This window comes from Janibacter sp. Y6, from assembly GCF_040900765.1.
Lineage (GTDB): Bacteria > Actinomycetota > Actinomycetes > Actinomycetales > Dermatophilaceae > Marihabitans > Marihabitans melonis.
Window position 1 is genome coordinate 167646 of the sequence record NZ_JAKLYZ010000004.1, and the last position, 208113, is coordinate 375758.

The following is a 208113-nucleotide window of genomic DNA, read 5'->3' on the forward strand; positions in this document are numbered from 1 at the left end:
GGCCTTCCAGTCCGGGCTGTCGTGGGCGACGATCCTGCGCAAGCGGCCCGCCTTCCGGGCGGCCTTCGACGACTTCGACCCCGAGCGCGTCGCCCGCTACGGCGACGCCGACGTCGCCCGCCTCATGGCCGACGCCGGCATCGTGCGCAACGCGCGCAAGGTCGCCGCGACGATCACCAACGCCCGCGCGACCCTCGAGCTGCGCGCCGACGGCGGGCTCCCCGGGCTCGTGTGGTCGCACCAGCCGCAGACCACCCCCGTGCCGACGACCCAGGCCGAGGTGCCGACGACCTCGCCGCAGTCGGTCGCCCTCGCCCGAGAGCTCAAGGCACGCGGCTTCGCCTTCGTCGGCCCGACGACGATGCACGCGCTCATGGAGGCGGTCGGCGTCGTCGACACCCACCTCGTCGGCAGCCACCGGCGCGGGACGTCCGGGCTGTGGCGAGAGGATGGCACCCGTGCCTGACCACCCCTTCGTCACCGAGGTCCCGACCCGCTGGCTCGACAACGACCAGTTCGGCCACGTCAACAACGCCGTGCACTACCAGGTGATGGACACGGTCATCAACGACTGGCTCCAGGCCCAGGGCTTCGACCCCGCCGGCGACGTCGTCGACCTCGTGCCCGAGAGCGGCTGCCGCTACCACGCGGAGATCTCCTACCCCGACCGCTTCGTGGTCGCGCTGTCCGTCGCCCGTCTCGGGCGCACCTCGGTGACGTGGTCGCTCGAGCTCTCCCGGGCTAGTGACGGCGTCGCCGTCGCGACCGGCCACGTCGTCCACGTCTTCGTCGACCGGGCGACCCGCACCCCCGTGCCGATCGAGGGCTCCCTGCGCGCCGCGATGACCTCGATCGCGCGGTCCGAGCAGGCCTAGGAGGGGGGCGATGGGGGAACCCGCGGGCCCCGATTTCCGCCCCGACCGCCTCGCCGTGTAATCTCTGCGAGGCGCCGCGCACACGTGTGCGGCACGCCCCCTTAGCTCAGTCGGCAGAGCGTTTCCATGGTAAGGAAAAGGTCGTCGGTTCGATTCCGACAGGGGGCTCGGTATGGCATCACCGGCTCGTCCGGTCGGTGCCGCACCGCACGGCGGGGTAGCTCAGCTGGTTAGAGCGCACGACTCATAATCGTGAGGTCGCGGGATCGAGTCCCGCTCCCGCTACGAGCACCGGTGCCGGTGGCATCCGCAGCGCGGATTTCGCCGTCCTCGGTGCGTGCCCTATCCTGGTATGTCGATGGCCGCCGCCCAGGGCGCGTGTGCCCGACCAGATCGTCTCCACCCCCGTTCCGAGAGCAGGTTGTCCCGTGGCTAGCAAGAGCGCCGACGTCCGTCCCAAGATCACGCTGGCGTGCACGGAGTGCAAGGAGCGCAACTACATCACCAAGAAGAACCGTCGCAACAACCCCGACCGCATGGAGCTGTCGAAGTACTGCCGTCGCGACGGGCGCCACACGCTGCACCGCGAGACCCGCTGAGCGTCCCGCACCGCGCACCTCGACGCCGCCCCGGCCACCGGCCTGGGGCGGCGTCGCGCTGTCCCGGCGCGGCACTAGGGTGAGGCCCATGGCTGTCAACGAGTCCTTCGTCGGGCGCACGTACCCCCCGACCGAGCCCTACCAGGTCGGCCGCGAGGCGATCCGCGACTTCGCCGACGCCGTCGGCGCGAGCTCGCCCCTGCACCGCGACCTCGAGGCCGCCCGGGCGGCCGGCTACCGCGACCTCGTCGCGCCGCCGACCTTCGCGGTCATCGCCGGTCAGCGCACCGACCGCCAGTTCGTCACCGACCCCGAGGCGGGGGTCGACTACTCCCGCGTCGTCCACGGCGAGCAGCGCTTCGTCCACCACCGCCCGATCGTCGCCGGCGACGAGCTGCGCGGGGTGCTGACGATCGACTCCGTGCGCGCCGCCGGCGGCCACACGATGGTCGTCATGCGCAGCGACCTGCTGGACCCCGAGGACCAGCCGGTCGCGACGTCGCTGTCCACGATCGTCATCCGCGGGGAGGAGTCGGCATGAGCGTGCGCACCCACGACCAGGTGAGCGTCGGCGAGGAGCTGCCGGGTCTGACCCTCCACGTCGACCGGGCCACCCTCGTCGGCTACGCCGGTGCCTCCGGCGACCGCAACGTCATCCACTGGGACGAGCGCTTCGCGCGCTCCGTCGGCCTGCCCGACGTCATCGCCCACGGCATGTGGACCATGGGCGCGGCCGTCGAGGTCGTCACCTCGTGGGTCGGCGACCCCGGCCGGGTCGTCGACTACGGCACCCGCTTCACCCGTCCGGTCGTCGTCCCCTACGAGGAGGGCGCCGACGTCGAGGTGAGCGCGAAGGTCACGAGCCTGGACGAGCAGACCCGCCGGGCCGTCGTCGACGTCACCGCGACGTGCGCCGGCGAGAAGGTGCTCGGCCGCTGCCGTGTCACCGTCCAGCTCGACTGATGCGCACCGACCACGACGCCCCGATCGCCCCGCTGACGACGATGCGGGTCGGCGGCCCCGCCGCCACCCTCGTCACCGTCGAGTCGGCGGACGAGGCCGTGGCCGTCGTGCGCGAGGTCGACGCCGCCGGGCGTGAGCTGCTCGTCGTCTCCGGGGGCTCCAACCTCGTCGTCGCCGACGAGGGCTTCGACGGCGTCGTCCTGCGCATGGCCAGCCGCGGCATCACCGTCGAGTCCCAGGACCTGTGCTCGGGGGCCTTCGTCACCGTCGCCGCCGGCGAGCCGTGGGACGACCTCGTCGCCCACGCGGTCGCCTCCGGCTGGTCGGGCATCGAGGCGCTCAGCGGGATCCCCGGGCTCACCGGTGCGACGCCGGTGCAGAACGTCGGCGCCTACGGCCAGGAGGTCGCCCAGACCATCGCCCGGGTCCGGGTGCTCGACCGCACGACCGGTCAGGTGCGCACGATGGCGGCGGCCGACTGCCGCTTCACCTACCGGCACTCGGTCTTCAAGGGCACCGACCGCTTCGTCGTCCTCGACGTGAGCTTCCAGCTCGCCCTCGCCGACCTCTCCGCACCGGTCGCCTACGCGGACCTCGCCCAGCAGCTCGGCGTCGAGCTGGGGGAGCGGGTCCCGCTCGCCGACGCCCGCGAGGCCGTCCTCGCCCAGCGCCGCCGTCGCGGCATGGTGCTCGACGAGGCCGACCACGACACGTGGAGCTGCGGGTCCTTCTTCACCAACCCCGTCCTGCCCGCCGCCGACCACGACGTCCTCGTCGCCCGGGCCGCGGAGCGGCTCGGGCCCGACGCACCGCCGCCGCCCCGCTTCGACGCCCCCGGCGGCCAGGCGAAGACGAGCGCTGCGTGGCTCATCGAGCGGGCCGGCTTCGGCAAGGGCTACGGCATGCCGGGCCCGGCCGCGCTGTCGACGAAGCACACGCTCGCGGTGACCAACCGCGGGTCCGCGAGCGCGGCGGACGTCGCCGCGCTGGCCCGCGAGGTGCGCGACGGCGTCCGCGAGGCCTTCGGCGTGACCCTCGTCAACGAGCCGGTCTTCGTCGGGCACGCGCTCTAGCCGCTCCCCCCGCAGGCAGCAGGGCCCGGCACCCCTTCGGGTGCCGGGCCCTGCCGCCGCTGCTGCGGTGGGTCAGCGCACGGCCGCGGCCGCGTCGACCACACCCTGCCCGTAGTAGCTGTTCTCCGAGGCGTCACCGACGCACGGCGCACCGGCCGCGGTCGTCGAGCACGGGGTGTCGGTCGCCTGGGCGCGGATGCGCTCGACGACCTGCGAGGCGCTCAGCTCGGGGTGAGCGGAGCGCATGAGGGCCACGACACCGGCGACGTGCGGGGACGCCATCGAGGTGCCGCTCTTGTAGCCCCAGCCGTTGTTCGACACGATCGTCGACAGGATCCGGCTGCCCGGCGCCGCGACGTCGATCGAGCCGAGGCCACGGTTGCTGAACGACGACAGCTTGCCGGCCTGGTCGATCGAGGAGACGGTGAGCACGTCGTCGAGCTCGGTCGGGATGTCCTTGCACGAGGAGTTGATCGTGCGGTTGACCGCCGTGCCGTCGTTCGGGCTCGAGGCGTTCGTCGTCTTGTTCGACAGGTCGTAGGAGCTGTTGCCCGCCGCGGCGACGTGCACGGTGCCCTCGTCCTGCGACCACTTCACCGCGCGGCGCACGGCCTCGAGGGCCGGGGCCTGCTCGGGCTGGTCACCGCACCAGAACTCGAAGGGGTCGACGTAGTAGCTGTTGTTCGTGACCTCCATGCCCTTCTCGCCGGCCCACATGAAGCCGCAGATCGCGTACTCGGGGTAGATGTACCCCTCGTCGCTGACGACCTTGACGGAGGCCATCTTCACGCCCGGGGCGACGCCGACGATGCCGACGCCGTTGCGGGCGGCACCGATGGTGCCGGCCACGTGGGTGCCGTGGTCGCTCGTCGTCGGGGCCCAGCCGGTGGCCGAGGTGTCGGGACGACCGCCGGCCGTGCAGTTGACGGACTGCGCGACGTCGATCTGGCTGGCGAGGTCCGGGTGGTCGGGGTCGATGCCGCTGTCGAGGACGCCGACGGTGACCTTCGAGGAGCCGGTCGTCGTCTTGTGGGCCTCGGGGACGCCGATGTTCTTCATGTCCCACTGGAGCGACTCGTACTGCTCCGGGACTCCGGTCGCCGGGGTGGTCGGGCCCTCGACGGGGTCCTCGGCGCGGGGGATCGCCTTGATCTGGCCCTTGCCCGGGCCCCAGGGGGCCTGGACGCCCTCGGGGGTGCCCTCGAGGACGGTGGCGGTGCGGGTCGGGCCGGCCGACGCGACGGCGCCCTTGGCCTTGGTGACGACCTCGGTGCGGAAGTCGCCGTTCTTCGAGTGGGCGACGACGACGCCGATCTGGGGCCAGGACTGCACGACGACGCCGCCGGCGGCCTCCACGGCCTTCTCGACCTTGCGGACCTGGCCGGGGTTGACGATCTTGGCGTTGACGACGTAGCTCGCGAGCTGACCGTCCGGCGTGCTCACGGGGACCGGGGTCGACGGCGGCTCGGCCGCGCTGCTCGAGCCGGCCGCGGACTGCGAGCCGACGAGGGTGAGACCGATCGCGGCGGTCGCCACGATCCAGGGGGTGGTGCGCTTCCTCGTTGAAGCCATGGGGGAGTTTCTCCTTCGGGCTGCCCCGCCGACAGGGTGCGCGGCGGGCTCCGGCGATCCTGGCAGGCGGGGCTCGCCCGCGCCAGACCCCTGCGGGTCACGCCTTCGTGACGGACCGCGTCACAAGAAGGCCCGGCCCTCCCCGCGGTAGGTCGGCACGCTCTGCACGACCTCGTCGCCCTCGACGAGGTGCAGGACGTCGACGTGCTCGCTCAGCTCGCCGGCCTTCGTGTGGCGGAACCACACGCGGTCGCCGATGCGCAGGTCGTCGACGCGAGGACCGGTGAGCGGCGTCTGCACCTCGCCCGCTCCCTCGGCCCCGAGCAGACGCAGGCCGGGCGGGTGCACCGGGAGCGGGAGGCGGTCGCGCCCGGCCGCGCCCGAGGCGACCCAGCCGCCGCCGAGCACCGTCGCGTGCCGGGGGGAGGGGCGCCGCACGACGGGCAGGACGAAGTGGGCGGCCGGGCGGGGCCGGAATCGGGTGTAGTGGTCGAAGAGGTGCGGGCCGAGCAGCCCGGACCCCGCCGCGACCTCGGTGACGGCGGCCTCGGCGGAGGTCGTCTCGAGGCTGCCGGTGCCGCCGCCGTTGACGAAGTCGAGCGGCGCCACCTCGCGCACCGCGGCGACGGCCTCGGCCCGACGCTGCGCGAGCTCGGCCACCGAGCGTCGCTGCACCGCGCGGACGGCGAGACGACGCAGCCCGGGCTGGTCGTCGCCGACACCGGCGACCTGACCCTCGTAGGCCATGAGCCCGACGAGGTGGAGCCGTGGGTGGTCGTGGACCGCCCGGGCCAGGGCGGCGACCTCCTGCGGGGTGTGCGCGGGCGAGCGGCGCGCCCCGAGGTGCACCCGGCCGCCGGCCAGCCGCAGCGACGCGTCGAGCTCGACGCACACCCGCACCGGTGGGCCGTCGGCCCCGACGTGGGCGGCGGTGAGGTCGAGGTGCTCCCGGCTGTCGACCATGAGGGTCACCCGGGCGGCCAGGCGCTCGTCGGCCCCGAGCCGGGCGAGCGCCGCGCGGTTGACGCTGGGGTACCCGACGACGACGTCCTCGACCTCCTCGGCGAGCCACAGCGCCTCGGGCAGGGTGTAGGCGAGGACCCCGGCGTACCCGGGGGTCGCCAGGGTGCGCCGGACGATCTCGCGGCACCGCACCGACTTGCTCGCGACCCGGATCGGGGTGCCGCCGGCCCGCCGGACGAGGTCGGCGGTGTTCGCGCGCAGCGCGGCGAGGTCGACGACGGCGAAGGGGGGCTCGAGGTGCGCGGTGGCACGGGCGAGAGCGTCGTGGTCGACGGGGCGGGCGCGGGGGTCCCCGCTCATGGTCCGAGCACCCGCTCGAGGTAGGGGTTGGCGAAGACCCGTCCGGGGTCGACCTCGTCGCGCACCGCGAGGACGTCGTCGAAGCGGGGGTAGAGCGGGCGCAGGGCGCTCGCGTCGAGCCGGTGCATCTTGCCCCAGTGCGGCCGCCCGCCGGCCGCGCCGAGCACGTCCTCGCACACCGAGAACCACCGCTCGTGCGGCATGCGGTGGTATTGGTGGAAGGCGACGACCGCGCTCTCGCGCTCGTACGCCGGCGAGAGCCAGATGTCGTCGCTGCGCACGAAGCGGATCTCGAAGGGGAAGGACACCGGCTCGTCGTGCTCCTCGACCCACCGCCACAGCTCGCGCAGGGCCGGCACGAGGGCATCGCGGGGCACGAAGTACTCGCCCTCGCGGAAGCGCACGTCCCGCCGGGACGCGAAGACCCGCGGCGCGAGGTCGGTGAAGTCGCGGGCCGAGATCGCCCGGGTGACGAGCGAGGTGATGCCCGGCACGAGGCGTGGCACCCGGGTGCCGACCCGCAGCAGCGCCTCGAGCCCGACGTTCGTCGCGATCTCGTCGTCGAGCAGCCGGGCGAGGGTGCTCATCGGCCGCAGCGGCGCGTCCTCGGGCAGCCGCTCGAAGCGCCGGGTGAGCGCGGTCGAGGTGTGCGGGAACCAGAAGAGCTCGAAGTGGTCGTTCGTCGCGGCGAGCTCGTCGATCTCCTCGAGCAGCTGCTCCATCGGCATCTTCGCGTCGACGGCGTGCAGCGCGTAGAGCGGCACGCACTGGAGCGTCACGCTCGTCATGACGCCGAGGGCGCCGATGCCGACCCGGGCCGCCGCGAAGAGCTCGGGGCTCTGCGTCGGCGAGCAGGTGACGACGCTCCCGTCGCCGAGGACGAGCTCGAGCGCGCGCACCTGCGTCGAGATGCTCCCGAACCTCTCGCCGCTGCCGTGGGTGCCCGTGCTCACCGCACCGCCGACGGTCTGCCGGTCGATGTCACCGAGGATCTCCAGGGCCAGCCCGTGCTCGGCGAGCAGGGGGGTGAGCCGGTACAACGGCATCCCCGCCCCGACACGCACCAGGCCCGAGGCGCGGTCGACCTCGTGCACCGCGTCCAGCCGGTCGGGCAGCAGCTGCACGCCCGGGGCGACGGCCGCGCCGGAGAAGGAGTGACCGGCACCGACCGCCTTGACCCCGAGCCCGTCGCGCACGGCCGCACGGACGGCGTCGCAGACCTCCTGGGTCGACGACGGCGAGACGACCCGTGCCGGGTCGGCCCGCTCCGTGCCCGCCCAGTTCTGCCAGGTCACGATCCCGACCCGTCGCCGGGGTCCTGGGCGAGCCACGCGTCGACGTCGGCCTCGGCCTGGCGGCGCACCTCCTGCGGCGCGCGGCTCATGGCGAAGGAGGCGCGGGCGAGGTCGGCCAGGGCGGCGTCGTCGAGCCCGAGGTCGCGGGCGGTCTCGTACTGGTCGACGAGCCGGGAGCCGAAGAGGAGGGGGTCGTCGGCGCCGAGGGCTACCTGGGCGCCAGCGTCGACGAGCCGGCGAAGGGGGACCGCCCCCGCCTCGGGGTAGACCCCCAGCGAGACGTTGCTCCCCGGGCAGACCTCGAGGCCGATGCCGCGCTCGACGACGAGGTCGAGGACGCGGGGGTCCTCGACGGAGCGCACGCCGTGGCCGAGGCGCTGCGGCCCGATGGCCTCGACGGTCGTCTCGACGGCGGTCGGCCCGAGCAGCTCACCGGCGTGGGGCGCGAGGAGCAGACCGGCCCGCTCGGCGATGCGGAAGGCGGGGGCGAAGTCGGCGGTGTCACCGCGCCGCTCGTCGTTGGACAGCCCGAAGCCGACGACCTCGCCGGGTCCGTCGCCGGCGTGGTGGGAGGCCAGGCGGGCTAGCGTGCGGGCCTCGAGCGGGTGGCGCACCCGGCTCGCCGCGACGACGATCGCGACCTGCGCCGAGCCTGTGCGCCGCGCGTCGCGCGAGACCGCCCGGGCCTCGTCGAGGACGATCTCGATGGCCGGGGTGATCCCGCCGACGAAGGGGGCGTAGGACGTCGGGTCGACCTGCAGCTCGAGCCAGCGCGAGCCCTCCGCGCCGTCGTCGGCCGCGGCCTCGCGCACGATCCGCCGCATCTCGGCCTCGCCGCGCACGCAGTGCCGCGCCGCGTCGTAGAGCCGCTGGAAGCGGAACCACCCGCGCTCGTCGGCGGCCGAGAGCTCGGGCGGGTAGGAGCCCGGGTCGAGCGCGCTCGGCAGTCGCAGCCGGTGCTCGGCGGCCATCTCGCGCACGGTCTCGACCCGCATCGAGCCGGTGAAGTGCAGGTGGAGGTGCGCTTTGGGCAGGACGGCGAGATCGCGCCGGGGCACCGCCCCTACCCCTGGTCGCCCTGGCCGGCGAGACCGTCGGGCCGGTCGCGACCCGCGCCGGTCGCGTGCTCGACGGCGGCGAGCAGGACGCACGTCGCGACGACCTCCATCGCCTCGCGCACCTCGTCCAGGGGCGGCATCGTCGGGGCGAGGCGGATGTTCTCGTCCTGCGGGTCCCGGCCGTAGGGGAAGGACGCCCCGGCCGGGGTGAGGGCGACGCCGACCCCCTTCGCCAGCTCTACGACCCGGCTCGCGGTGCCCGGCACGACGTCGAGGCTGACGAAGTAGCCGCCGGTGGGGGAGTTCCACCGGGCGATCCCGAGCCCCCCGAGGCGCTCGCCGAGGACCCGGTCGACCTCGGCGAACTTCGGCGCGATGATCGCGGCGTGCTCGCGCATGTGCGCCCGCACGCCCTCGGCGTCGCCGAAGAGCTCGGCGTGGCGCAGGTGGTTGACCTTGTCCGGGCCGATCGAGCCCTTGCCGAGGTGCTCGAGGTACCACGCCACCTGCTCGGTCGAGCTCGCCATGAAGGCGACGCCGGCCCCGGCGTAGGTGATCTTGCTCGTCGACGCGAACATGATCGGCCGGTGGGGGTGGCCCGAGGCCGCCGCGAGGCCGAGGACGTCGGCGCTCTTGGCCTCGTCCGGCCCGAGGTGGTGCACGGCGTAGGCGTTGTCCCAGAAGATCTTGAAGTCCGGCGCGGCCGTCGGCATCGCGGCGAGCTCGGCGGCCACCTCCTGGCTGCAGACCGCCCCGGTCGGGTTGGCGTAGGTGGGCACGAGCCACATGCCCTTGACGACCGGGTCGTCGGCGACGAGCGCGGCGACCGCGGCCGCGTCGGGCCCGTCCTCACGCATCGGCACCGTGACCATCGAGATGCCGAGCTCCTCGAGGAGGGCGAAGTGGCGGTCGTAGCCCGGCACGGGGCACACGAAGGTGACGGACTCCTCGTCCTTCCACGGCCGAGGGGAGTCCACGCCGCCGAAGAGCAGGAGGTCGACGAGGCACTCGCGCATGAGGGTGAGCGACGAGCTGCCCCCGGCGACGAGCTGGGGGACGTCGACGCCGAGCAGGTCGGCGAAGATCTCGCGGATCTCGACGAGACCGGCCAGGCCGCCGTAGTTGCGCACGTCCGTGCCGGAGCGGTCGGTCGTCGTCGACGGCAGGCGGAGCAGGGCGTCGGAGAGGTCGAGCTGGGCAGCGCTCGGCTTGCCGCGGGTGACGTCGAGGGCCAGGCCCTTCGTGCGCAGCGCCTCGTAGTCCTCCCGCGTGCTCGCCAGGAGATCGTCGAGCTCGTCGGGGGCGAGGTCGGACAGGGGCCGAGGGCTGCGCTGGGCGGTCACGAGCGCCAGTCTGGCACCGCCGTGGTCGGCGCGGGCGGGGGCGCCCCGCCCGCTGCGGGCCGGGCGGCTCGGCGCCGGTTCGCGCCCGGGCCACCGGCTCACGTATGGTGGTCCCTTGGTTGACCTCGACCAGAGTCTCCGCCATGCCCCCGGGCAGGCCTGACGAAGGGGGTCGACCGCGGGACCCGGACCCAGCCCGGGGCCCGTAGGGCAGTGGCTCAATTGGTAGAGCACCGGTCTCCAAAACCGGCGGTTGGGGGTTCGAGTCCCTCCTGCCCTGCGTTACGCGGTACCCACCGCGCAGCATGGTGTCCCCGACGACGAGAGAAGTGACGACGTGACCGAGCTCGGTGCGCAGCCGTCGAAGGCTCGACGTCAGGAGCCCAAGGGCGGCAACCCGGTGTCCCGGTTCTTCGGGTCGATCGGGCTCTTCATCACCCAGGTGCTCGACGAGCTCCGCAAGGTCGTCCGCCCGACGCGCTCGGAGCTGGTCAACTACACGCTCGTCGTCATCGTCTTCGTCACGGTGATGATGCTCTTCGTGTCGCTGGTCGACTTCGGCTTCACCAGGCTCGTGATGTGGGTCTTCGGCGGCTGACCCCGCCCCCGCACGACCCGTACGTCCTGCGGCGCCCCGCGCCGCCCGTCCACAACACGTGAGGTAGCACCAGGCCATGTCCGACCAGCCGACCAGCCCCTTCGCCGGCTCCGACGACGAGCTGACGCCTGCCCAGGCCGAGGCCGCCGCCAGCGGCCTCGCCACGCCCGACCTGCCCAGCGCCGACGAGGTCGAGGCCGAGCGCGCGCTCGACGCCGACGCCGACCTCGCCCTCGACGCCTCCTCCGACGAGGACGGCGCGAGCGAGGACGACGCCACCGAGGACGTCGACGTCGAGGTGAGCGACGAGAGCGCCCCCACGACGGACGAGGACGGCGACCTGCTCCCCGAGGACCAGGCCGACCCGGTCCAGGCCTTCAAGGACGACCTCGCGAGCAAGTTCGGCGACTGGTACGTCATCCACAGCTACGCGGGCTACGAGAACCGCGTCAAGCACAACCTCGAGACGCGCGTCGCGAACCTCAACATGGAGGACTGCATCTTCGAGGTGGCCGTCACGATCGACGAGGTCACCGAGATCAAGTCTGGCCAGAAGAAGACGCGCAAGCAGCCGCGCATGCCCGGCTACGTCCTCGTGCGCATGGACCTCACCGACGAGTCGTGGGGCGCCGTGCGGCACACCCCGGGCGTCACCGGCTTCGTCGGCAACGCCCACGACCCGGTCCCGCTGAGCCTCGACGAGGTCTACACGATGCTCAAGCCCGCCGACCTGGAGAAGTCCGCCGCCGGCGCGACCTCCGGCGGGGGAGCGAGCAAGGGCGCCGACGGCTCCGGCCAGGGCACGACCCTCGACTTCGAGGTCGGCGAGTCGGTCACCGTCACCGACGGCCCCTTCGAGACCATGCCGGCGAGCATCGCCGAGGTCCACCCGGACACCCAGAAGCTCAAGGTGTTCGTCTCCATCTTCGGCCGGGAGACCCCGGTCGAGCTGTCCTACAGCCAGGTCGCCAAGATCTGAGCGCAGGACGGCGGCCGGTCTGACACCTCGGACCGGCATGCAACCGGGTCATCGCCCATGGCGTCGGCCCACGATCATGTGAGGAGCTTGGGATGCCTCCCAAGAGCAAGAAGGTCTCCGGCCTCATCAAGCTGCAGATCCAGGCCGGTCAGGCCACCCCCGCGCCCCCCGTCGGCCCCGCGCTGGGTCAGCACGGCGTCAACATCATGGAGTTCGTCAAGGCGTACAACGACGCCACGGCGGACAAGCGCGGCAACGTCATCCCCGTCGAGATCACGGTCTACGAGGACCGCTCGTTCACCTTCATCACCAAGACCCCGCCGGCCTCCGAGCTCATCAAGAAGGCCGCCGGCGTCCAGAAGGGCTCGGGCGAGCCGCACAAGACGAAGGTCGCCACGCTCAGCGTCGACCAGCTGCGCGAGATCGCCGAGACGAAGATGCCCGACCTCAACGCCAACGACGTCGAGGCCGCGATGAAGATCATCGCCGGTACCGCGCGTCAGATGGGCATCGAGACCGAGCAGGTCTGAGACCGAGCAGGTCTGATGCTCCCGCGGGACCCGGGCCTGACGGCCCGGGTGCCGCACCCCCTCGTGGGAGGGCCGGCGCTGGCCCGCACCACACCTCCACCATCACCACCAAGGAGAGATCCATGAAGCGCAGCAAGAGCTACCGCGCAGCGGCCGAGGCCGTCGACCGCGACGCCATGTACGCCCCGCTCGAGGCCATCCGCCTGGCCAAGCAGGGCGCGAAGGGCACCTACGACGAGACCGTCGAGGTCGCCTTCCGTCTGGGCATCGACCCCCGCAAGGCCGATCAGATGGTCCGCGGCACGGTCAACCTGCCCCACGGCACCGGCAAGACCGCCCGTGTCCTCGTCATCGCCAACGGCGACAAGGCCGAGGCCGCCCGCGAGGCCGGCGCCGACCACGTCGGCTCCGACGACATGATCGAGAAGATCCAGGGCGGCTGGATGGACTTCGACGCCGTCGTCGCCACCCCGGACCTCATGGGCAAGGTCGGTCGTCTCGGCAAGGTGCTCGGCCCCCGCGGCCTCATGCCGAACCCGAAGACCGGCACCGTCACGATGGACACGGCCAAGGCCGTCACGGACATCAAGGGCGGCAAGATCGAGTTCCGCAACGACAAGCACGCGAACCTCCACTTCATCATCGGCAAGGTCTCCTTCGACGAGAAGAACCTCGTCGAGAACTACGCCGCCGCGCTCGAGGAGATCACCCGCCTCAAGCCGTCCGCGAGCAAGGGCCGCTACATCACCAAGGCCGTGCTCAGCACGACCATGGGCCCCGGCATCCCGCTCGACTTCACGCGCACGAAGGACCTCCTCGAGGAGTCCGCGCCGGCCAGCTCGGCCGACGTCGCCGCGCAGTGACCTCACGCGCCTCTCACGACTGAGGCGCACACGAAGGGGGACCGGGCCAGCCCGGTCCCCCTTCGTCGTCCTCCCGGGACGATTTGGTCGTGCGGGCGAGCGCCCGTAGGCTGGTCCCGACCGATGACCGCCGGTTTGCTGGTCGACCCACCCGGGTCGACCAGCCGAAGGTCCTGCCACGAGCAGGGCGACCAGCGCAGGACGAACCGATCGACCACTCGCCTCAGGGCGATGCTGTGCGAGCCCCGGTGCGCCCTGCGCCGGGGCTCTTCTCGTGACCGGGGCCGGACGCCGGGGGTGATCGCCCCACAGAAATCACGAGAAGGAGGCCCGCATGGCGAACGCTGAGAAGACTGCCGCCATCGCCGAGCTGACGGACAAGTTCCGCAGCTCCAGCGCGGCCGTTCTCACGGAGTACCGCGGTCTGACCGTGGCCCAGCTCGCCGAGCTGCGCACCAACCTCCGTGGCAACGCCACCTACTCCGTGGTGAAGAACACGCTGACCGAGCTCGCCGCGAAGGAGGCGGGCGTCGAGTCCGCCTTCGAGGGCCAGCTCGTCGGGCCGAACGCCATCGCCTTCGTCGAGGGCGACCCGGTCGAGGCCGCGAAGGCTCTGCGCAACTTCGCCAAGGACCACCCGCTCCTCGTCATCAAGGGTGGTGTGCTCGACGGCAACACCCTGAGCGCCGAGGACATCAACAAGCTCGCGCTGCTCGAGTCGCGCGAGGTGCTCCTGGCCAAGCTGGCTGGCGCCATGAAGGCCCAGCTGACCCAGGCCGCCTACCTCTTCAACGCGCCGCTGGCACAGACGGCTCGCGTCGTCGACGCCCTGCGCGCCAAGGTCGAGGAGCAGGGTCCGGCCGACACGGCCGCCCCCGCTGCCGAGGCCGAGGAGGCCCCGTCCGAGGCTGCTGCCGAGGACACCCAGACCGTCGCCGAGGGTGGCGACGAGAGCTGAGGCCCGCCCCCTCGGGGGAGAGCCCGGCTCGACGACACACACACGCCACTCACGGCTGAAACATCTGTAGAAAGGACGCCCATCATGGCGAAGCTCAGCACCGACGAGCTCCTTGAGGCCTTCAAGGAGATGACCCTCATCGAGCTCTCCGAGTTCGTGAAGCAGTTCGAGGAGACCTTCGAGGTCACCGCCGCGGCCCCCGTGGCCGTCGCGGGCGCCGCCCCGGCCGGTGGCGGCGACGCCCCCGCCGCGGAGGAGCAGGACGAGTTCGACGTCGTCCTCACCGCTGCTGGTGACAAGAAGATCCAGGTCATCAAGGAGGTCCGCGCGCTGACCTCCCTCGGCCTCAAGGAGGCCAAGGACCTCGTCGACGGCGCCCCCAAGCCCGTCCTCGAGAAGGTCGACAAGGCTGCCGCGGAGAAGGCCAAGGAGGCCCTCGAGGGCGCCGGCGCCACCGTCGAGCTCAAGTGATCTCGACCCCTTCGGGGGTCATCTGATCGACGGAAGGGCGGGTCGCACCTCACGGTGCGGCCCGCCCTTCGCGTGTCCGGAGGTGCGACGCAGGAGCCTCGGAGGGCGCTGCCCGGCCTCAGTGCTACAGGAGGGGGCGGTAGGGGGAGAGGAGGCCCTCGGCGAGGCGGGAGACGAAGGGGCGCTCGACCCACTGCGCGAGCGTGATCTCCGTGCTGTTGAGGGCGTCGGCGGCGAAGACCTCCTCCATCTGCGCGGCGACGTCGGCGTCGAGGATCTCGAGGTTGATCTCGTAGTTGCCGGCCAGGCTCAGCCGGTCGATGTTCGCCGTGCCGAGCGTCGTCCAGCGCCCGTCGATCGTCGCGGTCTTCGCGTGGACCATGGCGTTCTCGTAGCGCAGGATGCGCACGCCACCGCTCAGCAGCTCGGTGTAGCTGCGCCGGCTCAGCCAGTCGGCGACGACGTGGTTGCTGAAGTGCGGCACGAGGATGCGCACGTCGACCCCGCGGCGCGCGGCCTCGACGAGGGCGCGGGTGAGCACGTCGTCGGGGATGAAGTACGCCGCGGTGAGCAGGATCCGCTCGTCGGCCCGGTCGATCGCCTCGAGGTACATGTTGCGGATCGGGTAGACCATGTCGGTCGGGATGTTGCGGTGCACGCGCATCGTGCTCGACCAGGTGCGCGAGTCCGGGTGCTCGAGGTGCGGCGAGCAGCGCCCTGGTGCGACGTTCCAGTAGTCGACGAAGGCGTTCGCCAGCTCGACGACCATCTCGCCGCTCACCCGCGCGTGCGTGTCCCGCCAGCGGTCGGCGTAGAGGCTGCCGACGTTGTAGCCGCCGAGGTAGGCCGCGCGGGAGTCGACGACGAGGAGCTTGCGGTGGTTGCGCCCGCTCTGGCGCGGGGTGACGAAGGGGAATCGGCCGAGCAGGGGGTGGCGCTTGACGTGGATGCCGTCGGGCAGGCCGGCGAAGAAGGACCGGGGCACGACGAGGTTGGCGAACTCGTCGAAGGCGACGAAGACCTCGACACCGCGCTCGTGGGCGCGCACGAGGGCGTCGCGGAAGGCGTGCCCGATCTCGTCGCCCTTCCAGATGTAGGACTCGAAGAAGACGCGGTGCGTCGCGGCGTCGATGTCGGCGAGCATGTCGTCGAAGAGGGACTCGCCGGAGGTGTAGATCCGCAGGTCGCCCCCGGGCACCGGCACGTCGTGCGGCTCGACGCGGGGCAGACGGCGCGAGGGGCGGTCGCGCTTGCGCCGCGAGTCGACGAAGAGCAGGGCCGCGACGGTGGTCGCCTGGGCCGCGAGCGTCGCGGCCAGACCCTGGCGGATCGTGCGACGCGGCGAGAAGCGGGACATGGCCGTCACCCTAGGGGAGCCGAACCCCGGACATGCGGGGCTGCTGCCTTGACGTCGCCGTGGGCGATGGCGCACCATCATGGCGTCGCTTCGCCACGGCCTGGCTCACGTCAGGAGAGCGCGAGACCACCGTCAGGTCCCTGCACTTGACCGGGCTGGACAGTCATGCCCTTTATCGACTACCGTAGCCGTTTGCGCTGCCCTTTCTCCTCCGTCCCCAGCTCGCACGTCCTTCGCTCCCACCGCTGTGGGTGACGACGACGAGCCGAAGGACGGGTCGACGGGGACCCGCGCCGCCCGACCAACACGGCCCGTGGAAGGACCCATCCTTGGCTGCCTCGCGCACCGCTTCCCCGATGTCCACCGCTCGGACGGCTTCTGGCCGTCTGTCCTTCGCGAAGATTCGCGAGCCCCTGGAGGTCCCCGACCTCCTCGCCCTGCAGACCGAGAGCTTCGACTGGCTGCTGGGCAACCAGCGCTGGCAGGAGCGGGTCGCCGCATCTGAGGCGTCCGGGCGCGGTGAGCTGTCACGCAAGTCCGGCCTCGACGAGATCTTCGAGGAGATCTCCCCGATCGAGGACTTCTCCGGCTCGATGTCCCTCTCCTTCTCGGAGGGTCGCTTCGAGGACCCCAAGTACTCCATGGACGACTGCAAGGAGCGCGACCAGACCTACTCGGCGCCGCTCTTCGTCACCGCGGAGTTCATGAACGCCGAGACCGGCGAGATCAAGAGCCAGACCGTCTTCATGGGCGACTTCCCGCTCATGACCGACCGCGGCACCTTCATCATCAACGGCACCGAGCGTGTCGTCGTCTCCCAGCTCGTGCGCAGCCCCGGCGTGTACTTCGAGCGCAGCGCCGACAAGACCTCCGACAAGGACATCTACTCGGCGAAGGTCATCCCCAGCCGCGGTGCGTGGCTCGAGTTCGAGATCGACAAGCGCGACATGGTCGGCGTGCGCGTCGACCGCAAGCGCAAGCAGCCGGTGACCACCCTGCTCAAGGCGCTCGGCATGAGCGAGGCCGAGATCCGCGAGGAGTTCGGCCAGTACGAGTCGATGAACCTCACCCTCGAGAAGGACCACCTCGAGAGCCAGGACCAGGCGCTGCTCGACCTCTACCGCAAGCTGCGCCCGGGCGAGCCGCCGACCCGTGAGGCCGCCCAGAACCTCCTGGACAACCTCTACTTCAACGGCAAGCGCTACGACCTGGCCAAGGTCGGTCGCTACAAGATGAACCGCAAGCTGGGTGTCGAGGTCGGTCTGGACGCCTCGGTCCTCACGCTCGACGACATCGTCGCGACGCTCAAGTACCTCGTCGCCCTCCACGCCGGCTCCGCGACCCTGCCCGGGACGCGCAACGGCGAGGCCGTCGAGGTCCCCGTCGAGACCGACGACATCGACCACTTCGGCAACCGTCGCGTCCGCAGCGTCGGCGAGCTCATCCAGAACCAGGTCCGTACCGGCCTGTCGCGGATGGAGCGCGTCGTGCGCGAGCGCATGACGACCCAGGACGTCGAGGCGATCACCCCGCAGACCCTGATCAACATCCGCCCCGTCGTGGCGTCGATCAAGGAGTTCTTCGGGACCAGCCAGCTCTCGCAGTTCATGGACCAGAACAACCCGCTGTCGGGCCTGACGCACAAGCGTCGCCTCTCGGCGCTGGGCCCCGGCGGCATCTCGCGTGACCGCGCCCAGATGGAGGTCCGTGACGTCCACCCGTCGCACTACGGCCGCATGTGCCCGATCGAGACCCCTGAGGGCCCGAACATCGGCCTCATCGGCTCGCTCGCCAGCTACGGGCGGATCAACTCCTTCGGCTTCATCGAGACTCCGTACCGCAAGGTCGAGGACGGGGTCGTCTCCGACGACGTCGTCTACATCTCCGCGGACGAGGAGGACAAGTTCGTCGTCGCCCAGGCCAACGCCGAGCTCGACGACAAGGGCCGCTTCGTCGGTGACCGCGTCCTCGCCCGCACCAAGGGCGGCGAGGTCGACCAGATCCCGGCCGAGGACGTCGACTACATGGACGTCTCCCCGCGCCAGATGGTCTCCGCGGCCACCGCGATGATCCCCTTCCTCGAGCACGACGACGCGAACCGCGCGCTCATGGGCGCCAACATGCAGCGTCAGGCCGTCCCGCTCGTGCGGGCCGAGGCCCCCTTCGTCGGCACCGGCATGGAGTACCGGGCGGCGCTCGACTCCGGTGACGTCGTGCGCTCCGAGAAGGCCGGTGTCGTCACCGAGGTCTCCGCCGACCTCGTGACGGTCACCCACGACGAGGGCGGCAGCCGCTCGTACAAGATCATGAAGTTCTCCCGCTCCAACCAGGGCAACAGCTACAACCAGCGCGTCATGGTCGCCGAGGGCGACCGCGTCGAGGCCGGCCAGCTCATCGCCGACGGTCCTGCGACCGACGGCGGCGAGATGGCGCTGGGTCGCAACCTGCTCGTGGCCTTCATGCCCTGGGAGGGCTACAACTACGAGGACGCGATCATCCTCAGCCAGCGTCTCGTGCAGGACGACGTCCTGTCCTCGATCCACATCGAGGAGCACGAGGTCGACGCGCGCGACACCAAGCTCGGCCCCGAGGAGATCACCCGGGACATCCCGAACGTCTCCGAGGAGGTCCTCGCCGACCTCGACGAGCGCGGCATCATCCGCATCGGCGCCGAGGTCCGCGACGGCGACCTGCTCGTCGGCAAGGTCACGCCGAAGGGCGAGACCGAGCTCACCCCGGAGGAGCGCCTGCTCCGCGCGATCTTCGGCGAGAAGGCGCGCGAGGTCCGCGACACCTCGATGAAGGTCCCCCACGGCGAGACCGGCACGGTCATCGGCGTCAAGGTCTTCGACAAGGACGAGGGCGACGAGCTCCCCCCGGGCGTCAACCAGCTCGTGCGGGTCTACGTGGCGAACAAGCGCAAGATCACCGACGGCGACAAGCTCGCCGGTCGCCACGGCAACAAGGGCGTCATCTCCAAGATCCTCCCGGTCGAGGACATGCCCTTCCTCGAGGACGGCACCCCCGTGGACGTCGTGCTCAACCCGCTCGGCGTGCCCGGTCGTATGAACATCGGCCAGATCCTCGAGCTGCACCTCGGCTGGGCGGCCAGCCGCGGCTGGGAGATCGAGGGCAACCCCGACTGGGCCCGGATGATCCCGCAGGACGCGCGTGCGGCCGAGCCGAACACCCGTGTCGCCAGCCCTGTCTTCGACGGTGCGGGCGAGGACGAGATCCGCGGTCTGCTCGACTCGACGCGGCCCACCCGTGACGGCGTGCGCCTCATCGACTCCAGCGGCAAGGCGAGCCTGTTCGACGGCCGCTCCGGCGAGCCTTACCCGGACCCCGTGTCCGTGGGCTACATGTACATCCTCAAGCTGCACCACCTCGTGGACGACAAGATCCACGCGCGCAGCACGGGTCCGTACTCGATGATCACCCAGCAGCCGCTCGGTGGTAAGGCCCAGTTCGGTGGCCAGCGCTTCGGCGAGATGGAGGTGTGGGCCCTCGAGGCCTACGGCGCCTCCTACGCGCTGCAGGAGCTGCTCACCATCAAGTCCGACGACGTCAACGGCCGCGTGAAGGTCTACGAGGCCATCGTCAAGGGGGACAACATCCCCGAGCCGGGCATCCCCGAGTCCTTCAAGGTGCTCATCAAGGAGATGCAGTCCCTCTGCCTCAACGTCGAGGTGCTCAACTCCGAGGGCGGCACCATCGAGATGCGCGACTCCGAGGACGACGTCTTCCGCGCTGCCGAGGAGCTCGGGATCGACCTGTCCCGCCGCGAGCCCGCCTCGGTCGAAGAGGTCTGAGCCGATCGGCCGAAGGGGTGAGATCTCACCCCTTCGGCCGGCCGGACGGCCCCACCACCCCCACAGACCTCTACGACCCACACGACTTCTCGACACCACCATCGAGAGAGACGAGAGAAGGACACACGTGCTCGACGTCAACTTCTTCGACGAGCTGCGCATCGGCCTCGCCAGCGCCAACGACATCCGTACCTGGAGCCACGGCGAGGTCAAGAAGCCGGAGACCATCAACTACCGCACCCTCAAGCCCGAGAAGGAGGGTCTGTTCTGCGAGCGCATCTTCGGACCCACCCGGGACTGGGAGTGCTCCTGCGGCAAGTACAAGCGCGTCCGCTTCAAGGGCATCATCTGCGAGCGCTGCGGCGTCGAGGTGACCCGCGCCGGTGTGCGCCGTGAGCGGATGGGCCACATCGAGCTCGCCGCCCCCGTCACCCACATCTGGTACTTCAAGGGCGTCCCGAGCCGTCTCGGGTACCTCCTCGACCTCGCCCCGAAGGACCTCGAGAAGGTCATCTACTTCGCGGCCTACATGATCACCAGCGTCGACGAGGACGCCCGCCACGAGCAGCTGCCCTCGCTCGAGGCCGGCATCGAGACCGAGCGCAAGGCGATGGAGAACCGTCGCGACGCCGACGTCGACGCCCGGGCCAAGAAGCTCGAGCAGGACATCGCGGCCCTCGAGGCCGAGGGTGCCAAGTCCGACGCGAAGCGCAAGGTCCGCGACTCGGCCGAGCGCGAGATGAACCAGATCCGCAAGCGCGCCGACCAGCAGATCGAGCGTCTCAACCAGGTCTGGGACCGCTTCAAGAACCTCAAGGTCCAAGACCTCGAGGGCGACGAGGTCCTCTACCGCGAGATGCGTGACCGCTTCGGCATGTTCTTCGAGGGCGGGATGGGCGCCGCGGCGATCCAGAAGCGTCTCGAGACCTTCGACCTGCAGGCCGAGCAGCTCGCGCTGCGCGAGATCATCGCGACCGGCAAGGGCCAGAAGAAGACCCGCGCCCTCAAGCGCCTCAAGGTCGTCACGGCCTTCCTCACCACCGACAACGAGCCGGCCGGCATGGTCCTCGACGTGGTCCCGGTCATCCCCCCGGACCTGCGCCCGATGGTCCAGCTCGACGGCGGTCGTTTCGCGACCTCGGACCTCAACGACCTGTACCGCCGGGTCATCAACCGCAACAACCGCCTCAAGCGACTGCTCGACCTCGGCGCGCCCGAGATCATCGTCAACAACGAGAAGCGGATGCTGCAGGAGGCCGTCGACAACCTCTTCGACAACGGCCGTCGCGGTCGCGCCGTCACCGGCCCGGGCAACCGGCCGCTGAAGTCGCTGTCCGACATGCTCAAGGGCAAGCAGGGGCGCTTCCGTCAGAACCTGCTCGGCAAGCGCGTCGACTACTCGGCCCGTTCGGTCATCGTCGTCGGACCGCAGCTCAAGCTCCACCAGTGCGGTCTGCCGAAGGTCATGGCGCTCGAGCTCTTCAAGCCCTTCGTCATGAAGCGGCTCGTCGACCTCGACCACGCGCAGAACATCAAGTCCGCCAAGCGGATGGTCGAGCGTCAGCGCTCGGTCGTGTGGGACGTCCTTGAAGAGGTCATCACCGAGCACCCCGTGCTGCTCAACCGCGCGCCCACGCTGCACCGTCTGGGCATCCAGGCCTTCGAGCCCCAGCTCGTCGAGGGCAAGGCCATCCAGATCCACCCGCTCGTCTGCACCGCCTTCAACGCGGACTTCGACGGTGACCAGATGGCGGTGCACCTCCCGCTCTCCGCGGAGGCCCAGGCCGAGGCCCGCATCCTCATGCTGTCCTCGAACAACATCCTCAAGCCGGCGGACGGCCGCCCCGTGACCATGCCCACCCAGGACATGATCATCGGCCTCTTCCACCTCACCTCCGCCCTCGCGGTGGAGGACGAGGAGGCGCCGCTGCGCTCCTTCGCCACGGTCGCCGAGGCGCGGATGGCCTACGACGCCGGGCAGATCCAGGTCGGCACGCCGATCCGGGTCCGTCTCGGTGACGTCGTCCCGCCGCTCGCCGCGGAGCTGCCCGAGGGCGTCGAGCGCGACGAGGACGGCGCGGTCGCCGTCTGGACCGCCCCGACGACCCTGGGTCGCGCCCTCTTCAACGAGGCGCTGCCGGTGCACTACCCCTTCGTCGACGAGCCCGTCGACAAGAAGCGCCTGTCGACGATCGTCAACGACCTCGCCGAGCGCTACTCCAAGGTGCAGGTCGCGGCGTCCCTCGACGCGCTCAAGGAGGCCGGCTACTACTGGGCCTCCCGCTCCGGCACGACGGTCGCGCTGAGCGACGTCGTCACCCCGTCGCGCAAGCCCGAGATCCTCGAGGGCTACGAGACGAAGGCGACGAAGGTCCAGACCCAGTACGAGCGCGGTCTCATCACCGACGACGAGCGTCGTCAGGAGCTCATCGAGATCTGGACGCAGGCGACCAACGAGGTCGCGGCGGAGATGCAGCAGAACTTCCCCAAGGACAACCCGATCTTCCGCATGGTGAGCTCGGGTGCCCGTGGTAACTGGTTCCAGCTGCGCCAGATCGCCGGCATGCGTGGCCTCATGGCCAACCCGAAGGGCGAGATCATCCCCCGCCCGATCCGCACGAACTTCCGTGAGGGTCTGTCGGTCGTCGAGTTCTTCATCTCCACGCACGGCGCCCGCAAGGGTCTGGCCGACACCGCGCTGCGGACGGCCGACTCGGGCTACCTCACCCGTCGTCTCGTCGACGTCTCCCAGGACGTCATCATCCGCGAGGACGACTGCGGTACCGAGCGCGGCCTGCCGATGCTCATCGCCCAGCACGACGAGACGACCGGCACCCGCCGGCTGCACGACGACGTCGAGTTCACCGCGTACGCCCGCTGCCTGGCCAGCGAGGTCACCGGCGAGGACGGCTCCGTCCTGGCCGCCGCGGGCTCCGACCTCGGCGACGTCGTCATCGGTCAGCTCTACGAGGCCGGCGTCGACGAGGTGAAGGTCCGCTCGGTCCTCACCTGCGAGTCGCGGGTCGGCACGTGCGCGAAGTGCTACGGCCGCTCGCTGGCCACCGGTCAGCTCGTCGACATCGGCGAGGCCGTCGGCATCATCGCGGCGCAGTCGATCGGCGAGCCCGGCACCCAGCTGACGATGCGCACCTTCCACACCGGTGGTGTGGCCGGTGACGACATCACGCAGGGTCTGCCGCGCGTCGTCGAGCTCTTCGAGGCGCGCACGCCCAAGGGTGTCGCCCCGATCGCGGAGGCCAACGGCCGGATCACGATCGAGGACACCGACAAGGCGCGCCGTCTGCTGCTGACGACGGACGCCGACGGCGAGGAGCACGCCTACCCGGTGAGCAAGCGCGCGCGCCTGCTCGTCGAGGACGGCCAGCACGTCGAGGTGGGCACCCAGCTCGTCGTCGGTGCGATCGACCCGAAGCAGGTCCTGCGCATCCTCGGCCCGCGGGCGACGCAGAAGCACCTCGTCGACGAGGTGCAGCACGTCTACCGCCAGCAGGGCGTGTCGATCCACGACAAGCACATCGAGGTCATCGTGCGCCAGATGCTGCGTCGGATCACCGTCCTCGAGTCGGGCGAGACGGGTCTGCTCCCGGGCATGCTCGCCGAGCGCGCCCGCTTCGAGGAGGCCAACCGCCGCACCGTCGCCGAGGGCGGTCGTCCCGCCGCGGGTCGTCCCGAGCTCATGGGCATCACCAAGGCCTCGCTCGCGACCGACTCCTGGCTCTCCGCCGCCTCCTTCCAGGAGACGACCCGCGTCCTCACGGAGGCCGCGATGGAGGGCAAGAGCGACCCGCTGCTCGGCCTCAAGGAGAACGTCATCCTCGGCAAGCTCATCCCCGCCGGTACGGGCCTGGCCCGCTACAACAACACGACGGTGGAGCCGACCGAGGAGGCCCGTGCGGCGATGTACACGCTGCCGAGCTACGACGAGTACGCCTACCCGGTCTTCGGCCCGGGCAGCGGCGAGGCCGTCCGCCTCGACGACGCAGAGCTCGGTCTCGACCGCCTCTGAGTCGCCGCGTCGCCTCGAAGGGGGGACCTCCCGCGCACGTCGCGGGGGGTCCCCCTTCGTCGTCCGCAGACCCTCCGGGGGAGCAGAAGCCCGAGAAATGGGGGGACACGCCCTGCGTGCTGGTTCGCCAAACCCGCACCGACGTGGTGGAGTAAGAGGGTTCGCGACGCACCACCGCACAGATTGGGAGATCCCACATGAACAAGTCCGAGCTCGCCAGCGCCGTCGCCGAGAAGGCCGGCGTCTCCGCCTCCTCGGCGGCCGAGGTCATCACCGCCCTGCAGGAGGTCCTCTCCACGCAGGTCGCCAAGGGCGAGAAGGTCACGGTCCCCGGCTTCTTCAGCCTCGAGCGTGTCGAGCGCGCCGAGCGCAAGGGCCGCAACCCGCAGACCGGCGCCGAGATGACCATCCCCGGTGGCTACGCCGCCAAGCTCTCGGCCGGCTCCGCCCTCAAGGCTGCTGCCAAGGGCTGATCGCCACCGCGACCGCGCAGGGCGCGTGCCCGGGCTCGCCGCCCGGCACGCGCCCTGCGGCGTCCCCGGGTGGCACGCGGGGGAGCCGGGTGGCGCCGGGGGAGCACCGCGGGCGAGGATGAGGGCGTGGTCGACGAGCGCAGGCGCGAGGACGTGGCCATGAGCGTGCGCGCCAGCGCCGCCCGATGGGCCCTCGGTGCCGTCCTCGCGGTGGGGGCGCTCGTCCTGCTCCTCAAGCCCGGTGGTGTCTCCAAGCTGCTCGGGCTGGCCCTCGGCGTGGCGGCCGTGAGCGTGCTCGTGCGACGCGACCGCAGCAGCGCGACGATCCTCGCCGTCGCCCTCGGCCTCATCGCCGCCTTCTTCGTCCTCGCCTTCCTCACCGGCAACTCCGCATGGATCACAGACAGGTACACCCGATGACCCTCGACCAGCGCGCCCTGCGCGACCGGCTCGTGCTGCGCCAGGCGGCGCCCGGCGACGACCGCGCGATCGCCGCGCTCACCGACGCCGCCTTCGTCGCGGTGGGGGAGGAGAGCGTCGAGCGCCGGCTGCTGCGCGAGCTCGCCGCCGACGGGGACCTCGTGCCCGAGCTGACCCTCGTCGCCGAGGTCGACGCCGAGCTCGTCGGGCACGTCGCCTGCTCGTGGGGCACGATCGGCGAGCAGCCCGCGATCGGTCTCGGCCCGATCAGCGTGCGCCCCGACCTCCAGCGCCGCGGCATCGGCGGCACGCTCATGAGCGCGGTCGTCGCCACGGCCGACCAGCGCGGCGACGCCGTCGTCGTCCTGCTCGGCGACCCGGCCTACTACGGCTTCTTCGGCTTCGTGCCGGCGAGCACGCTGGGCATCACCTCGCCCGGGCCCTGGCGCGACGCATACTTCCAGGCCAAGCCGCTGCGGGCCTGGCGACCGGAGATGGCCGGCGCCTTCCGGTACGCCCCGGCCTTCGAGCGCATCGAGGGCTAGCACGAGCAGGCGCGTCCGCGGGGGACCTCGACGGGGCGATTTGTGACGGTGTGCACCCCGCCGGTATCGTGGGTCTTCGTGTGCATGCGCCGCCGTGAGGTGGCAGGTGCCACCGCCGGTGCGGCGAAGGTCCTCGGACCCGGACCGCACCACCCCTCTCGCCGGGCGCCTCGCACGGCCTCCTGCTCGCAGGTGAGCCGCCGGGGAGTGCAGGGGAGAGCACCGCTCGACACTCCTGACCTCGGGGGCTGGGCGGTAGTCCAAGGAGCGTGACGTGGCCCCGGCCGCCCACGCAAGAACATCAACCCGTACGGAGACATCAGGTTGCCTACCATCAACCAGCTGGTGCGCAAGGGCCGGCAGGACAAGGTCACGAAGACGACCACGCCTGCCCTCAAGGGCTCGCCGCAGCGCCGCGGTGTGTGCACGCGCGTGTACACCACCACCCCCAAGAAGCCGAACTCCGCCCTTCGTAAGGTCGCCCGCGTGCGCCTCACGTCCGGCATCGAGGTCACCGCCTACATCCCGGGCGTCGGTCACAACCTCCAGGAGCACTCGATCGTGCTCGTGCGTGGCGGCCGTGTGAAGGACCTCCCCGGTGTCCGCTACAAGATCGTCCGCGGCTCCCTCGACACCCAGGGTGTCAAGGGTCGCCAGCAGGCTCGTAGCCGCTACGGCGCCAAGAAGGAGAAGAAGTAATGCCTCGCAAGGGTCCCGCCCCGAAGCGCCCCCTGGTCATCGACCCGGTCTACAGCAGCCCGCTCGTCACCCAGCTCGTCAACAAGATCCTCCTCGACGGCAAGAAGTCCATCGCCGAGTCGATCGTGTACGACGCGCTCGAGGGCGTGCGTGAGAAGACCGGCACCGACCCCGTCCAGACGCTCAAGCGCGCTCTCGACAACGTCAAGCCGAGCCTCGAGGTCAAGTCCCGCCGCGTCGGCGGTGCGACCTACCAGGTCCCGATCGAGGTCAAGCCGAACCGCGCGACGACCCTGTCGCTGCGCTGGCTCGTCGGCTACGCCCGTCAGCGTCGCGAGAAGACGATGACCGACCGCCTCATGAACGAGATCCTCGACGCGAGCAACGGTCTCGGCGCCGCGGTGAAGCGTCGCGAGGACACCCACAAGATGGCCGAGTCGAACAAGGCCTTCGCGCACTACCGCTGGTAGTCAGCGCCCCCGCGAAGGGGGACCGGACCGGTCCCCCTTCGCCTCCGGGCCGACCGGCCCACCCCAGAGCTTGACCACCCGCACGAGCGAGAGAGACATACGTGGCACAGGACGTCCTGACGGATCTCAACAAGGTCCGCAACATCGGCATCATGGCGCACATCGACGCCGGCAAGACGACGACGACTGAGCGCATCCTCTTCTACACCGGTGTCAACCACAAGATCGGTGAGACCCACGACGGTGCGAGCACCACCGACTGGATGGAGCAGGAGAAGGAGCGCGGCATCACGATCACGTCCGCCGCGGTCACCTCGTTCTGGGAGGGCACCCAGATCAACATCATCGACACCCCCGGGCACGTCGACTTCACCGTCGAGGTCGAGCGCTCGCTGCGCGTCCTCGACGGCGCCGTCGCCGTCTTCGACGGCAAGGAGGGTGTCGAGCCCCAGTCCGAGACGGTCTGGCGCCAGGCGGACAAGTACGACGTCCCCCGCATCGCCTTCGTCAACAAGATGGACAAGCTGGGCGCCGACTTCTACTTCACCGTCGACACCATCAAGGACCGCCTCGGCGCGGAGCCGCTCGTCATGCAGCTCCCCATCGGTGCCGAGAACGACTTCGTCGGTGTCGTCGACCTCATCTACATGCGCGCTCTCGTGTGGCCCGGCGACGCCAAGGGCGACGTGACCATGGGTGCGGCCTACGAGGTCCAGGAGATCCCCGCGGACCTGCTCGAGAAGGCCGAGGAGTACCGCAACCACCTCGTCGAGCGCGTCGCCGAGTCCGACGACGCCCTCATGGAGAAGTACCTCGGCGGCGAGGAGCTCACCGTCGACGAGCTCAAGGCCGGCATCCGCCAGCTGACGATCACCTCGCAGCTCTACCCGATCTTCTGCGGCTCCGCCTTCAAGAACCGCGGCGTGCAGCCGGTCCTCGACGCCGTCAAGGACTACCTCCCCAGCCCGCTGGACGTGCCCCCCATGCACGGTCATGCCATGGGCAAGGAGGACGTCGAGGTCGTGCGCAAGCCGAGCAAGGACGAGCCCTTCTCGGCGCTCGCCTTCAAGGTCGCGTCGCACCCCTTCTTCGGCACGCTCACCTTCATCCGGGTCTACTCCGGGCACATCTCCTCCGGCACCGGGGTCATCAACTCGACCAAGGGCAAGAAGGAGCGCATCGGCAAGCTCTTCCAGATGCACGCCAACAAGGAGAACCCGGTCGACGAGGCGATGGCCGGCCACATCTACGCCGCCATCGGTCTCAAGAGCACGACGACCGGTGACACGCTGAGCGACGTCGACAACCCCGTCGTCCTCGAGTCGATGACCTTCCCCGAGCCGGTCATCCAGGTCGCCATCGAGCCCAAGACCAAGAGCGACCAGGAGAAGCTGGGCACCGCGATCCAGAAGCTCGCCGAGGAGGACCCGACCTTCCAGGTCTCGCTCGACGAGGAGACCGGTCAGACGATCATCGCCGGCATGGGCGAGCTCCACCTCGACATCCTCGTCGACCGCATGAAGCGCGAGTTCAAGGTCGAGGCGAACGTCGGCAAGCCGCAGGTCGCCTACCGCGAGACCATCCGTCGCGCGGTCGAGAAGTACGACTACACGCACAAGAAGCAGACCGGTGGCTCGGGCCAGTTCGCGAAGGTCCAGGTGACCATCGAGCCGCTCGACACGACCGAGGGCGAGCTCTACGAGTTCAAGAACGCCGTCACCGGTGGTCGCGTGCCCAAGGAGTACATCCCCAGCGTCGACAACGGCATCCAGGACGCCATGCAGTACGGCGTGCTCGCGGGCTACCCGCTCGTCGGCATCAAGGCCACGCTGGTCGACGGCGCCTACCACGACGTCGACTCCTCGGAGATGGCGTTCAAGATCGCCGGCTCGATGGTCCTCAAGGAGGCCGTCCGCAAGGCCGACCCGGTCCTGCTCGAGCCGATGATGGCCGTCGAGGTGCGCACGCCCGAGGACTACATGGGCGACGTCATCGGCGACATCAACTCCCGCCGTGGCCAGATCCAGGGCATGGAGGACATCTCGGGCGCGAAGATCGTCCGCGGTCTCGTCCCGCTGTCGGAGATGTTCGGCTACGTCGGCGACCTGCGCTCCAAGACGCAGGGCCGGGCGAACTTCTCCATGGAGTTCGACTCCTACGCGGAGGTCCCCAAGGCCGTCGCCGAGGAGATCATCAAGAAGACCCGCGGCGAGTGACGGGTAGCATTACCCGAAACCCGGCGCTCACCAGCACCACCACGTACGACGCCATGTCCTGCCGGACCAAGGCGTAACCCGAAGAAGAAAGTCCTGAGGAGGACAAGCAAGTGGCGAAGGCAAAGTTCGAGCGGTCCAAGCCGCACGTCAACATCGGCACCATCGGTCACATCGACCACGGCAAGACGACGCTGACGGCCGCGATCTCCAAGGTCCTGCACGACAAGTACCCGGACCTGAACGAGGCGTCCCCGTTCGACTCGATCGACAAGGCGCCCGAGGAGAAGCAGCGCGGCATCACGATCTCCATCGCGCACATCGAGTACCAGACGGAGAAGCGTCACTACGCGCACGTCGACTGCCCCGGGCACGCCGACTACGTGAAGAACATGATCACCGGTGCCGCTCAGATGGACGGCGCGATCCTCGTGGTCGCCGCCACTGACGGCCCGATGCCGCAGACGAAGGAGCACGTCCTCCTGGCCCGCCAGGTCGGCGTCCCCTACATCGTCGTGGCCCTCAACAAGGCCGACATGGTCGACGACGAGGAGATCATGGAGCTCGTCGAGATGGAGGTCCGCGAGCTGCTGTCCTCCTACGAGTTCCCCGGCGACGACGTCCCGGTGGTCAAGGTCTCCGCTCTCAAGGCCCTCGAGGGTGACGAGAAGTGGGGCAACTCGGTCGCCGAGCTCATGGACGCGGTGGACGAGTACATCCCCGAGCCCGAGCGCGACATCGACAAGCCGTTCCTCATGCCCGTCGAGGACGTCTTCACGATCACCGGTCGTGGCACCGTCGTCACCGGTCGTATCGAGCGCGGCATCCTCAACGTCAACGAGGAGATCGAGATCGTCGGCATCAAGGACGAGAAGACCACCACCACGGTCACCGGCATCGAGATGTTCCGCAAGCTCCTCGACGAGGGTCGTGCGGGCGAGAACGTCGGCCTCCTGCTGCGCGGCACCAAGCGCGAGGACGTCGAGCGCGGCCAGGTCATCTGCAAGCCGGGCTCGATCACCCCGCACACGCAGTTCGAGGGCCAGGTCTACATCCTCGGCAAGGAGGAGGGCGGCCGTCACACGCCGTTCTACGACAACTACCGTCCGCAGTTCTACTTCCGCACCACGGACGTCACCGGTGTCGTGGACCTGCCCGAGGGCACCGAGATGGTCATGCCCGGCGACAACACCGACATGAAGGTCGAGCTCATCCAGCCGATCGCCATGGAGGAGGGCCTGAAGTTCGCCATCCGCGAGGGTGGTCGTACGGTCGGCGCCGGTCGCGTCACCAAGATCATCAAGTGATCTCCCGCTGACCTCGGTCAGCACCGAAGGGGCCCTGCCGCACGGCAGGGCCCCTTCGTCGTCCTCCGGCAGCGCCCTAAGACGTAGGCTGGCCGAGCCCGAACGAGAGGAAGGCGGAGCATGGCGAGCACAGGCGAGGCGGCGGCGAAGGGGTCGACCGCACCCGACCCGGAGGACCCCCGCAAGCCCGACAACCCCCCCGAGCTGAAGGGGAGGACGTGGGGCTACTCGCTCAAGAGCGCGCTCGGCGAGTTCACCCGTGACCAGTGCACCGACCTGGCGGCGGCGCTGACCTACTACTCGGTGCTCTCCCTCTTCCCGGCGCTGCTCGCACTCGTCTCGCTGCTCGGCGTCTTCGGGCAGGGGGAGACGACCGTCCAGGCCCTGCTCGACATCGTCGACGACATCGGACCGTCGACGGCGGCCGAGCAGCTGAGGGGTCCGGTCACGAGCATGGTCGGTGCCAGCGGCGCCGGCCTCACCCTCGTCGTCGGTCTCGCCGGCGCCCTGTGGTCGGCGTCGGGGTACGTGGGGGCCTTCGGGCGCGCGATGAACCGGATCTATGACATCGACGAGGGTCGGCCGGTGTGGAAGCTGCGCCCCCAGATGCTGCTGCTCACCGCCGGCCTCGTCGTCATGGCGGCCCTCATCCTCCTCGGGCTGACGGTGTCGGGCCCGGTCGCAGAGAGCATCGGCTCGGTCATCGGTCTGGGTGACACCGCGGTCACCGTGTGGAACATCGCCAAATGGCCGGTGATCCTGCTGCTCGTCGTCGTGATGATCGCCTCGCTGTACTACTTCACCCCGAACGTGCGGCAGCCGAAGTTCACCTGGGTCAGCCCGGGGGCGGGCCTGGCGATCGTCGTCGCGATCCTCGCCTCCGTCGGCTTCGGCTTCTACGTGGCGAACTTCGGCAAGTACAACGAGACCTACGGCTCGCTCGCGGGCGTCATCGTCTTCCTGCTGTGGCTGTGGATCATCAACAACGTGCTCCTGCTCGGCGCCGAGCTCGACTCCGAGCTCGAGCGCGGGCGCCAGCTCCAGGCGGGGATCAAGGCCGAGGAGACCCTCCAGCTGCCGCCCCGAGACACCCGCCAGTCCGACAAGGCGGCCGAGAAGCTCGACGAGCACATCGAGCAGGGTCGCGCTCTGCGCTACGAGAGCGTCCGCGAGCAGGGCGGCTCGCTCGCCGACGAGGCGCCCCAGGGCGGCTCGAGCAAGGACTGAGGGATCCCCCTTCGCCCCCGGCGCGACGCGCCACGCACGACGTGGTGCGGGCGCCGGCGAAGGGGGAGTGCTAGGTCGATTTGGCCGCCTCGCCCCGCCTCTGGCACACTGGGTGGGTTGCTTGATGCACGCCGGGTACTCACGTGCCCGTCGTGGACCCTGGTGAAACGCATCGAACCGCTGCACGACGGCGGGGCGACACACCGGATGGATCAAGTTCCGGCTCGACCGGACTGCCGACTCGGACGTCATATCTATGGGATGACGTGCGCCGCGGAACGGGTGCGACACACCCGACCGCGTGGGTCGGACGCCCGGGCGAGACGAACCACAGACCACTGCACGACGGCGAGAAAGAGACAAGGCTCAGATGGCCGGACAGAAGATCCGCATCCGACTGAAGTCGTATGACCACGAGGTCATCGACAGCTCGGCGCGCAAGATCGTCGACACGGTGACCCGTGCCGGCGCCACCGTTGTTGGCCCTGTGCCGCTGCCCACGGAGAAGAACGTCTTCTGCGTGATCCGGTCGCCGCACAAGTACAAGGACAGCCGCGAGCACTTCGAGATGCGTACCCACAAGCGCCTCATCGACATCATCGACCCGACGCCGAAGGCCGTCGACTCGCTCATGCGACTCGACCTGCCGGCGGACGTCAACATCGAGATCAAGCTCTGATCGCAGGGACGACGTTATGACTACTGTTATCGACAAGACCGTCAAGGGTGTCCTCGGCGAGAAGCTCGGTATGACCCAGGTCTGGGACGACGAGAACCGCCTCGTCCCGGTGACCGTCATCCAGGCTGGCCCGTGTGTCGTCACCCAGGTCCGCACCACCGGCACCGACGGCTACGACGCCGTCCAGATCGCCTACGGGTCCATCGACCCGCGCAAGGTGAACAAGCCGGAGGCCGGGCACTTCGCCAAGGCCGGGGTCACCCCGCGCCGCTACAGCATCGAGATGCGCACGGCTGACGCCTCGCAGTACTCGCTCGGCCAGGAGCTGACCGCCGAGACCTTCGCCGGTGGCGAGAAGATCGACGTCACCGCGACGACCAAGGGCAAGGGCTTCGCCGGCGTCATGAAGCGTCACGGCTTCCACGGCGTGAGCTCCTCGCACGGTGCGCACAAGAACCACCGCAAGCCGGGCTCCATCGGTGGCTGCGCCACCCCGGGCCGTGTCTTCAAGGGCATGCGCATGGCCGGCCGCATGGGTGGCGTGCGCCAGACCACCCAGAACCTGACGATCCACGCCGTCGACGCCGAGAAGGGTCTGCTGCTCGTCAAGGGCGCCGTCCCCGGCCCCCGCGGCAGCGTCGTCCTCGTCCGCAACGCGGTGAAGGGAGCCTGACGTGCCGACCATCGACATCCTCAGCCCGGCCGGCCAGAAGTCCGGCACGGTGGACCTGCCCGCCGAGATCTTTGACGTGCAGACCAACGTCCCCCTGATCCACCAGGTGGTCGTCGCCCAGCTCGCCGCGGCGCGCCAGGGCACGCACTCGACGAAGACCCGCGGCGAGGTCCGCGGCGGTGGGCGCAAGCCGTACCGCCAGAAGGGCACCGGCCGCGCCCGTCAGGGCTCGACCCGCGCGCCGCAGTTCGCCGGCGGTGGCGTCGTCCACGGCCCGCAGCCGCGTGACTACAGCCAGCGCACGCCCAAGAAGATGAAGGCCGCCGCCCTGCGCGGGGCCCTCTCGGACCGGGCTCGCCACGGCCGCATCCACGTGATGTCCGCCCTCGTCGAGGGCGACGCCCCGTCGACGAAGTCGGTCGCCGGCGTCCTCGGCTCGCTCTCGGAGCGCAAGAACCTCCTCGTGGTCCTCGACCGCTCGGACGTCCTGTCGACCAAGAGCGTGCGCAACCTCGCCGACGTCCACGTCCTGTGGGCCGACCAGCTCAACACCTACGACGTGCTCTGCGCGGACGACGTGGTCTTCACCCAGGCCGCGCTCGACGCCTTCGTCGCCGGTCCCGCCACGAAGACCGAGGAGGTCGCCAAGTGAGCACCACCGTCAAGGACCCCCGCGACATCCTCATCCGTCCGGTCGTCTCGGAGAAGTCGTACGCGCTGCTCGATGAGGGCAAGTACACCTTCCTCGTCGACCCGCGGGCCAACAAGACCGAGATCAAGATCGCCGTCGAGCAGATCTTCGAGGTCAAGGTCGACTCGGTCCACACCATGAACCGCCCGGGCAAGACGCGCCGTACCCGCTTCGGGATCGGCAAGCGCAAGGACACCAAGCGTGCGATCGTCACCCTCCGCGAGGGCTCGATCGACATCTTCGGTGGCCAGGGCTGAAGGTAGAGGAACGTAACCATGGGTATCCGTAAGTACAAGCCGACCACGCCCGGTCGCCGCGGCAGCTCCGTCGCCGACTTCGTCGAGGTGACCCGGTCCACGCCGGAGAAGTCCCTCGTCCGTCCGCTGAGCAAGTCCGGTGGCCGCAACGCCAGCGGTCGTATCACGACCCGTCACATCGGTGGTGGCCACAAGCGCGCCTACCGTGTCATCGACTTCCGTCGTCACGACAAGGACGGGGTGCCGGCCAAGGTCGCGCACATCGAGTACGACCCCAACCGCACCGCGCGCATCGCGCTGCTGCACTACGCCGACGGCGAGAAGCGCTACATCCTCGCGCCGAACAAGCTCAAGCAGCACGACCCGATCGAGGCCGGCCCTGGTGCCGACATCAAGCCGGGCAACAACCTGCCGCTGCGCAACATCCCGACCGGTACGACGATCCACGCGGTCGAGCTGCGTCCGGGCGGCGGCGCCAAGCTGGCCCGCTCGGCCGGCACGAGCATCCAGCTCCTCGGCAAGGAGGGCCCCTACGCCACGCTGCGCATGCCCTCCGGTGAGATCCGTCGCGTCGACGTGCGCTGCCGCGCCACCGTCGGCGAGGTCGGCAACGCCGAGCAGAGCAACATCAACTGGGGCAAGGCAGGCCGCATGCGCTGGAAGGGCAAGCGCCCGACCGTCCGTGGTGTCGTCATGAACCCCGTGGACCACCCGCACGGCGGTGGCGAGGGACGCACCTCTGGTGGCCGTCACCCCGTCTCCCCGTGGGGCCAGCCGGAGGGCCGGACCCGACGTCCGGGCAAGGCGAGCGACAAGCTCATCGTCCGCCGCCGTCGTACTGGCAAGAAGCGCTGAGTAGGAGCCTGAGACATGCCTCGTAGTTTGAAGAAGGGCCCCTTCATCGACGACCACCTTCAGAAGAAGGTGGACGCTCAGAACGAAGCGGGCAGCAAGAACGTCATCAAGACCTGGTCTCGCCGATCGGTCATCAGCCCCGACATGCTCGGGCACACCTTCGCCGTGCACGACGGCCGCAAGCACGTCCCGGTGTTCGTCACCGAGGCGATGGTCGGTCACAAGCTCGGCGAGTTCGCACCGACCCGCACCTTCCGCGGTCACGTGAAGGACGACAAGAAGGGACGGCGTCGCTGATGGCTACCGACACCACCCAGACCCCCGCCCTTGAGGCCCGGGCTGTCGCGCGTCACACGCGCATCACCCCGATGAAGGCCCGACGGGTCGTCGACCTCATCCGTGGCAAGGACACCCAGACCGCCATCGCGACGCTCATGTACGCGCCGCAGGCTGCCTCGGAGCAGACCCTCAAGGTCCTGCAGTCCGCCATCGCGAATCTGCGCGTCCGCTCGGACGAGCTCGGTGAGCCCTTCGACGAGCGCAACCTCGTCGTCTCGGCCGCCTTCGTGGACGAGGGCCCGACGATGAAGCGGTTCCGTCCGCGTGCGCAGGGTCGCGCCGGCCGGATCAACAAGCGCACGAGCCACATCACCGTGGTCGTCACCGCGAAGCCTGAGAAGGCCGCGAAGGGAGGGACCCGCTGATGGGTCAGAAGATCAACCCGCACGGCTTCCGCCTGGGTATCACCACCGACCACAAGAGCCGCTGGTTCGCCGACTCCAACAAGGAGGGGCAGCGCTACCGCGACTACGTCAAGGAAGACGTCGCGATCCGCAAGCTGCTCTCGACGGGCATGGAGCGCGCCGGCATCGCCCGCGTGGAGATCGAGCGCACGCGTGACCGCGTCCGCGTCGACATCCACACCGCGCGTCCGGGCATCGTCATCGGTCGCCGCGGCGCCGAGGCCGACCGCATCCGCGGCGAGCTCGAGAAGCTCACCGGCAAGCAGGTCCAGCTGAACATCCTCGAGGTCAAGAACCCCGAGATCGAGGCTCAGCTCGTCGCCCAGGGCATCGCCGAGCAGCTCGCTGCTCGTGTGACCTTCCGTCGCGCCATGCGCAAGGGCATCCAGTCCTCGCAGCGCGCCGGTGCCAAGGGCATCCGGATCCAGTGCTCCGGTCGTCTCGGCGGCGCCGAGATGTCCCGCAGCGAGTTCTACCGCGAGGGTCGCGTGCCGCTGCACACCCTCCGCGCGAACATCGACTACGGCTTCTACGAGGCCCGCACGACCTTCGGCCGTATCGGCGTCAAGGTCTGGATCTACAAGGGCGACATGACGGAGAAGGAGTTCGCCGCGCAGCAGGCGTCCGCCGCCCCGCGTGGCCGCGGCCCCCGCCGCGACCGCGACGACCGTCCCGCCCGTGCCCGTCGCAACGACCAGGGCTCCGCCCCGCAGGCCACCGAGGCTCCCGCCGAGGCCCCGGCCGCGTCCGCCCCGAGCACCGAGGGAGAGAACCGCTGATGCTCATTCCTCGTCGAGTGAAGCACCGCAAGCAGCACCACCCGAAGCGTTCGGGGATGGCCAAGGGCGGCACGACGATCGCCTTCGGTGACTACGGCCTCCAGGCTCTCGAGCCGGCCTACGTCACCAACCGCCAGATCGAGTCTGCTCGTATCGCCATGACCCGCTACATGAAGCGTGGCGGCAAGGTGTGGATCAACATCTACCCCGACCGTCCGCTCACGAAGAAGCCTGCTGAGACCCGCATGGGTTCCGGCAAGGGTTCGCCCGAGTGGTGGGTCGCCAACGTCAAGCCCGGCCGCGTCATGTTCGAGCTCTCCGGCGTCTCGGAAGAGGTCGCCCGCGAGGCCATGCGTCTGGCCATGCACAAGCTGCCGATGAAGTGCCGCTTCATCGCGCGTGAAGGTGGTGACATCTGATGGCAGTCGGATCCAAGGACCTGACTCCCTCGGACCTGCGTGAGCTGGCCGACGACCGTCTGGTCGACGAGCTGCGCAAGGCCAAGGAGGAGCTCTTCAACCTCCGTTTCCAGTCGGCCACCGGCCAGCTGGAGTCCCACGGCCGGCTGCGCGCCGTCCGCAAGGACATCGCCCGGATCTACACCGAGATGCGTGAGCGCGAGCTGCGCATCGGTCAGGGCCCCAGCACGACGGACGGGACCGGTGAGAGCAAGTGAGCGAGAACGTGAAGGATGAGACCGTGACCGAGGCGCGCAACTACCGCAAGGCCCGCCGTGGCTACGTCGTCAGCGACAAGATGGACAAGACCGTCGTCGTCGAGGTCGAGGACCGCGTCAAGCACGCGCTCTACGGCAAGGTCATGCGCAAGAGCCACAAGGTGAAGGCGCACGACGAGGCGAACTCCGCCGGTATCGGCGACCACGTCCTCATCATGGAGACCCGCCCGCTGTCGGCGACGAAGCGCTGGCGCCTCGTCGAGATTCTGGAGAAGGCCAAGTGATCCAGCAAGAGTCCCGTCTCCGGGTGGCCGACAACACCGGCGCCAAGGAGATCCTGTGCATCCGCGTGCTCGGCGGCTCCGGCCGTCGCTACGCCGGCATCGGCGACACCATCGTGGCGACCGTCAAGGACGCGATCCCTGGCGGCAACGTCAAGAAGGGTGACGTCGTCAAGGCCGTCATCGTGCGCACGACCAAGGAGCGTCGCCGCGTCGATGGCTCCTACATCAAGTTCGACGAGAACGCCGCCGTGATCCTCAAGAACGACGGTGACCCCCGTGGCACCCGCATCTTCGGCCCTGTCGGCCGCGAGCTGCGCGACAAGAAGTTCATGAAGATCGTGTCGCTGGCGCCGGAGGTGCTCTGAGCCATGGCGAAGATGAAGATCAAGAAGGGTGACCTCGTGCAGGTCCTGTCCGGCAAGGACAAGACCAAGCAGGGCAAGGTCATCGCCGTCCACACCGAGACGCAGCGCGTCGTCGTCGAGGGCGTCAACCGCGTCACCCGCCACACCAAGGCGGGCGTGGGTGGCCAGGCCGGCGGCCTCGTCGTCCAGGAGGCGCCGATCCACGTGAGCAACGTGGCGGTCGTCGACCCGGAGGACAACAAGCCGACCCGGATCAAGACCCGCGTCGAGAGCGTCGAGCGTGACGGCAAGACGAAGACGAGCCGGACCCGCGTCGCGGGCCGCTCGGGCAAGGACCTCTGAGATGACTGAGACCATCGAGACCCCCGCGACCTCGGTCGCCCCGCGCCTCAAGACGCGCTACCAGGACGAGATCAAGGGCGCCCTGCAGGAGCAGTTCGGCTACCCGAACGTCATGCAGATCCCCGGTCTGGTCAAGGTCGTCGTCAACATGGGTGTCGGCGACGCGGCCAAGGACAGCAAGCTCATCGAGGGCGCGATCCGCGACCTCACCGCCATCACCGGCCAGAAGCCGCAGGTGACCAAGGCCCGCAAGTCCATCGCGCAGTTCAAGCTGCGCGAGGGCATGCCGATCGGTGCGCACACGACGCTGCGCAACGACCGGATGTGGGAGTTCCTGGACCGCCTCGTCTCCGTCGCCCTGCCGCGCATCCGCGACTTCCGCGGTCTGTCGCCCAAGCAGTTCGACGGTCGTGGCAACTACACCTTCGGCCTCACCGAGCAGTCGATGTTCCACGAGATCGACCAGGACAAGATCGACCGGGTCCGCGGCATGGACATCACCGTGGTCACCACGGCGACCAACGATGACGAGGGCCGCGCCCTGCTCAAGCAGCTCGGCTTCCCCTTCAAGGAGAACTGACATGGCGAAGACTGCCCTGGTCAACCAGGCCAACAAGAAGCCGAAGTTCAAGGTGCGGGGCTACACCCGCTGCCAGCGCTGCGGCCGTCCCCACTCGGTCTACCGCAAGTTCGGCCTGTGCCGGATCTGCCTGCGCGAGATGGCGCACCGCGGCGAGCTGCCCGGTGTCACCAAGTCGAGCTGGTGACCACCCCGGCCGGAGGGCCGAGGTGAGACACCTCGGCCCGCCGGCCACCGCGGCACCCGCCGCAACCCCCGACGTTCTACATCGCAGGTCGCCCGGAGATCCCCTCCGACCGTGAAACCGCGATGAGGAAGGGCAAGAGAAGCCCATGACCATGACCGACCCGATTGCGGACATGCTGACCCGCGTGCGGAACGCCAACTCGGCGCACCACGACGACGTCTCCATGCCGTACTCCAAGCTCAAGTCGCACATCGCGGAGATCCTCCAGGCCGAGGGCTACATCGCGGGCTGGACCGTCGCCGACGCGACCGTCGGCAAGACGCTGACGATCAACCTCAAGTACGGCCCGAACCGAGAGCGCTCCATCGCCGGGGTGCGCCGGGTGTCCAAGCCCGGTCTGCGCGTGTACGCCAAGTCGACCAACCTGCCGAAGGTCCTCGGTGGCCTGGGCGTCGCGATCATCTCGACGTCCTCCGGTCTCCTCACGGACAAGCAGGCCGCTAGCAAGGGTGTGGGTGGGGAAGTCCTCGCCTACGTCTGGTAAGGGAGAGCAACATGTCGCGTATCGGACGACTCCCGGTCGCCATCCCCAGCGGTGTCGACGTGACCATCGACGGCCCGACGGTGACCGTCAAGGGCCCCAAGGGCGAGCTGAGCCACGTCGTGGCCCAGCCCATCTCCGTCGAGAAGGGTGAGGACGGCGTCGCCGTCACCCGCCCCGACGACGCTCGCGAGTCCCGCAGCCTGCACGGGCTGACCCGCTCGCTCATCAACAACATGGTGGTCGGCGTGACCGAGGGCTACACGAAGAAGCTCGAGATCCACGGCACCGGTTACCGCGTGCAGAACAAGGGCGGTTCGCTCGAGTTCGCGCTCGGCTACAGCCACTCGATCACGGTCGACGCGCCGGAGGGCATCACCTTCGCCGTCGAGAACCCCACCCGCTTCTCGGTGCAGGGCATCGACAAGCAGCTCGTCGGTGAGGTCGCCGCCAACATCCGCAAGCTCCGCAAGCCCGACCCGTACAAGGGCAAGGGTGTCCGCTACGAGGGCGAGCACATCCGCCGCAAGGTCGGAAAGGCTGGTAAGTAAGCCATGGCTATGACTGTCAAGCGCGCCAAGGGCAAGGTTGCCGCGCGAGGCCGCCGCCACCTGCGCGTGCGCAAGAAGATCACCGGTACCGCGGTCCGTCCGCGCCTGGTCGTCAGCCGCTCGAGCCGGCACGTCTTCGTCCAGGTCGTCGACGACACCGTGGGCAAGACCGTCGCCTCCGCGTCGACGATGGAGGCCGACGTCCGCACCGTCACCGGTGGCAAGACCGAGCAGGCCAAGAAGGTCGGTGAGCTCGTCGCCGAGCGCGCCAAGGCTGCCGGTGTCGAGGCCGTCGTCTTCGACCGTGGTGGCAACAAGTACCACGGCCGCGTCGCCGCGATCGCCGACGGTGCCCGCGAAGGTGGGCTGGCCCTGTGATGTCGCAGAAGCAGACTGTCGAGAAGAGGAACATCTGATGCCCGGACCCCAGCGTCGAGGCGCCGGTGCCGCAGGCACCAACGAGCGCTCCAACAACCGCGGTGACAACCGCGGGGGCCGCCGCGACGGCGGCCGCGACAACCGCGCCGCCGAGAGCCAGTACCTCGAGCGCGTCGTGACCATCAACCGCGTCTCCAAGGTCGTCAAGGGTGGTCGTCGCTTCAGCTTCACCGCTCTCGTCATCGTCGGTGACGGCGACGGCACGGTGGGCGTGGGCTACGGCAAGGCCAAGGAGGTGCCCGCGGCGATCGCCAAGGGTGTCGAGGAGGCCAAGAAGTCGTTCTTCAAGGTGCCCCGCATCCAGGGCACCATCCCTCACCCCATCCAGGGTGAGGCCGCCGCGGGTGTCGTCCTGCTCCGTCCCGCCTCGCCCGGTACCGGTGTCATCGCCGGTGGTCCGGTGCGTGCGGTGCTCGAGTGCGCCGGCATCCACGACGTCCTGAGCAAGTCGCTCGGGTCGGACAACGCGATCAACATCGTCCACGCGACGGTCGCGGCCCTCAAGGGTCTCGAGCGTCCGGAGGCCGTGGCCGCCCGCCGCGGTCTGCCGCTGGACGAGGTCGCCCCGGCCGCGATGCTGCGCGCCCAGGCCGCCGGTCGCCAGGAGGCCCGTGAGGCCGCCGACGCGAAGGCAGGTGCCTGATGCCGCGGCTGAAGGTCACCCAGACCCGTTCCGAGATCGGTGGCAAGAGCAACCAGCGTGACACGCTGCGCAGCCTCGGTCTGAAGCGCATCGGCGACGTCGTCGTCAAGGAGGACCGCCCGGAGATCCGTGGCATGGTCCGTACGGTCGCGCACCTCGTGGCCGTCGAGGAGGTTGACTGATCATGGCTGACGCCAAGAAGACCACCGAGAACGAGGCCTCGAGCCACGCTCTCAAGGTCCACCACCTGCGTCCCGCCCCGGGCGCCAAGACCGCGAAGACCCGTGTCGGTCGCGGTGAGGGCTCCAAGGGCAAGACGGCCGGTCGCGGTACGAAGGGCACGAAGGCCCGCTACCAGGTCCCGGCCGGCTTCGAGGGCGGGCAGACGCCGCTGCACATGCGTCTGCCGAAGCTCCGCGGCTTCAAGAACCCCTTCAAGACGGAGTACCAGGTCGTCAACCTCGACCGCGTCTCCGCTCTCTTCCCCGAGGGTGGTTCCGTGACGGTCGACGACCTCGTCGCCAAGGGCGCGGTCCGCAAGGGCCAGCTCGTCAAGGTCCTCGGCTCCGGCGAGATCACCGTCGCGGTCGACATGACCGTGGACGCGTTCTCCACGAGCGCCAAGGAGAAGATCGAGGCTGCCGGCGGTTCCATCACCGGCGCCTGATCCACCACGGCCACTGACGAAGGGGTCCGACGGGCACAGCCTGGCGGACCCCTTCGCCGTCGGTCACGACGTGTGACGCGTCACCCCTCACGCCCACCCCGTTCGCCCGCCCCGGGTGCGCCGGGTATCGTGCTTCAGTCTTCACCCCCCGCCACCGGAGCACCCGTCGATCACGGGTGGACCCGGTGAAATCTGGAGGATCAGGTGCTCTCCGCCTTCACCCGTGCGTTCCGTACGCCGGACCTGCGTCGCAAGCTGCTCTTCACGCTGGGCATCGTCGTGCTCTTCCGCCTCGGGTCGCACGTGCCGACCCCGAACGTCGACGCGGCCGCCGTGCGCGCCTGCGTCGCGGGTGCCCGTGACGACGCGAGCTCGACCTTCCTCGGGATGGCCAACCTCTTCAGCGGGGGAGCGCTGCTCCAGCTGTCGATCTTCGCGCTCGGGATCATGCCGTACATCACGGCGAGCATCATCGTGCAGCTGCTGACGGTCGTCATCCCGCGCTTCGAGGCGCTGAAGAAGGAGGGCCAGCAGGGTCAGGCGAAGATGACCCAGTACACGCGCTACCTGACGATCGCGCTGGCCGTGCTGCAGTCGGCGACCTTCATCACCTTCGCCCGCAACCCCAGCCAGCTCTTCGGCAACGCGAACTGCACGAACATCCTCTACCGCGAGTCGATGCCGAGCATCCTCATCATGGTGCTGACGATGACCGCCGGCACGGGCCTGATCATGTGGCTCGGCGAGCTCATCACGGACAAGGGCGTCGGCAACGGCATGTCCCTGCTGATCTTCACCTCGATCACCGCGACCTTCCCCGGCTCGCTGTGGGCGATCCAGCAGCGCGAGGGCCGCTGGGACATCTTCTTCCTCGTCATCGGCATCGGGCTGCTCATCATCGCGGCCGTCGTCTTCGTCGAGCAGAGCCAGCGCCGCATCCCGGTGCAGTACGCGAAGCGGATGGTCGGGCGCCAGATGTACGGCGGGACCTCGACGTACATCCCCATCAAGGTCAACATGGCCAACGTCATCCCGGTGATCTTCGCCAGCTCGATGCTCTCGCTGCCGCTGATGATCTCGCAGTTCCGTCAGGACCCCGGCGGCAACACCGCCGGCTGGGTGACCTGGCTGCAGACGCACTTCAACCCCTCGCAGCCGACGTGGGTCTACATCGCCGTCTTCACCGGGCTGATCTTCTTCTTCACCTTCTTCTACGTCTCGATCACGTTCAACCCCACCGAGGTCGCGGACAACATGAAGAAGTACGGTGGCTTCATCCCAGGGATCCGGGCCGGGCGACCCACGGCCGAGTACCTGAGCTACGTGCTGACCCGGATCACCGTGCCGGGCGCCATCTACCTGTCGTTGGTCTCGCTCATCCCGCTCATCGCCCTCGTCCTCGTCGGCGCCAACCAGAACTTCCCCTTCGGCGGCACCTCGATCCTCATCATGGTCGGTGTCGGTCTGGAGACGGTGAAGCAGATCGAGTCCCAGCTCCAGCAACGTGAATACGAAGGGTTCCTCCGCTGACATGCGACTGATCATCTTCGGCCCGCCCGGGGCCGGCAAGGGCACGCAGGCCACCCGGATCGCCGAGCGCTACGGCATCCCCGCCATCTCCACCGGTGACATCTTCCGCGCCAACATCAAGGCCGAGACCCCTCTCGGCCTGCAGGTCAAGGAGATCACCGCGGCGGGCGGCTACGTGCCCGACGACGTGACGAACGCGATCGTCGAGTCCCGTCTCGACGAGGCCGACTGCGAGCCGGGCTTCCTGCTCGACGGGTACCCCCGCACGACCGGTCAGGTGAGCGCGCTCGACGCGATGCTCGCCAAGCACGACCGGGCCGTCGACAAGGTGCTCATGCTCACCGTCGAGACCGACGAGGTCGTCGCCCGGCTGCTCAAGCGCGCGCAGACCGAGGGTCGTGCCGACGACACCGAGGAGGTCATCCGCGAGCGTCAGGCGATCTACACCCGCGAGACCGAGCCCCTCGCCGCGGTCTTCCGCGAGCGCGGCCTGCTCGTCGAGGTCGACGGCATGGGCGAGGTCGACGAGGTCAGCGAGCGCATCGCCGCGGCCCTGCAGGCCTGAGCGCAGGTCGTCAGATGGGCTGGATGGGTCGCGAGCGCGTCGTCGCGAAGACCCCGGAGCAGATCGCGCTCATGCGCGTCGCCGGGCTCCTCGTCGGCCGCACCCTGGAGATGCTGCGCGGCGAGGTGCGCGAGGGCGTGACGACTGCCCAGCTCGACGCCCTCGCCGAGCAGCACATCCGCGACCACGGCGGCATCCCGAACTTCCAGCTCGTGCCGGGCTACTCGCACACGCTGTGCACCTCGGTCAACGACGAAGTCGTCCACGGCATCCCCGGCGAGCGGGTCCTGGTCGCCGGAGACCTGCTGAGCATCGACTGCGGCGCCCAGGTGCAGGGGTGGAACGGCGACGCGGCGATGACCGTCGTCGTCGGCGGCGAGGAGGCCGCGCGACCGCGCGACCTGCGCCTGTCCGAGGCCACCCGCGCCTCGATGTGGGCGGGCATCGCCGCGCTGCGGGCTGGGGGACGGATCAGCGACGTCGGCGCGGCCGTCGAGGACTCGATCATCGCCTCCGGCCGGGAGCACGACCACGAGTACGGCATCGTCCTCGACTACGTCGGCCACGGCATCGGCGAGGACATGCACATGCCACCGCAGGTCCCGAACTACCGGCACACCGGGCGCAGCCCGGCGACCCCGGTCGGCACGACGATCTGCGTCGAGCCGATGGTGACCCTCGGCTCGCAGGACAACCACGTGCTGCCCGACGACTGGACGATCGTCACCGACGACGGCTCGAGGGCCGCGCACTGGGAGCACTCCGTCGCGATCACCGAGCGCGGCCTGTGGGTGCTCACCGCGATCGACGGCGGCGAGGCCGAGCTCACGGCGGCGGGCGCCCCCTTCGGCCCGCTCGACTGACCGCTACGCCGACCCGGGCCGCATGACACCCTGGTCGGTCGTCGGGTCCCACGGGACCGACTCGTGCTGGTGCACGACCAGCCAGCGCCCGGCACGCCGCTGCAGGACCGCCGTCGCCCGCACCCACATGTCGACCTCGTCGCCCGAGCGCAGCGTGCCGCTCACGGCGTAGACGAAGGTCGCGACCGCGAGATCGCCGTCCGCGCGCACCTCGAGCTCGTGCACCGCGTACCCGATGTCGGAGGCGTACCCGGCGAACCACGCCTGCAGGCCGGCCGCCATGGCGTCGCGACTCCTGACCCGGTGCGGCGGGGTGACGCCGAAGCTGTCGAGCTCGTCGGCCATGCGGGCGAGCAGGGGAGCGGGGTCCTTCGCGGTGACCGCGGCGACACGCTCGTCGAGCAGCGCCCGCACCTCCTGCTCGGCGCTCACCGCGTGCCCCCGCCGACGACGTCGTAGACGAGGGCGACGACGCCGCTCGCGAAGCGCTCGGTCTCGCGCAGGCGCAGCTCGAGCGGCAGGCCCTCGGGCACGAAGCGGCGCGACCCGGCGCCGGCCACGCGGGGCCCGACATACGCGCTCACCTCGTCGACGAGGCCGGCGCGCAGGGCGGCGCGCAGGGCGGCGCCCGCGAGGGTCGGCCCGCCGACGGAGACGTCGCCGTCGGCCTCGGCGACGAGGGCCCGCAGGCGGTCGACGTCGAGCTCGGGCCACAGGGTGGTCCGCGGCGCGTCGAGCGCGGTGAGGGTGCGCGAGACGACGACCCGGTCGGTGTCCTGCCAGGCCTGCGTGTACTCGCGCACGTAGGGGACCTCGAGGTCCTCGGCGGGCGGGTCCTGCCAGTAGCGCATCGTCTCCCACATCCGACGCCCGTAGACGTCGAGGACGAGCCGCTCCTGCATCCGGTTGAAGTGCTCGTGCAGCTCGCGGTCGGGCTCGGTGGCCTCGCCCGCGTCGTCGACGAACCCGTCGAGGGTGGTGGTCATCGCGTAGATCAGCCGTCCCATGCCGCTCTCCTGTCAGTGCTTCGTCACGAAGGTCAGATGGCTCACGCCCGAGGCGGGCGAGACCACGGTCTCGACGTCGTAGCGCTCCTCGAGACCCTCGAGCCCCTCCCAGAGGCAGACCCCGCGGCCGAGGAGGACGGGCACGACGACGACGTGCATCCGGTCGACGAGTCCGGCGGCGACGAAGTCGCGCACCGTGCTCGGGCCTCCGCCGACGCGCACGTCCCGCCCGTCGGCGAGCCCGCGGGCGACCTCGAGAGCCTCGGCGGGGGAGGCATCGACGAAGTGGAAGCTCGTGCCCCCTCGAGGTGCAGGGTCGGCCTCGGGTGGTGGGTGAGGACGACGACGGGGGTCTCGAAGGGAGGGCGCGGCCCCCACCACCCCTGCCACTCCACGTCGGTCCACGGCCCGGTCGGCGGCCCGAACGTGCGCCGCCCCATGATCTCGACACCGACCGAGCCGTCCCACCCGAGCGCGGCGAACGCCCCGTCGACGCCGTCGCGGGCGCGCCCGCCCCCGGGCTGGTCCGGCGGCATCATCCACTCGTGGAGACGACCGGTGGCATGGCCCATGGGCTGCTCGAGGGTCTGCGGCTCGCCCGTGGCGTAGCCGTCGAGCGAGACGCTCAGCTGGGTGACGACGACCTCGGACATGGCGCTCCTGCCGGTCAGGTGGTTGCGCTGCGCAACCGCTCCTCACCGTAGAGTAGGGTGATTGCGCAGCGCAACCACTTGCCGGACGAGCGGGACGAAGGGGGACGATGCGCACCGAGCCGAGATCGGGCTGCCCGATCAACCGGGGGGTCGAGGTGCTCGGCGACCCGTGGAGCGCCGTCGTCCTGCGCGACATGATCTTCGGCGACCGTCGGTACTTCCGCGAGCTGCTCTCCGGGTCGCTCGAGGGCATCGCGAGCAACGTCCTCGCCGCCCGGCTGCGCGACCTCGTCGCCGCGGGCCTGCTCGTGCGCGAGGACGCCGGGCGCGGTCACCGCGCCAGGTACTCCCTCACCGAGGCCGGCATCCAGACCCTGCCCGTGCTCGTCGCGCTCGGCACGTGGGGGCGGGCGCACCGCGAGACGGCGCCCGAGCTCACCGTGCGCCAGCGGCTGCTCGAGGAGGGCGGGCCCGGGCTCGTCGCCGAGCTCATGGACGAGCTGCGCGCCGCCCACCTCGGTGCCCCGCTGCCGCCCGCGACCGGGCCGCGAGCGAGGGAGCGGCTGCACGCCGCCGACGAGGCCGAGGTCGCCCGCCGGCTCGCCGACGGGTGAGCCGGACGGGTGCCGGAGGCGGGTGTCCCGCCGACCCGCCAGGGCCGTGCCGCTGTGCGGGATCTCTCAGTCTGAGCCGGCCTGCCCGCCGGTAGCCTGACGACGTCCCGCCGCTGCCCGGCATGCGTGCAGGAGCCGTCCGAGCCGCCCCCGAGGAGCGATGCGCACATGATGTCTGCCCGGCCGACCGAGGTCATGCCGCTGGCCGAGGGCTTCGCGCCCACCGACGAGGCACGCTGGCGCGAGCTGGCCGCGCAGGTCGTCGGCAAGAGCCGCGCCGAGGACGACGTGATCGGCCCCGACGAGGCGGTCGAGGCGCTGTCGACGACTCTGCCCGACGGCGTCGTCGTGCGCCCGCTCTATACCCGGCCCGCGCAGGAACGACCGCTCGGCGTGCCCGGGGCCATGCCCTTCACGCGCGGCACCGGCCCGCGCCGACCCGACCAGCCGTGGGACGTGCGCGCCCTGCACGAAGGGGGAGACGCGGCCGCGACGAGCCGCGCGGCCCTCGTCGACCTCGAGCGGGGCGTCACCTCGCTGTGGCTCGCGGTCGGGGACGGCCACCTCGAGCCCGCTGACCTCGCGGGGGCGCTCGACGGCGTCCACCTCGGCATGGCCCCGGTCGTCGTCTCCTCGACGACCGCCCAGCGGCCCGCGGCCGAGGCGCTGCTCGACCTCCTCGAGGCCGCGCCCGAGCTCGCCCCCGGCTCCGGTCTCGGGCTGGACCCGCTCGGCGCCGCCGCGGCGACCGGCGCAGCCGCCGACCTCGCCGGGCTCGCCCCCTTCGTCACCCGCGCGGCGGCGCTGACCGACGTGCGCGCCCTCACCGTCGACACCCGCGTCTACCACGACGCCGGGGCGCATGACGTCGAGGAGGTCGCGCTCGCCGTGGCCACCGCGGTCGCCTACGTCCGCGCGCTCGAGGAGCAGGGGGTCGACGCCGCCGAGGCCTTCGCGAGCATCGACGTGCGCGTCGCCGTGACCGCCGACCAGTTCACGACGATCGCCAAGCTGCGCGCCCTACGGCGGGTGTGGGCCCGCGTCGGCGAGCTCGCGGACGTGCCGGAGCGGGCCCGGGCGGCGCGCGTCCACGCCGTGACCTCCGGCCGGATGCTCACCGCGACCGACCCCTGGGTCAACGTCCTGCGCGGCACGATCGCCTGCCTCGGCGCGAGCGTCGGCGGCGCCGATGCCATCACCGTGCTGCCCTACGACACCCCGCTCGGGCTGCCGGAGGCCTTCTCCCGCCGTCTGGCCCGCAACACCCAGAGCCTGCTCGCGCTCGAGAGCCACGTCGCGGCCGTCGCCGACCCCGCCGGTGGCTCCTGGTACGTCGAGGCCCTCACCGACGAGATGGCCGAGCGCGCCTGGGCGCGGCTCGGCGAGCTCGACGCGTCCGGGGGAGTGGCGGCGGCGCTCGCCGACGGCTCGCTCGCCCGCGGGCTCGAGGCGATGTGGCAGGAGCGCCTGCGCGGCCTCACGACCCGGCAGGTCCCGCTCACCGGCACCTCGACCTTCCCGCTCGCCGGCGAGACGCCGCTGCAGCGCGCACCCCGCCCCCAGCCCCCGTCGGGGGGTCTGCCCCGCCACCGCGACGGCGAGGTCTTCGAGCGTCTGCGCGCCCGGGCCGCCCGGCTCGACGACCCGACGGTGCTCGTCGTCAGCCCCGGCAGCCGCCGGGACTTCGGGGCCCGTCAGACCTTCGCGACGAACCTGCTCGCCGTCGCCGGCATCGGCGCCCGTCTCGTCGACGGCGCCGACGCCGACGCGGCCGCTGCGGCGGCCCGCGACAGCGCCCTGCCGGTCGCCGTCCTCGCGACCTCGCCCCGGGTCAACGCCGAGCACGGGCCCGAGGTCGTCGCCGCGCTGCGCGGCGCGGGCGTCGAGCACGTCGTGCTCGCCGGACGGGCGGGCGAGCTCGGCGAGGGCGACCACGGCGTCGTCGAGGCCCGTGAGGGCGTCGACGTCGTCGCCCTCCTCTCCGACCTGCTCACCCGGCTCGGGGCCGGGGACGACGTGACCACGACGACGGATGGAGGCGCCCGATGAGCGCGATCCCCGACCTGTCCACCGCCTCGCTCGGCGAGGGCCTGCCCGGCGAGGACGCCGCCGCGCGCTGGGCCGAGATGCTCGAGCAGGTGCCCGGCGCGGCCGACGGGTGGCAGACCCCCGAGCACATCACCGTCGCGCCCGTCTACACCGAGGCCGACACCGCGGGCCTGGACTTCCTGCGCACCGTCCCCGGCGCCGCGCCCTACCTGCGCGGCCCCTACCCGACGATGTACGTCAACCAGCCGTGGACGATCCGGCAGTACGCGGGCTTCTCGACGGCCGAGCAGTCCAACGCCTTCTACCGGCGCAACCTCGCGGCCGGGCAGAAGGGGCTCTCCGTCGCCTTCGACCTCGCGACCCACCGCGGCTACGACTCCGACCACCCCCGGGTCGAGGGAGACGTCGGGATGGCCGGCGTGGCGATCGACTCGATCTACGACATGCGCACCCTCTTCGACGGGATCCCGCTCGACCAGATGTCGGTGTCGATGACGATGAACGGCGCGGTCCTGCCGGTCCTCGCGCTCTACGTCGTCGCGGCCGAGGAGCAAGGGGTGAGCCCGGAGCAGCTGAGCGGCACCATCCAGAACGACATCCTCAAGGAGTTCATGGTCCGCAACACCTACATCTACCCGCCCGAGCCGTCGATGCGGATCATCTCCGACATCTTCGCCTTCACCAGCCGGCGGATGCCGCGCTTCAACTCGATCTCCATCTCCGGCTACCACATGCAGGAGGCCGGGGCGACTCAGGACCTCGAGCTCGCCTACACCCTCGCCGACGGCGTCGAGTACATCCGCGCCGGGCGCGACGCGGGGCTCGACGTCGACCGCTTCGCCCCGCGGCTGTCCTTCTTCTGGGCCATCGGGATGAACTTCTTCATGGAGGTCGCCAAGCTGCGGGCCGCCCGGCTGCTGTGGGCACGGCTCGTGCAGGAGGGCTTCGAGCCGGGCAACCCCAAGTCGCTCTCGCTGCGCACCCACAGCCAGACCTCGGGGTGGAGCCTCACCGCGCAGGACGTCTTCAACAACGTCGTGCGCACCGGGGTCGAGGCGATGGCGAGCACCCAGGGCCACACGCAGAGCCTGCACACGAACGCGCTCGACGAGGCGATCGCGCTGCCGACCGACTTCTCCGCGCGGATCGCCCGCAACACCCAGATCGTCCTGCAGCAGGAGTCGGGCACCTGCCGCGTCATCGACCCCTGGGGCGGCAGCGCCTACGTCGAGCGGCTCACCCACGACCTCGCGCAGCGGGCGTGGGCGCACATCGAGGAGGTCGAGGCGGCCGGCGGCATGGCGAAGGCGATCGAGGCCGGGATCCCGAAGATGCGCATCGAGGAGGCGGCCGCCCGCACCCAGGCGCGCATCGACTCCGGGGCCCAGCCGGTCATCGGCGTCAACACCTACCCCGTCGACGAGGACGAGCCGATCGAGGTGCTCAAGGTCGACAACGCCGCGGTGCGCGCGAGCCAGGTCGCGAGCCTGGAGCGCCTGCGCGCCGAGCGCGACGAGGAGGAGACGCAGGCCGCGCTCGCGGCGCTCACGCAGGCCGCCCGTGCCGACGGCGGCGACATGGAGACCAACCTCCTCGCGCTCGCCATCGACGCGGCGCGCGCCAAGGCGACGGTCGGAGAGATGTCGGCCGCGCTCGAGGAGGTCTACGGCCGCTACACCGCCCAGATCCGTACGATCTCGGGTGTGTACCGGGACGAGGCGAAGGGGAGCGGCTCGGTGCGAGAGGCCCAGGCCGCCGTCGAGGACTTCGAGCAGCAGGAGGGGCGTCGTCCGCGCATCCTCGTCGCGAAGATGGGCCAGGACGGGCACGACCGCGGCCAGAAGGTCATCGCGACCGCCTTCGCCGACCTCGGCTTCGACGTCGACGTGGGCCCGCTCTTCCAAACCCCCGCAGAGGTCGCCCGCCAGGCGGTCGAGGCGGACGTGCACGTCGTCGGGGTGAGCTCGCTGGCCGCGGGGCACCTCACCCTCGTGCCGGCGCTGCGCCGCGAGCTCGACGCCCTGGGGCGCCAGGACCTCATGATCGTCGTCGGCGGGGTCATCCCCGACCAGGACTTCGAGGAGCTGCGCGCCGCGGGGGCCGACGACATCTACCCGCCCGGGACCGTCATCGCCGACGCGGCAGTGCGTCTCGTCGCCCGGCTGCAGGAGCGTGCGTCGGGCGATGCCTGACCCGGTCGCCGATCTCGTCGCCGGGGTGCGGGCACGCTCGCGCGCGCACGTCGCCCGGGCGATCACGCTCGTCGAGTCCTCGCGCCCCGACCACCGCGACCAGGCGCGAGCCCTGCTCGAGCAGATCGCGCCCGAGACCGGCGGGGGAGTGCGCGTCGGCATCTCCGGCATCCCGGGGGCCGGCAAGTCGACCTTCATCGATGCCCTCGGCACCCGGCTCGTCGAGCAGGGCCACCGGGTCGCGGTCGTCGCCGTCGACCCCTCGTCCTCGCGCACCGGCGGCTCTGTCCTCGGCGACCGCACCCGGATGGCGCGCCTGACGAGCACCGAGGACGCCTTCGTGCGGCCCTCGCCCTCGGGCCGCCACCTCGGCGGTGTCGCCCGGGCCACGCGCGAGTCGATGCTCGTGCTCGAGGCCGCGGGCTTCGACGTCGTGCTCGTCGAGACCGTCGGCGTCGGCCAGTCCGAGGTGGCCGTCGCCGAGATGGTCGACACCTTCCTCCTGCTCGCCCTCGCCCGCGGCGGCGACCAGCTCCAGGGCATCAAGCGCGGCATCCTCGAGATGGCCGACGTCATCGCCGTCAACAAGGCCGACGGGCCGCACGAGGGCGACGCCCGCGTCGCCGCCCGCGAGCTGAGCGGCGCGATGCGCCTCATGAACCCCGACCCCTCTGCCCGCCGACCCCCGGTCCTCACGTGCAGCGCCCAGACCGGCGCCGGTCTCGACGAGGTGTGGCAGGCGGTCCTCGACCACCGCGCCTACCTCACCGAGCACGGCTCGCTCGAGGCCCGGCGCCGCGAGCAGCAGACGAGCTGGATGTGGGCGATGGTCGACGCCGAGCTGCGCGACGGGGTCCGGCGCAGCCCCGCGGTCCGCGAGGTCGTCGCCGACGTCGGCGAGGACGTCGCCTCGGGTCGCGTGAGCGCCGTCGACGCCGCTCGCCGGGTGCTCGACGCCTACGCCCGCGACCTCGCGCCGGGCTGACCTGCGGGCTGACCCGCGGGCCGAGCGCCGAGCGCGCCGCCCCCCGGGCGACGGCCCACCGGTGCTGCTCACCCGATTTCGTGGGTCCTCACCCGGTCCCGTAGGATGGGGCGTCGCTCTCGTGTGCGTGCTGCGCGCGCGGGGCGTCCCCGGGCGTCCTCATCCAGAGGGCCCCAATCACACGGATTGAGAGGATATGGCCAAGAAGGACGGTGTCATCGAGGTCGAGGGCACGATCGTCGAAGCACTCCCGAACGCGATGTTCCGGGTCGAGCTGACGAACGGTCACAAGGTTCTCGCCCACATCTCGGGCAAGATGCGTCAGCACTACATCCGGATCCTCCCCGAGGACAAGGTTGTCGTCGAGCTCAGCCCGTACGACCTGACCCGCGGCCGCATCGTCTTCCGCTACCGCTGACGGTCGGGCCGCCCGACCAGACGCACGTACGACCCGGCACCCATCTGGGGCTCGGGACAGATCGACCAAGGACGAGTTGGCAGTGAAGGTTCAGCCGAGCGTCAAGAAGATCTGTGACAAGTGCAAGGTGATCCGCCGCAACGGTCGGGTCATGGTGATCTGCGAGAACCTGCGCCACAAGCAGCGCCAGGGCTGATCGCGACCCACCCGGGCCCTCACGGGCCCAGCACCACGTCATAGAGCTTCACGACACGTACACACCGCACGCAGCACCCGACCCCTGAAGAAGGCCGCCTCGCGGCCGGATCTGGCGGCGCAGTCGCGCCGCGCAGGACGTCACCCTCGGCCCGGAGGCCGAGGACCGCAGGACCCCGCCCAGGTGCGGGGAGAGCTCCTCGGACCGGTGCTGCACCACGACCTCCGGATGCACAGACAAGGAAACACCACAAGATGGCACGTCTTGTTGGAGTGGACCTCCCGCGCGAGAAGCGCGCCGAGGTCGCACTGACCTACATCTTCGGCGTCGGTCGCACGACCTCGCAGAAGGCCCTCGCCGCCACCGGCGTCGACCCGAGCACCCGCGTCAAGGACCTCGACGACACCCAGCTCGTCGCCCTGCGCGACTGGCTCGAGGCCAACTGCCAGCTCGAGGGTGACCTCCGCCGCGAGGTCGCCGCCGACATCCGCCGCAAGGTCGAGATCGGCACCTACGAGGGTCTGCGTCACCGTCGCGGTCTGCCCGTGCGCGGTCAGCGCACCAAGACCAACGCGCGCACCCGCAAGGGCCCGAAGCGCACCGTCGCCGGCAAGAAGAAGGTTGGTAAGTAATGCCCCCCAAGACCCGTTCCGGCGCCAAGGTGCGTCGCAAGGTCAAGAAGAACGTCGCCGTGGGCCAGGCCCACATCAAGAGCACGTTCAACAACACGATCATCTCCATCACCGACCCGACCGGTGCGGTGATCTCCTGGGCCTCCGCCGGCCAGGTGGGCTTCAAGGGCTCGCGCAAGTCGACCCCCTACGCCGCGCAGATGGCCGCCGAGGCCGCCGCGCGTCGCGCCATGGAGCACGGCATGCGCAAGGTCGACGTCTTCGTCAAGGGCCCGGGCTCCGGTCGTGAGACCGCGATCCGCTCCCTGACCGCTGCCGGCCTCGAGGTCGGCGCGATCAGCGACGTCACGCCCAGCCCGCACAACGGGGTCCGTCCGCCCAAGCGCCGTCGCGTCTGAGCACGGGAACCTAGGAGATATAGACCATGGCTCGTTACACCGGCCCCATCACCAAGAAGTCCCGTCGCCTCAAGCTCGACCTCGTCGGCGGCGACAAGAACTTCGAGCTCCGTCCCTTCCCGCCCGGCCAGCACGGCCGTCGTCGGATCCAGGAGAAGGAGTACCTCACCCAGCTCCAGGAGAAGCAGCGCGCCCGCTTCACCTACGGCGTCATGGAGAAGCAGTTCGTCCGGTACTACAAGGAGGCGGCCAACCGCCCCGGCAAGACCGGCTCGAACCTGCTCATCATCCTCGAGTCGCGTCTGGACAACGTCATCTACCGCACCGGTCTCGCCCGGACCCGTCGTCACGCGCGTCAGCTCGTGACCCACGGTCACTTCGAGATCAACGGCGTGCGGACCGACGTCCCCAGCCACCGCGTCGAGCAGTACGACATCATCACGGTGCGCAAGCAGTCCGTGGAGAGCTTCCCCTTCCAGCTCGCGCGTGAGACCTTCGGCGAGCGTCCCGTCCCGGCGTGGCTCCACGTCGTCCCGGGCAGCCTGAAGATCCTCGTGCACCAGCTGCCGACCCGTGAGCAGATCGACACCCCGCTCACCGAGCAGCTGATCGTCGAGCTCTACTCGAAGAACTGATCCTCGGATCTGCCCGGTGGCTCCCCCTTCGTCCCTGAGGCGAAGGGGGAGCCCCCGGTCCGAGGACCACCAGGGTCGTCGTCGCGGACCGATGCGCGACGACCAGCCGGGTCGCACCGGCAGCATCACGAGGCGTCATATAGCGGTCGCCCGTGGGAAGGAACAACCGTGCTCATCGCACAGCGCCCCACCCTCAGCGAGGACGTCGTCGCCGACAACCGCTCGCGGTTCGTCATCGAGCCCCTCGAGCCGGGCTTCGGCTACACGCTGGGCAACTCCCTGCGTCGCACCCTGCTGAGCAGCATCCCGGGTGCCTCCCTCACCTCCATCCGGATCGACGGCGTGCTCCACGAGTTCTCCACGATCCCGGGGGTCAAGGAGGACGTCACGGAGATCATCCTCAACCTCAAGAGCCTCGTCGTCTCCTCGGAGAACGACGAGCCGGTCGTCATGTACCTGCGCAAGACCGGCTCCGGCCCCGTCACCGCCGCGGACATCAACCCCCCGGCCGGGGTCGAGGTCCACAACCCGGACCTGCACATCGCGACGCTCAACGACAAGGGCTCCGTCGAGATGGAGCTCACCGTCGAGCGCGGCCGCGGCTACGTCTCGGCCCAGCAGAACAAGTCCGGCGAGCAGGAGATCGGCCGCATCCCGGTCGACTCCATCTACAGCCCGGTCCTCGCCGTGACCTACAAGGTCGAGGCGACCCGTGTCGAGCAGCGCACCGACTTCGACCGTCTCGTCGTCGACGTCGAGACGAAGAGCTCGATGACCCCGGCCGACGCCATGGCCTCCGCCGGCAAGACGCTCGTCGAGCTCTTCGGCCTGGCCCGTGAGCTCAACGTCGAGGCCGAGGGCATCGACATGGGCCCGTCGCCGACCGACGCCGCGCTCGCCGCGGACATGGCGCTGCCGATCGAGGACCTCGACCTCACCGTCCGGTCCTACAACTGCCTCAAGCCCGAGGGCATCCACACCGTCGGCGAGCTCGTCGGTCGCAGCGAGGCCGACCTGCTCGACATCCGCAACTTCGGCGCGAAGTCGATCGACGAGGTCAAGGCCAAGCTGCACGGCATGGGCATGGCCCTCAAGGACAGCCCTCCCGGCTTCGACCCGAGCCAGATCGTCGACAGCTACGGCGACGAGGACTACGAGGACGACCAGTCCTTCGTCGAGGACGAGCAGCTCTGACCCACCCGACGGCCTGACCCGTCCGGGTCGGCTTGCAACTCAAGGAGAATCACCATGCCCACCCCCACCAAGGGACGTCGTCTGGGTGGCGGCCCGGCGCACGAGCGCCTCATGCTCGGCAACCTGGCCCAGTCGCTCTTCGAGCACGACCAGATCACGACGACGCAGGCCAAGGCCAAGCGTCTGCGCCCGCTCGCCGAGCGTCTCGTCACCTTCGCCAAGCGCGGTGACCTGCACGCCCGTCGCAAGGTCATGACGGTCGTCAAGGACAAGGGTGTCGTGCACCGTCTCTTCACCGAGATCGCGCCCGACATGACCGACCGCGAGGGCGGCTACACCCGCATCACGAAGATCGCGCCGCGCAAGGGCGACAACGCCCCCATGTGCGTCATCGAGCTCGTGCGCGAGCCCGTCTCCGCCAAGCCCAAGCGCGCCGTCGTCGCCGAGGCCGAGGCCGCCACCGCGCGCTCGGCCAAGGACGAGGAGGCGCAGGACGCGCCGGAGACCACGGACGAGACGACCGAGACCGAGGCCCCCGCGGCCGAGGCCACGGACTCGATCGAGGCCACCGAGTCGACGGAGTCGACCGAGGGCGAGAAGGCCTGACCCAGGCCCTCACCTGACGAAGGGGTGAGCCTCCCGCAGCAGCGGGGGCTCACCCCTTCGTCGTGCCCGGGCGGGCCGCTCGGTAAAGGGTTGTCCAAGAAGTCCGCGATCACCTGTCGCCGCAGGTCACGGCGGGCCTATGCTCCGCCCGACTGCCCTCGACGGCGAGGGCGACCCGCAAGGAGCACCCCATGGTCCGACGCCCCCACGCCGCAGCCCTCGCGATCGCCCCCTTCGCCCTGTCCGCACCCGCCAGCGCCGCCGAGCCGAGCAGCGTCACCCTCGTCGGCTCGTTGCAGGACGAGCTCGGCTGCGCCGCCGACTGGGACCCCGCGTGCGCGAAGGCCCACCTCGTCCAGGATGCCTCCGGCAAGACGTGGTCGGCGACGATCTCGCTGCCCGCCGGCAGCTACGAGTACAAGGTCGCCATCGACGACGGGTGGGCCGAGAACTACGGCGCCGGGGGCGTCAAGGACGGCTCGAACGTGCCGCTCGTGCTCGAGGGCCCGGCCCGGCTGCGGGTGAGCTACGACGAGGCGAGCCACGTCACCACCATGACGCCGCTCGGTCTCGCCGGGGCGACGAGCAGCGCGGACAAGAAGGCGGCCGCCGACTCGCTGCGCGGGCCGCTCGGGCGTGAGCGCTTCTACTTCGTCATGGCCGACCGCTTCGCCAACGGCAGCACCGCCAACGACCGCGGCGGGCTCACCGGCGGGCGCCTCACCACCGGGTACGACCCGAGCGACAAGGCCTTCTACCACGGGGGCGACCTCAAGGGCCTCACCGGCAAGCTCGACTACATCAAGGGCATGGGGACGACGGCGATCTGGCTCACCCCGAGCTTCAAGAACAAGCCGGTGCAGGGCAAGGCCGGCGAGGAGAGCGCGGGCTACCACGGGTACTGGATCACCGACTTCACCCAGATCGACCCGCACCTGGGCACGAACGCCGAGATGAAGACCCTCATCGACGCCGCGCACAAGAAGGGGATGAAGGTCTTCTTCGACATCATCACCAACCACACCGCGGACGTCATCGACTACGAGGAGGGCGCGTACACGTACAAGAGCAAGAAGTCCTCGCCGTACACCGACACGAGCGGCACGGCCTTCGACGACCGCGACTTCGTCGGCAAGCCCGCCTCGCAGTGGCCGGCGATGGACCGCACGTCCTTCCCGTACACCCCCTTCGTGCGTCCCGCGGAGAAGGACGTCAAGGTCCCGGCGTGGCTCAACGACCCGCTGATGTACCACAACCGCGGTGACTCGACCTTCGCCGGCGAGAGCTCGACGTACGGCGACTTCATCGGTCTCGACGACCTCTTCACCGAGCGCCCCGAGGTCGTCGACGGCATGGGCGAGATCTACAAGCAGTGGGCCGACTTCGGCATCGACGGCTTCCGGATCGACACCGTCAAGCACGTCAACCTCGAGTTCTGGCAGCAGTTCATGCCCGACCTGCTCACCCACGCGCAGAAGAAGAACGACGACTTCTTCGCCTTCGGCGAGGTCTACGACGGCAACCCCGCGGTGATGTCGGAGTACACGACCCGCGGCAAGCTCCAGGCCACCCTCGACTTCGGCTTCCAGCAGCAGGGCGTCGACTTCGCGAAGGGGAAGTCGGCCGCGACGCTCGCCGACTTCTTCGCCAAGGACGACTGGTACACCGACGCGGACAGCAACGCCTACCAGCTGCCGACCTTCCTCGGGAACCACGACATGGGCCGCGCCTCGATGTTCTTGAAGGACTCGAGCACGGACGAGAAGCAGCACCTCGCCCGCGTGCGCCTCGCGCAGAGCCTGATGTTCACCACCCGCGGCAACCCGGTGACGTACTACGGCGACGAGCAGGGCTTCATCGGCACCGGCGGCGACCAGCTCGCGCGCCAGGACATGTTCGCCAGCAAGACCTCGATCTACAACGCCGAGGACGTCCTCGCCGGGCCGGAGGGATCGCGCGACCGCTACTCGCGCACCCACCCGCTCTACCGCCACGTCGCCGAGCTCTCCCGGATGCGCGCGAAGCACCCCGCGCTCGCCGACGGGGCGCAGGTCGCGCGGTACGCCTCCGACGACGCCGGCATCTTCGCCGTGTCCCGTCTCGACGCGTCGAAGAAGGTCGAGTACGTCGTCGCGGCGAACAACTCGACGACGACGCAGACCGCGAGCTTCGCGACGTGGACGAAGGGGTCGGCCCGCGCCGGCAAGGGTCGCTACGACGGCGCGCTCTTCACCCCGGTGACGCCGGGCGCCCCGTCGGTGCGCCCCGGCGCCGACGGCCGTGTGAGCGTCACCGTGCCGCCGCTGTCGGTGCGCGTGTGGAAGGCCAACCGGACGATCTCGACCGGCACGGCAGCGCCGACGGTCGAGCTGAGCGCTGGCACCGACCATGCCGTGGGCGGACGCGCGGAGATCTCCGCCGACGTTACCTCGGGGACCTTCGCCCAGGCGACCGTCCTCTACCGCCCGGTCGGCACGAAGACCTGGCGCACCGTGGGCACCGACGACAACGCGCCCTACCGCGTCTTCCACGACGTCGAGGGCATGGCGCTCGGGACGATGCTCGAGTACCGCGTCGTCGTCGAGGACGCCGCCGGCCGGGTCTCCGCCGACAGCGACTGGGCCAGCGTCGTCTCCGCCACCGGACCGGCGCCCGAGGCCGAGATCGGCGACCCGCCGGCCACCCAGCCCGGTGCCGTCGCCGTCGCGGGCACCCACAACTCCGAGATGGGCTGCGCCGCCGACTGGGAGCCGTGGTGCGACCAGGCGCAGCTGACCATGGACCCGCAGGACTCGATCTGGAAGGGCAGCTACACGCTGCCGGCCGGGCCCTATGCCTTCAAGGCCGCGCTCGACCGGACGTGGACCGAGAACTACGGCGAGAAGGGGGAGCGCGACGGCGCGAACATCTCCTACGAGACCGACGGCCCCGTGAGCTTCTACTACGACCCGACGACGCACTGGGCGACGACGTCCGAGGACGGCCCGGTCGTCACGGCGCCCGGTGACTACCAGTCCGAGCTCGGCTGCGCGGCCGACTGGTCGCCCGCGTGCATGCGCCCGTGGCTGCAGGACAAGGACGGCGACGGCACGTACACGTGGGCGACGACGAAGATCCCCGCGGGTACGTGGAGCTTCAAGATCGCCCACGACCTGTCGTGGACGACGAGCTACGGGGCCGGCGGGTCGCCGACGGGCGGCAACATCACCGTCACCGTGCCGGCCGACGGCGCGAAGACCGTCTTCTCCTACGACTCGGCCACGCACGTCGGCCAGGCGACGAGCAGCTAGGGGGCGCCCCCTTCGCATGGTTCGACGAAGGACCGTCACCTCGAGGTGACGGTCCTTCGTCGACCCGGCCGGATCAGTTGATGATCTCGGCCTGGCTGAGCGCCGCCAGGCGCTCGCGCCAGAGGTCAAGGGCCTTCGGCGTGAGCCGGGTCCACCCCGTGACCTCCTCGACGACGAGGACCGGGGCGCTCGTGCGGTAGGAGCGCGTGGGGTTGCCGGGGAACTTCTTGTCGGTGACGTTCGGGTCGTCGACGTAGGGGCCGGTGGGCTCGACGCGGTAGACGTGCGGCTCGCTGCCCTCCGGCCCGAGCAGCACGGCGAGCTCGGCGGCCAGAGCGGCCCCGTCGACGAGCGAGGTGATGTAGACGTGGCGCATCGTCAGGCCGGCGCGGTAGTTCGAGGGGCGTCCGGCGACGAGGTGGTCACCGGGGCGAAGGGGGGCCCGCGTGCCGTGGAAGAAGGGCCCCTCGTCGAGGGGGCGCTCGCCGGTCACGACCGCGGGGTCCGGTCGACGGGGTGCACCGCGAGGGTGACGGCGACGCGCTTCGCGCCCGGGGTGCCCGCGCCGATCCGGCGGTAGCGCTCGAGGGTGCGCATGACCTCGGTGCGCAGCGCGACGAGCTGCTCCTCGTCGACGAGCACGGCCCGGTCGTGCAGGCCGGCCTCCTCCTGCCACACGAGGGGCCACGTCGGCGCGGCGTCGACCCAGGCATGGGCGCGCGCTGCGAGGTGCTCGACGTGGTCGTGCGCCAGCCAGGCCTCGTCCTGCGCGCTCAGCGGGTCGTCGTCGTCCGCGCCGACACGGGTGACGACGACGTCGTCGTCGTCCTCGTCGGGCAGGGCCCAGACCCGGGTCTTGGCGTTGCCCAGACCCGTGTCCTCGACGAGCCCGCCCTCGGCGAGCGTGCGCAGGTGGTAGCTCGTGGCGCCCGAGTTCGTGCCGAGCGCCCGGGCCAGCTCCGCCGACGTCGAGCCGCCGTGCAGCCGCAGGTGCGCGAGGATGCGGGTGCGCAGCGGGTGGGCCAGCAGACGCCAGCCGTCGGGGGTGCCCGGGGTGCTCATGGATCGCACAATAAGTGTGCGATCTGGGACGGGGCAAGCGCGTCGCGCCGGGCGCAGTCAGTCGGATCCCGCTCGCCCGTAGGGCTCCAGGGGGTGCGCCCGCGATTTCGGGCGGTGTGCGGCCCGCCCGTAGAATTGTCGGGTACCCCGAACGACACGACACGAAGGCTGCACCTGTGCGTACCTACACCCCCAAGGCGGGCGACATCACCCGTCAGTGGCACGTCATCGACGCCACTGACGTCGTCCTCGGCCGTCTCGCGAGCCGGACCGCGATCCTCCTGCGCGGCAAGCACAAGACGACCTTCGCCCCGCACGTCGACACCGGCGACTTCGTCATCATCATCAACGCCGACAAGGTCGCGCTCACCGGCTCCAAGGCCGAGCAGAAGCGCGCCTACCGCCACTCGGGCTACCCGGGTGGTCTGAGCTCGACCTCCTACACCGAGCTGCTCGAGAAGAACCCGGAGCGCGCCGTCGAGAAGGCGATCCGCGGCATGCTGCCCCGCAACTCCCTCGGCCGCCAGCAGCTGAGCAAGCTCAAGGTCTACGCCGGTGCGGAGCACCCCCACGGCGCCCAGCAGCCGACCCCCTACACGATCTCCCAGGTCGCGCAGTAAGCCGCGCGCAGAATCACGACGAAGGACTGACACGTGGCTGACACCACCGACACCACCGAGCAGCTCGGCGACGACGTCGAGCTCACCTCCTACACCTCCGAGTCCGACGGCCCCGTCGGCGACGCCGAGCCGGCTCGTCGTCCCTCGGCCTCGGCCCCCGGCGCCGGCACCGGCCGCCGCAAGCAGGCCATCGCCCGCGTGCGGATCGTCCCCGGCACCGGCGAGTGGAAGATCAACGGGCGCACGCTCGAGGAGTACTTCCCGAACAAGGTCCACCAGCAGATCGTCGCCGAGCCCTTCACGGTGCTCGAGCTCGACGGCGCCTACGACGTGCTCGTCCGCGTGCACGGCGGTGGCCCCTCCGGCCAGGCCGGTGCGGTCCGCCTCGGCGTCGCCCGCAGCCTCAACGGCGTGGACCCCGAGCTCAACCGCGACACCCTGAAGAAGGCCGGCTTCCTCACCCGTGACGCCCGCGTCCCGGAGCGCAAGAAGGCTGGTCTGAAGAAGGCGCGCAAGGCGCCGCAGTACTCCAAGCGTTGATCGAGAGCGCTCCTGGCGAAGGGCCCCACCACGCGGTGGGGCCCTTCGTCGTGCGCCTGCGCCTCGACCTCGCCTACGACGGCGGGGGATTCGCGGGGTGGGCTGCTCAGCCGGGCCTGCGCACCGTCGAGGGCGAGCTGACGAGCGCGCTCGAGACGATCTGCCGCACCTCGGGGGTCCGCGTCGTCGTCGCGGGGCGCACCGACGCCGGGGTGCACGCCGCGGGGCAGGTCTGCCACGTCGACCTGCCGCAGGAGGCGCTCGAGGCCGCACGCGGCCGTCGCGAGCGCAGCCCGCAGGAGGCCCTGCTCGCCCGGCTGCGCGGGGTGCTGCCCCCGGACGTCGCGCTGCACGCCGTGACCCGGGCCCCCGAGGGCTTCGACGCGCGCTTCTCCGCCCTGCAGCGGCGCTACCGCTACCTCATCGGCGACGACCCGGGCCGGCGCGACCCGCTGCGGCGTCACGACGTCGTCGCCCTGCGCGAGCCGCTCGACGTCGCGGCGATGGACGAGGCGGCCACGGCGATGCTCGGGCTGCGCGACTTCGCCGCCTTCTGCAAGCGGCGCGAGGGCGCGACGACCACCCGCACACTCGTCGAGCACTCGTGGCGGCGCACCGAGGACGGGCTCGTCGAGGGCCGCGTCGTCGCCGACGCCTTCTGCCACTCGATGGTGCGTGCTCTCGTCGGTGCCGTCGTGCCCGTCGGGCAGGGCCGGCAGGGGACCGGATGGCCCCTCGAGGTGCTCACCGCCGGGGTGCGGGACCCCCGCGTCAAGGTCATGCCCGCGCACGGGCTGAGCCTGGTCGAGGTCAGCTACCCCGACGACGACCGGCTGGCCGCGCGCGCCCGTGAGGCCCGCGCCCGCCGGGACTGACAGGTCCCCCGTCGCCCTGGGTCCCCCTTCGCCCTCGGTCAGACGGGGCCGGGTCGACCCGGCTGCCCGGCGCGCAGCTCGTCGACGAGGGAGCGGGCGACCCCGACGAGGGTGCCCTCCTCCTGCGCGACGCGCAGCTGGCGCTGGTAGCTCGCGCCGGTGCGGGTGATCTGCTCGACGTCGGCGAGCTCGGTCTCGCAGCCGAGGCGGCGGGCGACCGGGGCGAGGCGCTCGAGCAGGTCGGCGAGGTCCTCGGTGACGAGCCGCTCGCGGTTGCGGTCGTCGCAGATGATGATCGAGTCCATGCCGTAGCGCGCGGTGCGCCACTTGTTCTCCTGGACGTGCCACGGCGGCAGCGTGCGCAGGGTGCCGCCGTCGGTGAGCCGGTCGTCGAGCCACACCACGAGGCACTGGACGAGCGCGGTGATCGCGGCGAGCTCGCGCAGCGTCGGGATGCCGTCGCAGACGCGGATCTCGAGCGTGCCGAGGTGGGGCGCCGGGCGGATGTCCCAGCGGATCTCCTTGAGCTCGTCGATGACCCCGGTGACCATGAGGTCGTCGACGTAGCGCTCGTACTGCGGCCACGTGTCGAACTGGAAGGGCAGCCCGGCGGTCGGCAGCTGCTGGAACATCTGGGCGCGGTTGCTCGCGTACCCGGTCTCCTCGCCGGCCCAGAAGGGCGAGGACGCCGAGAGCGCCTGGAGGTGCGGGGCGTAGGTGAGCATGCCGTTGAGGATGGGCAGCACCTTCGCGGCGTCGGTGATGCCGACGTGGACGTGGACGCCGTAGATGACCATCTGGCGGCCCCACCACCGCGTGCGGTCGATGAGGGTGGCGTAGCGCTCGCCCTCGCTCACCTGCTGGCTCTGCCACTGGGCGAAGGGGTGGGTGCCGGCGCACATGAGCTCGAGACCGAGCGGGTCGGTGACCTGGCGCAGCGCGCGCAGCGAGGAGTCGAGGTCGGCGCTCACCTGCGGCACGTCGTCGCAGATGCCGGTGACGATCTCGACGGTGTTGCTCAGCAGCTCGCGGTGGACGCGGGCGGAGACGTGCTCGTCGTCGAGGGCCTCGGCCACGCCGGCGACGACGTCGTCGGCGCGCGGCACGAGGTCGAGGGTGTCGCCGTCGACGAGGGCCAGCTCCCACTCGACGCCGAGCGTCGGGCCCGCGGAGGGGCGGAAGTCGATCACGGGCGGAGCCCTTCCTGCTCGTCGGCCCACCTGCCGTGGGTCGCGGAGGACTCCAGCCTAGGTCGCGGGTATCGTGCTGCGAGCCGCAAGGTCCTCATGCCGGTTGCCTGCCGGGGGGCCGATCCCCAACTGGAAGGCACCGAGAGCGACATGGCACGAATCTTCGGCACCGACGGCGTGCGTGGGCTCGCCAACGGCGACGTCATCACCGCGGACTTCGCCCTCTCCCTCGCACAGGCCGCGGCCGTCGTCCTGCGACGACGCGACCACGAGCACGGGCACCGCCCCCGCGCGGTCGTCGGCCGCGACCCGCGGGCCTCCGGTGAGTTCCTCTCCGCCGCCGTCGTCGCCGGGCTCGCCTCGGCCGGCGTCGACGTCTACGACGCGGGCGTCCTGCCGACCCCGGCGATCGCCTACCTCACCGCCGACACCGACGCCGACTTCGGGGTCATGCTCTCGGCGTCGCACAACGCGATGCCCGACAACGGCATCAAGTTCTTCGCCCGGGGCGGGCACAAGCTGCCCGACGCCGTCGAGGACGAGATCGAGGCCCGCATGGGCCAGGAGCCGCTGCGCCCGACCGGCGCCGAGGTCGGCCGCGTCCAGGTCATGGCCGACGGCGGGGCGCGCTACATCCGCCACCTCCTCCTCGCGGTCCCCGGCTCGCTCGAGGGCCTCACGGTCGTCCTCGACGCGGCGCACGGGGCGGCGAGCGAGGTCTCGCCCGAGGTCTTCCGCCTCGCCGGCGCGACGGTGCACGTCATCGGCGCCAGCCCGGACGGGCTCAACATCAACGACGGCTACGGCTCGACCCACCTCGAGCAGCTGCAGGAGGCCGTCGTCACCCACGGCGCCGATCTCGGCATCGCCCACGACGGCGACGCCGACCGCTGCCTCGCGGTCGACGCGACGGGTCAGGTCGTCGACGGCGACCAGATCATGGCGGTGCTCGCGATCGCGCTCAAGGAGCGCGGCCGGCTCGCCGACGACACGCTCGTCGCGACCGTCATGAGCAACCTCGGTCTGCTCAACGCCATGCGCGAGGCCGGCATCGCCGTGAAGCAGACCGGCGTCGGCGACCGCTACGTCCTCGAGGAGATGCGCCGCGGCAGCTACTCGCTCGGCGGCGAGCAGTCCGGGCACGTCATCATGCTCGACCACGGCACGACCGGCGACGGCGTGCTCACCGGTCTGATGATCGCCGCGCAGGTGGCCGCGACCGGGCGCCCGCTCGCCGAGCTGGCCTCCGTCATGACCCGGCTGCCCCAGGTGCTCATCAACGTCGGGGGCGTCGACAAGTCCCGCGTCGACACCGACGAGGGCGTGCGCAGCGCGGTGCAGGAGCACGAGGCGGGCCTCGCCGGCTCGGGTCGTGTCCTCATGCGCAAGTCCGGCACCGAGCCGCTCGTGCGCGTCATGGTCGAGGCCCCGACGCAGGAGCACGCGCAGCAGGTCGGCGAGGCGCTCGCCGGGGTCGTCCGGGAGCGCCTCGCGCTCTGACCCTGGGGGTCAGCCCCCGATGCTGCCGACGACCTCGACGAGCCGGGCCTCGCCCTCCGCGAGGTCGTACTCGGCGCCGACGACGGCCAGCCGGCCCTCTCGCACCGCCGCGGCGATGCTCGCCGAGCGCTCCGTCATGAGGTGGCACGTCGCCCGCACGTGCTGACGCTCGATCTCCTTGACCGACTCCAGACCCGCACGGCGGGCGGCGATGACGCTCGGCGTGACCCGCTCGACGATGTCGCGCAGGAAGCCGGGGGGCATCTCGCCGGTGTCGCTCGCCTCGATGGCGGCACGCACCGCGCCGCACGAGTCGTGCCCGAGGACGACGACGAGAGGGGCGCCGAGGACGTCGACGCCGAACTCGAGCGAGCCCAGGACGCTGGGATCCATGACGTGACCGGCGGTGCGCACGACGAAGAGGTCGCCCAGCCCCTGGTCGAAGATGATCTCCGCCGCGACGCGTGAGTCGGCGCAGCCGAAGAATATGGCGAAGGGGGTCTGACCCGCAGCCAGCGCCGCCCGGTCGTGGACGCCCTGGTGCGGGTGCTCGTGGTCGCCGGCCATGAACCGGGCGTTGCCCGCGGCCAGCTCGCGCCACGCCTGGCCCGGGGTGACCGGGCGGGCGCCGGGGTCGCGGCTGCCGTCCGGCGCGTCGACGTGGTCGGTCTCTGGCACGACATCTCCTCGCGGTCAGCTCAGCACTGCTGGGCCGCCCGAGGCGGCTCGTCGTCACCCTACCGGTGGCGGACGGTGCGGGATTCAGGGTGCAGCCCCGGGGCCCTCAGCCCCCCTGCGCGTGTCAGCATGGTGCCCAACGACACCGCTGTCGCTCGCGAGTGCGGGGCCATCGGCGGTGCATGTCATCGACGGAGGGACCGACAGTGCGCGGACGCAGACGAGGCCGCACCGTCGCGGCGGCGGGCGCCGTCGTCGCCGCCGTCGTCACGACGACGGCGTGCGGGCAGGACGACACGAGCGACAGCACGAACAGGCTCACCTGGTACATCAACCCCGACGGCGGGGGCACCAACCCGCAGGGCGGTGGGCAGGCGCAGCTGGCCAAGGAGTGCACGGACGCCTCCGGCGGGCAGTACCAGATCTCGGTGCAGGTGCTCCCGAACAGCGCGAGCGACCAGCGCCAGCAGCTCCTGCGCCGGCTCGCCGCGGGCGACAAGGGCGTCGACATCATGTCGGTCGACCCCGTCTTCGTCGCCGAGTTCGCCGAGGCCGGCTTCCTCGAGAAGGTCCCCTCGGACAAGGTCGACACCTTCACCGACGACGTCGTCGACCCGGTCATCACCTCGGCCCAGTGGAAGGACGAGATGTACGCGTCCCCCTTCTGGGCCAACACCCAGCTGCTCTGGTACCGCAAGTCCGCCGCCAAGGAGGCGGGCCTGGACATGAGCAAGCCGGTGACGTGGGAGCAGCTCGTCGAGGTCGCGGAGAAGGACGACACGAACATCGGGGTGCAGGCCTCGCGCTACGAGGGCTACATGGTGTGGATCAACGCCCTCGTCGAGGGCGCCGGCGGCAAGGTCGTCGAGAACCCCGGCGCCGACGGGCAGGAGCTGACCTTCGGGCTCGACACCGACCAGGGTCGCGCCGCCGCCGAGGTCATCCGCTCGATCGCTCAGAAGGGCGTCGGCGGACCGGCGCTCGGCTCGACCGACGAGACCTCGACGCTCGACATGTTCCAGACCGAGGGAGCGGACTACATGGTCAACTGGCCCTACGTCTACGCGGCGCTGGAGCAGGCCGAGGTGGACTGGATCGACGACATCGGCTGGGCGAAGTACCCCGCGACCGTCGAGGGTGAGGACTCCCGGCCCCCGCTGGGCGGCATCCAGATGGGCGTCAACAGCGCCTCGACGAAGAAGGACAAGGCGTGGGCGGCCGTCGAGTGCCTCACCTCGGAGCGCAGCCAGCGTGAGTACATGATCGGCACCGGCAACCCCGCGGCCCGCAAGGCGGTCTACGACGACGCCGAGGTCAAGAAGATCTTCCCGATGGCGGGGCTCATCCGCTCCTCGCTCGACGACGGCGCGGCGCGGCCCTCCACGCAGTACTACGGGGACGTCTCCGGGGGCATCCAGCGCGAGTACTCGCCGCCCGGGGCCGTGGACCCCTCGACCACGCCGGCGCAGACCACCCAGCTGCTCACGGACGTCCTGTCCGGGGACGCGCTGCTATGAGCACCGAGGCGAGGGAGCGGTTGAGCACGAGCCCGGCCCCGCGGGGCCGTGACGCGCCCGCGGCGATGTCGCAGCGGGCGCGCGACGAGCAACGGCTGGGCTGGAAGCTGGCGATGCCGGCCTTCGTCATCATGCTGCTCGTCACCGCCTACCCGATCCTGCAGGCGGTGTGGAACAGCTTCTTCAGCTACCGCCTCACCGACCCGGACAACCGGGAGTTCGTCGGCCTGCAGAACTACGTCGTCTCGCTGAGCGACCCCGTCTTCTGGAGCGCGATGCGGATGACGGTGCTCGTCACCGTCTTCACCGTCGCCGTCGAGCTCGTCCTCGGCTTCGTCATCGCGCTCGTCATGCACCGCATCGTCATCCCGCGGCGGACCCTGCGCACGATCGTGCTCATCCCGTACTCGATCATCACGGTGGTCTCGGGCTTCACCTGGCTGTACTCCTTCCAGACCGACACCGGCTTCGTCAACCGATGGCTGCAGTGGCTGCCGGGCATCGACCCCTCCTACGACTGGTTCGGCAACTTCTGGGGGTCCTTCTTCGTCATCTCGCTGTCGGAGATCTGGAAGACGACGCCCTTCATCTCGCTGCTGCTCCTCGCCGGTCTGGCCCAGGTCGACACGTCGATGGAGGAGGCGGCCAAGGTCGACGGCGCGACCTGGTGGCAGGTCCTCACCCGGGTGATCCTGCCGAACATGAAGGCCGCCATCATGGTCGCGGTGCTCTTCCGCACCCTCGACGCCTTCCGCATCTTCGACAACATCTTCATCATGACCGGCGGTGCCAACGAGACGAACAGCCTCTCTGGGCTGATCTACCGCCAGACCATCGACCGCACCGAGATCGGGCTGGGGTCGGCGCTGTCGGTGATCCTCTTCCTGTGCGTGCTCGGGATCGCCGCGCTCTTCGTGCGGGGCTTCAAGGTCGACCTCGCCGCAGGGAGGAGCTGACATGGCCGACACCAGCAAGGGGACCGGCATCTGGACGGTGCTCGCCGTCCCGGTGATGGTCTGGACCGTCATCCCGCTGCTCTTCATGGTCTCGTTGTCGCTGAAGAGCGCGGAGACCCTGGCCGACCCGTCGCAGAGCGTGCTCGGCAACTTCTGGCCCAAGGACCCGACGCTGGAGAACTACGAGCTGATCTTCACCGGCGGGGCGAGCGAGCTCTTCACCCCGGCCCTGCGCAACAGCCTCGTCGTCTGCCTGCTCGCCACCTTCATCTCCGTCGTGCTGGCGATGTTCTGCGCGTACGCCATCAGCCGGCTGGAGTTCAAGGGCAAGCGCCTCATCCTCACGACCGCGCTCGCGGTGAGCTTCTTCCCCGTCGTGGCGATGGTGACCCCGCTCTTCGACGTATGGCGCCAGATCGGTCTCTTCGACACCGTGCCGGGCCTGGTCATCCCCTACCTCGCGCTCACCCTGCCGCTGTCGATCTGGACGATGTCGGCCTTCTTCCAGCAGATCCCGTGGGAGATGGAGCAGGCCGCCCAGGTCGACGGGGCGACGAGCTGGCAGGCCTTCCGCAAGGTCATCATCCCGCTGGCGACCCCGGGGGTCTTCACGACCGCGATCATCACCTTCTTCGTCGCATGGAACGACTTCGTCTTCGCGATCTCGTTGACCTCCGACCGGGCTCGGACCGTGCCGGCGGCCCTGGCCTTCTTCACCGGCGCCTCGCAGTTCGAGCAGCCCACCGGCGCGATCATGGCGGCCGCGGTCGTCGTCACCATCCCCGTCGTCATCCTCGTCCTCCTCTTCCAGCGCCGCATCGTCGCCGGTCTGACCTCGGGTGCCGTCAAGGGCTGAGCCCTGGTACCAGGAAGTGAGCTGTCCCCATGGCTGAGATCACCCTCGCGAACATCGTCAAGAAGTACGGAGACGGGTTCCCTGCGGTCAACGACGTCTCGCTCGACATCAAGGACGGCGAGTTCATGATCTTCGTCGGCCCCTCGGGCTGCGGGAAGTCGACCCTGCTGCGCATGGTCGTCGGTCTGGAGGACATCACGAGCGGCGACCTGTCGATCGACGGCAAGCGCGTCAACGAGCTCTCTCCGCGCGACCGCAACCTGTCGATGGTCTTCCAGAACTACGCGCTCTACCCCCACCTGTCGGTCTTCGAGAACATCGCCTTCCCCCTTCGTCTGGCTCGTGGTCAGCACAGCGAGGAGGAGATCCGCGCGAAGGTCGAGAACGCCAGCCGGATGCTCGAGCTCGACGAGCACCTCGAGCGCAAGCCGGCCAACCTCTCCGGCGGTCAGCGCCAGCGGGTGGCGATGGGCCGGGCCATCGTGCGTGACGCCGACGCCTTCCTCTTCGACGAGCCGCTGTCGAACCTCGACGCCAAGCTGCGCGGTCAGATGCGCACCGAGATCGCCCGGATGCAGCGTCGCCTCGGCGTGACGACCATCTACGTCACGCACGACCAGACCGAGGCGCTCACCCTCGGCGACCGCGTGACGGTGCTCAAGAAGGGCGTCGTGCAGCAGGTCGCCAGCCCGCGCGAGCTCTACGAGCAGCCGGTCAACCTCTTCGTCGCCGGCTTCATCGGCACCCCGCCGATGAACTTCCTGCCCGCCCGCGTCGACGGCGACCGGCTCGAGCTGCCCTTCTGCTCCGCCCCGATGCCCCGTGGCCTGGCCGAGAAGGTCAGCGGCAAGGACCTCGTCATCGTCGGGCTGCGGCCCGAGCACATCAAGGACGCGACCCTGCGCGACGAGGTGCGAGACGGGGTGGGCTTCACGGCCCCCGTCGACGTCACCGAGTGGCTGGGCAACGAGCAGTACGCGTACATCCCCTTCGCCGCCGACGGTGCGGTCCAGGGCAAGCTCGACGAGCTCGACCGCGATCTCGACGGCGAGGGCATGCGCACCCAGATGGTGGTCAACCTCGACGCGCGCAGCAGGATCATCGAGGGCGAGGACGCCGACTTCGTCTTCGACCCCTCGCTCATGCACGTCTTCGACCCCGAGACCGGCGAGTGCCTCACCCGAGACGAGGAACGGGCCGCGGAGATCGACCGTCAGTCCGACGAGGACCGCACCCGGGCGCTCGAGCGGGCCCGGGCGCGCGAGGAGCGCGAGCGCGAGAGCCAGAGCGCCTGAGGGGCGACGCCGAGCAGGACGAGCACCGGGCCCCCGGCCACGGGCGTCGCTACGGTACGGGCATGGTCTACGACGTCACCGACGCCGCGACGCTCGCCGCGCGGCTGCCCGCCTCCTTCCGACTCGGCGCGGCCACCGCGTCGTACCAGATCGAAGGGGGAGTGGCCGAGGGCGGTCGCGGGCCCTCGATCTGGGACACCTTCAGCCACACCCCCGGGATGATCATGGGCGGCGACACCGGTGACGTCGCGTGCGACCACTACCACCGGTGGGAGGGCGACGTCGCGCTCGTCGCCGACCTCGGTCTCGACGCCTACCGCCTGTCCGTCGCCTGGCCGAGGATCGTGCCGACCGGCTCGGGAGCGGTCAACCAGGAGGGGCTCGACTTCTACCGGCGGGTGCTCACCGGGCTGCGCGAGCGCGACGTCGACACCGTCGTCACGCTCTACCACTGGGACCTGCCGCAGCCGCTGGAGGACGCGGGCGGCTGGCCGGTGCGCGAGACCGCCGAGCGCTTCGCCGAGTACGCCGGGGTGCTGGCCCGCGAGCTCGGCGACCTCGTCGGCACGTGGACGACCCTCAACGAGCCGTGGGTGTCGGCCTTCCTCGGCTACGCCTCCGGCGTGCACGCACCCGGTCGCACGGAGCCGGCAGCCGCGCTCGCGGCGGCGCACCACCTCAACCTCGGCCACGGCCTGGCCGCCCGGGCGATCCGCGCCGAGCTCGGCGACGACGCGTCGGTCATGGTCACCCTCAACCACCACGCGATCCGCCCGGCCGACCCGAGCAGCGCGGCCGACGTCGACGCCGCCCGCCGGCTCGACGCCGTCGGCAACCGGATCTTCACCGGGCCGATGCTGCGCGGCGCCTACCCGCAGGACCTCTTCGAGGACACCGCCCACGTCACCGACTGGTCCTTCGTGCGCGACGGAGACGAGGCGCTCGCGCACGTGCCGGTGAGCGCGCTCGGCATCAACTACTACACGCCGACGATCGTGCGCGCCCTCGCCGAGGGCGAGGAGCCGAGCAGCAGCGGCGGCCACGGCGAGGGCTCGGCGACCCCGTGGGTCGGGGCGACCGGCGTCGACTTCGTCGAGCCCGAGGGGGAGCGCACCCGGATGGGGTGGCTCGTCGAGCCGTCCGCGCTGTCGGGCATGCTGCGCCGCCTGCGCGACGACTTCCCCGGGCTGGCGCTGATCATCACGGAGAACGGCGCGGCCTACGAGGACGAGGTGAGCATCGACGAGGACGGCGGCCGGGCCGTCCACGACCTCGACCGGACGAGCTACTACTCAGGCCACATCAGCGCCGTTGCGGACGCGATCGACGACGGCGTCGACGTGCGGGCCTACTTCGCCTGGTCGCTGCTCGACAACTTCGAGTGGGCCTTCGGCTACGACCGCCGCTTCGGGGTCGTCCACGTCGACTTCGAGACCCAGGAGCGCACGCCGAAGGACTCGGCGCTGTGGCTGCGTGATCTCGCCCGGGCGCACCGAGAGCGGCGCTGAGGGGTGGGGCAAGCCCGGCGGCCACGGCCGCCGGGCTAGGCGCAGCGGGTTCGTCCCCCCTTCGTGCGTCGACCGGGTTACCGGATCGTTACGGCGAAGTTGAGGCGATTCTGTGGCGCACCTCGTGCGGTGAGCGGTTCACTGTCACCGCAGGTCTGCGGGGGAGTCGGCTCGCCGCGTGGACCGCTCGACCACCTGTGGTCGGTGGCGCCGTCGAGGTCCGTCGGTGCGACGAAGAGCAAAGGGATCCACATGTCCTTCAACACCTCGCGCCGGGCGCGCGCCTCGGTCGGCATCGCCGCGCTCGCGGTCGTCGGCCTCGCAGCCTGCGGCGGGTCGTCCTCCACGGAGGAGAGCGGCGCCGCCATGGACACCACGGACTACTCCAAGTGGTGCGACATGAAGTCCGAGCTCCAGGGCAAGACCGTCTCCATCTACACCTCGATCGTCACCCCCGAGGACGCCCCGCACAAGGAGTCCTACAAGGAGTTCGAGGAGTGCACCGGCATCACCATCAAGTACGAGGGTGACAAGGACTTCGAGAAGAACCTCCCGCAGCGCGCGCAGAGCGGCAACCTGCCCGACATCGCCTTCATCCCGCAGCCGGGCCTGCTCGCGACGATGGCCGACACCGGCAAGATGGTCCCCGCCCCCGAGTCGACCGCGAAGATGGTCGACGAGCACTTCGGCGAGGACTGGAAGAAGTACGGCACCGTCGGCGACACCTTCTTCGCCGCCCCGCTCGGCGCCAACGTCAAGAGCTACGTCTGGTACTCGCCGAAGACCTTCACCGACAAGGGCTACGAGGTCCCCGAGACCTGGGACGACCTCATGACCCTCACCGAGAAGATCGCGGCCGACGACTCCAGCGCCAAGCCCTGGTGCGCCGGCTTCGGCTCGGGCACCGCCACCGGCTGGCCGGGCACCGACTGGCTCGAGGACACCCTCCTGCGCACGGCGGACGCCGAGACCTACGACAAGTGGGTCGCGCACGAGATCCCCTTCAACGACCCGAAGGTCGCCGAGGCCCTCGGCGAGGACGCGAAGATCCTCAAGGAGAGCAAGTACGTCAACGGCGGGTTCGGCGACGTGAAGTCGATCGCCACGACGACCTTCCAGGACGGCGGCCAGCCGATCCTGAAGAACAAGTGCTACATGCACCGCCAGGCGTCCTTCTACGCCGCCAACTGGCCCAAGGGCACGAAGGTGGCCGAGGACGGCGACGTGTGGGCCTTCTACCTGCCGAGCAACGGCGAGGAGAAGCCGGTCCTCGGTGGTGGCGAGTTCGTCGCCGCCTTCCGTGACGCCCCCGAGGTCAAGGCCTTCCAGACCTTCCTCGCCTCGCCCGACTGGGCCAACGCCAAGGCCAAGGCCACGACGAGCGGCGGCTGGGTCAGCGCCAACAAGGGTCTCGACCCGAAGAACCTCGTCAGCCCCCTGGACCAGCAGTCCGCGGAGATCCTCCAGGACCCGAAGGCCGTCTTCCGCTTCGACGGCTCGGACATGATGCCCAGCGCCGTCGGTGCCGGCACCTTCTGGTCGGAGATGACCAACTGGATCAACGGTCAGGACGACAAGACCACCCTCGACAACATCGAGAAGTCCTGGCCCTCCAGCTGATCTGACGTCGCCATGATGCCTCGGCGGGCGGGTGCCCACCCGCCCGCCGGGCATCGTCATCCCCGCACCAAAGGAGGTGCCCGTGCTCCACGCCCTGATCCTGCCCGCGGCGACCGCCGGCGAGACGTCCGGCAAGTTCGTCACCATGCTCGTCGGCCTGGCGGTCTTCGGTGCCGTCTTCCTCGGCATCCTGCTGCTCGCATCGGTCTTCAAGGGACGGGTGGGCGAGCGCGTCCAGGCCGCCGCCTTCGTCGGGCCGACGCTCCTCTTCATCGCGATCGGCCTGATCTACCCGGCGATCCTCACGATCCGTCGGTCCTTCTACAACGGCAAGTTCTTCGACATCAACTTCGGCGGGTACACCTCGAGCAAGCCCGAGTTCGTCGGCTTCGAGAACTTCGCCAAGCTGTGGACGACGCCCGGTCTGCCCGAGGTCATCCGCAACACCTTCCTCTGGGTCATCCTCGTGCCGCTCGTCGCGACCGCCTTCGGCCTGCTCTACGCGGTGCTCGTCGACCGGGCGAAGGGCGAGGCCGTCGCCAAGGCGCTCATCTTCATGCCGATGGCGATCTCGATGGTCGGCGCGACCCTCATCTGGAAGTTCGTCTACAGCTACAACGGCGGCGGCGACACCCAGATCGGTCTCATCAACGCGATCCTCAACGCCGTCGGGCTGCCGATGGTCGACTTCCTGCGGGCACCCGACGGGGCGATCCCGACGAACACCCTGGCCCTCATCGTCATCATGATCTGGATCCAGGCCGGCTTCGCGATGACGATCCTGTCGGCCGCCATCAAGGGCATCCCCGACGACATCATCGAGGCCGCGAAGATGGACGGCGTCTCGGGCGTGAAGCTCTTCCGCTTCATCACCCTGCCGAGCATCCGCCCCTCGATCGTCGTCGTGCTCACGACGATCTCGATCGCGACCCTCAAGGCCTTCGACATCGTCCAGGCCACCGACGGCGGCACGCAGGGCAACTCGGTGCTCGCCAACGAGTTCTACCGGCGCTCCTTCGTCACCCAGGAGCCCGGTCTCGGCGCGGCCATCGCCCTCGTCATCTTCCTGCTCGTCATGCCGATCATCATCTTCAACGTCATCCAGATGAGGAAGGACGCCTGATGAGCACCCTCACCCCCGCCATCGACCCGGCGGACACACCGGACCCGAAGCAGGCCTCTCCCGAGGCGGCCGGCCCGCGTCGGCGCAAGCGCGGCGGTGCCGCGGGCAACGCCGCCCGCGCGGTCACCTCGCCGTGGGGCTCCTTCTTCGCCGTCGTCCTCGCCATCGCGTGGACGACCCCGACGGTGGGCCTGCTCGTCACCTCCTTCCGCAACCAGGAGGACATCCAGAGCACCGGCTGGTGGTCGGCCCTGTGGAACGGCGGCTTCACGCTGCAGAACTACAAGGACGTGCTCGGTGGTGGCGCGGAGATGCCGGTGTCGATGACGGACTTCGTCATCAACTCCATCGTCATCGCGATCCCGTCGGTCATGCTGCCGCTGCTGCTCGCCTCGCTCGCGGCGTACGCCTTCGCGTGGATGGACTTCCCCTTCAAGAACGCGCTCTTCGTCGCGGTCTTCGCGCTGCAGATCGTGCCGCTGCAGATCGCCCTGCTGCCGCTGGTGCAGATGTACCAGCAGATCAAGATCGGCAGCTGGACGATGGGCGGGTCCTTCTGGGCGCTGTGGATCTCGCACGCGATCTTCGCGCTGCCGCTGGCGGTCTACCTGCTGCACAACTTCATGAAGGACATCCCGGCCTCGCTCATCGAGGCAGCCCGCGTCGACGGCGCCGGGCACGTGCGGATCTTCTTCAAGATCATGCTGCCGCTCATGGCGCCGGCCCTCGCGTCCTTCGGCATCTTCCAGTTCCTGTGGGTCTGGAACGACCTGCTCGTCGCGATCACGATGCTCGGCGGCTCGCCAGACCGGGCACCGCTGACGATGGAGCTCAACCAGATCTCGGGCACCCTCGGTGGCCGCTGGTACCTCCTGTCGGCCGCCGCCTTCATCTCGATGGCGCTGCCGGTGATCGTCTTCCTCGCCCTCCAGCGCTACTTCGTCCGCGGCCTGCTGGCCGGTGGCACGAAGGGCTGACCCGGGCTCGACCGCAGACGGCCGGCACCCCCCTTCGGGTGCCGGCCGTCTCGCGTGCGGTGGGCGCCCGCGACCCGCTCAGCACGACTAACCCCGGCTCGGCACGAGTCTCAGACTCATGCCGAGCCGGGGTTTATCGGGTCACCCGAGAAACGTGGGGCGCGTGGGGTCGTGGGCGAAGGGGGGAGGGCGAAGGGGAGGGGGTCAGAGCTCGGAGCGGTCGGGGGCGTAGGCGCCGGGGCGGCCGACGGTGATCGCGCTCGTCGTCAGCGCCCGGTCCAGGGCCGGGGCGAGGGCGGCCTCGTCCGCGGCGTGCAGGGCCTCGCGGGTGGCGGGACCGAGCAGACCCGCGTCGAGCAGGCCCGAGAGCAGCCCGGCCATGAAGGAGTCGCCCGCGCCGACGGTGTCGGCCACCTCGGGCGCTCGGGTGGGGGCCGAGCCGGACGCCCCGGACGCCGCCCGCCAGACCACGCCGTCTGCCCCGCGGGTGATGACGACGAGACCGGCGCCGAGTCCGAGCCAGCGGGTCATGACGTCGTCGAGGTCGACGTCGCCGTAGAGCTCACGGACGTCCTCGTCGCTGCCCTTGACGACGTCGGAGAGGGCGATGACCTCCTCGACGCCGATGCGGTGGTCGCCCTCGCCGACGACGGCGGGGCGGATGTTCGGGTCGTAGGAGATGCTCGCGGCCTCGCGCCGCTCCCGCACGAGCGCGACGACGTCGACCGCACCGGGCACCAGGACGGTCGCCAGCGACCCCGTGTGCACGTGCCCGGCCTCGCCGAGGCCGTCGAGCGTCGGGTCCCACTCGATCTCGAAGGTGTACGTCGCCGAGCCGTCGGGCGCGAGCAGCGCCTGAGCGGTCGAGGTGCGCCCGGGCCGCACGGTGCCGTGGCTGAGCTCGACGCCGTGCCCGGTGACGTGCTCGACGACGACGTCGCCGCGCTCGTCGTCACCGACGCACGCGGCGAGGACCGTCGGGTGGCCCAGCCGGGCCAGGCCCATCGCGACGTTGGCCGGGCTGCCGCCGACGTGCTCGGAGCGAGCCCCGTCGCGGTCGACGACGTCGACGAGCGCCTCGCCGACCACGAGCACCCGGTGCACGGCGCTCAGCCCTGCGAGGACGGGCCGAGACCGGAGTACTGCTCGACCTTCGTCAGGCGGTGGTGGCCCTCGATAGTGCGGATCGTGCCCGAGCGGCTGCGCATGACGAGCGAGTGCGTCACCGCGCCACCGCCGCGGTAGCGCACCCCGCGCAGCAGCGAGCCGTCGGTGATGCCGGTCGCGACGAAGAAGCAGTTGTCGGTGCGCACGAGGTCATCGGTCGTGAGGACCGCGTCGAGGTCGTGCCCGGCGTCGATCGCGCGCTGGCGCTCGTCGTCGTCGACCGGCGCGAGACGGCCCTGGATGATGCCGCCGAGGCACTTGATGGCGCAGGCCGTGATGATGCCCTCGGGGGTGCCGCCGATGCCGAGGAGCAGGTCGACGCCGCTGTCGGAGCGGGCGGCGGTGATCGCCCCCGCGACGTCCCCGTCGGAGATGAACTGGATGCGGGCGCCCGCGTCGCGCACCTCGCGGGCGAGCGCCTCGTGGCGGGGGCGGTCGAGCATGACGACCGTGACGTCCTCGACGTCGGACCCCTTCGCCTTGGCCACGCGGCGCACGTTCTCCGCGACGGGCAGGCGGATGTCGACGACGTCGGCGGCCTCGGGGCCGGTGACGAGCTTGTCCATGTAGAAGACGGCGCTCGGGTCGTACATGCTGCCGCGGTCGGCGACGGCGAGCACGGAGACCGCGTTCGGCATCCCCTTCGCCGTGAGGGTCGTGCCGTCGATCGGGTCGACCGCGACGTCGCACTCGGGGCCGGCGCCGTCGCCGACCTCCTCGCCGTTGTAGAGCATCGGGGCGTCGTCCTTCTCGCCCTCGCCGATGACGACGGTGCCGCGCATCTGCACGGTCGAGATCATCGCGCGCATCGCCTCGACGGCGGCGCCGTCGGCGAGGTTCTTCTCGCCGAAGCCGACCCAGCGGCCTCCGGCCATCGCGGCGGCCTCGGTCACCCGCACGAGCTCGAGGGCCAGGTTGCGGTCGGGGGTCGTCGTCGGGCTCATCGGCCGGTCCTCACTGTCGTGGCGCGTCGTCGTGCGGGCGCGGGGCGCCTGCGCCGAGCCTATCGAGGGCGCGGGGGTGGGGGTGCACCCGACCACGGGTGGTCGGCGCGGTCAGGTCGGGATGCGACAATCTCGATCATGAGTCAGAGCTCGGTCAGCCACTACGCGAAGGGGTCGGTGGCCAACGTCATCCGCTCCCTGCTCGTCGTCGGCGGGCTCACCGCGGTGATCTTCTTCGCCGTCGCCCGCACGAGCTCGGTGACCGCCGAGCAGGTCGACGTCGTCGCCGCCGCCGAGCAGCGCGCCCAGCAGTCGGGGGTCCCGTACGAGTACGCGGAGGACCTGCCGGAGGGGTGGACGCCGGTCTCGCAGCGCTTCGTGCGCAGCAAGGACGACGTGCAGATGTGGAGCGCGACGTGGACGACGCCGGACGGCGCGTACGTCGCCGTGCAGCAGGCCGTCGACGCCACCGACTCGTGGGTCGACACCCAGACCAACAACGGCGCCCGGGTCGGCACGGTGACCACCGACGACGGCACCACCTGGGTCAAGCGCGACCGCGAGGGCAAGGTGCAGCGCAGCCTCGTCGACCGCCAGGAGGGCACGGGCGAGCTGACGACGCTCGTCACCGGTACGGGGACCTTCGAGCAGCTCGAGACCTTCGCCGACCACCTCGTCGCGGCGCCCGTCAACCGCTGACCCACCCGCGGGGCGCGAGCGCCCCGACGGCCGAGCGAGCCGCTCAGTCCTGCTCGGCGTCCTGCGCCGACCCGTCGTCGTCTGACCCGTCCTCGCCGAGGCTGCGCTCGGCGCGGTCGAGCCATGTCGTGCAGTGGGCGGCGAGCTCCTCGCCGCGCTGCCACAGCCGCATCGACTCCTCGAGCCCGCTGCGCCCCGACTCGAGCGTCGCGACGAGGGCGACGAGCTCGTCGCGGGCCTGCTCGTAGCTCAGCTCGGCCACCGGGCGGGGCTCGGTCTGCTCCTGGCTCATGGCGGCCACCCTACGACCCGCCACCGACGGCCTCGACGGCGAAGTCGCCGTCGCCGACGGTGACCCGCAGCAGCTCGCCGGCCTCGACGTCTCCGCGCGACTGGACGACAGCGCCGCCGCGGTGCTGGACGATCGCGTACCCCCGGTCGAGCGTCGACTGCGGGGACAGCACCCGGGCCTGGGCCCGCAGGTGGGCCACGTGGTCGCGCTCGCGGTGCAGCATCGACTCCGTCCGCGAGCGGGCGCGGTGCTGCAGCGTCGCGACGACCTCGCGCTGGGCCCGCACGAGCGCGGTCCGGTCGGCGAGCACCGGCCGCGACGTCAGCTGCACGAGCGCACGGCGCTCGCGGTCGAGGCTGCTGCGTGCCTGCCCGCGCATCCGGCTCAGGGCGGTCGCGACCGTGCGCAGCTCGGCGTCGTGGTCGGGGCAGACGAGCGAGGCGGCGTCGGTCGGGGTCGAGGCGCGCACGTCGGCGACGAGGTCGAGCAGGGGACGGTCGACGTCGTGGCCGATCGCGCTCACAACGGGGGTGCGGGCCGCGCTCACCGCGCGCAGCATCGACTCGTTGCTGAAGGGCAGGAGGTCCTCGACCGCCCCGCCGCCGCGGGCGATGACGACGACGTCGACCTCGGGCATCGCGTCGAGCGCCCGGAGCGCCTCGACGACGTCGGTCACGGCCTGCGCGCCCTGCACCGCCACCTGCCGGATCTCGAAGTCGAGCCCCGGCCACCGGCGGTGGGCGTTCTCGACGACGTCGCGCTCGGCCGCGCTGGCCCGCCCGCAGATGAGCCCCACGCGGCGGGGCAGGAAGGGCAACGGCTGCTTGCGGTCGGCGTCGAAGAGCCCCTCGGCGGCGAGGTGCTGACGCAGGTACTCGACGCGGGCGAGCAGCTCGCCGATGCCGACGGGACGGATCTGGCGCACGTCCATCGACAGCGACCCGCGCTGGCTCCAGTAGCTCGGCTTGGCCTGGACGACGACGCGCGCGCCCTGGCTCAGCGGGGTCGCCATCGCGTCCAGCGCGGTGACGCGCACGGAGCACGACAACGACATGTCGACGTCCGGGTCGCGCAGGGTGAGGTAGGCGGTCCGGGCGCCGGGCCGCCGGGTCAGCTGGACGACCTGGCCCTCCACCCAGGTGACCGACATCCGCTCGACGTAGTCCTGGATCTTCATCGACAGCACGCGCACCGGCCACGGCTGCTCGGCCGTCGTCTCGGCGGCCTTCTCCGGCAGGGCGCTCATGGGGGTCACTGTAGGTCGCACCGGTGACGACGCCCCGGCGGGCGGACGGCTGGGCCGGGGCTACGGGGGCGTGGCAGGTGGCCGCTCATGACCCCTTCGCCCGAGCAGACCGAGCCGCCCCGCGACCCCGCCGGCGGGGTCGTCGTCCGCGAGGCCGCCCTCGAGGACGTGCCGACGATCGTCGCGCTGCTCGTCGACGACCCGCTGGGGCAGTCCCGTGAGGACCCCGCAGACCTCGCGCCGTACGACGCCGCCTTCGTGCGGATCGCCGGCGACCCCGGTGAGGTCCTCGTCGTCGCCGAGCTCGACGGGCAGGTCGTCGGCACCCTCCAGCTCTCCGTCCTGCCGTCGCTGTCCCGGCGGGGTGCGCTGCGCGGTCAGCTCGAAGGGGTCCGCGTCGCCGCCGACATGCGCGGCGCCGGGGTGGGGGAGCAGCTCGTGCGGTGGGCCGTGGAGCGGGCCCGCGCCGAGGGGTGCGAGCTCGTCCAGCTGACCTCGGACAGCAGCCGGACCGGCGCGCACCGCTTCTACGAGCGACTCGGCTTCACCGCGAGCCACGTGGGGATGAAGCTGGCGCTGCGCTAGGGCGCCCTCGCCCGTCGCCGGGCACCGGTCTCGGCCCCCGCCGCACAGGGCGCGCCCAGGGCGCTCGCCTACGATGAGCACATGTCTGACAGCCCGCGCGTCCTGCTCGCCGCCCCCCGTGGCTACTGCGCCGGCGTCGACCGCGCCGTCGTCGCGGTGGAGAAGGCCCTCGAGCTCTACGGCCCGCCCGTGTACGTCCGCAAGGAGATCGTGCACAACAAGCACGTCGTGACGACGCTGGAGAAGCGCGGCGCGATCTTCGTCGACGAGACCGGCGAGGTGCCCGAGGGCGCGACGGTCGTCTTCTCGGCGCACGGCGTCGCCCCGGTCGTCCACGAGGAGGCCAAGGCCCTGTCGCTGAAGACGATCGACGCGACCTGCCCGCTCGTGACGAAGGTCCACCGCGAGGCCGTCCGCTTCGCCGCCGACGACTTCGACATCCTCCTCATCGGCCACGAGGGCCACGAGGAGGTCGTCGGCACCTCGGGCGAGGCGCCCGAGCACATCACCCTCGTCGACGGGCCCGACCACGTCGCCGAGATCGAGGTCCGCGACCCGGAGAAGGTCGTCTGGCTCTCGCAGACCACCCTCTCGGTCGACGAGACGATGGAGACGGTGCGCCGCCTGCGCGAGAAGTTCCCCGCGCTGCAGGACCCGCCGAGCGACGACATCTGCTACGCCACCCAGAACCGCCAGCTCGCCGTGAAGCAGATGGCCGCGCAGTGCGACCTCATGATCGTCGTCGGCTCGCGCAACTCGAGCAACTCCGTGCGTCTCGTCGAGGTCGCGCTCGAGCACGGCACCCGTGACGGGCACCTCGTCGACTACGCCGAGGAGATCGACCCGGCGTGGTTCGAGGGCGTGCGCACCGTCGGCGTCACATCCGGCGCCTCCGTGCCCGAGATCCTCGTGCGCGACGTCCTCGCCCTGCTCGCCGAGCACGGCTACGCCGACGTCGAGCCGGTCGTCGCCGCGGAGGAGAGCCTGCTCTTCGCCCTGCCGATGGAGCTGCGCCGCGACCTCAAGGCGGCCGGCATGGACGACAAGATGCGCCACGACGCCGGCTCCCTCGAGGACGCCGGTCAGCTGCGCTGACCTGCTCAGGCAGTGGTCTGACCTGCGCAGCCACCCCGGGCGAAGGGGGCGGATTCTGACCCCCCGTCGTCACCCCCTCTCAGCCGACTCCCAGGCGTAGCGACCCCCTCGGTGCTCGACGCGACGGCGCGACGAGCCGGTGGCCCTGGGAGGTATGGATGTCCACAGCTGAGGCGACGGAGCAGGACAAGCCGGTCCGCAGCCTGATCCCCGCGCGCATGCACGACATGCCGTGGTCGAAGTTCCACTGGATGGTGATTCGGTCTCGGCACGGCCTGGATCCTCGACGGGCTCGAGGTACAGATCGTCGCGTCCGGAGGCTTCGAGAAGACCCTCGGCATGGACGCGACCGACGTCGGGCTCGCCGGCACGGTCTACCTCATCGGTCAGGTGACCGGTGCGCTCCTCTTCGGCCGGCTCACCGACACCCTGGGCCGCAAGAAGCTCTTCGTCATGACGCTGGCGCTCTACCTGGTCGCGTCCGGCCTCGCGGCCTTCTCGCCGAACATGTGGGTCTTCTTCGCGCTGCGCTTCGTCGCCGGCATGGGCATCGGCGGCGAGTACTCCGCCGTGAACTCCGCGGTCGACGAGCTCATCCCGGGGCGCTTCCGCGGCCGGGTCGACCTCGCGATCAACGGCACGTACTGGTTCGGCGCCGGCATGGGCGCCTTCGCCTCCTACTGGCTGCTCAACCCCGACATCGTCGGCGAGAACATCGGCTGGCGGATCGCCTTCCTCATCGGCCCGGTGCTCGGCCTCGGGATCATCTACCTGCGTCGCCACATCCCCGAGAGCCCGCGCTGGATGGTCACCCACGGGCGCACCGAGGAGGCCGAGAAGGTCGTCTCCGCGATCGAGGAGCAGGTGCGGGCCGAGGGCAAGACCCTGCCCCACCTCGACGAGGAGAAGGACGGCATGTGGATCAAGGCCCGCGAGGGCCTGACCCCGAAGCAGCTGTCCTACGTCTTCTTCCAGATGTACCCGACGCGCACGGTGCTCGGCGCGACGCTGATGATCACGCAGAGCTTCCTCTACAACGCGATCTTCTTCACGTACTCGCTCGTGCTGCAGAACTTCTACGACCAGACGCCGTCGAGCGCGGCGCTGTACTTCTTCCCCTTCGCGCTGGGCAACCTGCTCGGCCCGCTGCTCCTCGGCCCCTTCTTCGACACCGTCGGCCGGCGCAAGATGATCGGCGGCTGCTACGCCTTCGCGGCGATCGTGCTGTCGATCTCGGCCTTCCTCTTCAACGCCGACGCGCTGAGCCCGGTGAACCACACGATCTTCTGGTGCGTGGCGTTCTTCTTCGCCTCCGCCGGGGCGTCGGCCGGGTACCTCACGGTCTCGGAGATCTTCCCGCTCGAGGTGCGCGGTCAGGCGATCTCGTACTTCTTCGCCATCGCGCAGGTCTTCGGCGCCATCGGTCCGGTCTTCTACGGCTGGCTCATCGGGGACGGGAGCGACCGCGGGCCGATGTTCGTCGGGTACCTCATCGCCTCCGGGATCATGCTCGTCGGCGCGCTCGTCGCGGCGGTCTGGGGTGTCGACGCCGAGGGCAAGTCCCTCGAGGAGATCGCCCCGCCGCTCACGAGCTACGACGAGCACGGCAACGAGACCGTCAACCTGCCGGTCTGAGGGAGGACGACATGAGCGAGATGCGTCCGGACGCGGGCGAGCGTCCGTACACCGTCGTCGTCGGCGTGAGCGCGACATCGAAGTCGCCGACCGCCCTGCGGTGGGCCGCCGGCCAGGTGGCCGCGAACGACGGCCACCTCGTCGCCGTGCGCGCCTGGCGGGTGGGCGCCCCCCAGGCCAGCACCGCGGGGGTCATGGCTGCGGCCGGACCGACCGAGGGCGAGCTGGAGGGTGCCGAGCGCACCGCCCTCGAGCGCGACGTCGAGGAGGTGCTCGGGCCCGACCACCACGCAGAGGTCCGGCTCGTCCGGGGCAGCGACCGTCAGGTCCTGCTCGACGCGGCCGTCGGGGCCGACCTCCTCGTCATCGACGCCCCTCGCGCGCTCACCGGGGCTCCGCTCTTCGCGCAGCGGCTCATCTACGACGCGAGCTGCCCGGTGGTCGTCATGCCGCCGCACATCTCGGGCCAGGAGCCGGGGCTCGTCGAGCGCGCCGGCCGCGCCGTCGGGCGGGCCGCGGTCCGCTCCGCCGGCACGGCCGGGCGGCCGGGCTACCGCCCGCCCGCCCGGCGCTAGGGGGTCAGGGGTGACCAGTGCCGCCGGTCAGAGCCGGCGGCACTGGTCCTCCTTGGTGCCGCGCACGGTGTTGTTCCACCCCTTCGGCGCCGGGGTGTTGCTCTTGCACTGGAGGTTGCCGTCGACGGAGTTGTCGTAGACGTACTTTGTGCCGGAGCGGTTCGAGAAGAGCTGGATGTCGCCCTTGACCCGGTTGCGGATGACGTTCTGCGTCGAGCGGTTGCCCTCGAGCTGGATGTTGCCGTCGACCGTGAGGCCGCGCAGGTGGTGCATGCTGCCGCCCTCGAGCTGGACGTCGCCGTCGACCCGGCCCCACGTGTTGCGCACGTAGCGGTGGCCCTCGGACTGGATGTTGCCGTCGATGCTGTTCTGCCAGCCCTGCAGGGTCGCGCCGCGGCGCACGACGACGTCGCCCTTGACGACCGATTTGGTGAGCTTGCACGTCGCGCCGGCCGGCACGACCACGTCGTCGTCGATGGTGCGGCCGGTGATCGTGCCGGAGCACGTCCGGTCGGCCTGGGCGGGCGCCGCGACGGCGACGAGGCCGGTCGTGGCGAGGGCGGCGGTGGCGAGGGTGCTGATGATCCGGGTGGTCGACATGCTGGTCTCCTCGGTGAGTGGCAGCGGCGCCGGTGCGCCGCGAGAGCAACGCTGCCGGGTCCGCGTGAGGCCACGGTGAGCCGTCGATGAGAGGGGGCTCATCAGCCGGCCACCTCCTCGTCAGGTGGCGGGCGTCCCGAGCCGGCGGTGGATCGTCGCGACCGAGCGGCGAAGGGGGACGAGCAGCTCCTCGGGCCCCGTCACCGTGCCCTCCGGGTAGGTGAGGGCGACCGCCGCGAGCGGCTGCCCGGTGCGGTCGAGGACCGCGAGCGCCACGGAGGCCAAGCCCTGGGTCACCGACCCGCTCTCGAGGGCGTGACCGCGGCGGCGCACGGCGACGAGCTCACGGCGCAGGGCGGACGGGGTGGCCGGTGACCCGGCGCTCGCGACGACCGAGGCGGCGTCGGGGTAGAGGGCCGTGACCTGGCGGGCGGGCAGGGCCGCGAGCATCGCCAGCCCGCTCGCGGTCGTCGTCGCCGGCAGCCGGACGCCGACGTCGGAGACGAGGAGGGGCCGCCCGGGCGCGCGCTCCTCGACGACGTAGAGGACGTCGCGGCCGTGCAGGACGGCGAGGTGACCGTTGTGCGTCGTCTCGTCGACGAGGCGCTGGAGGACCGGGCGGGCCAGGCGCTGCAGCGGGCTCTGCCGCTGGTAGCCGCTCGCGAGCTCGAAGGCGGCCACGCCCAGGCCCCACCGGCGCTCGTCGGGGTAGTGGGTGACGTACGAGTGCTCGGCCAGCTCGGCGAGCAGGTGGTAGGTCGTGCTGCGGGGCAGCTCGAGGTCACGCGCGAGCTGCGCGGCGGGCACCGGCTCGACGCGGCCGGCGAGGTAGGACAGCAGGCGCAGGGCGTGGCCGGCGGCGGGGACCTGGGGCACCGCCCGAGCCTACGTCCATGTCTCGGATCCGAGACAGTAGTGGCGCGTGCGCGGTGGTCGCGGGGGTGACCCGCGCGCTTCCATGGATGCATGCCGCACATCGTCGACGTCGAGACCCCCGAGACCACCATCCGCATCGGCGACCGCCCGCTGACCGTCGAGGAGGTCGTCGCCGTCGCCCGCTTCGAGGCGCAGGTCGAGATCTCCGACGCCGCGTGGGAGCGCGTGCGCGTCTCGCGCACCGTCGTCGAGGACCTCGCCGAGGACACCGTCGCCCACTACGGGGTGTCGACCGGCTTCGGCGCGCTCGCGACGACCCACATCCCGCACGAGAAGCGCACTCAGCTGCAGCGCTCGCTCGTGCGCAGCCACGCCGCGGGCATGGGCGACCCCGTCGAGGAGGAGGTCGTGCGCGCCCTCATGCTCCTGCGCGTGCAGACCCTCGCGACCGGGCGCACCGGGATCCGCGAGGAGACGCTGCGGCTCTACGTCGCGCTCCTCAACCAGCGGATCACCCCGGTCGTGCGCGAGTACGGCTCGCTCGGCTGCTCCGGCGACCTCGCCCCGCTCGCGCACTGTGCGATGGTCCTCATCGGCGAGGGGGAGGTCATGGCTGCCCACGACGTGTCGGTGCCGGGCGACGCGATGCCCGCGTCCGAGGCGCTGGCCCAGGCCGGCCTGACCCCCGTCGTCCTGCACGAGAAGGAGGGCCTGGCCCTCATCAACGGCACCGACGGCATGCTCGGCATGCTGTGCCTGGCGATCCACGACCTGCACGTGCAGCTGACGACCGCCGACATCGCGTGCGCGATGAGCGTCGAGGGTCTGCTCGGCACAGACGACGTCTTCGCCGCTGACCTGCAGGCCCTGCGCCCGCACCCGGGCCAGGCCCAGTCCGCGGAGAACCTCCGCGCTGTGCTCGCCGGCAGCCCGATCCGCGACAGCCACCGCGACCCCCACGCCTGCACCCGCGTCCAGGACGCCTACTCGCTGCGCTGCGCCCCCTCGGTGCACGGCGCCGCCCGCGACACCCTCGCCCACGCCCGCCGGGTCGCCGACGCCGAGCTCGCCTCCGCGGTGGACAACCCCGTCGTCACCCTCGACGGCCGGGTCGAGTCGAACGGCAACTTCCACGGCGCGCCCGTCGCCTACGTCCTGGACTTCCTCGCCATCGTCGCCGCCGACGTCGCGAGCATGAGCGAGCGCCGCACCGACCGCTTCCTCGACGTCTCGCGCTCGCACGGGCTGCCGCCCTTCCTCGCCGACGACCCGGGCACCGACTCGGGCCTGATGATCGCGCAGTACACCGCGGCCGGGATGGTCTCGGAGATGAAGCGGCTGGCCGCGCCCGCGAGCGTCGACTCCATCCCGAGCAGCGCGATGCAGGAGGACCACGTGTCGATGGGCTGGGCCGGCGGACGAAAGCTGCGCCGGTCGGTCGACGCACTCACCCGAGTGCTCACCGTCGAGCTCGTCACCGCCGCTCGTGGGATCGCGCTCCGCGCTCCGCTGGAGCCCGCCCCGGCCACCGCCGCCGTCATCGCCGAGCTCGACTCGCTCACCTCGACCGCCCCAGGTCCCGACCGCGACCTCGGCCGGGACCTCGAGATCTGCTACCTCACCGTGCACGACGGCGGCCCGGTCCTCGCGGCCGAGTCCGTCACCGGCCCCCTGCACTGATCTTCGGAGTGCGCTGATCACTCGCACTGACCCCCCTTCGCCCGACGACCACCGACCCGACCCACCCGAGGAGTACCCCATGGACGGCGCCCGTCCCGTCCGCGCACCGCGCGGCACCGAGATCACCGCCCGCAGCTGGCAGACCGAGGCCCCGCTGCGGATGCTCATGAACAACCTCGACCCCGAGGTGGCCGAGCGCCCCGACGACCTCGTCGTCTACGGCGGCACCGGTCGGGCGGCGCGCAGCTGGGAGGCCTTCGACGCGATCGTCGAGACGCTGCGCGACCTGCAGCCCGACGAGACCCTCCTCGTGCAGTCCGGCAAGCCGGTCGGGGTGCTGCGGACCAACGAGTGGGCGCCCCGCGTGCTCATCGCCAACTCCAACCTCGTCGGCGACTGGGCGACGTGGCCGGAGTTCCGCAAGCTCGAGGCCGAGGGCCTGATGATGTACGGCCAGATGACCGCCGGGTCGTGGATCTACATCGCGACGCAGGGGATCCTTCAGGGCACCTTCGAGACCTTCGCCGCGGTCGCCCGTGGCCGGTTCGACGGGACGCTCGCCGGGACGATCACCCTCACCGGCGGGTGCGGCGGCATGGGCGGCGCGCAGCCGCTCGCGGTCACCCTCAACGGCGGCGTCTGCCTCGTCGTCGACGTCGACCGCTCGCGTCTGGAGCGGCGCGTCGCCAAGCGCTACCTCGACGAGATCGCCGACGACCTCGACGACGCGGTCGCCCGTGCCGAGCGGGCGAAGGGGAAGCGCCGCGCACTGTCGATCGGCATCGTCGGCAACGCGGCGGAGGTCTTCCCGGAGATGCTGCGTCGGCACCGCGCCGGCGAGATCCGCGTCGACGTCGTCACCGACCAGACGAGCGCGCACGACCCGCTGAGCTACCTGCCTGCCGAGATCGCCGTCGACGAGTGGCAGCGCGAGGCCGAGGCCGATCCCGAGGGCTTCACGAAGAAGGCGCGCGAGTCGATGGCCGCCCAGGTGCAGGCGATGGTCGAGCTGCAGGACGAGGGCGCCGAGGTCTTCGACTACGGCAACAGCATCCGCGACGAGGCGCGCCAGGCGGGGTACGCCCGGGCCTTCGAGTTCCCCGGCTTCGTCCCGGCGTACGTGCGCCCGCTCTTCTGCGAGGGGCTCGGCCCCTTCCGCTGGGTCGCGCTCTCGGGCGACCCTGAAGACATCGCGGTCACCGACGCCGCGCTCAAGGAGCTCTTCCCCGACGACGAGCACCTGCACCGCTGGCTCGACGCGGCCGCCGAGCACGTCGAGTTCGAGGGGCTGCCGGCGCGGATCTGCTGGCTGGGCTACGGGCAGCGTCACCGGGCCGGGCTGCTCTTCAACGAGCTCGTGCGCGACGGCAAGGTCAAGGCGCCGATCGTCATCGGGCGCGACCACCTCGACTCCGGCTCGGTCGCCTCGCCGTATCGCGAGACCGAGTCGATGCTCGACGGCTCCGACGCGATCGCCGACTGGCCGCTGCTCAACGCGCTCACCGCGGCGAGCTCGGGCGCCACGTGGGTGTCGATCCACCACGGCGGGGGCGTCGGCATCGGCCGCTCCATCCACGCCGGTCAGGTGGGCGTCGCCGACGGCACCGACCTCGCCGCCGCGAAGCTCGAGCGCCTGCTCACCAACGACCCCGGCATGGGCGTCCTGCGCCACGCCGACGCCGGCTACTCGCGCGCCGTCGAGGTCGCGCAGGAGCGCGGCGTGCGGGTCCCGATGACCCCGGTGGTCCGCGACGGGGAGGGGGCGTGACCCCCTTCGTCTGGAAGGGTCGCCACGACGGGCCCGGTCCCGAGCACCGTCGGCTCTGGCACACGGTGAGCGAGCCCGGCGGGCCCGCGGACGCCGCAATCGTCGGCTTCGAGAGCGACGAAGGGGTGCGCCGCAACCGTGGTCGGGTCGGTGCGGTGGAGGGCCCGGCGGCGCTGCGCACGGCGCTGGCCTCGCTCGCCGTCCACGACGACCTCACCCTCGTCGACCACGGCGACGTCACGGTCGAGGACGACGACCTCGAGGGCGCCCAGCGCCGGCTGGGCGAGGCCGTGGCCCGGGCGCGACGTGACGCCCCGCTCACCGTCGTCCTCGGCGGCGGGCACGAGAGCGCGTACGGGAGCTATCTCGGGCTCGGGCACCCGCCGCGGCTCGGGGTGATCAACCTCGACGCCCACCTCGACCTGCGCGAGGCCGACCGGCCGACGTCGGGCACTCCCTTCCTGCAGATCGCCCGCGACCGACGTGAGCGCGGGCTCGACGTGCGCTACGCGGCGATCGGGGTGAGCACCGCGAGCAACACGACGGCCCTCTTCGACACCGCGCGCGAGATCGGGGCGCAGTGGGTGCTCGACGACGAGTGCCAGGACGCGGAGGCGCCGCTCGAGCTCGTCTCCCGCTTCGTCGCCGACGTCGACGAGGTCTACCTCTCCATCGACCTCGACGTGCTGCCGGGGTCCGCGGCCCCCGGGGTGAGCGCTCCGGCCGCCCTCGGGGTGCCCCCCGTCGTCATCCAGGCCATCTGCGACGCGGTCGTCGACAGCGGCCGCCTCGTCCACCTCGACGTCACCGAGCTGTGCCCGAGGCTCGACGCCGACGCCCGGACCGCCCGGGTCGCAGCCCGGCTCATCCACCGCGTCATCACCCGCGAGACCGCCCGGCGGCGGGGCGCATGAGCGCCGGCTCGACCCTCGTCACGGGCATCGGCGAGCTCGTCACGTGCGACGGCACGGGCGACGGGGGAGCCGGCGTGCGGCGCGACCATGCGCTCGTCGTCGAGGACGGACGGGTCGCGTGGGTCGGTCCGGCCGCGTCGGCACCCTCCGCGGACGCGGTGGTGGACGTCGAGGGCCGGTGCGTGCTGCCCGGCTTCGTCGACAGCCACGCGCACCTCGTCTTCGCGGGGGACCGCTCGGCGGAGTTCGCCGCCCGGATGGCCGGCGAGCGCTACGACGGGGGCGGCATCGGGGTCTCGGTCGGGGCGACCCGGGCAGCCGGCGACGACGAGCTGAGGGCGCTGCTCGCGGGCAGGGTCGCCGAGATGCGCTCCCAGGGCACGACGACCGTCGAGGTGAAGTCCGGCTACGGGCTCACCGTCGCCGACGAGGTCCGGGCGCTGCGGCTGGCGGGGGAGGTCACGCAGGAGACGACCTATCTCGGGGCGCACGTCGTGCCCGAGGAGATGCGGGCCGACCGGTCGGCCTACGTCGACCTCGTGACGGGCGAGATGCTCGCGGCCTGCGCGCCGCACGCCCGGTGGGTCGACGTCTTCTGCGAGCCCGCGTCGCCGCACGCCTTCACGGGGGAGGAGTCGCGCGCCGTGCTCGTCGCCGGTCGGGACGCCGGTCTCGGGCTGCGGGTGCACGGCAACCAGCTGGGCCACGGCCCCGGCGTGCAGCTGGCCTGCGAGCTCGGCGCGGCGAGCGTCGACCACTGCACCTACCTGTCGACCGCCGACGTCGACGCGCTCGTCGGCAGCGCGGGGACCACCACCGCGACGCTGCTCCCGGGCGTGGAGTTCTCCACCCGCTCGCCGTACCCGGACGCCCGGGCGCTCCTCGACGCCGGGGTGTCGGTCGCGCTCGCGAGCGACTGCAACCCGGGGACGTGCTTCTCGAGCTCGATGCCCTTCGTCGTCGCCCTCGCGGTGCGTGAGATGGGGATGACGCCGAGCGAGGCCGTCGTCGCGGCCACCCGGGGCGGGGCTCGCGCCCTGCGGCGTGACGACATCGGCCGGGTCGAGGTCGGGGCGCGGGCCGATCTCGCGGTCCTCGACGCGCCGAACCACCTGCACCTCAGCTATCGCGCGGGCGTGCCGCTCGCGCGGGTGCTCGAGGTCTGAGGGCGGTCGCGCCCCGGTCCTGCTCCGGGCCTGACGGGTGCCGCCGTCCTCCGCGCCGGCGGGCGGGGTCTGCCCCGCCTGGCTATGCTCGTCGCGCGCACCAGCCAGGGGGTGCCGCGCATCCGCAGGACCCCGACCCTGGCCCCGCACCAGGACCGAGGGACCCCATGCGCCACCCCCGCCGTACCGCCACCACGACCACCCTCCTCACGGCGGCGGGTCTCGTCGCCGCGCTGGGGCTGGCCGCTCCCGCGACCGCCGACCCCGCGCCGGCCCGCGTGCCGGCGCAGGCCACGACGCCGCCGGACCCCGGCGGCAGCGGCGAGCACAGCGAGACGACGGCGGGAGTGGTCCCTCCCTTCGTCGCCCCGTCGCACACGGGCCCGGCCCGCAGCGTCGACGGCACGGCGCGCTCCGCCGCGGGCCTGCCGGCGAGCGGCCTGCCGACACGGCTCAGCTCGCGCAGCACGAGCTTCGGGTCGAGCTTCAGCGGGTCGGTCTTCGACACGAGCACCGGGTCGCCCATCTGGAGCAAGCAGGCGACGAAGGCGCTGCGTCCCGGCTCGACGATGAAGCTGCTCACCGCGACGACCGCGCTGCGCACCTTCGGCACCCGGCACCGCTTCGTCACCCCGGTGCTGCGGGCCGGCAGCCGCGGGGACTACGTCTACCTCAAGGGCGTCGGCGACCCGACGGTGAGCAGCTACCGCCTCGACCAGATGGCGGCGTCGACCGCCTACCAGCTGAAGAAGCGGGGGATCCGCTCGATCTCGCTGCGGGTCGACGACACGCTCTTCCCCGCACCGCGCAACGCGACCGGGTGGGAGGCCTCGGACGTCGGGCAGTGGGTGACGCCCGTGCGCGCGCTCGTCTACGACGGCCGGATGGTCTCCGACACCTCGATGGACGCGGGCGACCGCTTCCGCTCCGAGCTGCGCTCGCGGGGGATCAGCGTGCGCGACCTGCGCCGCGGCGCGACCGCGTCGGGTGCTCAGCAGATCGCGTCCGGCCGCTCGCCCGAGCTGCGCACGATCGTCGGCGACATGCTGCGCGTCAGCCACAACGACTACGCCGAGAAGCTGCTCTGGGCCTCCGGCATGAAGGCCGGCACCTCGCGCACCTGGGCCGGTGTGACGTCCTACTCGCGCTCGCAGGTCGCCGGGTACGGCGTGTCGACCCACGGCTCCGTCATCGCCGACGGCTCCGGACTGTCGCGCTCGGACCGGCTGACGAGCCACACGCTCGCCCAGCTCGTCCTCGCGCTGCGCAAGCACCCCTCGCTCGGACCGGTGATCTTCGCCGATGCCTCCCTGCCGATCGCGGGCCGGACCGGCACGCTGCAGAACCGCTTCGAGACCGCGCCGGCGTCGTGCGCCGTCGGTCGGGTGCGAGCGAAGACCGGGTCGCTGCGCGACGCGGGCGCCATGGCCGGCATCGCGAAGGGCACCGACGGCAAGGAGCGCGTCTTCGCGGTCGTGAGCAACGGCCAGCCCTACGACGCCGACCTGCGCGGTCGCATCGACGCGCTCGTCGCAACGACGACCCTGTGCATGTGACCACCGTGCGCATGTGACGACCGCGCGCGTGCGACGACCGTGCGCTGAGACCGGCGTGCGGGCGGGCCGGGGACGGCCTGCGGCGTCGGGTCAGCCGGCATCGGCCACGTCCGGACGGCTGTCCCGTCGGGTCCGTGGGGCGAGGTCGAGGTCCAGCTCGGCGCGGCCGAGATCGCCGGCGGCGGAGTCGAGCTCCTCTCCCAGCGAGCGCGGTCGGGAGTCGTCGGTGCCCACGAGCTCGGGCGCGCTCAGCGGGCGGGGGGCCGCCGTCGAGGGCTCGAGCTCGTCGATCGCCTGGGTCGACAGGCCCATCTCGGCGATTCGCCGGGCGGAGACGAAGACCCTCGTCTCGAGGGCGCCCACCATCGCGTTGTAGCTCTCCACGCTCTTCGTCAGCTGGCGGCCGAGCGCGCTCGTGCGCTCGCCGAGGGTCGACAGGCGCTGGTAGAGCTCGCGACCGAGGGCGAGCAGGTCCTGCGCGCTGCGCGTCAGCGCGTCCTGCTGCCACCCGTAGGCCACGGTGCGCAGCAGGGCGAGGAGCGTGCCGGGGGAGGCGAGCACGACGTGCGCCCGCATCGCCTCCTCGTGCAGACCCGGGTCGCGGGCCAGGGCCGCCGACAAGGTCGCCTCCGACGGGACGAAGCACACGACCATCTCCGGCGAGGGCTCGAAGGCCGACCAGTACTGCTTGCCGGACAGGACGCGCACGTGTCCTCGCAGGGCGGCGACGTGCCGACGGAGGAGCCGCTCGTGCTCGGCCGGGTCGACACCCTCGCCCTGGGCCGCGAGCCAGTCGCTCATCGGGGCTTTCGCGTCGACGACGAGGTGCTTGCCCCCGGGCAGGCGCACGACGACGTCGGGGCGCACCGCGCTGCCGTCGGGGGTCGTGCCCCGGGCCTGCTCGTCGAAGTCGCAGCGAGCGAGCATGCCGGAGACCTCGAGGACCCGGCGCAGCTGGGTCTCGCCCCACGCGCCGCGCACCGACGAGACGCGCAGCGACGACGCGAGCGAGCTCGCCTCGTCGGAGACGCGCCGGGTGCTCGTCTCGACCCGGCCGAGGACCTCGCGCACCGTGGCGAACTGGTCGACCCGGTCGCGCTCGAGGGTCTCGACCTGGGTCGCCACGCGGCGCAGCGCGTCCTGCATCGGGCGCAGGGTCGCGGCAGTCTGGGCGTCCTCGGACAGGCTCGCCTCGAGGTCGACGACGCGGGCCCGCAGCACGTCGCGCTCGGCGCTGGCCGCGGCCAGGCCCTCGCGGGCAGCGGCGCCGTCCTCCACCGCCCGGGCGCGCACCCCGGCGACCTCGGAGCGGGTCATGCCCCACAGCGTCGCCGCACCGAGGAGTGCGCCGAGCACGGCGCCGAGGAGCAGGGCGGTGATGTCCATGGCGTCACCCAACCACCGCCCTCCGACAGCCGGGGTCCGCCCGGGGCGCGACGCGCCGGCGCGGGTAGCCTCGCAGCATGACTCGTGACGAGCCCCGCGAGGAGGAGGTGAAGGCCGCCGCTCCACGCCCCGACCTCAGCACGGAGTCCGGTCAGCTCGCCTTCATCCAGGTCCTCAACGACCGGCTGCCGACGAAGCGGCTCATCGCCCAGGGCCTGCTGCGCAACGAGCGCGGCGAGGTGCTCCTGTGCGAGCTCGTCTACAAGAGCGCGTGGGACCTGCCCGGCGGGGTCGTCGACCCGGGGGAGTCCCCTGCCACCAGCGTCCATCGCGAGGTCACCGAGGAGCTCGGTCTCGACCTGCCCGTCGGGTCCCTCGCCGCGGTCAACTGGCTGCCGCCCTACCGCGGGTGGGACGACGCCCTGCTCCTCCTCTTCGACCTCGGCACCGTCGACTCCGCGCTCATGGAGCGTGCGGTGCTCCAGCCCCGCGAGATCCGGGCGGTCCACTGGGTCGCACCGGACGACCTCGCGGACCACGTCGCGCCGTACACGGTCGAGATGATCCGGCAGGTCGCGACGCCCGGCCCGACCCGCTACCTGGAGAACTCGCAGGACCGCTGAGGACGCCCTCGGGCGACCCCGACCGAGGGCCGCACCGGCCCCGGCGCGAAGGGGTGGGCAGGACCTCCCTTCGCCCGCCGGTAGACTCCTGTCCCCGTGGCACTCACCATCGGAATCGTCGGTCTCCCCAACGTCGGCAAGTCGACGATGTTCAACGCTCTGACGAAGAACAACGTCCTCGCCGCGAACTACCCCTTCGCGACCATCGAGCCGAACGTCGGCGTCGTCCCGCTGCCGGACCCCCGGCTCGAGCGGCTCGCCGAGATCCACGGCTCCGAGAAGATCCTCCCCGCGACGGTCTCCTTCGTCGACATCGCCGGCATCGTGCGCGGCGCGTCCGAGGGCGAGGGGCTGGGCAACAAGTTCCTCGCGAACATCCGTGAGGCCGACGCGATCTGCCAGGTGGTGCGCGCCTTCGAGGACGGCGACGTCGTCCACGTCGACGGCAAGGTCTCGCCCGAGTCCGACATCGAGACGATCCACACCGAGCTCATCCTCGCCGACCTCCAGACCCTCGAGAAGGCCGTCGTGCGCCTCGAGAAGGAGGCCCGCATCAAGAAGGAGTCCAAGCCGCTCCACGAGAACGCGCTCGCCGCGCAGAAGGTCCTCGAGGAGGGCAAGACCCTCTACGCCGCGGGCGAGGCCGCCGGCGTGGACCTCGACGAGGCGCGCTTGCTCGGGCTGCTGACGACCAAGCCCTTCATCTACGTCTTCAACCTCGACGAGGACCAGCTGACCGACGACGCGCTGAAGACCTCGCTCGCCGAGCTCGTCCCGCCGGCGGACGCCGTCTTCCTCAACGCCAAGCTCGAGATGGACCTCATGGACATGTCCCCCGAGGACGCCCAGGAGATGCTCGAGGGCTTCGGCGCGACCGAGTCGGGTCTGGACCAGCTCGCGCGCACCGGCTTCCACACGCTGGGGCTGCAGACCTACCTCACGGCCGGCCCGAAGGAGTCACGCGCCTGGACGATCGGTCAGGGCTGGACCGCGCCGCAGGCGGCTGGGGTCATCCACACCGACTTCCAGCGCGGGTTCATCAAGGCCGAGATCGTCTCCTTCCAGGACCTCGACACCCTCGGCACGATGCAGAAGGCCAAGGAGGCCGGCAAGGTGCGCATGGAGGGCAAGGACTACGTCATGCAGGACGGCGACGTCGTGGAGTTCCGCTTCAACGTCTGATCCCGTCGATCGGGCGAAGGGGGGAGGATCGGCGCATGCCTGAGGTTCTCTTCTCCCGTGGGACCTGGATGCCGGCCGTCGTCGACGACGACGGCCGCCTGCTCCTCGACGTCGTCGGCGGGGCCGACGCGCTGCACGGCCCGCGGACCTTCACCGTCTCGGTGACGCACGAGCACGCCGAGGCCGTGCGCACGAGCGTGCGCCGTCACCTGCTGCTCTACGCCGCCCTGCTGCCGCTGTGCTACGACGCCGGCGTCGCCGGGCCGTGGGACGAGGAGGCAGCGGCAGCGCTGCTGGACCCCGTGCTGCTCGGCACCCCGCAGGAGGTCGACGAGACGCTGCGCCGGGCCCGGGTCGACCGGCGCGTCCTCGTCGCCCATCACGTGAGCCTACGGCTGCTCAAGTCCCGTCGCTACTACGAGGCGGCGCAGTCGGCGACGGCGGAGTCGGACTGGGCCAGGGTTCGCAAGCATCTCGGGGTCTGAGCCCAGCGGCGCTCGCGGACCAGCCGCCTCAGAAGGGTGGGTCCGCCCCCGGGACGGGGGGCGAGGCCACGGCGAGCTCGGCCTCATCCCGACCACCCGCAGGTGCACCGGGCGCTGAGGTCTGTGGTGCTGCGGTCGCGGGTGCTGCGGTCACTGACACCAGTGCCGTTGGCGCCGAGGCCTGCGACTCCGAGGCGAGCGGCGCCGGTCTCGCAGGCGCCGGTCTCTCGACCGCCCAGGTCCGGGGCCACGTCACGCGGCTCGTCCCACCCGGCGCCGTCCAGGTCGCTCGGCCCTCGGCATCGAGCTCGTAACCCCACCGCGGATGCTGCTTGAGCCGGTGGTGGCGCCGGCACAGGGAGCCGAGGTTGCGCGACGACGTCGGGCCGAGGGGCCAGGCCTGCGCATGGTCGAGGTCGCACTGCACCGCGGGGCGGGTGCACCCCCACATCCGGCAGGTCCCGTCGCGGGTCTGCACGAGCCGGCGCAGCCCCGGACGCGGGACGTACCCGGGCTGGGGCTGCCCGGAGGCGACGACATGACCCTCGTCCGCGTCGAGGAGCACCCGCCCCAGCTCGTGGTCCTCGCTCCGACGGATCCTGTCGACGACGTCGGCCGGGATCCAGCCCGCACCTGGCACCTCGACGCCGCCCAGTCGAAGGCCGCGGGCGCCCTCGCCGTCGAACCGCTGGCCGTCGAGCCGCCCGCCGCCGACCTCCGGATGGCCGGGCCGTCCGCCGGAGGTGGACCCTAGAGCGGACCCGGCGGGCATGCCCCCTCCGGCTTCCTCGCCCCCGCTGGCGGGGGTCGACGCCGTGAGGTCCGCCGCGCCCCACACGTCCGTGATCACCGGCACGGTGAGGTCGAGCCGCGTGCGCACCTCGACCCCTCGAAGTGCGAGGTCGACGAAGGCCTGAGCCCGCGCTGCGCCGAGGCGCAGTCCCGGCTCGTCGCGCACCGCCCGGGCGGCGAGGTCCTCGACCGCTGCATAGACGACGACGGCGAGCTCCGTCGGCAGGACCGCCGAGATGACGCTCGTCCCGAGTGGTCCGGGGTCGAGGTGCACGTCGGTGCGGTCGCGACGGTTCTGCGCCGCGCGCCGCTCGAGGATGCCCTCGTCGACGTTCATCAGCACCCGGCGACAGGCCCGCGCGAGCTCGCGGTGCTCGAGCGCGACGAGCCGCGAGTGCTCGCTGCCGCGCTTCTGGGCAAGGACGTGCGCGACGACGGCCGCGACGGCCTCGGGTGACGCGTCGCGCGTCTCCGTGGCGACGAGCTGCACCGTCCGCTCGGGCACCTCGCCCGCCACGAGAGGCGCGACGAGAGCAGCGAGGTCGCCCGACAGGCGCGCAGCCAGGCGGCACCTGCGGTCGGCGACGGCGATCGAGCAGTCGAGCGTCATCGCGGCCTCGTCGCCGCAGAAGTCGGCGGTCGCCCCGTCGGGCAGCCGGATCTCGCCCGCACCCGACGGGTCCCGCTCGCGCCGGGACAGCTCGGCGAGCAGCGCGAGCTCAGCCGCGTCGGCGGCCCGCCGGGCGCGCTCGACAGCGACGAGCATCTCGGCGAGATCGGGGGTCGCGATCGACCCGCCGACGACCTCCGCCGTCGCCGCGCACGCCCCGAACCCCAACCGGGCCTGCTCCGCGAATCTCATGGCGTCGTCGAACATGTGTACGAATATACGAGCCCCCACCGACAGCCCACGGCAGCCCAGGGCAGCCCACCGACAGCCCACCGACAGCCCACGACGCCGCCCGCCGCCGACCGTGGTCAGCCCTACCCCCTGTCCCCACCCGCCCCTACGCTGAGCCCATGACCGACCTCGTGCTCACCGTCACCGCCGACGACCGCGCCGGCCTGGTCTCGCGACTCGCCCAGGTCGTCGCCGACCGCGGCGGCAGCTGGACGACGAGCTCGATGGCCCATCTGGCCGGCACCTTCGCCGGGGTCGTCCTCGTCTCCGTGCCCGCTGAGGGCGTGGCCCCCCTTCGCTCCGCCCTCGAGGGTCTGGCCGCCGACGGCATCACGGTCGTCGTCCGCGAGACCCGGCCGCAGCCGGCCACGGCGGGGGAGCCGACCCTGCTCCACCTCGTCGGCCAGGACCGCCCGGGCATCGTCGCCCAGGTCTCCGCCGCGATCGCGTCCGCCGGCGTCGGCATCGAGGAGATGCAGACGGCGACGAGCGAGGCGCCGATGGCGGGCGGTCTGCTCTTCGAGGTCCGGGCGCGGCTCGTCGTCCCCGAGGGGGCCGGCGTCCCGCTGCGCGAGCGCCTCGAGGCCATCGCCGACGAGCTCATGGTCGACCTCGACCTCGCCGACCCCGTCACCACCTGACGCCGACCCCGTCACCACCCTCCGCCGAGACCCGACTGGCCTTCTGCGCCCCGGCCCGGCACAGTAGGAGGCGAGCCGCGCACCGCGGCGACCGGACGAGGTCACGTACCCGGATCGCGACAAGACGTGTCGTCGAAGGAGTCGTGCCATGCCCTGGGTCGTCCTCATCATCTCCGGTGTCCTCGAAGCCGTCTGGGCCACCGCCCTCGGCCGCTCGGAGGGCCTGAGCAAGCCCGTCCCGACGACGGTCTTCGCCGTCGCGCTCCTCGCGAGCATGGGCGGTCTCGCCTACGCCATGCGTGACCTGCCGACGGGCACCGCCTACGCGGTGTGGGTGGGCGTCGGCGCCTCCCTAACGGTGATCTACGGCATGGCGACCGGCGCGGAGACCGCCTCGGTCGCCAAGATGCTGCTCATCGCCGGCCTCGTCGGCTGCATCATCGGCCTCAAGCTCGTGAGCGACGGCGGCCACTGACCCGACCGGGGCGAAGGGGTGGCCCCCAGCCCCGCGGACGGGTTGACTGAGCCCATGAGCCAGCCCCAGGTGATCACCGCCAGCCGCGAGATCGACGCCCCCGCCGCCACCGTCTTCGAGCTGGTCGCCGACCCGGCGCAGCACGCGAGCTGGGACGGCAACGACAACGTCGTCGAGCTCGTGCGCGGCGGCCGGGTCCGGGCGACCGGTGAGATCTTCGCGATGCGCACGACGAAGGGCAACGTCCGGGACAACCGCGTCGTCGCCTTCGAGGAGGGTCGGCTCGTCGCGTGGCGCCCGGGTGACGACGGCGGCGAGCCCGCCGGTCACGAGTGGCGCTGGGAGGTCGAGCCGCTCGGCGAGGGTCGCTGCCGCGCGACCCACACCTACGACTGGCGCGAGCTCACCGACGAGCGCCGCCGCGCGCGAGCGGAGTCCACGACCGAGCGCAACCTCAGCGCCTCGCTCGACAACCTCGCGCAGCGCGCCGAGGCCGTCGGCGGCACGCCTCAGGCCTGACCGGACTCCACGAGCTCGGTCCACAGGTCCTGCCGGGCGGCGGGGTCGGTGAGCAGGTGCAGGTCGAGCTCGCGGCTCATCCGCTCGAAGACCGCGCGCCCCCGGGTGCTCGTGCCGTGCCGGTCCAGGCGCGGCGAGTACGTCGCGAGCCCGAAGCGGCCGGGGATGGCCCCGACGAGCACGCCGGAGACCCCGCTCTTGGCGGGGATGCCGATCTCCGACATCCAGTCGCCCGCGGAGTCGTACATGCCGCACGTCGTCATGACACTCAGCGCCTGGCGGCTCGAGGCGACCGAGAGCACGCGCTCGCCGGTGATCGGCTGGCGCCCGCCGGTGGCCAGCGTCGCCGCCATGACGGCGAGGTCGCGCGTGGTGACGAGCACCGAGCACTGCCGGATGTAGCCCTGCACGACGTCGCGCGGGTCGTCCTCCATCACCCCTTCGCCGCGGAGCATGTGCGCGATGGCGAGGTTGCGGTGGGCAGCGGCGAGCTCCTCCTCCGCGGCCTGCTCGTCGAGCGAGAGCTCGCGCCCGGCGAGCCGGGACAGGCCCTCGAGGACGAGCCGGTCGCGGTCCTCCCAGCTCGAGCTCGGGCCACCGACCATGCCGTGCACGACGAGTGCACCCGCGTTGATCATCGGGTTGCGCGGCCGCTTCGTCTCCGGCTCGACGGACAGCACGTCGAAGGCCTCGCCGGAGGGCTCGACGTCGACCCTCTCCATGACCCCCTCGACGCCGTACTCGTCGAGGACGAGCGCGTAGACGAAGGCCTTGGCGACGGACTGGATCGTCATCTCGTGCTCGGAGTCGCCGGAGTCGAAGATCTCGCCCTCGGTCGTGCACAGGGCGACGCCGAGACGGTCGGGGTCGGCCTCGGCGAGCGCCGACGGGACGCCGTGCACCTCGCCGCCGGAGTCCTCCCGCACCGCGTCGAGGGTGGAGGAGAGGTAGTCGGCGAAGGATCGGGTCACCGGCCCCACACTAGGCGCGGACCTGCCGGGTCCCCCCACCGCACTAGCCTGCCCGCCATGAGCGTGCAGCCTGACCCCGTCCCCGGGTGGGACGAGTACTTCCTCGGCATCGCGACCGCGGTCGCCGCCCGGGCGAAGTGCACCCGGCGCCGGGTGGGCGCCGTCCTCACCATCGAGCACCGGATCATCGCGACCGGCTACAACGGCGCCGCGCCGGGGGAGCCGGACTGCCTCCAGGGGGCCTGCCCGCGGGGCGCGCTCGACTACGAGACCGTGCCGGGCCTGGGCGACTACGACCGCCCCGGCACCCCCGGCTTCTGCATCGCGATCCACGCCGAGGTCAACGCGCTGCTCTTCGCCACCCGTGACACGAAGGGGGCGACGGCCTACATCACCGACCCGCCGTGCCCGGGCTGCCGCAAGGCGCTCGCGGCGGCCGGCATCGTGCGCGCGGTGTGGCCCGGAGGAGAGCACGACAGGAGCTCGCTCACCCGCTGGGCGTGAGACCGCTCGCGATGCCAAGATGGGGCATGGGTACCGCAGCCGAGCACCAGATCACTCCAGCAGGCGCCGTCGTCGTCGCGGTCGACGGCACGAGCAAGGACGAGGCGGTGCTCGCCTGGGCGGCCCGCTCCGCCCAGCGACGAGGCACGTCGTTGCACGTCGTGAGCGTCGCGGACATCGGGGTGTCCGCCTTCGGCGGACCTGAGTCGGCGGGGGCGGGGGCGGTCGTCGACCAGCTCCTCGCGGGTGCCGACGCGACCGTCACCGACGCCCTCGAGCGCATCGCCCAGATCGCCCCGGACGTGCCCGTCACCTCGCAGTCGCTCACCGGCAGCCCCTCGCGCGTCCTCGTCGACGCCGCCGAGCAGGCCGCCATCGTCGTCGTCGGGTCGAGCCGGGCGAGCCGCCTCGAGCGGGTCGTCCTCGGCAGCGTCTCGGCCGCCGTCATCCAGCACGCGAGCGCTCCCGTCGTCCTCGTCCCCGAGGGCTCGGGCGCGGGCCCGGCCCGCGTCGTCGTCGGCGTCGACGGCAGCTCGCACTCCCGGGCCGCGGCCCGCTCCGCGCTCGACGTCGCCCGGCACGCCGGCGCCCCGGTCCTCGTCCTCACCGCCTGGCGGGTCGAGGTCGTCGACGGAGTCGTCGTCACCGAGCCCGGCACGCCCGCGTGGGAGCAGGTGGAGACCCGGTACCGTAAGGTCGCCGAGGGCGTCCTCGCCGAGGCCCGCGCCGACGTCGAGCACGGCATGACGACGGCGCCGGGCATCGAGGCCAAGGCCCAGGGGATGCCCGAGGTGAGCGTCGAGGTGCGCCGCGGGCGCGCCGCCGACGTCCTGCTCGACGAGGTGTGCGACGAGGACCTCATCGTCGTCGGCACCCGCGGGCGCGGCGGCTTCCGGGGTCTGCTCCTCGGCTCGGTGAGCCAGCGGGTGCTCGAGGCCGCGCCCTGCCCGGTCCTCGTCACCCGCGGCTGAGCCGACGGCGAAGATCGTCGGTGTGTTTCGTCCTCGCGCGGCGTCCCATCGGACATCGTGGGCGTCGTGAGTGACACCCTGCCCTCGGACCTCGTCGACCTGGCCCACGCGAAGGGGGTCTCGACCGAGTACTGGGACTGGAAGGGCGTGCACACCCACATCCCGCAGGACGCCCTGCGGCAGGTGCTCACGGCGCTCGGCGAGGACGTCTCCGACGACGACGCGGTGCGCGGCTCCCTTCGCCGGACCCGGCAGGCGCCCTGGCGGCGCACGCTGCCCGCGACGGTCGTCGCCCGTACGTCGCACCCCTACCGACTGGCGGTCCACGTGCAGCACGGCCGCGCGGTGCGGGTGCACGTCGAGCTCGAAGGGGGAGGCCGTCTCGACCTCGACCAGGTGCCCCACGACGTGGCGCCGGTCGAGGTCGACGGGGTGCTCGTCGGCGAGGCCGCCTTCGAGATCCCCGCGGGCCTGCCCCTGGGCTACCACGAGCTCGTGGCCGAGGTGGAGGGCGAGGACGCCCTGCCGGACCCGACGACCCGACGGGCGACCTTCGTCGCCGTCCCCGACGCCCTCGAGCTGCCGGCGGGTCTCGACGAGCGGGCCGCGACCGGTCTGACCACCCAGCTCTACCAGGTGCGCTCCGAGACCTCCTGGGGCCTGGGCGACCTCGGGGTGCTGCGCGAGCTGTCGCGGTGGGCCGCCCGGGAGCACGGTCACGACTTCGTCCTCGTCAACCCGCTGCACGCGGCCGAGCCGGTCGCGCCGGTCGAGCCCTCGCCGTACCTGCCCACCTCGCGCCGTTTCGTCAGTCCCCTCTACGTCGACATCGCGACCCTGCCCGACCTCGACCGGCTCGAGCCCGGGACGCGGGCCAGGATCGACGAGCTCGCCGCCGAGGCGGCGCCGCTCAACCGCACCGACGTGCTCGATCGCGACGCGAGCTGGGCGCTGCGCCACCAGGCGCTGCGCATCGCCTACGCCGAGCTCGGCCCGCTGCACGCGCAGCGGATGCAGCCCTGGTACGAGGCCGAGGGCGAGGGGCTGCTCCTCTTCGCGACGTGGTGGGTCATCGCCCAGGTGCACGGGCCGCACTTCGCCACCGACTGGCCGGCCGAGCTGCGCGACCCGGCCTCGCCGGCGGTCGCGGACTTCCAGCGGGCGCACACGGGCGAGATCAGCTTCGCCTGCTGGGTCCAGTGGGTGCTCCAGGAGCAGCTCGCGGCGGCCCAGGAGGCCGCCGTGGGGGCGGGCATGCGGCTCGGGGTGGTCCACGACCTCGCCGTCGGCATCCACCCGAAGGGGGCCGACGCGTGGGCCCTCGGCGACGCGCTCGCCCGCGGGGTGACCGTCGGGGCGCCGCCGGACCAGTTCAACCAGCGTGGCCAGGACTGGTCGCAGCCGCCGTGGCGCCCCGACCGTCTCGCCGAGCTCGGGTACGCGCCCTACCGCGACATGATCCGCGCCGTGCTGCGCGACGCCGGGGGAGTGCGGGTCGACCACGTCATCGGTCTCTTCCGGCTGTGGTGGATCCCGGAGGGGCACGCACCGACCGACGGCGCCTACGTGCGCTACGACCACGAGGCGATGATCGGCATCCTCGCCCTCGAGGCGCACCGGGCCGGCGCGGTCGTCGTCGGCGAGGACCTCGGCGTCGTCGAGCCGTGGGTGCGCGAGCACCTCCTCGAGCGGGGGATCCTCGGCACGAGCATCGTGTGGTTCGAGCGGGCCGCCGACGGGCGGCCGCTGCCGCCCGCCGACTACCGCCGGCTGTGCCTGGCCTCGGTGACGACGCACGACCTGCCCCCGACCGCCGGCTACCTCGCGCTGCGGCACGTCGAGCTGCGCGAGCGGCTCGGGCTGCTCACCCGGCCGCTGGGCGAGGAGCTCGAGGCGGAGCGCGCCACGGTCGAGGAGATGAAGGACGCACTCGTCGCCGCCGGGCACCTCGACCCGGACGAGCGCGACCGACTACCACGGGTCGTCGATTCTCTCCACCGCTGGCTGGCCGCGACCCCTTCGGTCCTGCAGGGCGTGGCCCTCACCGACCTCGTCGGGGACGTCCGGGCGATCAACCAGCCGGGGACCGACGAGGAGTACCCGAACTGGCGCCTCCCGCTGGCCGACAGCGCCGGTATCCCGCTGGTCCTGGAGGACGTCGTGGGCCCGCGCGAGGAGCAGCGGCCGCCCCACCCGAAGGGGTGACGTGAGGGTCACAGTTGGGTCTCGACAGCGACCTGACCGTGGCGCAACCGACTTCTCATCAGTTGAGATGGCCCCTGCAGCGACGACCGTGGCTGCGACCAAGGCCGGACGGACGTCCGGGAAGCCGTCACCGTGGCGGCGTATTCGTAGGAGGACATCTATGCGAGTCAACTCTCGCGCGATGGCCATTGCTGGGATCTCCGCAGTCGCGCTCGTCGCGACCGCGTGTGGCGGTGGCGACAACAGCAGCGGCAGCGACGGCGGCGGCGACGGGGCCGCGGCGACTGGTGGCGAGATCATCGCCCGCGGTTGCGAGAACCAGAACCCGCTCATCCCCGGCGACACCGGCGAGTCCTGCGGTCACGACGTCGTCGAGCTCTTCACCTCGACGCTCTTCCGCTACAACCCGGAGACCTCGGAGCCCGAGAACGACCTCGCGGAGTCGGTCGAGACCGAGGACAACCAGAACTTCACCGTGAAGATCAAGCCGGACGTGAAGTTCCACGACGGCACCCCGGTCACGGCCGAGAGCTTCGTCAAGGCGTGGAACTACACCGCCAACGCGGCGAACGCCCAGTACCTCTCCTACTTCATGGAGCCCATCGAGGGCTTCGCGGACCTGCAGTCGGAGGACCCGGACGGCGACGGCCCGAAGGAGGCCCCGGAGCCCAAGGAGACCGAGATGTCGGGTCTGAAGGTCGTCGACGACACGACCTTCACCATCAAGACGACCGAGCCGGTCTCGAACCTCCCGGTCCGTCTCGGCTACACCGCCTTCGCCCCCCTCCCCGAGGTCTTCTTCGAGAAGGGTGCCGAGGAGTTCGCCAAGAAGCCGGTCGGTGCCGGCCCGTACATGGTCGAGAGCTTCTCCCAGGGTGACGAGACCGTCCTGACCAAGTTCGCCGACTACGGCGGCGGCACGGCCAAGGGCAACGCCGACAAGATCACCTTCCGCGTCTACGACGAGAGCGACGCGGCGTACAACGACCTGCTCGCCGGCAACATCGACACCATCGACGAGATCCCCTCGGGCCAGCTCGTCGACGACCAGTGGAAGAGCGACCTCGGCGACCGCGTCGCGGAGGAGGCCTACCCGGCCATCCAGACCGTCACCGTCGCCCCGGAGAAGACGTCCCCGGAGTACAAGGACCCGAAGCTGCGTCAGGCCATCTCGATGGCCATCGACCGGCAGAAGATCATCGACGACCAGTTCCAGGGCGCTCGTGAGCCCGCGACCGGCTGGGTCGCCCCGGGCGTCACCGGCTTCAAGGGTGGCGCGTGCGGCGAGTACTGCGAGTACGACGCCGAGAAGGCCAAGCAGCTCTTCGACGAGGCCGGCGGCTTCGACGGCAAGCTGACGATCAGCTACAACGCGGACGCCGACCACAAGGCATGGGTGGAGGCGACCTGCAACTCGATCAAGGGTGCGCTGGGCGTCGACTGCGTCGCCACGCCGGTGCCGGACTTCGCGACCTTCCGCGAGCAGATCGGTGAGGAGAAGATGAAGGGCATGTTCCGCTCCGGCTGGATCGCGGACTACCCCCACATCGAGAACTTCCTCACCCCGCTCTACGCGACCGGTGGCTCCTCGAACGACAGCAAGTACTCCGACGAGGACTTCGACGCCAAGCTCGTCGAGGCCGGCAAGCTCGAGGAGGACGAGTCCAACGCCGCCTACCAGGAGGCCGAGGCGATGCTCGCCGAGGACATGGGCTCGATCCCGATGTGGTACTACACCGCTCAGGTCGGCTGGAGCGACAAGCTCGACAACGTCAAGATCAGCAAGGCCAGCGGGCGTATCGACCTGCTGAACGCCTCTGTGAAGCAGTGACCCCGAGCGATGGTGCCGGCGCCCTTCCGTGGCGCCGGCACCATCGCCATGTCGCCCTCTGACGAGGGCGCACGCGGAGCCCGGGCGAGCCTCGGCCACCGTGCACCACATCCGCGTGAGACTCACGCCATGAACAGCTATCCGAAGGGGTGGTTATGGGCGCCTACGTCGTCCGACGCATCCTCCAGATGATCCCGGTGGTCATCGGTGCAACCTTCATCATCTACGCGATGGTGTTCTCGCTCCCCGGCGACCCCACGGCCGCGCTCTGCGGTGACCGTGGCTGCCCCCCGGCTCTCCAGCAGGAGATCGCCGAGAAGTACCACCTCGACGACAACGTCTTCGTCGCGTACGGCCAGTACGCCGTCGGCCTGCTCCAGGGCGACTTCGGCGACAACGTGCGGGGCAACCCGGTGACGGGGGACCTCGCCGACCGGTACCCGGTGACCGCGAAGCTGGCCATCATGGCGCTCGCCTTCGAGGCCCTCATCGGCGTCCTCGCCGGCGCGCTGGCGGCCCTGCGCAAGAACGGCTTCCTCGACAACGTGATCCTCGTGAGCACCCTGCTGCTCATCTCGACCCCGATCTTCGTCATCGGTGGTCTCTCTCAGTACTTCCTCGGCGTCCGGTTCGCGATCTTCCCCGTGACCGTCTCGCGAGAGGCCGGGTTCTACGACCTGCTGCTGCCGGCGCTCGTGCTCGGCTCGGTGTCCGTGGCCTACGTCGCTCGGCTCACCCGGACCAACCTCGCGGAGAACCTCCGCGCGGACTACGTCCGGACCGCGAAGGCGAAGGGCCTGACCCCCCGCCGGGCGATCGGCCTGCATGCGCTGCGCAACTCGCTGATCCCCGTCGTCACCTTCATCGGCTACGACTTCGGAGCCCTGCTGGGTGGTGCGATCATCACCGAGCGCATCTTCAACATCCGCGGCATCGGCGGCTACATCTTCCAGGGCATCAACCAGCGCGACGGCTTCGCGGTCGTCGGTGCGGTCACCGCCCTCGTCATCGTCTATCTCATCGTCAACCTCATCGTCGACCTTCTGTACGGCGTGCTCGACCCGAGGATCGCCCATGACTGAACAGACCTCCCACGCGGCCGGCCAGGCCACGGCGACGACCGAGAGCACCTCGCTCGTCTCCGGCGACCAGCCCGCCCCCGAGCGTCCGCGCTCCCTGGCCTCCGACGGCTGGGCCGAGCTGCGGCGCAAGCCGACCTTCTGGTTCGCGGTCGGGCTCATCGTGCTCTTCACCGTGATGGCGATCGTGCCCGGCCTCTTCACCAGGACCGGTCCGGGCGAGGTCTTCGACGTCCGGCGGACCCCGAGCGGCGAGCACTGGTTCGGCACCGACGGGCAGGGGTACGACATCTACGCCCGGACGATCTACGGCGCCCGGGCCTCGATGATCGTCGGTCTCGCGGCGACCATCATCACCGCGCTGGTCGGCTCCTTGGTCGGCATCGTGGCCGCGTACACCGGCGGCTGGTTGGACTCCCTCATCAGCCGGTTGACCGACGTCTTCTTCGCGATCCCGCTGCTCCTGGGCGGCATCCTCTTCCTCAGCGCCTTCCCGAACACCCAGAGCACCCCGTACCTCATGGTCGTCGGCAAGGTCGTCCTCGTCCTCGGCGTGCTCGGCTGGCCGAGCCTGGCGCGGCTCATGCGGGGCTCGGTGCTGCAGGTCAAGCCGCAGGAGTACGTCCAGGCGGCGCGCGCCCTCGGGGCGGGCCCGGTGCGGATCATCCGCAAGCACATCATCCCCAACGCGCTCGCGCCGGTGCTCGTCGTCTCGACGATCAACCTCGGCGTCTTCATCGTCGCCGAGGCGAGCATGTCCTTCCTCGGCATCGGTCTGGTCCCCCCGGCGGTCAGCTGGGGCGTGGCCATCGACGAGGCGGTCGACGTCGTCCGGGTGCGCCCGCACATGCTGTTCTTCCCGGCGGCCTTCCTCAGCCTGTGCGTCCTGTCCTTCATCATGCTCGGCGATGCCCTGCGTGACGCCTTCGACCCCAAGAGCCGCTGAGGTGGATCCCCGATGAGCACAGCAGCCACGAGCATGGCGAACCCCACCGACCGGTCCCCGGAGGACTCCCTCCTCGCGGTCCGAGACCTCGAGGTCGAGTTCCACACCCGGGAGGGCGTGGCCCGCGCGATCAACGGCGTGAACCTCACTCTCGACGCGGGCCAGACCCTGGCCGTCCTCGGCGAGTCCGGCTCGGGCAAGTCCGTCACGGCCCAGGCCATCATGGGCATCCTCGACATGCCTCCGGCCAAGATCCCCGCCGGCCAGATCCTCTACCAGGGTCGCGACCTGCTGACCATGCCGGCGGAGGAGCGACGCAAGATCCGCGGCGCGGAGATCTCGATGGTCTTCCAGGACGCGCTCAGCGCGCTCAACCCGGTCTTCCCCGTGGGCTGGCAGATCGGCGAGATGTTCCGCAAGCACCGCGGGATGAACAAGTCCGACGCGTACGACGAGGCCGTGCGGCTCATGGAGCGGGTCAACATCCCCGCGGCTCGCGAGCGTGTCAAGGCCTACCCGCACCAGTTCAGCGGCGGGATGCGCCAGCGCATCATGATCGCCATGGCGATCGCGCTGGACCCCAAGGTGCTCATCGCCGACGAGCCGACCACCGCCCTCGACGTCACGGTGCAGGCGCAGATCATGGAGCTGCTCCAGGAGCTGCAGGCCGAGTACCACATGGGCCTGATCCTCATCACCCACGACCTCGGCGTCGTCGCCGACGTCGCGGACCGGATCGCCGTCATGTACGCGGGCCGGATCGTCGAGGAGGCGGACGTCCACGACATCTACGCCAACCCGGCCCACCCGTACACCAAGGGTCTGCTCGAGTCGATCCCGCGCCTGGACCAGAAGGGTCAGGAGCTGGCGGCGATCGGCGGGCTGCCCCCGAACCTCATGCGCATCCCCAGCGGCTGCGCCTTCCACCCGCGGTGCGTCCTCGCGCGCGAGAGGTGCGTCGAGGAGCGTCCGCCGCTCGAGCCGGTCGGCATCAACCGGGCCGCGGCCTGCCACTACTCCGAGGAGGTCCTCAATGGCTGACGACGTCATCCTCAAGGCCCGGGGCCTGAAGAAGCACTACCCCATCAAGGGCGGCGTGCTGCGCCGCACCATCGGCTCGGTCAAGGCCGTCGACGGGGTCGACTTCGACCTCCGACGGGGCGAGACGCTCGGCATCGTCGGCGAGTCCGGCTGCGGCAAGTCCACGCTCGGTCGGCTGCTCATGCGGCTCGAGGAGCCGACCGAGGGCACCGTGGAGTTCGAGGGTGTGGAGATGCACTCCCTCAAGGGCGGCGACATGCGCGCCATGCGGCGCGACATCCAGATCGTCTTCCAGGACCCGTACACCTCGCTCAACCCGCGGCGCACGGTCGGCGACATCATCGGTGAGCCCTTCGACATCCACGCGGACGTCGTCCCGAAGGGGGGTCGTCGGGCGCGGGTGCAGGAGCTGCTGGAGCTCGTGGGGCTCAACCCGGAGCACATCAACCGCTACCCGCACCAGTTCTCCGGCGGCCAGCGTCAGCGCATCGGCATCGCCCGTGGCATCGCGCTCAACCCGAAGGTGCTCATCTGCGACGAGCCGGTCTCCGCGCTCGACGTCTCCGTGCAGGCGCAGGTCATCAACCTCATGGAGAAGCTCCAGGGCGAGCTCGGGCTGTCCTACGTCTTCATCGCCCACGACCTCTCCGTCGTCCGGCACATCTCCGACCGCGTCGGGGTCATGTACCTCGGCCGGATGGTCGAGATCGGCGGCGAGGACGAGGTCTACGGCCGGCCGACGCACCCCTACACCCAGGCACTGCTCTCCGCCGTGCCGGTGCCGGACCCGACCCTGCGGGGACGGCGCGACCAGATCACGCTGAGCGGCGACGTCCCCTCGCCGGCCAACCCGCCGAGCGGGTGCCACTTCCACACCCGCTGCTGGAAGGCGCAGGAGAAGTGCCGGACGGAGACGCCGCTGCTCGAGGTGCGTCCGGACGGCCTGTCCGGGCACATGTCCCGGTGCCACTTCGCCGAGGTGCGCGAGGTCATCGAGACCGAGGACGTCCGCGCCGCCGATCAGTCGACGCTCTTCGGCGCCGGTCCCGAGAGGTCGGAGGACGCGTACGCGGGCATCGTCAACGAGCAGGACCGGGCCGACAGCGACCCGCAGCAGCCGTAGCCCGTACGCCGACCACACGACCGAAGGGGGCCGCACACCACGAGGTGAGCGGCCCCCTTCGCTCGTGGGGGCGGTGGGCTACGAGAAGGGGATCTCGTCGGTGATCGCGGCCGCCTCCGCGTCGCGGAGGGCCTGCGGCTTGTCCTCGAGCACGGTCTCCACGGCGTGCCGCGTGATCTCGCCTCGCTCGATCTCCTCGGCCCAGTGGCAGGCCACCTTGTGGCCGGCGCCCACCCCGTCGACCTCGACGAGGCGCAGCTGCGGACGCTCGTCGTCGCAGCGGGTCTCCTGCCGCCAGGGGCAGCGGGTGTGGAAGCGGCACCCGCTCGGCGGGGCGGCGGGGGAGGGGAGGTCGCCGCTGAGGAGGATCTGCTCGCGCGAGTCCTCGAGCACCGGGTCGGGCACGGGGACCGCGGAGAGCAGCGCGCGCGTGTACGGGTGCAGCGGCCGGGCGTAGAGGTCGTCGGCGTCGGCCTCCTCGACGAGACCGCCGAGGTACATGACCCCGACCCGGTCGGAGATGTGCCGCACGACGGCGAGGTCGTGGGCGATGACGAGGTAGGTCAGGCCGTACTCCTCCTGCAGGTCGGCGAGGAGGTTGATCACCTGCGCCTGCACCGAGACGTCGAGGGCCGAGACCGGCTCGTCGGCGACGACGAGCTCGGGGTTGACCGACAGCGCCCGGGCGATGCCGATGCGCTGGCGCTGACCACCGGAGAACTCGTGCGGGTACTTCTTCAGCGCGGCGGCGGGCAGGCCGACGTCGGAGAGCAGCTGCTTCAGGCGCGGAGCCGCCTCCTTCGCGTCCTTGACGATCCCGTGCGCCTGCATGCCCTCGACGAGGAGCGACTCGACGCTCTGCCGCGGGTCCAGGCTGCCCATGGGGTCCTGGAAGACCATCTGCAGGTCCTGGCGGCGCCGGCGCAGCGCGTCGCCGCGCAGGTCGGTGAGCGCCTCGCCGTCGAAGGTGACGGTGCCCTCGGTGATCTCCTCGAGCGCGAGGATCGCGCGCCCCATCGTCGACTTGCCGCAGCCGGACTCGCCGACGAGCCCGTAGGTCTCGCCGCGCCGGATCTGCAGGTCGACACCGTCGACGGCGTAGACGTGCCCGACGGTCTTGTCGAAGATCACGCCCCGCTTGATGGGGAAGTGGACCTTCAGGCCCTGGACGTCGACGAGGACGTCGCCGTCCTCCCCCTTCGTCCGGGTGCCGTCCGTGCTCGTCGTGGACCGCGCGCTCATCGGGTCACCTCCGTCGTCTGCTCCGCCGGCGAGGGCTCGCCGTGGAGGGGGTTGAAGCAGCGCACGACGCGGGCGTCGCGCTCGGCGAGACCGGGGGTCTCCTCGCGGCACCGGTCCACGGCGTTGGAGCAGCGCGGTGCGAAGGCGCACGCACTCGTCCATGGCAGGTTGTCGGCGACCGAGCCGGGCACCGGGTTGAGCCGCTCGCCGCGGGCGCTCTCCAGACCGGGCACGGACGCGAGGAGGCCACCGGTGTAGGGGTGGCGGGGCTCGGCGAAGAGCGGGTGACGGTCACCGCGCTCGACGAGCCGGCCCCCGTAGAGGACGTTGACCTCGTCGCACAGGCCCGCGACGACGCCGAGGTCGTGGGTGATCATGATGAGCGCGGTGCCCATCTCCTGCACGAGGTCGCGCAGCAGGGTGAGGATCTGCGCCTGGATCGTCACGTCGAGGGCCGTCGTCGGCTCGTCGGCGATGAGCAGGCGCGGCTCGCAGGCCAGCGCCATGGCGATGAGCGCGCGCTGGCGCATGCCGCCCGAGAGCTGGTGCGGGTACTCCGAGAGGCGACGCTCGGGGTCGGGGATGCCGACCTTGTGGAGCATCTCCCTCGCGAGCGGGCGGGCGGCCTTCTTCGACAGGCCCTTGTGCCGCTCGAGGACCTCGGTGACCTGTCGCCCGATCGGCACGACGGGGTTGAGCGAGGACAGCGGGTCCTGGAAGATCATGCCGATCTCCTGGCCGCGCCGGTCGCGCATCTCCTTGTCCGAGAGCGTCAGCAGGTCGGTGCCCTCGAAGTCGACCGTGCCCGTCACGGTGTTGCCGCGAGCGGGCAGCAGGCCCATGATCGCCAGCGAGGTCACGGACTTGCCGCAGCCGGACTCGCCGACGAGGCCGACGGTCTGACCGGGGGAGACGTCGAAGCTCAGCCCGTCGACCGCGGTGAAGGGCTGCTCGCCGGAGCGGGTGAAGGTCACGGTGAGGTCCCGCACGGACAGCAGCGGGGTCGCGCCGCCACCGGTGGGGCGGGGGTGCTGGGTGCTCGTCGCCGTCATGGCGTCACCTCCGGGTCTTGGGGTCGAGGGCCTCGCGCAGCGACTCGCCCATGAGGGTGAAGCCGAGCGCGACGACGATGATGCAGATCGCCGGGTAGAAGGCGAGGTGCGGGTAGTCGTAGAAGTACTTCTGCGACGCACCGAGCATCTGGCCCCATTCCGGGGTCCGGTCGTCGGGGTTGCCGAGGCCGAGGAAGGACAGCGCGGCCGCGTCGATGATCGCCGTCGCGAGGACGAGCGTCGCCTGGACGATGACCGGGCCGAGCGAGTTCGGCAGCATGTGGCGCAGGACGATCGCCGAGCGCTTGACGCCGAGGGCCCGGGCCGCGAGGACGTGGTCCTTGCTGCGCTGGGCGAGCATCGCGCCCCGCAGGAGCCGGGCGAAGATCGGGATCTGCACGATGGCGATCGCGATGATGAGCGTCCACTGGCTGGGCCGGGCGGCGAGCGCCGAGATCGAGAAGGCGAGCAGCAGGCTGGGGATGGAGAGCATGACGTCGACCGCGCGCATGATGACGCTGTCGACCCAGCCGCTGAAGGCTCCCGCGAGGGTGCCCAGGACGACGCCGCCGGCGAGCCCGATGAGGGTGGCCATGACACCGACGACGAGGGTCTGCCGGCTGCCGACGATGAGGCGGGAGAGCAGGTCTCTGCCCTTGTCGTCACCGCCGAGGGGGAAGCCGTCCCGGGGAGCGGGGACCGGGTCCTTCTGGGCGCTCACCTTGAGCAGCCACTCGGTGGGGTCGTTCGGCGCCAGCAGCGGCGCGAGCAGCGCGATGAGGACGAAGACCGTCGTGATCGCCAGCCCGACGAGGAAGACGGGGTTGCGGCGCAGCCGCTTCCACGCCGAGGCGATGAGGCTCGTCCCGGGGGAGTCGGAGACCGCGCCGGCCTCGGCGAGGGCGTCGATGCGGGCCCGCTTGCGGTCGCCGGGACGCGGCATGGGACGCGGCGTGCCGGGCTCGGGGGTGCTGGGAGTCGTGCTCATCGGGTCCTCACTCGGGGGTCGATGACGGCGTAGAGGACGTCGACGACGAGGTTGACGAGGACGTAGACGATGGCCGCCGCGAGGATGATCACCTGCAGGACGGCGAAGTCGCGGCTGCTGAAGGACTGCGAGAGCGCCTGGCCGATGCCGGGGAAGTTGAAGACGGTCTCGGTGAGCACCGCACCGCCGAGCAGCGCGCCGGTCTGCAGGCCGACGGCGGTGACGATCGGCAGGAGCGCGTTGCGCATGACGTGCCGCCCGCGGATGACCCGCGAGCCCAGGCCCTTGGACTGGGCGGTGCGCACGTAGTCCTCGTCGAGGACGTCGAGGACGCTCGCCCGGGTGATCCGGAAGATCATCGCGAAGGGGATCGAGGCCAGGGCGATGCTCGGCAGGACGAGATGCTTGAGGGCGTCGAGAGAGGCGTCCCACTCGCGGGTGAGAATGCCGTCGAGGACGAAGAAGCCGGTGACCCGGGTCGCGTCGCCGACGTCCTGACGACCGGAGACCGGCAGCCAGCCGAGCTTGATCGAGAAGTAGTACTTCAGCAGGAAGGCGAGGAAGAAGACGGGGACGGCCACGCCGACGAGCGAGCCGACGACCGAGAGGTTGTCCAGCGCGCTGCCGCGCCGCCGGGCGGCGATGTAGCCGAGCGGGATCGCGAGGAGGAGCGCGATGAGCATCGCGCCCAGGGCGAGCTCGATCGTCGCGGGGAAGCGCTCGAGGAAGACCTCCATCGCGGGCCGGCCGACCTGCACGGAGGTCGAGGCGCCGAAGTCGCCCTGGAGGGCGCGCTGGAGGAAGCGCCAGTACTGCACGGGGAGGGGGTCGTTGAGCCCCAGCTCGGCGGTGAGAGCGGCGCGGCTCTCGGGGGTCGCGCGCTCGCCGAGCATCGCGGAGACGACGCCGCCGGGCAGCGCGCGCAGCCAGGCGAAGAGCAGGATCGACAGGACGAAGACGACGAGGACCAGCTGGAGCAGCCGGCGGACGATGAATCTCAGCACGGGTAGGTGCCTCCTAGCGCTCGACAGGCGGTGGGGCCGCCTGGTCCGGGGGTGACCCGGAGCAGACGGCCCCAGCCTGGGTGTCGGGACAGATCGGCCGACGTAGGGCTTACTTGCCGCCCTCGACGGTGACCGTGTCGAACTGCTCGGCCGTCAGCGGGCTCGCGGTGAGACCCTCGACGCCCTCGCCGACGACGAGCGCGGGCGGGCTGTGCGAGATCGGCAGCCCGGGGATGTACTCCTCGGCGATCTTCTTGTTCAGCTCCTCGTACATCGTCGTGCGCTCGGCCTCGTCGACCGTCTGGTCGGCCTCTTTGAGCTCCTTGCTCAGGTCGGAGCCGAAGTCGGTCGCCGAGGTGTGGAAGTCGTTGCTCTTGAGGTTGCCGAAGAAGGTGCCGATGAAGTTGTCGGCCGAGTCGTAGTCACCGGTCCAGCCGAGCAGCCACGCGTCGAACTGGCCGTTGTCGACGCCGTCGAGGTACCCGCCGTTCCACGGCTTGGTGACGACCTTGACCTTGATGCCGACCGCCTCGAAGTCGCGGCGGATGGCCTCGTGGATCTTCTGCGGGTTCGGCATGTACGGCCGGGTGACCTCGCTCGGGTAGGCGAAGGTCAGCTCCATGCCCTCGGCGCCGGCCTCCTTGAGCAGCTTCTTGGCGCCCTCGACGTCCTTCTTCATCGGCTGCAGCTCGGAGTTGTAGCCCTTGACGGTGTCGGGCATGAACTGCGACGCGGCGACAGCGCCCTCGGGCAGCTGGGAGGTCACGAGGTTCTCGCGGTCGACGGCCATGGACAGCGCCTGGCGGACCTTGAGGTCCTTGAGCTTGGTGTTCTTCTCGGGGTTGAGGCCGACGTAGAGGATGTTGAAGGCGGGGCGGACCTCGACGGTGTTGCCGGAGTCCTCCAGGCCCTTCCAGTCCACGGGGTTCGGCAGGTCGTAGCCGTTGATCGAGCCGGCCTCGAGCTCCTGACGACGGGTCGACTCGTCGGGGATGATCTTGAAGACGATCTCGGCGTTCTTGGCCTTCTCGCCCCAGTAGTCGTCGTTGCGCTTGAGCGTCACCGTGCTGTTCGCGGTGTCGTACTTCTCCAGCGTGTACGGGCCGGTGCCGACGGGCTCCTGCGCGTTCTTCGGGTAGGCGAAGCCCTCGCCCTGCTTCTTGACGTTGTTCGCGTCACCGGACTCGAGGGCCTTGGGCGACTGCATCGCGAAGGCCGACAGCGAAAGCATCGCCGGGAACTTCGAGGTGGCGCGAGAGATCTTCAGCTCGACGGTCTTGGCGTCGGTGGCCTTGCAGGAGCGGTAGAGCGAGTCCTCGCCGAAGCCCTCCATGGAGTAGGCCCAGTACTCGGCCGGACCGGCCTGCGCGGTCTCGTTCTGGTCGGCCATGCGCTCGAAGTTCGCGCAGACGGCCTCGGCGTCGAAGGTCTCGCCGTCGGTGAACTTCACGCCCTCGCGCAGGGTGAAGGTCCAGGTCTTGCCGTCCTCGCTGGGCTCCCACTTCTCCGCCAGGCCCGGGCCGATCTCGGCGCTGCCGGGCTTGACCTCGACGAGGCCCTCGAACATCTGGCGGGTGACGCGGAAGGTCTCGCCGTCGCTGGCGTAGAAGGGGTCGAAGACCTCCGGCGCGCCCGCGGCGCCGAAGGTGAAGGTGGCGTCGGTGGCGGCGGAGTCGCCGCCGCTGTCACCGCTGCCGCTGTCTTCGCGGTCGCTCTGGGCACAGGCGCTCATGGTCAGAGCGGCCGTGGCCAGGAGGACCACGGGAGTGGACTTCCGCATGGACATCGTCTACCTCGCTGGTGTGGCGTTCGGTCGACCGAGGAGTCGGTGACCCTCGGCAGCCACCCTGTGACGCGGTCACCCGGAGGGGGCCGAGGCGCCATGGACGCGGCTGGTTGGTGAACCTAATCGAGTGAGCACCCGCTGGGTAGGCCGTCGGCGACGCCTTTACCGGTCTGAGACCGAGCGGGCGAAGGGGGTCCCCCTTCGCCCGGAGGGTCGGGAGCGGGCCGCGGGCGCGACCGCGGATTTCCGGCATCGGCGCTCCTGCTGAGACAATCGCGCTCATGCCCATGAAGACCCGCTCAGACGTGCGCAACGTCGCCATCGTCGCCCACGTCGATCACGGCAAGACCACCCTCGTGGACAAGATGCTGTGGCAGGGCGGCACCTTCGGCGAGCACGACAAGAGCGGCTCCGTCGACCGCGTCATGGACTCCGGTGACCTCGAGCGCGAGAAGGGGATCACGATCCTCGCGAAGAACACCGCGATCCGCTACACCGGTCCGTCCGCCTCCGACTTCGACGCCCCCGAGGGCGTCACCATCAACATCATCGACACCCCCGGCCACGCCGACTTCGGCGGCGAGGTCGAGCGCGGCCTGTCGATGGTCGACGGCGTCGTCCTGCTCGTCGACGCGTCCGAGGGCCCGCTGCCCCAGACCCGCTTCGTCCTGCGCAAGGCGCTCGCCGCGAAGATGCCGGTCATCTTGTGCATCAACAAGGTCGACCGCCCCGACAGCCGCATCGCCGAGGTCGTCGACGAGGCCTACGAGCTCTTCATGGACCTCGACGCCGACGCGGACCAGATCGAGTTCCCCATCGTCTACGCCTCGGCGAAGGCGGGAGCGGCCAGCCTCAACCGTCCCGAGGACGGCGGGCTGCCCGACAACGGCGACCTCGAGCCGCTCTTCCGCACGATCATGGAGACGATCCCGGCGCCGGCCTACGACGACGAGACCCCGCTCCAGGCGCACGTCACCAACCTCGACTCGAGCAACTTCCTCGGTCGCCTGGCCCTGCTGCGCGTCTTCAACGGCGAGATCCGCAAGGGCCAGCAGGTCACGTGGTGCCGTCACGACGGCTCGCAGGAGCGCGTGAAGATCACCGAGCTGCTCATGACCGAGGGCCTGGAGCGCAAGCCGCTGGAGGACAAGCCCGCGCGCCCGGGCGACATCATCGCCATCGCCGGCATCCCCGAGATCATGATCGGCGACACCATCGCCGACGCCGAGAACCCCGTCGCGCTGCCCGTCATCACCGTCGACGAGCCGGCCATCTCGATGACCATCGGCACGAACACCTCGCCGCTCGTCGGCCGTGGCGCGACCCGCGGCACGAAGGTCACCGCCCGCCTCGTCAAGGACCGGCTCGACCGCGAGCTCGTCGGCAACGTCTCGCTGCGCATCCTGCCGACCGAGCGTCCCGACGCCTGGGAGGTCCAGGGCAGAGGTGAGCTCGCGCTCGCCATCCTCGTCGAGCAGATGCGCCGCGAGGGCTTCGAGCTCACCGTCGGCAAGCCGCAGGTCGTCACCCGCGAGGTCGACGGCAAGACCCACGAGCCGGTCGAGCGCCTGACGATCGACACCCCCGAGGAGCACCTCGGCGCGATCACCCAGATCCTCGCCTCCCGCAAGGGGCGCATGGAGCAGATGACCAACCACGGCACCGGCTGGATCCGCATGGAGTTCCTCGTGCCCAGCCGCGGGCTCATCGGCTTCCGCACGGAGTTCCTCACCGAGACGCGGGGCACCGGCATCGCCCACCACGTCTTCGAGGGCTACGAGCCGTGGTTCGGCACGATCACCACGCGCATCTCCGGCTCGCTCGTCGCCGACCGCAGCGGTCCCGTCACCGCCTACGCGATGGTCAACCTCCAGGAGCGCGGCACGCTCTTCGTCGAGCCGACGACCGAGGTCTACGAGGGCATGATCGTCGGCGAGAACTCCCGCGCCGACGACATGGACGTCAACATCACCAAGGAGAAGAAGCTCACCAACGTGCGCGCCAGCTCCGCGGACAACTTCGAGAAGGTCGTACCCCCGCGCAAGCTCTCGCTCGAGCAGTCGCTGGAGTTCTGCCGCGAGGACGAGTGCGTCGAGGTCACCCCCGACGCCGTGCGGATCCGCAAGGTCGAGCTCGACCAGGTGCTGCGCAACCGGCTGGCCCGCTCGCGCAGCTGAGCCCCAGGACGTCCCCAGGAGGACCTCACCGATGACCCCCGCCCCCCGCCGCGCCGCGGCGCTCGTCACGACGAGCGGCCTGCTGCTCTTCTCCGCGTGCACCTCGGCAGACGGCGGCGGGGGAGGGGGCGCGTCGGGCGCGAGCACGACGCCCCTCGCGGGCCCGGAGCAGCAGCTCACGGTGCTCTCCCAGGGCCCGGTCCTCTCCTGGGACCCCCAGCGGATCACCTCGCGCCAGCAGTCGGCCTTCGCCGGCCGCACCTACCTGCGCACGCTGACGACCTACGCGCCCGCGACCGACCTCGCCGGGCAGAAGGAGCTCGTCGGCGACCTCGCGACGAGCACCGGCCGGGCGAGCAAGGACCAGACGCGGTGGTCCTTCACCCTGCGCAAGGGCGTCAGCTGGCAGGACGGCTCGCGGATCACCTGCGGCGACCTGCGCTACGGGGTCTCCCGCTCCTTCAGCAAGGACACCGCCTCCGCCGGGTACGCGCTGACCTACCTCGACATCCCGAAGAAGCCGGACGGCAGCTCGCGCTACCCCGGCCCCTTCGGCAGCGCGGGTCGCAGCGCCGGGGCGACGAACCTCATCCAGGCCGCCGTCACGTGCTCCGGCGACACGATCACCTACCGGCTCAGCGAGCCCGTCGCCGACTTCGGCGAGGTCGTCTCCACCCCCGAGTTCGCACCCGTCAAGCGCAGCACCGACAAGGGCGACGACTCCGCCTACCTCGCCTACTCCAACGGCCCGTACAAGCTCGAGGACGCGTGGCAGCCCGGTGAGGGCGGCACGTGGGTGCGCAACGAGGAGTGGGACGAGCAGAGCGACCCGGTGCGCGAGCCCACCCTCGAGCGCATCGTCCACCGCGAGGGAGTCGAGCCGGTCGAGGCGGTCGAGACCATCACCGAGGGCGACGACGGCTCGCGCTCGGTGCTCCTCGACCCGCTGCCCGACGGGCTGCAGCAGCCCGTGGCCGACGCCGCCGACCAGGTGCAGAGCGTCACCAGCGACGGCCAGATCGTCGACTACCTCGCGCCGAACCACACGAGCGAGGTCATGCGCAGCGCCCGGGTGCGCACCGCCCTCGCTCTCGCGACCGACCGCGAGGGCTACGCACGGGCCCTCGGCGGCCAGGCGGTCGCCACCCCCGTGTGGTCGCTGCTCAGCACCGCCCTGCCCTCCGCCCACGAGCCGGTCCTCGACCGCGGCCCCACTGGCGACCCCGAGGCCGCCCGCGCCCTGCTCACCCGGGCGAAGCAGGAGAGCCCGCGCATCCGGGTCGCCTACCGCTCCGGCGAGCAGAGCGACGCGGCGATGGCCGCGCTGAAGTCCGGCTGGGAGAAGGCCGGCTTCGTCGTCGAGCTCGAGGGCCTCGGCGAGGACTACTACACGACGATCGCGCAGCCGGCCTCGGCGAAGAAGTACGACGTCTTCTGGTCGAGCTGGGGCGCGGACTACCCCTCGGCGGCGACGGTGCTCCCGCCGCTCTTCGACGACCGGATCAACATCACGAGCGCCTCCTCCGGGCGCGACTACGGCTACGTGCGCGACGACGCGGTCAACGCGGCGATGGACAAGGCGATGGCCGTCGCCGACGCCGACCGGCGAGCCGCGGCATGGACGAAGGTCGACACCACCCTGCTCGAGCAGGGCAGCTACGTCCCGCTCGTGCAGCACCGGTCGACCTTCGTGGCCGGCCAGGAGGTCACCGGGCTGAGCAGCAACGCCGTCTTCGGGGGCACCCCGGAGATGGGCACGATCGGCGTGGCTCGGTGAGCCTGCGCCTGCTCCTCGTCCACGCCCACCCCGACGACGAGAGCATCGCCACGGGGGTCTGCCTCGCTCACCACGTCGCCGCCGGTGACGAGGTGCACGTGCTCACGTGCACCCTCGGCGAGCAGGGCGAGGTCATCCCGCCCGATCTCGCCCACCTCGACGCCGATCACGACGACGCCCTCGGGCCCTACCGCCGTGAGGAGCTGCGCCGCGCGATGAGCGCGATCGGCACGCAGCACCGCGTCCTCGGCGAGGGAGCGGGCACGCTCTCGCGCTACCGGGACTCGGGCATGGTCGGCACCCCCTCGCAGGACGACCCCCGCGCCTTCGCCCGGGCCGACGTCGCCGAGGCGGCGGCCCTCGTGCGCGACGTCGTGGAGGAGGTCGACCCCGACCTCGTCATCACCTACGACCCGCAGGGTGGGTACCGCCACCCCGACCACGTCCAGACCCACCGTGTCGTCTGCGCCGCGGTCGCCGCCCTGCCCGCGGCCGCCCGCCCGGGCGTCCTCGCCGTGCTCACCCCGCGCAGCTGGGCCGACGAGGACCGGGCCCACCTCGCGCAGCACGGCCCGGCGCGCGCCTCGTGGACGCTGCCGACCGGCGAGCACCCGCCCCAGGTCGTGCCCGACGAGCTCGTCGCCTTCGAGGTCGTCGACCCGCAGGCCGTCGCCGGCCAGGTCGCCGCTCTGCGCGAGCACCGCACCCAGGTGAGCGTCGAAGGCGATCAGTACGCGCTGTCCAACGACATCGCGGCCCGGCTCTCCGGACGCGAGGGCTACGCCGAGCTCGACGTCGAGACCGGGGCGCTCGTCCCCCCTTCGTCCCCCGCTCGCCGACCCCTCGCCGAGGCGGTGCGCCGATGAGCCTCGAGCCCAGCGCCGCCCTGCGCCAGGCGATGAGCCGGCTCGCGACGGGTGTGTGCGTCGTGACGACGACCGTCGACGGCCACGACCACGCGATGACCGCCAACGCCTTCACGTCCGTCTCCCTCGAGCCGCCGCTCGTCCTGCTCTGCGTGCGTCTCGACAGCGGGTTCCAGGACGCCGTGAGCACGGCGCGCCGGTGGGGCGTGAGCGTCCTCGCCGAGGAGCACCGTCGCATCGCGAGCTGGCTGAGCACCCCGGGGCGCCCCCTGCAGGGCCAGCTCACCCGGGTCCCGCACCACCGCGGCGAGTCCGGGGTCGTCCTGCTCGACGGAGCCCTGGCCACCATGGAGTGCGAGACTGTCGAGGAGCACGTGGCGGGCGACCACGTCATCGTCGTCGCCGAGGTCATCAGGGCCGACCACGCCGACAGCGGCAGCCCGCTGGTCTACTACCGCAGCACGTACACGAGCACGAGGTGAACGCATGAGTGACCGCCGCGACGACGGCCGCCTGACGGACGAGGAGCTGGACGGCCAGGGGCCGCGCCGCCGCGGCCGTGGGGTCCTCGCCGGGCTCTTCGTGCTCCTCGTCCTCGGGGCGCTCTACGTCGGCACCGCGGTGTACTTCGGCGACCGGGTGCCCGCGAGCACGACCGTCGGCGGCGTGAGCATCGGCGGCATGGACGAGTCGGAGGCGCGTGCCGCCCTCGAGCGGGGCACGAAGGACGCCGTGACCCAGCCCCTGCAGGTCGAGGGCGCCGGCACGAAGACCCGCATCGACCCCGCGAAGGCCGGCCTGACCGTCGACTACGACGCGTCGCTGGCCGGGCTCACCGGCTTCAGCCTCAACCCCGCCGACGTCGTCGCCCACGTGCGCGGGGGTACCTCGCGCGACCTCGAGGCCGAGGTCGACGACGACGCGCTGACCAGGGCTGTCGCCACGGCCGCGAAGACCTTCGAGAAGAAGCCCGTCGAGGGGTCGGTCGCGGTGACCGACGGCGAGGTCGTGACGAAGAAGTCCGCCACCGGGCGCGCGGTCGACCGCGACGCGCTCGTCGAGCAGATCTCCTCCGGCTGGCCGCAGACCCGGACGTACTCCGCGAAGACCTCGACCCTCGAGCCGACGCTGGCCCAGGACGAGATCGAGCGCTTCACCACCGAAGAGCTCGACCCCCTCGCCGACGGCCCGGTGGAGATCACGACGACCGACCCGGCGGCGAAGGGGGCGGCGCGGAGCGTGAGCTTCAGCGTCCCCGCGAAGGAGCTCATGAAGGCGGTCACGGTGTCGGCCGACAAGGGCGAGCTGTCCTACGACGTCGACGAGGCCAAGGTCTCCGCGGCGGTCGTCGCCGCGGGCACGAGCTCGGGCACCCTTCGCCCGGCCAAGGACGCCGAGGTCGTCCTCAGCGGCTCCCAGGACTTCTCGGTCACGCCGAGCCAGTCCGGCCTGAGCCTGAAGAAGGACGGCGTGGCCGCGCCCGTCGTCGCCGCGATGGCGAAGTCGGGCGACCAGCGCACCGCCGCCGTGCCCTCCGAGGCGACGAAGCCCGAGGTGACGACCGCGATCGCGCGCAAGACCATCCCGAAGGAGGAGATCTCCACCTTCACGACGTACATGTCGACCTACGGGCCCCGCGTCGAGAACATCAAGCTCGCCGCGAGCCGGCTCAACGGCGCCTACGTCGGCCCGGGGCAGACCTTCAGCCTCAACGACCACCTCGGGCCGCGCACCGCGGCGAAGGGGTACAAGTCGGCGGGCGTCATCATGAACGGCCGCCTCGCCGAGGACTACGGCGGCGGCATCAGCCAGCTGTCGACGACGCTCTTCAACGCCGTCTTCTTCTCCGGGGCGCGGATCGAGGAGTTCCACCCCCACTCCTTCTACATCTCGCGCTACCCCGAGGGCCGCGAGGCGACGATCAGCTACCCGGACGTCGACAACCGCTTCACGAACAACACCAAGGGCGGCATCCTCATCCGCGCGAACGCCACGAACTCGCAGGTGACGGTGAGCTTCTACGGCGTCAAGACGTGGGACGTCGAGGCGAAGAAGGGCCCGCGGCGCAATGTCGTGCAGCCCAAGACGATCACCGACGACTCGAAGGGGTGCGTGCCCCAGGCGCCGACCCCGGGCTTCGACGTCACGGTGACGCGCGTGCTCAAGCCCGTCGCGGGCGGTGCCGCGACGACGAGCACCTTCGACACGCACTACATCCCCGAGGACGACGTCACCTGCACCAACCCGTGACGGGACGAAGGGGTCAGCCTCTCGGGTAGACGGGGACGTCGCCGGTGACGACGAGGCCGACCCGCTCGCCCTCCTGCGGGGTCCGCGTCCCGGGGACCCGGGAGAGCGCGGCCTCGCCGCCGTCGAGCCGGAGGTCGACGAGCGCGTCGTGCCCGAAGTAGCGCACCGAGACCACCTCGGCAGGGGCACCCTCCGGTGGGACCACGAGGAGGACCTGCTCGGGACGCACGACGACGTCGACGGCGGTCCCGGGCGGACCTCCTTCGCCCCGGACGCGGACGCGGCCGAAGGCGCAGGTGACGGTCCCGTCGGCCTCGAGGACCCCCTGGACGCCGATGGACTCGCCGAGGAAGGCAGCCTCCCTCGGGCCGGACGGGCGCTCGTAGACCTCACGCGGCGAGCCGACCCGGGAGAAGAGCCCGTCCCGCATGATGGCCACCTGGTCGGCGAAGGAGAGCGCCTCGCCCTGGTCGTGGGTGACGAGCACCGTCGTCGCGCCCCGCTCGGCGAGGGCCGCGGCGACGGCCTCGCGGGTCGAAGCCCGCAGCGCCGTGTCGAGAGCGGCGAAGGGCTCGTCGAGGAGGATGATCGCGGGGTCGAGCGCGAGCGCCCGGGCGAGGGCGACCCGCTGCTGCTGACCGCCGGAGAGCTCGTGCGGCCGGCGCCGGGCGAGAGAGGGGTCGAGCCCGACGAGCTCGAGCAGCTCCCCCACACCGTCGCGTCGACGCCGCCGCGAGCGGTCCCAGCCGAAGGCGACGTTGTGCCCCACGTCGAGGTGGGGGAAGAGCCCGCCGTCCTGGCGGACGTAGCCGATCCCGCGTCGCTCCGGGGGCAGGTGCACCCGGGGGGAGGCGATGACCTCGTCGTCGAGCCGCACCTCGCCGTCACCGAGGTGCATGAAGCCCGCAACCACGCGCAGCAGCGTCGTCTTGCCGCAGCCCGAGGCGCCGAGCACGGCTGTCGTCGACCCGGCCGGCACGTCGAGGTCGACGCCGCGCAGGACGGGGGTCTCGCCGTGGGCCGCGGTCACGCCGCGGACGTGCAGGCACCTCATCGGCGCGTGCCGCTCTGCCGCAGAAGCAGGATCGTCAGCGGCGCGGACAGGAGGATCATCATCGCCGCATATGGTGCCGCACCGACGTAGTCGAGCTCGTCGCTGGCCGCCCAGAAGGCGGTCGCGAGCGTCGAGGTCCCGGTGGGCGCGAGGAGCAGCGTCGCGGTGAGCTCGGTGGCCGACGCGATGAGGACGAGGGCGGCGCCGGTGAGCATCGACGGCGCGACGAGCGGCAGGAGCACGCGACGCAGGCGGTCCGGGCCGGAGGCACCGAGCGAGCGGGCGGCCTCGACGAGCTCGGGCGGGGCGGCGGCGAGCCCGGCGCGCAGGCTGACCATGGCGCGGGGCACGAAGAGGATCGCGTAGGCGATGACGAGCACCGACGCGCTCTGGTAGATCGCCGGCAGGTAGCGCACCGTGACCGTGACGAGCGCGAGGCCGACGACCACCCCGGGCAGGGCGCTCGCGAGATAGGTCGTGCGCTCCATGACGAGCGCGGCCCCGGTGCGTCGTCGGTCGAGCAGCCAGGCACCAGGGAGGGCGGCGATCGTCGCGACGATCGCCGCGGCGGCGGCGAGGCCGACCGTCGAGCCGGTGGTGAGGAGCAGTGAGGGTCCGTCGGGGGTGGTCGCGACCCAGCGCACCAGCCACCGTCCGACGAGGGTGAGGGGGAGGGCGAGCGAGAGGACGACGAGGGCGCCGAGCCCGAGCAGGGCGGGCAGGCGGAGCCGGCCGAGGGACAGCGGGGTGTGCGGCTGGTGGGTGCCGCTGCCGACCCGGCTGACCCGGGCGGTGCCACGGAGCAGCATCTCGAGGCCGAGCAGGGTGAGGCAGAGGCCGACGAGCGCGACGGCGAGCAGGCTGCCCTCGTCGTTGCTGAAGCCGACGGAGTACTGCGTGAGGATCGCTGTCGTCAGCGTCGGGAAGCGCATCATCTCGAGCACGCCGTACTCGGCGAGCAGGTGCAGCCCGACGAGCAGCGTGCCGCCGCTCATCGCGGGGCGCAGCCGCGGGATCACCGTGCGGTGCACCGCCATGAGCGGTCCGAGACCCTGCGAGCGGGCGAGCTCCTCGTCGGAGCCGTCGAGGTCGCGCAGGATCGCCGCCACCGGCAGGTAGACAAAGGGGAAGTACGCGAGGGTCGTCACGAGGGCGGCGCCGAGCAGGCCGTGCAGGCCGGGGGCGAAGGAGATCCACGCGTAGCTGGCGACGAAGGCGGGGATGGCCAGCGGCGCGGCGAGCAGGACTCGCCAGACGCCGGCGCCAGGCAGGTCGGTCCGCTCGACGAGCCAGGCCGCGGTGATCCCGATGAAGAGCGTCGCGGGGACCGTGAGCGCGACGAGCCCGAGGGTGTTGAACAGCAGCTCAGCGATCCGGGGCCGGACGAGGTAGTCGATCGCGTCGGCGGCCGGCATGCGCAGCGCGCGCGAGCCCACGACGAGCAGGGGCAGCACGGTCACCGCCGCCACGACGAGCGCGGCGGCGGTGACGAGGAGGCTCGAGGGGCTCGGGCGATGCGCTGCCAGGGACATGGGTTCCTAAAGGATCCCGGCGTCGGTCATGAGCTCGGTGACCTTCTCCGAGCTCAGGCCGAAGGGGTCGACGGGCGGGGCCTCGAGGGAGTCCAGCGGCGGGAGGGCCGGGTCAGAGTCGACGCCCTCGGCGACGGCGTACTCCATCGACCCGGAGTCGACGAGCACCTGCTGGCCCTCGGGGCTCGTGACGTAGGCGAGGAACTGCTGCGCCTGCTCGGCCTTGTCCGAGCTCTTGAGCACGCCGCCGCCGGAGAGGGAGACGAAGGCCCCCGGGTCCTCGTTCTTGAAGTAGTGGAGCTTCGTGCTGCCCGAGCCCTCCTTGGTCCCGGCCTGGTCGCGGTACCAGTAGTAGTGGTACATGACGCCGACGGGGACCTCACCGGCGTTGACGGCCTTCATCGTGGCGATGTTGTTCTGGTAGATCCGGGCTCCGTCCTTGAGGGCCTCGAGCCAGGCGGTCGTCTTCTCCTCGCCCTGGTCGGCGAGCATCCCCGCGACGATGGCCTGGAAGTCCGCGCCGGAGGCGCCGCAGCCCCAGCGGTCCTTCCACTCTGGCCGCTGGAGGTCCATGAGCGAGGTGGGGAGCTCGTCCTCGGAGATCTCGTCGGGGTTGTAGACGAGGACGGTGGACCGGGCCGCGATGGCGGTCCACGTCTGGGAGGAGGGGCGCCGGTCCTCGGGGATGGCCTGCAGGGTCGCCGCGTCGACGGGGGCGAGGAGCCCAGCGCTGTCGACGAGGGTCATCGCCGGGCTGTTCTCGGTGAGGAAGACGTCGGCGGGCGACCGGTCACCCTCCTCGACGATCTGGTGCCCCATCGAGGCGTCCTTGCCCTGCCGGACCTGGGTCTTGATGCCGGTCTTCTTCGTGAAGGCGTCGGCCCAGGCCTTGGTGACGTTGTCGTGCTGCGAGGAGTAGATCTGCAGCGCCTCGGGGTCGGGCGTGTAGGCCTCGCCGTCCTCGGAGCTGCCGCAGGCGGTCAGGGCGAGCGACCCGGTGAGGACGACGGCGGTGAGGAACGAGCGACGGTTCATGGGTGGGACCTCCGGGGTCGGACGGGCAGCGCCCGCATGATGCGGGGCGCGGGGGCGAAGGGGGTGGCCCGGGTCCCCGGACGGGCGTCGGTGACGCGCCGGGTGGCTCGGCGGACGACAGGCTCGCTCACGGCGGCGAGGACGAGGCCGGCGGCCACCGAGGCGAGCAGGCCGAGCCAGTCGGATTCGACCCGGGTGAAGACCTGGAACTGGACGAGGTAGATGTGCAGCGACGCTCCGGCGAGGGCGCCGAGCGCGGGGACGGCGGGGCGGGGGACCCGGACCCGGGGGACGAGGGCGACCAGGGCCACGAGGGCGAGGACGGTCAGTCCGCGGCTCGTCGTCTGGAAGAAGCCGGCCAGGCCGACGGCGAGCAGGGCCAGCGTGATCCAGGTGTGCAGCGGCCGTCGGGCGAGCGCGAGGGCCACCCCGGCCGCGACGAACCAGAAGACGGTGCCGGGCAGGCCACGCGTGGGTCCGGTGCCCTCGGGCACGAGGACGTAGCGCGGGACGAGGGCGAGGGCCGTGAGCGCCATCGCGCACTCCCACGGGCGGCGCGCGACGAGGCGTGCGAGCGGCGGGATGCTCAGCAGACCGGCGAGGACGACGATCGCCGCGAGCAGCGCCTCGACGAACCACAGCTCGATGCGCGGTCCCCACTCGACCCGCCCGAGCAGCCAGTTGAGGTGGACGACGTTGGCCCAGCCGTAGGCGCCGGTCGTGAGGTGCACGGCCAGCGCGACGGCGCTCGCCGGCAGGGCGATGCCGACGAGGAGCGCCCCGGTCCGCCGCCACCGCTGGGCGAGGGTCGGGGCGACGAGGGTGAAGGCGGCGAGGTGGTAGCCGGCGACGACGAGGAGGGTGTGCGCGCCGCCGGGGAGGTCGGTGAGGCCGACGTGCGTCGCGCAGATGGCGAGCACCGCGAGGGCCCGGACGAGGACGCTCGTCTCCACCGAGCGGGTCCAGCGGTCGAGCCACCGCCGACGCGGTCGCTGCGCCGCGGCCCGGACGAGATCGGTGAGCGGACGCTGGTGCCAGCCGCGTGGGAGCGGGCCGAGCACCGCCTCAAGCCCGAGCGTGGCGCGCACGAGGGAGAAGGAGTCGCCGCCCTGGTCGGCGAAGGAGCGCTCCAGCCGGACCGGACGTCCGAGGGCCGCGGCGAGGGCAGCCCTGGCTCGGGTCGCGAGGTCGCCGTCGGCCGCGCCGGAGCCGTCCTCGACCGCGGCGAGGGCGAGCGCGGCGCACCGGGCGCGGTCGGGCTTGCCGCTCGCGGTCCGGGGCAGCGTCGGGACGGTGGCGACGACGACCTGGGCCGTGGTCAGGCCCGAGCAGCGGGCCGCCTCCGTGGCGACAGCGTCGGCGTCGGTCGCGGTCGTCGTCACGAGGAGTCGTTGGTCGTCGGAGGTCACGCAGGCCTCGACCCCCGCCGTGTGCAGCCGGTCGGCGACGTGGTCGAGGTCGACGCGCAGCCCGAGGATCTTGGCGACGGCGGAGCGCCGCCCGACGACGTGCAGCAGGCCCTCGTCGTCGAGCCGGCCGAGGTCTCCGGTGCGCAGCTCGGGGGTCCAGCCCCCGAGTGCCAGGTCGGCCGGTTCGACGGCGTAGCCGAGCATGACGCCCGGGCCGCGGAAGACGATCTCGCCGACCTCCCCCTTCGCCTCCGGGACGGTGGTGTCTATGCGGACGGAGGAGCCGGCGACCGGACGGCCGACGACCCCGGCGGGGCGCGCACCCTCGGCGGGGTCGAGGACGGTCATCCGGGCGGTCGCCTCGGTCTGGCCGTACATCACGACGAGCTGCCAGGACGAGCGCGCCTCGACCGCGCGCACTCGGGCGAGGCGGGTCGCGCCGAGAGCGCCACCGGCCTGGGTGACGAGCCGGATCGAGGAGGGGAGCGTGTCGAGGTCACCGGCCGCGTCGAGCAGGTCGAGGGTGTGGGGGACGACCGGCAGGGTGGTCGAGCCCGCGACGTCGCGCCAGAAGCCGGGGTCGGTCACCGGCGCCTCGCTCAGCGCGACGCTGCCGCCGGAGACGAGGTGAGAGTGGAGCACCGAGAGCCCGAAGCAGTAGTGCAGCGGCAGGGCGAGGGCGGCCCGGTCGCTCGCGCGCAGGTGGAGCGCCTCGGCGATGCCGTGGGCGTTGGCCGACAGCGCCGACCGGGAGATCCGGACGAGCTTGGACGAGCCGGTGCTGCCGGAGGTGGGCAGGAGGACCGCGAGGTCGGGGTGCAGGACGTGCGCCGGGGTGCCGGTCAGCCGGGCGAAGGGGGAGCGCAGCTCGCCCGTCGCGGTGAGATCGGGTCTCCACGGGGCGGGGGTCTCGGCGCCGGGGCGCGTGAGCAGCCCGACGTGCCCGGCGCGCTGGACGGCGAGGTGCGCGACTATCCCGGGGAGGTCGCGGCCGAGCGGCACCCGGACGAGGAGGCGGCCCTCTGTGGCGGGCGGCAGCGTCGCGGCGGCGTGGGCCACGAGGCGGTCCAGCTCGCGGTGGCTGACGACCCGGCCGTCAGCGACGAGGGCCGCGGCGTCGACGTCGAGGGTGGGCTGATCGACCCACCGGTCGATGCTGCGCGTCGTGGTGGGCCGCGTGGGCGCGAGAGCAAGCGGCACAGTGAGCAAAGTTAGCCTATCCTTGCCTCCGTGCGAAGTCCGTCCGTCTCCACCTCCCCGGCGCTCGTCCGGTGGCTCTCCGTCGCGGACGTCGACCCGGCCTGGCACGGCCTCCTCGACGCGGGGGAGCGCGGCCGCTACGAGGTCAAGGGCAGCGACGCCGAGCGGGCTCGGTTCCTCGGTGCTGCCGCCCTCATGCGGGAGGTCGCGGCCGAGCTCGCGGGGTGCGACCGTGCCGATGTCGGCCTGCACCGCGCGTGCCCGGACTGCGCCGAGCCGCACGGCCGCCCCGTCCCGACCGGGGCCGCCGCTGGCTGGCACGTCAGCGCCTCGCACTCCGGCCTCCACGTCCTCGTCGGCGGGGCCGCTCGCCCTCTAGGCGTGGACGTCGAGGTGGTCCGGACGGCGCCTCCTTCGCCCCGGCTGCTCGAGCGGGTCCTGGCGCCGGGCGAGGCGGTGCCGGCAGACCCCGAGGCGTTCGCCCACCTGTGGGCGGCCAAGGAGGCCTACCTGAAGGCGATCGGGACCGGGCTGGCCCTGTCGATGTCGCGGGTCGTCGTCGATGCGGGCGAGGTCGGGCTGCGCGACGAGACTCACCCGGCCGGGCGGCTCACCCGGCTCGACGCCCCGGACGGGGTCGTCGGCTGGCTCTGCGTGCTCTAGCGGTCGTGCTCTAGCGGTCGAGCCGCAGGTAGGCGTAGCGGTGGTGCGTCGTCAGGCCGGCCCGCTCGTAGAGCGCGACCGCGCCGGTGTTGGGCTCCTCGACCTGGAGGTAGCTGAGCACGACCCCGCGCTCCAGCGCGATCCGCCCGGCGGCCGCGGTGAGGGCCGCGCCGATGCCGCGGCGTCGGTGCCCCGGCACGACGTGCACCCCGTAGAGCCCTGCCCAGCCGGCGTCGAGGGCCACCCGGGCAACGCCCAGAGCCTCACCCCCTTCGTCGCGGGCGAGGAGGAAGACCTGCTCCCGCGGTGCCGAGAGCACCGCGCGGGTCGCCTCGGGGCGGGCCAGGGCGCGCGGGTTGGCGACCTCGAGCCACTCGTCCGCGAGAGCGGGGCTCTCCTCGATCGTGACGTCCGCAGCGGCGCCGGTGGGGAGGGCGTCGCGCAGCCCTTCGCCGCGACCGGTCATGACGAGCGTCGGGGTGAGCAGGCGCCATCCCTGGCCCAGCAGCCCTGCGGCGAAGGGGTCGTCGGACCAGTCCGCGCGAGGCGGCAGCGGGACCTGCAGGAGCGGGGTCAGACCCCGGTCGCGGTACCAGCGGACGACCGTTGCGACGGCCGACTCGTCGGTCGTGCCGGGATCCCCCAGCGGGAGCGCGGAGTTGGCCCGACCTGTGTACCCGCCGCCGGCCCGCAGCAGCCAGCCTCGGCCCGGCTCGCCGAGCCACTCCGTCTCGAGGCCCGGGTTGCCCTTCGTCATGACGAGGTGCAGGTCCTCGATGGCGATCGCGCGGTGCGGAGCTCCTCGACGGCTGGGGCGGGGCGGGATGACCCGGGCGGCGACGACCAGCTCGCGGGGCAGGGTGGCCTCGCCCTGCCGGGTGCGGACGACGACCTCGTGGTCGTCGACCGAGACCACCTCGCCGACGGTGTCGGTGAGGGTCGGACCGCCGGGCGCGGCGTCGGGGAGCCTGGTGCGGATAGCCATGCGGACTCCTGAGGTGAGCCTGATGTCCGCGCCGTCCACAGGCGGCATAGTATGGCGCGCATGACGTACGTGATCGCTCAGCCGTGTGTGGACCTCAAGGACAAGGCCTGCATCGAGGAGTGCCCGGTCGACTGCATCTACGAGGGTGAGCGCAGTCTCTACATCCACCCCGACGAGTGCGTCGACTGCGGTGCGTGCGAGCCGGTGTGCCCGGTCGAGGCGATCTACTACGAGGACGACACCCCCGAGGAGTGGGCCGACTACTACAAGGCCAACGTCGAGTTCTTCGACGACCTCGGCAGCCCCGGCGGCGCCGCCAAGATGGGCATGATCAAGAAGGACCACCCCCTCATCGCCGCGCTGCCCCCGCAGGAGCACGACGAGTGACGACGGCGTCCGGGCTCTCCGGCCTGCCGGACTTCCCCTGGGACTCGCTCGCTCCGCTCAAGGAGCGGGCGAGAGCCTTTTCCGGCGCGGACCAGGCGCAGGGCGACGGGCTCGTCGACCTCTCGGTCGGCACCCCCGTCGACAGCACCCCGCCCGTCGTCCAGGACGCGCTGCGCGCGGCCGCCGACGCCCCGGGCTACCCCCAGACGTACGGCACCCCGCCGCTGCGCGAGGCCGTCTCCGCGTGGTTCGCCCGGCGTCGCGGTGCGCCCGACGTCGACCCCGACGGGGTCCTGCCGACGATCGGCAGCAAGGAGCTCGTCGCCTGGCTGCCGACGCTGCTCGGCATCGGTGCCGGTGAGTCCGTCGTCTTCCCGACCGTCGCGTACCCGACGTACGACGTCGGCGCCCGGATCGCCGGGGCGACCCCGGTGCCGGCCGACGCGACGACCGCGCTGGGGCCGGTGAGCGGCGCCTCCGCCCCGCGCCTCATGTGGCTCAACTCCCCGAGCAACCCGACCGGCCGCGTCCTCGGCGTCGAGCACCTGCGCAAGGTCGTGCGCTGGGCGCGCGAGCGCGGTGTCGTCGTCGCCTCCGACGAGTGCTACGCCGAGCTGGACTGGCGCTCCGAGGAGGAGCGCGGCCAGTCCTACGACGAGCTGCCCACCACGCCGAGCATCCTCGACCCACGCGTGTGCGAGGGCTCCCACGAGGGCCTGCTCGCCGTGTACTCGACGAGCAAGCAGTCCAACCTCGCCGGGTACCGCGCCGCCTTCGTCGCCGGCGACCCGACCCTCGTGCGCCGCGTCCTCGAGGTCCGCAAGCACGCCGGCATGATCGTGCCCGCGCCCGTCCAGTCCGCCCTCGCCGCGGCGGTGTCCGACGACGCCCACGTCGCCGAGCAGCGAGCCCGCTACGCCGCCCGGCGCGACGTGCTCCTGCCCGCCGTGCAGGCCTTCGGCCTGCGCGTCGAGGACTCCGCGGCCGGGCTGTACCTGTGGGCGACGGCCGACGAGCCGGCCGCGACCACCCTTCGCCGTCTGTCCGACCGGGGCGTGCTCGTGGCGCCGGGCACCTTCTACGGGGCGGCCGGCGCGCACCACGTGCGCATCGCCCTCACGGCCACCGACGCCCAGATCGCCGCTGCCGCAGCCCGGCTCACGGCCTGAGCGCCGGCGTTCCCCAGGGTGGGCCCGTGTGGATCGGGCCGCGACGGCTGGGGTAGTTTCGGACGAGACCACGCGGTGCGTCTGCCCTCACCCGGGCGTGACGGGCCAGGCGTCACGACTGCGAAAGGGCAGGAGTTCTTCTTATGACTGACAGCGCCACCTTCTCCGCCGGGGGCAAGGACCTGAGCTTCCCGCTGATCCCCGCCGCCGAGGGCAACAGCGGCTACGACATCTCGAGCCTGATGAAGGAGACCGGCAACACCACGCTCGACGTCGGCTTCGTCAACACCGCCTCGGCCGAGTCGAAGATCACCTACATCGACGGCGACCAGGGCATCCTGCGCTATCGCGGCTACCCGATCGACCAGCTGGCCTCGAAGTCCACCTTCACCGAGGTCGCCTACCTGCTCATCTACGGCGAGCTGCCGACGACCTCCGAGCTCGAGGACTTCGAGGAGCGGATCAGCCGCCACACGATGCTCCACGAGGACCTCAAGGCCTTCTTCAACGGCTTCCCGCGGGACGCGCACCCGATGCCGGTGCTGTCCTCGGCCGTCTCTGCGCTGGGCACCTTCTACCAGGACAGCCTCGACCCCTTCGACCACGAGCAGGTCGAGATCTCGACGATCCGCCTCCTCGCGAAGCTGCCGACCATCGCTGCCTACGCGCACAAGAAGAGCGTCGGCCAGCCCTTCCTGTACCCGGACAACTCGCTCTCGCTCACCGAGAACTTCCTGCGGATGACCTTCGGCTTCCCGGCCGAGCCCTACGACCTCGACCCCGAGATCGTCAAGGCGCTCGACCAGCTCTTCATCCTCCACGCCGACCACGAGCAGAACTGCTCGACGTCGACCGTCCGCCTCGTCGGCTCGGCCCACGCGAACCTCTTCAACTCGGTCTCCGCCGGCATCCACGCCCTGTCCGGCCCGCTCCACGGCGGCGCCAACCAGGCCGTGCTCGAGATGCTCGAGCAGATCCAGAAGTCCGACGACGGCGCCGAGACCTTCATGAAGAAGGTCAAGAACAAGGAGGACGGCGTCCGCCTCATGGGCTTCGGCCACCGCGTCTACAAGAGCTACGACCCGCGCGCGGCCATCGTCAAGGACGCGGCGCACACCGTGCTCGAGAAGATGGGCGGCGACGAGCAGCTCGAGATCGCGATGAAGCTCGAGGAGATCGCCCTCAAGGACGACTACTTCGTCGAGCGCAAGCTCTACCCGAACGTCGACTTCTACACCGGCCTCATCTACACGGCGATGGGCTTCCAGCCCAAGATGTTCACCGTGCTCTTCGCCATCGGCCGCCTCCCGGGCTGGATCGCCCAGTGGCGCGAGATGATCGAGGACCCGAAGACCAAGATCGGCCGTCCGCGCCAGATCTACATCGGCGAGACCGAGCGCGACTACGTCGGCATCGACGAGCGCTGACTCATCGATAGGCGCTGACTCATCGATAGGCGCTGACCTCGAGGTCGAGCGAAGGGGGCCACCCGGCCGGGTGGTCCCCCTTCGTCGTGCTCGGAGCGGGTTCGGCGTGGGGCGGGTCAGCCGTCGGCGAGGGTGATCCGGACGGTCGAGGCGTCGACCGGGTCCGGTGCGGCCGACCAGCTGGACCCGTCCTCGCGGGTCCACATGCGGTCGCCGACCTGCACGGAGGTGACGCCGTGCCCCTTCGCCGTCGCGACCGCCCACGCCCCGACACCCCACGCGCGACGCTCCTGCGAGGCCCGGACGACCACGACGCCGTCCCCGGTGTCGGCGCGGTACCCGGTCTCGGTCCGCAGGCTCTCGACGAGACGCTCGCGGTCGCCCGCGCCCGTCGGCGGGTCGAGGCGGCAGACCAGGCCTTCGGGGGAGTGGCCGGAGATCGCCGAGGCGATGGTGCGGCCCTCGTGCTCGTGGTCGGCGTAGGCCTCGGGGTAGGCGCTGCGCTGGACCTCCTGGGCGATCTCGGTGATCCGCATGTCCTGCCAGCCGTCGACCTTGACGAGCGCGTCGTAGAAGGCGTTCGTCGAGTAGCGGGGGTCGAGGATCTGCTCGACGGTGCCCCAGCCCTGGCTCGGGCGCTGCTGGAAGAGGCCGACGCTGTCGCGGTCGCCGTAGGTGATGTTGCGCAGCTTGCTCTCCTGGATCGCCGTGGCGACCCCGATCGAGCCGGCGCGGGCGGGCAGGCCACGGCGCTCGGCGACCTGGACGATCGTCGCCGCGTTGTGCATCTGCTCGGGGGTGAAGCTCACGTCCTGCTCGAGCGCGGTGGCCTCGCACGACTCGCTCCACGGGGTGATGACCTTGTCGCGCACCCACCACGCGGCGCCGCCGAGGAGCCCGAGCACGGCCACGCTCGCGACGAGCGCGCGGTTGCGGCGCACCCGGGCGCGCGAGACCGCCCGCTCCTCGGCGAGGGGCGGGCGGTCGGCGGCGGGACGGCGGGGCGGCATGGCTAGTTCGTGTGGAGGGCCTCGTTGAGGGCCACGCCGTCGCCCGTGCGGTCCTTGGCCTCGACGGCGCCGGTGACCGAGTTGCGCAGGTAGAGCAGGCCGCTGCGGCCGGAGAGGTCGCGCGCCTTGACGACGGTGCCGTCGGGGAGGGTGACCTTCGTGCCGGCGGTGAGGTAGAGCCCGGCCTCGACGACGCAGTCGTCCCCGAGGGCGATGCCGACGCCGGCCTCGGCGCCGACGAGGCAGCGCCGGCCGATGGCGACGCGCTGGGTGCCGCCGCCGGAGAGGGTGCCCATCGTCGAGGCGCCGCCGCCGATGTCGGAGCCGTCGCCGACGACGACGCCCTGGCTGATCCGGCCCTCGACCATCGAGGTGCCGAGGGTGCCGGCGTTGAAGTTGACGAAGCCCTCGTGCATGACGGTCGTGCCGCTCGCGAGGTGCGCGCCGAGACGGACGCGGTCGGCGTCGCCGATGCGCACGCCGGCCGGGATGACGTAGTCGACGAGGCGCGGGAACTTGTCGACCGAGTAGACGGTGACCTGGCCGCGGGTGCGCAGCCGGGCGCGGGTGGTCTCAAAGCCCTCGACCGCGCACGGGCCGTGGTTGGTCCACACGACGTTGGTGAGCACGCCGAAGAGCCCGTCGAGGTTGATCGAGTTGGGCTCGACGAGGCAGTGCGAGAGCAGGTGCAGGCGCAGGTAGGCGTCGCTCGCGTCCTGCGGGGCCGCGTCGAGGTCGATCGCGACGGTCACGACCTCGGTGCGCACGCCCCGGGCCTCGTCCTGCCCGGCGAGTGCGGTGAGCTCGGTGGGCACCTGGTCGGCCTCGGGGGCCTGCCCGAGCCGCGGCTGCGGGTACCACGTGTCGAGCACCGTGCCGTCCGTCGTCGTCGTGGCGATCCCATGGCCCCAGGCTGCGCGCGTCGTCATGCCCCGGAGTCTACGAACTGCTGCCCGTTGCCCCGAACTCGCTTGCCGTCTCCCCGTGGTCGCCTGGCCCGGGAGCGACAAAACCCTGCTGGCTGGGTCTTGATGAGTCAGCAGGGTCTCGACAGGGTCCTGGCACGTCAAGGGGCTGCTGGCAGGGTCTTGTAGGGCGGAGGGGGTGCCCGGAGGCGCCGATCGGAGGGGTTGGTGGCGAAGGGAGGTCAGGCGGCCAGGGCGAGGGCGCGACTGATCTTGGCCCGTGCGATCGTCGGCTGCCTCAGGTCTCGCCACATGAGCCGCACCACGACGTACCCCCGGGCACGCAGGTCGTCCTCGCGTGTCTTCTCGTCGACGAGGACCTGGCGGTCCGTGTACTTCAGCGCGCCGTCGAACTCGAGGATCACCCGGGTGCCCGCGATGAGGAAGTCCACGCGCCACGGGCCGATGTCGACCTGGGGGATGAGCGGCACGTCGAGGAGGTCGCACACCAGCGCGGTGAAGCTCTCGCCCGGTGACTCGCGCCGGCGATCAGCGAGCCGAAGCGCATTCCTCACGGCCCCGATGCCGCGCGTCCCCCGTGGGACGCGGGCCACTGCCGCCTCGAGGTCGGCAGGCTCGACGAGCCCCGCGTGCAGGGCCGCGTCGGCGGCGGCGAGCGCGGTGATCGGCCGCTCGGTCAGACCTGCGGCGACTGCGGCGTCCGCCGGTCCGACTGCGGGGACCGGGGTCGCCACCAGCGGGTGGCGGTCCGAGGTGATGACGTCCCGCCGATATGTCCGCAACGTGTAGCCCTTCTCGAGCCGGGTCGACGCCGCCTCGGCCCTCACGAGGTGGACGAGCCCGAGGTCGGCCTCGACGACCGGCAGGTCGTGCAGCAGGAGGGCCGATACCGAGTCGGCGGCTGTGCGGCGGGTCAGACGCGACAGGTACGCCACGGTGCGCAAGACATGCATGTCTGCGGAATCCGCGGGAGGCGAGATGCTCCAGACGCCCCGGACCACCTGGGTGATGAGACCGGCCCGACGCATCTGCTGCAGGACGAGGCGATGCACGCCGGCCCTGCCGGCGGCCCCGGTGGTGAAGACGCCGTTGACCTCGATCGCGGCGAGCAGCGGCAGGGTGTCCTCCATCGCCGAAGTCTGGCGCGGATCCCCCTTCGCGCCGATCGTCTCTCCACAACCCTGCTCCTACGAAACCCTGCCAGCAGCCCTTTGATGTGGCAGGACCCTCTCGAAACCCTGCTGGCTCACCAAAGGGCAGCCAGCAGGGTTTTGTCACGGGTCGGAGGGGGGTTTGTAGGGTGCGGGGCATGGGCCTGGACCTCAGCACGGACATCGTCACCCTCACGGCAGCTCTCTGCGACGTCGAGTCGGTGAGCCTTGGGGAGGAGGCGATCGCCGACGCGATCGAGGAGGCGCTGCGCGCGCTGCCGCACCTCACGACGACCCGGCACGGGCACACGGTCGTCGCGCGCACCGACCTCGGGCGGGCGGAGCGGGTCGTGCTCGCCGGACACATCGACACGGTGCCGCTCACCGACCCGCCGAACCTGCCCGTTCGCCGCGAGGTCGTCGACGGCGAGGAGGTCCTCTACGGCCGCGGGACCGTCGACATGAAGGGCGGGGTCGCGGTGCAGCTGCGCCTGGCCCACGAGGTGCGCGAGCCCTCCCGCGACATCACCTTCATCTTCTACGAGGCCGAGGAGATCGAGGAGAGCCACAACGGGCTCAAGGCCCTCGGCGACACCCGGCCCGACCTGCTCGCCGCCGACCTCGCCGTGCTCCTCGAGCCCACCGCCGCGGCCGTCGAGGGCGGGTGCAAGGGCACGATGCGCGTCGAGATCCGCACGAAGGGGATCGCCGCCCACTCCGCCCGACCGTGGAAGGGGCACAACGCGATCCACGACGCCGCCGACGTGCTGCGCCGCCTCGGCGAGCACGAGGAGCGCTCCGTCGAGGTCGACGGGCTGACCTACCACGAGGCCCTCCAGGCGGTCGCCATCACCGGCGGCATCGCCGGCAACGTCATCCCCGACGCGTGCACGATCACGGTCAACTACCGCTTCGCGCCGGACAAGAGCGCTGACGACGCGCTCGCCTACGTGCAGAGCGTCCTGCCCGGCTACGAGCTGACGGTCACCGACCTCGCCGAAGGGGCCCGCCCGGGTCTGGACCGGCCCGCCGCCCAGTCCTTCGTCGCCGCGCTCGACGTGCCCGTCGGCCCGAAGGAGGGGTGGACGGACGTCGCCCGCTTCTCCGCGCTGGGGGTGCCGGCGGTCAACTTCGGCCCGGGCGACCCCAACCTCGCCCACCACGACGAGGAGCGCTGCCCCACCGCGCAGCTGCGCGAGGCGGAGGCCGCCATGATGCGCTGGCTCGCGTAGGGTCGGCGGCGTGAGCCAGCGGCACGAGGACAGCGAGCGGGCGTACCACAAGGGGCCGGTCGTCATGCGCGGCGCCCAGGTGCCCAGCTCGACCACCGACCAGCGTCTCCTCGACACCCGGGGCACCGCCGACTGGGTCCACACGGACCCGTGGCGCGTCCTGCGCATCCAGGCGGAGTTCGTCGAGGGCTTCGGCGCGCTCGCCGAGCTCGGGCCGGCGATCAGCGTCTTCGGCAGCGCCCGCACCAAGCCCGGCACCCGCGAGTACGCGATGGGCGTCGAGGTCGGTCGCCGGCTCGCGCTCGCCGGCTACGGCGTCATCACCGGCGGCGGGCCGGGCGCGATGGAGGCGGCCAACCAGGGGGCGCGCGAAGGGGGAGGCGTCTCCGTGGGTCTGGGGATCGAGCTCCCCTTCGAGGCCGGGCTCAACCCCTACGTCGACCTCGGCGTGAACTTCCGCTACTTCTTCGCCCGCAAGACGATGTTCATCAAGTACGCCGAGGGCTTCATCGTCCTGCCCGGCGGCTTCGGCACGCTCGACGAGCTCTTCGAGGCCGTCACCCTCGTGCAGACGCAGAAGAAGACGTCCTTCCCCATCGTCCTGCTCGGCACCGACTACTGGGGCGGGCTGCTGGACTGGCTGCGCCGCACCGCGGTGCCCGCCGGCACGATCAGCGAGGTCGACGTCGACCTGCTCCACCTCACCGACGACCCGGCGCACGCCGTGCGCATCGTCAGCGAGTACGAGGACGAGCGCCCGCACCCGCACTTCACCCAGCAAGGACCTGAGTGATGGTCTGGGTCTTCCTCATCGGTGTCGCGATCCTGCTCGTCGTGGGCCTCGGGTCGCTCGTCGTCGGCCGCGCGAGCGTCGACCCCGTGCCGTCCCCGGTCTCGACGACCCCGTCGACCGGCCTGGGCGCCGACGTCCACGCGACGGACATCCACGACATCCGCTTCGACACCGCGCTGCGCGGCTACCGGATGGACCAGGTCGACGACGTCCTCGACACGCTCCACGCCCGCATCGCCGAGCTCGAGGCGCAGCAGCCCGTGACCCCCGCGGGGGAGGCGGCTCCCCCTTCGCCCCCGGCCACCTCGCGCCCGACCACCGCGCGCCCGACCACCACGCCGACGACGACCGAGCCCTCCAGCACCCAGGAGCCGGCATGAGCGCCGTCACCGAGCGTCGCCGCGTCGCGGCCGACGTCCAGGAGGTGTGGGACCGCGTCACCGACATGGCGGCCCACGGCCGGCACGTCCCGCTCACCCGGATCACCCGGCAGGAGGAGCTCGCCCTCGGCGGGACCTTCGTCATGCGCACCTCGCTCGGGCCGCTCGGCTTCGACGACCCGATGACGGTCACCGGCTTCGACCCGCCGCCGGCGCAGCCCGCGCGGCTGCGGCTGGTGAAGTCCGGACGGCTGCTCTCCGGCTGGGCCGAGATCGTCGTGCGTCCTGTCGACGGGGGGTCCGAGGTCTCCTGGACCGAGGAGGCCGTGCCGACCTCGGCGCTCCTGCGCGCCCTCAGCCGACCGGCCGACCGGCTCTCGCGTCGCGCCACCTCCGAGCTGCTCACCCGCATCCTCGACGGGACCCTCGCGGGCCTCCCGGCGCTGCCGCCGGTCCCGCCCCACGGCAGGGGCTGATGAGCGGGCTGTCCTTCGCCGCCCGTGAGCGGTGGAGCACCACCGCGCTGCGCCACCCCGTGCGGACGCTGCTCGCCGTCTACGTCGTCTCGCGGCTCGTCGCCTTCGCCGCCATCTGGGTCGCCGCCCGGTACTACCAGGCGCCCGCCGGCGTCGGTCATCTCGACCCGACGCTCACCGACATGCTCCAGCTGTGGGACGCCGAGTGGTACGAGCGGATCGTGCGCGAGGGCTACCCGGTGCCGCTGCCGGCGGACCCGACGACGGGCCAGATCACCTACAGCCAGTGGGCCTTCTTCCCGGTCTTCCCCCTCCTCGTGCGGTTGCTCATGACGACCGGGCTGGGCTTCACGACCGCCGCCGTCTTGCTCAACCTCGTCCTCGGGGCGCTCGCGGTCGTCCTCGTGTGGAAGGTCCTGTCCTTCCCCGTCCACGCCGGCTCGCAGCCCGCCCGCGAGCGGCTCGCCCTCGTCGCCGCCGCGCTGTGGTGCCTCTACCCGGCGACCGGCGTCATGGTCCTGCCGTACACCGAGGCGCTCGCCGCGTGCCTCATCGCCGGGGCGCTGCTGCTCCTCATGCGGCGGCAGTACCTCGCCTTCGCCGTCGTCGCGCTCGTCCTGGGCTACACCCGCGCCGTCGCGCCGGCTCTCGGACTGGCCGTGCTCGTCCACCTGTGGCTGCGGTGGCGCGAGGACCGCGCGGCCGGCACGGTCCCCCTTCGTCATGACCGCCCGCAGGTCGTCGTCATGCTCCTGGCCACCGCCCTCTCGGCGGTCGCCTGGCCGCTCACGGTCGGCTACGTCTCGGGCCTGCCGGGGGCCTTCTTCGACGTCCAGGCGGCGTGGGGGCAGCGCCCCGACCAGGGCCCCTTCGTCCTGTGGTTCAGCTGGGCGTGGGGCGAGCACGGCCTCATCTCGGTCCTCGTCATGGTGGCGCTCGTCGCGACCTACGTCGCCCTGGTCATCGGGCGGCACGGCGCGTGGATGCCGCTCGAGGTGCGCATGTGGGCGATGGCCTACCCGCTCTACCTCTTCGCCGTGGTCCGCCCGATCACGAGCATGTGGCGCTTCCTGCTCCTCGACTTCCCGCTGGCGGCGCTCGTCGCGTCGGTGGCGATGCGCACCTCGACCGGCCGTGAGGTCGTACGGCACTGGCGGCTGCGGGTCGCGGTCGTCGCCGTCTGCCTCGTCGGCGGCATCCTCGCGTGGTCGTGCGGCCTGCTGCCGTACGTCCCGTGGCACGTCACACCTCCGTGAGCACGGGCGACGGGGAGCGACGCGGCCCACGTCGGATTAGGAGTGATCCGGATCGCCTGGGATAATGGCGGGTAACGTACGGCGGCGCGACCGGCGCCGTTGCCACCACCCGGTGGTCGGGCGGTGACGAGAAGGGATTGCATCATGGCGGCAATGAAGCCTCGGACCGGCGACGGACCCCTTGAGGTCGTGAAGGAAGGACGGGGGATCGTCCTGCGCATGCCCCTCGAAGGTGGCGGCCGTCTCGTCGTCGAGATGACCCCCGACGAGGTCAAGGCCCTGGGCCAGGCCATCGACAGCTGCGAGGGCCTGAAGTAGGACCCGCCGAACGGCCCCCGACGCACCCGCGTCGGGGGCCGTCGTCGTCCCCGGGGGGCGCAGGCGAAGGGGTGGCCCCTCACCGCCGCGAGGCGCCCGGATGATGACATCCGGCTGACGGTCCGGCAGGCCGCGGGCTACGGTGCACGCTCCTGACAACCCCGACGGCTGGGAGGCCTCATCCATGAACGCTGGCTACGGGCTCGCCGTGCGCTGGTCCCTCACCGAGACCTCGCCGGAGGTCGCCCAGGAGCTGCGGGAGTACGTCGTCGGCACGTCGATGGCGAGCTTCATGTTCCTCGACGGGCTCGCCTTCAAGACGTGGCGGATGCGCGAGGGCGAGTGGTTCGAGGGGACCTACGTCTTCGGCGAGGAGAAGGCCCGCGACGACTTCCAGGCCGACTTCGCCGGCCGGGCGGCGCAGTCGCCGGGCAGCGAGATCATCGGGTCCGCGCCGCTGAGCATCGAGGCCTTCGAGGTCGTCGCCGTGGCCGAGGGCCCGGCGCAGTTCCGCCGCGGCGCCGGCCCCGGCACCCTCTGAGCCGCTAGCACTTGACGGCCGCGAGCAGGCCGTCGCCGACCGGCAGCAGCGCCGGCAGGAGGCGCTCGTCGTCGCGCAGCGACTTGCCGAGGTCGCGCAGCACGCGCGTCGTCTCGTCGCGCTGGGCCGGGTCGGCGACGCGGTCGTGCCAGAGCATGTTGTCGAGCGCCAGCACGCCGCCCGGGCGCAGCAGCCGGATCGCGTGCTCGACGTAGGCGGGGTAGGCGCCCGTGTCGGCGTCGACGTGGACCATGTCGTACGCGCCGTCGGTCATCCGGGGCAGCACCTCGTCGGCGCGGCCGACGATGACGCGGGTGCGCTGCGAGGGGATGCCCGCGTCGGCGAAGGCCCGTCGGGCCGCCCGGGCGTGCTCGGGCTCGAGCTCGATGCTCGTGAGGACGCCGTCCTCGGGCATGCCGGCGAGCAGCCACAGGCCCGAGGTGCCCGCGCCCGTGCCGATCTCGACGACGTGCTGGGCCCGGCTCGCGGCGGCGAGCAGGCGCAGCGCGGCACCTGCCCCCGTGCCGACCGGGGTGGCGCCGAGCTCCTCGCCCGAGCGGCGGGCGGTCTCGGCGATCTCGGGCTCGGAGACGAAGTCCTCGGCGTAGACATAGCTGTTCAGGCGCGATCCGCTCATGGCGGGCCAGCCTAGTCGCAGCCACGGGGCGGTCCGGGGTCGCCTCCACGCACGCCGCAGGCCTGGACAGCGCTCAGGCTTTCCCCAGGTGAGTGGCCCAAGATCGTCGTGTCGGCAGATGCGACGTCGGCGGGACCCGCCGCCGCGCGCAGCACGCACAGGAGGCGACGTGAGCACCCAGGAGTCGCTCGACTGGACCCCGCCCACGTGGCACGAGGTCGTCGAGCAGCACGGCCCGCAGGTCTACCGGCTGGCCTACCGCCTCACCGGCGACCACCACGACGCCGAGGACCTCACCCACGACGTCTTCGTGCGCGTCTTCCGCTCGCTGGACTCCTACAGCCCCGGCACCTTCGAGGGCTGGCTGCACCGCATCACGACCAACCTCTTCCTCGACCGCGCCCGCCGCTCGCAGCGGCTGCGCTTCGACGCGATCGGCGAGGGCCTCGCGGCCCGGCTGCGCACGACGAGCCCGGACCCCTACGAGGTCTACGAACGCACCCACCTCGACGCCGACATCCAGGCCGCCCTCGACGCCCTGCCCCCGCAGTTCCGGGCCGCCGTCGTGCTGTGCGACCTCGAGGGGCTGACCTACGAGGAGGTCGCGGACGTCCTCGGGGTCAAGCTCGGCACGGTGCGCTCGCGGATCCACCGCGGCCGAGCCCGCCTGCGCGAGTCGCTCGCCCACCGCCAGCCCGCCGAGCGCCCGAGCGCCCCGCGCCGCACCGGTGGCGGACGCCGCGGTCGTCCGACGGTGTCGGGCTTCCCGGTCGCCGCCCCCGCGCAGTGACGGCTGCCCGCCCCGGCAAGGCAGAATCGACGACATGACGCAGAGCAGCGACCACCCGGAGACCCCCAAGGGGTCCGACGGCACCCAGCCGCTGCCCGCGGCGGAGGACACCCAGGCGTTGCCGCCCCAGCAGCAGGCGTCGCCGCAGCAGGACGCGCCGCCTGTCGAGCAGCACGACCTGCGCTCCAAGCACCACGGGAGCGCGCCGCAGACCGCGCAGGACGCTCCCGCTCCCGCGACAGACAACCCCTTCGCCCCCGGGTGGTCCGGGGCGCAGCCGGGCGACCGGCCCGCGCACGACCCCTACGTCGCGCCTCACGACCCTCAGGGCGACCCGTACGCCGCGCCGCAGGCGCAGCACGACCCCTACGCGGGTCAGCCCCAGCACGACCCCTACGCCGCGAGCTCTGGCTACGGCTACGGGCAGCCGCAGCAGCAGGGCTACCCCGCGTGGACCGCGGGCGCCCCGCACCCCGGCCCGGCCCCGGTGGCCGCGGCGCCGCGGCGCGAACGGCGCAAGGTCTCCTTCCTCGGTGCCGCGACCGCGGTCGCCGCGACCGCGCTGCTCGCCGGCACGGCCGGTGGCGCCATCGGTGGCCTCGCGGCCGACCAGCAGGCAGGGACGGGCGTCGTCACTCTCGACGGCCCGCCCGTCGAGCGCCCGGAGGGCTCGGTCGCAGCCATCGCGGGTCGCGCGGTGCCGAGCGTGCTGACGATCCGCGTCGGCAGCTCCGGCCGCGGGGGCACGGGCTCGGGCTGGGTCTACGACGGCAAGGGCCACGTCGTGACGAACAACCACGTCGTCTCCGCCGCCGGTGACGACGGCACCATCGTCGTCGAGCTCGCCGACGGCACCCGGCGCGACGCCGAGCTGGTCGGCCGGGACGTCAGCTACGACCTCGCCGTCCTCGAGGTCGACCCCAAGGGCCTGAAGCCGCTGCCCGTCGGCAACTCCGACGACGTCGTCGTCGGCGACCAGGTCGTCGCCGTCGGCTCGCCGCTCGGCCTCGACAGCACCGTCACCGCGGGCATCGTCAGCGCGCTTGAGCGACCCGTCGCCGCGGGCGAGCAGGGCGACCAGTCCTACATCAGCGCGATCCAGACCGACGCCGCGATCAACCCCGGCAACTCCGGCGGGCCGCTGCTCAACGCCCGTGGCGAGGTCGTCGGCGTCAACTCGGCCATCGCGCAGATCCCCGGGGGTGCCCGCGACTCGGCGTCGGGCTCGATCGGCGTCGGCTTCTCGATCCCGAGCACCCAGGTGCGGCGCACCGTCGACCAGCTCATCAGCACCGGTGAGGCCGTGCACCCCGTCATCGGGGTGCACCTCGACACGCAGTACTCCGGCGAGGGCGCCCGCGTGCTGCCCGACGCGGTCCAGGGCACCGAGCCGGTCGTGCCCGACGGGCCGGCCGACAAGGCCGGTGTCGAGGCGGGCGACGTCATCACGAAGATCGACGGCCGACGGGTCAGCGACAACGACCAGCTGGTGGTGCGCATCCGGGCCAAGGCCGTGGGCGATACGGTGCAGCTGACGGTCCAGCGCGACGGCAGGGAGCGTCAGCTGACCATGACGCTCGAGGCCGCGGAGGAGGACTGAGCCATGCCGATGAACGGCTGGGAGTTCATCATCCTCATCGTGCTCGCGGTGGTGATCCTCGGACCCGACCGCCTGCCCGAGTACGCGCAAAAGCTGGCACGCTTCGTCGTCGGCGCCCGCCGGATGGCCAACGACGCGCGGGGCCAGCTCCAGGACCAGCTCGGCCCGGAGTACGAGGACATCGACTGGCGTCAGTACGACCCGCGCCAGTACGACCCGCGGCGGATCGTGCGCGAGGCGCTCCTCGAGCCGATCGAGGACTCGGTGCGCGACGTGCGCGAGATCGGCACCTCCACCCGCGCGGACATCGACGGGTTGTCCCGTCGGCGTCGTGACCGCGACGAGGACGTGCGCCACGACGACGCCGCGCCGGAGCCCCTCGAGGGCACGCCCTACGACCTCGAGGCGACCTGACGCAGCACGCCTGCCACCCTGGGCCCGACCCGCCCGGTCACGACGAGGGCCCCCGACCGCATGCGCGGCGGGGGCCCTCGTCGTGGGTGACCTCGGTGGGTGACACCGCGCGGTCAGCGCGCCGTGGGGCTCAGCCCGAGCGAGCGGCCGGCGAGGCCGCGGGAGCGGGAGGCCAACCCCTTCGCCACGCCACGGATCGCGACCGCGGCCGCGCTCTCCGGGTGGCCGAGGACGACGGGGGTGCCGCCGTCGGAGCCCTCGCGCAGGGTGACGTCGAGGGGGATCTGCCCGAGCAGCGGCACGGGGGCGCCGACGGTGCGGGTGAGGCTGTCGGCGACGGACTGGCCGCCACCGGAGCCGAAGATCTCCTGGCGGGAGCCGTCGGGCAGCTCGAGCCACGACATGTTCTCGACGACGCCGACGATGCGCTGGTGGGTCTGCATCGCGATCGAGCCGGCCCGCTCGGCGACCTCGGCGGCCGCCTGCTGCGGGGTGGTGACGACGAGGATCTCGCTGCTCGGGATGAGCTGGGCGATGGAGATCGCGATGTCGCCGGTGCCGGGCGGCAGGTCGAGGAGCAGGACGTCGAGGTCGCCCCAGAAGACGTCGGCGAGGAACTGCTGCAGCGCGCGGTGGAGCATCGGGCCGCGCCACACGACGGGCTGGTTGCCGGGGACGAACATCCCGATCGAGATGACCTTCACGTCGTGCGCCACGGGCGGCAGGATCATGTCGTCGACCTGCGTCGGCTGGTGGGTCACGCCGAGCATGCGCGGGATCGAGAAGCCGTAGATGTCGGCGTCGACGACCCCGACCTTGAGGCCCTGCTGCGCGAGCGAGGCCGCGAGGTTGGCGGTGATCGAGGACTTGCCGACGCCGCCCTTGCCCGAGGCGATGGCGTACACGCGGGTGAGCGAGCCGGCCTTGGCGAAGGGGATCTCGCGCTCGGCGGTGCCGCCGCGCAGCATCTGGCGCAGCTCGGCGCGCTGCTCGTCGGACATGACGCCGAGCGTGACGGTGACGTCGGTGACGCCCTCGACACCGCGCACGGCGCGCTCGGTGTCGGTCGTCAGGGTGTCCTTCATCGGGCACCCGGAGACGGTGAGCAGGATCGTCACGGCGACGTGCCCGGAGGCGTCGACCTCGGCGGACTCGACCATGCCGAGCTCGGTGACCGGCTTGCGGATCTCGGGGTCGATGACGGTGCTCAACGCCTCGCGGAGCATCTCGTCGGTGATCGTGGGGTGGGTCGAGGGCATGGCTCCATGCTAGGCGCCGTCGGCGACACCGCCGTCATCGCCTCCGGCGTCCGGGGCGAAGGGGGAGCGAGCTCACCCCTTCGGGGCGGGGCCCTCCGCCTGCTCGCGCAGACGCACCTCGAGACCCTTCTCCTCCATCTCCTCGAGCAGCGAGCGCAGCTCGCTGCGCACGAAGTCTCGCGTCGCGGCGTCGCGCAGCGCGATCCGCAGGGCCGCGACCTCGCGGGTGAGGTACTCGGTGTCGGCGAGCGCCCGCTCGGCCTGCACGCGGTCCTGCTCGAGCGCGACGCGGTCGCGGTCGTCCTGCCTGTTCTGCGCGAGGAGGATGAGCGGCGCGGCATAGCTGGCCTGCAGCGAGAGGATGAGCGTGAGCAGCGTGTAGTTGAGCGAGCGCGGGTCGAACTGCGCCGCCTCGGGCACGAAGGTGTTCCACGCGAGCCAGGCGACGACGAAGACCGACATCCACAGCAGGAAGGTCGGGGTGCCCATGAAGCGGGCGAACTTCTCCGAGAGCACGCCGAAGGACTCGGTGCTGAGGTTCGAGGGGCGCCGCAGGGTGCGCCGGCTCAGCTCGCGCGGCTGGTCGACGCGCACGTCGGAGCGGGCGTCGGGACGCCGCTGACGGGGCTTGCCGTCGCGCTCAGCCATCGGTCACCTCGTGCCGCTCGTCGCGCCAGTCCTCGGGGAGGATGTGGTCGAGCACGTCGTCGACGGTGATGACGCCGATGAGACGCTGCTGGTCGTCGACGACGGGCACCGAGATGAGGTTGTACGTCGCGAGGGTGCGCGTCACCTGGCCGAGCGGCGCGTCGGCGCGCAGCGGGTCGACGCCGGTGTCGAGGAAGGACCCGACCGAGGCGTGCGGGGGCTCGCGCAGCAGGCGCTGGATGTGGAGCATGCCGAGGTACTTGCCGGTCGGCGTCTCGTGCGGCGGGCGGCAGACGTAGGCGGTCGCGGCCAGGCCGGCGGCGATCTCCTCGCGGCGCACGACGGCCAGCGCCTCGGCGACGGAGTCGTCGGGGCCGAGGACGACCGGCTCGGTCGTCATGAGACCGCCCGCGGTGTTCTCCTCGTAGGTGAGCAGCCGGCGCAGGGGGGCGGCGTCGTCGGGCCGCATGAGCTGCAGCAGCCCCTCGGCGCGCTCGGGCGCGAGGGCGGAGAGCAGGTCGGCGGCGTCGTCGGGGTCCATCGCCTCGAGGACGTCGGCGGCACGCGACTGCTTGAGGGTGCCGATGATCTCGGACTGCTCCTCCTCGTCGAGCTCCTGGAGCACGTCGGCGAGGCGCTCGTCGTCGAGGGCGGCGACGACCTCGGCGCGCCGCTTCGGGGTGAGGTCGGTGACGACCTCGGCGAGGTCGGCGGGCTTGGAGTCCTCGAACTGCTCGAGGAACTTCGCGGCCGACTGGTCGGCGTCGCTCGTGTGCAGCCCGGTGACGTCCTCGAAGGGGACGGTGAAGGTCTCGCCGCGGCGTCGGGTGAGCAGCCCCCGCGTGCTGCGTCGGCCGGCGCGCACGAAGACGCGGGTGACCATCCAGTCGCGGTTGCTCGCCTGCTCGACGCCGATGTCCTCGACCGTCGCCTCGACCGGGCCGTCGTCGGTGCGCACGCTCACGGTGCGCTCGAGGAGCTCGGCGAGCACGAGGGTCTCGTTGGCGCGCTGCTCGAAGCGGCGCATGTTGACCAGCCCGGTCGTGATGACCTGCCCGCCCTCGACGGAGGTGACCCGGGTCATCGGGACGAAGACGCGGCGGGCACCGGGGACCTCGACGACGAGGCCGATGACGCGCGGGCGGCGACCGGAGCTGAAGGTGACGACGACGTCGCGCACCCGGCCCACCTGGTCGCCGAGCGGGTCGAAGACGTTGAGGCTCGCCAGCCGGGCGACGAAGAAGCGGGACGAGGCACTCACGCCGACCACAGTAGTGGCCGACCCGTCGTGCGGCCGAGCCGCCGTCGAGCCTCAGCGACGACGGGTGCGCCGACCCCCGAGGTGCCAGGGTCGACGGACCTGAGGGGCGGCGGCGCTCGGACGCACGGGGGCCGCGACGAGCTCGGTCGAGGGCGCGGCCGCCGGGGAGTCGAGGGGCTGGCCGAAGGGGGAGAGCAGCCACAGCGTCGCGCCCTCGCGCCAGCGCTCGAGGGTGCCGTCGGAGGCGTTGAGCCGGGCGGCCAGGGCGGTCTCGGCGGCGGGCTGCCAGCGCTCGTCGGCCGGGTCGAGGGCGAGCGCCCGGGCCTGCAGGACGAGCAGGCGGCGGCCGTCCCCCTTCGAGCGCAGGACGAGCTCGACCGGGTCGGGGAGCGCCCCGAGGTCGGGCTCGCCCCCGCCGCTCACGAGCAGGACCGAGCCCTCGGGCAGGTCGGTGCCCGCGCCGACGACGGCGAACCACGTCGCGCGCTCGCGCTCGGGGGTGCGCAGCCACAGCAGGTCCGACTTCGAGAGCGCCTCGCTCGTCACCGCGCTGAGGTTGACCATGGGCCCGATCCTCGCAGGAGGGCGGGTGTCGTGCGTCATAACCGGGCCGGGGCGCCCGCTGGTACGTTCGCGACCGACTCGCCCTGCCCCCTTCGGAAAGGACCTGCACCCCGTCATGCGCAGCGCCAAGGACTTCTTCGCCCCGCTCGCCGTCGGGGCGCCCGCCCCGGTCCGCGAGGTCCCCGCCCGACCCAGCCGGATGATCCACTTCTTCGACCCGAGCAACCCGAAGATGGCGGCGAAGGTCCCCGGCATGGTCGGCACCGTCGACGTCCTGCTCGGCAACCTCGAGGACGCGGTCAAGGCGGAGTCGAAGGAGGCCGCCCGCCAGGGCCTGGTCGACATCGCCCGTGCGACCGACCTGGGCGAGCAGACCCAGCTGTGGACGCGGATCAACAGCCTCGACAGCCCGTGGGCGCTCGACGACCTCACGACCCTCGTGACGCAGATCGGCGAGAAGCTCGACGTCGTCATGGTCCCGAAGGTCCAGGGCGCCGAGGACATCCACTACGTCGACCGCCTGCTCGCCCAGCTCGAGGCCAAGGCCGGTCTGACCCGCCCGATCCTCGTCCACGCGATCCTCGAGACCGCGCGCGGCATGGCCAACGTCGAGGAGATCTGCGGGGCGAGCCCGCGCATGCAGGGCATCAGCCTCGGCCCGGCCGACCTCGCCGCGGACCGGCGGATGAAGACGACGCGCGTCGGCGGCGGCCACCCTGGCTACCTCGTGCGCGAGGACCCCTCCCGCGACCTCGGCGAGGGGGTCGACCCCGTGACCGCGCCGCGCTCGGTCCACCAGCAGGACCTGTGGCACTACACGATCGCCCGGATGGTCGACGCGTGCGCGATGCACGGGATCTTCCCGTACTACGGCCCGTTCGGCGACATCAAGGACGTCGTCGCGTGCGAGGACCAGTTCCGCAACGCCTTCCTCCTCGGCTGCGTCGGCGCGTGGTCGCTGCACCCGGTCCAGGTCGACATCGCCAAGCGCGTCTTCAGCCCCTCCGCCGAGGACGTCGCGCACGCACGCCGCGTCAAGGAGGCGATGGGCGACGGCACGGGCGCGGTGATGCTCGACGGCAAGATGGAGGACGACGCGAGCCTCAAGCAGTGCCTCGTCATCCTCGAGCTCGCCGACCGCCTCTCGGCCGGCGACCCGGAGCTCGCCGAGCTCTACGCGACGCAGGAGGCCTGAGGGATGAGCGAGCTCGCCTACACCCCCCGCCGCTCGGTGCTCTACATGCCGAGCAGCAACGCCCGGGCCCTCGAGAAGGCCAAGACCTTGCCCGTCGACGCCCTCATCCTCGACCTCGAGGACGCCGTCGCGCCGGCCGACAAGCCCGCCGCCCGTGACGCGGCGTGCGCCGCCGTCACCTCGGGCGAGTACGGCGAGCGCGAGCTGACGATCCGGGTCAACGCCATCGGCACGCAGTGGCACGACGACGACATGGCCGCGGTCGCCCAGGCGGGACCGGCCGGTGTCGTCGTGCCGAAGGTGAGCAGCGCCGACGAGGTCCGCCGGCTCGTCGCCGCCCTCGAGGCCGCCGGGGCGCCGGAGAGCACGCGGCTGTGGGCGATGGTCGAGACGCCGACCGCGGTGCTCGACGTGCGCGAGATCGCCCGTGCCTCGGACCGCCTCGCCGCCCTCGTCATCGGCAGCAACGACCTCGTCAAGGAGCTGCAGGCCGACCACGTGCCGGGCCGTGCCCCGCTGCTCACCGCCCTGTCGTGGTCGCTGCTCGCGGCCCGCGAGGCGGGCGTCGCGATCCTCGACGGCGTGTACAACGACGTGCGCGACGCCGAGGGTTTCCGCGCGGAGTGCGAGCAGGGCCGCGACCTCGGCTTCGACGGCAAGACCCTCATCCACCCCGGCCAGGTCGAGGTGTGCAACGAGGTCTTCGCCCCGTCGGCCGAGGCCGTCGAGGACGCGAAGGGGGTCCTCGCGGCCTGGGAGGAGGGCGCCGGCAGCGGCGTCGTCACCTACGGCGGCAAGATGGTCGAGCAGCTGCACGTCGACGTCGCGCAGCGGGTGCTCGCGACCCACGAGGTGATCTCCGCCCGCGGCTGAGGTCACCCATTCCGCGGCCGTCCCGGCGCGCCTGGGGATGAGTGCTCGCGGGTGTTGACAGGTCGCAGTAGATTGTCAGCGGCTCGAGACAACCGGACGGGCCGGTGCGTCGTCGAAGCAGGGGGGCACCACATCGGGTGCCGGCACCGATCAGTCCAGGGGAGCACGTACACATGTCTCGTTATCAGCCTCGTCACGCCGTCGGCACCACCCGCGCCGACATCGCACCGCTCGAGATCGCGCCGCTCGAGACCGCCCGGTCCGACCGCCGCACCGTCCTGCGTCTCGGGGCGGCCACCGTCGCCGTCGGCGCGACCGCGCTCGCCGCGCCCTCGGTGGCCGGTGCCGCCTCGCGCCCGACCCTCAAGCTCGGCTCGCGCGGCTGGCAGGTGAAGTCCCTGCAGACCAAGCTGCGGGCCAACGGCTACTGGTGCAAGGGCGCCAACGGCGTCTACGACAGCAGCACCCAGCAGGCCGTCATGGCGCTGCAGAAGATGCGTGGGCTCTCCCGCGACGGGGTCTGCGGCCCGAACACGTGGAAGGCCGTCGACACGATCTACCGCCCCGTCTCGCGGACGAAGAGCGGCAACATCATGGAGATCAACAAGGGCCGCCAGGTCATCCTCTTCGTGCGCGCCGGCAAGGTGAAGTGGGTCTTCAACACCTCGACCGGCAACGGCGAGCGCTACTGGTCCTCGGCCTCGGGGCGCTACCTCTACGCGACGACCCCGAGCGGGCGCTTCGCCTTCCAGCGGGCCATCGACGGCATGCGTCGCGCGCCCCTGGGCAACCTGTGGCGCCCGCGGTACTTCAACGGCGGCATCGCGATCCACGGCTCGCCCTCGATCCCCGGCTACCCGGCCAGCCACGGCTGCGCCCGCCTGGACAACAAGGCGATCGACTACATCTGGTCGGCGAACCTCGCCCCGATCGGCAGCCGCGTCTGGGTCTACTGACCCCTCTCGTCCCCCACCACGGGCCGCGCACCTCACCGGGTGCGCGGCCCGTGGTCTGCCCGCAGGTCACGAGCAGGTCACGAAGGGCGCCCGAGGGCAACCGTCGTCGGGGTCGCCGCGTCCTAGGGGTGTGGCGGCGCGCAGGGGGCGCCGCCACACCAGCTTCTCGCCCTCGGGCGGTCAGGACAGGTGATGGTGATGGTCGGCAGGGCGAAGGGGGAGCGCCGTCGCGCGACCGGGTCGGCAGCGCTCGTCGCCGGTCTCGTGCTCGGGCTGGGGGCCTGCGCCGGGGGCGGCACGAGCGACGCGGGCGGGCCCGCGAGCCAGACCTCCACCGGGCGGTCGACGACCGCGCCGAGCGCGTCGTCCACCAGCCCGTCGTCCGGCAGCACGTCGACGAGCGGCACCTCGTCCAGCAGCATGTCGTCGAGCAGCGCGCCGTCCAGCAGCTCGTCGTCGAGCACCTCGACGCCCTCGCCGTCGGTGACGCCGCGGGACACCTCCCTTCGCCCGGGTGACTCCGGACCGCGGGTCCGTGACCTGCAGCGCGCGCTCACACGGCTCGGCTACTGGGGCGGCACGGCCGACGGCACGTACGGCGGTCTCACCGAGCAGGCGGTCCTCGCGCTGCAGAAGCAGGCGGGCCTGGACCGCGACGGCGTCGCCGGGCCGCGCACGCTGCGCGCGGTGGCGAAGGGGACCCGGCCGACGGTCGGGGCGGGCACGCCGGACCGGGTCGAGATCGACCTCGAGCGCCAGCTGCTCTACGTCGTGCGCGACGGCCGCGTGCGGTGGGCGATCAGCACGAGCACCGGGTCGGGCGAGACCTACGAGAGCTCCTACGACGGGCTCGCCGTCGCGGTGACGCCGCCGGGGACCTTCACCGTCGGGCGGGTCTACGACGGGTCGGAGGTCGCGAAGCTCGGCACGCTCTACCGCCCGCGATACTTCAACGGCGGCATCGCCGTCCACGGCGCGGCCTCGGTGCCGGGCTGGCCCGCGTCGCACGGGTGCGCGCGGGTGAGCGACCCGGCGATGGACCTCATCTGGTCGCAGGACCTCATGCCCGTGGGCAGCACCGTCGTCGTGCGCTGACGGATCTCACCCGAAGGCTGCCGCGCACACCTCGCCGACGAGCTCCTCGACGTCGACCTCGAGGCCCCGGCGCACGAACCACGTGCACATCGTGCGCAGGTCCCGGTCGAGGAAGTCCATGCCGCGCGGGTTGCCGACGACGTCGACGACCTGGGGCCAGTCGATGACGACGAGGTCGCCGTCGCGGACGAGGACGTTGTACGGCGAGAGGTCCCCGTGGGTCCAGCCGAGCTCGACGAGGTCGAGCATGAAGCCCCGCAGCTGCTCGAAGAGGTCGGCGAGCTCGTCGGGGCCGGGGCGCAGCTGGACGAGGCGGGGTGCCACGGCGCCGTCGCTGCCGACGAGCTCCATGAGCATCTCGGTCTCGTCGAGCTGGACGGGGTAGGGGACCGGCAGGCCCTCGGCCCACAGCCGAGAGAGCGTGGCGAACTCCGCCATCGCCCACTGGCCGGCGATCATCTCCTTGCCGAAGGCGGTGCGGCGGGCCATCGCCCGCATCTCGCGGCTCTTGCGCACCCGGCGACCCTCGAGGTAGCCGGAGTCACGGTGGAAGAGGCGGTGGTCGGCGCTGCGGTAGCGCTTGGCCGCCATGAGGCACGCGCGACCGGTGCCGGGCACCCAGCGCCGCACGAGGTGGACGTCGGCCTCCTTGCCGGTCTTGAGCACGCCGAGATCGGCGTCGACGGCGCCGAGGTCGGTGACGACCCACTCGGGCAGCGGACCGGGGCCGTGGCTCGCACGGTCCCACGAGGTCCAGCGCTCGCCCTCGGGCGGGGCGTCGGGCGCCGAGTCGACGGCGAAGGCGCCCGCCGGGGCGAGTCCCTCCCGCGCGGGGAGGTGGAAGGGTTGGTGAGCCATGCCGTCCAGGGAAGCGCTGCACCCCTTCGCCCGGCAACCGAATTACCGGCTGCGGGCGGCCCGCAGCGTGTCCCATCCCACGCCCGGCGGGCCTGTCCCCGCGGCGGTGCGCTGAGGCAGGATCGAGGAGTTCTCGCGCGCCCCGGCGCGCCCCCCAGACGCGAAGGCGGCTCACCGATCATGTCCCGACTGCAGACGACCGACGGCCTGAGCGAGGAGCAGCACGACCTGCTGGGTCTGGTGCGTGAGTTCGTCGACGAGCAGATCATCCCGGTGGCTCAGCAGCTCGAGCACGCGGACGAGTACCCGCAGGGGATCGTGGATCAGATGAAGGAGATGGGGATCTTCGGTCTGATGATCCCCGAGGAGTACGGCGGGCTGGGTGAGTCGCTGCTGACGTACGCGTTGTGCGTGGAGGAGATCTCGCGGGGCTGGATGCCGGTGTCGGGGATCATCAACACCCACTTCATCGTGGCGTACATGATCCTCAAGCACGGCACGACCGAGCAGAAGGAGCACTACCTGCCGAAGATGGCCACCGGGGAGATCCGGGGGGCCTTCTCGATGAGCGAGCCGGGGCTGGGCTCGGACGTGGCGGGGATCAAGACCAAGGCCGTGCGGGACGGGGAGTCCGACGACTGGACGATCACCGGTCAGAAGATGTGGCTGACCAACGGCGGCAGCGCCAACCTCGTCGCGGTGCTCGTCAAGACCGACCTGGGCGCGGACAGCGCGCACAAGAACATGACGACCTTCCTCGTCGACAAGACCGAGGGCTTCGGCGAGACCGCCCAGGGCGTGACGGTGCCGGGCAAGATCGAGAAGATGGGCTACAAGGGCGTCGACACTACCGAGCTCGTCCTCGACGGCCACCGCACGAGCACCGCGAAGATCCTCGGCGGGGAGCCCGGTCGGGGCTTTTACCAGATGATGGACGGGGTCGAGGTGGGCCGGGTCAACGTCGCGGCCCGGGCGTGCGGGCTGGCAATGCGGGCCTTCGAGCTGGGGGTGGCGTACGCGCAGCAGCGCGAGACCTTCGGCAAGAAGATCGTCGACCACCAGGCGATCCTCTTCCGCATCGCCGACATGGCCGCCAAGGTCGAGGCCGCCCACCAGCTCATGGTCAAGGCGGCGCGGCTGAAGGACAAGGGCGAGCGCAACGACCTCGAGGCGGGGATCGCGAAGTACATGGCCGCGGAGTACTGCGCCGACGTCGTGGGCCAGTCCTTCCGCATCCACGGCGGGTACGGCTACTCCAAGGAGTACGAGATCGAGCGCCTGTACCGCGAGGCCCCGATGCTCCTCATCGGCGAGGGCACCGCCGAGATCCAGAAGATGATCATCGGCCGCTCGATCCTCAAGGACTACCCCGCGAAGGGGTGAGCGGGGGGTCTACCCTCCTGCCAGCCGGGTCGCTCGGCCCGCCCCTCGAGAGGACACCCATGAAGCGCTCCACCATCGTCGCCGCCGCCGGTGCGGTGACCCTGCTCGCCGCCTCGCCAGCCGCGGCGATCAACACCTACAACGCCCAGCCCGCCCCGGAGCGCACCGAGGTCGGCGCCTACCTCGCGCTGTGGGACACGACCGGCGACGGCGTGCCCGACCGCTTCGACTGGCGGTGCAGCGGGACGATGGTCGACGACGACACCTTCCTCACGGCGGCGCACTGCACCGACGGCTCCCCGGCTGGCACCCGGACCTTCGTCTCGCTCGAGGAGGACGTGCAGAGCCTGCTCGACGAGCACGCCGACCTGTCGCCGAGCGCGCAGGCCGACCTCTTCCTCGCCAACGGCTGGGTCGTCGAGGGACATCCGCACCAGGACGCGCGCTATCCCGGCCCTGCGAGCGACACCGCCGACATCGCCGTCGTCGACTTCGCCGGGCGCGACGTCACCCCGGCGGACGTCTGGGACTTCACGCCGGCGACGCTCCCGACCGCGGGTCAGCTCGACCGGGTCGGCGGGACGACCCTGGCGCGCGCGCCGTGGACGGTCGTCGGCTACGGCACCGCCGAGGCGCAGAACGGCCCCGGCGGTCACACGCACCCCGGTGGCGGCGTGCGGCTGAAGGCCAGCGAGGGCTTCAACGCCCTGACGAAGAGCTGGGTGCGCCTGTCGATCGACGAGTCGAAGGGGTACGGCGGCGCCTGCTACGGCGACAGCGGCGGCCCGAACTTCGTCACCGTCGACGGGCAGCAGATCCTTGGCGGGACGACGATCACCGGTGACGTCCCGTGCAAGGCGACGAACGTCGCCTACCGCCTCGACACCGCCCCCGCCCGGGCCTTCCTCGCCCCCTTCGTCACCCTGCGCTGACCCCGCGACGGGCCGTGCCCCGGTCGGGTGATCGGGGCGCGGCCCTCACAGCCCTCGTCCAGCGGACGGTGAGACAATCGCGCCATGAGCCAGACCCCGCTGACCGCGGCCCGTCAGCAGATCCTGCACCTGGAGTTCCCCCAGTCGCTCGGCACGTACGACGCGTACCCCGAGGCGCAGCAGGCGGTCGACTTCCTCGCCGACCGTGAGTTCCCCGTGCAGGACGTCATGATCGTCGGGACCGACCTCAAGCAGATCGAGCGCGTCACCGGACGCCTCACGACCGGGCGCGTGCTGCTCGGCGGGGCGCTCTCGGGCGTGTGGATCGGTGTCTTCGTCGGCCTCGTCTTCGCGGTCTTCGAGGGCGGCGAGCAGTTCCTCGTGCGGATGCTCTCGACGATGATCATCGGTGCCTTCTTCGGGCTCGTGTGGGGCTGGCTGGGCTACAAGGCGACCGGCGGGCAGCGCGACTTCACCTCGGTGAGCCAGGTCGTCGCGACCCGCTACGAGGTCCTCGTCGAGCACCGGCACGTGCAGCAGGCGCGCGAGCTGCTCGCCGAGCACGACCCCATGCGTGCCGCCGTCGAGAAGGCCCGCATCATGCGCGAGGAGGCCGACCGCGCCGCGGCGGCCCGCGCGGCGCGCGAGACGCGCGACCACCCGCGCGCCTGACGCACCCGGGGGAACCAGGCGCGCGCTGACGGCGTCGAAGGGGGACCACCCCCGCCGTCAGGAGCCGTCGTGGCATCTCCCTCTCCCGCCGTCGCCCTCGTCCTGGGTGGCCTGCTCGCCGCCGGTCTCGCCGGGACGACCGCCGCGGCGGCCCGCGCCGGTGACGGCCGGGCCGAGGCGACACCCCCGCCGCCCGCTCTGCTGAGCTGCCCCGCCCGTTACGACGGGACCGAGGACCGCCCCGCCGTCCCGACGTACGACGCGCCGGACGGCTTCGACCCGGGTGATGCCCTCGCACCGGCACGGACGCCGAGGCGCGCGCTCGTCTGCCTCTACGCGGCCGGGACGAACGCCGAGCCGGCCCCGCCCCCGCGTCCGCTCTCCGACGAGCTCGAGCTCACCGACGGCCTGGCGCAGGTGGCGACCGACCTGTCCGGGGCGCCGGACAGCGGCAGCTTCGACGGGTGCGGGGAGGTCGGCGGGCCGCTCACCCATCAGCTCGTGGGGCTGGAGTACCCGACCGGCACGGTGTGGGTCTCGGCGACCGACGAGGCCAACGCGTGCGTGCTCGGCTCGAACGGCGACTTCACGACCGACGGGGCGGTGGGTCGGCAGGTCGCGAAGGCGGTCGCCGACGGGGGCTGGGTCGTGCCGACGCAGGGCGAGCGGCCGGTGTGCGGCGCCACCGAGGCGGTGGGTCGTGCCGGGGTCGACTCCGAGCTCGTGCCGGCGCACCCGGTCGCCCTGTGGGTGTGCCGCGTCGACACCGACGTACCGGGCCGGAGCAGCGGGACCTTCGCGGTCCTGCGGGCCGACCGCCCACGCCTGCTCGCGGCGCTCAGGGCGCTGCCCACCCGCGCGGCGTCGGGCGACCTGCTGTGCGTCGACGACACCGCCGACCGCTGGCAGGTCGAGGCGCGCTACGAGCGGGGAGCCCCGGTCGTCCTCGACGTCACGACCGGCGCGTGCGGCCCCGGCGGGGTCGTGAGCAACGGCGCGCTCGAGGCCGACGTCTCGGGCGAGGTCGTCGCCCTGCTGCGCCGGACGACCACCCAGCCCTGACCCCCCTTCGCCCAGCTCTGACCCCCCTTCGCTGAGGTATGGCAATCCGTCGTCAGAGCGAGCCTCCGGCGACCGATCTCCATACCTCGGCGAAGGGGGAGGGGGCGGGTCAGCGGGTGAGGGCGGGGGCTGGGGCGTCCGAGCGGATCTGCGCGAGGAGGGCCTCGTGGGCGGTGGTGTCGCCGGTGAGCTCGGGGTGCAGCGAGATCGCGAGCACCGCGCCGCAGCGCACGCCGACGACGCGGTCGACGCCGTCGACGGCCATCGTCGAGACGACCTCGACACCCGGACCGACGTCGAGCACCTCGGGGGCGCGGATCGCGGCGGCCCGGATGCGGTCGGGGCCGACCGGCACCCGCCAGCTCGCCCACGTCTCGACGGAGTCGACCTGGCGCCCGAAGGCGTTGCGGCGCACGGTGACGTCGAGGACGCCGAGGCTGCGCTGGCCGGGGGCGGGGTTCTCGACCCTCGCGGCGAGAAGGACGAGCCCGGCGCACGTGCCGAGGGTGGGCAGCCCGTGGCCGACCGCCTCGACCAGCGGCTCGCGCAGGCCCGCGACGTCGACGAGACGGTCGAGCACCGAGGACTCTCCGCCGGGGATCACGAGGGCGTCGAGCCCGACGACGTGCGCGGGGGAGCGGACCGGGACCGGTGTCGCGCCGAGACCGGCCAGCATCCGCTCGTGCTCGGCGACCCCGCCCTGCAGGGCGAGGACGCCGACCCGGGCCGCGCTCACCAGCCGCGGTCGGCGAGGCGGTGCGGCGCCGGGATGTCGGCGACGCTGATGCCGACCATCGCCTCGCCGAGCCCGCGCGACGCGGCCGTGATCGCCTCGACGTCGTCGTAGAAGGTCGTCGCGCGCACGATCGCCTCGGCCCGGGCGGCCGGGTTGCCCGAGAGGAAGATCCCGCTGCCGACGAAGACGCCCTCGGCGCCCATCTGGCGCAGCATCGCCGCGTCGGCCGGCGTCGCGACGCCGCCGGCGGTGAACATCACGACGGGCAGCCGGCCGGTGCGGGCCACCTCGGTGACGAGCTGGATCGGCGCGGCGAGCTCCTTGGCCCGGGTGTAGAGCTCCTCGGGCGCGCTCGCATGGAGCGCCTGCAGCTGGGCGATCTCGGAGCGGATCGTGCGGATGTGCCGCACGGCCTCGGAGACGTCGCCGGTGCCGGCCTCCCCCTTCGAGCGGATCATCGCGGCGCCCTCGGCGATGCGACGCAGCGCCTCGCCGAGATTCGTCGCGCCGCAGACGAAGGGGACCTCGAAGGCGTGCTTGTCGATGTGGTGCGTGTAGTCGGCCGGGGAGAGGACCTCGGACTCGTCGACGTAGTCGACCCCGAGGTGCTGCAGGACCTGCGCCTCGACGCTGTGGCCGATGCGCGCCTTGGCCATGACGGGGATCGAGACCGAGTCGACGATCTCGAAGATGAGGTCGGGGTCGGACATGCGCGCGACTCCGCCCTGCGCGCGGATGTCGGCGGGGACGCGCTCGAGGGCCATGACGGCCACGGCGCCGGCGTCCTCGGCGATGCGCGCCTGCTCGGCGGTGACGACGTCCATGATGACGCCGCCCTTGAGCATCTCGGCCAGACCGCGCTTGACGAGGTCGGTGCCGGCGCGGGGCCCGTCGGCGCTCGGGGTGATCGGGTCGGTCGGGTCGGTCGGGCGAAGGGGGGTCTGCGTGCTCATGCGGACAGCGTGCGACGCGGAGTGGTCCAGTGAGAAGATCCAGAACGGCGGATCTGCGATGGACCACTTCGAGTAGCGTGGGGGCGTGAGACATCCCCACGACGTCGACCTGCCGCTCGTCGTCGACCGCGGTGCCGGCATCTCGCTCGTCGTGCAGGTCGCCGACGGGATCCGGCGTGCCATCGAGTCGGGTGCGCTGCGGGGCGGGGACGTCCTGCCCTCGACCCGCACGCTCGCCGAGCGGGTCGGGGTCTCGCGGGGCACGGTCGTCGCCGCCTTCGACCAGCTGCACGGCGAGGGCTGGCTCGTCGCGGACCAGGGAGCGACCCGGGTCGACCCCGGGCTCGCCGACCACCCGGTGCCCGGCCGGGCGACCCGGCCGACCTCGACCTCATCGGCCGGATCTGGACGTCGGGTCGGCGCGTCCGTGGCCGACCTGCGCCCGGGGCAGCCGGACGTCAGCGGCCTCGTCGACCCGACGTGGCGGGCCGCGTGGCGCGAGGCCGCTGCCGGGGCGGGCACCCAGCACCCGCCGCAGGGCTCGCCCGCGCTGCGTGCCGCGCTCGCCGAGCACGTGCGGGTCGCCCGGGGGACGGCGGTCGACCCCGACGCCGTCGTCGTCACCGCCGGGGTCCGCGAGGGTCTGCAGCTCGTCCTCACCACCCTCTCGCGGCGGGCGGGCCGCCCCCTTCGCGTCGTCGTCGAGGACCCCGGGTACCCGGCGCTGCGGAGGGTCGTCGCCGCCCTCGGGCACGAGGTCCGGCCGGTGCCCGTCGACGGCGACGGGCTGTCCGTCGACCTGCTCGACCACGAGCCGGCGGCCGACGTCGTCCTCGTGACACCCGGCCACCAGTACCCCCTCGGCGGTGCGATGCCCGTCGCCCGCAGGCTCGCGCTCGTGGCCTGGGCGCGGGCGCACGGGGCCGTCGTCGTCGAGGACGACTACGACGGCGAGCTGCGCTTCACCGGCGAGCCCGTGCCGGCGCTGGCCGCTCTCGACCGGCGAGGGGGCGAGGATGACGGGGTGGTCGTCACCCTCGGGTCCTTCGCGAAGGTCCTCGCCCCCGGCATCGGGGTCGGTCACGCCCTCGTGCCCGACGGGCTGCGCCCGGACGTCCTGGCGCTGCGCGGTGACCTCGGCTCGCCGGTGCCGGCCACGGTCCAGGACGCGCTCGCGCACTACCTCGACGCCGGGGCCCTGCGCCGGCGTACGGGGAGGATGCGACGTCGCTACCGGGCGCGCCGCGATCTAGCCGTCACCGCCCTCTCCGACCTGCCCGAGGCACGCCTGCGCCCCATGGACGGCGGTCTGCACGGGGTCGTCGAGCTGGTCGGGGCCGACGCCGCCCGCGAGCACGCCGTCGTCGAGGCCGCGGCCCGCGCCGGGGTGCTCGTCGCCGGCATGGGTGACTACTGGGCGGACCCGGGAGGTCTCGTCGTCAGCGCCGACCTGCCCCGGCACGGGCTCGTCATCGGGCTCGGCTCGCCCCATCTGGAGCGCGGGCTGCGCCGGCTGCGCCCGCTGCTCGCCGGTGCCGGGTCACCCGCTGCCCGATAGCGGCTCGCCGGACGAGCGGGATCCCTACGCTGGCGGCATGAGCGAGCTGCAGCCCCTGGACGAGGACGGGATCGAGACGGTCCTGTGCGTCGTCGCCCACCCCGACGACATCGAGTACGGCACGAGCGCCGCGGTCGCCCGCTGGACCGACGACGGCAAGGACGTCTCGTACTACCTGCTCACCCGCGGCGAGGCGGGGATCGAGGGCATGGACCCGGTCGACGCGGCTCCGGCGCGCGCCGACGAGGAGCGTGCGAGCGCCGCGGTCGTCGGCGTCGACCGGGTCGAGTTCGCCGATCTCGCCGACGGCACGATCGAGTACGGGATCCCCCTTCGCCGGCTCGTCGCCGAGCAGATCCGTCGGACCCGGCCCGATCTCGTCGTCAGCCTCAACCGGCACGAGGTCTTCGGCCCCGGTCAGCTCAACCAGGCCGACCACCGCGCCGTGGGCCAGGCCGTCATCGACGCCTGCGCCGACGCGGGCAACAGGTGGATCCACCCCGAGCTGGCCGCCGACGGTCTCGAGCCCTGGCACGTGCGGATGATCGCCTTCGCCGCCTCGCCCGAGGCGACGCACTACGTCGACGTCACCGGGTACGCGGAGCGGGCCGTCGAGTCGCTCGAGGAGCACCGGCTCTACAACGCGGCGCTGCCGGAGAGCTTCCCCAGCCCGCGCGAGATCGTCGAGGGCTCGCTCGGCGGGGGAGCGGAGCGTCTCGGCGACCCGGACATCACGCACGCGCTGCTGCTCGAGGTCTTCACCCGCTAGCCGATCGGCTCGCCGGTCAGCGCCCGCGCGTCGAGACGCTCGACCTCGCTGGCCTCCCACACCTCGTGGGCGGCGTGCAGGGCCAGCGTGATGATCGCGCAGCCGAGGACGAGGTCCGGCACGCCGGAGCCGGTCGCGACGGTGAGCGCTGCCATCGCGATGATCGCGAGGTTGACGAGCACGTCGTTGCGCGCGGACAGGAAGGCCGCCCGGCTCAGCGAGCCCCCGTGGCTGCGCCACGAGAGCAGGAGCCACGCAGACACCCCGTTGACGACCACGGCGCCGAGCGAGGCGAGGACGACCGGGCCCGCATCCGGCGCGACGGGGTCGCCGACGCGCTGCACGGCCTGCCACCCCGCGACCAGCGCGGGGACGAGGATGACCGCCGCCATCGCCTTGCCCGCGGCCGCTCGGCGGGCCAGCGGCCAGCCCAGCGCCAGCGCGACGAGCAGGTTGATCGACGCGTCCTCGAGGAAGTCGACGCTGTCGGCGAGCAGCGCCACCGACCCCGCCGCGAGGGCGACCGCGGCCTCGACGACGAAGTACGCGAGGTTGAGCCCGGCGACGACGAGGACGACCCGGCGCAGCCGGGCCCTGTCGGCCGTGCCGGTCAGCGCCCCTGCACCTCGGCGATCCACGCCTCGACCTCCGCGGAGGTGTGCGGCCACTCGCCGGTGAGGTTGCGCGAGCCGTCCTGGGTGACGACGACGTCGTCCTCGATGCGCACCCCGATGCCGCGGAAGCGCTCCGGGACGAGGAGGTCGTCGGCCTTGAAGTACAGGCCGGGCTCGACGGTGAGGACCATGCCGGGAGCGAGCTCGGCGTCCATGTACTCGGCGCGGGTGGCAAGCGCGCAGTCGTGGACGTCGAGACCGAGGTGGTGGCTCGTGCCGTGCACCATCCAGCGGCGGTGGTACTGGCCGTGCTCGGTGTCGAGGGTGTCCTCGACGGAGACGCCCTCGGGGAGCAGGCCCCAGCCGTGGAGGCGCTCGGCGATGACCCGGATGGCGGCGGCGTGGACGTCGGAGAACTTCGCGCCCGGGCGGATCGCGTCGATGCCGGCCTGCTGCGCGTCGCACACGGCGTCGTAGACCTCGCGCTGCGCGTCGGTGAAGGTGCCGTTGATCGGCAGGGTGCGGGTGACGTCGGCGGTGAAGAGGCTGTCGACCTCGACCCCGGCGTCGAGCAGGAGCAGCTCGTCGGGGGCGATGTCGCCGGTGTTCTTGATCCAGTGCAGGGTGTTGGCGTGGTCGCCGGCGGCGCAGATCGAGTCGTAGCCGACGCCATTGCCCTGGTGGCGGGCGTGGAGGCCGAAGACGCCCTCGACCCAGCGCTCGCCGCGGCCGCGCTCGGCGACGGTCGGCAGCTCGGCGATGACGGCGTCGAAGCCGACGCGGGTCGCGTCGACGGCGTCCTGCATCTGCCCGAGCTCCCAGTCGTCCTTGACCATGCGCATCGTCGAGACGCGGTGGGCGAGCTCGTCGTCGGCGGCGGTGAGGGCCTCGGGCTGCGCGCCGTTCTGGGTGCGCAGCTCGTCGACGCGCGCGGTGAGGCTGGCCTCGGCGTCGCGCACGACGCGCACGGTGACGGCGCCCGCGTCCTTGCCGACCGCGTCGGCGAAGCCGTCGACGTGCGCACCGGTGAGGCCCAGCTCGGCCTCGACGTCCTCGATGCTCGGCCGGGCACCGACCCAGAACTCGCCGTAGCGCGAGTCGCCGAAGAACTCCTCGGTGTCGCGGCCGGCCAGCGGGCGGAAGTACAGGACGGCCTCGTGCCCGCCCTGCTCCGTCGGCTCCATGACGAGCACCGCGTCGGGCTCGCGGTCCGCACCGAGACCGGTGAGGTAGGCGAAGGCGGTGTGCGGGCGGAAGACGTAGTCGCTGTCGTTGGAGCGGACCTTGAGGCCACCGGCGGGGATGACGAGGCGGTCGCCGGGGAAGGCGGCCGACAGCTCGTCGCGGCGCACGGCGGCGCGGCGGGCCGCCTCGGTCAGCTCCGGCAGCTGCGTCGAGCGCGGGGCCCAGCCCTGCGCGACGAAGGTGCGGAACTCGTCAGTGGTCGGGCGGGCGCGGTTCTCGGGCTTGGTCTGCTCTTCGCTCACCGGCCCATCGTGGCACGACCCGCCGTCAGGGCACCCGGCGACGGCGAAGGGGGACCCGACTGCACGCGGCCGGGTCCCCCTTCGCCTCGTGTCACTGGTACATGTCGACGACGGCGACGCTGCTCACGGTGCCGCCACCGAGGACCGTCGTGTTGCGGCCGGTCGACAGGTCGTGGCGGGCGAGGCGGACCGTGCCGGGGCCGCCGCAGCTGGCGCCGCTGGCGAGGTGGTAGAGGCCGTCGCCGACGACCGTCTGGACCTCGGTGTGGTCGCTCGGGACGCCGAGCGCGATCTCCGGCTCGCCCGCGGTGAGGCGGTGGGCGGTGGCCGGGCCGCAGCCGTTGATGCTCAGCGCGACCGTCCCCTTCGGGTGAGCCCAGGCGTCCATCCACCCGATGCCCATGCCGCCCGTCGTCGTCGTGACCCGCGAGGAGGTGCCGACGAAGGGGACGCGCAGCACTTGCTCGGTGCCCCGGAGCGACCCGCTCGTCACCGAGCACGTCGCGACGAGCCCGCTCGTGCCCCACCAGCGGGTCGGGGCGCACGCAGAGTAGCCCGTGCGGCCGGAGAGCGTGCTGATGGTGGCGCCGGTCCTCGCGTCGAGGCTGCGCAGACGGCCGGAGCGGTTGAGCACGACCTTCGAGCCGTCAGGGGTGCTGATGACGCTCGGCGCGTCCAGGGTGCCGCGGCGGGGGGTGTGCAGCGTGCGCACGAGGGTGCCCCCGGGGCTGCGGACCTCGACGACGCGTTCGGTCTCCTCCCAGCCGCGGACGACGACGACCTTCGACCCGGCGGCGTCGAGGTACCGGACCTGCTCCAGCTTCGAGACGGCGAAGGTGGAGCGCGTCCCCGTCGCCGTGTCGTGGGCGATGACCCGGGGGTCGCCGCCGCGACGGTCCACGGTGAGCACGCGGCGCCCGTCGGCGGAGACGTCGACGACGCGCTCGCCCCGACCGACCCGGCCGAGGACGGTCTTCGAGGTGCCGCCCGGGCTCGACAGGACGAGGTCCTGGCCGCGCCACGACGGTGACCCGGTCGGCAGGTGGGCGCTGACGCTCCAGCCGGGCGAGGCGGTGGGCGCCGCGCCGACGGCGGCCTGGGCCGAGGTGGCGACGGGTGCGACGAGCGCGGCGGTGGCGACGACGAGCGCGGCCCGGCGGGCGGTGGTGCGGGTCATGGTGGGTCCTCCCCTGAGGTGAGCCAGCCCCTGCGGTGGCTCTGCCCTTCTGACTCCGGTCACGACGAGTCGGTTGTCGGGTGTGATGTCACGGTCGGGACTCATGCCGCAGACCGGGTCACCCGTCCCGGACCGGGACGTCCGCCCCGGACCGGGATGCCCGCCCCGGACCGGGACATGTCCCGGGGCGTGCCCGACGTCCCGGTCCGCGCAGGGTTGCCCGGCGCGGGCCTGTGGATGACGCCGCGGTCGTCGTCGCGTCCCTCGCCACGATGGCGGGATGAACACACGGCTCCAGGCGCTGATGATCGGGCAGGCAGGGGTGTGCACCTCCACGCAGGCGCGCCGGTGCGAGACGAGCGAGGCCGATCTCGCCGGGCTGGTGCGACGTGGAGAGCTCGTCCGCGTTCGGCGCGACGCCTACGTCGCCGGCGAGATCTGGTCGGCAGCGACCCCCGAGGCGCGTCTGGCGCTACGGGCGCGAGCCGTGATGCTCGGTCGACCGAGGTCGAGCGCCTCGCACCAGGCCGCCCTGGCGCTGCACGGTCTGCCCCTCTGGGGGGTCGACCTGAGCAGGGTCGACCTCGTCGTGGAGGTCGACCGCCTCCGTCACCGCGACGGGGTGCGGCTCCACCCGTCGCGGACCGGTGAGAACCCGGTCCCGGCCGGCGGCGTGCGCTGCGTGCCGGTCGCCGTGGCGGTCGCGCAGGTGGGTCTCGAGGCCGGGGTGGCCGCGGCACTCGTGCCGCTGGACCACGCCCTGCGCACGTCCGTGTGCACGAGGGAGGAGGTCGCCGAGGCGTTCGAGCGCCGGGCCTCGGGCCCCCTTCGCCGTGAGAGGGCGCGCTCGGTGCTGGCCCTGGCCGACCCCGCCAGCGAGTCACCCGGCGAGACGCGGACCCGTCTCCTGCTCACCGACATGGGGGTGCCCTTCGAGAGCCAGGTCGACGTGCGCGGTCCCGACGGCCGGCTCGTGGGTCGGGTCGACTTCCTCGTGTCGGGCAAGGTCGTCGTCGAGTTCGACGGCCTGGTGAAGTACGAGGGCGCCCAGGGGCGAGAGGCCCTCGTCCTCGAGAAGCGGCGCGAGGACTCCCTTCGCTCGCTCGGTCTCGAGGTCGTCCGCCTCGTCTGGTCGGACCTGGACCACCCGTTGCGGGTCGCCCAGCTCATCTCCGCCGCGCTCGTCCGCTCCGACTGACCGGGCACACCGCCCCGGACCGGGAAACCCGGCGGGGACCGAGATTTGTCCCGGCCCGTGGCGGGTTTCCCGGTGCGCGGCGGCCGAGCCGGTCTCGTGGGCTCTGCGTGGTCTCGAGGCTCGCTGGCGCTCGCACCTCGACCAGCGGGGCGGCCTGGTCAGCGGCGGGGGACGAGGACGGTGTAGTCGAGGTCGAGGACGACCTGAGGGAGGTAGCGGCCGTCCTCGCCGCGGTAGGGGAAGTCGGCGCACGGGAGGTCCTTCGTCGCGACCGTGCGCAGCCGCAGGGCGCCGACGTCGGTGCGCCCGGGTAGCTCGAGGACGTCGAGCACCTCCGACCAGGCGTAGATCGTGTCTCCCGCGAAGGTCGGGTTCGCGTGGGTCCCCGCGTTGATCGCCGCGATCATCTGGGCGTTGGCGAGCCCGTTGAAGCTCAGTGCCCGCGCGTGGCTGATGACGTGCCCGCCGTAGACGAGACGCCGGCCAATCGTCGTCGCCGACTGCGCGTGCTGGTTGAAGTGGACCTTCGCGGTGTTCTGGTAGAGCCGGGTGGCGAGCATGTGCTCGCTCTCCTCGACGGTCATCGCGTCGACGTGGTCGATGCGCTCGCCGACCTCGTAGTCGTCCCACAGGTGGGGCGACCCGGCGAGGACCGTGTCGTAGGCCCCCGTCGCGATCTCGAAGGGGACGTGCAGGTCCTCCGGGGCGACCGCACCCGGCAGCTCCGGCACGACCGTCTCCGGCGCCGGGGCGTCGACGTCGCGCTTGTGCACCATCACCCAGCGCACGTAGTCGAGGACGGTCTCGCCGTGCTGGTTCGTGCCCACCGAGCGCACGTGGACGACACCGGTGCGGCCGTTGCTGTTCTGCTTGAGGCCGATGACCGTGCTGCGGGTGCTCACCGTGTCACCCGGGTAGAGCGGCACCCCGAAGCGTCCCCCGGCGTAGCCGAGGTTGGCGACGGCGTTGAGCGAGATGTCGGGCACGGTCTTGCCGAAGACGAGGTGGAAGGCGAGCAGGCTGTCGACCGGCATCCGCTCCAGGCCCATCGAGGCGGCGACGGTCGACGCGCTCGTCGCGGCGAAGCGCGACCCGTACAGCGCCGTGTACATCGCGATGTCGCCCTCGGTCACCGTGCGCGGCGTCGCGTGGACGATCTCCTGCCCGACCGCGAAGTCCTCGAAGTAGTTGCCGGCGACCGTCTTGGTGGACATGCATGACCTCTCGGGCGGGGGTGGGTGCGGCGGTCATCCTCGCACCGGGTCGGCGGGCCGCTCACCCCTTCGTGAGCCGTCTTACAGCGCGAAGGGGGACCCGCCCGCCCCGTCGGGCGGTCGGCCCGGACCTGCTAGAAGTGCCCTATGACGAGTGCGACGACGCCCCTCATCCGACTCGAGCGCCACGACGACGGCGTGGTCGAGGTGGTCCTGGACCGGCCGGAGGCGATGAACGCCGTCTCGACGGCGATGGCCACCGCGCTGCGCGAGGCCGGCAAGGAGCTGCGCGACGACACCTCGGTGCGCACGGTCGTCCTGTCCTCGAGCCACCCGAAGGCCTTCTGCGTCGGTGCTGACCTCAAGGAGCGCAACGGCTTGAGCGACGACGAGCTGCGGGCGCAGCGGCCCGGCAACCGGGTGGCCTACCGCGCGCTGCTCGACCTGCCCGTGCCCACGGTCGCGGCCGTCGGGGGCTTCGCGATGGGCGGGGGATGCGAGCTGGCGCTCACCTGTGACCTCATCGTCGCCGGGGAGGGGGCGGTCTTCGCGCTCCCGGAGGTCTCCGTGGGGGTGATCCCCGGTGCCGGTGGCACCCAGCTGCTCGCCCGCCGGGTGGGCTGGTCGCGGGCCGCCGACGTCGTCTTCACCGCCCGCCGGCTCGACGCGCAGGAGGCCTACCGGATCGGGCTCGCCGACCGGGTCGTGCAGGACGCGCGCGACGGGGCCCTCGAGCTCGCCGCGGGCATCGCCCGGCACTCGCCGATCGGGGTCCGCAACGCCAAGGCCGCGATGCGCGTCGGGCTCGACCTGCCTCTCGACGAGGGCCTCGACGTCGAGGACGCGCGCTGGCACGACACCGCCTTCAGCGCCGACCGGGCCGAAGGGGTGCGCGCCTTCGCCGAGAAGCGCGCGCCCCGGTGGCCCGGCCTGGGGTGAGGGTCAGCGACGCTGGTCACCGCCTCCTCCGTGGACGACGCCGTCGGCGTCGGTCCACCTGAGGGAGGCGGTGGCGCGTCGGTCGAGGTCGGGCGACGGGAGCTCGGCGAACCATGCCCGGCGGCCGCCCGACAGGGTGACGATGACGGCGTCCGCCTCGCCGCCCGACCCGCCGGGCGCGCTCCACCGTGCCGTCGCCGACACCGCGTCGGCGCCCTCGGGGAAGACGCCGGCGGCGCGCATCGCCGTGCCGTCGCCCCAGGACAGCGCGACGAGGTCGTCGGTCCCTGTCAGAGGCGCGCTGACGCCCCCGACGCCTCCCTCGGCCCCGATCACCCCAAGGGCCTCGTCGACGTAGAGCACGGCGTCGTGACCGGGCACCGGTGCCGACTGCGCCGGACCGGGCCGACCGTCGGGGAGTGCCGAGAGCACCCGGTGGGCCGACCCGTCGTAGGTCAGGGTGCCGACGACGTCGGCGGCCCGGACCGTGCGGTCGAAGCGGACGGCGAAGACGCGCAGGCCGCTGTGGCCCAGCTCGGCCCAGCCGGTCGTCGAGCCGCCCTCGAGGTCGTCGTCGGCTCGTCGCTGGATGGTCACGCCGTCCACCGAGGTGCTTGCGACGACGACGTAGTCCCGTGGGCCCAGGCGCCGCGTCACACCGGCGGTCCCGACGACCTCGTCGGCCCGCAGGTCGACCTGCGTGCGGTGGCCTCCGCCGGCCACCGACACCCGGTCCGAGCCGTCGGCTCCCGAGGTCCCGACGACCTCGTCGGCCCGCAGGTCGACCTGCGTGCGGTGGCCTCCGCCGGCCACCGACACCCGGTCCGAGCCGTCGGCTCCCGCACCGGGGTCGAGCCGGAGGTCGTAGGTGACGCCGGGGACCCGGGACCCCTCGAAATACATGTCTGCCCCCTCCAGCGTCGTGCGGACGGGTGCCGTCGACGCGCTCGTCGACGTCGGGGCGGCGGGGTCGGTGCTCGCGCGGTCGCGACTCCCGGGCAGCCCGAGCCAGGCCCCGCCCACGACGAGCGCGAGGGCGGTGACGCCGGAGACGGCGGCGACGCGGCGGCGGGTCCGGGTACGACGGGCCCCGGCGACGACGGCTCCGGTGTCGACGCCCATGTCGGGCACGGGCGCCGCGTGGAAGAGCGCCTCGAGGTCGCCCTCCCCGAAGTCGCCCCCACCGGGTCCTCGGGTGTCGGTGTCACTGCGCACGGCTGGTCCCCTCCTCCTGCGTCGTCTGCTCGCGCAACCGGGCCAGGCCGCGCGAGCAGCTGCTCTTCACGGTGCCCACCGAGCAGCCGAGCGTCTGCGCCGTCTCCGCCTCGCTGAGACCGACGTAGTGGCGCAGCACGACGGCCTGGCGCTCGCGCGGTGCGAGCGTGGCGAGCATGCGGTGCAGGGCCCGGGTGTCCTCGGGCTCCGCGTCGGTGACCGGCCGGTCGGCCGGCGCCTCGGTGAGCGACTCGCGGCGGCGGCGCCGCCACGTGTCGGTGTGCTCGTTGACCAGGCAGCGCCGGGCGTAGGCGACGGGGTCGCCACCTCGCAGCCGCGACCAGCGCAGGTAGACCTTCTCCAGCGCAGACTGCACGAGGTCCTGCGCCTGGTGGGCGTCGCCGCACACCCAGTACGCGGTGCGCAGCAGCCGGGGCGACGCCTCGCGGACGAAGTCCGCGAACTCCGCCTCGACGGCGCCTGCGGCTCGGATGCCCATGCGCTCACCCCTTCGTCCTCGGCCCGGTCTGGCCTGCTCACCTCTACGACGTGGCGACCGGCCAGAAGGTTGAGATGCCGTGGCATCCTGCCGCGTCGGCCCGCACAATGGCCCGACCACCCGCCCGAGGAGACCCATCCGTGACCGCACCGGCCACCCCTTCGCCCGCCCCGACGACCGATGTCGTCCTCGCCCTGGCCTGCGCCGACCGGCCCGGTCTCGTCGCCGCCGTCTCCGGGTTCGTCTTCGAGCGCGGTGGCAACATCACCGAGAGCCAGCAGTACGGCGACACCCTCACCGGTGACTTCTTCATGCGCGTCGACTTCGCGGACGAAGGGGGAGTGGGCCTGGAGCAGCTGCGCGAGGACTTCGCGCAGGTCGCCGAGCGCCACGCGATGACGTGGCAGATGCACGACGCCCGTCGGCCGCTGCGCACCCTCGTCATGGTGAGCCGCTTCGGCCACTGCCTCAACGACCTGCTCTTCCGCCAGAGCACCGGGTCGCTGCAGGTCGAGATCCCCGCCATCGTCTCCAACCACCGCGACCTCGAGGGGCTGGCCGCGAGCTACGGCATCCCCTTCCACCACGTGCCGGTGACCGCGCAGACCAAGCCCGAGGCCGAGGCGCGGCTGCTCGAGATCGTCGACGAGCACGACGTCGAGCTCGTCGTGCTCGCCCGCTACATGCAGGTGCTCTCGGACGGGCTGGCGCGGCGGATGGCCGGACAGGTCATCAACATCCACCACTCCTTCCTGCCGTCCTTCAAGGGCGCCAAGCCCTACCACCAGGCGCACCGGCGCGGGGTCAAGCTCATCGGCGCGACGGCGCACTACGTCACCCCCGAGCTCGACGAGGGGCCGATCATCGAGCAGGACGTCGCACGGGTCGACCACCGCCTCGCGCCGGACGCGCTCGTCACCGCCGGGCGCGACGTCGAGGCGCGGGTCCTCGCCCGTGCCGTCGGCTGGCACGCCGAGTCGCGGGTCCTGCTCCACGGCGAGCGGACGGTCGTCTTCAGCTGACCTCGCTGTCGGGGCCAGCCCGTAGGCTGGCGCCGTGATCGACCTGCACACCCACAGCCTGGTCAGCGACGGCACGGACTCCCCGACGTCGCTCGTCGCCCAGGCCGCCGAGGGCGGGCTCGACGTCATCGCCCTCACCGACCACGACACGACGGCCGGGTGGGACGAGGCGGCCGACGCGGCCGCGCAGCACGGCGTGGGACTCGTCCGCGGCGCCGAGCTGTCGACGAAGCACGGCGGTCGCAGCGTGCACCTGCTCGCCTACCTCTTCGACCGCGACCACCCCGAGCTGCGGGCCGCGATGGAGCGGGTCGTCGACGACCGGCTGCCGCGGCTGCGCGAGATGGTCGAGCTCATGGCCGCCGACGGCATCGACATCAGCTGGCCCGAGGTCGACGCCCTCCTCGTGCCGGGCACGACGCCCGGCCGCCCGCACATCGCCGACGTCCTCGTGGCGAAGGGGGTCGTGCCCGACCGCAGCGCGGCCTTCGGGCGCTGGCTCTACAACGGCAGCCCGTACTACGTGCGCCACTTCTCCCTCGAGACCGCCGACGCGGTGCGGCTCGTGCGCGAGGCGGGCGGGGTGCCCGTGCTCGCCCACCCCTTCTCGATCACCCGCGGCAGCGTCATCGGGGCCGACGACGTCCGCGAGCTCGCCGCCGGCGGGCTGAGCGGCATCGAGGTCATGCACCGCGACCACGACGACGCCGGGCGGGCCCTGGCCGCCGACCTCGCCGCCGAGCTCGACCTCGTCCCGACGGGCAGCAGCGACTTCCACGGCGACGGCAAGCCCAACCGGCTCGCCGAGCACACGACCTCTGCCGAGTCGCTCGCACGTGTCGAGGCTCTCGCCAGCAGCCCCGTCGCGGTCCTGCGGGCCTGACCCCGATCGGCACCCCGGCCTGAGACGATGGCCGCGGTCCCCCGACCGAGCCCGCACCCGGAGGAAGCCCGTGCCACGCAAGAAGAAGGCCGCGATCATCGCTGTCGCCAACCAGAAGGGCGGCGTCGCGAAGACCACCACCGTCGCCTCCCTCGCCGCAGCCTTCGCCGAGCACGGCAAGCGGGTGCTGCTGATCGACCTCGACCCCCAGGCGAGCCTGACCTTCAGCCTCGGCATCGACCCCGACGTCGTCGAGCTCTCGACCCACGAGGTCGTCCTCGGCCAGGCCGAGATCGGTGACGCGCTCGTCGAGGCCGGCGAGGGCATCGACCTGCTGCCCGCCTCGATCGACCTCGCCGGGGCCGAGGCGCAGCTGCTCACCAAGCCCGGCCGTGAGTTCGTCCTCTCCTCCGTCATCGACGAGGTGCGCGCCGACTACGACGTCGTCCTGCTCGACTGCAGCCCGAGCCTGGGCGTGCTCACCCTCGCCGCGCTCACCGCGAGCACCGGGCTCATCATCCCGATGCAGGCCGAGATGCTCAGCCACCGCGGGGTGGGCCAGCTGCTCGACACGGTGCGCGACGTGCGCCGCCTGCTCAACAAGAAGCTCGAGGTCATCGGCATCCTGCCGACGATGTACGACGGCCGGTCCAACCACGCCCGCGAGGTGCTCGCCGACCTCGGGGAGCGCTACGGCCTGCCCGTGCTCAGCCCGCCGATCCCGCGCACCGTGCGCTTCGCCGAGGCCCCCGCCATCGGTCGCTCGGTCCTCGACACGGCCCGCACGAGCAAGGGCGCCCAGGCCTACCGCGACGTCGCCGCGTCGCTCCTGCCCCGCCTCTAGACCCCCTCGAGAAGCCGGCACGCGCCCGGGTTGCAACCAGCGCGGGTGCCATCATCTCGGGTCTTCCTCTCGAGAAGCCGGCACGCGCTCGGGTTGCAACCAGCGCGGGTGCCAGGATCTCGGGCGGGATGGCGTCAGCCGGCGCTGGCGTCCCAGGCGTCGATGACGCGCTGGGACTGGTCGGAGATCCGCTTGCCGTCGGCGTCGCCGTCGAGCGGGCCGATGTCGACGGCCGGGCCGGTCGCGCTGCTGCGCCAGCGCAGCTCGGAGCGGTCGCGGCCGAAGGACCGGTAGCCCAGGACGACGTCCCCCTCCCACCCGGCGTCGCGCATCGCGCGGAAGGTGGTCTGCGGGTCGCCCAGGCGCCCGCGGATCGCGAGGTCGACGCCGTCGTGCTCCGACGCGCTGCCGGCCGTGACGTGCAGACCGGGGGCGTGCGCGGCGAGGGCGAGCGGCGCGAGCCTGGAGCGCTGCGACGCCGTGCCCCCGACGCTCACGGTGCCGTTGGTGCCGGTGCCCGAGGACAGCACGACGTCGCCGTCGCCGAGGTCGGCGGTGGCCGCGCTCGCGAGGTCGTCCGGCGAGCCCAGCGCGATGGTGAGCCGGCCGCGGTCGCGGTCCCGGTTGCGCAGGCTGGTCGGCTCCACGTCGCCGAGCCCGTCGAGCGCGGTGTGCATGGGCTGGGTGTCCACGCAGCCGAAGATCCGGGAGGCGCCGCTCGCGGTCGTCAGCGTGACGTCGGGGCAGACCGCCCGCGCGACGTCGTCATGCGTGTCGAGCACCCGCTGCGGCGTGACCACGCCGGAGGTGCCGCCCCCACCGATCTCGACGGTCAGCGCGTCGTCGCGCAGCCGGAGCACGGGGCTGAGGTCGCTGCTCTCCAGGGCGCCCCGAGCCTGCTCGACCTCGTCGAGCAGGCCGCCGATGCCCGGGGTGCCGAGCTCGACCTCGAGATCGAGGTCGCCGTCGGTGCCGCTGGTCGTCGTCGTGAGGCGCACCGGGTGGTCGCCGCCGCCCTGCAGGGCCCGGTCGCCGGTGGCCAGCGAGCGCATCGTCGCCATCGGGTCGTCGGTCATGACGCTCATCCGGGGCCGCGTCGACCACAGCAGCTCGAAGCCGGTGACCGGGTCCCCTTCGCCCGACAGCCGCTCGACGTAGCCGGCGGCGCGGGGCAGGTCGTCCGCCTCGCGGGGCACCTGGGCGCTGTCCTCGCCGCTGATGACGCTCACCTGGGCCTCGCTGCCGAAGATCCCCTTGCTGTCGCCGTCGCGGAAGTCCTGGTAGGCCTGCGCGACCCGCTCGTAGGCGGCGCGGTCGAGATCGCCGGACAGGGTCACCTCCGCCTCGACGGCGCGACTGAGGCCGGTGCTCGGTGTCGACGTCTCCACCGAGGCGACCCCCTGGACCCCCTGGAGGTCGCTCTTGAGCTGGGCCGCGCGCTCGGGAGCGCTGTCGCCGCACCCCGAGAGCCCGAGCGCTCCCGTCGAGAGCGCCACGACCGCTGCTGCCCGTCCCCACCTGCTCACCCCGCACACCCTGGCACAGCCCGCGCCGTGTCACGATGACGTGATGCGGGGAGCCCTCCCCGCGAGCGAGACCAGGAGGCACATGTGAGCAGCTCGGCCACCACCGACCAGCGCGACGGCAGCACCCCCTTCGAGACGGCGGCGCTGTCCACCCCGTCCGCCGGGGCCCCCTTCGAGGCGGTGCGTCTGCCGCGTCGCGCGCTGCGTGAAGACGACGTCCTCATCGACATCGCGTGGGCCGGCATCTGCCACTCCGACATCCACACCGTGCGGGACGAGTGGGGCCCCGCGCATTACCCGATGACCCCCGGCCACGAGATCGCCGGCACCGTCGCGGCGGTCGGTGCCGCCGTCACCCGGTACACGGTCGGCGACCGCGTGGGTGTCGGGTGCCTCGTCGACGCCTGCCACGAGTGCGAGCAGTGCAAGAACGGCGACGAGCAGTTCTGCGAGCGCGGTGCCGTCGGCACGTACAACGCGAAGGACTACCACGGCGAGATCACTCAGGGCGGCTACGCCCAGCAGGTCGTCGTCAGCGAGAGCATGGTCGTGCGGGTCCCCGACGCGATCGAGCTCGACGTCGCCGCCCCGCTGCTGTGCGCCGGGATCACCACCTACGTCCCGCTCAAGCGCTGGGGGGCCGGGCCGGGTCGTCGGGTCGCCGTCGTCGGCGTCGGCGGCCTGGGCCACATGGCGGTGAAGATCGCCGCGGCGATGGGTGCCGAGGTGACGACGATCAGCCGCTCGGACGCCAAGGCGCAGGACGCGAAGGACCTCGGGGCGAGCACGCACATCGCGACGAAGGACGAGGGTGCGCTCCGCGCGGCCAAGGGCTCCTTCGACCTCATCATCAACACCGTCAGCGCCGATCTCGACATGAAGGACTACGTGCGCCTGCTGCGTCCCCAGGGCGCGCTCGTCAACGTCGGGCTGCCCCCGGGCGACCTCGTCGTCGCGCCCGGCTCGCTCATCGTCGGCAACAAGGCGATCGCCGGGTCGAACATCGGCGGGATCCCCGACACCCAGGAGATGCTCGACTTCTGCGCCGAGCACGGCATCGCCGCCACGGTCGAGCACGTCGACGCCACGGACACGACCGCGGTCGACGCCGCCTACGAGCGTGTCGTCGCCGGCGACGTGCGCTACCGCGCGGTCATCGACACCTCCACCATCAACCCCGCCTGAGCGTGGCCAGCCTGCAGCGCGCCCGCACCCTCGCCGCGGGAGGGGTCCGAGCCGTCGTCAGCGGCGACCCCGCCGCGCGACGACGGGTGCTCCAGCCGCTGCGGGCACGGCTGCGCCCGACGCGCCTCGGCGACGTCGACCCGCTGCTCGCCGCGTACGCCCGGGCGGGTGAGCAGATCGGTGTCGACGACGTCGTCGCGACGGGTCTGCGGACGAAGGGGGCGCTGCTGCGCGACGTCGCCGGTCTCCTCGCCGAGCGCACCGGGTCGCCGAGCTGGCGCGCCGGGCACGCCGAGCTGCTCCTCGTCGGCGACGACGGGCAGGACGTCCGGGCAGGCGTCGACGTCGTCTCGCGGCTCGTCGCCGACGGCGCGGCCGACCAGCTCACCGGGCGCCAGGCGCTGCTCTACGCCCACGCGCTCCTGCGCGGGATGCGCGGCGCGGCCGAGCCGGGGCCGCTCGTCGTCGCCGGGCCGGGCGAGCAGCGGCTGCGCCGCGAGCTCGCCCTGCTCACGACCCTCTCCGACGACGAGCGGGCCGACCTCGAGACCGATCTCGCGCACCCCGACCTGGGGGGCGACGAGGCGACCTGGTGGTCCGGCGTCACCCGCCGGTGGCGCGAGGCGGGGATGCTCGTGCCGCGGCTGCTCGACGACGACGAGCTCGCCGACGTCGTCGGCGCAGGGGCGGTCGCGGCCTTCGAGGAGCTGCCGGTGCTGGACCGGGTCGGTCCCGACCCGGCCGAGCTCGCCGTGCTGCGCGAGGGTCTGCCCGCGCGGGTCCGCGAGGCCGGTGGCGACCCCGCCGTGCTGCCGCTCGTCAGCGTCGTCGTCACCGCCTACCGCCCCGGTCCGTGGCTGACGACGGCGATGCGCGCCCTGCTCGACCAGACCTGGCCGCAGGTCGAGGTCGTCGTCGTCGACGACGCCTCGGGCCCCGAGCACGCCGAGACGATCGCGCGGGCGGCGGCGCTGCACCCGCGGGCCCGGGTCGTCACGCGGGAGAGCAACGGCGGCGCCTACCGCGCACGCAACGAGGGCGTCGCGGCGTCGACGGGGGAGTACGTCGCCTTCCTCGACGCCGACGACTGGATCCACCCCGAGCGGGTCGAGCGCGCGCTGCTGCCGCTCCTCGCCGACCCCGACCTGCCGATGACCCGCTCGCTCGCCCTGCGCGGCGACGACCGGCTCCACCTCGCCTGGCCCGGCTACCCCGCCGTGCGGCACAACGCCGCCGGCCCGATGCTGCGCCGCTCGACCCTGACCCTCGTCGGCCCCTTCGACGAGGTCCGCAAGAGCGCGGACAGCGAGTACGACGCGCGGGTCGTCGCGGTCACCGGGGTCGAGCCACCGACGGTCGAGCCGGCGCTGCAGCTCACGCGGCTGCGGCCCGGGTCGCTGTCGCGCGCCGACTTCGGCGTCGGGTGGGGCGTCGGCGGCCGCCTGGCCTACCGCTCCGCGTACAAGGCGTGGCACCGCACCCTGCCGAAGGGGGAGCCCGTCACCCTGGGCGAGCGGGCCCCCTTCGCCGCCCCGCGCGCGTGGACGAGCGACGCACCGCACCCACGCGTCGACGTCCTCGTCGTCGACGACGCGGCCGACACGATGGTCGACCCGGCATCGCTCGCCGCTGATCTCGAGGCCCTCGCCGCCGGCGGTCTGCGCGTCGCGCTCCTGCACCGGGAGAACCCCGCGCGGATGCGCCTGTACCGCAAGGGCCTGCAGGCCGCGGTGCGGCGTCTCGTCGATGCCGGGACGATCACGCAGGTGCACCCCGAGGAGGCCGTCGAGGCCGTCGTCGTGTGGGTGCGCACGCCCGAGGTCGCCGTCGCGGGACGCCCGGCACCGCTCGTCAGCGCCGGGGCGGTGCTCGTCGGCGAGCCCGACGGCGCGCACACGCACCGGGTGACCCTGGCGTGGACCCGGGCCGCCGTCGAGGACGAGCTCGCGACGTGGGGGGTGCCCGCCCCGCGGTGGGTGCCGGCCGCCGCCGCCCGCGACGAGGTCGCGGTCCAGGTGCGCCAGGGCACCTGACATCCTGTGACCACCGCCTGCCCGGGACCGGGCGGCACTCACGCGTGCGAGGAGCATGATGGCCAAGGACCTGTCGACGAGCCTGCGGCGACCCGTGCAGCGGGCACGACGCCTCGTCGGTGACGCGACGGCCGACCAGCGCGCGGCCCGCGCGGCCCGCGCCCGGCACGCGCTCGTCGCGGCGCCCCTTGACGAGGAGGTGCCGGCACCGCGCGCCAGCGCACCGCGGGCCGTCGTCCACGCCGGGGAGCGGGTCCGTCGCGGGCTCGCGCCCCTGCTGCGGCTGCAGGACGAGGTCGTCGGGGCTGACGTCGTGCTCCTCGAGGTCGACGCGAGCAGCGAGGTCGCGGCGCAGGCGCCGCTCGAGGACCAGGTCCGGCTCGCCGCCGCCGCCCACGGCTGCGGGATCCCCGTCGTGGCCTGGGTGACGGGCAGCCAGGTCGAGATGGCGGGCGCCCGTGCGCTGCAGCGACTTCGAGAGGCGGACCCGCGGCTGCGGGTGGCCGTCGACGACGCCGAGGCCGTCGCCGCCTACGCCGCCGAGCTCGGCGGCGAGGTCACCCATCTCGGGCCGGCTGCCGACCCCTTCGTCCACTCGCCCGCCCGCACCGGGCCCGCCCGCCGGCGCGAGCAGGCCGTCGCGATCACCGGGGACCCCGGCTACGACGTGGCGCGGCTCGCGCCGGCGCAGCCGACCCGTCTCGACGTCCTCGGCGCCCAGGGCTCGGCCTCCGCGCCCGACGGCGACCGGCCGATGCTCGCCCACTACCGGTCGCTCGCCGTCGTCGCCGACCGGCCGAAGGTGGGGTGGCAGGTCGTCGAGGCCGCAGCCTCCGGCACGCCCGTCCTCGCCACCCCCGAGGCCGCCGACCGGCTGCCCGCCGACATCGCCGAAGGGGTCGCGGTCGCCGAGGGCGACGACGCGATGCGTCAGCAGGTCGTCGCCGCGCTGTGGCAGGACGAGCTCGTCGACCGGGCCGGTCTCGTCGCCGGTCGCGCAGCCCGCGCCGGGCACACCTTCGCCGACCGGGTGAGCTCGATCTCCCGGCTCGCCGGTCTCGTCGACCCGCCCCGGCGCACCCCGCTCGGTGTGTGCGGCGACCGCGGGGTGAGCGCCGTCGTGTCGACGAACAGGTCGCACGAGCTGACGACCGTCGCCGACAACATCGCCCGGCAGGTGGAGACTCAGCACGGCAACGTCCAGCTCGTCCTCGTGCTCCACGGTCTCGACGACCGTCCCGCCGAGGTCGAGGCGATGATGCGCGACCGCGGGATCGAGGACGTCGTCGTGCGCCAGGCCCGCTCCGACCTCACGCTCGGGGCCTGCCTCAACCTCGGCGTCGACGCCGCGGACGGGCGCTACGTCGCGAAGGTCGACGACGACAACTACTACGGGCGGTACTACCTCACCGACCTCGTCGACGCCTTCGCCGTCTCCGGCGCGCAGGTCGTCGGCAAGTGGTGCCACTACACGTGGCTGCGCAGCAGCGGCGCGGTCGTCCTGCGCTTCCCCAAGGACGAGCACCGGTACACACGGCTCGTCCAGGGCGGTTCGATCCTCGTCGAGGGCGAGGTCATGCGGCGGCTGCGCTTCTCCGACCTGCCGCGGGCCGTCGACACCGACCTGCTCGACCGGGTGCAGGCGGCGGGGATGCGCACGTACTCCTCGGACCGCTTCGGCTACGTGTCGATCCGGGGGACCGACCGGCACGCGCACACGTGGACGATCGAGGACGCGCGCTTCATGAACGCCTCGGGGCGCGTCGCCTTCTACGGCGACCCGCGCGAGCACGTCGACGTCTGACGGCGCGTCTGCGCCGACGGGCTGCGACGGGTCTCTCGCGCCGCTAGCGTCCGGGCATGAAGCGTCCCGTCGTCGCGGCCCTGGCCGTCGTCGCCCTCGTGCTCGTCGCCGGTCTGGGCTGGTGGGCCACCGCGCAGTGGCGTGAGGGGCCCGCCGACGCCCTGTCGATGGGGTCCGGTGACAGCGAGAACTGGGTCTCGGTCACCGCCGAGGCAGGTGTCCCGATGTCCTGGTCCCTGAGTGACCTCGTCGCCGACCCCGACCGGGGACCCGTCACCGTGACCGACGTGACCGTGGATGCCGACGAGAGCATGACCTTGCTCGGGGTCGGGTGGATCGACACCCGCAGCCCGATGCGAGGGATGGTGACGACCGACTTCCCGCCCGAGTCCTTCTTCGAGGAGATCAAGGGGACTCGTGAGCACTACCACTCGGGCCTGCCCGCCGGCCCGTTGCCCCGAGGTGAGGTCGGGTGGACCCCGGTCCTCGGCCTCACGGTGGATCGGGCGGGGCCGTCGCGGCTGCGGGCCATGCACGTGACGTACGAGGTCGACGGCGAAGAGCACGTCCAGACCTTCGAGCTGCGGCACACGGTGTGCGCCTACGTCGGTTCGGCGAAGGACGTCGACTGCGACCCGGTGTTCGACAAGACCCCCTGACGTACAAGACCCTGCTGGCTGCCTCTTGATCAGTCAGGACCCTTTCGAAAGGGTCCCGGCTCGTCGAAGGGCAGCCAGCAGGGTTTCGTAGCCCGGGGCGAAGGGGGAGCGGCGGGGTCAGCGGTCGCGCAGGACGGCGTCGTAGACGGCCTGGTAGCGGGGGCCGTTGGCGCTCCACGAGCGCTGCGTGCTCACCCACTCGCGACCGGCTGCGGCGAGCTCGGCCCGCCGCGCGGGGTCGGCGTGCAGCCGGGCGAGGACGTCGGCGAGCGCGGTGCCGTCGCCGGCGGGGAAGGACTCGCCGCGCGCACCCGCCCCGGTGATCTCCGTGAGCGCGGGCAGGGCGGAGACGACGACGGGCAGACCCGCCGCCATCGCCTCGAAGGGCTTGAGCGGGGTGACGAGCCGGGCGGCCTGCTCGTCGACGCGCGGGACGACGAAGACGTCCATGAGCGCGTAGTGGTCGAGGACCTCGTCGTGCGGGACCCGCCCGGTGAAGACGACGGCGTCGCCCGCGCCGACGGCCGCGGCGTGCGCCTCGACCTCGGCCCTTCGCTGCCCGTCGCCGACGACGAGCGCGGTGGCGTCGACCCCCTTCGCCCGCAGCGCCATCGCGGCGTCGACGAGCAGCTCCTGCGCCTCGCGGTAGTGGTCGAGGTTGGAGACGTAGCCGAAGACGAAGCGGCCCTCGAGCCCGTAGCGCTGCACGAGCTCGGGGCGCCGCTCGCGCGGCGAGAAGGCCTGCGCGTCGACGCCGTTGGGCACGACGTGCACCCGCTCGGCCGGCACCCCACGACCGACGATGTCGCTGCGCATCGACTCCGAGAGGGTGACGACGGCATCGGCGGCGAGCATCGCGCGGGTGTCGGCCGCGCGCCGGCGCCGGTAGGTCTCGGCCCCCTCGGCGTGCTCGGGGTCCGGGCTCCACGTCGCCTCGAAGAAGCCGCGCACCTCGTAGACCCACGGCAGACCGAGGGCCTGGGCGACGGCGCCGCCGACGAGCGCGGCCTCGTACCCGCGGCCGCCGGAGTGCACGTGCAGCAGGTCGGGGGCGAGACCGGCGAGGACCGGCGCGAGCGCGCGGGCGTACGCGTCGAGGTGCTCGTCGTGGGTCTCGTGCACCGGCACCTCGGCGCGCCGGAGGTGGTGGTGCGGCACGCCGTGGACGTCCTGCGGCGAGTCGTCCTCGGCGGCGAAGTCGAGCGCGGTGACCGCCACCGGGTCAAGCCCGGCCTCGACCTGGGCCGCGAGGTTGTACCGGGTGCGCACGGAGTAGCCGGACTGGCGCTGGGGGAGCGCGATCTTCAGCAGGTGAGCCGGGCGAAGGGGGAGACCCTCGCCCCGCTCGGCGCGGGCGCGGTCGAGCAGCTCGACGGCGCTCCTGAAGACCTCGGCGGGCACGCCCGGCGCCCACGACGGGTCGGTCTCGCGCAGCCGGCCCTCGACCTGCCGGCGGGCGCGCTCGAGGCGCGCCCGGACCGGTGCCTCGAGCCGCGAGGTCGCGGCGAGCTGTGCGCGGACGACCTCGAGCTGGAGCGTCGGCTCCCCGGCGCGCGACGCGGCGCGGCGGGCGAGGTCGAGGAAGACGACGTCGCGGCCCAGCGCGTCGAGCTCACGGCGCACGAGGGCGACCGCGGCGTCACCGCGGCCCTCCTGCGTCAGCGCCTCGAGCTCGGCGCACACCGACGCGGCCGGGCGGCCGTCGGACGCGCTCGCCCGCGGACGCAGCCGCTGCGCGACGCGGTACCCGCGTCGCGCAGCACTGGTGAGCGCCCGTCGGGCGCGAGGGCCCGAGGGCACCGGCGGCAGTCCTCAGCCCTGGGCCGGGGCCGAGCCCGTGCTCGTCTGGCCGTCCTGCCCGCCGCGGGTGCGGCGACGGTTGCGGTTGCGGCGCGGGGCGCCCTCACCGGACGCCGAGGCGCCCTCGCGGCGCTCCCCGCCCTCGCGGGAGCCACGACCACGACCGCCATCGCCACGGCCACCGTCGCCACGACCCCCTTCGCCACGGCCGCGCCCGCCGTCGCGACCGCGACCGCCGTCACGACCGCCCTGGGGGCGACGACCGCCGGACTTGCCGGTCTCGCCGAGGTCCTCGAGGACCTCGGCCGACAGGCCCTCGCGGGTGCGCTGGGCCCGGGGCAGACGCCCCTTCGCGCCCTGCGGGATGTCGAGGTCCTCGTAGAGGTTCGGCGAGGAGGAGTAGGTCTCGACGGGCTCGGGGATCCCGAGGTCGAGCTGACGGTTGATGACCGACCACTTCGTCATGTCGTCCCAGTCGACGAGCGTCACCGCGACGCCGGTGTTGCCGGCGCGACCGGTGCGACCGATGCGGTGGACGTAGGTCTTCTCGTCGTCGGGGCACTGGTAGTTGACGACGTGGGTGACGTTGCTGACGTCGATGCCGCGGGCGGCGACGTCGGTCGCGACGAGGACGTCGACCTTGCCGTTGCGGAAGGCGCGCAGCGCCTGCTCGCGGGCGCCCTGGCCGAGGTCACCGTGGATCGAGGCCGCGGCGAAGCCACGGTCGGTCAGCTCGTCGGCGACCTTCGCGGCGGTGCGCTTGGTGCGGCTGAAGATGATCGTCAGACCGCGGTCCTTGGCCTGCAGGACGCGGGCGAGCATCTCGACCTTGTCCATCGCGTGGGCGCGGTAGACGAACTGCTCGATCGCCTTGACGGTCTGACGGTCCTCGCCGTCCTCCGTCATCGCGCGGATGTGGGTCGGCTGGTTCATGTAGCGACGCGCGAGCGCGACGATCGCGCCCGGCATCGTCGCGGAGAAGAGCATCGTGTGGCGGCCCGCGGGGGTCATCGCCATGATCTTCTCGACGTCGGGCAGGAAGCCGAGGTCGAGCATCTCGTCGGCCTCGTCGAGCACGACGGTGCGCGCGGCGGAGAGGTCGAGGTGCTTCTGCTGGGCGAGGTCGATGAGCCGGCCCGGGGTGCCGACGACGACGTGCACGCCCTCGCGCAGCGCCTCGATCTGCGGCTCGTAGGCCCGGCCGCCGTAGACGGTGAGGACCTTGATGCTGCGGCGCTTGCCGGCCTTCTCGAGGTCGCTGGCGACCTGGACGGCGAGCTCACGGGTGGGGGCGACGGCGAGGGCCTGGGGGCGGGTGTCGTCGGTCTCGGTGTCGATGCCGTCGAGGATCGGGACGCCGAAGCCGAGGGTCTTGCCGGTGCCCGTCTTGGCCTGGCCGATGATGTCGTGGCCGCCGAGGGCCACGGGCAGGGTCATCGCCTGGATGGGGAAGGGGTGGATGATCCCGCCGTCGGCGAGGCTCGCGACGATGTCGGGGTGGACGCCGAAGTCGGCGAAGGTGGGCTGCGGGGCGTCCTGCGCCACCGGCTCGACCGTCTCCTCCACGGTGGGGAGGGTCTCGGGCTCGGTCGCGGCAGGGGTCTGCTCGGTGATGTCGCTCATGTGGTGTGCAGAGGTCTCTCGATCAGCGGCGGGCACGTGGGGTCACGCCGTCGTGGCGGGCCGATCGGAGGTCTGCGGGCGGGGCGTCGTGCTGGGCGCCGCCTGCCGGTCCGTCGCGGACCGGCGAGAAGATGCGTGCCGACCGGGCACCGTGGTCCCTCCCATGGTAGCCGCCTGCCCCCGAGACGACGACTACGCTGAAGTCTCATGAGCGACAGCCCCTCGACGAGCGCCGCGAGCGCCGGAGCGCACCTCGGCGAGCGAGAGCGCGAAGGGGTGGTCGACCTCCTCGGTGCGATCGCCTACGGCACGATGTCGGGCTTCACCCGGATGGCGGCCGACAGCGAGCTCACCGACGACCTGCGCCTCAAGACCGCGGTCGCCGGGATGGCGGTCGGCGAGTTCCACAGCCACGAGCTGCTCGTCGGGCACATCCGCGCCCTCGGCGCCGACCCCGTCGCCGCGATGTCCCCCTTCGTCGAGGCCTTCGACTCCTTCCACGCGCGCACCGCGCCGCGCAACCTCGCCGAGGCGCTCGTCAAGGCCTACATCGGCGACGGGATCGCCGACGACTTCTTCCGCGAGATCTCCGTCTTCGTCGACGACGAGTCGCGGGCGATCATCGCCGCGGCCTCGGCCGACGACGGGCGCACCGACGTCATCGTCGAGGAGGTGCGGGCCCAGATCCGGGCCGACCGCCACCTCGCCGGGCCGCTCGCGCTGTGGGGGCGCCGGCTCATGGGTGAGGCGCTCTCGCAGGGCCAGCTCGTCGCGGCGCACCGCGAGGCGCTCGTCGAGCTCATCCTCGGCCAGAGCCACTCGCGGCCCGGTGCCGACCTCGGCGAGATGGGCGCGATCATGCAGCGGCTCACCGACGCCCACCAGCAGCGCATGGCGCGTCTCGGCCTCTCGGCCTAGCCCTGGCACGACGAAGGCCCCCGGCGGGAGCCGGGGGCCTTCGCGAAGGTTCGTGACGCTCAGACCTGCTTGCGTCCGGTGACCATGCCGTAGATGACGATGAGAGCCGCGGCGCAGACGACGCCGATGGCGTTGGCGATCCAGTCGATGCCGTTGGTCTCGCCGCCACCGAGGGAGGCGTAGATCCAGGAGCCGATGAGCGACCCGAGGATGCCGAGGATGATCGTGACGACCATCGAGATCGACTGACGGCCCGGCAGCACGAGACGTGCGAGGGCACCGATGATGGCGCCGACGATGATGGCCACGATGATGGTCCAGAGCATGGGAGCCTTCCTTTCAAGATCCCGGCAGGGTGCGCCGGGGGGTGACTGGCCGGAGACCCGGCCATGCGCTCGATGCTAGGACACCTGAGGCACGAAATCGGGGACGGCGTCCAGGGATCCTGAGAGACCGCTGGACGCCGCCCCGTGACGTCAGCCAGGCTGCTGACCTGGGCGGACGACGTCAGGAGGCGCCGAAGCCCACTCGGCCGCGCGAGGGCTCGCCGAGGTCGACGTAGCCGAGGGCGCCGGCGGGCACGACGACGCGGCGACCGCGCTCGTCACGCAGGTCGAGGGCCTGCCCGCCCAGCGCCGCCTCGACGGCGGCGACGATCTGGTCCTCGCTGCCCGTGGCGTCGATGACGATCTCGCGGGCGACGTTCTGGATGCCGATCTTGACCTCCACGGAGGGTCCCTTCTTCGCAGGTGCGGTGTACGAGCCGATCTTGTCAGGCGCCGCCGTCACCGCCGCCCGCGGCTCCCCCTTCGCCCGCCTCGGTGCCCGCGGCGCCGCGCAGCGTCGCCTGGCTCGGGTAGGAGCTGAGACCGCGCCACGCGAGGTGGCCGGCGGCCAGGGCCGCGTCGGCCTGCGGGATCGTCGCGCTGTGCGCGAGCCACGCCCGGGCGGAGACCTGCGACATGCCCGCCAGGGTCACGCCCAGCAGGTCGGAGAAGCTCTTGGGCAGACCGGTGTCCTGCGCGATGCGGTGGCTGATCGCGTCGCCGAGCTGTGCCTCGAGCGCGTCGATGCGATGACGCACCCGCGAGTCGCCGGTGAGGTCGGACTCGAAGACGAGGCGGAAGGCCTCGCCCTCGTCGCCGACGAACTCGAAGAAGGCCGCGATCGTCGCGTAGACCCGCTCCTTGTGGTCGTCGGTGCTGTCGAGGGCCTCGAGGACGAGGCTCTCGAGGCGGTCGCACTCGCTCTCCAGGAGCGCGAGGTAGAGCTCGAGCTTGCCGGGGAAGTGCTGGTAGAGGACGGGCTTGGAGACCCCCGCCTCGTCGGCGATGTCCTCCATCGCGGCGGCGTGGTAGCCCTTGCGCACGAAGACGGTCTGGGCGGCCTGCAGGAGCTGGGCTCGGCGCTGCGCGCGCGGCAGCCGCTGCACCCGGTGGGGCGTGCTGGTCATGGGGTCCTCCCGCGTCTGAGCCGTACTCCTCATCGTACCCACGGGTAGCCCCCGCGGCGGGCGTCGGCGGGCTGTCGGGCACGGGTGATGGGATGGGTGCATGACGACGACGCAGACGAGCGGACCGGGGGCGAAGGGGGCGACCTCGGTCGCCCTCGCGCGTCACCTGAGCCCTCGGGTCGGCGGGGTGCGCCGGCTCGGCCGGGAGCGTCTCGACGACGACCAGGCCGCGGCGGTCGACGCGCGGGCCGAGGTGCTCGTCGTGCTCGGCGGGCCAGGCACCGGTCGCACGGCCGTCGCGGTCGAGTGCGCGCTGGACCGCGTGCGCACGGGGGAGTGCCGGCCCGACGAGGTCGTCCTCGTCGGCGCCACCCGTCGCTCGGCCGCCGACCTGCGTGACGCGGTGACCTCGGGGCTCACAGGCGCGGCCGCGGTCCCGCTCGCCCGCACGGTGCAGAGCCTGGGCTTCGCCGTGCTCCGCGCGCAGGCAGCGGTCGACGGGCTGCCGCCGCCACGCCTGGTCTCCGGCGCCCAGCAGGACCTCGTGCTCTCGGACCTGCTCGCCGGCCACGCGGAGACCGGTACCGGTCCGCGCTGGCCGCAGCGCCTCCACGAGGCCCTGCCCACCCGGGCGATGCGTGACGAGCTGCGCGACCTGCTCATGCGGGCGGTCGAGCACGGGCTGACCGCCGACGACCTGCGCGACCTCGGGGCGCGTCACGGGCGCCCGGAGTGGGTCGCGGCGGCCGAGGTCTTCGAGGAGTACGAGCAGGTCGGTGCGCTCGCGACACCCGGCGCCTACGACCCCGCGTGGGTGCTCACCGCCGCGGCCGAGCTGCTCGAGGGCGACGCCGAGGCCCGGGTGCGCGCGCTGCGCTCCGTCGGCTGCGTCGTCGTCGACGACGCGCACGAGCTCACCGCCCCGGCAGCCCGGCTGCTGCGGGTCTTCGCCGCCTCGGGGGTGCCCCTCGTGCTCCTCGGCGACCCCGACGCGAGCGTCCAGGGCTTCCGCGGTGCCGATCCCGCGCTCTTCCTCGGCGACTGGGCAGGGCGCCGCGTCGAGCGGGTGGTCCTGCGCACCGGCTACCGGGTGCCCGCCGCGGTGGCCGAGGCCGACGCCCGCGTCGTCGCCCGGATCGGGGCGCTCGGAGGTGGTGCGCAGCGCGGCGCGAGCGCGGCTCACGACGACGGCGCGTGCACCGTGCGGGTGCTGCGCTCGCAGGCTCAGGAGGCCGGCTACGTCGCGCACGCCCTGCGCCGGGCCCACCTCGTCGACGGCGTCCCGTGGGACGAGCTCGCGGTCGTCGTGCGCGGGGCGGGGCGGCAGTCGACGCTGCGCCGGGTGCTCGCCGCCCGGGGCGTGCCCGTCACCTCGGCCTCGGCAGACGTCCCCCTTCGAGACCAGCCGAGCGTCGCCCCGCTGCTGCTCCTCCTGCGTCTCGTCGTCGACCTCCAGCGCGGGCACCGCGAGCTGCCCGACGTCGAGGAGGTCCTCGCGCTGCTCACCTCGCCGTTGCTCGGGGCCGACACCGTCGCCGTGCGCCGGCTGCGTCGCGCGCTCCGCGCGGCCGAGCTCGCCGACGAGGGCGGGCGCTCCAGCGACGAGCTGCTCCAGCACGGCACCGTCGACCCCGCCTGGGTCGACCACCTGCTCCTCGAGCGTCCCGACGTCGCGCCGCTGGCCCGGCTCGCGCGGGTCGTCGCCGCGGCCCGGGCGGCGGCCGTCGTCGAGGACGGCCGGTGGGCGCAGGGCGTGAGCGGCGAAGGGGTGCTCTGGGCCGTCTGGGAGGCCTTCGGGGTCGCGGACCTCTGGCGCGAGCGGGCGCTCGCGGGCGGTGCCGGGGGAGCCCGGGCCGACGAGGCCCTCGACGCCGTCGTCGCGCTCTTCTCGGCTGCGGCGGCCCTCGAGGACGCCCGCCCCGGCAGCGGACCCGAGTCCTTCCTGCTCTCCGTCGCCCAGGAGGAGGTCGCCGCGGACTCCCTGGCCGACCGCAGCCCCGACACCGGGGCCGTCGCCATCGTCACGCCGGCCGCCGCCGCGGGCCGGCAGTGGCGACGGGTCGTCGTCGCCGGGGTGCAGGAGGGCGTGTGGCCCGACCTGCGCCTGCGCGGGTCGCTGCTGGGCTCGACCGAGCTCGTCGACGTCGTCACCGGTCGTGCCGCGGTCGGCTCGGGACCGGGCGACCCGGGCGCCGACGACCGTGCCGAGGCGGCTCGCGCGCAGGTCCGCTACGACGAGACACGGATGCTCCACGTCGCGATCACCCGGGCGAGCGAGCACGTGCTGCTCACCGCCGTGTCCTCCGAGGACGAGCAGCCCTCGCCCTTCCTCTCCGTCGTCGACCCGCTGCCGGCGGGGGTCGGTCGGCGCGAGACGCACGAGGCGCCGATGCCGCTCGACCTCGTCGGTGTCGTCGCCCGGCTGCGCCAGGAGCTCGCCGAGCCCGAGCGGGCGCACCTCGCGGCGACCCGGCTGGCGCACCTGCGCGAGGTCGGCGTGCGCGGCGCCGACCCCGACCAGTGGTGGGCGCTGCGCGACCGCAGCGACGAGCGCCCGCTGCGCGGTCCCGACGAGCTCGTCCGGGTCTCGCCCTCGCAGGTCGAGGCCTTCGACACGTGCGGTCTGCGCTGGTTGCTCACGAGCTCGGGCGGCGGGGGAGCCAGTCACGTCTCCGCCGACATCGGCACCCTCGTCCACGCCGTCGCCGAGGACCTGCCCGACGCCGACCACGCGAGCATCGCCGCCGAGATCGAGCGGCGCTGGCCCCAGCTCGGGCAGCCCCCGGGCTGGGTCGGCGAGCAGCACCTGCGCCGTGCCCAGGTCATGGGCCGGTGGCTCGCGGACTACTACGTGCGCGCCCGCACCGAGGGGTGGTCGCTCGCGGGGGTCGAGATCCCCTTCGCCGCTACCGTCGGCCGGGCCCGCATCGGCGGCAGGGTCGACCGGCTCGAGCGTCGTGACGCCGACGGGGCGCTGCGGGTCGTCGACCTCAAGACCGGCTCGACCAAGCCCACGGGCGACGAGCTCGCCGAGCACCGCCAGCTCGGCGCGTACCAGGTCGCCGTCGAGGAGGGCGGCTTCGGCGAGCACGGCTCGAGCAGCGCCGGCGCGGTGCTCGTGCAGCTCGGGCGGGCGGCGACGTCGCGCACCTTCGTCCAGGCGCAGGTGCCCCTGCGCGACGCCGACGACCCGCGGTGGGCGCACGACGCGGTCGCGGCGGCCGCCGACGGCATGTCCGCGGCGCACATGGTCGCCCGCCCCGAGGAGGCGATGTGCTCGCGGTGCCCCGTGCGCACCTCCTGCCCGACCCATCACGAAGGGGGGACCCTGCGATGAGCGACCAGCCGAGCCTCTTCGACGACCTCGCCGACCTGCCCCCGGCCGGTCGGGCGAGCACGACCGCGGTCGCCGACGGACCGCGCTACTCGGCGCTCGACGTCAGCCGTGCCCTGGGGCAGGAGCATGCCCCGACGCCGGAGCAGGCCGCGATCGTCGAGGCCCCGCTGCAGCCCCAGCTCGTCGTCGCCGGGGCTGGGTCGGGCAAGACCGAGACGATGACCGCGCGCGTCGTCTGGCTCGTCGCCAACGACCTCGTGCGCCCCGAGGAGGTCCTCGGGCTCACCTTCACCCGCAAGGCCGCGGGCGAGCTCGCCGACCGGGTGGGTGCCCGGCTCGCGGCGCTCGCCGACTCGGGGCTGTGGTCGCCGCCCGAGCGCGACGACGCCGGCGCGCTCGTGCTGCCCGGGGCGCCCACCGTGACGACCTACCACTCGTACGCGGGCGCGCTCGTGCGCGAGCACGGGCCGCTGCTGGGACGCGAGCGCGACGCGCGGCTGCTCACCGAGGCGGCGTCGTGGCAGCTCGCGCACGAGGCCGTCCTGTCCTACGACGGCCCGATGGAGGAGCTCGACTGGGTCGAGTCGACGGTCACCTCGATGGTGCTCGCGCTGTCCGGCGAGCTCGCCGAGCACCTGAGGGCGCCCGAGGAGGCGCAGGCCTACCTCGAGACGGTCGCCGGCCGGTGGCTCGCCGCCGACGCCGCCGCGCCGAAGGGGCTCAAGGCCGTCCGGGACCAGGCGACCGCCCTGCGCCGACGGGCGCTCGTGCTCCCCGTCGTGCGCCGCTACCTCGACCTCAAGCACGAGCGTGGGGTGCTCGACTTCAGCGACCAGATGGCGCTCGCTGCCCGGCTGGCGCAGGAGGTGCCGGTCGTCGGTGCTGGGGAGCGGGGCCGCTACCGCGTCGTGCTGCTCGACGAGTTCCAGGACACCTCCGAGGCGCAGCTCGTGCTCATGACGAGCCTCTTCGCCCCGCAGGGGCGCCCGCCGAGCCCGGTGACGGCGGTCGGCGACCCGCACCAGTCGATCTACGCCTGGCGAGGGGCGAGCGCGACGACGCTCGCGACCTTCCCCGAGCGCTTCGGCGGCGCGCCGGTGCTCCACCTGTCGCGCAGCTGGCGCAACGACGACGCGGTGCTCGAGGCGGCCAACGCCGTGGCAGAGCCGCTGCGGGCGGGCAGCGCCGTGCCGGTGCTGCCCCTGGACGCCCGGCCCGGGGCGGGCCGCGGCCAGGTGTGGGCGGCGCGCGTGAGCGACGCCGCCGCCGAGGCCGACCTCGTGGCACGGTGGGTGCAGGAGCGACGCGGCGACGGACGACGCTCGGCCGCGGTGCTGTGCCGCAAGCGCTCGCAGTTCACCGCGATCACGGCTGCCCTGGCGGCCCGTGACATCCCGCACGAGGTCGTCGGCCTCGGCGGTCTGCTGCTCACCCCCGAGGTCGCCGACGTCGTCGCCCTCCTCACCGTCGTGCAGGACCCTGCCCGCGGCGACCGGCTCATGCGGCTGCTCACCGGGCCCGTCTGCCGGCTCGGCGCAGCGGACATCGCCGCCCTCGCCGCGTACGCGCGGGCGAGCGGGCGTCCGCCCCAGCGCGGGGTCGGCCAGGACCTCGCCCCGGACTCTCGCGACGAGCTGACGATCGTCGACGCGCTCGACGACCTGCCCGACGAGCAGTGGCGGGGACCGGGGGGCGAGCACATCAGCGCCCGCGGCCTGTCGCGGCTGCGGGCCCTCGCCGCCGGGGTCGGCCGGCTGCGCCTCGCCGCTGGACAGCCCCTGCCCGATCTCGTCGTCGAGGCCGAGCGGGTCCTCGGCGTCGACGTCGAGGTCCTCGCCCGCCCCGGCTGGAGCGCCGGCGCGGCGCGGGCTCACCTCGACGCCTTCGCCGACGTCGCCGCGCAGTTCGCCGCCGGTGCCGACCGGGCGACGCTCGGCGGCTTCGTCGACTGGGTCGAGGCGGCCATCGCCGAGGAGCGCGGCCTTGACCGGCCCGTCGTCGAGCCGACTCCCGACGCCGTGCAGGTGCTCACCTGCCATGCGGCGAAGGGGCTCGAGTGGGACGTCGTCGCCGTGCCCGGTCTCGTCGAGGGCACCTTCCCCTCGCACGCGGCCCGGGCGCGCGCCGTCGACGGCGGCTGGGAGCTCGGACGGGTCACCGACCCGGGCTGGCTCGCCGCGACCGAGGGAGGGCTCCCGTACCCGTTGCGCGGCGACCGCGGGGGGCTGCCCGAGCTCGCCGAGCACGGTGCCACCCCGCACGAGATCCGCGACGACGTCGACGCCTTCAAGAGCGCGGGCGGTGAGCAGGTCATCACCGAGGAGCGCCGCCTCGCCTACGTCGCGCTCACCCGGGCCCGGCAGCACCTGCTGCTCACCTCGGCGGTATGGGCGAGCACCGGTCGCACCCCGCGCCTGCCCTCGCGCTTCTTCGACGAGGTCGTCGCCCTGCCCGGCGTGCACCAGATCGCCCAGGCCCCGATGCCCGAGCCCGGCGAGCCCAACCCCCTCCTCGAGCTCGAACGTGCTGTCGTGTGGCCGGCCCCCGTGACCTCGGAAGACCGGCCCGCGATGGAGCAGGCGGTGCCCGTCGTCCTCGGCGGGGCACCCGCGCTCGACGGCGCGACCGACCGGCACCCGCTCGACGACGAGATCACCCTGCTGCTGCGCGAGCGTGACGCGGCGCGGGCCCGCCGTTCGCCCCAGGTGGCCCTGCCCGAGCACCTGTCGACCTCGGCCCTGGTCTCCCTGGCCCGCGACGAGGCCGACTTCGCCTCCCGGCTGCGTCGGCCCATGCCCCAGGCCCCCTCCCCGCACACCCGGCGCGGCACCGCCTTCCACGCGTGGGTCGAGCAGCACTACGGCGCCGCGGCGATGGTCGACGTGCACGACCTGCCGGGTCGGGCCGACGCCGCGGTCGACGACCCGGGTCTGCCCGCGCTGCGCAAGCGCTTCCTCGCCAGCCCGTGGGCCGAGCGCACCCCCGTCGAGGTCGAGCTCAGCCTCGAGGTCGTGATCTCCGGGCGCGCCGTGCGCGGGCGGGTCGACGCGGTCTTCGCCGACCCCGACGGCGGGGTGACCATCGTGGACTGGAAGACCGGGCGCCCGCCGACCGGCGAGAGCGCGGCAGCAGCCGCGTTGCAGCTGAGCGTCTACCGCGTGGCGTACGCGCGCTGGACGGGTCTGCCCGCGGAGCAGGTGCGTGCAGCCTTCTACTACGGCGCGACGGGCGAGACCGTCAAGCCCCCGCTCGCCGACGAGGCCGAGATCGCCGCCCTGCTGGGGCCTGACGAGGCCTGAGCCTGAGGCCTGGGCGGCTCGAGGTCAGCCGCGGACGGGCCCGCTGCCGGGCTCGGCGGACCCGTCGGGCTCCTCGCCCGTGGGCCTGGCCTCCATCGGCTGGGTCTGCCCGACCACGTCGACGTCGGTGACGTCGACGTGGACGGGCTCGTCGACAAGGTTGTCGAGCTGCTGGTCGTCGAGCTGCTGGTCGTCGTCGAGGTCCGCGAGCCCGGCGGCAGGGCTCGCACCGGCCGGGGCCGCCCCGGAGGTCGCGGGTGCACCCGCGGATGTGTCGTCGGCCTCGTCCGGGCTGCCCGTCTGCTGCTCCAGGCGACGCATCGCGGCGGCGTGCTCCTCGGCCCGGTCGAGGTCTCCGGCCGCGACCGCCGCCATCATCTGGCGCACGAGCGTCATCTCGTACGACAGCCGGGCGCGCTCGAGCAGGTGCCGGTCGGGCCGGTCGACCCGCGTGTGCGCGTAGGCCTCCATGAAGGTGTCGAGGGCGTCCGGCTCGAGCCGGCCGACGACCTCGGCGAGGTCGTCGGCGGGGTCGGCGACCCGTGCGTCCTCCCAGCCGAGCAGCCCGCGCACGACGAGCTCGCCCTGCTCGTCCTCGCCGACGAGGACCTGCTCGCCGGTGAGCCGCCCGACCGTCGCGGTCGGCTTGTAGCGCCATCGGCCGACGTCCTCGAGCTGGGACTCCCACCGCGCGAGCAGACCGGTCGGCACCCGGCCGGTCGCGGCGGCGCGGTCGAGGTCGGCCAGCCGACGGCTGCGGTAGACCTCGGCGTCGTAGGTCGCGGCGCCGGCCTCGTCGTAGATCGCGACGTCGAGGTTGTGCACCGAGGCCACGGCGCGTCCGAGGCTGGCGGTCAGGCCCGGGCCTGGCCCGAGGAGCTCGAGCTCGACGGGCCGACCGGCGAGGTAGTGGTGCACGGCGGCGCGTCCCCCTTCGGGCAGCGCCACCCATCCCTTGACGACCGGGACGGACAGGAGCAGGCGGCGCGCGAGGAGCGCGGTGAGGGCCGAGGACTGCTCGAGCTGGGCGGAGGCGGCCGCGGAGCGCGGGCAGCGGATGACCCACCGGCGGTGCTCGGCGTCCTGCACGAGGGCGACGTCGTAGCGCGCCCCCGTCGCACCAGCGACGGGCTCGACGCTCACCGGGTCCAGACCGGGGACGGCAGCGCTGGCCAGCGCGGCGAGGGCGAGAGGTCCACGACCGGCAGGAGAAGTCACGGCCCCCACGGTACGGCGCGGCGCTCCGGGCGCGGGGGAGCGCCACGACGGATCTACAGTGGCGGGCATGGTGCACCCCTTCGACGAGCTCGTCTTCTCCGGAGCCGTGCTCGACCGGCAGGCGCACCTGCGCGCCGACCCCGACGCCCTCGAGACGCTGCGACGCGACCCCGCGGCCCGTGTGCTCGAGGCCGGCGGCATGGCCGTGGCGGTCGAGCGCTCGGGCGACGGAGCGCGGCTGGCCACGCGCCCGGTCGAGCCCGGCGACGCCGGACGCGACCTGGCCCTCCTCGGCCGCCTCGGCCCCCATCTCCTCCTCGCGGCGCTCGGCGGGGACGGGGGGACCCCCCTTCGCCAGGTCGCCGACCTGCTCACCCCGCAGGAGGCGGGGCACGCCGCGACGGCCGTCGCGCTCGACAACTGGCACCGCACGCACCCGCGCTGCCCGCGCTGCGGCGCGCAGACCGAGCTCGCGCAGGCGGGCTGGGTGCGGCACTGCCCGCAGGACGGCAGCGACCACCACCCGCGCACCGACCCCGCCGTCATCATGGCCGTCGTCGACGCCGACGACCGCCTCCTCCTCGCCCAGGGCGCGGGCTGGCCGCAGGGGCGGATGTCCGTGCTCGCCGGTTTCGTCGAGCCCGGCGAGACCCTCGCCGGTGCCGTTGCGCGCGAGGTGCGCGAGGAGGTCGGCGTCGACGTCGTCGACGTCACCTACCAGGCCGACCAGCCCTGGCCCTTCCCCGGCTCGCTCATGGTCGGCTTCACCGCGCGGGCCACCTCTGCCGAGCTCACCCCCGACGGCACCGAGATCGCCGATGCCCGGTGGTTCACCCGGGCCGAGCTCACCGACGCCTTCGAGCGCGGCGAGCTGCGCCGCCCCGCCCCCGTGTCGATCTCGGCGCGGCTCATCGAGCAGTGGTTCGGCGGCCCGCTGACCCGCCCCTCCGACATCGGGGCTGTCCGCGCGCTCTGAGACCATGCGGTCGTGACCCCCTCCGCAGACGACGTCCTCGACGCCCTCGACCCCGAGCAGCGCGAGGTCGCCGCGCACCCGACGGGTCCGATGTGCGTGCTCGCGGGTGCGGGCACGGGCAAGACCCGGGCGATCACCCACCGCATCGCCTACGGCGTGCACAGCGGCGTCTACCAGCCCCAGCGCGTGCTCGCGGTGACCTTCACCGCCCGGGCGGCGGGTGAGATGCGGGTCCGGCTGCGCGACCTCGGTGTCGGCGGGGTGCAGGCGCGCACCTTCCACGCGGCGGCGCTGCGCCAGCTGCACTACTTCTGGCCCCAGGCCATCGGGGGCGCGGCTCCGGAGATCCTCCCGCACAAGGCGTCGGTCGTCGCAGAGGCCGCCTCGCGCCTGCAGCTGCGCCTCGACCGCACCGAGCTGCGCGACGTCGCCTCCGAGGTCGAGTGGGCGAAGGTCAGCCTGCTCACCCCCGAGACCTACGCCGCGGCGGCGCGGCGGGCGCGGCGCGAGCCCCCGGGCATGGACGAGAGCGGCATGGCGCGTCTGCTCGGGGTCTACGAGGAGGTCAAGGGCGAGCGCGGGGTCATCGACTTCGAGGACGTGCTGCTGCTCACCGTCGGCATCCTCCAGGACCGCGAGGACATCGCGGCGACGGTGCGCCAGCAGTACCGCCACTTCGTCGTCGACGAGTACCAGGACGTCAACGCGCTGCAGCAGCGCCTCCTCGAGCTGTGGCTCGGCGGACGTCACGAGGTGTGCGTCGTCGGCGACCCGATGCAGACGATCTACTCCTTCACCGGCGCCAGCCCGCGCCACCTGCTCGACTTCGGGCGCACCCACGCGGGTGCGCAGACCGTGCGGCTCGTGCGCAACTACCGCTCGACCCCTCAGGTCGTCGACCTCGCCAACCGCATGCTCTCGACCGCCCCGGTGAGCCGGCGCAGCGCCGGGGTCGAGCTCGCCGCGCAGCGCTCGGGCGGGTCCGCGCCCACGCTCACGGCGCTCGACGACGACCCGGCGGAGGCCGCCTGGGTCGCCGGCGAGATCCGTCGCCGGGTCGAGGCCGGCACCCCCGCGAGCGACATCGCGGTGCTCTTCCGCACCAACGGCCAGTCGGAGGCGCTCGAGTCGGCCCTGTCCGAGGTCGGCGTGCCCTACCTCGTGCGCGGCGGCGAGCGCTTCTTCTCCCGCCGCGAGGTCCGTGACGCCATCGTCCTGCTCCGCGGCGCCGCGCGCACCGACGACGGCGAGGCGGCCCTGGGTCATCTCGTCGCCGACGTGCTCACCGGTGTCGGCTGGCAGCCGGAGCCGCCGGCGAGCTCGGGTGCCGTGCGGGCCCGGTGGGAGTCGCTCAAGGCTCTCGTCGACCTCGCCGAGTCGCTCGCCGCGACGACCCCGACGACCCGGGTCGCCGATCTCGTGCGCGAGCTCGACGAGCGGGCCGCTGCGCAGCACGCGCCCGCCGTCGACGGCGTGACCCTCGCCTCGCTGCACGCGGCGAAGGGGCTCGAGTGGCCCGTCGTCCACCTCGTCGGCTGCTCCGACGGGCTCATGCCCATCGTCATGGCCGAGGGCCTCGACGAGATCGAGGAGGAGCGCCGGCTCCTCTACGTCGGGCTCACCCGCGCCCGCGACGAGCTGCACCTGTCGTGGGCCCGGGCACGCACCCCCGGGGCCCGACCGAGCCGGCGCGTCAGCCGCTTCCTCGCGCCGCTGTCCGAGGTCCTCGGCGAGGGCGCCATCTCCGAGCCCAAGCGCGGCGGCGGGGGCCGTGGCTCGGGCGGCGGTCGCACGGCCCGCACCGCCCGGGTGCGGCACTGCAAGGGCTGCGGTACCGAGCTCGTCACCGCAACCCAGCGCGCCTCCGGGCGCTGCCCCGCCTGCCCGCCCACCTACGACGAGGCCCTCTACGAGCGGCTCGTCGCATGGCGCCGCGAGCTGTCGAAGACCCAGGCCGTGCCCGCCTTCGTCGTCTTCACCGACGCGACCCTCGAGGCGATCGCCGAGGCCGAGCCGAAGGACACCCGAGGGCTGCTCGCCATCAGCGGGGTCGGGGCGCGCAAGCTCGACCAGTACGGCGAGGACGTGCTCGCGATCGTCGCCGGCCGAGAGCCCTCGCAGACCCCCTGACGAAGCCGCTCGTTAAATAGGTTGTGGCCCCGATCGCAGGTGCCCTAACCTTCGGAAGGTCAGTCGGTCGCGCCTGGGCGTGATCGAGTCGCAGATCCCACGAGAGGAGGGCAGTGCACATGGAGAAGCAGATCGTCATCACCGTCGAGCTGGCGTCCCGTGCTGCCCACCTGGGTCTCGTGCCGTCCCTCGCCGGACGTACCCGTGCCCCCTTCGGCATCGTCGATCTCTTCGGCGCCGCCCCTCTCGATGACCCGCGACCTCCAGGACCGGGATCCCCCCTTCGCTAGACGAAGGGAGGACCTCTCGTCCTCGCCACACAGGCCGCGGCATCCATCGGATACCGCGGCCTTTACTTGTCCCCCCGCAGATCACCCCCCAGGAGCACCCTCATGTCTGCCGTACCGACCACCCACCCACCGCATCAGCAGGTGCGTCTGCCGTCCTTGACGGGCAGCGCACCGTGCCTGACCGAGGAGCCGGAGATCTGGTTCGCCGACACCCCCGACGGTGTCGAGTTCGCCAAGGCTCTGTGCGCCACCTGCCCCGTGCGTCAGCGGTGCCTCGAGGGCGCCCTCGAGCGCCGCGAGCCCTGGGGCGTGTGGGGCGGCGAGCTCTTCGACGCCGGTCGGGTCATCCCCCGCAAGCGGCCGCGAGGCCGTCCCCGCAAGCATCCGCTGCCCGTCTGAGCCCCCTGAGAGGAGGTGCCCGCCGATGACCCCCGTCCAGCGCATCCTGCAGTCGCGCCGCCGCCACCTGCCGCAGCCGCAGGACGTGCTCTCCCGCCGTGAGCGGGCCGAGCTGCGTCAGCCCGTGCCGATGCACATCCGGATCCGATGACGGGCAGGTGCCCGTCGGACCGCGTGCCGGCCGCCCTCGTCGACCCCGTACCGACCCCGGTGCGGGGTCGACCTGTACCCGGGCCTACGCGGGGTCGGCGAAGCCGGGCAGGTAGCGCTCCATGATGGAGCGCGCCGAGACGCGGGCGCCGAGCTGGCAGAGCACGGCGGTGCTGCCGAGGAAGACGCGGTGGACGAGCACGTACTCCGGGGGCAGGTTGAGACGTGCACCGGTGACGAACTCCCGGCTGCGCATGTCCATCGCCCCGGCGGAGACCTGCTGCAACCACTCGCGGCTGAAGTGGTGGGTCTCGTGGCTCAGCGGCTCGATGAAGGGGCGCAGGTAGCTCAGCAGGTCGTCGGCGTCGATGCGCACCCCCGGCCGCACGAAGCCCTCCTCGCGCAGCCCCTCGACGAGGGCCGCGGCGTCGCCCTCGAGGGCGCGGCGGGCCAGCCGGCCGACCGCCGGCGGCAGCCCGTCGGGCAGGTGGGCGACCGCCCCGAAGTCGACGACACCGAGGCGGCCGTCGGGGGTGAGGCGGAAGTTGCCGGGGTGGGGGTCGGCGTGGAGCAGGCCCGCGCGGGTGGGGGAGCGCACCGCGAGCTCGAGGTAGAGCGTGCCGAGGGTGTCGCGCACCTCCTGGTCCGCCTCGCGGATGATCTGGCTGAGGGGCACGCCGTCGAGCCACTCGGTGACGAGGACGTGCTCGGTGTGCATGACGACGGCCGGGACGGCGACCTCGTCGTCGCCTGCGTACGCGTCGGCGAAGGTCTGCTGGTTGCGGGCCTCGAGGGGGTAGTTGAGCTCCTCGTCGGCGCGCTCGAGCAGCTCGGTCGTCGCCGCCTTGACGTCCATGCCGGGGGCGAGGGTGCCCATGACGCGCGCGAGGCGGGCCAGCTGCTGCAGGTCGCTGCGCAGGGCGTAGTCGGCGCCGGGGTACTGGATCTTCACGGCCACGGTGCGCCCGTCGTGCCAGGTGCCGCGGTGGACCTGCCCGATCGAGGCCGCGGCCACCGGCTCGGGCGTGAGGTCGCGGATCTGCGTCGTGCGCCAGTCGCGGCCGAGCTCGAGGTCGAGGATGCGGCGCACCTCGGCCTGGTCCATCGGGGGAGCGGCGTCCTGGAGGCGCACGAGCATCTCGCGGTAGGGCTCGACGAGGTCCTCGGGCATCGCGGCCTCGAGGACGCTCAGGGTCTGGCCGACCTTCATCGCGCCGCCCTTGAGCGACCCGAGGACGGCGAAGAGCTGCTCGGCGGTGCGCCGGCGCATCTCCTCGTTGACGACCTCGGCCGACTCCCCGCGGGCACGTCGACCCAGGCCGACGGCGCTGCGCCCTGCTGCGCCGAGGGGGATGGAGGCGAGCCGAGCGGTCCGTCGGGCAGCGTTGCGCGGGATCTGAGACATCACGCCCATTGTGACTGCTGGACCTGAGATCCGGCCGCAGGAGAGGTGGCTGATGCGCAGCGCGGGCACGCGGGGTGACGCTCCCAGTGCCGCCGCTCGAAGCTGGGCCCGGGCGAGCACGCGTCGAGGGACCACCCGGAGGCGCTCGGGCCGTGGGCGAGGACGTCGAGGGCGACCGACGCCGCGATGCCGACGACGAGGCTGCGCACGCACGCGTGCGTCTCGACGGGCACGACCGGTCCGACCCGCGGGCGGCTGATCTGCGCGCGGATCCACGGCCAGGCGGGGTCGAGGTGCACGCGGGTCAGCTCGAGGCACTGCAGGCACGGCCCCTCGCCGGGGACGACGAGCGGCCCGACGCTCGCGTGGTCGGGCCCGCACCACACCGGCAGGTGGGGCACCCGCGCGCGGCGCCAGGTCTCTCCGGCGCCTGCCGGCACGGGGACCGTGCTCGTGATGACGGCGAGGTCGGTGCTCGTCGGGTCGGCGTCCTCGACCCACCGCACGACCTCGCCGATGCCGGCCTCGCGCAGGATGTCGACGAGGTGGGCGGGCACGCTCCCGGCGCCGACGACGACGACGCGGCGCTCGAGCGGCTCGAGGACGCCCTCGGTGTCGAGCACGCCCTGCGCGGCGAAGGCGCGGACGAGCTCGCCCGCGCGCTCGGGGGTCAGCCCGTGCTGCGCCGCGTCGGCGAGGACCTGCTCCTCGCTGCGCGACCCGTCGAGGGTGGTGACCCAGCGGCACTCCGCCGCGCTCACGCCGGTCGCGACGAGCGCGCTGCCGGGGTCGAGACCGAGCTGGATGGACCCGTCGGGGCGCAGCAGGGGGTGGATCGGCCGGGTCAACCGGGGGTGGCGCTCCATGGGTCCTCGTCTCGCCGGGGTGGTCGTCGCAGACTGCCACCGGCCGCGCGCTCGAGGTCCGGGGTTGTCCACACCCCTCGCCCGCGCTGTCGCCGCCGAGCCCTAGGGTCGAGCCCATGGAAGGCTTCGCCGACGTGGAGATCCGCCGCAGCGCGCGCCGGCGCAAGACGGTGTCGGCCTACCGCGACGGCGAGCGCCTCGTCGTGCTCCTCCCGGCCGGCCTGGCCGACCGGGTCGAGCAGCGCTACGTGCGCGAGATGGGCGAGAAGGTCCTGGCCCGCGAGGCCCGACGCCGTCCGAGCGACGTCGATCTCGTCGAGCGCGCGCGCGACCTCTCCCGGCGCTATCTCGAGGGCCGAGCCGTGCCGACGAGCGTGCGCTGGGTGACCAACCAGGGCACCCGGTGGGGGTCGTGCACCCCGAGCCAGGGCACGATCCGGCTCAGCCACCGGCTGCAGGGGATGCCGGGCTACGTGCAGGACTACGTCCTCACCCACGAGCTCGTGCACCTGCTGGTGCCCGGGCACGGGCGCGACTTCTACGCCCTGCTCGACCGGTACCCGTCCTGCGAGCGCGCCAGGGGCTACCTCGAGGGGTGGTCCGGTCGCGACGAGACGGCGTGGGACGACGGGCCCGAGCCGGCGCCCGAGACCGCCGAGGGCGACGGGGTCAGCCCACCCGCCTGAGCGCGGCGGCGACCAGGGGCTCGAGCTCGTCGGCCGAGTCCGCCGGCATGGCCCGCACCGGCCACCACGCGAGGTCGAGCGACTCCTCGCTGCGGATCTCGCGCGCATCTTGCGCGGCGACGGCGACGTAGCGCACGTCGAGGTGCTCGCGGCACCGCCCGAAGGACCCGACGAGCTCGTGCCGGTCGAGATGGACCGGCTCGGGGTGCAGGGTCAGCTGGTCGGCGGGCAGCCCGGACTCCTCGACCGCCTCGCGGAGCGCGCCGGCGAGCACGTCGGCGTCACCCGGCTCGAGGTGGCCGCCGAGCTGGAACCACCGGTGCGCCTTGCCGTGGAGCGTGAGCAGCGCCGAGGTGAGCGTCGCGTCGAGGACGAGCACGCCGACGGTGAAGTGCTCCGGCGGCCCGTCGCGCAGCACGGCGTCCGGGTGGGCGGCGAGGTGCTCGAGGTAGTCGCGCCGCAGCCGCTCCTGCTCCTCGTCGGGCGCCTGCCAGCTGCTCAGGACCCGCTCGAGGTCGCTCGCGAGGTCAGCCACCGGTGCGGCCGTCGCCCTCGCCGTCGCCCTCCCCGCGGGTCTCGGCGTCGAGCAGGGCGGCGAGCTCGGCGTCCATGTCGATCCCCCCGGTGACGTCCTGCGCCCCGGAGGTCGAGCCGGTGCTGCGCTCGACGTAGCCGAGGACGTCGTCGAGGTCGGCGCCCGTCGGGGCGACGTCCGGGTGGGCCCAGGCCGCGTCGCGGGCCGGGGCGCCGCCGGCGTCCTCGAGGGCCGCGAAGAGGTTCGCCGCGTCGCGCAGCCGGCGCGGCCGCAGCTCGAGCCCGACGAGGGTGGCGAAGGTCCGCTCCGCCGGCCCACCGGTCGCCCGCCGCCGACGCACGGTCTCGGCGAGGGCGTCGGTGCTCGGCAGGTGGGCGCCGCCGGCCCGGGCGGTGACGACGTCGACCCACCCCTCGATGAGGGCGAGCCAGGTCTCGAGACGGGTGAGCGCGGCCTTCTGGGCGGGCGAGGGCGCCGGTCGGAAGAGGTCGCTGCCGAGGGCCTGCTGCATCCCGCCGACGTCCTGCGGGTCGAGCTCGGCGACCGCGCGGTCGATCGCGCTCGTGTCGATGGCGATGCCCCGGGCGTACTCCTCGACCGCGGTGAGGATCTGCGGCCCGAGCCACGGCACGTCGGTGAAGAGGCGCATGCGGGCGGTCTCGCGCAGGGCGAGGTGCAGCCACACCTCGTCGACCGGCACGTCGAGACCGTCGGCGACCTGGGCGATGTTCGCCGGCAGGAGCGCGACGCGGTCGGTGAGCAGGGGGATGCCCACCTCCGTGCCGCTCACGGTGCTCGTCGCGAGCGCGCCGACGGCCTGCCCGACCTGGGCCGTGACGAGCGCGCTGCCCATCCGGTTGATCATCGGGGTGAGCTGCCCGGCGAGCGCGAGCGGGTTGGTGCCCGGGGGCACGCCGAGCGCGCTGAGGTCGGGGGCGTCCGGGCCGGTCAGCTGGGCGGTCATCGAGTCGCGGATCGCGCCGGAGACGCCGTCGGCGACCGGCTCGACGACGCGCGCCCACGTGCCGATCGTCTCCTCGACCCACGTCGAGCGTGACATCGCGGTGCCGGTGAGGGCGGGCGCCTCGAGGTCGGTCACCTCGTCGAGCCACAGCTGGGCGACCCGCACGGCCTGCTCGGCCAGCGCGACCTCGCGCTCGCCGACGCTGACGTCGCCCTCGGCCCGGGCGGCCTCGCAGGCCGCCGCCGTCGCGGCGGCGAGGTCGACCCCCTTCGCCGTGGCGGTGGGGCTGAACATCGCGCGCATCTGGTCGGCCATCGCGCGCACGGCCGACGGGTCGGCGTCGGCGATGCCCATGGCGCCCAGCTGACGGGCCACCTCGGGGGGCAGCGGAGCGCCCCCGGTGAGCTCGCGGAAGATCGCGGCGATCTCCTCGGGCAGCTCGTCGTCGGGTCCGGTACCGGGGTCTACGGGGTCTGTCACGGTGCCTCCTTAGGATGGCGTCGACGTAGAACCCAACCACGGGCGCCGACCAAAGGTTCCCGCGCCCCCTGAGGATCCGGAGCCAGCATGGTCGACACCCGACGCGTGGACGATCTCGCGTGGCGGGTGATGCGGTGGTCGATGGTGCTCCTCTGCGTCTCCCTCGTCCTCGCGACCATCCGCGTCCCGTACGCGATCGAGGCCCCCGGCCCGGTGAGCGACACCCTCGCCTCGCGGGGCGAGGGCAGCTCGGCCCAGCGCGTCGTCGACGTCGAGGGGCACCGGACCTACCCGACCTCGGGGCACCTCTACTTCACGACGGTCACCGTCCAGGGCGGGCCGGAGGAGCACATCACCCTGTGGGAGTGGGTGCTCGGCAAGGTCGACCGCGACGCGAAGGTCGTGCCCGAGCAGACCGTCTTCGGCACAGGGCGCTCCGAGGAGGAGATCCAGCAGCTCAACGCCGCCGAGATGCAGGGCTCGCAGAAGAGCGCGATCGCGGTGGCGCTGCGCAGCACCGGCGAGGACGTGCCCCAGGACAACGTCGTCGCCTCTATCGCGGGCGACCTGCCTGCCGACGGTCGGCTCGAGCTCAAGGACGAGGTGACCGCCGTCGACGGCGTCGCCACCGACCACGTGAGCGACGTCGTCGCGGCGATCTCGGACCGCGAGCCCGGCGAGGACGTGCGCCTCACCGTGCGCCGCAAGGGCGCTGAGCGCGAGATCACCCTGCGCACGGCCGACCTCGGAGGCGGGCGGGCCGGGATCGGGGTCGGTCTCGAGCCGCTCTTCGACTACCCCTACGAGGTGCGCATCGACGCCGGCGAGGTCGGCGGCCCCAGCGCGGGCACGATGTTCGCGCTCGCCGTGCGCGACCTCGTCACCCCGGGGGAGATGACCGGCGGGCGCTCGGTCGCCGGCACCGGCACGATCGACGACTCCGGCCAGGTCGGCCCCATCGGCGGCATCCGGCAGAAGATGATCGGCGCCCGGGACGCGGGGGCGCAGTACTTCCTCGCCCCGACGGACAACTGCGACGAGGTCGCCGGGCACGTGCCCGACGGGCTCACCGTCCTCGAGGTCGACGACTTCGACGCGGCGGTCGACGCCGTCGAGGGGGCGGCGAAGGGGGAGGTCGGCGACCTCCCGTCCTGCGGCACCCGCTGAGGGTCGGTCCCGACGCGTCTGCCCTCGGGGGTCAGCCCTGCGGGCCAGCCCCGCGGACTCAGTCCTCGAGCGTCGCGCGCAGCGCGTGGACGAGCCCGGGGGCGATGTCCTCGCCGGTGGCAACGCGGTCGTCGCTGTCGTTCGAGCGCTGACGCAGCAGGCAGATGGCACGTCCGTCGCGGTGCACCGCGACGAGCAGACGGATGTCCTCGCGCTCGGGGTGCTGGGCCAGCTGCTCGGTCGCGGCGACGGGGTCCGAGGGCAGGTCGCGCTCGGCGCCCGCCGGGACGACGACGCGCTCGAGGGCGATGGCCGCCCCGTGCACGGTCTCGGGCCAGGCGAGGCGGCCGAGGAGCGACTCGACGTCGCTCGTGCGGGCCACGCCCTCCTGCTCGATGGCGGTGAGCGAGCCGGGCAGCACGTCGGTGACGTCCATGGAGTCCCGCAGGCTCGGCTCGGCGGCGACGAGCTCGGCCGTCTCGACGAGCGCGAAGAGCCTCGGCGGCTGGTCCCAGCCGCCCTCGGCCACGTGGCGCTCGGTCTCGAGGGCGCACCGGGCGAGGGGCTCGGTCGTCGGCTCGGAGGGCTTGTCAGCGGTCGGCGAAGGGGTGTCAGGCACGGATGACATGCTGCCGCACGGGCGCCCAGGTCCGGTAGGTAGGTTGGGCCCCGCCACGACCGATGGGGTCGCGACGATCACGAGGTGACCGATGAGCACGCAGCAGCCACCCGAGGACGGGGACGCCCCGACCGGTCGTGAGGGCGGGGCCGCCGCGGCGCCCTCGTCGATGCGCACACGAGGCCTGAGGGTCCTCGCCGTCCTCGCCGCGCTCGTCGTGGCCGTGCTCGTCATCACCTCGATCTGGACCGAGGCCCTGTGGTTCGACGCCCTGGGCTACAGCGGCGAGTGGTGGAGCCGCATCCGCACGCAGACCCTGCTCTTCGTGCTCGGCGGGCTGCTCATCGCGCTCCCGCTGGCCGCGAGCCTCGTCATCCCCTTCCGCTCCCGGCCGATGAGCTGGCCGACGTCGCCGGGGGAGCAGGCGCTGTCGCAGTACCGCCAGGTCATCGCCCCCCTGCGCCGGCACATCGCCATCGGCGTGCCGCTGCTCTTCGGCCTCATGGGCGGCCTCACCGCCGCCGGGCAGTGGCAGCAGTGGCTGCTGTGGCGCAACGGCGCGGCGACCGGCGTCACCGACCCGCAGTTCGGTCGCGACCTCGCCTACTACCTCTTCGGCCTGCCCTTCTACTCCTTCGTCGTCGGCTACCTCACCGTCGTCGCGATCTGCTGCCTCGTGGCGGCAGCCTTCGCGCACTACATCTACGGGGGCCTGCAGCCGCCGGGCCGCGGGCGCTCGACGCGGGCCGCCTTCCTCCACCTCGCCGTCGTCGGCGCCGTCCTCGCGCTGCTGCGCGGCGTCTCCTACGTCCTCGACGCGCACTCCCTGACGACGCACGAGACCTCCGTGCTCACCGGTGTCGGCTACACCGACGCCAACGCCGTGATCCCCGCGAAGTACATCCTCGCCGTCGCGGCGGTCATCTGCGCCGGGCTCTTCTTCGCCGCGGTGCGCAGCCGCAGCTGGCGCCTGCCGGTCATCGGCGTCGCGACGCTCGTCGGCCTGTCGATCATCGTCGGCAACATCTACCCGGCGCTCGTCGAGACCTACCGCGTCACCCCGTCGCGCTCCTCGCTCGAGCAGCCCTACCTGCAGCACAACATCGACTCGACGCGCGCCGCGTACGACGTCGCCGGTGTCGAGACCGAGGAGTACGACGCCGTCTCCGAGATCTCCGCCGGTCAGCTGCGCCAGGACGCGGCGACGATCCCGGGCATCCGTCTGCTCGACCCGAACGTCGCGGCCCCGACCTTCCAGCAGCTGCAGGCCCAGCAGCCGTACTACTCCTTCCCCGAGGACCTCGACGTCGACCGCTACGACATCGACGGCGAGTCCACGGACACCGTCGTCGGGGCGCGCGAGCTCGACCTGTCGAAGCTCCCGGCGGACCGGCGGGACTGGGTCAACGACCACACCGTCTACACCCACGGCTACGGCCTCGTCGCGGCGAAGGGGTCCGAGGTCTCGGGCAGCGGGACCCCGGCGTGGTTCGACCTCTCCGAGGTCGAGGAGTACGAGCCGCGGATCTACTTCGGCGAGCGGATGACGCAGTTCTCCATCGTCGGTGGCGAGGAGGGCGCGCCCGCCCGCGAGGTCGACCGCCCGTCGGGCGGCGAGGAGGGGCGCTACACCTACACCGGTGACGGCGGCGTGTCCATCGGCTCCCCCCTTCGCCAGGCCGCCTTCGCGATCACCCATCGCGACCTCAAGTTCGTCCTGTCCGACGCCGTCGGCAGCCAGTCGCGCCTGCTCGAGCACCGCACGCCCAAGGAGCGCGTCGCCCGCGTCGCGCCGTGGCTCACGCTCGACAACGACCCCTACCCGACCGTCGTCGACGGCCGGATCCAGTGGGTCGTCGACGGCTACACGACGTCGCGCACCTACCCCTACGCGAGCCGCTTCAGCGTCTCGGGTGTGCAGGAGGGCACGGTCTCGTCCGTGGAGACCCAGCGGGCCGCGGCGATCAACGCCGACCGGATCAACTACATGCGCAACTCGGTCAAGGCCACGGTGGACGCCTACGACGGCACCGTGACCCTCTACCGCTGGGACGAGCAGGACCCGGTGGCCTCCGCCTGGGACAAGGCCTTCCCAGGGCTGATGAAGCCGCGCTCGGAGATCAGCGGCGAGCTCATGTCGCACCTGCGCTACCCGGAGGACCTCTTCCGGATGCAGCGCGCGGTGCTCGCGGAGTACCACGTGACCTCGGCCGGCGACTTCCGCGCCGGTCAGGACCGCTGGCGCGTGCCGAGCGACCCGACGGTCCTCGCCGAGAAGAAGGTGGCCCAGCCGCCGTACTTCCTCACGATGGCGATGCCGAGCCAGCAGGAGGCGTCGTGGTCCCTCACCTCGACGTACATCCCCAACGGCGACCGCGACGTCATGGCGGGCTACCTCGCCGTCGACTCCGACGCCGGTGACATCGCGGGCAAGCCGGCCTCCGGGTACGGCCAGCTGCGGATGCTCGCGGTGCCGCGCTCGACGACGGTGCCCGGACCGGGGCAGGTGCAGAACGACATCGCGAGCAGCTCGGTCAAGGGCGCCGACACCGACCAGACGCTCACCGACTACCTCAACAACAACAACCGCGGGTCGAGCAAGGTGCTCCTGGGCAACCAGATGACCCTGCCCGTCGGCGAGGGCTTCCTCCACGTCGAGCCGGTCTACCTCTCCGGCACGAACGAGAACTCCTACCCCTCGATGCGCGTCGTCATCGTCTCCTTCGGCGGACGGATCGCCTGGGCGCGCACGCTCGAGGGCGCGCTCGACCAGCTCTTCGAGGGCGACTCCGGCGCCGACGCCCCGATCGGCGGCGACGACGGGGGCACGCAGCCGCCGAAGGGGGAGCAGGAGCCGACGGGTCCGCTCACCTCCAAGGAGCGGGCGCTGCGCGCGGCGATCGAGGACATGCAGGGCGCCTACCAGCGCGGTCAGGAGGCGCTGAAGAAGGGCGACCTCGAGGCCTACGGCAAGGCCCAGGCAGATCTGCGCAAGGCGCTCACCGAGGCCGCCCGCAACCAGCCCGGTGGCGGCTCCGCGACCCTCGACGAGTCCGCCGCGAGCTGAGTCCTCGCCGGTCGAGGTGCGAGCGCCGGCGAGCCGGTCTTCGCTGGTCGAGGTGCGAGCGCCGGCGAGCCGGTCTTCGCTGGTCGAGGTGCGAGCGCCGGCGAGCCGGTCTTCGCTGGTCGAGGTGCGAGCGTCAGCGAGCCTCGAGACCACGAAGCCGTGGTCTCGAGGCTCAGGCCGCAGGCGGCCTTCGCACCTCGACGACCAAGGGTTTGCGGGTCGAGGTGCGAGCGTCAGCGAGCCTCGAGACCACCGCCTCGGGCCTCGATTTGGCCCAGCGGACGCAGACGCGTAACCTTGGCAGAGCAACGACGCGGGGTGGAGCAGTTCGGTAGCTCGCCGGGCTCATAACCCGGAGGTCGCAGGTTCAAATCCTGCCCCCGCTACCACTGTCCTGTCTCAGGACATATGAAACCCCCGAACCTACGGGTTCGGGGGTTTCGTGCTGTTCTGGGGCTGGTAGTCGCGGGTGGGGTCGAGGGTGAGCTGGCGGATGATCTCGCCGGTGTCGGC

205 protein-coding genes, 4 tRNA genes and 1 riboswitch (1 of these 210 cut by a window edge) are annotated in these 208113 nt (G+C 72.3%); of the genes, 147 read left to right on the forward strand and 62 right to left on the reverse strand.

Translation table 11 applies throughout. From position 1 onward, the window contains the following. The 8 genes from L6241_RS11075 to L6241_RS11110 all read left to right on the forward strand — a co-directional run. A protein-coding gene (locus L6241_RS11075; protein ID WP_318183097.1) for a DNA-3-methyladenine glycosylase I crosses the window boundary here: on the forward strand, positions 1-466 show its 3' portion. 143 nt of this gene lie to the left of the window's left edge; only the last 466 of its 609 coding nucleotides appear in the window; its start codon lies off the left edge, out of view; it ends in the stop codon at positions 464-466. Continuing rightward, the gene (locus tag L6241_RS11080) at positions 459-875 is read left to right on the forward strand and encodes an acyl-CoA thioesterase (RefSeq protein ID WP_368246247.1); all 417 of its coding nucleotides are present in this window, start codon (positions 459-461) and stop codon (positions 873-875) included. The genes L6241_RS11075 and L6241_RS11080 overlap by 8 nt, the downstream gene beginning before the upstream one ends. A gap of 95 nt (positions 876-970) precedes the next feature. After that, a tRNA-Thr gene (locus tag L6241_RS11085) sits at positions 971-1043 on the forward strand. Between the two features lie 43 nt (positions 1044-1086). Further along, a tRNA-Met gene (locus L6241_RS11090) sits at positions 1087-1160 on the forward strand. Positions 1161-1303: 143 nt separating this feature from the next. Next, a complete protein-coding gene (gene rpmG, locus L6241_RS11095; protein ID WP_068277029.1) occupies positions 1304-1474 on the forward strand; it encodes a 50S ribosomal protein L33 in 171 nt (56 codons plus the stop codon). An 88-nt stretch (positions 1475-1562) separates the two neighbouring features. Continuing rightward, complete coding sequence (locus L6241_RS11100; protein ID WP_123092249.1) at positions 1563-2015, forward strand: MaoC family dehydratase N-terminal domain-containing protein; 453 nt, start codon at positions 1563-1565, stop codon at positions 2013-2015. Beyond that, on the forward strand, positions 2012-2437 hold the full coding sequence (locus tag L6241_RS11105) for a MaoC family dehydratase (RefSeq protein ID WP_068277035.1): 426 nt from the start codon (positions 2012-2014) through the stop codon (positions 2435-2437). Before L6241_RS11100 ends, L6241_RS11105 begins: the two co-directional genes overlap by 4 nt. Further along, a complete protein-coding gene (locus L6241_RS11110; RefSeq protein WP_368246250.1) occupies positions 2437-3510 on the forward strand; it encodes a UDP-N-acetylmuramate dehydrogenase in 1074 nt (357 codons plus the stop codon). Before L6241_RS11105 ends, L6241_RS11110 begins: the two co-directional genes overlap by 1 nt. A gap of 72 nt (positions 3511-3582) precedes the next feature. Here L6241_RS11110 and L6241_RS11115 read toward each other — a convergent pair whose 3' ends face one another. From L6241_RS11115 to L6241_RS11135, 5 genes are all read right to left on the reverse strand, one after another. Next, positions 3583-5082: a S8 family serine peptidase gene (locus tag L6241_RS11115; protein ID WP_229299489.1), complete on the reverse strand. Its 1500-nt coding sequence runs from the start codon at positions 5080-5082 to the stop codon at positions 3583-3585. Between the two features lie 120 nt (positions 5083-5202). Beyond that, a complete protein-coding gene (locus L6241_RS11120; protein ID WP_368246252.1) occupies positions 5203-6405 on the reverse strand; it encodes an amino acid deaminase/aldolase in 1203 nt (400 codons plus the stop codon). Then, positions 6402-7700, reverse strand: a complete 1299-nt coding sequence (locus L6241_RS11125) for a D-arabinono-1,4-lactone oxidase (protein WP_368246253.1) — start codon at positions 7698-7700, stop codon at positions 6402-6404. Before L6241_RS11125 ends, L6241_RS11120 begins: the two co-directional genes overlap by 4 nt. Next, positions 7697-8758 (reverse strand): adenosine deaminase, encoded by a 1062-nt coding sequence (locus tag L6241_RS11130; protein ID WP_368246254.1) that lies wholly within the window; start codon positions 8756-8758, stop codon positions 7697-7699. The genes L6241_RS11125 and L6241_RS11130 overlap by 4 nt, the downstream gene beginning before the upstream one ends. A 5-nt stretch (positions 8759-8763) precedes the next feature. Then, positions 8764-10101: an aminotransferase gene (locus tag L6241_RS11135; RefSeq protein ID WP_368246256.1), complete on the reverse strand. Its 1338-nt coding sequence runs from the start codon at positions 10099-10101 to the stop codon at positions 8764-8766. Between the two features lie 207 nt (positions 10102-10308). Between L6241_RS11135 and L6241_RS11140 the strand changes: the two genes are divergently transcribed. The 7 genes from L6241_RS11140 (at position 10309) to rplL (ending at position 14500) form a co-directional block, all read left to right on the forward strand. Then, a tRNA-Trp gene (locus L6241_RS11140) sits at positions 10309-10381 on the forward strand. A gap of 57 nt (positions 10382-10438) precedes the next feature. Further along, complete coding sequence (gene secE / locus L6241_RS11145; protein WP_068277056.1) at positions 10439-10699, forward strand: preprotein translocase subunit SecE; 261 nt, start codon at positions 10439-10441, stop codon at positions 10697-10699. Positions 10700-10775: 76 nt separating this feature from the next. Next, positions 10776-11678, forward strand: a complete 903-nt coding sequence (nusG, locus tag L6241_RS11150) for a transcription termination/antitermination protein NusG (RefSeq protein ID WP_368246257.1) — start codon at positions 10776-10778, stop codon at positions 11676-11678. Between the two features lie 92 nt (positions 11679-11770). Beyond that, positions 11771-12208 (forward strand): 50S ribosomal protein L11, encoded by a 438-nt coding sequence (rplK, locus tag L6241_RS11155; protein ID WP_068277061.1) that lies wholly within the window; start codon positions 11771-11773, stop codon positions 12206-12208. A gap of 122 nt (positions 12209-12330) precedes the next feature. Next, positions 12331-13071 (forward strand): 50S ribosomal protein L1, encoded by a 741-nt coding sequence (rplA, locus tag L6241_RS11160; protein ID WP_068277064.1) that lies wholly within the window; start codon positions 12331-12333, stop codon positions 13069-13071. A 334-nt stretch (positions 13072-13405) separates the two neighbouring features. Beyond that, positions 13406-14029, forward strand: coding sequence for a 50S ribosomal protein L10 (gene rplJ, locus L6241_RS11165; RefSeq protein WP_068277066.1), 624 nt, complete (start codon positions 13406-13408; stop codon positions 14027-14029). An 84-nt stretch (positions 14030-14113) separates the two neighbouring features. Next, positions 14114-14500: a 50S ribosomal protein L7/L12 gene (gene rplL, locus L6241_RS11170; RefSeq protein ID WP_068277068.1), complete on the forward strand. Its 387-nt coding sequence runs from the start codon at positions 14114-14116 to the stop codon at positions 14498-14500. A 124-nt stretch (positions 14501-14624) separates the two neighbouring features. Here the strand turns inward: rplL and L6241_RS11175 are convergent, their stop codons facing one another. After that, positions 14625-15857 carry a phosphatidylserine/phosphatidylglycerophosphate/cardiolipin synthase family protein gene (locus L6241_RS11175; RefSeq protein ID WP_068277070.1) on the reverse strand — a complete coding sequence of 411 codons (1233 nt, stop codon included), beginning with the start codon at positions 15855-15857 and terminating at the stop codon, positions 14625-14627. A 356-nt stretch (positions 15858-16213) separates the two neighbouring features. Here L6241_RS11175 and rpoB point away from each other — a divergent pair, with 356 nt between their 5' ends. From rpoB to map, 34 genes are all read left to right on the forward strand, one after another. Continuing rightward, a complete protein-coding gene (rpoB, locus tag L6241_RS11180) occupies positions 16214-19669 on the forward strand; it encodes a DNA-directed RNA polymerase subunit beta (RefSeq protein ID WP_368246258.1) in 3456 nt (1151 codons plus the stop codon). Positions 19670-19796: 127 nt separating this feature from the next. Then, the gene (locus L6241_RS11185) at positions 19797-23696 is read left to right on the forward strand and encodes a DNA-directed RNA polymerase subunit beta' (RefSeq protein WP_368246259.1); all 3900 of its coding nucleotides are present in this window, start codon (positions 19797-19799) and stop codon (positions 23694-23696) included. A gap of 197 nt (positions 23697-23893) precedes the next feature. Beyond that, positions 23894-24169 carry an HU family DNA-binding protein gene (locus L6241_RS11190; RefSeq protein ID WP_068277078.1) on the forward strand — a complete coding sequence of 92 codons (276 nt, stop codon included), beginning with the start codon at positions 23894-23896 and terminating at the stop codon, positions 24167-24169. A gap of 159 nt (positions 24170-24328) precedes the next feature. After that, on the forward strand, positions 24329-24589 hold the full coding sequence (locus tag L6241_RS11195) for a hypothetical protein (protein ID WP_192826482.1): 261 nt from the start codon (positions 24329-24331) through the stop codon (positions 24587-24589). Beyond that, positions 24586-25134, forward strand: a complete 549-nt coding sequence (locus tag L6241_RS11200; protein ID WP_368246261.1) for a GNAT family N-acetyltransferase — start codon at positions 24586-24588, stop codon at positions 25132-25134. Before L6241_RS11195 ends, L6241_RS11200 begins: the two co-directional genes overlap by 4 nt. A 324-nt stretch (positions 25135-25458) precedes the next feature. Then, positions 25459-25833 carry a 30S ribosomal protein S12 gene (rpsL, locus tag L6241_RS11205; protein WP_068277083.1) on the forward strand — a complete coding sequence of 125 codons (375 nt, stop codon included), beginning with the start codon at positions 25459-25461 and terminating at the stop codon, positions 25831-25833. Then, positions 25833-26303: a 30S ribosomal protein S7 gene (rpsG, locus tag L6241_RS11210; RefSeq protein WP_123092238.1), complete on the forward strand. Its 471-nt coding sequence runs from the start codon at positions 25833-25835 to the stop codon at positions 26301-26303. The genes rpsL and rpsG overlap by 1 nt, the downstream gene beginning before the upstream one ends. A 101-nt stretch (positions 26304-26404) precedes the next feature. Beyond that, positions 26405-28519, forward strand: a complete 2115-nt coding sequence (gene fusA / locus L6241_RS11215; RefSeq protein ID WP_368246264.1) for an elongation factor G — start codon at positions 26405-26407, stop codon at positions 28517-28519. Positions 28520-28629: 110 nt separating this feature from the next. Next, positions 28630-29823 carry an elongation factor Tu gene (gene tuf / locus L6241_RS11220; protein WP_123092236.1) on the forward strand — a complete coding sequence of 398 codons (1194 nt, stop codon included), beginning with the start codon at positions 28630-28632 and terminating at the stop codon, positions 29821-29823. 120 nt (positions 29824-29943) lie between these two features. Further along, complete coding sequence (locus L6241_RS11225; RefSeq protein WP_252974652.1) at positions 29944-31050, forward strand: YihY/virulence factor BrkB family protein; 1107 nt, start codon at positions 29944-29946, stop codon at positions 31048-31050. Between the two features lie 370 nt (positions 31051-31420). Next, on the forward strand, positions 31421-31729 hold the full coding sequence (gene rpsJ / locus L6241_RS11230; protein ID WP_012867945.1) for a 30S ribosomal protein S10: 309 nt from the start codon (positions 31421-31423) through the stop codon (positions 31727-31729). Positions 31730-31745: 16 nt separating this feature from the next. After that, entirely contained in the window at positions 31746-32402 is a 657-nt protein-coding gene (gene rplC / locus L6241_RS11235) for a 50S ribosomal protein L3 (RefSeq protein ID WP_191562938.1), read from the forward strand. A gap of 1 nt (position 32403) precedes the next feature. Further along, complete coding sequence (rplD, locus tag L6241_RS11240) at positions 32404-33054, forward strand: 50S ribosomal protein L4 (protein ID WP_068277100.1); 651 nt, start codon at positions 32404-32406, stop codon at positions 33052-33054. After that, positions 33051-33350, forward strand: coding sequence for a 50S ribosomal protein L23 (gene rplW, locus L6241_RS11245; RefSeq protein WP_068277101.1), 300 nt, complete (start codon positions 33051-33053; stop codon positions 33348-33350). The genes rplD and rplW overlap by 4 nt, the downstream gene beginning before the upstream one ends. Positions 33351-33368: 18 nt before the next feature. Beyond that, entirely contained in the window at positions 33369-34205 is an 837-nt protein-coding gene (gene rplB / locus L6241_RS11250; RefSeq protein ID WP_068277103.1) for a 50S ribosomal protein L2, read from the forward strand. A gap of 15 nt (positions 34206-34220) precedes the next feature. Next, on the forward strand, positions 34221-34502 hold the full coding sequence (rpsS, locus tag L6241_RS11255; RefSeq protein WP_068277107.1) for a 30S ribosomal protein S19: 282 nt from the start codon (positions 34221-34223) through the stop codon (positions 34500-34502). Next, the gene (rplV, locus tag L6241_RS11260; RefSeq protein ID WP_123092234.1) at positions 34502-34909 is read left to right on the forward strand and encodes a 50S ribosomal protein L22; all 408 of its coding nucleotides are present in this window, start codon (positions 34502-34504) and stop codon (positions 34907-34909) included. The genes rpsS and rplV overlap by 1 nt, the downstream gene beginning before the upstream one ends. Next, the gene (gene rpsC, locus L6241_RS11265; protein ID WP_068277115.1) at positions 34909-35727 is read left to right on the forward strand and encodes a 30S ribosomal protein S3; all 819 of its coding nucleotides are present in this window, start codon (positions 34909-34911) and stop codon (positions 35725-35727) included. The genes rplV and rpsC overlap by 1 nt, the downstream gene beginning before the upstream one ends. Further along, positions 35727-36146 carry a 50S ribosomal protein L16 gene (gene rplP / locus L6241_RS11270; RefSeq protein ID WP_068277117.1) on the forward strand — a complete coding sequence of 140 codons (420 nt, stop codon included), beginning with the start codon at positions 35727-35729 and terminating at the stop codon, positions 36144-36146. The genes rpsC and rplP overlap by 1 nt, the downstream gene beginning before the upstream one ends. Beyond that, the gene (gene rpmC / locus L6241_RS11275) at positions 36146-36403 is read left to right on the forward strand and encodes a 50S ribosomal protein L29 (RefSeq protein WP_068277123.1); all 258 of its coding nucleotides are present in this window, start codon (positions 36146-36148) and stop codon (positions 36401-36403) included. The genes rplP and rpmC overlap by 1 nt, the downstream gene beginning before the upstream one ends. Further along, positions 36400-36687, forward strand: coding sequence for a 30S ribosomal protein S17 (gene rpsQ, locus L6241_RS11280; RefSeq protein WP_290125443.1), 288 nt, complete (start codon positions 36400-36402; stop codon positions 36685-36687). The genes rpmC and rpsQ overlap by 4 nt, the downstream gene beginning before the upstream one ends. Beyond that, positions 36684-37052 carry a 50S ribosomal protein L14 gene (gene rplN / locus L6241_RS11285; RefSeq protein ID WP_068277134.1) on the forward strand — a complete coding sequence of 123 codons (369 nt, stop codon included), beginning with the start codon at positions 36684-36686 and terminating at the stop codon, positions 37050-37052. Before rpsQ ends, rplN begins: the two co-directional genes overlap by 4 nt. Before the next feature lie 3 nt (positions 37053-37055). Further along, a complete protein-coding gene (gene rplX, locus L6241_RS11290; protein WP_068277138.1) occupies positions 37056-37394 on the forward strand; it encodes a 50S ribosomal protein L24 in 339 nt (112 codons plus the stop codon). A 1-nt stretch (position 37395) separates the two neighbouring features. Further along, positions 37396-37974 (forward strand): 50S ribosomal protein L5, encoded by a 579-nt coding sequence (rplE, locus tag L6241_RS11295; RefSeq protein ID WP_201467617.1) that lies wholly within the window; start codon positions 37396-37398, stop codon positions 37972-37974. A 1-nt stretch (position 37975) separates the two neighbouring features. Next, positions 37976-38161 (forward strand): type Z 30S ribosomal protein S14, encoded by a 186-nt coding sequence (locus L6241_RS11300; RefSeq protein WP_068277143.1) that lies wholly within the window; start codon positions 37976-37978, stop codon positions 38159-38161. Between the two features lie 145 nt (positions 38162-38306). Then, a complete protein-coding gene (gene rpsH, locus L6241_RS11305) occupies positions 38307-38705 on the forward strand; it encodes a 30S ribosomal protein S8 (RefSeq protein ID WP_068277152.1) in 399 nt (132 codons plus the stop codon). A gap of 11 nt (positions 38706-38716) precedes the next feature. Next, entirely contained in the window at positions 38717-39253 is a 537-nt protein-coding gene (rplF, locus tag L6241_RS11310; RefSeq protein ID WP_068277153.1) for a 50S ribosomal protein L6, read from the forward strand. A gap of 3 nt (positions 39254-39256) precedes the next feature. Next, entirely contained in the window at positions 39257-39631 is a 375-nt protein-coding gene (gene rplR, locus L6241_RS11315; protein ID WP_068277158.1) for a 50S ribosomal protein L18, read from the forward strand. Between the two features lie 37 nt (positions 39632-39668). Continuing rightward, a complete protein-coding gene (gene rpsE, locus L6241_RS11320; RefSeq protein ID WP_252974653.1) occupies positions 39669-40334 on the forward strand; it encodes a 30S ribosomal protein S5 in 666 nt (221 codons plus the stop codon). Next, positions 40334-40516 (forward strand): 50S ribosomal protein L30, encoded by a 183-nt coding sequence (rpmD, locus tag L6241_RS11325; RefSeq protein ID WP_123092232.1) that lies wholly within the window; start codon positions 40334-40336, stop codon positions 40514-40516. The genes rpsE and rpmD overlap by 1 nt, the downstream gene beginning before the upstream one ends. Positions 40517-40518: 2 nt before the next feature. Continuing rightward, on the forward strand, positions 40519-41001 hold the full coding sequence (rplO, locus tag L6241_RS11330; protein ID WP_068277166.1) for a 50S ribosomal protein L15: 483 nt from the start codon (positions 40519-40521) through the stop codon (positions 40999-41001). Between the two features lie 204 nt (positions 41002-41205). Continuing rightward, positions 41206-42531, forward strand: coding sequence for a preprotein translocase subunit SecY (gene secY / locus L6241_RS11335; protein WP_123092231.1), 1326 nt, complete (start codon positions 41206-41208; stop codon positions 42529-42531). 1 nt (position 42532) lies between these two features. After that, positions 42533-43096, forward strand: coding sequence for an adenylate kinase (locus tag L6241_RS11340; RefSeq protein ID WP_252974654.1), 564 nt, complete (start codon positions 42533-42535; stop codon positions 43094-43096). 14 nt (positions 43097-43110) lie between these two features. Then, the gene (gene map / locus L6241_RS11345) at positions 43111-43959 is read left to right on the forward strand and encodes a type I methionyl aminopeptidase (protein ID WP_368246272.1); all 849 of its coding nucleotides are present in this window, start codon (positions 43111-43113) and stop codon (positions 43957-43959) included. Positions 43960-43962: 3 nt separating this feature from the next. Here the strand turns inward: map and L6241_RS11350 are convergent, their stop codons facing one another. From L6241_RS11350 to L6241_RS11360, 3 genes are read right to left on the reverse strand one after another with little or no spacing between them, the layout of a single operon-like run. Further along, positions 43963-44391, reverse strand: a complete 429-nt coding sequence (locus L6241_RS11350) for an SgcJ/EcaC family oxidoreductase (RefSeq protein ID WP_368246274.1) — start codon at positions 44389-44391, stop codon at positions 43963-43965. After that, a complete protein-coding gene (locus L6241_RS11355; protein WP_368246276.1) occupies positions 44388-44966 on the reverse strand; it encodes a dihydrofolate reductase family protein in 579 nt (192 codons plus the stop codon). The genes L6241_RS11350 and L6241_RS11355 overlap by 4 nt, the downstream gene beginning before the upstream one ends. 12 nt (positions 44967-44978) lie before the next feature. Further along, positions 44979-45344: a dihydrofolate reductase family protein gene (locus L6241_RS11360; RefSeq protein ID WP_368246277.1), complete on the reverse strand. Its 366-nt coding sequence runs from the start codon at positions 45342-45344 to the stop codon at positions 44979-44981. 382 nt (positions 45345-45726) lie between these two features. Between L6241_RS11360 and L6241_RS11365 the strand changes: the two genes are divergently transcribed. The 12 genes from L6241_RS11365 (at position 45727) to L6241_RS11420 (ending at position 58828) form a co-directional block, all read left to right on the forward strand. Continuing rightward, positions 45727-46233 (forward strand): winged helix-turn-helix transcriptional regulator, encoded by a 507-nt coding sequence (locus L6241_RS11365; RefSeq protein ID WP_368246278.1) that lies wholly within the window; start codon positions 45727-45729, stop codon positions 46231-46233. A 168-nt stretch (positions 46234-46401) separates the two neighbouring features. Then, positions 46402-48282 (forward strand): methylmalonyl-CoA mutase family protein, encoded by a 1881-nt coding sequence (locus tag L6241_RS11370; protein WP_368246280.1) that lies wholly within the window; start codon positions 46402-46404, stop codon positions 48280-48282. After that, positions 48279-50474, forward strand: coding sequence for a methylmalonyl-CoA mutase (gene scpA / locus L6241_RS11375; RefSeq protein ID WP_368246281.1), 2196 nt, complete (start codon positions 48279-48281; stop codon positions 50472-50474). Before L6241_RS11370 ends, scpA begins: the two co-directional genes overlap by 4 nt. Further along, on the forward strand, positions 50467-51459 hold the full coding sequence (meaB, locus tag L6241_RS11380) for a methylmalonyl Co-A mutase-associated GTPase MeaB (protein ID WP_368246282.1): 993 nt from the start codon (positions 50467-50469) through the stop codon (positions 51457-51459). The genes scpA and meaB overlap by 8 nt, the downstream gene beginning before the upstream one ends. 196 nt (positions 51460-51655) lie before the next feature. After that, complete coding sequence (infA, locus tag L6241_RS11385) at positions 51656-51877, forward strand: translation initiation factor IF-1 (protein ID WP_007928045.1); 222 nt, start codon at positions 51656-51658, stop codon at positions 51875-51877. Between the two features lie 82 nt (positions 51878-51959). Further along, on the forward strand, positions 51960-52073 hold the full coding sequence (gene rpmJ / locus L6241_RS11390; protein ID WP_006592630.1) for a 50S ribosomal protein L36: 114 nt from the start codon (positions 51960-51962) through the stop codon (positions 52071-52073). A gap of 254 nt (positions 52074-52327) precedes the next feature. Continuing rightward, on the forward strand, positions 52328-52705 hold the full coding sequence (gene rpsM, locus L6241_RS11395; protein WP_068277189.1) for a 30S ribosomal protein S13: 378 nt from the start codon (positions 52328-52330) through the stop codon (positions 52703-52705). After that, positions 52705-53103, forward strand: coding sequence for a 30S ribosomal protein S11 (rpsK, locus tag L6241_RS11400; protein ID WP_068277192.1), 399 nt, complete (start codon positions 52705-52707; stop codon positions 53101-53103). The genes rpsM and rpsK overlap by 1 nt, the downstream gene beginning before the upstream one ends. A gap of 26 nt (positions 53104-53129) precedes the next feature. Beyond that, entirely contained in the window at positions 53130-53738 is a 609-nt protein-coding gene (rpsD, locus tag L6241_RS11405; protein WP_354587180.1) for a 30S ribosomal protein S4, read from the forward strand. A 168-nt stretch (positions 53739-53906) separates the two neighbouring features. Continuing rightward, on the forward strand, positions 53907-54932 hold the full coding sequence (locus tag L6241_RS11410; RefSeq protein WP_368246284.1) for a DNA-directed RNA polymerase subunit alpha: 1026 nt from the start codon (positions 53907-53909) through the stop codon (positions 54930-54932). A 54-nt stretch (positions 54933-54986) separates the two neighbouring features. Further along, a complete protein-coding gene (gene rplQ / locus L6241_RS11415) occupies positions 54987-55538 on the forward strand; it encodes a 50S ribosomal protein L17 (protein WP_368246286.1) in 552 nt (183 codons plus the stop codon). Positions 55539-55729: 191 nt separating this feature from the next. Beyond that, on the forward strand, positions 55730-58828 hold the full coding sequence (locus L6241_RS11420; protein WP_368246287.1) for an alpha-amylase family glycosyl hydrolase: 3099 nt from the start codon (positions 55730-55732) through the stop codon (positions 58826-58828). 73 nt (positions 58829-58901) lie between these two features. Here the strand turns inward: L6241_RS11420 and arr are convergent, their stop codons facing one another. Then, the gene (gene arr / locus L6241_RS11425; protein ID WP_191564080.1) at positions 58902-59321 is read right to left on the reverse strand and encodes an NAD(+)--rifampin ADP-ribosyltransferase; all 420 of its coding nucleotides are present in this window, start codon (positions 59319-59321) and stop codon (positions 58902-58904) included. Further along, positions 59318-59890, reverse strand: a complete 573-nt coding sequence (locus tag L6241_RS11430; protein ID WP_251720656.1) for a helix-turn-helix domain-containing protein — start codon at positions 59888-59890, stop codon at positions 59318-59320. Before L6241_RS11430 ends, arr begins: the two co-directional genes overlap by 4 nt. Before the next feature lie 176 nt (positions 59891-60066). On the opposite strand from L6241_RS11430, the gene rplM reads away from it, so the two are divergent. Genes rplM through truA form a run of 3 tightly spaced genes read left to right on the forward strand, consistent with a single transcriptional unit; the run spans position 60067 to position 61925 of the window. Further along, entirely contained in the window at positions 60067-60510 is a 444-nt protein-coding gene (gene rplM, locus L6241_RS11435; RefSeq protein ID WP_368246288.1) for a 50S ribosomal protein L13, read from the forward strand. A gap of 33 nt (positions 60511-60543) precedes the next feature. Then, positions 60544-61050 (forward strand): 30S ribosomal protein S9, encoded by a 507-nt coding sequence (gene rpsI, locus L6241_RS11440; protein ID WP_068277213.1) that lies wholly within the window; start codon positions 60544-60546, stop codon positions 61048-61050. Between the two features lie 35 nt (positions 61051-61085). Continuing rightward, on the forward strand, positions 61086-61925 hold the full coding sequence (gene truA / locus L6241_RS11445) for a tRNA pseudouridine(38-40) synthase TruA (RefSeq protein ID WP_368246290.1): 840 nt from the start codon (positions 61086-61088) through the stop codon (positions 61923-61925). Between the two features lie 38 nt (positions 61926-61963). On the opposite strand, the gene L6241_RS11450 is transcribed toward truA, so the two are convergent. Next, positions 61964-63115: a glutamate--cysteine ligase gene (locus L6241_RS11450; RefSeq protein ID WP_368246291.1), complete on the reverse strand. Its 1152-nt coding sequence runs from the start codon at positions 63113-63115 to the stop codon at positions 61964-61966. A 150-nt stretch (positions 63116-63265) separates the two neighbouring features. Between L6241_RS11450 and glmM the strand changes: the two genes are divergently transcribed. Further along, positions 63266-64615, forward strand: a complete 1350-nt coding sequence (gene glmM, locus L6241_RS11455) for a phosphoglucosamine mutase (protein ID WP_123092216.1) — start codon at positions 63266-63268, stop codon at positions 64613-64615. 9 nt (positions 64616-64624) lie between these two features. Here the strand turns inward: glmM and L6241_RS11460 are convergent, their stop codons facing one another. Next, positions 64625-65293: a carbonic anhydrase gene (locus L6241_RS11460; protein WP_368246293.1), complete on the reverse strand. Its 669-nt coding sequence runs from the start codon at positions 65291-65293 to the stop codon at positions 64625-64627. 206 nt (positions 65294-65499) lie between these two features. Between L6241_RS11460 and L6241_RS11465 the strand changes: the two genes are divergently transcribed. The 8 genes from L6241_RS11465 to L6241_RS11500 all read left to right on the forward strand — a co-directional run bounded on the left by L6241_RS11465 (position 65500) and on the right by L6241_RS11500 (position 75145). Further along, positions 65500-66810: an extracellular solute-binding protein gene (locus L6241_RS11465; RefSeq protein ID WP_368246294.1), complete on the forward strand. Its 1311-nt coding sequence runs from the start codon at positions 65500-65502 to the stop codon at positions 66808-66810. Continuing rightward, positions 66807-67766, forward strand: a complete 960-nt coding sequence (locus tag L6241_RS11470; protein ID WP_368246296.1) for a carbohydrate ABC transporter permease — start codon at positions 66807-66809, stop codon at positions 67764-67766. The genes L6241_RS11465 and L6241_RS11470 overlap by 4 nt, the downstream gene beginning before the upstream one ends. Position 67767: 1 nt before the next feature. Continuing rightward, positions 67768-68622 (forward strand): carbohydrate ABC transporter permease, encoded by an 855-nt coding sequence (locus L6241_RS11475; RefSeq protein ID WP_251720663.1) that lies wholly within the window; start codon positions 67768-67770, stop codon positions 68620-68622. A 29-nt stretch (positions 68623-68651) separates the two neighbouring features. Then, on the forward strand, positions 68652-69917 hold the full coding sequence (locus tag L6241_RS11480; protein ID WP_368246298.1) for an ABC transporter ATP-binding protein: 1266 nt from the start codon (positions 68652-68654) through the stop codon (positions 69915-69917). Between the two features lie 62 nt (positions 69918-69979). Beyond that, positions 69980-71425, forward strand: coding sequence for a GH1 family beta-glucosidase (locus L6241_RS11485; protein WP_368246299.1), 1446 nt, complete (start codon positions 69980-69982; stop codon positions 71423-71425). Between the two features lie 252 nt (positions 71426-71677). Beyond that, on the forward strand, positions 71678-73045 hold the full coding sequence (locus tag L6241_RS11490) for an ABC transporter substrate-binding protein (protein WP_368246300.1): 1368 nt from the start codon (positions 71678-71680) through the stop codon (positions 73043-73045). Between the two features lie 82 nt (positions 73046-73127). Then, positions 73128-74168 (forward strand): carbohydrate ABC transporter permease, encoded by a 1041-nt coding sequence (locus L6241_RS11495; RefSeq protein WP_368246301.1) that lies wholly within the window; start codon positions 73128-73130, stop codon positions 74166-74168. Then, positions 74168-75145: a carbohydrate ABC transporter permease gene (locus L6241_RS11500; RefSeq protein WP_068277229.1), complete on the forward strand. Its 978-nt coding sequence runs from the start codon at positions 74168-74170 to the stop codon at positions 75143-75145. Before L6241_RS11495 ends, L6241_RS11500 begins: the two co-directional genes overlap by 1 nt. A gap of 204 nt (positions 75146-75349) precedes the next feature. Here the strand turns inward: L6241_RS11500 and L6241_RS11505 are convergent, their stop codons facing one another. Next, complete coding sequence (locus L6241_RS11505) at positions 75350-76249, reverse strand: carbohydrate kinase (protein WP_368246303.1); 900 nt, start codon at positions 76247-76249, stop codon at positions 75350-75352. Between the two features lie 5 nt (positions 76250-76254). Beyond that, the gene (glpX, locus tag L6241_RS11510) at positions 76255-77256 is read right to left on the reverse strand and encodes a class II fructose-bisphosphatase (protein WP_251719373.1); all 1002 of its coding nucleotides are present in this window, start codon (positions 77254-77256) and stop codon (positions 76255-76257) included. Positions 77257-77394: 138 nt separating this feature from the next. Between glpX and L6241_RS11515 the strand changes: the two genes are divergently transcribed. Continuing rightward, positions 77395-77955 carry a DUF4245 family protein gene (locus tag L6241_RS11515; protein WP_068277231.1) on the forward strand — a complete coding sequence of 187 codons (561 nt, stop codon included), beginning with the start codon at positions 77395-77397 and terminating at the stop codon, positions 77953-77955. Between the two features lie 43 nt (positions 77956-77998). Here the strand turns inward: L6241_RS11515 and L6241_RS11520 are convergent, their stop codons facing one another. Continuing rightward, positions 77999-78247 (reverse strand): exodeoxyribonuclease VII small subunit, encoded by a 249-nt coding sequence (locus L6241_RS11520; RefSeq protein ID WP_191564538.1) that lies wholly within the window; start codon positions 78245-78247, stop codon positions 77999-78001. Positions 78248-78257: 10 nt separating this feature from the next. After that, positions 78258-79493, reverse strand: coding sequence for an exodeoxyribonuclease VII large subunit (xseA, locus tag L6241_RS11525; protein WP_368246304.1), 1236 nt, complete (start codon positions 79491-79493; stop codon positions 78258-78260). A gap of 87 nt (positions 79494-79580) precedes the next feature. On the opposite strand from xseA, the gene L6241_RS11530 reads away from it, so the two are divergent. From L6241_RS11530 to L6241_RS11545, 4 genes are all read left to right on the forward strand, one after another. Next, entirely contained in the window at positions 79581-80078 is a 498-nt protein-coding gene (locus L6241_RS11530) for an N-acetyltransferase family protein (RefSeq protein ID WP_368246305.1), read from the forward strand. A gap of 81 nt (positions 80079-80159) precedes the next feature. Then, on the forward strand, positions 80160-81173 hold the full coding sequence (locus tag L6241_RS11535; protein WP_068277237.1) for a 4-hydroxy-3-methylbut-2-enyl diphosphate reductase: 1014 nt from the start codon (positions 80160-80162) through the stop codon (positions 81171-81173). A 339-nt stretch (positions 81174-81512) separates the two neighbouring features. Beyond that, positions 81513-82808: an MFS transporter gene (locus L6241_RS11540; RefSeq protein ID WP_368246307.1), complete on the forward strand. Its 1296-nt coding sequence runs from the start codon at positions 81513-81515 to the stop codon at positions 82806-82808. An 11-nt stretch (positions 82809-82819) separates the two neighbouring features. After that, a complete protein-coding gene (locus L6241_RS11545) occupies positions 82820-83383 on the forward strand; it encodes a universal stress protein (protein WP_123092208.1) in 564 nt (187 codons plus the stop codon). 27 nt (positions 83384-83410) lie between these two features. Here the strand turns inward: L6241_RS11545 and L6241_RS11550 are convergent, their stop codons facing one another. After that, entirely contained in the window at positions 83411-83983 is a 573-nt protein-coding gene (locus L6241_RS11550) for a hypothetical protein (RefSeq protein WP_368246310.1), read from the reverse strand. A gap of 120 nt (positions 83984-84103) precedes the next feature. After that, positions 84104-84859 (reverse strand): IclR family transcriptional regulator, encoded by a 756-nt coding sequence (locus L6241_RS11555; RefSeq protein ID WP_224766989.1) that lies wholly within the window; start codon positions 84857-84859, stop codon positions 84104-84106. A 90-nt stretch (positions 84860-84949) separates the two neighbouring features. Between L6241_RS11555 and hutH the strand changes: the two genes are divergently transcribed. From hutH to dacB, 5 genes are all read left to right on the forward strand, one after another. After that, entirely contained in the window at positions 84950-86539 is a 1590-nt protein-coding gene (gene hutH, locus L6241_RS11560) for a histidine ammonia-lyase (protein ID WP_368246312.1), read from the forward strand. A 79-nt stretch (positions 86540-86618) separates the two neighbouring features. Next, positions 86619-88307, forward strand: a complete 1689-nt coding sequence (gene hutU, locus L6241_RS11565) for a urocanate hydratase (protein WP_368246313.1) — start codon at positions 86619-86621, stop codon at positions 88305-88307. Then, a complete protein-coding gene (gene hutG, locus L6241_RS11570; protein ID WP_368246314.1) occupies positions 88304-89221 on the forward strand; it encodes a formimidoylglutamase in 918 nt (305 codons plus the stop codon). Before hutU ends, hutG begins: the two co-directional genes overlap by 4 nt. Further along, entirely contained in the window at positions 89218-90387 is a 1170-nt protein-coding gene (hutI, locus tag L6241_RS11575) for an imidazolonepropionase (protein WP_368246315.1), read from the forward strand. Before hutG ends, hutI begins: the two co-directional genes overlap by 4 nt. A gap of 167 nt (positions 90388-90554) precedes the next feature. Continuing rightward, positions 90555-91943 (forward strand): D-alanyl-D-alanine carboxypeptidase/D-alanyl-D-alanine-endopeptidase, encoded by a 1389-nt coding sequence (gene dacB, locus L6241_RS11580; RefSeq protein ID WP_368246316.1) that lies wholly within the window; start codon positions 90555-90557, stop codon positions 91941-91943. A 90-nt stretch (positions 91944-92033) separates the two neighbouring features. Here the strand turns inward: dacB and L6241_RS11585 are convergent, their stop codons facing one another. Then, entirely contained in the window at positions 92034-93329 is a 1296-nt protein-coding gene (locus L6241_RS11585; protein ID WP_252974682.1) for a DNA recombination protein RmuC, read from the reverse strand. Between the two features lie 77 nt (positions 93330-93406). On the opposite strand from L6241_RS11585, the gene L6241_RS11590 reads away from it, so the two are divergent. The 3 genes from L6241_RS11590 to L6241_RS11600 all read left to right on the forward strand — a co-directional run bounded on the left by L6241_RS11590 (position 93407) and on the right by L6241_RS11600 (position 95619). Then, positions 93407-93952 carry an NUDIX hydrolase gene (locus L6241_RS11590; protein WP_252974683.1) on the forward strand — a complete coding sequence of 182 codons (546 nt, stop codon included), beginning with the start codon at positions 93407-93409 and terminating at the stop codon, positions 93950-93952. Between the two features lie 96 nt (positions 93953-94048). After that, positions 94049-95134, forward strand: coding sequence for a redox-regulated ATPase YchF (ychF, locus tag L6241_RS11595; protein WP_252976293.1), 1086 nt, complete (start codon positions 94049-94051; stop codon positions 95132-95134). 35 nt (positions 95135-95169) lie between these two features. Next, positions 95170-95619 carry a DUF6357 family protein gene (locus L6241_RS11600; RefSeq protein ID WP_252974685.1) on the forward strand — a complete coding sequence of 150 codons (450 nt, stop codon included), beginning with the start codon at positions 95170-95172 and terminating at the stop codon, positions 95617-95619. A gap of 28 nt (positions 95620-95647) precedes the next feature. Here the strand turns inward: L6241_RS11600 and L6241_RS11605 are convergent, their stop codons facing one another. Next, entirely contained in the window at positions 95648-97288 is a 1641-nt protein-coding gene (locus L6241_RS11605) for an HNH endonuclease signature motif containing protein (RefSeq protein ID WP_368246319.1), read from the reverse strand. A 143-nt stretch (positions 97289-97431) separates the two neighbouring features. Here L6241_RS11605 and L6241_RS11610 point away from each other — a divergent pair, with 143 nt between their 5' ends. The 3 genes from L6241_RS11610 to L6241_RS11620 all read left to right on the forward strand — a co-directional run bounded on the left by L6241_RS11610 (position 97432) and on the right by L6241_RS11620 (position 98947). Beyond that, complete coding sequence (locus L6241_RS11610; protein ID WP_368246320.1) at positions 97432-97953, forward strand: glycine cleavage system protein R; 522 nt, start codon at positions 97432-97434, stop codon at positions 97951-97953. A 69-nt stretch (positions 97954-98022) separates the two neighbouring features. Further along, positions 98023-98087, forward strand: a riboswitch (guanidine-III (ykkC-III) riboswitch). Between the two features lie 14 nt (positions 98088-98101). Beyond that, a complete protein-coding gene (locus tag L6241_RS11615; protein ID WP_123092194.1) occupies positions 98102-98428 on the forward strand; it encodes a multidrug efflux SMR transporter in 327 nt (108 codons plus the stop codon). Positions 98429-98482: 54 nt separating this feature from the next. Then, positions 98483-98947 (forward strand): SRPBCC family protein, encoded by a 465-nt coding sequence (locus L6241_RS11620; protein WP_368246322.1) that lies wholly within the window; start codon positions 98483-98485, stop codon positions 98945-98947. Here the strand turns inward: L6241_RS11620 and glsA are convergent. Beyond that, a complete protein-coding gene (glsA, locus tag L6241_RS11625; protein WP_191681085.1) occupies positions 98938-99918 on the reverse strand; it encodes a glutaminase A in 981 nt (326 codons plus the stop codon). The two genes, L6241_RS11620 and glsA, sit on opposite strands and share 10 nt — an antisense overlap. A gap of 57 nt (positions 99919-99975) precedes the next feature. Here glsA and L6241_RS11630 point away from each other — a divergent pair, with 57 nt between their 5' ends. The 8 genes from L6241_RS11630 to L6241_RS11665 all read left to right on the forward strand — a co-directional run bounded on the left by L6241_RS11630 (position 99976) and on the right by L6241_RS11665 (position 109618). Continuing rightward, a complete protein-coding gene (locus tag L6241_RS11630; protein WP_252974690.1) occupies positions 99976-100422 on the forward strand; it encodes a deaminase in 447 nt (148 codons plus the stop codon). 26 nt (positions 100423-100448) lie between these two features. Further along, positions 100449-101393, forward strand: a complete 945-nt coding sequence (locus L6241_RS11635; protein ID WP_368246325.1) for a universal stress protein — start codon at positions 100449-100451, stop codon at positions 101391-101393. 66 nt (positions 101394-101459) lie between these two features. Beyond that, entirely contained in the window at positions 101460-103598 is a 2139-nt protein-coding gene (gene malQ / locus L6241_RS11640) for a 4-alpha-glucanotransferase (protein WP_368246327.1), read from the forward strand. Between the two features lie 181 nt (positions 103599-103779). Further along, entirely contained in the window at positions 103780-105429 is a 1650-nt protein-coding gene (locus tag L6241_RS11645; protein WP_368246328.1) for an ABC transporter substrate-binding protein, read from the forward strand. 155 nt (positions 105430-105584) lie between these two features. Beyond that, on the forward strand, positions 105585-106511 hold the full coding sequence (locus L6241_RS11650; RefSeq protein ID WP_368246329.1) for an ABC transporter permease: 927 nt from the start codon (positions 105585-105587) through the stop codon (positions 106509-106511). Further along, positions 106504-107454, forward strand: coding sequence for an ABC transporter permease (locus tag L6241_RS11655; protein ID WP_368246331.1), 951 nt, complete (start codon positions 106504-106506; stop codon positions 107452-107454). Before L6241_RS11650 ends, L6241_RS11655 begins: the two co-directional genes overlap by 8 nt. Before the next feature lie 12 nt (positions 107455-107466). After that, positions 107467-108495 (forward strand): ABC transporter ATP-binding protein, encoded by a 1029-nt coding sequence (locus L6241_RS11660; protein ID WP_368246332.1) that lies wholly within the window; start codon positions 107467-107469, stop codon positions 108493-108495. After that, positions 108488-109618: an ABC transporter ATP-binding protein gene (locus tag L6241_RS11665; protein WP_368246333.1), complete on the forward strand. Its 1131-nt coding sequence runs from the start codon at positions 108488-108490 to the stop codon at positions 109616-109618. Before L6241_RS11660 ends, L6241_RS11665 begins: the two co-directional genes overlap by 8 nt. Before the next feature lie 78 nt (positions 109619-109696). Here L6241_RS11665 and L6241_RS11670 read toward each other — a convergent pair whose 3' ends face one another. The 5 genes from L6241_RS11670 to L6241_RS11690 form a co-directional block, all read right to left on the reverse strand. Then, entirely contained in the window at positions 109697-110860 is a 1164-nt protein-coding gene (locus L6241_RS11670; RefSeq protein WP_368246334.1) for an ABC transporter ATP-binding protein, read from the reverse strand. Further along, on the reverse strand, positions 110857-111912 hold the full coding sequence (locus L6241_RS11675; protein ID WP_368246335.1) for an ABC transporter ATP-binding protein: 1056 nt from the start codon (positions 111910-111912) through the stop codon (positions 110857-110859). The genes L6241_RS11670 and L6241_RS11675 overlap by 4 nt, the downstream gene beginning before the upstream one ends. Before the next feature lie 4 nt (positions 111913-111916). Then, positions 111917-112900, reverse strand: coding sequence for an ABC transporter permease (locus L6241_RS11680; RefSeq protein ID WP_224766801.1), 984 nt, complete (start codon positions 112898-112900; stop codon positions 111917-111919). After that, positions 112897-113904, reverse strand: a complete 1008-nt coding sequence (locus tag L6241_RS11685; RefSeq protein ID WP_368246337.1) for an ABC transporter permease — start codon at positions 113902-113904, stop codon at positions 112897-112899. Before L6241_RS11685 ends, L6241_RS11680 begins: the two co-directional genes overlap by 4 nt. A gap of 109 nt (positions 113905-114013) precedes the next feature. Continuing rightward, the gene (locus tag L6241_RS11690) at positions 114014-115690 is read right to left on the reverse strand and encodes an ABC transporter substrate-binding protein (RefSeq protein ID WP_201467562.1); all 1677 of its coding nucleotides are present in this window, start codon (positions 115688-115690) and stop codon (positions 114014-114016) included. A gap of 281 nt (positions 115691-115971) precedes the next feature. On the opposite strand from L6241_RS11690, the gene typA reads away from it, so the two are divergent. From typA to L6241_RS11715, 5 genes are read left to right on the forward strand one after another with little or no spacing between them, the layout of a single operon-like run. Further along, complete coding sequence (typA, locus tag L6241_RS11695; RefSeq protein WP_123092182.1) at positions 115972-117867, forward strand: translational GTPase TypA; 1896 nt, start codon at positions 115972-115974, stop codon at positions 117865-117867. 31 nt (positions 117868-117898) lie between these two features. Further along, positions 117899-119644 (forward strand): ABC transporter substrate-binding protein, encoded by a 1746-nt coding sequence (locus tag L6241_RS11700; RefSeq protein ID WP_368246338.1) that lies wholly within the window; start codon positions 117899-117901, stop codon positions 119642-119644. Further along, positions 119641-120510: an N-acetyl-1-D-myo-inositol-2-amino-2-deoxy-alpha-D-glucopyranoside deacetylase gene (gene mshB / locus L6241_RS11705; RefSeq protein WP_368246339.1), complete on the forward strand. Its 870-nt coding sequence runs from the start codon at positions 119641-119643 to the stop codon at positions 120508-120510. The genes L6241_RS11700 and mshB overlap by 4 nt, the downstream gene beginning before the upstream one ends. Further along, a complete protein-coding gene (locus L6241_RS11710) occupies positions 120507-120992 on the forward strand; it encodes a flavin reductase family protein (RefSeq protein WP_191563374.1) in 486 nt (161 codons plus the stop codon). Before mshB ends, L6241_RS11710 begins: the two co-directional genes overlap by 4 nt. A 4-nt stretch (positions 120993-120996) precedes the next feature. Continuing rightward, positions 120997-122760 (forward strand): VanW family protein, encoded by a 1764-nt coding sequence (locus L6241_RS11715; protein WP_368246340.1) that lies wholly within the window; start codon positions 120997-120999, stop codon positions 122758-122760. Between the two features lie 13 nt (positions 122761-122773). Here the strand turns inward: L6241_RS11715 and L6241_RS11720 are convergent, their stop codons facing one another. From L6241_RS11720 to L6241_RS11735, 4 genes are read right to left on the reverse strand one after another with little or no spacing between them, the layout of a single operon-like run. Beyond that, complete coding sequence (locus tag L6241_RS11720; protein ID WP_251719325.1) at positions 122774-123814, reverse strand: ABC transporter ATP-binding protein; 1041 nt, start codon at positions 123812-123814, stop codon at positions 122774-122776. After that, complete coding sequence (locus L6241_RS11725; protein ID WP_368246341.1) at positions 123811-125346, reverse strand: ABC transporter permease; 1536 nt, start codon at positions 125344-125346, stop codon at positions 123811-123813. Before L6241_RS11725 ends, L6241_RS11720 begins: the two co-directional genes overlap by 4 nt. A gap of 6 nt (positions 125347-125352) precedes the next feature. After that, positions 125353-126381: an iron ABC transporter substrate-binding protein gene (locus L6241_RS11730; protein WP_368246342.1), complete on the reverse strand. Its 1029-nt coding sequence runs from the start codon at positions 126379-126381 to the stop codon at positions 125353-125355. Further along, entirely contained in the window at positions 126378-128990 is a 2613-nt protein-coding gene (locus L6241_RS11735) for an AMP-binding protein (RefSeq protein ID WP_251719322.1), read from the reverse strand. The genes L6241_RS11730 and L6241_RS11735 overlap by 4 nt, the downstream gene beginning before the upstream one ends. Positions 128991-129020: 30 nt before the next feature. Here L6241_RS11735 and L6241_RS11740 point away from each other — a divergent pair, with 30 nt between their 5' ends. After that, positions 129021-129653: a 4'-phosphopantetheinyl transferase superfamily protein gene (locus L6241_RS11740; protein ID WP_251719321.1), complete on the forward strand. Its 633-nt coding sequence runs from the start codon at positions 129021-129023 to the stop codon at positions 129651-129653. Positions 129654-129663: 10 nt separating this feature from the next. On the opposite strand, the gene L6241_RS11745 is transcribed toward L6241_RS11740, so the two are convergent. Next, the gene (locus tag L6241_RS11745; protein ID WP_251719320.1) at positions 129664-130638 is read right to left on the reverse strand and encodes a GNAT family N-acetyltransferase; all 975 of its coding nucleotides are present in this window, start codon (positions 130636-130638) and stop codon (positions 129664-129666) included. A gap of 60 nt (positions 130639-130698) precedes the next feature. Between L6241_RS11745 and fdxA the strand changes: the two genes are divergently transcribed. The 3 genes from fdxA (at position 130699) to L6241_RS11760 (ending at position 133621) form a co-directional block, all read left to right on the forward strand. Beyond that, entirely contained in the window at positions 130699-131025 is a 327-nt protein-coding gene (fdxA, locus tag L6241_RS11750) for a ferredoxin (protein WP_068277350.1), read from the forward strand. Further along, positions 131022-132194, forward strand: coding sequence for a succinyldiaminopimelate transaminase (dapC, locus tag L6241_RS11755; RefSeq protein WP_368246344.1), 1173 nt, complete (start codon positions 131022-131024; stop codon positions 132192-132194). The genes fdxA and dapC overlap by 4 nt, the downstream gene beginning before the upstream one ends. 143 nt (positions 132195-132337) lie before the next feature. Continuing rightward, entirely contained in the window at positions 132338-133621 is a 1284-nt protein-coding gene (locus tag L6241_RS11760) for a citrate synthase (RefSeq protein ID WP_123092174.1), read from the forward strand. Between the two features lie 116 nt (positions 133622-133737). Here L6241_RS11760 and L6241_RS11765 read toward each other — a convergent pair whose 3' ends face one another. From L6241_RS11765 to L6241_RS11775, 3 genes are all read right to left on the reverse strand, one after another. Next, on the reverse strand, positions 133738-134631 hold the full coding sequence (locus L6241_RS11765) for a hypothetical protein (RefSeq protein WP_368246345.1): 894 nt from the start codon (positions 134629-134631) through the stop codon (positions 133738-133740). Positions 134632-134633: 2 nt separating this feature from the next. Further along, positions 134634-135560, reverse strand: a complete 927-nt coding sequence (gene dapD, locus L6241_RS11770; RefSeq protein WP_068277362.1) for a 2,3,4,5-tetrahydropyridine-2,6-dicarboxylate N-succinyltransferase — start codon at positions 135558-135560, stop codon at positions 134634-134636. Positions 135561-135778: 218 nt separating this feature from the next. After that, entirely contained in the window at positions 135779-136687 is a 909-nt protein-coding gene (locus L6241_RS11775) for a DUF559 domain-containing protein (RefSeq protein WP_368246346.1), read from the reverse strand. A gap of 179 nt (positions 136688-136866) precedes the next feature. Here L6241_RS11775 and dapE point away from each other — a divergent pair, with 179 nt between their 5' ends. The 7 genes from dapE to L6241_RS11810 all read left to right on the forward strand — a co-directional run bounded on the left by dapE (position 136867) and on the right by L6241_RS11810 (position 141704). Further along, positions 136867-137940 (forward strand): succinyl-diaminopimelate desuccinylase, encoded by a 1074-nt coding sequence (gene dapE / locus L6241_RS11780; RefSeq protein WP_368246348.1) that lies wholly within the window; start codon positions 136867-136869, stop codon positions 137938-137940. Between the two features lie 64 nt (positions 137941-138004). After that, positions 138005-138733, forward strand: coding sequence for a TIGR00730 family Rossman fold protein (locus tag L6241_RS11785; protein ID WP_068277662.1), 729 nt, complete (start codon positions 138005-138007; stop codon positions 138731-138733). After that, positions 138733-139113 (forward strand): DivIVA domain-containing protein, encoded by a 381-nt coding sequence (locus tag L6241_RS11790; RefSeq protein ID WP_368246350.1) that lies wholly within the window; start codon positions 138733-138735, stop codon positions 139111-139113. Before L6241_RS11785 ends, L6241_RS11790 begins: the two co-directional genes overlap by 1 nt. After that, positions 139110-139589 (forward strand): SRPBCC family protein, encoded by a 480-nt coding sequence (locus L6241_RS11795; protein WP_123092168.1) that lies wholly within the window; start codon positions 139110-139112, stop codon positions 139587-139589. The genes L6241_RS11790 and L6241_RS11795 overlap by 4 nt, the downstream gene beginning before the upstream one ends. Continuing rightward, positions 139589-140845 (forward strand): hypothetical protein, encoded by a 1257-nt coding sequence (locus L6241_RS11800; RefSeq protein ID WP_368246352.1) that lies wholly within the window; start codon positions 139589-139591, stop codon positions 140843-140845. The genes L6241_RS11795 and L6241_RS11800 overlap by 1 nt, the downstream gene beginning before the upstream one ends. A 144-nt stretch (positions 140846-140989) precedes the next feature. Continuing rightward, positions 140990-141163 carry a DUF3117 domain-containing protein gene (locus L6241_RS11805; RefSeq protein WP_123092167.1) on the forward strand — a complete coding sequence of 58 codons (174 nt, stop codon included), beginning with the start codon at positions 140990-140992 and terminating at the stop codon, positions 141161-141163. Positions 141164-141347: 184 nt separating this feature from the next. Next, a complete protein-coding gene (locus tag L6241_RS11810) occupies positions 141348-141704 on the forward strand; it encodes a hypothetical protein (protein WP_123092166.1) in 357 nt (118 codons plus the stop codon). Between the two features lie 4 nt (positions 141705-141708). Here L6241_RS11810 and L6241_RS11815 read toward each other — a convergent pair whose 3' ends face one another. Further along, positions 141709-142341 carry an O-methyltransferase gene (locus L6241_RS11815; RefSeq protein ID WP_368246355.1) on the reverse strand — a complete coding sequence of 211 codons (633 nt, stop codon included), beginning with the start codon at positions 142339-142341 and terminating at the stop codon, positions 141709-141711. 169 nt (positions 142342-142510) lie between these two features. On the opposite strand from L6241_RS11815, the gene sigE reads away from it, so the two are divergent. Genes sigE through L6241_RS11830 form a run of 3 tightly spaced genes read left to right on the forward strand, consistent with a single transcriptional unit; the run spans position 142511 to position 145145 of the window. Next, positions 142511-143131 carry an RNA polymerase sigma factor SigE gene (gene sigE / locus L6241_RS11820; protein ID WP_368246357.1) on the forward strand — a complete coding sequence of 207 codons (621 nt, stop codon included), beginning with the start codon at positions 142511-142513 and terminating at the stop codon, positions 143129-143131. Positions 143132-143165: 34 nt separating this feature from the next. Further along, positions 143166-144731: a S1C family serine protease gene (locus L6241_RS11825; RefSeq protein WP_368246359.1), complete on the forward strand. Its 1566-nt coding sequence runs from the start codon at positions 143166-143168 to the stop codon at positions 144729-144731. A 3-nt stretch (positions 144732-144734) separates the two neighbouring features. Then, the gene (locus L6241_RS11830; protein WP_123092163.1) at positions 144735-145145 is read left to right on the forward strand and encodes a twin-arginine translocase TatA/TatE family subunit; all 411 of its coding nucleotides are present in this window, start codon (positions 144735-144737) and stop codon (positions 145143-145145) included. Positions 145146-145258: 113 nt separating this feature from the next. Here L6241_RS11830 and L6241_RS11835 read toward each other — a convergent pair whose 3' ends face one another. From L6241_RS11835 to L6241_RS11850, 4 genes are all read right to left on the reverse strand, one after another. Then, positions 145259-146404: an Mrp/NBP35 family ATP-binding protein gene (locus L6241_RS11835; protein WP_201467545.1), complete on the reverse strand. Its 1146-nt coding sequence runs from the start codon at positions 146402-146404 to the stop codon at positions 145259-145261. A 72-nt stretch (positions 146405-146476) separates the two neighbouring features. Next, on the reverse strand, positions 146477-147052 hold the full coding sequence (locus tag L6241_RS11840; RefSeq protein WP_123092161.1) for a DUF1003 domain-containing protein: 576 nt from the start codon (positions 147050-147052) through the stop codon (positions 146477-146479). Next, a complete protein-coding gene (locus L6241_RS11845; RefSeq protein WP_123092367.1) occupies positions 147045-148313 on the reverse strand; it encodes a CBS domain-containing protein in 1269 nt (422 codons plus the stop codon). The genes L6241_RS11840 and L6241_RS11845 overlap by 8 nt, the downstream gene beginning before the upstream one ends. 51 nt (positions 148314-148364) lie before the next feature. Further along, entirely contained in the window at positions 148365-148877 is a 513-nt protein-coding gene (locus L6241_RS11850; protein ID WP_123092160.1) for a hypothetical protein, read from the reverse strand. Positions 148878-148992: 115 nt separating this feature from the next. Here L6241_RS11850 and L6241_RS11855 point away from each other — a divergent pair, with 115 nt between their 5' ends. From L6241_RS11855 to L6241_RS11865, 3 genes are all read left to right on the forward strand, one after another. Beyond that, on the forward strand, positions 148993-150072 hold the full coding sequence (locus L6241_RS11855; protein ID WP_068277396.1) for a CoA ester lyase: 1080 nt from the start codon (positions 148993-148995) through the stop codon (positions 150070-150072). A 3-nt stretch (positions 150073-150075) separates the two neighbouring features. After that, positions 150076-150945, forward strand: a complete 870-nt coding sequence (locus L6241_RS11860; protein WP_368246361.1) for a CoA ester lyase — start codon at positions 150076-150078, stop codon at positions 150943-150945. A 173-nt stretch (positions 150946-151118) separates the two neighbouring features. Then, on the forward strand, positions 151119-151901 hold the full coding sequence (locus L6241_RS11865; RefSeq protein ID WP_368246362.1) for a peptidoglycan-binding protein: 783 nt from the start codon (positions 151119-151121) through the stop codon (positions 151899-151901). A gap of 122 nt (positions 151902-152023) precedes the next feature. Here the strand turns inward: L6241_RS11865 and L6241_RS11870 are convergent, their stop codons facing one another. Continuing rightward, a complete protein-coding gene (locus tag L6241_RS11870; RefSeq protein WP_368246364.1) occupies positions 152024-152401 on the reverse strand; it encodes a hypothetical protein in 378 nt (125 codons plus the stop codon). Between L6241_RS11870 and L6241_RS11875 the strand changes: the two genes are divergently transcribed. Continuing rightward, a complete protein-coding gene (locus L6241_RS11875) occupies positions 152385-152996 on the forward strand; it encodes a peptidoglycan-binding protein (protein WP_368246365.1) in 612 nt (203 codons plus the stop codon). The genes L6241_RS11870 and L6241_RS11875 overlap by 17 nt on opposite strands. A 6-nt stretch (positions 152997-153002) precedes the next feature. Here the strand turns inward: L6241_RS11875 and L6241_RS11880 are convergent, their stop codons facing one another. Continuing rightward, positions 153003-153854 carry a serine protein kinase RIO gene (locus tag L6241_RS11880; protein ID WP_068277406.1) on the reverse strand — a complete coding sequence of 284 codons (852 nt, stop codon included), beginning with the start codon at positions 153852-153854 and terminating at the stop codon, positions 153003-153005. 180 nt (positions 153855-154034) lie between these two features. On the opposite strand from L6241_RS11880, the gene L6241_RS11885 reads away from it, so the two are divergent. The 4 genes from L6241_RS11885 to L6241_RS11900 all read left to right on the forward strand — a co-directional run bounded on the left by L6241_RS11885 (position 154035) and on the right by L6241_RS11900 (position 157903). Further along, on the forward strand, positions 154035-155237 hold the full coding sequence (locus tag L6241_RS11885; protein ID WP_368246366.1) for an acyl-CoA dehydrogenase family protein: 1203 nt from the start codon (positions 154035-154037) through the stop codon (positions 155235-155237). Positions 155238-155296: 59 nt separating this feature from the next. Continuing rightward, on the forward strand, positions 155297-156169 hold the full coding sequence (locus L6241_RS11890) for a trypsin-like serine protease (RefSeq protein WP_368246367.1): 873 nt from the start codon (positions 155297-155299) through the stop codon (positions 156167-156169). Between the two features lie 84 nt (positions 156170-156253). Then, entirely contained in the window at positions 156254-156841 is a 588-nt protein-coding gene (locus L6241_RS11895) for a general stress protein (RefSeq protein WP_068277412.1), read from the forward strand. Between the two features lie 69 nt (positions 156842-156910). Then, a complete protein-coding gene (locus L6241_RS11900; protein ID WP_368246368.1) occupies positions 156911-157903 on the forward strand; it encodes a hypothetical protein in 993 nt (330 codons plus the stop codon). Between the two features lie 109 nt (positions 157904-158012). Here the strand turns inward: L6241_RS11900 and pdxT are convergent, their stop codons facing one another. Both pdxT and pdxS read right to left on the reverse strand, forming a co-directional pair. Further along, entirely contained in the window at positions 158013-158639 is a 627-nt protein-coding gene (pdxT, locus tag L6241_RS11905) for a pyridoxal 5'-phosphate synthase glutaminase subunit PdxT (protein ID WP_368246370.1), read from the reverse strand. Then, positions 158636-159592 (reverse strand): pyridoxal 5'-phosphate synthase lyase subunit PdxS, encoded by a 957-nt coding sequence (gene pdxS, locus L6241_RS11910; protein WP_368246372.1) that lies wholly within the window; start codon positions 159590-159592, stop codon positions 158636-158638. The genes pdxT and pdxS overlap by 4 nt, the downstream gene beginning before the upstream one ends. A gap of 85 nt (positions 159593-159677) precedes the next feature. On the opposite strand from pdxS, the gene L6241_RS11915 reads away from it, so the two are divergent. After that, complete coding sequence (locus L6241_RS11915; protein WP_368246374.1) at positions 159678-161150, forward strand: PLP-dependent aminotransferase family protein; 1473 nt, start codon at positions 159678-159680, stop codon at positions 161148-161150. A 37-nt stretch (positions 161151-161187) separates the two neighbouring features. Beyond that, positions 161188-161919: a PIG-L deacetylase family protein gene (locus L6241_RS11920; RefSeq protein WP_191563700.1), complete on the forward strand. Its 732-nt coding sequence runs from the start codon at positions 161188-161190 to the stop codon at positions 161917-161919. Here L6241_RS11920 and L6241_RS11925 read toward each other — a convergent pair. The 3 genes from L6241_RS11925 to L6241_RS11935 form a co-directional block, all read right to left on the reverse strand. After that, positions 161916-162557: a cation transporter gene (locus L6241_RS11925; protein ID WP_368246375.1), complete on the reverse strand. Its 642-nt coding sequence runs from the start codon at positions 162555-162557 to the stop codon at positions 161916-161918. The two genes, L6241_RS11920 and L6241_RS11925, sit on opposite strands and share 4 nt — an antisense overlap. Next, entirely contained in the window at positions 162530-164020 is a 1491-nt protein-coding gene (locus L6241_RS11930) for an aminopeptidase P family protein (protein WP_229299360.1), read from the reverse strand. The genes L6241_RS11925 and L6241_RS11930 overlap by 28 nt, the downstream gene beginning before the upstream one ends. Positions 164021-164111: 91 nt before the next feature. After that, positions 164112-165197 carry a hypothetical protein gene (locus tag L6241_RS11935; RefSeq protein WP_368246377.1) on the reverse strand — a complete coding sequence of 362 codons (1086 nt, stop codon included), beginning with the start codon at positions 165195-165197 and terminating at the stop codon, positions 164112-164114. A 280-nt stretch (positions 165198-165477) separates the two neighbouring features. Here L6241_RS11935 and L6241_RS11940 point away from each other — a divergent pair, with 280 nt between their 5' ends. Further along, entirely contained in the window at positions 165478-166395 is a 918-nt protein-coding gene (locus L6241_RS11940; protein ID WP_368246379.1) for a hypothetical protein, read from the forward strand. Between the two features lie 158 nt (positions 166396-166553). Here L6241_RS11940 and L6241_RS11945 read toward each other — a convergent pair whose 3' ends face one another. Beyond that, positions 166554-167609, reverse strand: coding sequence for a MaoC family dehydratase (locus L6241_RS11945; RefSeq protein WP_368246380.1), 1056 nt, complete (start codon positions 167607-167609; stop codon positions 166554-166556). A 147-nt stretch (positions 167610-167756) separates the two neighbouring features. Between L6241_RS11945 and L6241_RS11950 the strand changes: the two genes are divergently transcribed. Then, the gene (locus L6241_RS11950) at positions 167757-168548 is read left to right on the forward strand and encodes an enoyl-CoA hydratase/isomerase family protein (protein ID WP_368246382.1); all 792 of its coding nucleotides are present in this window, start codon (positions 167757-167759) and stop codon (positions 168546-168548) included. A 3-nt stretch (positions 168549-168551) separates the two neighbouring features. Here the strand turns inward: L6241_RS11950 and L6241_RS11955 are convergent, their stop codons facing one another. Continuing rightward, the gene (locus tag L6241_RS11955) at positions 168552-169763 is read right to left on the reverse strand and encodes a hypothetical protein (protein WP_368246384.1); all 1212 of its coding nucleotides are present in this window, start codon (positions 169761-169763) and stop codon (positions 168552-168554) included. Then, positions 169753-170262, reverse strand: a complete 510-nt coding sequence (locus L6241_RS11960) for a SigE family RNA polymerase sigma factor (RefSeq protein ID WP_368246386.1) — start codon at positions 170260-170262, stop codon at positions 169753-169755. Before L6241_RS11960 ends, L6241_RS11955 begins: the two co-directional genes overlap by 11 nt. Positions 170263-170402: 140 nt before the next feature. On the opposite strand from L6241_RS11960, the gene purU reads away from it, so the two are divergent. From purU to L6241_RS11975, 3 genes are all read left to right on the forward strand, one after another. After that, the gene (purU, locus tag L6241_RS11965) at positions 170403-171284 is read left to right on the forward strand and encodes a formyltetrahydrofolate deformylase (RefSeq protein WP_224766846.1); all 882 of its coding nucleotides are present in this window, start codon (positions 170403-170405) and stop codon (positions 171282-171284) included. A gap of 34 nt (positions 171285-171318) precedes the next feature. After that, complete coding sequence (locus L6241_RS11970) at positions 171319-172167, forward strand: PHP domain-containing protein (RefSeq protein WP_068277442.1); 849 nt, start codon at positions 171319-171321, stop codon at positions 172165-172167. Between the two features lie 70 nt (positions 172168-172237). Further along, the gene (locus L6241_RS11975; protein ID WP_068277444.1) at positions 172238-173011 is read left to right on the forward strand and encodes a ParA family protein; all 774 of its coding nucleotides are present in this window, start codon (positions 172238-172240) and stop codon (positions 173009-173011) included. A 134-nt stretch (positions 173012-173145) separates the two neighbouring features. Here L6241_RS11975 and L6241_RS11980 read toward each other — a convergent pair whose 3' ends face one another. Then, complete coding sequence (locus L6241_RS11980; RefSeq protein ID WP_368246388.1) at positions 173146-174537, reverse strand: hypothetical protein; 1392 nt, start codon at positions 174535-174537, stop codon at positions 173146-173148. A gap of 180 nt (positions 174538-174717) precedes the next feature. On the opposite strand from L6241_RS11980, the gene L6241_RS11985 reads away from it, so the two are divergent. The 4 genes from L6241_RS11985 to L6241_RS12000 are packed head-to-tail and all read left to right on the forward strand — an operon-like array spanning position 174718 to position 180218. Continuing rightward, on the forward strand, positions 174718-175722 hold the full coding sequence (locus L6241_RS11985; RefSeq protein ID WP_368246421.1) for an NAD(P)-dependent alcohol dehydrogenase: 1005 nt from the start codon (positions 174718-174720) through the stop codon (positions 175720-175722). Positions 175723-175724: 2 nt separating this feature from the next. Beyond that, positions 175725-177755, forward strand: coding sequence for a glycosyltransferase family 2 protein (locus tag L6241_RS11990; RefSeq protein ID WP_368246390.1), 2031 nt, complete (start codon positions 175725-175727; stop codon positions 177753-177755). 58 nt (positions 177756-177813) lie between these two features. Further along, complete coding sequence (locus tag L6241_RS11995; protein ID WP_368246392.1) at positions 177814-179559, forward strand: glycosyltransferase; 1746 nt, start codon at positions 177814-177816, stop codon at positions 179557-179559. A gap of 56 nt (positions 179560-179615) precedes the next feature. Next, a complete protein-coding gene (locus L6241_RS12000) occupies positions 179616-180218 on the forward strand; it encodes a hypothetical protein (protein WP_368246394.1) in 603 nt (200 codons plus the stop codon). Positions 180219-180335: 117 nt separating this feature from the next. On the opposite strand, the gene L6241_RS12005 is transcribed toward L6241_RS12000, so the two are convergent. Both L6241_RS12005 and L6241_RS12010 read right to left on the reverse strand, forming a co-directional pair. Then, positions 180336-182018, reverse strand: a complete 1683-nt coding sequence (locus L6241_RS12005; RefSeq protein ID WP_368246396.1) for a glycosyltransferase family 4 protein — start codon at positions 182016-182018, stop codon at positions 180336-180338. A gap of 12 nt (positions 182019-182030) precedes the next feature. Beyond that, on the reverse strand, positions 182031-183641 hold the full coding sequence (locus L6241_RS12010; protein ID WP_368246397.1) for a DEAD/DEAH box helicase: 1611 nt from the start codon (positions 183639-183641) through the stop codon (positions 182031-182033). 207 nt (positions 183642-183848) lie between these two features. Here L6241_RS12010 and L6241_RS12015 point away from each other — a divergent pair, with 207 nt between their 5' ends. After that, positions 183849-184559 (forward strand): ferritin-like fold-containing protein, encoded by a 711-nt coding sequence (locus tag L6241_RS12015; protein ID WP_201467515.1) that lies wholly within the window; start codon positions 183849-183851, stop codon positions 184557-184559. 59 nt (positions 184560-184618) lie between these two features. On the opposite strand, the gene L6241_RS12020 is transcribed toward L6241_RS12015, so the two are convergent. From L6241_RS12020 to L6241_RS12030, 3 genes are all read right to left on the reverse strand, one after another. After that, positions 184619-184885: a GlsB/YeaQ/YmgE family stress response membrane protein gene (locus L6241_RS12020; RefSeq protein ID WP_123092137.1), complete on the reverse strand. Its 267-nt coding sequence runs from the start codon at positions 184883-184885 to the stop codon at positions 184619-184621. Between the two features lie 181 nt (positions 184886-185066). Then, entirely contained in the window at positions 185067-185288 is a 222-nt protein-coding gene (locus tag L6241_RS12025; protein ID WP_123092362.1) for a DUF3107 domain-containing protein, read from the reverse strand. 43 nt (positions 185289-185331) lie between these two features. Then, a complete protein-coding gene (locus tag L6241_RS12030; RefSeq protein WP_368246400.1) occupies positions 185332-186012 on the reverse strand; it encodes a TetR/AcrR family transcriptional regulator in 681 nt (226 codons plus the stop codon). Positions 186013-186112: 100 nt separating this feature from the next. Here L6241_RS12030 and L6241_RS12035 point away from each other — a divergent pair, with 100 nt between their 5' ends. Continuing rightward, entirely contained in the window at positions 186113-189349 is a 3237-nt protein-coding gene (locus L6241_RS12035) for a PD-(D/E)XK nuclease family protein (RefSeq protein ID WP_368246402.1), read from the forward strand. Further along, the gene (locus L6241_RS12040) at positions 189346-192648 is read left to right on the forward strand and encodes an ATP-dependent helicase (protein ID WP_368246403.1); all 3303 of its coding nucleotides are present in this window, start codon (positions 189346-189348) and stop codon (positions 192646-192648) included. The genes L6241_RS12035 and L6241_RS12040 overlap by 4 nt, the downstream gene beginning before the upstream one ends. A 24-nt stretch (positions 192649-192672) precedes the next feature. Here the strand turns inward: L6241_RS12040 and L6241_RS12045 are convergent, their stop codons facing one another. Continuing rightward, positions 192673-193866: a phosphotransferase gene (locus tag L6241_RS12045; protein WP_368246404.1), complete on the reverse strand. Its 1194-nt coding sequence runs from the start codon at positions 193864-193866 to the stop codon at positions 192673-192675. A gap of 67 nt (positions 193867-193933) precedes the next feature. On the opposite strand from L6241_RS12045, the gene nudC reads away from it, so the two are divergent. The 5 genes from nudC to L6241_RS12070 all read left to right on the forward strand — a co-directional run bounded on the left by nudC (position 193934) and on the right by L6241_RS12070 (position 197812). Then, a complete protein-coding gene (gene nudC / locus L6241_RS12050) occupies positions 193934-194842 on the forward strand; it encodes an NAD(+) diphosphatase (RefSeq protein ID WP_368246406.1) in 909 nt (302 codons plus the stop codon). A 90-nt stretch (positions 194843-194932) separates the two neighbouring features. After that, entirely contained in the window at positions 194933-196972 is a 2040-nt protein-coding gene (locus L6241_RS12055) for an ATP-dependent DNA helicase UvrD2 (RefSeq protein WP_318183116.1), read from the forward strand. A 119-nt stretch (positions 196973-197091) separates the two neighbouring features. After that, entirely contained in the window at positions 197092-197262 is a 171-nt protein-coding gene (locus tag L6241_RS12060; protein WP_191563719.1) for a hypothetical protein, read from the forward strand. 102 nt (positions 197263-197364) lie between these two features. Next, complete coding sequence (locus tag L6241_RS12065; protein ID WP_083969036.1) at positions 197365-197661, forward strand: WhiB family transcriptional regulator; 297 nt, start codon at positions 197365-197367, stop codon at positions 197659-197661. Between the two features lie 25 nt (positions 197662-197686). After that, entirely contained in the window at positions 197687-197812 is a 126-nt protein-coding gene (locus tag L6241_RS12070; RefSeq protein WP_368246408.1) for a hypothetical protein, read from the forward strand. An 84-nt stretch (positions 197813-197896) separates the two neighbouring features. Here L6241_RS12070 and L6241_RS12075 read toward each other — a convergent pair whose 3' ends face one another. Together L6241_RS12075 and L6241_RS12080 are read right to left on the reverse strand one after the other, a co-directional pair. Beyond that, entirely contained in the window at positions 197897-199216 is a 1320-nt protein-coding gene (locus L6241_RS12075; protein ID WP_368246409.1) for an ABC1 kinase family protein, read from the reverse strand. Then, positions 199216-200082: a hypothetical protein gene (locus L6241_RS12080; protein ID WP_368246411.1), complete on the reverse strand. Its 867-nt coding sequence runs from the start codon at positions 200080-200082 to the stop codon at positions 199216-199218. The genes L6241_RS12075 and L6241_RS12080 overlap by 1 nt, the downstream gene beginning before the upstream one ends. 116 nt (positions 200083-200198) lie before the next feature. Here L6241_RS12080 and L6241_RS12085 point away from each other — a divergent pair, with 116 nt between their 5' ends. Then, a complete protein-coding gene (locus tag L6241_RS12085) occupies positions 200199-200768 on the forward strand; it encodes a M48 family metallopeptidase (protein WP_368246412.1) in 570 nt (189 codons plus the stop codon). Here the strand turns inward: L6241_RS12085 and L6241_RS12090 are convergent. Together L6241_RS12090 and L6241_RS12095 are read right to left on the reverse strand one after the other, a co-directional pair. Beyond that, positions 200752-201303 carry an NUDIX hydrolase gene (locus L6241_RS12090; protein WP_368246414.1) on the reverse strand — a complete coding sequence of 184 codons (552 nt, stop codon included), beginning with the start codon at positions 201301-201303 and terminating at the stop codon, positions 200752-200754. The two genes, L6241_RS12085 and L6241_RS12090, sit on opposite strands and share 17 nt — an antisense overlap. Then, positions 201296-202747, reverse strand: coding sequence for a zinc-dependent metalloprotease (locus L6241_RS12095; RefSeq protein ID WP_368246415.1), 1452 nt, complete (start codon positions 202745-202747; stop codon positions 201296-201298). Before L6241_RS12095 ends, L6241_RS12090 begins: the two co-directional genes overlap by 8 nt. Before the next feature lie 105 nt (positions 202748-202852). On the opposite strand from L6241_RS12095, the gene L6241_RS12100 reads away from it, so the two are divergent. Further along, complete coding sequence (locus L6241_RS12100; RefSeq protein ID WP_368246416.1) at positions 202853-203914, forward strand: PDZ domain-containing protein; 1062 nt, start codon at positions 202853-202855, stop codon at positions 203912-203914. Positions 203915-203972: 58 nt separating this feature from the next. Here L6241_RS12100 and L6241_RS12105 read toward each other — a convergent pair whose 3' ends face one another. Further along, complete coding sequence (locus L6241_RS12105; protein WP_123092127.1) at positions 203973-204542, reverse strand: PPA1309 family protein; 570 nt, start codon at positions 204540-204542, stop codon at positions 203973-203975. Positions 204543-204624: 82 nt separating this feature from the next. Here L6241_RS12105 and L6241_RS12110 point away from each other — a divergent pair, with 82 nt between their 5' ends. Both L6241_RS12110 and L6241_RS12115 read left to right on the forward strand, forming a co-directional pair. Next, positions 204625-207600, forward strand: coding sequence for a UPF0182 family protein (locus tag L6241_RS12110; protein ID WP_368246418.1), 2976 nt, complete (start codon positions 204625-204627; stop codon positions 207598-207600). A 312-nt stretch (positions 207601-207912) separates the two neighbouring features. After that, positions 207913-207989: transfer RNA gene (locus L6241_RS12115), tRNA-Met, on the forward strand. Positions 207990-208113: the final 124 nt, after the last annotated feature.

What these genes read in the sequence shown, in the direction of transcription:
- L6241_RS11110 (WP_368246250.1), top strand. Translation starts at nt 2,437, where the DNA reads ATGCGCACCGACCACGACGCCCCGATCGCCCCGCTGACGACGATGCGG.
- rplQ (WP_368246286.1), top strand. Translation starts at nt 54,987, where the DNA reads ATGCCCACCCCCACCAAGGGACGTCGTCTGGGTGGCGGCCCGGCGCAC.
- L6241_RS12015 (WP_201467515.1), top strand. Translation starts at nt 183,849, where the DNA reads ATGAGCGACAGCCCCTCGACGAGCGCCGCGAGCGCCGGAGCGCACCTC.
- rplB (WP_068277103.1), top strand. Translation starts at nt 33,369, where the DNA reads ATGGGTATCCGTAAGTACAAGCCGACCACGCCCGGTCGCCGCGGCAGC.
- L6241_RS12110 (WP_368246418.1), top strand. Translation starts at nt 204,625, where the DNA reads ATGAGCACGCAGCAGCCACCCGAGGACGGGGACGCCCCGACCGGTCGT.
- L6241_RS11885 (WP_368246366.1), top strand. Translation starts at nt 154,035, where the DNA reads ATGTCCCGACTGCAGACGACCGACGGCCTGAGCGAGGAGCAGCACGAC.
- rpsC (WP_068277115.1), top strand. Translation starts at nt 34,909, where the DNA reads ATGGGTCAGAAGATCAACCCGCACGGCTTCCGCCTGGGTATCACCACC.
- pdxS (WP_368246372.1), bottom strand. Translation starts at nt 159,592, where the DNA reads ATGAGCACGCAGACCCCCCTTCGCCCGACCGACCCGACCGACCCGATC.
- L6241_RS11605 (WP_368246319.1), bottom strand. Translation starts at nt 97,288, where the DNA reads ATGTTCGACGACGCCATGAGATTCGCGGAGCAGGCCCGGTTGGGGTTC.
- L6241_RS12010 (WP_368246397.1), bottom strand. Translation starts at nt 183,641, where the DNA reads ATGAGCGACATCACCGAGCAGACCCCTGCCGCGACCGAGCCCGAGACC.
- dacB (WP_368246316.1), top strand. Translation starts at nt 90,555, where the DNA reads ATGCGCCACCCCCGCCGTACCGCCACCACGACCACCCTCCTCACGGCG.
- L6241_RS11615 (WP_123092194.1), top strand. Translation starts at nt 98,102, where the DNA reads ATGCCCTGGGTCGTCCTCATCATCTCCGGTGTCCTCGAAGCCGTCTGG.
- L6241_RS11610 (WP_368246320.1), top strand. Translation starts at nt 97,432, where the DNA reads ATGACCGACCTCGTGCTCACCGTCACCGCCGACGACCGCGCCGGCCTG.
- L6241_RS11430 (WP_251720656.1), bottom strand. Translation starts at nt 59,890, where the DNA reads ATGAGCACCCCGGGCACCCCCGACGGCTGGCGTCTGCTGGCCCACCCG.
- L6241_RS11855 (WP_068277396.1), top strand. Translation starts at nt 148,993, where the DNA reads ATGCGCAGCGCCAAGGACTTCTTCGCCCCGCTCGCCGTCGGGGCGCCC.
- L6241_RS11725 (WP_368246341.1), bottom strand. Translation starts at nt 125,346, where the DNA reads ATGTCCCTGGCAGCGCATCGCCCGAGCCCCTCGAGCCTCCTCGTCACC.
- L6241_RS11545 (WP_123092208.1), top strand. Translation starts at nt 82,820, where the DNA reads ATGAGCGAGATGCGTCCGGACGCGGGCGAGCGTCCGTACACCGTCGTC.
- L6241_RS11590 (WP_252974683.1), top strand. Translation starts at nt 93,407, where the DNA reads ATGACTCGTGACGAGCCCCGCGAGGAGGAGGTGAAGGCCGCCGCTCCA.
- L6241_RS11645 (WP_368246328.1), top strand. Translation starts at nt 103,780, where the DNA reads ATGGCCATTGCTGGGATCTCCGCAGTCGCGCTCGTCGCGACCGCGTGT.
- typA (WP_123092182.1), top strand. Translation starts at nt 115,972, where the DNA reads ATGCCCATGAAGACCCGCTCAGACGTGCGCAACGTCGCCATCGTCGCC.
- rplF (WP_068277153.1), top strand. Translation starts at nt 38,717, where the DNA reads ATGTCGCGTATCGGACGACTCCCGGTCGCCATCCCCAGCGGTGTCGAC.
- L6241_RS11670 (WP_368246334.1), bottom strand. Translation starts at nt 110,860, where the DNA reads ATGAGCGCGCGGTCCACGACGAGCACGGACGGCACCCGGACGAAGGGG.
- dapE (WP_368246348.1), top strand. Translation starts at nt 136,867, where the DNA reads ATGGGCCTGGACCTCAGCACGGACATCGTCACCCTCACGGCAGCTCTC.
- L6241_RS11105 (WP_068277035.1), top strand. Translation starts at nt 2,012, where the DNA reads ATGAGCGTGCGCACCCACGACCAGGTGAGCGTCGGCGAGGAGCTGCCG.
- L6241_RS12040 (WP_368246403.1), top strand. Translation starts at nt 189,346, where the DNA reads ATGAGCGACCAGCCGAGCCTCTTCGACGACCTCGCCGACCTGCCCCCG.
- L6241_RS11790 (WP_368246350.1), top strand. Translation starts at nt 138,733, where the DNA reads ATGGTCTGGGTCTTCCTCATCGGTGTCGCGATCCTGCTCGTCGTGGGC.
- L6241_RS11480 (WP_368246298.1), top strand. Translation starts at nt 68,652, where the DNA reads ATGGCTGAGATCACCCTCGCGAACATCGTCAAGAAGTACGGAGACGGG.
- L6241_RS11340 (WP_252974654.1), top strand. Translation starts at nt 42,533, where the DNA reads ATGCGACTGATCATCTTCGGCCCGCCCGGGGCCGGCAAGGGCACGCAG.
- L6241_RS11810 (WP_123092166.1), top strand. Translation starts at nt 141,348, where the DNA reads ATGAACGCTGGCTACGGGCTCGCCGTGCGCTGGTCCCTCACCGAGACC.
- L6241_RS12020 (WP_123092137.1), bottom strand. Translation starts at nt 184,885, where the DNA reads ATGCTCTGGACCATCATCGTGGCCATCATCGTCGGCGCCATCATCGGT.
- L6241_RS11675 (WP_368246335.1), bottom strand. Translation starts at nt 111,912, where the DNA reads ATGACGGCGACGAGCACCCAGCACCCCCGCCCCACCGGTGGCGGCGCG.
- L6241_RS11895 (WP_068277412.1), top strand. Translation starts at nt 156,254, where the DNA reads ATGAGCCAGACCCCGCTGACCGCGGCCCGTCAGCAGATCCTGCACCTG.
- L6241_RS11850 (WP_123092160.1), bottom strand. Translation starts at nt 148,877, where the DNA reads ATGGTCAACCTCAGCGCGGTGACGAGCGAGGCGCTCTCGAAGTCGGAC.
- L6241_RS11120 (WP_368246252.1), bottom strand. Translation starts at nt 6,405, where the DNA reads ATGAGCGGGGACCCCCGCGCCCGCCCCGTCGACCACGACGCTCTCGCC.
- L6241_RS11475 (WP_251720663.1), top strand. Translation starts at nt 67,768, where the DNA reads ATGGCCGACACCAGCAAGGGGACCGGCATCTGGACGGTGCTCGCCGTC.
- nudC (WP_368246406.1), top strand. Translation starts at nt 193,934, where the DNA reads ATGGTGCACCCCTTCGACGAGCTCGTCTTCTCCGGAGCCGTGCTCGAC.
- rplC (WP_191562938.1), top strand. Translation starts at nt 31,746, where the DNA reads ATGACTACTGTTATCGACAAGACCGTCAAGGGTGTCCTCGGCGAGAAG.
- rpsK (WP_068277192.1), top strand. Translation starts at nt 52,705, where the DNA reads ATGCCCCCCAAGACCCGTTCCGGCGCCAAGGTGCGTCGCAAGGTCAAG.
- L6241_RS11785 (WP_068277662.1), top strand. Translation starts at nt 138,005, where the DNA reads ATGCGCGGCGCCCAGGTGCCCAGCTCGACCACCGACCAGCGTCTCCTC.
- rplV (WP_123092234.1), top strand. Translation starts at nt 34,502, where the DNA reads ATGGCTACCGACACCACCCAGACCCCCGCCCTTGAGGCCCGGGCTGTC.
- L6241_RS11515 (WP_068277231.1), top strand. Translation starts at nt 77,395, where the DNA reads ATGAGTCAGAGCTCGGTCAGCCACTACGCGAAGGGGTCGGTGGCCAAC.
- L6241_RS11710 (WP_191563374.1), top strand. Translation starts at nt 120,507, where the DNA reads ATGAGCCTCGAGCCCAGCGCCGCCCTGCGCCAGGCGATGAGCCGGCTC.
- L6241_RS11800 (WP_368246352.1), top strand. Translation starts at nt 139,589, where the DNA reads ATGAGCGGGCTGTCCTTCGCCGCCCGTGAGCGGTGGAGCACCACCGCG.
- map (WP_368246272.1), top strand. Translation starts at nt 43,111, where the DNA reads ATGGGCTGGATGGGTCGCGAGCGCGTCGTCGCGAAGACCCCGGAGCAG.
- rpsG (WP_123092238.1), top strand. Translation starts at nt 25,833, where the DNA reads ATGCCTCGCAAGGGTCCCGCCCCGAAGCGCCCCCTGGTCATCGACCCG.
- dapD (WP_068277362.1), bottom strand. Translation starts at nt 135,560, where the DNA reads ATGACGACGCGCGCAGCCTGGGGCCATGGGATCGCCACGACGACGACG.
- L6241_RS11720 (WP_251719325.1), bottom strand. Translation starts at nt 123,814, where the DNA reads ATGAGGTGCCTGCACGTCCGCGGCGTGACCGCGGCCCACGGCGAGACC.
- L6241_RS11700 (WP_368246338.1), top strand. Translation starts at nt 117,899, where the DNA reads ATGACCCCCGCCCCCCGCCGCGCCGCGGCGCTCGTCACGACGAGCGGC.
- hutH (WP_368246312.1), top strand. Translation starts at nt 84,950, where the DNA reads ATGCCGCACATCGTCGACGTCGAGACCCCCGAGACCACCATCCGCATC.
- L6241_RS11860 (WP_368246361.1), top strand. Translation starts at nt 150,076, where the DNA reads ATGAGCGAGCTCGCCTACACCCCCCGCCGCTCGGTGCTCTACATGCCG.
- L6241_RS11195 (WP_192826482.1), top strand. Translation starts at nt 24,329, where the DNA reads ATGAGCGTGCGCGCCAGCGCCGCCCGATGGGCCCTCGGTGCCGTCCTC.
- L6241_RS11945 (WP_368246380.1), bottom strand. Translation starts at nt 167,609, where the DNA reads ATGTCCACCAAGACGGTCGCCGGCAACTACTTCGAGGACTTCGCGGTC.
- L6241_RS11835 (WP_201467545.1), bottom strand. Translation starts at nt 146,404, where the DNA reads ATGCCCTCGACCCACCCCACGATCACCGACGAGATGCTCCGCGAGGCG.
- L6241_RS12060 (WP_191563719.1), top strand. Translation starts at nt 197,092, where the DNA reads ATGGAGAAGCAGATCGTCATCACCGTCGAGCTGGCGTCCCGTGCTGCC.
- L6241_RS11470 (WP_368246296.1), top strand. Translation starts at nt 66,807, where the DNA reads ATGAGCACCGAGGCGAGGGAGCGGTTGAGCACGAGCCCGGCCCCGCGG.
- L6241_RS11715 (WP_368246340.1), top strand. Translation starts at nt 120,997, where the DNA reads ATGAGTGACCGCCGCGACGACGGCCGCCTGACGGACGAGGAGCTGGAC.
- rpmC (WP_068277123.1), top strand. Translation starts at nt 36,146, where the DNA reads ATGGCAGTCGGATCCAAGGACCTGACTCCCTCGGACCTGCGTGAGCTG.
- L6241_RS11225 (WP_252974652.1), top strand. Translation starts at nt 29,944, where the DNA reads ATGGCGAGCACAGGCGAGGCGGCGGCGAAGGGGTCGACCGCACCCGAC.
- L6241_RS11635 (WP_368246325.1), top strand. Translation starts at nt 100,449, where the DNA reads ATGGGTACCGCAGCCGAGCACCAGATCACTCCAGCAGGCGCCGTCGTC.
- L6241_RS11500 (WP_068277229.1), top strand. Translation starts at nt 74,168, where the DNA reads ATGAGCACCCTCACCCCCGCCATCGACCCGGCGGACACACCGGACCCG.
- L6241_RS11520 (WP_191564538.1), bottom strand. Translation starts at nt 78,247, where the DNA reads ATGAGCCAGGAGCAGACCGAGCCCCGCCCGGTGGCCGAGCTGAGCTAC.
- rplP (WP_068277117.1), top strand. Translation starts at nt 35,727, where the DNA reads ATGCTCATTCCTCGTCGAGTGAAGCACCGCAAGCAGCACCACCCGAAG.
- rpsD (WP_354587180.1), top strand. Translation starts at nt 53,130, where the DNA reads ATGGCTCGTTACACCGGCCCCATCACCAAGAAGTCCCGTCGCCTCAAG.
- rplA (WP_068277064.1), top strand. Translation starts at nt 12,331, where the DNA reads ATGAAGCGCAGCAAGAGCTACCGCGCAGCGGCCGAGGCCGTCGACCGC.
- L6241_RS11530 (WP_368246305.1), top strand. Translation starts at nt 79,581, where the DNA reads ATGACCCCTTCGCCCGAGCAGACCGAGCCGCCCCGCGACCCCGCCGGC.
- rplX (WP_068277138.1), top strand. Translation starts at nt 37,056, where the DNA reads ATGGCGAAGATGAAGATCAAGAAGGGTGACCTCGTGCAGGTCCTGTCC.
- L6241_RS11100 (WP_123092249.1), top strand. Translation starts at nt 1,563, where the DNA reads ATGGCTGTCAACGAGTCCTTCGTCGGGCGCACGTACCCCCCGACCGAG.
- L6241_RS11655 (WP_368246331.1), top strand. Translation starts at nt 106,504, where the DNA reads ATGACTGAACAGACCTCCCACGCGGCCGGCCAGGCCACGGCGACGACC.
- L6241_RS11760 (WP_123092174.1), top strand. Translation starts at nt 132,338, where the DNA reads ATGACTGACAGCGCCACCTTCTCCGCCGGGGGCAAGGACCTGAGCTTC.
- rpsJ (WP_012867945.1), top strand. Translation starts at nt 31,421, where the DNA reads ATGGCCGGACAGAAGATCCGCATCCGACTGAAGTCGTATGACCACGAG.
- L6241_RS11420 (WP_368246287.1), top strand. Translation starts at nt 55,730, where the DNA reads ATGGTCCGACGCCCCCACGCCGCAGCCCTCGCGATCGCCCCCTTCGCC.
- scpA (WP_368246281.1), top strand. Translation starts at nt 48,279, where the DNA reads ATGAGCGCGATCCCCGACCTGTCCACCGCCTCGCTCGGCGAGGGCCTG.
- L6241_RS11840 (WP_123092161.1), bottom strand. Translation starts at nt 147,052, where the DNA reads ATGGCTGAGCGCGACGGCAAGCCCCGTCAGCGGCGTCCCGACGCCCGC.
- L6241_RS11485 (WP_368246299.1), top strand. Translation starts at nt 69,980, where the DNA reads ATGGTCTACGACGTCACCGACGCCGCGACGCTCGCCGCGCGGCTGCCC.
- L6241_RS11960 (WP_368246386.1), bottom strand. Translation starts at nt 170,262, where the DNA reads ATGGGCATCCGAGCCGCAGGCGCCGTCGAGGCGGAGTTCGCGGACTTC.
- L6241_RS11175 (WP_068277070.1), bottom strand. Translation starts at nt 15,857, where the DNA reads ATGTCCCGCTTCTCGCCGCGTCGCACGATCCGCCAGGGTCTGGCCGCG.
- L6241_RS11690 (WP_201467562.1), bottom strand. Translation starts at nt 115,690, where the DNA reads ATGTCCATGCGGAAGTCCACTCCCGTGGTCCTCCTGGCCACGGCCGCT.
- rplK (WP_068277061.1), top strand. Translation starts at nt 11,771, where the DNA reads ATGCCTCCCAAGAGCAAGAAGGTCTCCGGCCTCATCAAGCTGCAGATC.
- L6241_RS12065 (WP_083969036.1), top strand. Translation starts at nt 197,365, where the DNA reads ATGTCTGCCGTACCGACCACCCACCCACCGCATCAGCAGGTGCGTCTG.
- glpX (WP_251719373.1), bottom strand. Translation starts at nt 77,256, where the DNA reads ATGAGCCCGACGACGACCCCCGACCGCAACCTGGCCCTCGAGCTCGTG.
- rpsE (WP_252974653.1), top strand. Translation starts at nt 39,669, where the DNA reads ATGCCCGGACCCCAGCGTCGAGGCGCCGGTGCCGCAGGCACCAACGAG.
- rpmD (WP_123092232.1), top strand. Translation starts at nt 40,334, where the DNA reads ATGCCGCGGCTGAAGGTCACCCAGACCCGTTCCGAGATCGGTGGCAAG.
- L6241_RS12080 (WP_368246411.1), bottom strand. Translation starts at nt 200,082, where the DNA reads ATGGAGCGCCACCCCCGGTTGACCCGGCCGATCCACCCCCTGCTGCGC.
- hutU (WP_368246313.1), top strand. Translation starts at nt 86,619, where the DNA reads ATGGACGGCGCCCGTCCCGTCCGCGCACCGCGCGGCACCGAGATCACC.
- L6241_RS11665 (WP_368246333.1), top strand. Translation starts at nt 108,488, where the DNA reads ATGGCTGACGACGTCATCCTCAAGGCCCGGGGCCTGAAGAAGCACTAC.
- L6241_RS11815 (WP_368246355.1), bottom strand. Translation starts at nt 142,341, where the DNA reads ATGAGCGGATCGCGCCTGAACAGCTATGTCTACGCCGAGGACTTCGTC.
- L6241_RS11920 (WP_191563700.1), top strand. Translation starts at nt 161,188, where the DNA reads ATGAGCGAGCTGCAGCCCCTGGACGAGGACGGGATCGAGACGGTCCTG.
- hutI (WP_368246315.1), top strand. Translation starts at nt 89,218, where the DNA reads ATGAGCGCCGGCTCGACCCTCGTCACGGGCATCGGCGAGCTCGTCACG.
- glmM (WP_123092216.1), top strand. Translation starts at nt 63,266, where the DNA reads ATGGCACGAATCTTCGGCACCGACGGCGTGCGTGGGCTCGCCAACGGC.
- L6241_RS11940 (WP_368246379.1), top strand. Translation starts at nt 165,478, where the DNA reads ATGAACACACGGCTCCAGGCGCTGATGATCGGGCAGGCAGGGGTGTGC.
- L6241_RS11365 (WP_368246278.1), top strand. Translation starts at nt 45,727, where the DNA reads ATGCGCACCGAGCCGAGATCGGGCTGCCCGATCAACCGGGGGGTCGAG.
- rplO (WP_068277166.1), top strand. Translation starts at nt 40,519, where the DNA reads ATGGCTGACGCCAAGAAGACCACCGAGAACGAGGCCTCGAGCCACGCT.
- meaB (WP_368246282.1), top strand. Translation starts at nt 50,467, where the DNA reads ATGCCTGACCCGGTCGCCGATCTCGTCGCCGGGGTGCGGGCACGCTCG.
- L6241_RS11600 (WP_252974685.1), top strand. Translation starts at nt 95,170, where the DNA reads ATGCCTGAGGTTCTCTTCTCCCGTGGGACCTGGATGCCGGCCGTCGTC.
- nusG (WP_368246257.1), top strand. Translation starts at nt 10,776, where the DNA reads ATGTCCGACCAGCCGACCAGCCCCTTCGCCGGCTCCGACGACGAGCTG.
- L6241_RS11825 (WP_368246359.1), top strand. Translation starts at nt 143,166, where the DNA reads ATGACGCAGAGCAGCGACCACCCGGAGACCCCCAAGGGGTCCGACGGC.
- fdxA (WP_068277350.1), top strand. Translation starts at nt 130,699, where the DNA reads ATGACGTACGTGATCGCTCAGCCGTGTGTGGACCTCAAGGACAAGGCC.
- L6241_RS12030 (WP_368246400.1), bottom strand. Translation starts at nt 186,012, where the DNA reads ATGACCAGCACGCCCCACCGGGTGCAGCGGCTGCCGCGCGCGCAGCGC.
- L6241_RS11765 (WP_368246345.1), bottom strand. Translation starts at nt 134,631, where the DNA reads ATGCCGCCCCGCCGTCCCGCCGCCGACCGCCCGCCCCTCGCCGAGGAG.
- rplR (WP_068277158.1), top strand. Translation starts at nt 39,257, where the DNA reads ATGGCTATGACTGTCAAGCGCGCCAAGGGCAAGGTTGCCGCGCGAGGC.
- L6241_RS12000 (WP_368246394.1), top strand. Translation starts at nt 179,616, where the DNA reads ATGAAGCGTCCCGTCGTCGCGGCCCTGGCCGTCGTCGCCCTCGTGCTC.
- xseA (WP_368246304.1), bottom strand. Translation starts at nt 79,493, where the DNA reads ATGAGCGCCCTGCCGGAGAAGGCCGCCGAGACGACGGCCGAGCAGCCG.
- L6241_RS12085 (WP_368246412.1), top strand. Translation starts at nt 200,199, where the DNA reads ATGGAAGGCTTCGCCGACGTGGAGATCCGCCGCAGCGCGCGCCGGCGC.
- L6241_RS11540 (WP_368246307.1), top strand. Translation starts at nt 81,513, where the DNA reads ATGGACGCGACCGACGTCGGGCTCGCCGGCACGGTCTACCTCATCGGT.
- L6241_RS12070 (WP_368246408.1), top strand. Translation starts at nt 197,687, where the DNA reads ATGACCCCCGTCCAGCGCATCCTGCAGTCGCGCCGCCGCCACCTGCCG.
- L6241_RS11300 (WP_068277143.1), top strand. Translation starts at nt 37,976, where the DNA reads ATGGCGAAGACTGCCCTGGTCAACCAGGCCAACAAGAAGCCGAAGTTC.
- L6241_RS11200 (WP_368246261.1), top strand. Translation starts at nt 24,586, where the DNA reads ATGACCCTCGACCAGCGCGCCCTGCGCGACCGGCTCGTGCTGCGCCAG.
- rpsH (WP_068277152.1), top strand. Translation starts at nt 38,307, where the DNA reads ATGACCATGACCGACCCGATTGCGGACATGCTGACCCGCGTGCGGAAC.
- rplJ (WP_068277066.1), top strand. Translation starts at nt 13,406, where the DNA reads ATGGCGAACGCTGAGAAGACTGCCGCCATCGCCGAGCTGACGGACAAG.
- L6241_RS11490 (WP_368246300.1), top strand. Translation starts at nt 71,678, where the DNA reads ATGTCCTTCAACACCTCGCGCCGGGCGCGCGCCTCGGTCGGCATCGCC.
- rplE (WP_201467617.1), top strand. Translation starts at nt 37,396, where the DNA reads ATGACTGAGACCATCGAGACCCCCGCGACCTCGGTCGCCCCGCGCCTC.
- L6241_RS11355 (WP_368246276.1), bottom strand. Translation starts at nt 44,966, where the DNA reads ATGGGACGGCTGATCTACGCGATGACCACCACCCTCGACGGGTTCGTC.
- L6241_RS11775 (WP_368246346.1), bottom strand. Translation starts at nt 136,687, where the DNA reads ATGGAGGACACCCTGCCGCTGCTCGCCGCGATCGAGGTCAACGGCGTC.
- L6241_RS12055 (WP_318183116.1), top strand. Translation starts at nt 194,933, where the DNA reads ATGTGCGTGCTCGCGGGTGCGGGCACGGGCAAGACCCGGGCGATCACC.
- L6241_RS11620 (WP_368246322.1), top strand. Translation starts at nt 98,483, where the DNA reads ATGAGCCAGCCCCAGGTGATCACCGCCAGCCGCGAGATCGACGCCCCC.
- L6241_RS11650 (WP_368246329.1), top strand. Translation starts at nt 105,585, where the DNA reads ATGGGCGCCTACGTCGTCCGACGCATCCTCCAGATGATCCCGGTGGTC.
- L6241_RS12035 (WP_368246402.1), top strand. Translation starts at nt 186,113, where the DNA reads ATGACGACGACGCAGACGAGCGGACCGGGGGCGAAGGGGGCGACCTCG.
- L6241_RS11950 (WP_368246382.1), top strand. Translation starts at nt 167,757, where the DNA reads ATGACGAGTGCGACGACGCCCCTCATCCGACTCGAGCGCCACGACGAC.
- L6241_RS11865 (WP_368246362.1), top strand. Translation starts at nt 151,119, where the DNA reads ATGTCTCGTTATCAGCCTCGTCACGCCGTCGGCACCACCCGCGCCGAC.
- L6241_RS11190 (WP_068277078.1), top strand. Translation starts at nt 23,894, where the DNA reads ATGAACAAGTCCGAGCTCGCCAGCGCCGTCGCCGAGAAGGCCGGCGTC.
- L6241_RS11805 (WP_123092167.1), top strand. Translation starts at nt 140,990, where the DNA reads ATGGCGGCAATGAAGCCTCGGACCGGCGACGGACCCCTTGAGGTCGTG.
- L6241_RS11890 (WP_368246367.1), top strand. Translation starts at nt 155,297, where the DNA reads ATGAAGCGCTCCACCATCGTCGCCGCCGCCGGTGCGGTGACCCTGCTC.
- L6241_RS11585 (WP_252974682.1), bottom strand. Translation starts at nt 93,329, where the DNA reads ATGGACATCACCGCCCTGCTCCTCGGCGCCGTGCTCGGCGCACTCCTC.
- L6241_RS11745 (WP_251719320.1), bottom strand. Translation starts at nt 130,638, where the DNA reads ATGGCTATCCGCACCAGGCTCCCCGACGCCGCGCCCGGCGGTCCGACC.
- rplL (WP_068277068.1), top strand. Translation starts at nt 14,114, where the DNA reads ATGGCGAAGCTCAGCACCGACGAGCTCCTTGAGGCCTTCAAGGAGATG.
- L6241_RS11880 (WP_068277406.1), bottom strand. Translation starts at nt 153,854, where the DNA reads ATGGCTCACCAACCCTTCCACCTCCCCGCGCGGGAGGGACTCGCCCCG.
- rpsS (WP_068277107.1), top strand. Translation starts at nt 34,221, where the DNA reads ATGCCTCGTAGTTTGAAGAAGGGCCCCTTCATCGACGACCACCTTCAG.
- infA (WP_007928045.1), top strand. Translation starts at nt 51,656, where the DNA reads ATGGCCAAGAAGGACGGTGTCATCGAGGTCGAGGGCACGATCGTCGAA.
- L6241_RS11935 (WP_368246377.1), bottom strand. Translation starts at nt 165,197, where the DNA reads ATGACCCGCACCACCGCCCGCCGGGCCGCGCTCGTCGTCGCCACCGCC.
- L6241_RS11550 (WP_368246310.1), bottom strand. Translation starts at nt 83,983, where the DNA reads ATGTCGACCACCCGGATCATCAGCACCCTCGCCACCGCCGCCCTCGCC.
- L6241_RS11795 (WP_123092168.1), top strand. Translation starts at nt 139,110, where the DNA reads ATGAGCGCCGTCACCGAGCGTCGCCGCGTCGCGGCCGACGTCCAGGAG.
- L6241_RS11115 (WP_229299489.1), bottom strand. Translation starts at nt 5,082, where the DNA reads ATGGCTTCAACGAGGAAGCGCACCACCCCCTGGATCGTGGCGACCGCC.
- L6241_RS11630 (WP_252974690.1), top strand. Translation starts at nt 99,976, where the DNA reads ATGAGCGTGCAGCCTGACCCCGTCCCCGGGTGGGACGAGTACTTCCTC.
- rpoB (WP_368246258.1), top strand. Translation starts at nt 16,214, where the DNA reads ATGTCCACCGCTCGGACGGCTTCTGGCCGTCTGTCCTTCGCGAAGATT.
- L6241_RS12105 (WP_123092127.1), bottom strand. Translation starts at nt 204,542, where the DNA reads ATGTCATCCGTGCCTGACACCCCTTCGCCGACCGCTGACAAGCCCTCC.
- L6241_RS11680 (WP_224766801.1), bottom strand. Translation starts at nt 112,900, where the DNA reads ATGAGCACGACTCCCAGCACCCCCGAGCCCGGCACGCCGCGTCCCATG.
- L6241_RS12075 (WP_368246409.1), bottom strand. Translation starts at nt 199,216, where the DNA reads ATGTCTCAGATCCCGCGCAACGCTGCCCGACGGACCGCTCGGCTCGCC.
- L6241_RS11370 (WP_368246280.1), top strand. Translation starts at nt 46,402, where the DNA reads ATGATGTCTGCCCGGCCGACCGAGGTCATGCCGCTGGCCGAGGGCTTC.
- L6241_RS11730 (WP_368246342.1), bottom strand. Translation starts at nt 126,381, where the DNA reads ATGAACCGTCGCTCGTTCCTCACCGCCGTCGTCCTCACCGGGTCGCTC.
- L6241_RS11660 (WP_368246332.1), top strand. Translation starts at nt 107,467, where the DNA reads ATGAGCACAGCAGCCACGAGCATGGCGAACCCCACCGACCGGTCCCCG.
- rpsM (WP_068277189.1), top strand. Translation starts at nt 52,328, where the DNA reads ATGGCACGTCTTGTTGGAGTGGACCTCCCGCGCGAGAAGCGCGCCGAG.
- L6241_RS11830 (WP_123092163.1), top strand. Translation starts at nt 144,735, where the DNA reads ATGCCGATGAACGGCTGGGAGTTCATCATCCTCATCGTGCTCGCGGTG.
- L6241_RS11535 (WP_068277237.1), top strand. Translation starts at nt 80,160, where the DNA reads ATGTCTGACAGCCCGCGCGTCCTGCTCGCCGCCCCCCGTGGCTACTGC.
- L6241_RS11995 (WP_368246392.1), top strand. Translation starts at nt 177,814, where the DNA reads ATGGCCAAGGACCTGTCGACGAGCCTGCGGCGACCCGTGCAGCGGGCA.